209 protein-coding genes, 1 tRNA gene, 12 pseudogenes and 1 riboswitch (1 of these 223 cut by a window edge) are annotated in these 223591 nt (G+C 71.3%); of the genes and pseudogenes, 107 read left to right on the top strand and 115 right to left on the bottom strand.

Annotated elements, in window-relative coordinates; translation table 11 throughout:
* Nucleotides 1-467: the 5' portion of a phosphotransferase gene (locus tag H293_RS0118925; protein ID WP_020119432.1), read on the bottom strand. 730 nt of this gene lie to the left of the window's left edge; the window shows 467 of its 1197 coding nt (coding positions 1-467); the start codon lies at nucleotides 465-467; its stop codon lies beyond the left edge, outside the window.
* 532 nt (nucleotides 468-999) lie between these two features.
* On the opposite strand from H293_RS0118925, the gene pdhA reads away from it, so the two are divergent.
* Genes pdhA through H293_RS0118910 form a run of 3 tightly spaced genes read left to right on the top strand, consistent with a single transcriptional unit; the run spans nucleotide 1000 to nucleotide 4617 of the window.
* Nucleotides 1000-2148 carry a pyruvate dehydrogenase (acetyl-transferring) E1 component subunit alpha gene (gene pdhA / locus H293_RS0118920; RefSeq protein ID WP_020119431.1) on the top strand — a complete coding sequence of 383 codons (1149 nt, stop codon included), beginning with the start codon at nucleotides 1000-1002 and terminating at the stop codon, nucleotides 2146-2148.
* Nucleotides 2149-2150: 2 nt separating this feature from the next.
* Nucleotides 2151-3146: an alpha-ketoacid dehydrogenase subunit beta gene (locus tag H293_RS0118915; RefSeq protein WP_020119430.1), complete on the top strand. Its 996-nt coding sequence runs from the start codon at nucleotides 2151-2153 to the stop codon at nucleotides 3144-3146.
* A gap of 10 nt (nucleotides 3147-3156) precedes the next feature.
* Nucleotides 3157-4617 carry a dihydrolipoamide acetyltransferase family protein gene (locus H293_RS0118910; RefSeq protein WP_020119429.1) on the top strand — a complete coding sequence of 487 codons (1461 nt, stop codon included), beginning with the start codon at nucleotides 3157-3159 and terminating at the stop codon, nucleotides 4615-4617.
* Between the two features lie 124 nt (nucleotides 4618-4741).
* Here H293_RS0118910 and H293_RS0118905 read toward each other — a convergent pair whose 3' ends face one another.
* Nucleotides 4742-5578, bottom strand: coding sequence for a D-alanyl-D-alanine carboxypeptidase family protein (locus tag H293_RS0118905; protein ID WP_259294494.1), 837 nt, complete (start codon nucleotides 5576-5578; stop codon nucleotides 4742-4744).
* A 278-nt stretch (nucleotides 5579-5856) separates the two neighbouring features.
* On the opposite strand from H293_RS0118905, the gene H293_RS0118900 reads away from it, so the two are divergent.
* Together H293_RS0118900 and H293_RS0118895 are read left to right on the top strand one after the other, a co-directional pair.
* A complete protein-coding gene (locus H293_RS0118900; RefSeq protein ID WP_028807990.1) occupies nucleotides 5857-6507 on the top strand; it encodes a GntR family transcriptional regulator in 651 nt (216 codons plus the stop codon).
* Entirely contained in the window at nucleotides 6504-7799 is a 1296-nt protein-coding gene (locus H293_RS0118895) for an MFS transporter (RefSeq protein ID WP_020119426.1), read from the top strand. Before H293_RS0118900 ends, H293_RS0118895 begins: the two co-directional genes overlap by 4 nt.
* Nucleotides 7800-7878: 79 nt before the next feature.
* On the opposite strand, the gene H293_RS0118890 is transcribed toward H293_RS0118895, so the two are convergent.
* Complete coding sequence (locus H293_RS0118890; RefSeq protein WP_020119425.1) at nucleotides 7879-8703, bottom strand: maleylpyruvate isomerase family mycothiol-dependent enzyme; 825 nt, start codon at nucleotides 8701-8703, stop codon at nucleotides 7879-7881.
* A 182-nt stretch (nucleotides 8704-8885) separates the two neighbouring features.
* Here H293_RS0118890 and H293_RS0118885 point away from each other — a divergent pair, with 182 nt between their 5' ends.
* The gene (locus H293_RS0118885; protein WP_020119424.1) at nucleotides 8886-9659 is read left to right on the top strand and encodes a carbon-nitrogen family hydrolase; all 774 of its coding nucleotides are present in this window, start codon (nucleotides 8886-8888) and stop codon (nucleotides 9657-9659) included.
* 37 nt (nucleotides 9660-9696) lie between these two features.
* Here the strand turns inward: H293_RS0118885 and H293_RS0118880 are convergent, their stop codons facing one another.
* Together H293_RS0118880 and H293_RS60190 are read right to left on the bottom strand one after the other, a co-directional pair.
* A complete protein-coding gene (locus tag H293_RS0118880) occupies nucleotides 9697-10194 on the bottom strand; it encodes an LURP-one-related/scramblase family protein (protein WP_020119423.1) in 498 nt (165 codons plus the stop codon).
* A pseudogene (locus H293_RS60190) lies at nucleotides 10191-10313 on the bottom strand (AraC family transcriptional regulator); the annotation flags it as partial. The gene H293_RS0118880 and the pseudogene H293_RS60190, both read right to left, overlap by 4 nt.
* A 5-nt stretch (nucleotides 10314-10318) precedes the next feature.
* Between H293_RS60190 and H293_RS52780 the strand changes: the two are divergent.
* Nucleotides 10319-11647, top strand: a pseudogene (locus tag H293_RS52780) (NHL repeat-containing protein); the annotation flags it as partial.
* Nucleotides 11648-11653: 6 nt separating this feature from the next.
* On the opposite strand, the gene H293_RS59210 reads toward H293_RS52780, so the two are convergent.
* The 6 genes and pseudogenes from H293_RS59210 to H293_RS52775 all read right to left on the bottom strand — a co-directional run bounded on the left by H293_RS59210 (nucleotide 11654) and on the right by H293_RS52775 (nucleotide 17701).
* Nucleotides 11654-11812 carry a hypothetical protein gene (locus H293_RS59210; RefSeq protein WP_020119422.1) on the bottom strand — a complete coding sequence of 53 codons (159 nt, stop codon included), beginning with the start codon at nucleotides 11810-11812 and terminating at the stop codon, nucleotides 11654-11656.
* 34 nt (nucleotides 11813-11846) lie between these two features.
* Nucleotides 11847-13043 (bottom strand): glycosyltransferase family 2 protein, encoded by a 1197-nt coding sequence (locus tag H293_RS0118860; RefSeq protein ID WP_020119421.1) that lies wholly within the window; start codon nucleotides 13041-13043, stop codon nucleotides 11847-11849.
* Between the two features lie 184 nt (nucleotides 13044-13227).
* A complete protein-coding gene (locus H293_RS0118855) occupies nucleotides 13228-13467 on the bottom strand; it encodes a DUF6458 family protein (protein ID WP_020119420.1) in 240 nt (79 codons plus the stop codon).
* Nucleotides 13468-13535: 68 nt separating this feature from the next.
* Complete coding sequence (locus H293_RS0118850) at nucleotides 13536-14831, bottom strand: M18 family aminopeptidase (RefSeq protein WP_020119419.1); 1296 nt, start codon at nucleotides 14829-14831, stop codon at nucleotides 13536-13538.
* An 87-nt stretch (nucleotides 14832-14918) separates the two neighbouring features.
* Entirely contained in the window at nucleotides 14919-16745 is a 1827-nt protein-coding gene (locus H293_RS0118845; RefSeq protein ID WP_020119418.1) for an acyl-CoA dehydrogenase, read from the bottom strand.
* Between the two features lie 129 nt (nucleotides 16746-16874).
* Nucleotides 16875-17701: pseudogene (locus tag H293_RS52775) on the bottom strand (dioxygenase family protein).
* A gap of 120 nt (nucleotides 17702-17821) precedes the next feature.
* Here H293_RS52775 and H293_RS0118830 point away from each other — a divergent pair.
* Nucleotides 17822-18298: an SseB family protein gene (locus H293_RS0118830; protein WP_020119415.1), complete on the top strand. Its 477-nt coding sequence runs from the start codon at nucleotides 17822-17824 to the stop codon at nucleotides 18296-18298.
* 45 nt (nucleotides 18299-18343) lie between these two features.
* Here the strand turns inward: H293_RS0118830 and H293_RS0118825 are convergent, their stop codons facing one another.
* Nucleotides 18344-19081, bottom strand: a complete 738-nt coding sequence (locus H293_RS0118825) for a TetR/AcrR family transcriptional regulator C-terminal domain-containing protein (RefSeq protein ID WP_020119414.1) — start codon at nucleotides 19079-19081, stop codon at nucleotides 18344-18346.
* Nucleotides 19082-19225: 144 nt separating this feature from the next.
* Between H293_RS0118825 and H293_RS0118820 the strand changes: the two genes are divergently transcribed.
* Nucleotides 19226-20716, top strand: coding sequence for an MFS transporter (locus H293_RS0118820; protein ID WP_020119413.1), 1491 nt, complete (start codon nucleotides 19226-19228; stop codon nucleotides 20714-20716).
* 118 nt (nucleotides 20717-20834) lie between these two features.
* Entirely contained in the window at nucleotides 20835-21806 is a 972-nt protein-coding gene (locus H293_RS0118815; protein WP_028807985.1) for a pirin family protein, read from the top strand.
* Nucleotides 21807-21885: 79 nt separating this feature from the next.
* Here the strand turns inward: H293_RS0118815 and H293_RS61425 are convergent, their stop codons facing one another.
* Together H293_RS61425 and H293_RS61420 are read right to left on the bottom strand one after the other, a co-directional pair.
* A complete protein-coding gene (locus H293_RS61425; protein WP_020119411.1) occupies nucleotides 21886-22140 on the bottom strand; it encodes a hypothetical protein in 255 nt (84 codons plus the stop codon).
* Nucleotides 22141-22450: 310 nt separating this feature from the next.
* Nucleotides 22451-22657: pseudogene (locus tag H293_RS61420) on the bottom strand (BRO family protein); the annotation flags it as partial.
* Between H293_RS61420 and H293_RS61415 the strand changes: the two are divergent.
* The gene (locus tag H293_RS61415; RefSeq protein ID WP_020119409.1) at nucleotides 22614-22781 is read left to right on the top strand and encodes a hypothetical protein; all 168 of its coding nucleotides are present in this window, start codon (nucleotides 22614-22616) and stop codon (nucleotides 22779-22781) included. The pseudogene H293_RS61420 and the gene H293_RS61415 sit on opposite strands and share 44 nt — an antisense overlap.
* A gap of 101 nt (nucleotides 22782-22882) precedes the next feature.
* On the opposite strand, the gene H293_RS0118795 is transcribed toward H293_RS61415, so the two are convergent.
* Complete coding sequence (locus tag H293_RS0118795; RefSeq protein ID WP_028807984.1) at nucleotides 22883-25030, bottom strand: SpoIIE family protein phosphatase; 2148 nt, start codon at nucleotides 25028-25030, stop codon at nucleotides 22883-22885.
* A 144-nt stretch (nucleotides 25031-25174) separates the two neighbouring features.
* On the opposite strand from H293_RS0118795, the gene aspS reads away from it, so the two are divergent.
* The 3 genes and pseudogenes from aspS to H293_RS0118780 form a co-directional block, all read left to right on the top strand.
* Nucleotides 25175-26938: an aspartate--tRNA ligase gene (gene aspS, locus H293_RS0118790; RefSeq protein ID WP_020119407.1), complete on the top strand. Its 1764-nt coding sequence runs from the start codon at nucleotides 25175-25177 to the stop codon at nucleotides 26936-26938.
* Nucleotides 26939-27066: 128 nt separating this feature from the next.
* On the top strand, nucleotides 27067-27990 hold the full coding sequence (locus H293_RS0118785) for an intradiol ring-cleavage dioxygenase (RefSeq protein WP_020119406.1): 924 nt from the start codon (nucleotides 27067-27069) through the stop codon (nucleotides 27988-27990).
* A gap of 128 nt (nucleotides 27991-28118) precedes the next feature.
* Nucleotides 28119-28283: pseudogene (locus H293_RS0118780) on the top strand (pectate lyase family protein); the annotation flags it as partial.
* A 1-nt stretch (nucleotide 28284) separates the two neighbouring features.
* Here the strand turns inward: H293_RS0118780 and H293_RS0118775 are convergent.
* The 6 genes and pseudogenes from H293_RS0118775 to H293_RS0118740 all read right to left on the bottom strand — a co-directional run bounded on the left by H293_RS0118775 (nucleotide 28285) and on the right by H293_RS0118740 (nucleotide 36317).
* Nucleotides 28285-28761 (bottom strand): hypothetical protein, encoded by a 477-nt coding sequence (locus H293_RS0118775; RefSeq protein ID WP_020119404.1) that lies wholly within the window; start codon nucleotides 28759-28761, stop codon nucleotides 28285-28287.
* Between the two features lie 77 nt (nucleotides 28762-28838).
* Nucleotides 28839-30554: a methionine--tRNA ligase gene (metG, locus tag H293_RS0118770; RefSeq protein ID WP_020119403.1), complete on the bottom strand. Its 1716-nt coding sequence runs from the start codon at nucleotides 30552-30554 to the stop codon at nucleotides 28839-28841.
* Nucleotides 30555-30696: 142 nt separating this feature from the next.
* Nucleotides 30697-32328 carry a VWA domain-containing protein gene (locus H293_RS0118765; RefSeq protein ID WP_020119402.1) on the bottom strand — a complete coding sequence of 544 codons (1632 nt, stop codon included), beginning with the start codon at nucleotides 32326-32328 and terminating at the stop codon, nucleotides 30697-30699.
* A gap of 314 nt (nucleotides 32329-32642) precedes the next feature.
* A pseudogene (locus H293_RS52765) lies at nucleotides 32643-34587 on the bottom strand (FUSC family protein).
* Between the two features lie 22 nt (nucleotides 34588-34609).
* Nucleotides 34610-35557, bottom strand: coding sequence for an endonuclease/exonuclease/phosphatase family protein (locus H293_RS0118745; RefSeq protein WP_020119400.1), 948 nt, complete (start codon nucleotides 35555-35557; stop codon nucleotides 34610-34612).
* Nucleotides 35558-35567: 10 nt separating this feature from the next.
* A complete protein-coding gene (locus tag H293_RS0118740) occupies nucleotides 35568-36317 on the bottom strand; it encodes an alpha/beta fold hydrolase (protein WP_020119399.1) in 750 nt (249 codons plus the stop codon).
* Nucleotides 36318-36409: 92 nt separating this feature from the next.
* Here H293_RS0118740 and H293_RS0118735 point away from each other — a divergent pair, with 92 nt between their 5' ends.
* Nucleotides 36410-37738 (top strand): aminotransferase-like domain-containing protein, encoded by a 1329-nt coding sequence (locus tag H293_RS0118735; protein ID WP_020119398.1) that lies wholly within the window; start codon nucleotides 36410-36412, stop codon nucleotides 37736-37738.
* Here the strand turns inward: H293_RS0118735 and H293_RS0118730 are convergent.
* On the bottom strand, nucleotides 37647-38477 hold the full coding sequence (locus tag H293_RS0118730) for a hypothetical protein (protein WP_020119397.1): 831 nt from the start codon (nucleotides 38475-38477) through the stop codon (nucleotides 37647-37649). The genes H293_RS0118735 and H293_RS0118730 overlap by 92 nt on opposite strands.
* Nucleotides 38478-38592: 115 nt before the next feature.
* On the opposite strand from H293_RS0118730, the gene H293_RS0118725 reads away from it, so the two are divergent.
* Nucleotides 38593-39117, top strand: coding sequence for a hypothetical protein (locus tag H293_RS0118725; RefSeq protein ID WP_020119396.1), 525 nt, complete (start codon nucleotides 38593-38595; stop codon nucleotides 39115-39117).
* Between the two features lie 51 nt (nucleotides 39118-39168).
* Here H293_RS0118725 and H293_RS0118720 read toward each other — a convergent pair whose 3' ends face one another.
* Nucleotides 39169-39597, bottom strand: a complete 429-nt coding sequence (locus tag H293_RS0118720; RefSeq protein ID WP_020119395.1) for a hypothetical protein — start codon at nucleotides 39595-39597, stop codon at nucleotides 39169-39171.
* Nucleotides 39598-39710: 113 nt separating this feature from the next.
* On the opposite strand from H293_RS0118720, the gene H293_RS0118715 reads away from it, so the two are divergent.
* Nucleotides 39711-40856: a PP2C family protein-serine/threonine phosphatase gene (locus H293_RS0118715; protein ID WP_020119394.1), complete on the top strand. Its 1146-nt coding sequence runs from the start codon at nucleotides 39711-39713 to the stop codon at nucleotides 40854-40856.
* A 70-nt stretch (nucleotides 40857-40926) separates the two neighbouring features.
* Nucleotides 40927-42456 (top strand): hypothetical protein, encoded by a 1530-nt coding sequence (locus H293_RS0118710; RefSeq protein WP_020119393.1) that lies wholly within the window; start codon nucleotides 40927-40929, stop codon nucleotides 42454-42456.
* Here H293_RS0118710 and H293_RS0118705 read toward each other — a convergent pair.
* Nucleotides 42453-43688 carry an amidohydrolase gene (locus H293_RS0118705; RefSeq protein ID WP_020119392.1) on the bottom strand — a complete coding sequence of 412 codons (1236 nt, stop codon included), beginning with the start codon at nucleotides 43686-43688 and terminating at the stop codon, nucleotides 42453-42455. The two genes, H293_RS0118710 and H293_RS0118705, sit on opposite strands and share 4 nt — an antisense overlap.
* A 363-nt stretch (nucleotides 43689-44051) precedes the next feature.
* Here H293_RS0118705 and H293_RS0118695 point away from each other — a divergent pair, with 363 nt between their 5' ends.
* A complete protein-coding gene (locus H293_RS0118695) occupies nucleotides 44052-44603 on the top strand; it encodes a tellurite resistance TerB family protein (protein ID WP_020119390.1) in 552 nt (183 codons plus the stop codon).
* Between the two features lie 56 nt (nucleotides 44604-44659).
* Here H293_RS0118695 and H293_RS59205 read toward each other — a convergent pair whose 3' ends face one another.
* Nucleotides 44660-44833 (bottom strand): hypothetical protein, encoded by a 174-nt coding sequence (locus H293_RS59205; protein ID WP_020119389.1) that lies wholly within the window; start codon nucleotides 44831-44833, stop codon nucleotides 44660-44662.
* Between the two features lie 123 nt (nucleotides 44834-44956).
* Here H293_RS59205 and H293_RS0118685 point away from each other — a divergent pair, with 123 nt between their 5' ends.
* On the top strand, nucleotides 44957-46303 hold the full coding sequence (locus tag H293_RS0118685) for a helix-turn-helix domain-containing protein (RefSeq protein WP_020119388.1): 1347 nt from the start codon (nucleotides 44957-44959) through the stop codon (nucleotides 46301-46303).
* Between the two features lie 449 nt (nucleotides 46304-46752).
* Nucleotides 46753-47784: a GAF and ANTAR domain-containing protein gene (locus H293_RS0118680; protein WP_310591887.1), complete on the top strand. Its 1032-nt coding sequence runs from the start codon at nucleotides 46753-46755 to the stop codon at nucleotides 47782-47784.
* Between the two features lie 4 nt (nucleotides 47785-47788).
* On the opposite strand, the gene H293_RS0118675 is transcribed toward H293_RS0118680, so the two are convergent.
* Nucleotides 47789-48574, bottom strand: a complete 786-nt coding sequence (locus tag H293_RS0118675; protein WP_020119386.1) for a hypothetical protein — start codon at nucleotides 48572-48574, stop codon at nucleotides 47789-47791.
* Nucleotides 48575-48673: 99 nt separating this feature from the next.
* Nucleotides 48674-49228 carry a TetR/AcrR family transcriptional regulator gene (locus H293_RS0118670; RefSeq protein WP_020119385.1) on the bottom strand — a complete coding sequence of 185 codons (555 nt, stop codon included), beginning with the start codon at nucleotides 49226-49228 and terminating at the stop codon, nucleotides 48674-48676.
* A 122-nt stretch (nucleotides 49229-49350) separates the two neighbouring features.
* Between H293_RS0118670 and H293_RS0118665 the strand changes: the two genes are divergently transcribed.
* Nucleotides 49351-50250, top strand: a complete 900-nt coding sequence (locus tag H293_RS0118665; protein WP_033415499.1) for a DMT family transporter — start codon at nucleotides 49351-49353, stop codon at nucleotides 50248-50250.
* 182 nt (nucleotides 50251-50432) lie between these two features.
* Nucleotides 50433-50627: a hypothetical protein gene (locus H293_RS49705; protein ID WP_020119383.1), complete on the top strand. Its 195-nt coding sequence runs from the start codon at nucleotides 50433-50435 to the stop codon at nucleotides 50625-50627.
* Between the two features lie 13 nt (nucleotides 50628-50640).
* Here the strand turns inward: H293_RS49705 and H293_RS0118655 are convergent, their stop codons facing one another.
* On the bottom strand, nucleotides 50641-50988 hold the full coding sequence (locus H293_RS0118655) for an ArsR/SmtB family transcription factor (protein ID WP_020119382.1): 348 nt from the start codon (nucleotides 50986-50988) through the stop codon (nucleotides 50641-50643).
* 81 nt (nucleotides 50989-51069) lie between these two features.
* Nucleotides 51070-51275, top strand: a riboswitch (cobalamin riboswitch).
* A 29-nt stretch (nucleotides 51276-51304) separates the two neighbouring features.
* Between H293_RS0118655 and nicT the strand changes: the two genes are divergently transcribed.
* Nucleotides 51305-52405 (top strand): Nickel transporter NicT, encoded by a 1101-nt coding sequence (gene nicT / locus H293_RS0118650; RefSeq protein ID WP_020119381.1) that lies wholly within the window; start codon nucleotides 51305-51307, stop codon nucleotides 52403-52405.
* Between the two features lie 16 nt (nucleotides 52406-52421).
* Here nicT and H293_RS0118645 read toward each other — a convergent pair whose 3' ends face one another.
* Both H293_RS0118645 and thrS read right to left on the bottom strand, forming a co-directional pair.
* On the bottom strand, nucleotides 52422-53384 hold the full coding sequence (locus H293_RS0118645) for a nucleoside hydrolase (protein WP_020119380.1): 963 nt from the start codon (nucleotides 53382-53384) through the stop codon (nucleotides 52422-52424).
* Nucleotides 53385-53422: 38 nt separating this feature from the next.
* A complete protein-coding gene (thrS, locus tag H293_RS0118640) occupies nucleotides 53423-54646 on the bottom strand; it encodes a threonine--tRNA ligase (RefSeq protein WP_020119379.1) in 1224 nt (407 codons plus the stop codon).
* 204 nt (nucleotides 54647-54850) lie between these two features.
* On the opposite strand from thrS, the pseudogene H293_RS54930 reads away from it, so the two are divergent.
* The 3 genes and pseudogenes from H293_RS54930 to H293_RS0118620 all read left to right on the top strand — a co-directional run.
* A pseudogene (locus tag H293_RS54930) lies at nucleotides 54851-55077 on the top strand (fasciclin domain-containing protein); the annotation flags it as partial.
* Nucleotides 55078-55208: 131 nt separating this feature from the next.
* Entirely contained in the window at nucleotides 55209-55400 is a 192-nt protein-coding gene (locus H293_RS0118625) for a hypothetical protein (RefSeq protein WP_020119378.1), read from the top strand.
* Nucleotides 55390-56298, top strand: a complete 909-nt coding sequence (locus tag H293_RS0118620; RefSeq protein ID WP_020119377.1) for a YihY/virulence factor BrkB family protein — start codon at nucleotides 55390-55392, stop codon at nucleotides 56296-56298. Before H293_RS0118625 ends, H293_RS0118620 begins: the two co-directional genes overlap by 11 nt.
* A 353-nt stretch (nucleotides 56299-56651) precedes the next feature.
* On the opposite strand, the gene H293_RS0118615 is transcribed toward H293_RS0118620, so the two are convergent.
* The 5 genes from H293_RS0118615 to H293_RS0118590 are packed head-to-tail and all read right to left on the bottom strand — an operon-like array spanning nucleotide 56652 to nucleotide 60650.
* On the bottom strand, nucleotides 56652-56876 hold the full coding sequence (locus tag H293_RS0118615) for a hypothetical protein (RefSeq protein WP_028807976.1): 225 nt from the start codon (nucleotides 56874-56876) through the stop codon (nucleotides 56652-56654).
* A gap of 44 nt (nucleotides 56877-56920) precedes the next feature.
* Nucleotides 56921-57154 (bottom strand): hypothetical protein, encoded by a 234-nt coding sequence (locus H293_RS0118610; RefSeq protein WP_020119375.1) that lies wholly within the window; start codon nucleotides 57152-57154, stop codon nucleotides 56921-56923.
* 60 nt (nucleotides 57155-57214) lie between these two features.
* Nucleotides 57215-57736 carry a YncE family protein gene (locus H293_RS0118605; protein ID WP_020119374.1) on the bottom strand — a complete coding sequence of 174 codons (522 nt, stop codon included), beginning with the start codon at nucleotides 57734-57736 and terminating at the stop codon, nucleotides 57215-57217.
* Nucleotides 57733-60216, bottom strand: coding sequence for a caspase family protein (locus H293_RS0118600; protein WP_020119373.1), 2484 nt, complete (start codon nucleotides 60214-60216; stop codon nucleotides 57733-57735). Before H293_RS0118600 ends, H293_RS0118605 begins: the two co-directional genes overlap by 4 nt.
* Complete coding sequence (locus H293_RS0118590; RefSeq protein ID WP_199790172.1) at nucleotides 60213-60650, bottom strand: effector-associated constant component EACC1; 438 nt, start codon at nucleotides 60648-60650, stop codon at nucleotides 60213-60215. The genes H293_RS0118600 and H293_RS0118590 overlap by 4 nt, the downstream gene beginning before the upstream one ends.
* 315 nt (nucleotides 60651-60965) lie before the next feature.
* Here H293_RS0118590 and H293_RS0118585 point away from each other — a divergent pair, with 315 nt between their 5' ends.
* Nucleotides 60966-61541 (top strand): dihydrofolate reductase family protein, encoded by a 576-nt coding sequence (locus H293_RS0118585; RefSeq protein WP_020119371.1) that lies wholly within the window; start codon nucleotides 60966-60968, stop codon nucleotides 61539-61541.
* 65 nt (nucleotides 61542-61606) lie between these two features.
* On the opposite strand, the gene H293_RS0118580 is transcribed toward H293_RS0118585, so the two are convergent.
* Complete coding sequence (locus H293_RS0118580) at nucleotides 61607-62551, bottom strand: LAETG motif-containing sortase-dependent surface protein (protein ID WP_028807972.1); 945 nt, start codon at nucleotides 62549-62551, stop codon at nucleotides 61607-61609.
* A 280-nt stretch (nucleotides 62552-62831) separates the two neighbouring features.
* Here H293_RS0118580 and H293_RS0118575 point away from each other — a divergent pair, with 280 nt between their 5' ends.
* Nucleotides 62832-64505 (top strand): glycoside hydrolase family 13 protein, encoded by a 1674-nt coding sequence (locus tag H293_RS0118575; RefSeq protein WP_020119369.1) that lies wholly within the window; start codon nucleotides 62832-62834, stop codon nucleotides 64503-64505.
* Nucleotides 64506-64507: 2 nt separating this feature from the next.
* Here H293_RS0118575 and H293_RS0118570 read toward each other — a convergent pair whose 3' ends face one another.
* Nucleotides 64508-65269 carry a DUF4142 domain-containing protein gene (locus H293_RS0118570; protein ID WP_020119368.1) on the bottom strand — a complete coding sequence of 254 codons (762 nt, stop codon included), beginning with the start codon at nucleotides 65267-65269 and terminating at the stop codon, nucleotides 64508-64510.
* 228 nt (nucleotides 65270-65497) lie between these two features.
* Here H293_RS0118570 and H293_RS0118565 point away from each other — a divergent pair, with 228 nt between their 5' ends.
* Nucleotides 65498-66178, top strand: coding sequence for a DUF6445 family protein (locus H293_RS0118565; RefSeq protein ID WP_020119367.1), 681 nt, complete (start codon nucleotides 65498-65500; stop codon nucleotides 66176-66178).
* 31 nt (nucleotides 66179-66209) lie between these two features.
* On the opposite strand, the gene H293_RS0118560 is transcribed toward H293_RS0118565, so the two are convergent.
* Entirely contained in the window at nucleotides 66210-66668 is a 459-nt protein-coding gene (locus H293_RS0118560; protein ID WP_020119366.1) for a hypothetical protein, read from the bottom strand.
* Between the two features lie 149 nt (nucleotides 66669-66817).
* Between H293_RS0118560 and H293_RS0118555 the strand changes: the two genes are divergently transcribed.
* On the top strand, nucleotides 66818-67291 hold the full coding sequence (locus tag H293_RS0118555) for a DUF7144 family membrane protein (protein ID WP_020119365.1): 474 nt from the start codon (nucleotides 66818-66820) through the stop codon (nucleotides 67289-67291).
* 15 nt (nucleotides 67292-67306) lie between these two features.
* Here H293_RS0118555 and H293_RS0118550 read toward each other — a convergent pair whose 3' ends face one another.
* Nucleotides 67307-67678 (bottom strand): DUF6479 family protein, encoded by a 372-nt coding sequence (locus H293_RS0118550; protein WP_020119364.1) that lies wholly within the window; start codon nucleotides 67676-67678, stop codon nucleotides 67307-67309.
* A 40-nt stretch (nucleotides 67679-67718) separates the two neighbouring features.
* Nucleotides 67719-68114 (bottom strand): luciferase domain-containing protein, encoded by a 396-nt coding sequence (locus tag H293_RS0118545; RefSeq protein WP_020119363.1) that lies wholly within the window; start codon nucleotides 68112-68114, stop codon nucleotides 67719-67721.
* A gap of 189 nt (nucleotides 68115-68303) precedes the next feature.
* Here H293_RS0118545 and H293_RS0118540 point away from each other — a divergent pair, with 189 nt between their 5' ends.
* Nucleotides 68304-69014, top strand: a complete 711-nt coding sequence (locus H293_RS0118540) for a DUF4328 domain-containing protein (protein WP_020119362.1) — start codon at nucleotides 68304-68306, stop codon at nucleotides 69012-69014.
* Nucleotides 69015-69064: 50 nt separating this feature from the next.
* The gene (locus H293_RS0118535; RefSeq protein ID WP_028807970.1) at nucleotides 69065-70159 is read left to right on the top strand and encodes a sugar ABC transporter substrate-binding protein; all 1095 of its coding nucleotides are present in this window, start codon (nucleotides 69065-69067) and stop codon (nucleotides 70157-70159) included.
* A gap of 27 nt (nucleotides 70160-70186) precedes the next feature.
* On the opposite strand, the gene H293_RS59200 is transcribed toward H293_RS0118535, so the two are convergent.
* A complete protein-coding gene (locus H293_RS59200) occupies nucleotides 70187-70345 on the bottom strand; it encodes a hypothetical protein (RefSeq protein WP_020119360.1) in 159 nt (52 codons plus the stop codon).
* 184 nt (nucleotides 70346-70529) lie between these two features.
* On the opposite strand from H293_RS59200, the gene H293_RS0118525 reads away from it, so the two are divergent.
* The 3 genes from H293_RS0118525 to H293_RS0118515 all read left to right on the top strand — a co-directional run bounded on the left by H293_RS0118525 (nucleotide 70530) and on the right by H293_RS0118515 (nucleotide 73491).
* Entirely contained in the window at nucleotides 70530-71735 is a 1206-nt protein-coding gene (locus tag H293_RS0118525) for a sensor histidine kinase (RefSeq protein ID WP_020119359.1), read from the top strand.
* A 90-nt stretch (nucleotides 71736-71825) separates the two neighbouring features.
* Complete coding sequence (locus H293_RS0118520; RefSeq protein WP_020119358.1) at nucleotides 71826-72485, top strand: response regulator transcription factor; 660 nt, start codon at nucleotides 71826-71828, stop codon at nucleotides 72483-72485.
* A gap of 103 nt (nucleotides 72486-72588) precedes the next feature.
* On the top strand, nucleotides 72589-73491 hold the full coding sequence (locus H293_RS0118515; protein ID WP_020119357.1) for a CPBP family intramembrane glutamic endopeptidase: 903 nt from the start codon (nucleotides 72589-72591) through the stop codon (nucleotides 73489-73491).
* A 154-nt stretch (nucleotides 73492-73645) separates the two neighbouring features.
* On the opposite strand, the gene H293_RS0118510 is transcribed toward H293_RS0118515, so the two are convergent.
* The gene (locus H293_RS0118510) at nucleotides 73646-73993 is read right to left on the bottom strand and encodes a hypothetical protein (RefSeq protein ID WP_020119356.1); all 348 of its coding nucleotides are present in this window, start codon (nucleotides 73991-73993) and stop codon (nucleotides 73646-73648) included.
* A 112-nt stretch (nucleotides 73994-74105) separates the two neighbouring features.
* Between H293_RS0118510 and H293_RS0118505 the strand changes: the two genes are divergently transcribed.
* From H293_RS0118505 to H293_RS0118495, 3 genes are read left to right on the top strand one after another with little or no spacing between them, the layout of a single operon-like run.
* Nucleotides 74106-74735 (top strand): RNA polymerase sigma factor, encoded by a 630-nt coding sequence (locus H293_RS0118505; protein WP_020119355.1) that lies wholly within the window; start codon nucleotides 74106-74108, stop codon nucleotides 74733-74735.
* Complete coding sequence (locus tag H293_RS0118500; RefSeq protein ID WP_020119354.1) at nucleotides 74732-75757, top strand: CU044_5270 family protein; 1026 nt, start codon at nucleotides 74732-74734, stop codon at nucleotides 75755-75757. Before H293_RS0118505 ends, H293_RS0118500 begins: the two co-directional genes overlap by 4 nt.
* 36 nt (nucleotides 75758-75793) lie before the next feature.
* Nucleotides 75794-76114 carry an antibiotic biosynthesis monooxygenase family protein gene (locus H293_RS0118495; RefSeq protein WP_028807968.1) on the top strand — a complete coding sequence of 107 codons (321 nt, stop codon included), beginning with the start codon at nucleotides 75794-75796 and terminating at the stop codon, nucleotides 76112-76114.
* A gap of 60 nt (nucleotides 76115-76174) precedes the next feature.
* Here H293_RS0118495 and H293_RS0118490 read toward each other — a convergent pair whose 3' ends face one another.
* Entirely contained in the window at nucleotides 76175-77749 is a 1575-nt protein-coding gene (locus H293_RS0118490) for a carbohydrate-binding protein (protein WP_020119352.1), read from the bottom strand.
* A 127-nt stretch (nucleotides 77750-77876) separates the two neighbouring features.
* On the opposite strand from H293_RS0118490, the gene H293_RS0118485 reads away from it, so the two are divergent.
* Nucleotides 77877-78494, top strand: a complete 618-nt coding sequence (locus H293_RS0118485; protein WP_028807966.1) for a phosphoribosylanthranilate isomerase — start codon at nucleotides 77877-77879, stop codon at nucleotides 78492-78494.
* A 150-nt stretch (nucleotides 78495-78644) separates the two neighbouring features.
* Here the strand turns inward: H293_RS0118485 and H293_RS0118480 are convergent, their stop codons facing one another.
* Nucleotides 78645-81473, bottom strand: a complete 2829-nt coding sequence (locus H293_RS0118480) for a golvesin C-terminal-like domain-containing protein (protein WP_020119350.1) — start codon at nucleotides 81471-81473, stop codon at nucleotides 78645-78647.
* Between the two features lie 530 nt (nucleotides 81474-82003).
* Entirely contained in the window at nucleotides 82004-83620 is a 1617-nt protein-coding gene (locus H293_RS0118475) for an alpha/beta hydrolase (protein ID WP_020119349.1), read from the bottom strand.
* A gap of 257 nt (nucleotides 83621-83877) precedes the next feature.
* On the opposite strand from H293_RS0118475, the gene H293_RS0118470 reads away from it, so the two are divergent.
* From H293_RS0118470 to H293_RS0118455, 4 genes are all read left to right on the top strand, one after another.
* Complete coding sequence (locus tag H293_RS0118470) at nucleotides 83878-86106, top strand: MMPL family transporter (RefSeq protein ID WP_033415480.1); 2229 nt, start codon at nucleotides 83878-83880, stop codon at nucleotides 86104-86106.
* Between the two features lie 96 nt (nucleotides 86107-86202).
* Nucleotides 86203-87426, top strand: a complete 1224-nt coding sequence (locus tag H293_RS0118465; protein ID WP_020119347.1) for a sensor histidine kinase — start codon at nucleotides 86203-86205, stop codon at nucleotides 87424-87426.
* A gap of 80 nt (nucleotides 87427-87506) precedes the next feature.
* Nucleotides 87507-88310, top strand: coding sequence for an inositol monophosphatase family protein (locus H293_RS0118460; RefSeq protein WP_020119346.1), 804 nt, complete (start codon nucleotides 87507-87509; stop codon nucleotides 88308-88310).
* A gap of 119 nt (nucleotides 88311-88429) precedes the next feature.
* Nucleotides 88430-88960, top strand: coding sequence for a TerD family protein (locus H293_RS0118455; RefSeq protein ID WP_020119345.1), 531 nt, complete (start codon nucleotides 88430-88432; stop codon nucleotides 88958-88960).
* Nucleotides 88961-89008: 48 nt separating this feature from the next.
* On the opposite strand, the gene H293_RS0118450 is transcribed toward H293_RS0118455, so the two are convergent.
* Nucleotides 89009-90343: a COG1361 family protein gene (locus tag H293_RS0118450; RefSeq protein ID WP_020119344.1), complete on the bottom strand. Its 1335-nt coding sequence runs from the start codon at nucleotides 90341-90343 to the stop codon at nucleotides 89009-89011.
* 294 nt (nucleotides 90344-90637) lie between these two features.
* Here H293_RS0118450 and H293_RS0118445 point away from each other — a divergent pair, with 294 nt between their 5' ends.
* Together H293_RS0118445 and H293_RS0118440 are read left to right on the top strand one after the other, a co-directional pair.
* Entirely contained in the window at nucleotides 90638-90859 is a 222-nt protein-coding gene (locus H293_RS0118445; RefSeq protein WP_007383474.1) for a hypothetical protein, read from the top strand.
* 635 nt (nucleotides 90860-91494) lie between these two features.
* Nucleotides 91495-92706 (top strand): acyltransferase family protein, encoded by a 1212-nt coding sequence (locus H293_RS0118440; protein WP_020119342.1) that lies wholly within the window; start codon nucleotides 91495-91497, stop codon nucleotides 92704-92706.
* An 88-nt stretch (nucleotides 92707-92794) separates the two neighbouring features.
* Here the strand turns inward: H293_RS0118440 and H293_RS49690 are convergent, their stop codons facing one another.
* The 6 genes from H293_RS49690 to H293_RS0118410 all read right to left on the bottom strand — a co-directional run bounded on the left by H293_RS49690 (nucleotide 92795) and on the right by H293_RS0118410 (nucleotide 99971).
* Entirely contained in the window at nucleotides 92795-93898 is a 1104-nt protein-coding gene (locus H293_RS49690; RefSeq protein WP_033415479.1) for an ABC transporter permease, read from the bottom strand.
* A 63-nt stretch (nucleotides 93899-93961) separates the two neighbouring features.
* Nucleotides 93962-96397 carry a SpoIIE family protein phosphatase gene (locus tag H293_RS0118430; protein ID WP_020119340.1) on the bottom strand — a complete coding sequence of 812 codons (2436 nt, stop codon included), beginning with the start codon at nucleotides 96395-96397 and terminating at the stop codon, nucleotides 93962-93964.
* Nucleotides 96398-96622: 225 nt separating this feature from the next.
* Nucleotides 96623-96925: an SCO5918 family protein gene (locus H293_RS0118425; protein WP_007383478.1), complete on the bottom strand. Its 303-nt coding sequence runs from the start codon at nucleotides 96923-96925 to the stop codon at nucleotides 96623-96625.
* A 91-nt stretch (nucleotides 96926-97016) separates the two neighbouring features.
* Nucleotides 97017-98447 carry a DEAD/DEAH box helicase gene (locus tag H293_RS0118420; protein ID WP_020119339.1) on the bottom strand — a complete coding sequence of 477 codons (1431 nt, stop codon included), beginning with the start codon at nucleotides 98445-98447 and terminating at the stop codon, nucleotides 97017-97019.
* Between the two features lie 205 nt (nucleotides 98448-98652).
* Nucleotides 98653-98856: a cold-shock protein gene (locus H293_RS0118415; protein WP_007383480.1), complete on the bottom strand. Its 204-nt coding sequence runs from the start codon at nucleotides 98854-98856 to the stop codon at nucleotides 98653-98655.
* A gap of 518 nt (nucleotides 98857-99374) precedes the next feature.
* The gene (locus H293_RS0118410) at nucleotides 99375-99971 is read right to left on the bottom strand and encodes an NADPH-dependent FMN reductase (RefSeq protein ID WP_020119338.1); all 597 of its coding nucleotides are present in this window, start codon (nucleotides 99969-99971) and stop codon (nucleotides 99375-99377) included.
* A gap of 113 nt (nucleotides 99972-100084) precedes the next feature.
* Between H293_RS0118410 and H293_RS0118405 the strand changes: the two genes are divergently transcribed.
* Both H293_RS0118405 and H293_RS0118400 read left to right on the top strand, forming a co-directional pair.
* The gene (locus tag H293_RS0118405; RefSeq protein WP_020119337.1) at nucleotides 100085-100921 is read left to right on the top strand and encodes a helix-turn-helix domain-containing protein; all 837 of its coding nucleotides are present in this window, start codon (nucleotides 100085-100087) and stop codon (nucleotides 100919-100921) included.
* A gap of 210 nt (nucleotides 100922-101131) precedes the next feature.
* On the top strand, nucleotides 101132-102451 hold the full coding sequence (locus H293_RS0118400; RefSeq protein WP_020119336.1) for a phosphatase PAP2 family protein: 1320 nt from the start codon (nucleotides 101132-101134) through the stop codon (nucleotides 102449-102451).
* 19 nt (nucleotides 102452-102470) lie between these two features.
* Here H293_RS0118400 and H293_RS0118395 read toward each other — a convergent pair whose 3' ends face one another.
* A complete protein-coding gene (locus H293_RS0118395; protein ID WP_020119335.1) occupies nucleotides 102471-103805 on the bottom strand; it encodes a helix-turn-helix domain-containing protein in 1335 nt (444 codons plus the stop codon).
* A gap of 188 nt (nucleotides 103806-103993) precedes the next feature.
* Between H293_RS0118395 and H293_RS0118390 the strand changes: the two genes are divergently transcribed.
* Nucleotides 103994-104731, top strand: a complete 738-nt coding sequence (locus H293_RS0118390) for a DUF4232 domain-containing protein (protein WP_028807962.1) — start codon at nucleotides 103994-103996, stop codon at nucleotides 104729-104731.
* A gap of 7 nt (nucleotides 104732-104738) precedes the next feature.
* On the opposite strand, the gene H293_RS0118385 is transcribed toward H293_RS0118390, so the two are convergent.
* From H293_RS0118385 to H293_RS0118350, 8 genes are all read right to left on the bottom strand, one after another.
* Nucleotides 104739-105374: a response regulator gene (locus H293_RS0118385; protein ID WP_020119332.1), complete on the bottom strand. Its 636-nt coding sequence runs from the start codon at nucleotides 105372-105374 to the stop codon at nucleotides 104739-104741.
* The gene (locus H293_RS0118380) at nucleotides 105374-106540 is read right to left on the bottom strand and encodes a sensor histidine kinase (protein ID WP_020119331.1); all 1167 of its coding nucleotides are present in this window, start codon (nucleotides 106538-106540) and stop codon (nucleotides 105374-105376) included. Before H293_RS0118380 ends, H293_RS0118385 begins: the two co-directional genes overlap by 1 nt.
* Nucleotides 106541-106608: 68 nt before the next feature.
* Entirely contained in the window at nucleotides 106609-107271 is a 663-nt protein-coding gene (locus H293_RS0118375; RefSeq protein ID WP_020119330.1) for a DedA family protein, read from the bottom strand.
* A gap of 217 nt (nucleotides 107272-107488) precedes the next feature.
* Nucleotides 107489-107833 (bottom strand): MerR family transcriptional regulator, encoded by a 345-nt coding sequence (locus H293_RS0118370; protein WP_020119329.1) that lies wholly within the window; start codon nucleotides 107831-107833, stop codon nucleotides 107489-107491.
* 488 nt (nucleotides 107834-108321) lie between these two features.
* Nucleotides 108322-108570 (bottom strand): CBS domain-containing protein, encoded by a 249-nt coding sequence (locus tag H293_RS0118365; RefSeq protein WP_020119328.1) that lies wholly within the window; start codon nucleotides 108568-108570, stop codon nucleotides 108322-108324.
* 49 nt (nucleotides 108571-108619) lie between these two features.
* Nucleotides 108620-110092, bottom strand: a complete 1473-nt coding sequence (locus tag H293_RS0118360) for a DEAD/DEAH box helicase (RefSeq protein ID WP_020119327.1) — start codon at nucleotides 110090-110092, stop codon at nucleotides 108620-108622.
* 175 nt (nucleotides 110093-110267) lie between these two features.
* Nucleotides 110268-110471: a cold-shock protein gene (locus H293_RS0118355; RefSeq protein WP_020119326.1), complete on the bottom strand. Its 204-nt coding sequence runs from the start codon at nucleotides 110469-110471 to the stop codon at nucleotides 110268-110270.
* 370 nt (nucleotides 110472-110841) lie between these two features.
* Complete coding sequence (locus H293_RS0118350; RefSeq protein ID WP_020119325.1) at nucleotides 110842-111507, bottom strand: TetR/AcrR family transcriptional regulator; 666 nt, start codon at nucleotides 111505-111507, stop codon at nucleotides 110842-110844.
* 101 nt (nucleotides 111508-111608) lie between these two features.
* On the opposite strand from H293_RS0118350, the gene H293_RS0118345 reads away from it, so the two are divergent.
* The 4 genes from H293_RS0118345 to H293_RS0118330 all read left to right on the top strand — a co-directional run bounded on the left by H293_RS0118345 (nucleotide 111609) and on the right by H293_RS0118330 (nucleotide 115545).
* Complete coding sequence (locus H293_RS0118345) at nucleotides 111609-112643, top strand: medium chain dehydrogenase/reductase family protein (RefSeq protein WP_033415493.1); 1035 nt, start codon at nucleotides 111609-111611, stop codon at nucleotides 112641-112643.
* A gap of 46 nt (nucleotides 112644-112689) precedes the next feature.
* Nucleotides 112690-113310 carry an SRPBCC family protein gene (locus H293_RS0118340; RefSeq protein WP_020119323.1) on the top strand — a complete coding sequence of 207 codons (621 nt, stop codon included), beginning with the start codon at nucleotides 112690-112692 and terminating at the stop codon, nucleotides 113308-113310.
* 99 nt (nucleotides 113311-113409) lie between these two features.
* Nucleotides 113410-114474 carry a right-handed parallel beta-helix repeat-containing protein gene (locus H293_RS0118335; protein ID WP_033415478.1) on the top strand — a complete coding sequence of 355 codons (1065 nt, stop codon included), beginning with the start codon at nucleotides 113410-113412 and terminating at the stop codon, nucleotides 114472-114474.
* Between the two features lie 42 nt (nucleotides 114475-114516).
* Nucleotides 114517-115545: a methyltransferase gene (locus H293_RS0118330; protein WP_028807959.1), complete on the top strand. Its 1029-nt coding sequence runs from the start codon at nucleotides 114517-114519 to the stop codon at nucleotides 115543-115545.
* A 77-nt stretch (nucleotides 115546-115622) separates the two neighbouring features.
* On the opposite strand, the gene H293_RS0118325 is transcribed toward H293_RS0118330, so the two are convergent.
* The 11 genes from H293_RS0118325 to H293_RS60185 form a co-directional block, all read right to left on the bottom strand.
* On the bottom strand, nucleotides 115623-115955 hold the full coding sequence (locus H293_RS0118325; RefSeq protein WP_028807958.1) for a TcmI family type II polyketide cyclase: 333 nt from the start codon (nucleotides 115953-115955) through the stop codon (nucleotides 115623-115625).
* A gap of 20 nt (nucleotides 115956-115975) precedes the next feature.
* Nucleotides 115976-116455: an SRPBCC family protein gene (locus H293_RS0118320; protein WP_020119319.1), complete on the bottom strand. Its 480-nt coding sequence runs from the start codon at nucleotides 116453-116455 to the stop codon at nucleotides 115976-115978.
* Between the two features lies 1 nt (nucleotide 116456).
* Nucleotides 116457-116714, bottom strand: a complete 258-nt coding sequence (locus H293_RS0118315; protein ID WP_020119318.1) for an acyl carrier protein — start codon at nucleotides 116712-116714, stop codon at nucleotides 116457-116459.
* A gap of 56 nt (nucleotides 116715-116770) precedes the next feature.
* On the bottom strand, nucleotides 116771-118021 hold the full coding sequence (locus tag H293_RS0118310) for a ketosynthase chain-length factor (RefSeq protein ID WP_020119317.1): 1251 nt from the start codon (nucleotides 118019-118021) through the stop codon (nucleotides 116771-116773).
* The gene (locus H293_RS0118305; protein WP_020119316.1) at nucleotides 118018-119286 is read right to left on the bottom strand and encodes a beta-ketoacyl-[acyl-carrier-protein] synthase family protein; all 1269 of its coding nucleotides are present in this window, start codon (nucleotides 119284-119286) and stop codon (nucleotides 118018-118020) included. Before H293_RS0118305 ends, H293_RS0118310 begins: the two co-directional genes overlap by 4 nt.
* On the bottom strand, nucleotides 119283-119735 hold the full coding sequence (locus H293_RS0118300; protein WP_028807957.1) for a cupin domain-containing protein: 453 nt from the start codon (nucleotides 119733-119735) through the stop codon (nucleotides 119283-119285). Before H293_RS0118300 ends, H293_RS0118305 begins: the two co-directional genes overlap by 4 nt.
* Nucleotides 119736-119802: 67 nt before the next feature.
* Complete coding sequence (locus H293_RS0118295) at nucleotides 119803-120960, bottom strand: SchA/CurD-like domain-containing protein (protein ID WP_020119314.1); 1158 nt, start codon at nucleotides 120958-120960, stop codon at nucleotides 119803-119805.
* 151 nt (nucleotides 120961-121111) lie between these two features.
* Nucleotides 121112-121816 (bottom strand): class F sortase, encoded by a 705-nt coding sequence (locus H293_RS0118290; protein ID WP_028807956.1) that lies wholly within the window; start codon nucleotides 121814-121816, stop codon nucleotides 121112-121114.
* Between the two features lie 119 nt (nucleotides 121817-121935).
* Nucleotides 121936-122325 carry a hypothetical protein gene (locus H293_RS0118285; protein ID WP_020119312.1) on the bottom strand — a complete coding sequence of 130 codons (390 nt, stop codon included), beginning with the start codon at nucleotides 122323-122325 and terminating at the stop codon, nucleotides 121936-121938.
* A 146-nt stretch (nucleotides 122326-122471) separates the two neighbouring features.
* Nucleotides 122472-124127 (bottom strand): FAD-dependent oxidoreductase, encoded by a 1656-nt coding sequence (locus H293_RS0118280; RefSeq protein WP_020119311.1) that lies wholly within the window; start codon nucleotides 124125-124127, stop codon nucleotides 122472-122474.
* A 128-nt stretch (nucleotides 124128-124255) separates the two neighbouring features.
* Nucleotides 124256-124762: a hypothetical protein gene (locus H293_RS60185; RefSeq protein WP_020119310.1), complete on the bottom strand. Its 507-nt coding sequence runs from the start codon at nucleotides 124760-124762 to the stop codon at nucleotides 124256-124258.
* Between the two features lie 274 nt (nucleotides 124763-125036).
* Between H293_RS60185 and H293_RS52750 the strand changes: the two are divergent.
* Nucleotides 125037-125496 (top strand): annotated as a pseudogene (locus tag H293_RS52750) (LuxR C-terminal-related transcriptional regulator); the annotation flags it as partial.
* Nucleotides 125497-125516: 20 nt separating this feature from the next.
* Here H293_RS52750 and H293_RS0118260 read toward each other — a convergent pair.
* The gene (locus H293_RS0118260) at nucleotides 125517-125861 is read right to left on the bottom strand and encodes a helix-turn-helix domain-containing protein (RefSeq protein ID WP_020119308.1); all 345 of its coding nucleotides are present in this window, start codon (nucleotides 125859-125861) and stop codon (nucleotides 125517-125519) included.
* 570 nt (nucleotides 125862-126431) lie between these two features.
* Between H293_RS0118260 and H293_RS0118255 the strand changes: the two genes are divergently transcribed.
* Complete coding sequence (locus H293_RS0118255) at nucleotides 126432-126806, top strand: hypothetical protein (protein ID WP_020119307.1); 375 nt, start codon at nucleotides 126432-126434, stop codon at nucleotides 126804-126806.
* A gap of 53 nt (nucleotides 126807-126859) precedes the next feature.
* Here the strand turns inward: H293_RS0118255 and araD are convergent.
* A pseudogene (gene araD, locus H293_RS60180) lies at nucleotides 126860-127003 on the bottom strand (L-ribulose-5-phosphate 4-epimerase); the annotation flags it as partial.
* Between the two features lie 161 nt (nucleotides 127004-127164).
* On the opposite strand from araD, the gene H293_RS0118245 reads away from it, so the two are divergent.
* Complete coding sequence (locus tag H293_RS0118245; protein ID WP_020119305.1) at nucleotides 127165-128457, top strand: alpha/beta hydrolase; 1293 nt, start codon at nucleotides 127165-127167, stop codon at nucleotides 128455-128457.
* 49 nt (nucleotides 128458-128506) lie between these two features.
* Here the strand turns inward: H293_RS0118245 and H293_RS0118240 are convergent, their stop codons facing one another.
* Together H293_RS0118240 and H293_RS0118235 are read right to left on the bottom strand one after the other, a co-directional pair.
* Entirely contained in the window at nucleotides 128507-129202 is a 696-nt protein-coding gene (locus tag H293_RS0118240) for a phosphatase PAP2 family protein (protein WP_020119304.1), read from the bottom strand.
* Nucleotides 129199-129804 carry a phosphatase PAP2 family protein gene (locus H293_RS0118235; RefSeq protein ID WP_020119303.1) on the bottom strand — a complete coding sequence of 202 codons (606 nt, stop codon included), beginning with the start codon at nucleotides 129802-129804 and terminating at the stop codon, nucleotides 129199-129201. The genes H293_RS0118240 and H293_RS0118235 overlap by 4 nt, the downstream gene beginning before the upstream one ends.
* Before the next feature lie 140 nt (nucleotides 129805-129944).
* On the opposite strand from H293_RS0118235, the gene H293_RS0118230 reads away from it, so the two are divergent.
* The 6 genes from H293_RS0118230 to H293_RS0118205 all read left to right on the top strand — a co-directional run bounded on the left by H293_RS0118230 (nucleotide 129945) and on the right by H293_RS0118205 (nucleotide 134590).
* The gene (locus H293_RS0118230; protein ID WP_020119302.1) at nucleotides 129945-130316 is read left to right on the top strand and encodes a BlaI/MecI/CopY family transcriptional regulator; all 372 of its coding nucleotides are present in this window, start codon (nucleotides 129945-129947) and stop codon (nucleotides 130314-130316) included.
* Nucleotides 130313-131254 (top strand): M48 family metalloprotease, encoded by a 942-nt coding sequence (locus H293_RS0118225; RefSeq protein ID WP_020119301.1) that lies wholly within the window; start codon nucleotides 130313-130315, stop codon nucleotides 131252-131254. Before H293_RS0118230 ends, H293_RS0118225 begins: the two co-directional genes overlap by 4 nt.
* Nucleotides 131255-131658: 404 nt before the next feature.
* Nucleotides 131659-131982, top strand: coding sequence for a hypothetical protein (locus H293_RS0118220; RefSeq protein ID WP_028807955.1), 324 nt, complete (start codon nucleotides 131659-131661; stop codon nucleotides 131980-131982).
* A 3-nt stretch (nucleotides 131983-131985) separates the two neighbouring features.
* On the top strand, nucleotides 131986-133272 hold the full coding sequence (locus H293_RS0118215) for a putative T7SS-secreted protein (protein ID WP_020119299.1): 1287 nt from the start codon (nucleotides 131986-131988) through the stop codon (nucleotides 133270-133272).
* Nucleotides 133269-133964 (top strand): hypothetical protein, encoded by a 696-nt coding sequence (locus H293_RS0118210; RefSeq protein ID WP_020119298.1) that lies wholly within the window; start codon nucleotides 133269-133271, stop codon nucleotides 133962-133964. The genes H293_RS0118215 and H293_RS0118210 overlap by 4 nt, the downstream gene beginning before the upstream one ends.
* Nucleotides 133961-134590 (top strand): hypothetical protein, encoded by a 630-nt coding sequence (locus H293_RS0118205; RefSeq protein ID WP_020119297.1) that lies wholly within the window; start codon nucleotides 133961-133963, stop codon nucleotides 134588-134590. Before H293_RS0118210 ends, H293_RS0118205 begins: the two co-directional genes overlap by 4 nt.
* On the opposite strand, the gene H293_RS0118200 is transcribed toward H293_RS0118205, so the two are convergent.
* A complete protein-coding gene (locus tag H293_RS0118200) occupies nucleotides 134583-135551 on the bottom strand; it encodes a helix-turn-helix domain-containing protein (protein ID WP_020119296.1) in 969 nt (322 codons plus the stop codon). The two genes, H293_RS0118205 and H293_RS0118200, sit on opposite strands and share 8 nt — an antisense overlap.
* A 119-nt stretch (nucleotides 135552-135670) precedes the next feature.
* Here H293_RS0118200 and H293_RS0118195 point away from each other — a divergent pair, with 119 nt between their 5' ends.
* Nucleotides 135671-136723 (top strand): saccharopine dehydrogenase family protein, encoded by a 1053-nt coding sequence (locus H293_RS0118195; RefSeq protein WP_020119295.1) that lies wholly within the window; start codon nucleotides 135671-135673, stop codon nucleotides 136721-136723.
* A gap of 138 nt (nucleotides 136724-136861) precedes the next feature.
* Nucleotides 136862-137071 carry a hypothetical protein gene (locus tag H293_RS0118190; protein WP_020119294.1) on the top strand — a complete coding sequence of 70 codons (210 nt, stop codon included), beginning with the start codon at nucleotides 136862-136864 and terminating at the stop codon, nucleotides 137069-137071.
* Between the two features lie 34 nt (nucleotides 137072-137105).
* On the opposite strand, the gene H293_RS0118185 is transcribed toward H293_RS0118190, so the two are convergent.
* Complete coding sequence (locus H293_RS0118185) at nucleotides 137106-137762, bottom strand: DUF1326 domain-containing protein (RefSeq protein ID WP_020119293.1); 657 nt, start codon at nucleotides 137760-137762, stop codon at nucleotides 137106-137108.
* 144 nt (nucleotides 137763-137906) lie between these two features.
* Complete coding sequence (locus H293_RS0118180) at nucleotides 137907-138779, bottom strand: DUF2182 domain-containing protein (RefSeq protein WP_020119292.1); 873 nt, start codon at nucleotides 138777-138779, stop codon at nucleotides 137907-137909.
* 232 nt (nucleotides 138780-139011) lie between these two features.
* Here H293_RS0118180 and H293_RS0118175 point away from each other — a divergent pair, with 232 nt between their 5' ends.
* Entirely contained in the window at nucleotides 139012-141882 is a 2871-nt protein-coding gene (locus tag H293_RS0118175; protein ID WP_020119291.1) for a PKD domain-containing protein, read from the top strand.
* Nucleotides 141883-142123: 241 nt separating this feature from the next.
* On the opposite strand, the gene H293_RS0118170 is transcribed toward H293_RS0118175, so the two are convergent.
* Complete coding sequence (locus H293_RS0118170; RefSeq protein ID WP_020119290.1) at nucleotides 142124-143119, bottom strand: helix-turn-helix domain-containing protein; 996 nt, start codon at nucleotides 143117-143119, stop codon at nucleotides 142124-142126.
* A gap of 161 nt (nucleotides 143120-143280) precedes the next feature.
* Here H293_RS0118170 and H293_RS0118165 point away from each other — a divergent pair, with 161 nt between their 5' ends.
* The 3 genes from H293_RS0118165 (at nucleotide 143281) to H293_RS0118155 (ending at nucleotide 145271) form a co-directional block, all read left to right on the top strand.
* Nucleotides 143281-143589, top strand: a complete 309-nt coding sequence (locus tag H293_RS0118165; RefSeq protein ID WP_020119289.1) for a hypothetical protein — start codon at nucleotides 143281-143283, stop codon at nucleotides 143587-143589.
* Nucleotides 143590-143759: 170 nt separating this feature from the next.
* Nucleotides 143760-143930 (top strand): hypothetical protein, encoded by a 171-nt coding sequence (locus tag H293_RS59195; RefSeq protein WP_020119288.1) that lies wholly within the window; start codon nucleotides 143760-143762, stop codon nucleotides 143928-143930.
* Nucleotides 143931-144083: 153 nt separating this feature from the next.
* Nucleotides 144084-145271: an aggregation-promoting factor C-terminal-like domain-containing protein gene (locus tag H293_RS0118155; protein WP_020119287.1), complete on the top strand. Its 1188-nt coding sequence runs from the start codon at nucleotides 144084-144086 to the stop codon at nucleotides 145269-145271.
* Nucleotides 145272-145707: 436 nt separating this feature from the next.
* Here H293_RS0118155 and H293_RS49675 read toward each other — a convergent pair whose 3' ends face one another.
* Nucleotides 145708-146997 carry an NlpC/P60 family protein gene (locus tag H293_RS49675; RefSeq protein ID WP_020119286.1) on the bottom strand — a complete coding sequence of 430 codons (1290 nt, stop codon included), beginning with the start codon at nucleotides 146995-146997 and terminating at the stop codon, nucleotides 145708-145710.
* A 612-nt stretch (nucleotides 146998-147609) separates the two neighbouring features.
* Between H293_RS49675 and H293_RS0118145 the strand changes: the two genes are divergently transcribed.
* A complete protein-coding gene (locus tag H293_RS0118145; protein ID WP_028807952.1) occupies nucleotides 147610-148344 on the top strand; it encodes a DUF899 domain-containing protein in 735 nt (244 codons plus the stop codon).
* A gap of 263 nt (nucleotides 148345-148607) precedes the next feature.
* Here H293_RS0118145 and H293_RS0118140 read toward each other — a convergent pair whose 3' ends face one another.
* Nucleotides 148608-151289, bottom strand: coding sequence for an RICIN domain-containing protein (locus tag H293_RS0118140; protein WP_020119284.1), 2682 nt, complete (start codon nucleotides 151287-151289; stop codon nucleotides 148608-148610).
* A 562-nt stretch (nucleotides 151290-151851) separates the two neighbouring features.
* Here H293_RS0118140 and H293_RS0118135 point away from each other — a divergent pair.
* A complete protein-coding gene (locus H293_RS0118135) occupies nucleotides 151852-152676 on the top strand; it encodes a hypothetical protein (protein WP_020119283.1) in 825 nt (274 codons plus the stop codon).
* Between the two features lie 144 nt (nucleotides 152677-152820).
* Here H293_RS0118135 and H293_RS61990 read toward each other — a convergent pair whose 3' ends face one another.
* The 4 genes and pseudogenes from H293_RS61990 to H293_RS0118120 all read right to left on the bottom strand — a co-directional run bounded on the left by H293_RS61990 (nucleotide 152821) and on the right by H293_RS0118120 (nucleotide 154298).
* Entirely contained in the window at nucleotides 152821-153009 is a 189-nt protein-coding gene (locus H293_RS61990) for a VapC50 family PIN domain-containing toxin (RefSeq protein ID WP_472726201.1), read from the bottom strand.
* 57 nt (nucleotides 153010-153066) lie between these two features.
* Nucleotides 153067-153285: pseudogene (locus tag H293_RS61985) on the bottom strand (PIN domain-containing protein); the annotation flags it as partial.
* A gap of 105 nt (nucleotides 153286-153390) precedes the next feature.
* Nucleotides 153391-153849, bottom strand: a complete 459-nt coding sequence (locus H293_RS0118125; RefSeq protein ID WP_020119281.1) for a helix-turn-helix domain-containing protein — start codon at nucleotides 153847-153849, stop codon at nucleotides 153391-153393.
* Between the two features lie 378 nt (nucleotides 153850-154227).
* Nucleotides 154228-154298, bottom strand: a tRNA-Gly gene (locus H293_RS0118120).
* Between the two features lie 500 nt (nucleotides 154299-154798).
* Here H293_RS0118120 and dcd point away from each other — a divergent pair.
* Both dcd and H293_RS0118110 read left to right on the top strand, forming a co-directional pair.
* Nucleotides 154799-155374 (top strand): dCTP deaminase, encoded by a 576-nt coding sequence (gene dcd / locus H293_RS0118115; protein WP_020119280.1) that lies wholly within the window; start codon nucleotides 154799-154801, stop codon nucleotides 155372-155374.
* Nucleotides 155371-155886: a phosphoribosyltransferase gene (locus H293_RS0118110; RefSeq protein ID WP_020119279.1), complete on the top strand. Its 516-nt coding sequence runs from the start codon at nucleotides 155371-155373 to the stop codon at nucleotides 155884-155886. Before dcd ends, H293_RS0118110 begins: the two co-directional genes overlap by 4 nt.
* A gap of 33 nt (nucleotides 155887-155919) precedes the next feature.
* Here H293_RS0118110 and H293_RS0118105 read toward each other — a convergent pair whose 3' ends face one another.
* The 3 genes and pseudogenes from H293_RS0118105 to H293_RS54915 form a co-directional block, all read right to left on the bottom strand.
* Nucleotides 155920-156327 (bottom strand): NUDIX hydrolase, encoded by a 408-nt coding sequence (locus tag H293_RS0118105; RefSeq protein ID WP_020119278.1) that lies wholly within the window; start codon nucleotides 156325-156327, stop codon nucleotides 155920-155922.
* A 38-nt stretch (nucleotides 156328-156365) separates the two neighbouring features.
* Nucleotides 156366-157316 (bottom strand): Yip1 family protein, encoded by a 951-nt coding sequence (locus tag H293_RS0118100; protein ID WP_078612609.1) that lies wholly within the window; start codon nucleotides 157314-157316, stop codon nucleotides 156366-156368.
* Nucleotides 157317-157428: 112 nt separating this feature from the next.
* Nucleotides 157429-157626 (bottom strand): annotated as a pseudogene (locus tag H293_RS54915) (FG-GAP repeat domain-containing protein); the annotation flags it as partial.
* Here H293_RS54915 and H293_RS61665 point away from each other — a divergent pair.
* Nucleotides 157579-157947 (top strand): nucleotidyltransferase domain-containing protein, encoded by a 369-nt coding sequence (locus H293_RS61665; protein ID WP_397895346.1) that lies wholly within the window; start codon nucleotides 157579-157581, stop codon nucleotides 157945-157947. The pseudogene H293_RS54915 and the gene H293_RS61665 sit on opposite strands and share 48 nt — an antisense overlap.
* Here the strand turns inward: H293_RS61665 and H293_RS0118095 are convergent.
* Nucleotides 157877-160159 (bottom strand): (Fe-S)-binding protein, encoded by a 2283-nt coding sequence (locus tag H293_RS0118095; RefSeq protein ID WP_020119276.1) that lies wholly within the window; start codon nucleotides 160157-160159, stop codon nucleotides 157877-157879. The genes H293_RS61665 and H293_RS0118095 overlap by 71 nt on opposite strands.
* A gap of 216 nt (nucleotides 160160-160375) precedes the next feature.
* On the opposite strand from H293_RS0118095, the gene H293_RS0118090 reads away from it, so the two are divergent.
* From H293_RS0118090 to H293_RS0118070, 5 genes are all read left to right on the top strand, one after another.
* On the top strand, nucleotides 160376-161395 hold the full coding sequence (locus H293_RS0118090; RefSeq protein WP_020119275.1) for an MraY family glycosyltransferase: 1020 nt from the start codon (nucleotides 160376-160378) through the stop codon (nucleotides 161393-161395).
* 94 nt (nucleotides 161396-161489) lie between these two features.
* Entirely contained in the window at nucleotides 161490-163334 is a 1845-nt protein-coding gene (gene dnaK / locus H293_RS0118085) for a molecular chaperone DnaK (protein ID WP_020119274.1), read from the top strand.
* Complete coding sequence (grpE, locus tag H293_RS0118080) at nucleotides 163331-163987, top strand: nucleotide exchange factor GrpE (RefSeq protein ID WP_020119273.1); 657 nt, start codon at nucleotides 163331-163333, stop codon at nucleotides 163985-163987. The genes dnaK and grpE overlap by 4 nt, the downstream gene beginning before the upstream one ends.
* 45 nt (nucleotides 163988-164032) lie before the next feature.
* A complete protein-coding gene (gene dnaJ, locus H293_RS0118075) occupies nucleotides 164033-165217 on the top strand; it encodes a molecular chaperone DnaJ (protein WP_020119272.1) in 1185 nt (394 codons plus the stop codon).
* Nucleotides 165218-165222: 5 nt separating this feature from the next.
* Nucleotides 165223-165669, top strand: coding sequence for a heat shock protein transcriptional repressor HspR (locus H293_RS0118070; protein WP_028807951.1), 447 nt, complete (start codon nucleotides 165223-165225; stop codon nucleotides 165667-165669).
* 58 nt (nucleotides 165670-165727) lie between these two features.
* On the opposite strand, the gene H293_RS0118065 is transcribed toward H293_RS0118070, so the two are convergent.
* On the bottom strand, nucleotides 165728-168112 hold the full coding sequence (locus tag H293_RS0118065; protein WP_020119270.1) for a PA14 domain-containing protein: 2385 nt from the start codon (nucleotides 168110-168112) through the stop codon (nucleotides 165728-165730).
* A 240-nt stretch (nucleotides 168113-168352) separates the two neighbouring features.
* Between H293_RS0118065 and H293_RS0118060 the strand changes: the two genes are divergently transcribed.
* Nucleotides 168353-169456 carry a sugar ABC transporter substrate-binding protein gene (locus tag H293_RS0118060; protein ID WP_020119269.1) on the top strand — a complete coding sequence of 368 codons (1104 nt, stop codon included), beginning with the start codon at nucleotides 168353-168355 and terminating at the stop codon, nucleotides 169454-169456.
* A 51-nt stretch (nucleotides 169457-169507) separates the two neighbouring features.
* Here H293_RS0118060 and H293_RS0118055 read toward each other — a convergent pair whose 3' ends face one another.
* From H293_RS0118055 to H293_RS0118045, 3 genes are read right to left on the bottom strand one after another with little or no spacing between them, the layout of a single operon-like run.
* The gene (locus tag H293_RS0118055) at nucleotides 169508-170350 is read right to left on the bottom strand and encodes a transglutaminase family protein (RefSeq protein WP_020119268.1); all 843 of its coding nucleotides are present in this window, start codon (nucleotides 170348-170350) and stop codon (nucleotides 169508-169510) included.
* 2 nt (nucleotides 170351-170352) lie between these two features.
* Complete coding sequence (locus H293_RS0118050; RefSeq protein WP_020119267.1) at nucleotides 170353-171285, bottom strand: alpha-E domain-containing protein; 933 nt, start codon at nucleotides 171283-171285, stop codon at nucleotides 170353-170355.
* Complete coding sequence (locus H293_RS0118045; RefSeq protein WP_020119266.1) at nucleotides 171282-172823, bottom strand: circularly permuted type 2 ATP-grasp protein; 1542 nt, start codon at nucleotides 172821-172823, stop codon at nucleotides 171282-171284. Before H293_RS0118045 ends, H293_RS0118050 begins: the two co-directional genes overlap by 4 nt.
* Nucleotides 172824-173153: 330 nt before the next feature.
* On the opposite strand from H293_RS0118045, the gene H293_RS0118040 reads away from it, so the two are divergent.
* Nucleotides 173154-174182 carry a helix-turn-helix transcriptional regulator gene (locus H293_RS0118040; RefSeq protein WP_020119265.1) on the top strand — a complete coding sequence of 343 codons (1029 nt, stop codon included), beginning with the start codon at nucleotides 173154-173156 and terminating at the stop codon, nucleotides 174180-174182.
* Here H293_RS0118040 and H293_RS0118035 read toward each other — a convergent pair.
* Genes H293_RS0118035 through H293_RS0118025 form a run of 3 tightly spaced genes read right to left on the bottom strand, consistent with a single transcriptional unit; the run spans nucleotide 174145 to nucleotide 177212 of the window.
* On the bottom strand, nucleotides 174145-175140 hold the full coding sequence (locus H293_RS0118035) for a helix-turn-helix transcriptional regulator (RefSeq protein ID WP_020119264.1): 996 nt from the start codon (nucleotides 175138-175140) through the stop codon (nucleotides 174145-174147). The two genes, H293_RS0118040 and H293_RS0118035, sit on opposite strands and share 38 nt — an antisense overlap.
* Complete coding sequence (locus H293_RS0118030; RefSeq protein WP_020119263.1) at nucleotides 175137-176135, bottom strand: helix-turn-helix transcriptional regulator; 999 nt, start codon at nucleotides 176133-176135, stop codon at nucleotides 175137-175139. The genes H293_RS0118035 and H293_RS0118030 overlap by 4 nt, the downstream gene beginning before the upstream one ends.
* A 36-nt stretch (nucleotides 176136-176171) precedes the next feature.
* Nucleotides 176172-177212 (bottom strand): helix-turn-helix transcriptional regulator, encoded by a 1041-nt coding sequence (locus H293_RS0118025; RefSeq protein ID WP_397895345.1) that lies wholly within the window; start codon nucleotides 177210-177212, stop codon nucleotides 176172-176174.
* A 291-nt stretch (nucleotides 177213-177503) separates the two neighbouring features.
* Between H293_RS0118025 and H293_RS0118015 the strand changes: the two genes are divergently transcribed.
* A complete protein-coding gene (locus tag H293_RS0118015) occupies nucleotides 177504-177839 on the top strand; it encodes a Rieske (2Fe-2S) protein (RefSeq protein ID WP_028807949.1) in 336 nt (111 codons plus the stop codon).
* 128 nt (nucleotides 177840-177967) lie between these two features.
* On the opposite strand, the gene H293_RS0118010 is transcribed toward H293_RS0118015, so the two are convergent.
* On the bottom strand, nucleotides 177968-178381 hold the full coding sequence (locus H293_RS0118010; protein WP_020119259.1) for a pyridoxamine 5'-phosphate oxidase family protein: 414 nt from the start codon (nucleotides 178379-178381) through the stop codon (nucleotides 177968-177970).
* Between the two features lie 130 nt (nucleotides 178382-178511).
* Between H293_RS0118010 and clpB the strand changes: the two genes are divergently transcribed.
* Nucleotides 178512-181121, top strand: a complete 2610-nt coding sequence (gene clpB, locus H293_RS0118005; RefSeq protein ID WP_020119258.1) for an ATP-dependent chaperone ClpB — start codon at nucleotides 178512-178514, stop codon at nucleotides 181119-181121.
* Between the two features lie 39 nt (nucleotides 181122-181160).
* On the opposite strand, the gene H293_RS0118000 is transcribed toward clpB, so the two are convergent.
* On the bottom strand, nucleotides 181161-181649 hold the full coding sequence (locus H293_RS0118000; protein WP_020119257.1) for a hypothetical protein: 489 nt from the start codon (nucleotides 181647-181649) through the stop codon (nucleotides 181161-181163).
* 140 nt (nucleotides 181650-181789) lie between these two features.
* Between H293_RS0118000 and H293_RS0117995 the strand changes: the two genes are divergently transcribed.
* Entirely contained in the window at nucleotides 181790-182317 is a 528-nt protein-coding gene (locus H293_RS0117995; RefSeq protein ID WP_020119256.1) for a YbjN domain-containing protein, read from the top strand.
* Between the two features lie 12 nt (nucleotides 182318-182329).
* Here H293_RS0117995 and H293_RS0117990 read toward each other — a convergent pair whose 3' ends face one another.
* On the bottom strand, nucleotides 182330-182704 hold the full coding sequence (locus H293_RS0117990; protein WP_020119255.1) for a hypothetical protein: 375 nt from the start codon (nucleotides 182702-182704) through the stop codon (nucleotides 182330-182332).
* 140 nt (nucleotides 182705-182844) lie between these two features.
* On the bottom strand, nucleotides 182845-184047 hold the full coding sequence (locus tag H293_RS0117985) for a pyridoxal phosphate-dependent aminotransferase (protein WP_020119254.1): 1203 nt from the start codon (nucleotides 184045-184047) through the stop codon (nucleotides 182845-182847).
* 129 nt (nucleotides 184048-184176) lie between these two features.
* On the opposite strand from H293_RS0117985, the gene H293_RS0117980 reads away from it, so the two are divergent.
* The 11 genes from H293_RS0117980 to kynU all read left to right on the top strand — a co-directional run bounded on the left by H293_RS0117980 (nucleotide 184177) and on the right by kynU (nucleotide 194875).
* Entirely contained in the window at nucleotides 184177-184497 is a 321-nt protein-coding gene (locus H293_RS0117980; RefSeq protein WP_020119253.1) for a hypothetical protein, read from the top strand.
* A gap of 407 nt (nucleotides 184498-184904) precedes the next feature.
* Nucleotides 184905-185429 (top strand): DUF2617 family protein, encoded by a 525-nt coding sequence (locus H293_RS0117975; RefSeq protein WP_020119252.1) that lies wholly within the window; start codon nucleotides 184905-184907, stop codon nucleotides 185427-185429.
* Between the two features lie 89 nt (nucleotides 185430-185518).
* The gene (locus H293_RS0117970) at nucleotides 185519-187159 is read left to right on the top strand and encodes a polyamine aminopropyltransferase (protein ID WP_020119251.1); all 1641 of its coding nucleotides are present in this window, start codon (nucleotides 185519-185521) and stop codon (nucleotides 187157-187159) included.
* A gap of 81 nt (nucleotides 187160-187240) precedes the next feature.
* Nucleotides 187241-188038: an SRPBCC domain-containing protein gene (locus H293_RS0117965; RefSeq protein WP_020119250.1), complete on the top strand. Its 798-nt coding sequence runs from the start codon at nucleotides 187241-187243 to the stop codon at nucleotides 188036-188038.
* Between the two features lie 24 nt (nucleotides 188039-188062).
* Nucleotides 188063-188854 (top strand): aldose epimerase family protein, encoded by a 792-nt coding sequence (locus H293_RS0117960; RefSeq protein WP_020119249.1) that lies wholly within the window; start codon nucleotides 188063-188065, stop codon nucleotides 188852-188854.
* A gap of 10 nt (nucleotides 188855-188864) precedes the next feature.
* Nucleotides 188865-189413 (top strand): orotate phosphoribosyltransferase, encoded by a 549-nt coding sequence (gene pyrE / locus H293_RS0117955; protein WP_020119248.1) that lies wholly within the window; start codon nucleotides 188865-188867, stop codon nucleotides 189411-189413.
* A gap of 128 nt (nucleotides 189414-189541) precedes the next feature.
* Nucleotides 189542-190573, top strand: coding sequence for a class II fructose-bisphosphate aldolase (gene fbaA, locus H293_RS0117950; RefSeq protein ID WP_020119247.1), 1032 nt, complete (start codon nucleotides 189542-189544; stop codon nucleotides 190571-190573).
* Nucleotides 190574-190639: 66 nt separating this feature from the next.
* Nucleotides 190640-192109, top strand: a complete 1470-nt coding sequence (locus H293_RS0117945; RefSeq protein WP_020119246.1) for an MFS transporter — start codon at nucleotides 190640-190642, stop codon at nucleotides 192107-192109.
* A gap of 171 nt (nucleotides 192110-192280) precedes the next feature.
* A complete protein-coding gene (locus tag H293_RS0117940) occupies nucleotides 192281-192694 on the top strand; it encodes a DUF3151 domain-containing protein (RefSeq protein ID WP_020119245.1) in 414 nt (137 codons plus the stop codon).
* A 149-nt stretch (nucleotides 192695-192843) separates the two neighbouring features.
* On the top strand, nucleotides 192844-193686 hold the full coding sequence (locus H293_RS0117935; RefSeq protein ID WP_020119244.1) for a tryptophan 2,3-dioxygenase family protein: 843 nt from the start codon (nucleotides 192844-192846) through the stop codon (nucleotides 193684-193686).
* Entirely contained in the window at nucleotides 193679-194875 is a 1197-nt protein-coding gene (gene kynU, locus H293_RS0117930; RefSeq protein ID WP_020119243.1) for a kynureninase, read from the top strand. Before H293_RS0117935 ends, kynU begins: the two co-directional genes overlap by 8 nt.
* 16 nt (nucleotides 194876-194891) lie before the next feature.
* On the opposite strand, the gene H293_RS0117925 is transcribed toward kynU, so the two are convergent.
* Nucleotides 194892-195518, bottom strand: a complete 627-nt coding sequence (locus tag H293_RS0117925) for a TetR/AcrR family transcriptional regulator (RefSeq protein ID WP_028807947.1) — start codon at nucleotides 195516-195518, stop codon at nucleotides 194892-194894.
* Nucleotides 195519-195725: 207 nt separating this feature from the next.
* Here H293_RS0117925 and H293_RS0117920 point away from each other — a divergent pair, with 207 nt between their 5' ends.
* The 3 genes from H293_RS0117920 (at nucleotide 195726) to H293_RS0117910 (ending at nucleotide 198822) form a co-directional block, all read left to right on the top strand.
* Nucleotides 195726-196655, top strand: a complete 930-nt coding sequence (locus H293_RS0117920) for an alpha/beta hydrolase (RefSeq protein WP_020119241.1) — start codon at nucleotides 195726-195728, stop codon at nucleotides 196653-196655.
* A gap of 119 nt (nucleotides 196656-196774) precedes the next feature.
* Nucleotides 196775-198160, top strand: a complete 1386-nt coding sequence (locus tag H293_RS0117915; protein ID WP_028807946.1) for a sensor histidine kinase — start codon at nucleotides 196775-196777, stop codon at nucleotides 198158-198160.
* Nucleotides 198157-198822 (top strand): response regulator transcription factor, encoded by a 666-nt coding sequence (locus H293_RS0117910; RefSeq protein ID WP_020119239.1) that lies wholly within the window; start codon nucleotides 198157-198159, stop codon nucleotides 198820-198822. The genes H293_RS0117915 and H293_RS0117910 overlap by 4 nt, the downstream gene beginning before the upstream one ends.
* 30 nt (nucleotides 198823-198852) lie before the next feature.
* Here the strand turns inward: H293_RS0117910 and H293_RS0117905 are convergent, their stop codons facing one another.
* From H293_RS0117905 to H293_RS0117885, 5 genes are all read right to left on the bottom strand, one after another.
* Nucleotides 198853-199944 carry a DNA polymerase III subunit beta family protein gene (locus H293_RS0117905; protein ID WP_020119238.1) on the bottom strand — a complete coding sequence of 364 codons (1092 nt, stop codon included), beginning with the start codon at nucleotides 199942-199944 and terminating at the stop codon, nucleotides 198853-198855.
* Between the two features lie 89 nt (nucleotides 199945-200033).
* Complete coding sequence (locus H293_RS0117900) at nucleotides 200034-201674, bottom strand: carboxylesterase/lipase family protein (protein ID WP_020119237.1); 1641 nt, start codon at nucleotides 201672-201674, stop codon at nucleotides 200034-200036.
* A 26-nt stretch (nucleotides 201675-201700) separates the two neighbouring features.
* A complete protein-coding gene (locus H293_RS0117895; RefSeq protein ID WP_020119236.1) occupies nucleotides 201701-202339 on the bottom strand; it encodes a GOLPH3/VPS74 family protein in 639 nt (212 codons plus the stop codon).
* 106 nt (nucleotides 202340-202445) lie between these two features.
* On the bottom strand, nucleotides 202446-203105 hold the full coding sequence (locus H293_RS0117890; protein WP_020119235.1) for a response regulator: 660 nt from the start codon (nucleotides 203103-203105) through the stop codon (nucleotides 202446-202448).
* A complete protein-coding gene (locus tag H293_RS0117885) occupies nucleotides 203102-204304 on the bottom strand; it encodes a sensor histidine kinase (protein WP_028807945.1) in 1203 nt (400 codons plus the stop codon). The genes H293_RS0117890 and H293_RS0117885 overlap by 4 nt, the downstream gene beginning before the upstream one ends.
* 129 nt (nucleotides 204305-204433) lie before the next feature.
* Here H293_RS0117885 and H293_RS0117880 point away from each other — a divergent pair, with 129 nt between their 5' ends.
* Nucleotides 204434-205639, top strand: coding sequence for a cytochrome P450 (locus H293_RS0117880; RefSeq protein ID WP_020119233.1), 1206 nt, complete (start codon nucleotides 204434-204436; stop codon nucleotides 205637-205639).
* Nucleotides 205640-205981: 342 nt separating this feature from the next.
* Here H293_RS0117880 and H293_RS0117875 read toward each other — a convergent pair whose 3' ends face one another.
* From H293_RS0117875 to H293_RS52745, 3 genes and pseudogenes are all read right to left on the bottom strand, one after another.
* Nucleotides 205982-206221 (bottom strand): hypothetical protein, encoded by a 240-nt coding sequence (locus tag H293_RS0117875; protein WP_028807944.1) that lies wholly within the window; start codon nucleotides 206219-206221, stop codon nucleotides 205982-205984.
* A 33-nt stretch (nucleotides 206222-206254) separates the two neighbouring features.
* Nucleotides 206255-207823, bottom strand: a complete 1569-nt coding sequence (locus H293_RS0117870; protein WP_020119231.1) for an ABC transporter permease — start codon at nucleotides 207821-207823, stop codon at nucleotides 206255-206257.
* A pseudogene (locus tag H293_RS52745) lies at nucleotides 207820-208720 on the bottom strand (ABC transporter ATP-binding protein). Before H293_RS52745 ends, H293_RS0117870 begins: the two are co-directional and overlap by 4 nt.
* Before the next feature lie 73 nt (nucleotides 208721-208793).
* Between H293_RS52745 and H293_RS0117855 the strand changes: the two are divergent.
* Complete coding sequence (locus H293_RS0117855) at nucleotides 208794-209285, top strand: GbsR/MarR family transcriptional regulator (protein ID WP_028807943.1); 492 nt, start codon at nucleotides 208794-208796, stop codon at nucleotides 209283-209285.
* A 34-nt stretch (nucleotides 209286-209319) separates the two neighbouring features.
* On the opposite strand, the gene H293_RS0117850 is transcribed toward H293_RS0117855, so the two are convergent.
* The gene (locus H293_RS0117850; RefSeq protein WP_020119227.1) at nucleotides 209320-210828 is read right to left on the bottom strand and encodes an APC family permease; all 1509 of its coding nucleotides are present in this window, start codon (nucleotides 210826-210828) and stop codon (nucleotides 209320-209322) included.
* Nucleotides 210829-210977: 149 nt separating this feature from the next.
* Between H293_RS0117850 and H293_RS0117845 the strand changes: the two genes are divergently transcribed.
* From H293_RS0117845 to H293_RS0117825, 5 genes are all read left to right on the top strand, one after another.
* Nucleotides 210978-212366, top strand: coding sequence for an ethanolamine ammonia-lyase subunit EutB (locus H293_RS0117845; RefSeq protein ID WP_020119226.1), 1389 nt, complete (start codon nucleotides 210978-210980; stop codon nucleotides 212364-212366).
* Entirely contained in the window at nucleotides 212363-213112 is a 750-nt protein-coding gene (eutC, locus tag H293_RS0117840; protein ID WP_020119225.1) for an ethanolamine ammonia-lyase subunit EutC, read from the top strand. The genes H293_RS0117845 and eutC overlap by 4 nt, the downstream gene beginning before the upstream one ends.
* 167 nt (nucleotides 213113-213279) lie before the next feature.
* Nucleotides 213280-213513, top strand: coding sequence for a hypothetical protein (locus tag H293_RS0117835; protein ID WP_020119224.1), 234 nt, complete (start codon nucleotides 213280-213282; stop codon nucleotides 213511-213513).
* The gene (locus H293_RS0117830; RefSeq protein WP_020119223.1) at nucleotides 213510-214262 is read left to right on the top strand and encodes an ABC transporter ATP-binding protein; all 753 of its coding nucleotides are present in this window, start codon (nucleotides 213510-213512) and stop codon (nucleotides 214260-214262) included. Before H293_RS0117835 ends, H293_RS0117830 begins: the two co-directional genes overlap by 4 nt.
* Before the next feature lie 7 nt (nucleotides 214263-214269).
* The gene (locus H293_RS0117825) at nucleotides 214270-216810 is read left to right on the top strand and encodes an FtsX-like permease family protein (RefSeq protein WP_020119222.1); all 2541 of its coding nucleotides are present in this window, start codon (nucleotides 214270-214272) and stop codon (nucleotides 216808-216810) included.
* 63 nt (nucleotides 216811-216873) lie between these two features.
* Here the strand turns inward: H293_RS0117825 and H293_RS0117820 are convergent, their stop codons facing one another.
* Entirely contained in the window at nucleotides 216874-217722 is an 849-nt protein-coding gene (locus tag H293_RS0117820; RefSeq protein WP_020119221.1) for a hypothetical protein, read from the bottom strand.
* 189 nt (nucleotides 217723-217911) lie between these two features.
* Here H293_RS0117820 and H293_RS0117815 point away from each other — a divergent pair, with 189 nt between their 5' ends.
* Together H293_RS0117815 and H293_RS0117810 are read left to right on the top strand one after the other, a co-directional pair.
* Nucleotides 217912-219195 (top strand): adenylosuccinate synthase, encoded by a 1284-nt coding sequence (locus H293_RS0117815; RefSeq protein ID WP_028807942.1) that lies wholly within the window; start codon nucleotides 217912-217914, stop codon nucleotides 219193-219195.
* Between the two features lie 146 nt (nucleotides 219196-219341).
* Nucleotides 219342-221150 carry a bifunctional metallophosphatase/5'-nucleotidase gene (locus H293_RS0117810; protein WP_020119219.1) on the top strand — a complete coding sequence of 603 codons (1809 nt, stop codon included), beginning with the start codon at nucleotides 219342-219344 and terminating at the stop codon, nucleotides 221148-221150.
* 33 nt (nucleotides 221151-221183) lie between these two features.
* Here the strand turns inward: H293_RS0117810 and H293_RS0117805 are convergent, their stop codons facing one another.
* The 3 genes from H293_RS0117805 to H293_RS0117795 are packed head-to-tail and all read right to left on the bottom strand — an operon-like array spanning nucleotide 221184 to nucleotide 222437.
* The gene (locus H293_RS0117805) at nucleotides 221184-221555 is read right to left on the bottom strand and encodes a peptidase inhibitor family I36 protein (RefSeq protein ID WP_020119218.1); all 372 of its coding nucleotides are present in this window, start codon (nucleotides 221553-221555) and stop codon (nucleotides 221184-221186) included.
* Nucleotides 221552-222064: a hypothetical protein gene (locus H293_RS0117800; RefSeq protein ID WP_020119217.1), complete on the bottom strand. Its 513-nt coding sequence runs from the start codon at nucleotides 222062-222064 to the stop codon at nucleotides 221552-221554. Before H293_RS0117800 ends, H293_RS0117805 begins: the two co-directional genes overlap by 4 nt.
* Before the next feature lie 7 nt (nucleotides 222065-222071).
* Nucleotides 222072-222437 (bottom strand): hypothetical protein, encoded by a 366-nt coding sequence (locus H293_RS0117795; RefSeq protein WP_020119216.1) that lies wholly within the window; start codon nucleotides 222435-222437, stop codon nucleotides 222072-222074.
* Nucleotides 222438-222558: 121 nt separating this feature from the next.
* Between H293_RS0117795 and H293_RS0117790 the strand changes: the two genes are divergently transcribed.
* On the top strand, nucleotides 222559-223461 hold the full coding sequence (locus H293_RS0117790; RefSeq protein WP_020119215.1) for a sigma-70 family RNA polymerase sigma factor: 903 nt from the start codon (nucleotides 222559-222561) through the stop codon (nucleotides 223459-223461).
* The last annotated feature ends 130 nt before the right edge of the window (nucleotides 223462-223591 follow it).

Below are 223591 nucleotides of genomic sequence, written 5' to 3'. Positions count from 1 at the left end.
TCGCCTCGTACGCCCCCGTCTGCCCGCGCACTCTGCTCCGTCCCCGCACGCCCCTGGAGCGGCATCACCCGCTCCAGACTCGCGTGCACCACGCCCAGCAGTGCCCCGAGGCGGCCGCACTGGGCGGCGGTGAGCTGGGAGCCGTGGCGGTGGCGGCCCTCGATCCAGGGGTGGAGGGCGTAGGCGTGGCCCCCGACGACCGCGACCGTGCGGCCGTCCCGGGCGGGGAAGGGCGGGGCCACCGGGACACCGAGGGCGGCCAGGCGCTGGGTGGCGCGGTGCTGGCGGGCGATCGCCTCGGGGGCGGCCGTCTCGGGGTCGAAGTGGTGCTTGAGGAAGTAGCGCCCACGGGTCGTGCGGAGTCGGTAGCCGCGGTTGAGGAGACCTTGGTCGACGGGATCGCAGGCGAGGGCGGAGCCCGCGGCGTACTGGCGGAGGAGGGCGCCCAGCGGGGGCGCGTGAGGCATGAGGGGTGGTACAGGAGAGCGCGGCACGCGCCAGATGCTAGGGCACGACACAGGGCTGTGAGCTGGGCGTTGTCACAGGACGTCACAGATCGACACAGGGGGTCGCGCTCGGTCTGCTTCGGTCACGGGACGCCCTCCAGGAGGCTCTCCCCGCCGGACGATGTCATGTGGTCGAGGAGAAAAACCCTGATTTCTCCATCTGGGCGCGGCCGGGAAGTCGGACACGGAAAGTCTTCCGGTGACCTGGGTAGACGGGATAACGTGCCGTTGCTCCGGCCTCCTGCAAGGCTGTGACCAGCACCCCTTCGGCCCTTTTCCGATTTACTTGGAAATCCAAGCAAAATCGCAGGTCAAAGGGGGTTTCACAGAAATGTGGAGCACTGGGTAACGTGATTCTTGCAGGGCGCTCGCCGGGGCACCTGTCACGCCTGTTCCGGCCGAGTGGCACCCACCCCGTGCCCGGGGGTCGGGAACAGGTGAGCCGCACTGGTCACCCGGCAACCCCGGGGGCCGGACCGACGGAGGAGCACACGTGACCGTGGAGAGCACTGCCGCGCGCAAGCCGCGACGCAGCGCCGGGACGAGGAAGTCCCCGAGCACCAAGCCCGAACTGGTTCAGCTGCTGACGCCCGAGGGCAAGCGCGTCAAGAACGTCGAGTACGACAAGTACGTCGCCGACATCACCCCCGAAGAGCTTCGCGGCCTCTACCGCGACATGGTGCTCACCCGCCGCTTCGACGCCGAGGCCACCTCCCTGCAGCGCCAGGGCGAACTGGGCCTGTGGGCCTCGCTGCTCGGCCAGGAGGCCGCCCAGATCGGATCGGGACGGGCGCTGCGCGACGACGACTACGTCTTCCCGACCTACCGCGAGCACGGCGTGGCCTGGTGCCGCGGGGTCGACCCGACGAACCTGCTCGGCATGTTCCGCGGGGTGAACAACGGCGGCTGGGACCCGAACAGCAACAACTTCCACCTCTACACCATCGTCATCGGCTCCCAGACGCTGCACGCCACGGGCTACGCGATGGGCATCGCCAAGGACGGCGCCGACTCCGCGGTCATCGCCTACTTCGGCGACGGCGCCTCCAGCCAGGGCGACGTGGCTGAATCGTTCACCTTCTCCGCGGTCTACAACGCCCCGGTCGTGTTCTTCTGCCAGAACAACCAGTGGGCCATCTCGGAGCCGACCGAAAAGCAGACCCGCGTCCCGCTCTACCAGCGCGCGCAGGGCTTCGGCTTCCCCGGCGTACGGGTCGACGGCAACGACGTGCTCGCGTCGCTGGCCGTCACCAAGTGGGCGCTGGAGCGGGCCCGCGCGGGCGAGGGGCCGACGCTCGTCGAGGCGTACACCTACCGGATGGGCGCCCACACCACCTCCGACGACCCGAGCAAGTACCGGGCCGACGAGGAGCGCGAGGCGTGGGAGGCGAAGGACCCGATCCTGCGCCTTCGCCGGTACCTGGAGGCCGCAAACCACGCGGACGAGGGATTCTTCGCGGAACTGGAGACCGAGTCCGAGGCGTTGGGCAGGCGAGTGCGTGAGGCGGTCCGTGCGATGCCGGACCCGGACCGTTTCGCCATCTTCGAGCACGCGTATGCGGACGGGCATGCGCTGGTCGACGAGGAGCGGGCCGGTTTCGCCGCCTACCAGGCGTCGTTCGCGGATGGGGAAGGGGCCTGATCATGGCGGCGGAGACTGTGACATTCAAGAACATGGCCCTGGCCAAGGCGATCAACGAGTCGCTGCGGCGGGCCCTGGACACCGACCCCAAGGTCCTGGTCATGGGTGAGGACGTCGGCAAGCTCGGCGGTGTCTTCCGGGTCACCGACGGCCTGCAGAAGGACTTCGGCGAGAGCCGGGTCGTGGACACCCCGCTCGCGGAGTCCGGCATCGTGGGCACCGCCATCGGGCTGGCGCTGCGCGGCTACCGGCCGGTGGTGGAGATCCAGTTCGACGGGTTCGTGTTCCCGGCCTACGACCAGATCGTCACGCAGCTGGCGAAGATGCACGCGCGGTCGCTGGGCAAGGTCAAGATGCCGGTGGTCGTGCGGATCCCCTACGGCGGCGGCATCGGCGCGGTGGAGCACCACTCGGAGTCCCCGGAGTCGCTGTTCGCGCACGTGGCGGGGTTGAAGGTGGTCTCGCCGTCGAACGCGTCGGACGCGTACTGGATGATGCAGCAGGCCATCCAGAGCGACGACCCGGTGATCTTCTTCGAGCCCAAGCGGCGCTACTGGGACAAGGGCGAGGTCAACACCGAGGCGATCCCCGGCCCGCTGCACAAGGCGCGGGTCGTGCGCGAGGGCACCGATCTGACGCTGGTCGCCTACGGCCCGATGGTCAAGCTGTGCCAGGAGGTCGCGAACGCGGCCGCCGAGGAGGGCAAGAACCTGGAGGTGCTGGACCTGCGCTCGGTCTCGCCGCTGGACTTCGACGCCATCCAGGCCTCGGTGGAGAAGACGCGGCGGCTGGTGGTGGTGCACGAGGCGCCGGTGTTCTTCGGCTCCGGCGCGGAGATCGCGGCCCGGATCACCGAGCGGTGTTTCTACCACCTGGAGGCGCCCGTGCTGCGGGTCGGCGGCTACCACGCCCCCTACCCGCCGGCGCGCCTGGAGGAGGAGTACCTGCCGAGTCTGGACCGGGTACTGGATGCCGTCGACCGCTCGCTGGCGTACTGAGGAGAGGGCCGTGACGACGATGACGGATGCGTCCGTACGCGAGTTCAAGATGCCCGACGTGGGCGAGGGTCTGACCGAGGCCGAGATCCTCAAGTGGTACGTCCAGGTCGGCGACACGGTCACCGACGGGCAGGTGGTGTGCGAGGTGGAGACGGCCAAGGCGGCCGTCGAACTGCCCATCCCCTACGACGGGGTGGTGCGCGACCTGCGCTTCCCCGAGGGCACCACGGTCGACGTGGGCACGTCGATCATCGCGATCGACGTGAGCGGCAAGGCGCCCGCGGAGGCGCCGGCCGAGGCTGCTGAAGTCCCCGCGGCCGCCGCCGCCCCCGCCGCCGCCCCTGAGAAGAAGCCGGAGGGCCGCCAGCCGGTCCTGGTCGGCTACGGCGTGGCCGCCTCCTCCACCAAGCGGCGTCCCCGCAAGGGGCCCGAGGTGCCGATCCAGCAGGCGTCGGTGGCGATCCAGACGGAGCTGAACGGCCACGGCCCAGCACCCGCGGACCCGGCGCCCACCGCGCCGGCCGTCCCCGCGGCCGCCGCCGGGCAGTCCCGCCCACTGGCCAAGCCCCCCGTCCGCAAGCTGGCCAAGGACCTGGGCGTCGACCTCACCACGGTGATCCCGTCCGGCCCGGACGGCATCATCACCCGCGAGGACGTCCACGCGGCGGTCACCGCGACCGAGACACCGGTGCCCGCGCCTGTGGTGCCCCAGGCCCAGGCCCAGGCCCCAGTCACCGTCCCGGCGGCGCCCGCCGCCTCCTACGACGCGGCCCGCGAGACCCGTGTCCCCGTCAAGGGCGTCCGCAAGGCCACCGCCCAGGCGATGGTCGGCTCGGCCTTCACCGCCCCGCACGTCACCGAGTTCGTGACGGTGGACGTCACCCGCACCCTCAAGCTCGTCGAGGACCTCAAGCAGGACAAGGACTTCACGGGCCTGCGGGTCAACCCGCTCCTGCTGATCGCCAAGGCCCTCCTGGTCGCCATCAAGCGCAACCCGGACATCAACGCCTCCTGGGACGAGACGAATCAGGAGATCGTCCTCAAGCATTACGTCAACCTCGGCATCGCCGCGGCCACCCCGCGCGGCCTGATCGTCCCGAACATCAAGGACGCCCACGCCAAGGCGCTGCCCCAACTCGCCCAGGAGCTGGGCGAACTGGTGACCACCGCCAAGGAGGGCCGCACCAGCCCCACCGCCATGCAGGGCGGCACGGTCACCATCACCAACGTCGGCGTCTTCGGCGTCGACACCGGCACCCCCATCCTGCCGCCCGGCGAATCCGCGATCCTCGCCGTCGGCGCGATCAAGCTCCAGCCCTGGGTCCACAAGGGCAAGGTCAAGCCCCGCCAGGTCACCACCCTGGCGCTGAGCTTCGACCACCGGCTGATCGACGGGGAGTTGGGCTCCAAGGTCCTCGCCGATGTGGCGGCGATCCTGGAGCAGCCGAAGAAACTGATCACCTGGGCGTGACCCCGCGCGGTGGACCAGTCGCCCCGCACTGAAGGGACGGCCGCACGCTCTGTGTGCGGCCGTCCCTTCATGACGAAGGGGCCCGCCGGTGATGCCGTGGCAGGCCCCTGGTGAGGTGCGGAGATCAGCCGATCGTCGCGAAGCCGTAGTTGAGGAGCTTCTTCGCGTCCGCCTCGCGCTGGGCGATCGAGGTGGAGGCGAGGACCGTGCCGATGACGGTCTTGCCGTTGCGGGTGGCGGCGAAGACGAGGCAGTACTTGGCCTCGGGGCCGGAGCCGGTCTTCACGCCGATGGTGCCGCTGTAGCTGCTGAGCAGGCCGTTGGTGTTGGTCCACGCCGCCATCGTGCGGGTGGAGCCCGTCTTGGTGATGGTCTTCGCCGTGTACTTCTTCGTCTTCACGACCGTGCGGAACGTGGAGTTCTTCATCGCGCTGCTGGCGATCTTCGTCAGGTCGCGCGGAGTCGAGTAGTTGTTGCCGTTGCCGATGCCGTCGAACGAGTCGAACTTCGTGTTCCGCAGGCCGAGGTCCGTGGCGGCCTTGTTCATCTTGCTGATGAACGACTTCACGCGTGCGGCACGCGTCGAGCCGGTGCCGTAGGTGTCGGCGAGCGCGTACGCGGCGTCGCAGCCCGACGGCAGCATCAGGCCGTACAGCAGCTGACGGACGGTCACCTTGTCGCCGACGATGAGGTGGGCCTGCGAGGCGTTGTTCGCGACGATGTAGTCGCTGTACGCCTTCTGGATCGTGACCTTCTTGTCCAGGTTCAGGTTCGACTGCGCCAGCACGACCTTCGCGGTCATGATCTTGGTGGTGGAGCCCGTGGAACGCTTGGTGTCCGCCGCCTTGGTGTACAGCGTCTTCGCGGTCGCGTTGTTCATGACGTAGCCGCCCTTGGCCACGATCGAGGGCGCGGTGGCGGCCTGCGCCGGCGCGGCGGCCAGGGCGCCGGTCGCGAGCATGGCGCCCGCGGTGATGCTGACCGCGGTGGCTCTGCGGATACGGCTGCCCTTGGTGCCGGTGATGGCGGTAATCAACTGAAATACCCCGATTATGTTGAATGCCCCTGAGGTGCGGCCGAGTTGAGGGGGAGAAAGGGGGCCGCACGCATGAGACACGTATGTAGCACGAATGGTTGTGGGGTGAAGCGGCCGGGGGTGCCTTCTGTGACACCGTTGGTACACAGGTCCGCATGGTGGACGCATGCTCCATGCGTACGTGTTGTATCTATGCTGTCGGCATGAGCCTGGCCGTGAAACAGCCTCCCGCCGCCGACCGCGTCTACGCCCACGTCAAGCAGGCTGTCCTGGAACGCCGTTACGAGGGCGGGACCTTGCTCACCGAGGGCGAGCTCGCCGAGGCCGTCGGGGTTTCCCGCACGCCCGTTCGAGAAGCGCTGCTCCGCCTTGAGGTCGAGGGGCTGATCAAGCTTTACCCGAAAAAGGGGGCGCTGGTCCTGCCCGTCTCCGCCCAGGAGATCGCCGACGTCGTCGAGACCCGCCAGCTCGTCGAGGGACACGCCGCCCGCAAGGCCGTACCAGCGTCCCCCCGGCTCATCGCGCGCCTGGAGGAGCTGCTCGCGCGGCAGAAGGAGCAGGCCGCCGCCGGGGACCTGGCCGGCGCCGCCGTCACCGACCGCTGTTTCCACGCCGAGATCGTGCGCAGCGGCGGCAACGAGATTCTGAACCGGCTCTACGACCAGCTCCGCGACCGCCAGCTCAGGATGGGCGTCGCCGTCATGCACGCCCACCCGGACCGCCTCTCCAAGACCCTCATCGAGCACGAGCAGATCCTGCGGGCACTGCGCTCCGGCGACGCGGAGGCGGTCGTAGGTCTGATTCACGGGCATGTCGAGTGGTTCTCCCACCTCGCCCGGGGTGAGGTCCGATGAACAGGTCCGCTCTTCCGGGTGACCCTCCGGGCGGCCGGCGCGCGATGGCCGTGTGGGGCACCGGCGTCTCCGTCTACTTCGTCGCGGTCATCTTCCGTACGTCCCTCGGGGTCGCCGGCCTGGACGCGGCCGACCGCTTCCAGGTGAACGCCTCGGCCCTGTCGACCTTCTCGATCCTCCAGCTCCTCGTCTACGCCGGCATGCAGATACCCGTCGGGCTGCTCGTCGACCGGCTCGGCACCAAGAAGGTGCTGACGCTCGGCGTGGTGCTCTTCACGGCGGGGCAGCTCGGCTTCGCGTTCTCACCGTCGTACGGCACCGCCCTCGCCTCGCGCGCCCTGCTCGGCTGCGGCGACGCGATGACCTTCATCAGCGTGCTGCGCCTGGGCAGCCGCTGGTTCCCGGCCCGGCGCGGACCGCTGGTCGCTCAGCTCGCCGGACTCGCCGGCATGGCGGGCAACCTGGTCTCCACTCTGGTGCTGGCCCGGCTGCTGCACGGCATCGGCTGGACGCCCGCGTTCGCGGGCAGCTCACTCGCGGGCGTCGTGGTGCTGGTGCTGCTGCTCCTCTTCCTCAAGGACCACCCCGAGGGGCACGAACCGGAGCCGTTCCCGCACCAGGGCGCGGCCTATGTGCGGCGGCAGATCGCCGCGTCCTGGCGCGAGCCCGGCACCCGGCTCGGGCTGTGGGTGCACTTCACGACCCAGTTCCCGGCGATGGTGTTCCTGCTGCTGTGGGGCCTGCCGTTCCTCGTCGAGGCGCAGGGACTGTCCCGGGCGGTGGCGGGCGAACTGCTCACGCTCGTCGTGCTGTCCAACATGGTCGTCGGCCTGGTCTACGGCCAGGTCGTCGCCCGGCACCACGGGGCGCGGCTGCCGCTCGCGCTCGGGACCGTGGGGGCGACGGCGCTGCTGTGGGCGGCCACGCTGGTCTACCCCGGCGAGCGGGCGCCGATGTGGCTGCTGGTCGTGCTGTGCGTGGTGCTCGGCTCGTGCGGTCCCGCGTCGATGCTCGGCTTCGACTTCGCGCGGCCGGCGAACCCGCCTGAGCGGCAGGGCACCGCGTCCGGCATCACCAACATGGGCGGGTTCGTCGCGTCGATGACCACCCTGTTCGCCGTCGGTGTGCTCCTGGACGCGACCGACGACAACTACAGCGTCGCCTTCTCCTCCGTCTTCGTGCTCCAGGCGCTCGGCGTCAGCCAGATCCTGCGGCTGCGCGGGCGGGCGGCCCGGCGGGAGCGCGAGCGGCTGGTGGCGAGCCGGGTGGAGACGGTCCACGTGCCCGCCTGAACATGCGTCAGCGGACCTGGACGAGCGCGCGTCAGGCGGGTCGGCCGAGAGCGGGAACGGTCCCGGCCGCACCCGTCCGCTAGCGCGTCACCGTGAAGTTCCGCAGGATCGCCGACGTCAGTTCCGGGTCGCCCTCCGCCTTCACCCGGTCCGCCGCCGCCTCCACGCTCACGCGGCCGCAGGCCAGGCGGACGTAGGTCTCCCAGTCGAGGCTGAGGGCGGCGGCCGGGCCGAGCGCGGGCGCGGTCTCCAGAGTGCCGCGCCCCTGGATGTCGACGCGGATGGTGCGCAGGAACTCGATGGGCCCGTGGACGTCGAACACGATCGCCGAACTGCGGGGCGCGTCCGCCTTGACGGCCACGATGTCGGGGAGCGCGGCGAGCAGGACGTCACGGGCGATGTGCGCGCCGGGGGAGTCGAGGTTGCCGGGCCGGCCGAGAGCGGTACGCAGGTCCTGCTCGTGCACCCAGACGTTGAAGGCGTGCTGACGCATGGCATCAGCGAGGGTCAGCTCGGTGCCGAGCGGGCCGCGTACCTTCGTGCCGGGGTCGCGGGACTCGTTGCGCAGCTGGCGGTTGCGGCGGATGATGACGTACTCCAGCTCGGAGGTCATCTCCGGTGCCGTGTGGTGACGGCGGACGTCGACCTGCATCTCCATGTACCGCTGGGACTCGTTGGTGACGTGGTAGAGGTCGCGCGGCAGTGAGTGGATGGGGCGCGGGTCGCCCAGCATCTCGCAGTCCAGGCCGATGACATGGGACACCACGTCCCGCACCGACCAGCCCGGGCACGGGGTCCGGCGGTTCCACTCTCCCTCCACGAGGGGGGTCACCAGCTCGGATATCGCTTCGATGGAGTGGGTCCAGGCGTCGGCGTAGGGCTGGAGGGTGGAATGCAGACTCACGGAACGGGACCCCTCGGCGGTCGGAGCACGGGCTGGTGATGGCGGCGTTGCCAGTGGAGGTGGTGGCTGTCGGCGGGTGTCTTGGAACGCTAAGTTACGCTGCTGTGAGGCACCCCGGCAGTGCTTTCGTGTGACGATCGTAGGCCCGTAACGGACGGCCCGAATGCCAGGACGGTGGTAGTGTGCGCGCCTCTCTGATCCAGATCGCCGTGGATGAGGACGAATCGGTCGAAACGCGTCGCCTTCGCGGGGCGTCACTCGTACGCGAACAAGCCGGAGCCGACCTCGTCGTGCTGCCCGAGCTGTGGACCACCGGGGCGTTCGCCTTCGAGGAGTTCGCCGGCCAGGCCGAACCCCTGGAAGGGCCGACCCACGAGGTCATGGCGAAGGCCGCGAGCGACGCGGGCGTCTGGCTGCACGCGGGCTCGATCCCCGAGCGGACCCCGGACGGCACCCTCTACAACACCTCCCTCCTCTTCTCCCCCTCCGGCGAACGCGCCGCCTCCTACCGCAAGATCCACCGCTTCGGCTTCGACAAGGGCGAGGCCGTCCTGATGGGCCGGGGCGAGGACCTGGTGACGGTCCGTCTGCCCGAGACGACCCTCGGCGTCGCCACCTGCTACGACCTCCGCTTCCCCGAACTCTTCCGCGGTCTCGTCGACGCGGGCGCCGAGACCCTGGTGATCCCGGCGGGCTGGCCGGAGCGCCGCCGGGAGCACTGGACGCTGCTGGCCCGGGCGCGGGCGGTCGAGAACCAGGCGTTCGTGCTCGCTTGTGGAACGGCCGGGACGCACGCGCGAGTTCCGCAGGCCGGTCACTCGATCGTGGTGGATCCATGGGGCCAGGTCCTCGCGGAGGCGGGCGCCGCCGAGGAGGTCCTCACCGTGGAGTTCGACCCCGGGAAGGTGGCCGTGACCAGGGAACAGTTCCCGGCCCTGAAGGACCGGGTGCTCTGAATCCCCGTCGCCGCGTCAGCCGCCCCCGCCCGCCGCGTCAGTCGTCCTCCCGCTCCTTCTCCGCGAGGTGGATCACGCACACCGCCACCGCGATGAGCAGCGCCGGATCCGCGTCTTCGCGGACGATGTCGACGCCGTAGGTCTCCCGGACGTGCAGCCAGCGCCGCGAGACCACCGCGAGCAGCTCCCCGTCGTACTCGACGGCGAACTCCCGGTCGAGGATCTTGCCGCTGACGTCGAGTTCGGTGCTGCCGTCGGCGAGGGCCACCCGGTAGTGGTTGCGCAGCAGCGACAGGCGTTTCTTCTTGATCGTCGCCAGCGGCTCGCCGTCCCGCTCGATCACCATCGTGTCGCGCAGCGCGAACATCTTCTGGTGGATGTCGATCAGGACCCGCCCGCGGGTGTCCTTCAGTTCGAAGGTGTCCCGGACCCGCATGGCCTTGCCGTCGACGAGGAAGACCTTGTTGCCCCGGTCGTCCTCGATCCAGTAGTCGTCACCGATGCCGAGCAGCCGGTCGCGTACGAGGAATCTCATGCCGTTACCGCTTCCCCGGCGCCGGTCCCGAAACGCCGCCGATAGGCCGACGGGCTGAGTCCCGTCTCGCGCCGCACACGCGCGCGGCGGTTCGCGGCCGTCCCCAGACCGCTCCTCGCGGGGCGTGGTCGCGCAGCATGCCGGTGAGGGCCATGTGCACGCGATCGAGCGGCTGGTGACGGAGCTGGAGGCGGAGCACGGGGCGAAGGGCACCCTCCGGCGCGGCGACGGGCCGTACGTGGCGCCCGAGCCCGAGCCGACCACCCTGCGCTTCCGGGGCAAGGCGCTCCTGCTGCCGTCCGGGAACCTCCTGGTCAGCGACACCACCCGGCACCAGCTGGTGGAGCTCGCGGCGGACGGCGAGAGCGTCGTACGGCGGATCGGCTCCGGCGCGCGGCTTCGCCGACGGTACGGCGGAGACGGCCGGCTTCAACGAACCGCAGGGGCTCGCCCTCCTGGACGAGGGCTCCGTGGTGGTCGCCGACACCGTCAACCACGCCCTGCGCCGCCTCGACCTCGGCACCGGCGAGGTCACCACCCTGGCCGGCACCGGACGCCAGTGGTGGCGGGGCTCCCCCACCGCCGGCCTCGCGCGCGAGACGGATCTGTCCTCCCCGTGGGACGTGGCGGTGTGGCGCGGCCTGGTGTGGATCGCGATGGCGGGCGTCCACCAGCTGTGGGCCTACGACCCGGGCGACGAGACCGTCGCGGCCGTCGCCGGCACCACCAACGAGGGCCTGGTCGACGGGCCCGGCGCCGAGGCCTGGTTCGCCCAGCCCTCCGGCCTGGCCGTGGCGGCGGACGGCGAACGCCTGTGGCTCGCCGACTCCGAGACCTCCGCCCTGCGCTGGGTGGACCCGGACGGGGTCGTCCACACCGCCGTCGGCACCGGTCTCTTCGACTTCGGGCACCGCGACGGCGCCGCGGTGAGGTCACCACCCTCGCCACGGATCTGCGGGAACCGAGCGACGCGGTCCTGGTCGGGGAGGAGATCGTGGTCGTCGAGTCGGCCCGGCACCGGCTGACCCGGCTCAGGCTGCCCGAGGAGGCCGTACGCGTCGAGTCGACGTCCCATCGCACCCGGCGCGCGGCCACCGAAGTGGCTCCGGGCAGGCTTCGGTTGGACGTGGTCTTCCAGGCCCCGGCGGGCCAGAAGCCGGACACCAGATACGGCCCCTCGACCCGCCTCCTGGTCTCCGCCACCCCGCCCGAGCTGCTGAAAGACGGCGAGGGTGCGGGAACAGAGCTGTTCCGCACCCTCGACCTGAACCCCGCGATCGAGCAGGGCGTCCTGCACATCTCGGCCATGGCCGCGTCCTGCGACGACGACCTGGCGAACGAGTACCCGGCCTGTCATGTCCACCAGCAGGACTGGGGAGTCCCGGTCCGTCTGACACCTTCGGGGACGGACCGGCTGGCGCTGATCCTCGCCGGGATGGACCAGAGCCCGTAGCGGCCCCTACCGCCTGCGCGGGACCAACTTGAACAGCGCCACCCCCGCCGCCACCAGGGTCGTGGCGGTCACCAGCATCGCCATGCTGTTCAGCCACAGCCCGGTCGCGGCCAACGTGGCGCCTCCGGCACCGGTCGTGCCGGCACCGATCACTCTTCCGTACATGCGCTTTTCTCCTATGAGGGGTACATACCGAGGGTTACGTCGCCACCCACTTCTCCTCGCTGCGGCGCAACAGGCCCCACAGCGAGGTGAAGTAGACGGCGTGCTGGAAAAGGTCGTAGAGCATCTCCGGCACCATGAGCGCCGCCACCAGCACGGCACGTGGTCCCGCCCGGCGTACGGAAACCGTCTTCTCGACCACGAAGACGAGCCCGATCGCGGTCCAGAAGGGGGAGAAGCCGGGCCAGCCGTACAGGGTGGTGTAGGTGACCATGTAGGTCAGGTAGACCAGGAAGGACAGCGCGCCGAAGCCCATGAGGAGCTGCTGCATGAAGTAGCGGGCGGTGACACGTGTCCAGCCGTAGTCGCGCAGGTTCTCCAGGGCGCCGCGCTGCCAGCGCAGCCGTTGGTGCCACAGCTTGCCCAGGGTGGGCATGATCTCGGTGGTGACCGCGCAGCCGGCCGGGGACATGGCCCGGTAGCCGAGGGTCTTGATCGCCTTGGTCATCTCGTCGTCCTCGGTGAGCGAGGCGAGGCTGTAGTAGGCCTGGCCGCCGCCGAGCTGCCCGGCGCGGCGGGCAGCTCGCACCTCGCGCAGGACGCGGGCGCGGAACATGGTGCCGGTGCCGGTGAGGACCTGGGCCTTGCCGCCGGTGCGCTCCAGTTCCCAGGCGTAGCGGTGGAACTCCATGCGCTGGAGCAGTCCGAGCAGTCCGCCGCCGTCCTCGCCGTAGAAGACCCCTCCGACGGCGCCGACCTTGCGGTTGAAGGTGCCGATCGCCGTCTCGCTGAACGAGGGGTTGAGCACGGTGTCGGCGTCCTGCACCAACAGCAGGTCGCGGTCCTCGAGATGGGGCAGCACCCAGGCGATGGCCTGGTTGAGGGCGCCGGCCTTCTTGTGCGTGTTGCCCTCGGTGGCGAAGACCCGGGCGCCGTGCGCGACGGCGATCTCGGCGGTGGCGTCGGTGCAGTTGTCGGCGACCACCACGATCAGGTCGGGGCGCCGGGTCTGCCGCCACAGGCCCTGGATCGCGTCGGCGATGCGGTCCTGTTCGTTGTGGGCCGGTATCAGCGCCACCAGGCGCAGCGGGAGGTCGAGTTCGTCGGGGGCGGCGTGGGCGCGGCGAGCGGCGTGCCGGTGGGGGCGCGCTGATCTCGGATCGGGCGCCACGACGGTTGTCGTGGGGTGGAGCACGGGGAGCCCCCGGGTGCGCTGGTGGTTCACGCCCGGCACTGCAGACCCCCCGGGCTCTCAAGGATCCCGAGTTTTCACTATTTCCACACAAGCGGACAAGACAACTGTGATCACGGAATGCTCACAGTTGTCTCCGGACGCCCTGTGCGTCCGTCGTCCCGCTCGATGCCCCTTACGCGCTGTATTCGTCCGCGCGCCAAATCTGTCTATACGCCGTATCTGTCTACACGCCGTATCCGTCGGAGTATCCGTCGCGGCGCTCCTCCACGACCGTCGACGTGGTGGGCGGTACCACCACACGCCGACGCCGGGCGATGCTGCTGAACGTCGTCACGCCGATCAGTCCCACGATCATCAGGATCACACCGACCAGGTCGAGGTTGACCCCCTGCATGTGCCAGTCGGTGGCGAACGTGAGGATTGCTCCCACGGCGATGAGGATGATGCACCCGCCGAGGCCCATGAGTGTCGCCTCCCTGTCCGGTCCGGTAGTTCCGGCCCGGACCTCCGGGTACCCCCACTTCGCGCGAACTACCCCTCCAGGAACGCGACCAGAGCGTTCGCCAGCAGATGCGGGTCGTCCGCGCCGCACAACTCCCGCACGCTGTGCATCGACAGGATCGCCACGCCGATGTCGACGGTCTTGATGCCGTGCCGGGCCGCGGTGATCGGGCCGATGGTCGTGCCGCAGGGCATGGAGTTGTTGGACACGAAGGACTGGAAGGGCACGTCCGCCCGCTCACAGGCGGCGGCCCACACGGCACGGCCCGAACCGTCCGTGGCGTAGCGGTTGTTGACGTTGACCTTCAGGATCGGGCCGCCGTTGACCCGCGGGTGGTGCGTCGGATCGTGCCGCTCCGCGTAGTTGGGGTGCACGGCGTGCCCGGTGTCGGAGGACAGACAGACCGTCCCCGCGAAGGCCCGCGCCCGGTCCTCGTACGACCCGCCGCGCGCGAACACCGACCGCTCCATGACCCCGCCGAGCAGCGGCCCGTCCGCGCCGGTGTCCGACTGCGAGCCGTTCTCCTCGTGGTCGAAGGCGGCGAGGACGGGGATGGACGACGGCTCCGAGCCGCTCGACACCGCGGCCAGGGCGGCCACCCCCGCGTGCACGGACAGCAGGTTGTCCATCCGCGGGCCGGCCACCAGCTCCTTGTCCCGGCCCAGGTAGGCAGGTGCCTCCACGGAGTGCGTCATCAGGTCCCAGCCGGTCACCTCGCCCGCGCCGAGCCCCAGTTCCTCGGCCAGGAAGGCGATCAGGTCGCCGTCGCGCACGTCGTTGCCGAGGCCCCAGACGGGCTGCAGATGGCGCTGCTTGTCGAGCTTGAGCCCGTCCGACGACACCGCGCGGTCCAGGTGGATCGCGAGTTGGGGCACTCTCAGCAGCGGCCGGTCCACGTTCACCAGCCGCGTCGAACCGTCCCGCAGGGTCAGCCGGCCGGCCAGCCCCAGGTCACGGTCGAGCCAGGAGTTCATCAGGGGACCGCCGTAGATCTCCACGGCGACCTGGCGCCAGCCGTGCGCTCCGCTGTCCGGCTGCGGCTTGACCCGCAGGTTCGGGGAGTCGGTGTGCGCGCCGACGATGCGGTACGGCGTGTGGGGCGCCGCGCCCTCGGGGACGTACCAGGCGATGATCGCGCCGCCCCGCAGCACGTACTTTCCGCCGCTCGACCCTTCCCAGGCGTCCGTCTCCGAGACCTGGCGGAAGCCTGCCTTCTCCAGCCGCTCGGCGGCGTTCGCCACCGCGTGGTACGGCGTGGGGCTCGCCGCCAGGAAGGTCATGAGGTCGTCGGTGTGGCCGCGGTCGAAGCGGTGGGGTGCGCTCATGGGGTTCACCTTAACGACGTACGAGAGCCCGCTCCGGCGATGGGAGCGGGCTCTCGTACGGTGGGTGTGCAGCTGTACAGGTGTGTCCTAGAACGCGGCCTCGTCCAGCTCCATCAGGTCCAGCTCGACGCCCTCGGCGACCTTGCGGGCCAGGGTCACGCCGGGCAGGACGTTGGCCGCGAAGAACTTCGCGGCAGCGATCTTGCCGGTGTAGAACGCCTTGTCCTTGGCGGAGGCGGTCTCCAGCTTCTCGGCGGCGATCGCGGCGCCCTTGAGGAGCAGGTAGCCGACGACCACGTCACCCGAGGCCATCAGCAGGCGGGTGGTGTTCAGGCCCACCTTGTAGATGTTCTTGACGTCCTGCTCGGTGGCCGCGAGGTCGGTCAGCATCAGGCCGACGATGGCCTCCAGCTCGACGGCCGCCTTGGCGAGGTGCTCGCGGGCGTCCGCGAGCACCTCGCCGCCGGTGCCGAGCGCCAGGAACTTCTTGATGTCCTCGGCGAGCGAGTTCAGCGCGGCGCCCTGGTTGCGGACGATCTTCCGGAAGAAGAAGTCCTGGCCCTGGATCGCGGTGGTGCCCTCGTACAGGGTGTCGATCTTGGCGTCGCGGATGTACTGCTCGATCGGGTACTCCTGCAGGAAGCCGGAGCCGCCGAAGGTCTGCAGCGACTGGGCGAGCTGCTCGTAGCCCTTCTCCGAGCCGTAGCCCTTGACGATGGGCAGGAGCAGGTCGTTCAGCGCCTCCAGCGCCTTGATGTCCTCGCCCGCCGCCTCCTTGACCTGGATCTCGTCCTGGATGGAGGCCGTGTACAGCACCAGGGCGCGCATGCCCTCCGCGTACGCCTTCTGCGTGATCAGCGAGCGGCGCACGTCGGGGTGGTGCGTGATGGTGACCTTGGGCGCGGTCTTGTCCATGAAGTTCGCCAGGTCGGGACCCTGGACGCGCTCCTTGGCGTACTCCAGCGCGTTCAGGTAGCCCGTCGACAGCGTCGAGATCGCCTTCGTGCCGACCATCATCCGCGCGAACTCGATGATGCGGAACATCTGGCGGATGCCGTCGTGCTTGTCGCCGATGAGCCAGCCCTTGGCGGGGTGGCGGTCGCCGAAGGTCATCTCGCAGGTGTTGGAGGCCTTCAGGCCCATCTTGTGCTCGACGTTGGTCGCGTACACGCCGTTGCGCTCGCCCAGCTCGCCGGTCTCGAAGTCGAAGAGGTACTTGGGCACGAGGAAGAGGGACAGCCCCTTGGTGCCGGCACCGGCGCCTTCGGGCCGCGCGAGCACGTAGTGGAGGATGTTCTCCTCCATGTCGTGCTCACCGGACGTGATGAAGCGCTTGACGCCCTCGATGTGCCAGGAGCCGTCCTCCTGCTGGACCGCCTTGGTGCGGCCGGCGCCGACGTCGGAGCCCGCGTCGGGCTCGGTGAGGACCATCGTGGAGCCCCACTGCTTCTCCACGGCGACCTTGGCGATGTGCTTCTGGACCTCGTTGCCCTCCTCGAAGAGGATGCCGGCGAACGCGGGGCCCGAGGAGTACATCCAGACGGCCGGGTTGGCGCCCAGGATCAGCTCGGCGAAGGCCCAGATCAGGGAGCGGGGCGAGGTGGTGCCGCCGATCTCCTCGGGCAGGCCCAGCCGCCAGTACTCGGAGTCCATGAAGGCCTTGTAGCTCTTCTTGAAGGACGCCGGGACCGGCGCGGTGTTCGTCTCGGGGTCGAAGACCGGCGGGTTGCGGTCGGCGTCCGCGAAGGACTCCGCCAGCTCGTTCTCCGAGAGGCGGGTCAGCTCCTCCAGGATGCTCTTCGCGGTGTCGACGTCCATCTCCGCGAAGGGCCCGGTGCCGTACAGCTTGTCGCGCCCGAGTACTTCGAAGAGGTTGAACTCGATGTCGCGCAGATTCGACTTGTAGTGCCCCATGGCGACGGCTCCGTTAAGAGTTCGGCGAGGCACTTGGTTCCTCGCGCTAGTTCACGTACCAACAAGTAGCTACGATGATGCTACCCGTCGGTAATAAGTCGCAACCCCGAACCGGCCATCTGTGACGGTTCACACCGCGATGGTCAGCGTGGCGTTGTACCCCTCCTCCACGCTTCCCCTCACCGTCGCGAGCTGCTGGTCGTGGCCGTCGCGGAAGACGCTGTCCGACTCCAGCGAGAGCCGGCCGAGGTGGTCCACGCTCCGCTCGTAGCCCGCGGTCGCGTACACCGTCTCGCAGACGTCCTTCGGCAGCGCGAGCTGCGAGGTGTTCGTGATCGCGGTGGCCCTCGTCGCGTCCCGGAGACTGCCGTAGACCTCGAAGTGGATGTGCGGCCAGCGGCCGGTGTAGCAGCCGGGAAAGACACTGGTGAAGGTGTTTCCCCCCGCTCGTCGGTCTCCTGGACCCCGCGCAGGTAGTTCTCGTCGGCGACCCCCTCGGTGTACAGGGAGTAGCCGCCCTCCCGGTCGCAGTGCCAGACGTAGACGGCCGCGCCCTTCCTCGGGGTCCCGCAGCCGGAGGCCGCGTCCACCACGGTGAGCGTGAAGGCCAGGGGGACGCCCTCGGCGGTGCCGCCCGCCGAGTCGCCGAAGCTCCCGGTGATGTCGCTGCGGACGACCCCGCTCTCCTTCAGCACGTTCACGCCGTTCGCGCCGTCGCCCGGGTAAGGGCCCGCGGTCTCCGCGGGAACGCCGGCGCAGTCGGCCGCGGGGTCCGCCGCGGAAGAAGGGGTGCCCTCGGCGGTGCAGCCCGCCAGGGCCGCCAGGCCCGCCCCCACCGCGGCCCCCGCCCCCGCTCCCGCCAGGAGCCGGATCATCCGTCGGCGGGCGAGCATGGGAAGGTCGTAGGAGAGCCCTCGGTCGTGCTCGTGGACCTCGTCGTCGCCGTGTCTGCGCATGAACCGACGCTACGAGCGGCAGACGCCGCAACCCAGGGCCGGCGGCTGTCGGGTCGCTGTCGGTTTCCCGGGTGCCGGTAGCCGCCCGCGGCGCCCGCCCCCCTCGGTACGCTTACGCCCATGTACGGCTACGACCAGAACGCTGGTGCCCAGCAGCAGTACGGCGTCCCGCCACAGCAGCCCATGGCCGGCGGTGTGGGCGGGTACGGCCAGCAGCCGCCGCTGTACCCCGAGCCGTCCCCGCCCTCCCTCGCGGACGCGGTGCGTGCCTTCACCACCGGACAGATGTCGGCGGAGGACTTCCAGCAGGTCTTCGCCACGTCCAAGGTCTACTGCCCGCGCGGCGACAACCCCGGGTTCCTCGCCCTGCACAACACCCAGCAGCCGGTGATCCCCATGTTCACCACGCTCAAGGAACTGCGGCGGTACGCGGGCAAGGAGTCCAAGTACTTCGTCATCACCGGCGCGGAGGTCCTCGACCTGCTGCCGACGGGCTACGGCTTCGTTCTCGACATGGAGGGGGAGCACCGGATCGTCTTCGACGCGAAGGCCGTGGAGCAGATGGTCGAGTTCGCGATGCGCAGGATGTACGGCTAGCGCGTGCCCGGGCGGCCGAGGCGCTCCGCGATCACCGCGTCGCCGTCAGGATCCCGGCGCTTCCAGGCGCAGTGACAGGCCGTCCAGGACGATCTCCAGGGCGGCCTCGAATTTGGCCTCCCTCAGGGCCGCCGGGTCCGTCGTGACCGCCTCCTCGGTCTCGGCGTAGCCCTGGGCCAGATGGCTGTGGGGCGCCGTGGCCTGCTGCACCGCGGGGAGAAGGCGGGCGATGAGGCCCGACTCGGAGTCGCCGGAGCGGCTGACCGTGGTGAGCCAGGCGGCCTCCGTGGTGCTCATGCCGATCACGTACGACAGCACCGCGTCGATCGCCGTGCCGGGATCCGGGAACCCGGCGGCCGTGAACAGGGCCGCCAGCCGCTCCGAGTAGGACATGAGGTTGGGGCCCAGGTAGGCCAGGCCCGCCTGGCCGAGGACCGGCGGCAGCCACGGGTGCCGCAGGGCCGTCGTACGGAAGGAGCGGGCCGCCTCCGAGACGGCCGCCCGCCAGTCGGCGCCGTCGGCCGACGGGACGTGGATCTCCGCGGCGACCTCGTCCACCGCCAGCTCCATCAGCTCGTCCTTCGTGGCGACGTGCCGGTAGAGGGAGGCCGCACCGGCGTTCAGTCGGGTGGCCAGCTTGCGCATGCTCAGCGCTTCGACCCCCTCCGCGTCCAGCATCACGATCGCCTCGCGCACGATCGCGGCACGGCTGAGCGCCGGCTGGTCGGGCTCCCGTTGCGGGCGGGCCCAGACGGAGGGGATGGGGGTCGGCCTCGTCGCCATCGGTACTCCTGATCTTGTGGCCCGACCTGCTGCGTACGACGTTCGCGCCCAGCGTACAACAAGCAGCGCTTGCGTACGTCGTTCCGTTCTGCGTACAGTGTTCGCATCGAGGGAACGGTGTCACGAAGCCGGAGGGGAACCGCCATGAACACCCTGGAAGTCCGCAACCCACGCCGCTGGTGGATCCTGGTCGTGCTCTGCCTGAGCAGCCTGGTACTCGTCGTCGACAGCATGGCGCTCACCGTCGCGGTACCGGTCATGAGCGAGGAGATCGGAGCCGGCGCCCAGGACACCCAGTGGATCCTGGACTCCTACATCCTGGTCTTCGCCGGCCTGCTGCTCACCTCGGGCAGCCTCGGCGACCGGTTCGGCCGCCGCAAGGTGATGCTGATCGGACTCCTGCTCTTCGGGGCCGCCTCACTGGCCGCGATCTGGTGCACCACCCCCGGCGAGTTGATAGGCGTCCGCGTCGCGATGGGCGTCGGCGGCGCGCTGATCATGCCGTCCACACTCTCCATCCTCATCACCGTCTTCGACGAGGACGAGCGCGGCAGGGCGATGGCGGCCTGGAGCTCGGTCGCGATGCTCGGCCTGGTCGGCAGCCCGGTGCTCGGCGGCCTCCTGATCGACCACTTCTCCTGGCAGTCGATCTTCCTCCTCAACGTGCCGGTCGTCGCCCTCGCGATCATCGCCGGCCTGACCCTGATGCCGGAGTCGAAAGCGCCCTGGCAGAAGGCCGACCCGCTGGGCGCGGTGCTGTCGGCCGCCGGGATGACCGCCCTGGTCTGGTGGATCATCGAGCTCCCGCAGCACGGCATGTGGACCGCAGCCCTCCCCGTGGCCCTCGTCTCCCTGACCGGCTTCGTCATCTGGGAGAACCGCACCACGTCCCCCATGGTCCCGCTGGACCTCTTCAAGCACCGCAACTTCAGCGGCGGTTCGCTCTCCCTGGCCCTGGTCCAGACGGGCAACGGCGGACTGCTGCTCGTCCTCACCCAGTACCTCCAGTTCGTGCTCGGCTACTCACCGGTCAAGGCGGGCCTGGCCTTCCTGCCGCTTGCGGTCACGGCCCTGGTGGGCAACGGCGTGGGGGCCAAGCTCGCCGCCAAGTACGGCAACCGGTGGGTGATCCTCGCGGGCATGCTGGTGATGGTCGCCTGCTTCGCCCTGCTGACCACGGTCTCGGCGGACTCCGGCTTCACCGTCCCGGCGGTCGCGCTCGGCCTGCTCGGTCTCGGCGCGGGCCTGGCGATGCCCGCCGCGGTGGCGGCCCTGATGGGCACCATCCCCGAGGACAAGGCGGGCGTCGGCTCGGCGCTGAACGACACCGTCCAGCAGGCCGGCACCGCACTGGGCATCGCGATCCTCGGTTCGCTCCTGTCGAGCGGCTTCGCGGACCGGATGCCCGAGGGGACGCCAGAGCAGGCGAGGCACTCGATAGCCGGAGCGGTAGCCCTGAAGGACCCGGCGCTGGCGGCGGCGGCCCGCGAGGCCTTCACCGCCTCCATGTCGACGACCTTCACGGTCAGCGCGATCGGCGTCCTGGCGGCGGCGCTGCTGGCGACGCTGGTGATGCGTGCGGACCGGCCCGCACCGGAGAAGATCGCCGATCGGGAACCGGAGCTCGCCGCCTGACCTCTTCAGGGGGAGCGAGGTCTTGGAAGCCTGGAGGGAATGCCCTCCGGGCTTCTGCCGTTAGAGGTGGCAGAAAGTTCAATGCTCAACTAAACTCGTTCCACAAGGAGGTACCGACATGCCTGCAGTGACTGTCGACAACCCGCTGACCCTGCCGCGCGTGACCGCGACGGCGGAAGCGGTGGCCCGTCCCGTCCTCGGCGTGACGACCGCGCCGAGTGGCTTCGAGGGCGAGGGATTCCCGGTGCGCAGGGCGTTCGCCGGGATCCATTACCGCCACCTTGATCCGTTCATCATGATGGATCAGATGGGCGAGGTGGACTATGCGCCGGGCGAACCGAAGGGGACGCCCTGGCACCCGCACCGCGGCTTCGAGACCGTCACGTACATCATCGACGGGATCTTCGACCACCAGGATTCGCAGGGCGGTGGCGGCACCATCACCAACGGCGACACCCAGTGGATGACGGCCGGCTCGGGTCTTCTCCACATCGAGGCGCCGCCGGAGGCCCTCGTCATGTCCGGCGGCCTTTTCCACGGCCTCCAGCTGTGGGTGAACCTGCCTGCCAAGGACAAGATGATGGCACCGCGGTACCAGGACATCCGGGGCGGCAACGTGCAGCTGCTGTCGACGCCGGACGGTGGCGCGCTGCTCCGTGTCATCGCCGGTGAGCTGGACGGTCACCAGGGCCCCGGTGTCACCCACACCCCGATCACGATGATCCACGCGACGGTGGCGCCCGGTGCCGAAATCACTCTTCCGTGGCGCGAGGACTTCAACGGTCTGGCGTACGTGCTGGCGGGTCGCGGTTCGGTGGGGGCGGAGCGCCGGCCGATCCACCTGGGTCAGACCGCGGTGTTCGGCGCCGGTGGCTCCCTGACGGTCCGCGCGGACGAGAAGCAGGACTCTCACACCCCGGACATGGAGGTCGTCCTGCTGGGCGGCCGCCCGATCCGTGAACCGATGGCCCACTACGGCCCGTTCGTCATGAACACCCGTGAGGAACTCCAGCAGGCGTTCGACGACTTCCAGAAGGGACGGCTGGGGACGATCCCGGCCGTGCACGGAATGACTGAGGGCGGGCTGTAAGTCCGGTACGGTACGACGCAGGCCCGAAGCCGCAATCTAGTTTTGCGGCTTCGGGCCTGTCTACGTAGGTGCTACCGCGCTACGGCAGCACGTAGAACGGTGCGCCGTCCGGAGCCCGGCCCACCTGCCGGACGCACCCGTGCTCGGACAGCAACTCCAAGGAGTCGCGGACACGGTCGGGCGTCAGCCCGGTGCACACGGCGATCTCCTCCACGCTGTAGTCGGCCCCGCCATGCAGCAGTACCGGCGCCAGATGGGCGGCCACCCTGTGGATGTCCTCGGTGACGACCAGGTTCCTGGTCTTCCAGTTGATCAGGAGTTGCTCGGGCGTCAACTCCGGTGCCTGGACGGGCCGGGACCGGTCGCCGGAGGGTCTGGGCGATGTCCCGCAGCACCTCGACGATGGCGGTCTGGCTGTTGTTGATCTGCCGGAGCAAGTCGTCTGTCCGGATGCTCCGTTGTTCCAGCCCGACGAGGGCGTCGGCGACCTGCTGGGGCATGACGTAGGCCGTGCAGCCGGCGGGGGCGGGTTGTACGACGGCCGGTTCCAGGGAGTAGGAGCCGTCGCGCTGGATGGTGGCGATGACTTCGGAGACCCATACCTTGAACGGCTGGGACTCGGGCTTCGTGCAGCCGTTGACCAATCGGATCAGGCCTTCGAGATTGACCAGGTTCATGTCTCGTCGCCACTCTCGACCTGCGGGGATGTCGAGAGTGTGCCTCTGAAGCACACTCTCAGCACTGGCGAAGTTGACAGTGTCGGCGACGTTCCGCAGTGCGGATCCGACGTGCATGTAGCCCAGGTTCTTGCACACGTCCACCGCCGGGAACCAGTGCGTCCCGTCCGGCATGGTCAGTCTCCGCACCCGCGCCCCCGTCGCCGCGAAGACGAAGTCGTTGATGTCGATCGCGTCCTGGTGCTGTTCCGTGCTGTTCTGCTCGTCCATCGAGCATCACCTCCGCTCCGGAAGCTAGGCACCGTCGGTTCCAACTGATGTCCGAAGGATGGCCGTTCACCCGATATAGCGAAAGAAGTATCGATTCAGTCGCTGTTCTTGATCGCGCGGTGGGAGGCGCTACCCGCCGCCGTCCCCACCCGAGGACTCGTACAGCTCGAACCAGATGCTCTTGCCCTCGCCCTGGGGGTCGACCCCCCACGTGTCCGCCAGTAGTTCGATCAGCATCAGGCCGCGGCCCGAGGAGGCCAGTTCGCCGGGGCGGCGTTTGTGGGGGAGGTCGTCGCTGGTGTCGGTGACCTCGATCCGCATCCGACGCTCGCCCGTCTCGCCGCGGACATCCGCGAGCAGCAGCGCGTCCGCGTCGGTGTGGACGAGGACGTTCGTCAGTGTCTCGGAGAGCAGCAGGACCGCGGAGTCGACCTGGTCGGCGGAGGGCCAGTCGTGCAGCAGTTCGCGGAGTTGCTGGCGGGCGACCGCGACCCGTTCGGGTTCCGCCTGGGCCACCGAGAGCATCGTGCGGCGGACCGTGGGCCGTGCGGCGGCCGGGTCGCCGCCCTCTCCCTCCCGGTGCAGGAGCAGGATCGCTATGTCGTCCTCGCGGCGGTCGGCGAGGGGCCCGGTGGTGTGGTGGGAGGAGGGGCCGTGGACGGCCTGGATCAGGGCGTCGGCGAGTTCCTCCAGGTCGCCGTCGTGGGTCTCCAGGATGGTGCGGATGCGCTTCCAGCCGGTCTCGAAGTCGTGGCCGCCGGTCTCGATCAGCCCGTCCGTGCACAGCATCAGCGTCTCGCCGGGCTCCAGGGTGATCCGGGTGGTGGGGTAGTCGGCGTCCGGGTCGATGCCGAGCGGGAGACCGCCCTGCGTGCGGCGGGCCAGGACCGTGCCGTCGGCCATGCGGATCGCCGGGTCGGGATGCCCGGCCCGCGCCACCTCCAGGACGCCGGTCACCGGGTCGGCCTCGACGTACAGGCAGGTCGCGAAGCGCATGTCGGAGGGGTCGTCGACGCCGTACGCCATGCCGTTGAGGAAGCGTGAGGCGCGGGAGAGGACCGCGTCGGGGCGGTGGCCCTCGGCGGCGTAGGCGCGCAGGGCGATGCGGAGCTGGCCCATCAGGCCCGCCGCCCGCACGTCATGGCCCTGGACGTCCCCGATGACCAGGGCGAACCGCCCTTGCCCCGAGTTCGTCCGGGAGGTGCCGCCGGGCAGCGGGATCATGTCGTACCAGTCGCCGCCGACCTGGAGGCCGCCGCCGGTGGGGACGTAGCGGGCGGCGACGGTCATGCCCGGTATCTCCGGGCCCAGGGTGGGGAGCATCGAGCGCTGGAGGCCGTCGGTCAGCTCGCGTTCCGACTCGGCGAGGCCCGCGCGGGACAGGGCCTGGGCCAGCATGCGGGCCACCGTCGTGAGCACCGAACGCTCGTCCGGGGTGAACGCGACCGGGTAGGCGAAGCCCGCCATCCACGCGCCCATCGTGCGGCCGGCCACGGTCAGGGGCAGGAACGCCCAGGACTGGCGGTCGAAGCGCTGGGCGAGCGGCCAGGTGACCGGGTAGCGGGAGCGGTAGGCCTCGGGGCTGGAGAGATAGACGGCGCGGCCGGTGCGCACGACCTCGGCGGCCGGGTAGTCCGTCTCCAGGGACATGTGGGAGAAGGGGCTCTCGTCGCCGGGCTGCTGGCCGTGGTGGCCGATGATCGTCAGCCGGTCGCCCTCGACGCCGAAGACGGCCAGGCCGTCGGGGCTGAAGCCGGGCATGGACAGGCCGGCGGCCACGCGCAGCACCTCGGCGGTGGAGCGGGCCTCGGCCAGGGCGCGGCCCGCGTCCAGCAGGAAGGCCTCGCGGGAGCGACGCCAGTCACCGGTGACCGCGGTGCGTCCGGCAGGGGTGCCGGGGGTCGGCTCGGTGACCTCCTGGAGGGTGCCGATGAGCTGGAACGACTTCTTCCGGGCGTCGTACGACGGCTTGGAGCGGCTGCGGACGGTACGGGTCACGTGGCCCCGCTCGTCCATGATCCTGATCCGGACCTCGGCGAGCGTGTCCTCGGCGACGGCGAGTCCGACGACGCTGATGATCTCGTTCCAGTCGACCGGGTGCAGTCGGGCCCGTGCCTGGGCCTCTGTGAGGGTGGTCCGCTCGGCGGGCAGCCCGAGGAGCCGAGCCGCCTCCGCGTCGACGGTGACCAGTTCGGTGGCGGTGTCCCAGTGCCACAGGCCGGTCGCGAGGGCGGTGAGAACCTCCCCCACGGCGGGCAAGGGCTCACCAGTGCGCATTGCCCCACTTTAAGAACAGGAGATCCTGGAGTGCCACTGTTGGCCGAGTCGTAATGGTGGGGAGGCGATCTCGGGGTCCCCGGTAGGCTGGGAGCTGTTTCACGTGAAACACCTCCCCGATCCGCGAAGACTGGATGAACGACGATGCATCGGTACAGGTCCCACACCTGCGGCGAGCTCCGCTCCTCTGACGTCGGCACCGACGTCCGGCTGAGTGGCTGGCTGCACAATCGGCGCGACCTGGGCGGCATCCTGTTCATCGATCTGCGTGACCACTACGGCATCACGCAGCTGGTCGCCCGTCCCGGCACGCCGTCCTACGAGGCCCTCGACAAGCTGACCAAGGAGTCCACGGTCCGCGTCGACGGCAAGGTCGTCTCCCGCGGCACCGAGAACGTCAACCCGGACCTGCCCACCGGTGAGGTCGAGGTCGAGGTCGGCGAGGTCGAGCTGCTCGGTGCGGCCGCCCCGCTGCCGTTCACGATCAACACCGAGGACGGGGTCAACGAGGAGCGGCGGCTTGAGTACCGCTTCCTCGACCTGCGCCGCGAGCGCATGCACAAGAACATCATGCTGCGGTCGTCGGTGATCGCCTCGATCCGCTCGAAGATGGTCGCCCTCGGTTTCAACGAGATGGCCACGCCGATCCTGTCCGCGACCTCCCCCGAGGGCGCCCGTGACTTCGTGGTCCCCTCCCGTCTGCACCCGGGCAAGTTCTACGCCCTCCCGCAGGCGCCGCAGCAGTTCAAGCAGCTGCTGATGATCTCCGGCTTCGACCGCTACTTCCAGATCGCGCCCTGCTTCCGTGACGAGGACGCGCGTGCGGACCGTTCGCCGGGCGAGTTCTACCAGCTCGACGTCGAGATGAGCTTCGTCGAGCAGGAGGACGTCTTCCAGCCGATCGAGAAGCTCATGACCGAGCTGTTCGAGGAGTTCGGCAACGGCCGCCATGTCACCTCGCCGTTCCCGCGGATCCCGTTCCGTGAGGCGATGCTGAAGTACGGCTCCGACAAGCCGGACCTGCGGGCCCAGCTGGAGCTCGTCGACATCACCGATGTCTTCGAGGGCTCGGAGTTCAAGGCGTTCGCAGGCAAGCACGTGCGGGCGCTGGCGGTGCCGGACGTCTCCGCGCAGCCGCGGAAGTTCTTCGACCAGCTCGGTGACTTCGCGGTCTCGCAGGGTGCCAGGGGTCTGGCCTGGGTGCGGGTGGCGGAGGACGGTTCGCTGTCCGGCCCGATCGCGAAGTTCCTCACCGAGGAGAACGTCGCCGAGCTGACCAAGCGGCTGTCGCTGGCCGCCGGTCACGCCGTGTTCTTCGGCGCCGGCGAGTTCGACGAGGTCTCGAAGATCATGGGCGCGGTCCGCGTCGAGGCCGCCAAGCGTGCCGGGCACTTCGAGGAGAACGTCTTCCGGTTCTGCTGGATCGTCGACTTCCCGATGTACGAGAAGGACGAGGAGACCGGCGCGATCGACTTCTCGCACAACCCGTTCTCCATGCCCCAGGGCGGTCTGGAGGCCCTGGAGACCCAGGACCCGCTGGACATCCTGGGCTGGCAGTACGACATCGTCTGCAACGGCGTCGAGCTGTCCTCCGGCGCGATCCGGAACCACGAGCCCGAGATCATGCTGAAGGCCTTCGAGATCGCGGGCTACGACCGGGAGACCGTCGAGGAGAAGTTCGCGGGCATGCTGCGCGCGTTCCGCTTCGGCGCCCCGCCGCACGGCGGTATCGCCCCCGGCGTCGACCGCATCGTCATGCTCCTCGCGGACGAGCCCAACATCCGCGAGACCATCTCCTTCCCGCTCAACGGCAACGCCCAGGACCTGATGATGGGCGCGCCGACGGAGCTGGAGGAGGCCCGGCTGAGGGAGCTGCACCTGTCGGTGCGCAAGCCGCAGCCGAAGTAGGCGCCGTCAACCGAAGGGGCCCGAGACCGACGCCGGTCTCGGGCCCCTTCGCATGCGCGGTGCCGCGCACAGCAAGCCACAGTCCGCTCCCATGCTGAGAACAGCCTTCTTACCTACCTTCGCCTTCCATGACGGGAAACCAGCCGAAACACAAGAAGGACCTGACCCGGCGCAAGGTCGTCGTCGCGGGAGCGGGCGCGGCCGTGGCGGTGGGGGCGGCGGGCACCCTCGCCGCGTCGGGGGCCTTCGCGGGCGAGACGAGCACGACCGCCTCCGCGAGCAGCGGCTCCACGGCGTCGGAAGCCTGCTACAGGCTCACCTCGGAGACCACCGAGGGGCCGTACTACATCGACGCGGACAAGATCCGCCAGGACATCACCGAGGACAAGGAGGGCATCCCCCTCACCCTCCGGCTCAAGGTGGTCGACTCCGAGACCTGCAAACCGATCGCGGATGCCGCCGTGGACATCTGGCACTGCGACGCGCTCGGCATCTACTCGGGCTACGAGGCCTCGTCGACCGGCGGGGGCGGCACCGCCCCGACCGACGCGCCCTCGGGCATGCCGAGCGGTACCCCGACGGGTGAACCGCCGTCGGGTGCGCCGAGCGGTGGCACCGGTGGCGGTGTCCACCAGGACCCCACCGACGACGAGCGCTATCTGCGGGGCACCTGGAGGACCGACAAGCACGGCCAGGTCACCTTCAAGACGATCTTCCCCGGCTGGTACCAGGGCCGTTGTGTGCACATCCACACCAAGGTGCACGTCAACGGCGAGTGGACGAAGGCCGGTTACGAGGGCGGCAACACCTGCCACACCGGCCAGTTCTTCTTCGACGAGGAGTCCGTGCTTGCCTCCGCCGAGGCCGAGCCGTACTCCACCAGCACCACCACCCGCACCACGCTCACCGAGGACACGATCTACGACCAGAGCGGCACCACCGGCGGCCTGCTCAAGCTGAAGTACAGCAAGAAGAACATCGCCAGGGGCGTCATCGGTTCGATCACGATGGGCGTCGACCCGGACGCGACGAACGACAACACGACGATGTAGCTCCGCGAACACGGACGAGGGCGCCCGGGACCGTGTGGTCCCGGGCGCCCGCACGCGCGCATCCTCTGTCTCCACAACCTGGTGAGTGCGGGCGCGGGAAAATGCTGCGCACGGCGGCAATCTCCATGAAGGCCTCCAAGCTGCTGTCCGGCGACGGCACGGGCGCGATCGCGAGCTCCGGCAACCTCGTCAACGGCACGACGACCGACCTGGTGGCCGCCTACAACGCCGCCTCCGCGAAGAACCTGCCGGCATCGCTGGCGACGACCACCGGCGCCGGAGTGCTCTCCTAGCTCACGTGTCGTAGGTCCCGTCCCAGGGTTCCGCGAAGGCGAGGCGGTCCGGGTAGAGCTCCGCCCACTGCTCGCCCTCGTCCTCGCGGATCACCAGGCCGAAGCGGACGCCCTCGTGGGTGACGCTGAAGGGACGGATCGCGATGTCCGTGTACGAGCGGCGGGGCAGGCTGCGGAGCAGGGTCGCGCGGTGGACCTGGGCGCGGGTGAGGGGCGAGGCGTCGCCGTCGGGGTCGCGCTGCTGCTCCGCCCACGTCCCGGCACACCAGATGTCCGAGTCGCGGTAATTGCCCTCGGTGTCGAAGGTGTGCAGGACCGAGTAGAGGCGTTTCTGATCTTCCCAGCCCTCCTCGAGGTGGAATCCCTCAGGGAAGGCATAGGTGATCGACGCCAGGAACTGACCCTCCGCATACCGCCCGATCGTCTCGGTGCGGTGCTTCGGCTCGTACGCGACAGGAATGACCCCGGGCACTGCCATGGCGCAAACCATACGGCTTGGCGCGGACACGGCGATGCCCGGGTCGGTATCCGGACGGCCCGGCGACGGCTCCCGGACTACTCCGGGGAGCCGCCGAAGCGCTCCTTGTAGTTCTCCAGGTCCTCGTCCGTCAGCTTGGCGAAGAGGACCGGGGGGACGGTGAAGGCGATGCCGGGGGTGAGGGCGGTGAGGGCGCGGGCCTCGTCGGCGGTGACCCAGGTGGCCGTGTCGGAGGGCAGGGCGAAGGCCTGGCGCATGGCGGCCGAGGTCGCCGGGATGAAGGGTTCCGAGACCACCGCGTACAGGTGGATCAGGTTCATCGCGGTGCGCAGGGTCAGCGCCGCGCCGTCCTTGTCGGTCTTGATCTCCAGCCAGGGGGCCTTCTCCTCCAGGTAGGAGTTGCCCGCCGACCACAGGGCGCGCAGCGCGGCCGCCGCCTTGCGGAACTGGAGCGCCTCCATCTGGGACTCGTACTCGGCGAGGAGGCGGGCGATCTCCTCGCCCAGCTTCGCCTCCGCCTCGCCCGGCTCACCGCCCGCCGGGACCTCCTCGCCGAAGCGCTTCTTCGAGAAGGACAGGACGCGGTTGACGAAGTTGCCGAGGGTGTCGGCCAGGTCCTTGTTCACCGTCGCCGTGAAGTGTTCCCAGGTGAAGGACGAGTCGTCCGACTCCGGGGCGTTGGCGATCAGGAAGTAGCGCCAGTAGTCGGCCGGGAGGATGTCCAGGGCCTGGTCGGTGAAGACGCCCCGCTTCTGGGACGTGGAGAACTTCCCGCCGTAGTACGTCAGCCAGTTGAAGGCCTTGACGTAGTCGACCTTCTTCCACGGCTCGCGCACACCGAGCTCGGTGGCCGGGAACATCACCGTGTGGAAGGGGACGTTGTCCTTCGCCATGAACTCGGTGTAGCGGACATCGGTGTCGACGTCGTACCACCACGACTTCCAGTCCCGGTTCTCCGGGTCCAGGTCCGCCCACTCCTTCGTCGCGCCGATGTACTCGATCGGGGCGTCGAACCAGACGTAGAAGACCTTGCCCTCCGCCGCCAGCTCGGGCCAGGTGTCGGACGGGACCGGCACGCCCCAGTCCAGGTCACGGGTGATGGCGCGGTCGTGCAGGCCCTCGGTCAGCCACTTGCGGGCGATGGAGGAGGCCAGCTGCGGCCAGTCGTCCTCGTGCCGGGAGACCCACTCCTCGACCTCGTGCTGGAGTTTGGACTGGAGGAGGAAGAGGTGCTTGGTCTCGCGGACCTCCAGGTCGGTGGAGCCGGAGATCGCCGAGCGCGGGTTGATCAGGTCGGTGGGGTCCAGGACGCGCGTGCAGTTCTCGCACTGGTCGCCGCGGGCCTTGTCGTAGCCGCAGTGGGGGCAGGTGCCCTCGACATAGCGGTCCGGGAGGAAGCGGCCGTCGGCGGGCGAGTAGACCTGACGGATCGCGCGCTCTTCGATGAAGCCGTTCTCGTTCAGACGGCGGGCGAAGTGCTGGGTGATCTCGACGTTCTGCTCGCTGGAGCTGCGGCCGAAGTAGTCGAAGGCCAGCGCGAAGCCGTCGTAGACCGCCTTCTGCGCGTCGTGTGCCTGCGCGCAGAACTCGGCGACCGGGAGGCCCTGCTCCTTCGCGGCCAGCTCCGCCGGGGTGCCGTGCTCGTCCGTCGCGCAGATGTAGAGGACCTCGTGGCCGCGCTGGCGCAGGTAACGGGAGTAGACGTCCGCCGGGAGCATGGACCCCACCATGTTGCCCAGGTGCTTGATCCCGTTGATGTACGGAAGGGCGCTGGTGATGAGGTGTCGAGCCATCGGGGGCTGCTCCCAGGTTGGTCGTGCGGGTGAGTCGCTTCGCGAGTCTTGAAATCGTATCCGACATGGGTGGGCCGCCCGCTTCCCGTTTTACGGTCTGGGAAGGGGCGGCCCGGTGGTGCGTGGTGGTGATCTTCGGGGGTTACGGGCGCCAGTTCGCCAGGATGCCCTCGTAGATCTCCGTGTCCGTGAGTTCCTTCGGGGTCTCGCCCGCGAGGAAGTGGGACGTGTTGGCGAGCTTGAGCTTGCGGAGGTAGTCGAAGGCCTTGTTCTCCGGGTCACCGAAGGCGACGAAGGAGAAGAAGACGCCGGGGTGGGTCTTCGCCGCCTCCGTGAGGGCCTGGGTGGCGGGGGTCTTCGCGTCCGGGGCGCCGTCGGTCTGGAAGACGACCAGGGCCGGGGTGTCGGGGGAGTTCTTGGTGTGGTGCGCGAGGACTTCCTCGACGGCCGCGTGGTAGCTGGTACGGCCCATGCGGCCGAGGCCGGCGTGGAGTTCGTCGATCTTGTTCTCGTGGTCGGTGAGGGTGAGCTCGCCGGTGCCGTCCAGTTCGGTGGAGAAGAAGACGACGTGCACCTTGGACTCGGGGTCCAGGTGGGCGGCGAGGGCGAGGGTCTGCTCGCCGAGCGCCTGCGCGGAGCCGTCCTTGTAGTACGGGCGCATGCTCGCGGAGCGGTCCAGGACGAGGTAGGTCCTGGCGGTGGTGCCGGTGAGGCTGTGGGTGTCGAGGGTGGTGGCGGCGGCGTCGTAGGCGGTGCGGAGGGTGGGGGGTACGGTCACCGACCGGCCTTCGGCCGGGTCGTCGTTCCCACCCGCACCAGCCGTACCGCTTTCGTCGTCGACCGCGGGCGACCCCTGTGGGGCCTCCTCGCCGTCGGCGGCCGCGGCGACCGGCTCGGGCTCGGGAGTGGCCTTGTCCTCCTCGACCGCCACTGGCTCGGGCTCGGGCTCGGGCTCGATGGCCGGTTCCGGTTCCGGTTCGGGTTCCGGCTCCGGGGTGACCTCGGCCTCGGGTTCGGGCTTCGGTTCCGGGGCGGCCGCCGTCGGCTCCGTCTCCGGCTCGGGTTCCACAGCCTCGACAACCGGGTCCGGGTCCGGGGCCGGCTCGGACTCCGGCTCCGCTACGGCCGCCTCCTCCGCCACCGGCTCCTCAGCGGCTGACTTCTCGGCCACAGGCTCCTGCACAGCTGCCCCGGCCTCTGCCGCGGGCTCTTCCGCCGCCGGGGTCTCGGCCACCGGCTCTTCGGCGTCCGGCGTCTCCGTGACCGCCGCAGGCTCCTCGGCCACCGGTGTTACAGCCACCGGCTCCTCAGCGACCGGCGTCTCCGCGGCCGCCGCAGGCTCTTCCGCCACCGGCGTTTCGGCCACCGGCTCCTCGGCTACCGGCGTCTCCGTGACCGCCACCGGCTCCTCGGCCACCGGCGTCTCCGCAGGCGCCGTCGGCTCTGCCGCGGGCTCCTCTGTCACCGGTGTCTCGGGTGTCGTCTTCTGCCGCGGTGTCGTGGGCTCCGGTGTTTCCGCCGGAGGTGTCTGCTTCGGGACCGCCGCCACCTTGTCGAAGGCGGCCGCGACCAGTTCGTGTTCGGAATCGGTGAGGTGGGTGGACGTGCGGGGCTCGGGGACCGTCGCCGTCGGAGGGACCGGCTCGGACGCCGGGGAGGGAAGCTTCGGTTCCGTCTCCTGCGAAGGAGTCGTCTCCGCACCCTCTGCCTCGGTGGCAGCGCCCTTGCGTGATCGGCCGCCGAACGCGTTCCGCAGGAGAGTGAGAATGCCCATGTGCGCAACCCTTCGCATGAGTTGTAGCCCGTCAATCCCTGGCCAGGACGGACACGTAAGGTTAGCGGCCCCTGATCGCGATCTTGGGCAGGGGCGGGTGACCGGGGCAAGGGGAGTCAAGACCTACTTCCGGACTTCACCCGCGCGGGACGTCAACTCGGCTACGTCCACGGTAGGTGCGCGACGGTGGAGAAGCCGGCGAGCACGTGGCCGGACGGGCCGGGGAAGGTCGTGCGGCCTGCCGTCGTGGCCGTCCGGCGCAGGGACGGCGGCCACATCGGGGTCTAGCGGTACCGGTGCTGCGGTGGGGGCGGCTAGGACGGTTGGGCGACCGCCCTCGCAGCCGCCACCTCCTGCCGCAGTGACTCCAAGACGCTGCCGGCCGGGCCTGTCAGGTCGGTCCTGACCGCGTACAGCACGTCCACGTTCCGCAGGCCGTCCGCCAATTCGCGGAGCTGGAGTACCACCTGCTCCACCTCCGTGGCCGACGGCCGGGCCGCCCCATGCCGTACCCGCGCCCTCGCCGCCGTCGTCGCGTCCACGATGCGCTCCACGGCGACCACCAGGGGCCACCAGGCCGCCGCCCTGCGTCCCATGGGCGGCGGTTCGGTCAGCGCGCGCTGGAACTCCGTGCGGATGACGGACAGGTCGCGGTAGAGGCGGCGGCGCGTGCGCGCTCCCGCCACGGAGTCCCCGAACGCGTCCTCCACATAGGTCGCCGTGTCCGCCACCGCGTCCGCCAGGCGGTCGCCGACCCGGGTGTGCCAGCTGTCCGGCCACAGCAGATAGCCCACGGCCAGGGCGATCCCGCAGCCGATCAGGGAGTCCAGCAGGCGGGGCAGCAGCAGGGCGGTGCCCTGGTGGTTGAGGATGTCCGACAGGAGCAGGATCACGGGGGTGATGGCGGCCGTCTGGTAGCCGTACCCGCGCGGGGTCAGGGCGGGGATCAGCGGGGCCAGCAGCGGCATCGCCGGACGTCCCACCAGCCGCGCGGCACCTGGGAGAGCACCGCCGCCGCGACCACGAGGCCGGCCACCGTGCCCAGGGCCCGCAGCAGGGCCCGCGAGAACACCGAACCGAAGTCCGGCTTCAGCACGAAGGTGATGGTCAGGGCGACCCAGTAGGAGCGGGGCACGGGGATGATCGAGACCAGCGCCTGGGCCAGCCCGATGCACGGGGCCAGTCTCAGGCCGTACCGCCACGACGCCGCCGACAGGGCCACGTTCCGTGCCGCACGGGCCGCCCGGACGCCGAGTGCGGCCGGGCGGCCCAGGCGGTCGTCGATGCCGCGCGGGTCCACGTCCGGTACGGCGACGACCTCGGCCGCGTGCCGCAGGGCGTCGACGGCGCGGGCGGTCTCCGTCACCGGGACCGGCAGGCTCAGCCCGGTCGGTCCCGTGTACCCCGTCTCCACCGCCTGGGCGAGATGGCGGACCGCTGCCGGGATCTCCGGGGCCAGCGGCCTGCCGGACAGGTGGGCCGCGGGGGCCGCCTCCACGACCGGGGTGATCGCGTTCAACTGGGCCAGCAGCCGGGTCAGTTCGGGGCTGCGGCCGTGTGGGGGTCCCCCCGCTCGAGCGAAGCCGAGAGTGGGGGAGGGCGCGGCGGCGAGGACGAGGTCGTACGACTGGTTCAGGGACTGGGTGACGGCGTGCCGTGCTCGTCGTACTCGGCACGACCGCAGGCGGCCATCAGGTCGGCCACCGCCCGGTACGTGCCGGCGACCGCCGCCCGCTCCGGCACCCCGGACCTGAGCGGCCAGGCGAGCAGGGCCAGCAGCAGGACGAGCAGGCCGCCGCCGGTCATCAGCAGCGGGGCGAGCCACCAGGGGCCCGGCATCGGCAGGCCCGCGCCGACCACGGAGTTCAGCAGCAGGAGCAGTCCCGAGACGGAGGCGACCGCGCCGATCGTCGAGATCATCCCGGAGAGGAGGGCGATGCCGGTGACCACCCAGACGGCGAGCCAGCCCTGGCCGTACACCAGCGCGCCGAGGGTGACGCCGACCGCGCCGAACAGCTGGGGTATCGCGATGTTGAGGATGCGCATCCGGTAGGCGTCCGCGGTGTCGCCGATGACTCCGGACAGGGCGCCCATGGAGGCGAGGGCGCCGTACGCCGGCCGGTCGACCGCGAGGCCGATCGCCAGGGGCAGGGTCATCGCGATGGCGGCGCGGGCCACGGCGGGCCGGTTGACGGGTGACGGTTGCGGTTGGAGGTTCCGGACCAGCCAGTCGGGCGGGGTGAGGCCGATGCGGGACATGGGGACATTATGAACAGCCGGGTCAGGTGGGCCCGTGCAGTGTGATGTCCACCAGCAGGGCACGGTGGTCGGTGTCCGCCAGGTCCAGGAAGCGGGCGTCGCCCGCCGAGAAGTCCGCGGACACCAGCACGTGGTCGATCTGCGCGCCGATCGCCGGGGCGGTCCGGGCCGGCCAGGTCGGGGTGCGGCCGGATCCGGCGAGGCGGGCCGCGTCGCGCAGTCCGGTGTCGAGGATCGCGCGGAAGGCCGCGTGGTCCTGGGAGGCGTTGAAGTCACCGGCCAGGACGGTCGGGGGGCGGCTGGCGGCGGCGAAGTCCCTCAGCTTTCCCAACTCCCGGCGCCACACGTCCAGTTGGCCGGGCAGTGGGGGCATCGGGTGCGCGAGTTGCAGCCGTACGGCGTGACCGCGCACGTCGGCGACGGCCCCGGGCATGCCCATGGTGCTGCCCCGGATCCCGGCGGCGGGCTTCAGCGGGAAGCGGCTGAGGACGACGGACCCCGTCGAACCGGAACCCTCCACGGACCGCCGGTACGGATAGCTCTCGGACAGGGACCGTCGCAGGGTGGCCGAGCAGCCGTACTCGCACTCCTCCACGAACACGAGGTCCGGCTTCTGTTCGCGGACGGCGGCGACGAGGGCGTCGGTGGCCCGCCCGAACTCGACGTTCGAGGTCATGACGCGGAAGGAGACGAGCGCCCGCCCGTCCGGCTCGCCGCCCTGACCGTAGGGGGCGATGAACCACGCCAGCAGACCGAGGAGCACGGCCGCCCAGACCGTCCCGGGCCACCAGCGGGCCAGCAGGGCGAGGGTCAGGCCCGCTCCCGCGGGCGCGAGCAGCCAGGGGAGGAAGGCGAGGAGCTGGGGGACGGGGGTGGCACCGTCCGTGTCGGCGAGCCGGCATCCCAGGACCACGCTCACGGCGGCGAAGAGCAGGCCGGCGGTCCAGGTACCGAGTCTTCGGCGGGTCACCGTCCCGAGCCTACGAGCGGGCGTCGACCTTCGCCAGGAACTCCCCCAGCACGGCGTTGAACTCCCCCGCCCGTTCCAGGTTCGGCAGGTGCGCCGCCCCCTCGAAGACATGCAGCCGCGACTGCGGGAGCGCCGCGTGCATGGCCTCGGCGTCGGCGACCGGTGTGTAGGTGTCGTCGGCGCCCACCAGCACCAGCGACGGGACCGTGACCCGGGTGAGCAGGTCGCGGTAGTCGGGGCGGGCGGCGCGGGCGCGCAGGGCGGCCGCCGCGGACGCGGGGCGGGTGGCCGTCATCATGCCGTGGACGTGCGCCTTGACCTCGGGGGAGGCGTACGGCGCGACCATCTTCTCCAGCACCTCGTCGGCGTACCCGCGCATCCCCTCGCGCTCCAGCCGGTCCGCCATGGCGTGCCGGACCCGGACGCCCTCGGGGGTCTCCGCCGCCGGGAAGGTGTCGGCGAGGACCAGGCCCCGGATCCGCCCGGGGAAGCGCCGGTAGCAGTCCATGGCGATCTGGCCGCCCATGGACAGGCCCGCCACCACACAGGCCCGCACGTCGAGTTCGTCCAGCAGTGCCTCGATGTCCTGCGCGAACCGCTCGAAGCGGTCGACCCCGGCGGCGGCCGGTCCCGAGGTGCCGTAGCCGCGCAGGTCCGGGGCGATCACACGGTGGGAGGCGGAGAACGCCTCGATCTGCGGGCGCCACATCGTGTGGTCGAAGGGATGGCCGTGGACCAGGACCAGGGGGATCGCCGTCATGCCGTCGACCCTAGGTCGGCCCAACTTCTCGGTGCAATAAAATCCTTGCCCTCGGTGCAATCGCAGGGCAGCCGCCATCACAGGGGGTCTTCGTGCACGACTACCGGCGCATCGCCGACCGCATAGCCGCCGACATCACCACCGGCCGGCTCCGCCCGGGCGAACGCCTGCCCCCGCAGCGGAAGTTCGCGCGCCGGCACGGAATCGCCGCGTCGACGGCGGAGCGGGCCTACGGCGAACTCGTACGGCGGGGACTGGTCGTCGGCGAGGTCGGACGCGGCACCTTCGTGAAGGCCACCGGGCCCGGGCGGCCCGCTCGGGGACTCGTCGAGGATGTGGGGACGCCCGTCAACCTGGAGCTCAACTACCCGTCCGCGCAGGGCCAGTCCGAGCTGCTCGCCGACGCCCTCGCCCCCCTGCTGCGCCCCGACGTGCTGACCGAGGCGCTCCGCCCGGCCGCCGCCACCGGCACCCCGGCCGCCCGCGAGGCGGCCGCCGCCCTCCTCACCACCCCCGGCTGGCGCCCCGACCCGGCCCGGGTCCTCTTCACGGGCAACGCCCGCCAGTCCGTCGCCGCCGCCCTCGCCTCCCTGGTACGGCCGGGCGGCCGGGTCGGCGTCGAGGAGCTGACCTATCCCTTGGTCAAGGAGATCGCCGCCCGGCTCGGCATCACCCTGGTGCCGCTGGCCACGGACGAGGACGGCCTGCGTCCCGAGTCGGTGGCCGCCGCCCACCGCACGGCTCCCCTGGCGGCCCTCTACGTGCAGCCGACCCTGCACAATCCGACGTCCGTCACCATGAGCGCCGGGCGCAGGCGCCAACTCGCCGCCGTCGTGAGCGACTTGGAGATCCCCGTCGTGGAGGACCGGATCTGGTCGTTCCTCGCGGAGGCCGACGACCCCTTCGCGGTGCACGCCCCCGACCTCACCCATGTCGTCGACGGTCTGTCCAAGCGGGTCGCGCCCGGGCTCACCGTCGGCTTTCTCGTCGTACCGCACCAGCGGGTGGACGAGGTGGCGGACGCGGTCCGTTCCGGTGGGTGGAGTGCGGGGCGGTTCGCGCTGGAGGCGGGGGTGCGGTGGACGGCGGACGGGACCGTGGCGCGGCTGGTCGAGGCGAAGCGGGCGGACGCGGCGCGCAGGCAGCGGGTGCTGGCCGAGTGCCTGGACGGGTTCGCCGTGCGGTCCGATCCGCGCGCGTACTACGCCTGGTGGGAGCTCCCGGTCCCCTGGCGGGCGGACACCTTCACGGCCGCCGCGGCGGCGCTCGGCATCGCGCTCTCGCCCGGCCCTTCCTTCGCCGTCGACCCGCACCGCACCCCGGACGCGGTCAGGCTCGGGCTCGCGTCGGCTGCGGTGCCGGATCTGGAACGGGCCCTGCGGACCCTCGCCGGGCTCGCAGCAAGCCGTACCGACCGGTGAGCCAGCAGGTCAGGGCCACCGCCAGGCCGACGGCCACCAGTAGCCAGGAGACCGTGCGCAAGGTGCCCGTCAGGGCGTCGTAGACGGCGCCCGCGGCCGGACGGCGCACCCGGTCGGGCAGGTCGGTCAGGGTGAGACTGCGGCCGACGGCGACGGCGAGGCCCAGCAGGGCGCCGCCGAGCGCGGTGCCGAGGGCGGTCGCGGTGACGGCGCGGCGGCGGCAGGCGGCGACCGCGATGCCGGCGGCGGCGAGGACGGCGGCCGTGACGGGCAGCCAGAAACCGGCGACTTCGAGCACGTCGTACCCCTTCCGGAGACGGTCGAGTGCGGAGGCCGGGAGCACGGCGACCTCGGTGCGGGGCAGGGGGACCCGGTGCTCCACCCGGGCGGCGATCGGGGCGATGTCGACGGTCACCTCGTGGTGGCCGTCCTCCCGGAGCGCCCGCAACACGGCTTGGTGGACCGCCCTGTTGCCCGCATCCCACACGGTGCCGAAGTCCCGGGTCCGGGTGAGGGAGCGGACGAAGGGCCGTACCGGTTCGCCGACTTCGTCCGCCACCGCGTCCGCGACGCCGTCCCGCACGGCGGGGTCGGCGGCGAGCGGTGCCATCGCTCTGACGTACCGGCCCGTGTCGGCGAGGCCGTACGCCGCCCAGGCCGCCAACGCGCCGAAGGGCACGAGCAGACAGGCCAGGGCGATCAGGACGGCCGACAGGGCGTCACGGACACGGGAGGTCACCCTTCCAGGCAAAACGGTCGCGGGCGGCCGCGCGAGCGGTGGAGCCGGGGATTCCGCCCTCCGGTGGAGGGTTCACCCGAACGGGTGTCTCATGGTGATGGGGAGAAGGAGGCCGATGATGCGCACCACTCCGGCCCTGCGGACCCTGGCCGTGGCCCTGTTCACCGGCGCGACCCTAGCCGTCACGGCGGGCGGCACCTTCGCCGCGGCAGCCCCGCCCACGTACGCCGAAGGCCGTGGCGGCGGTCCGGTCCGGGGCACCATCGTCTCGCGCACCGCGGTCGACGTGCGGGCGGCGCCCACCACGCACTCCGCCGTCGTCGACCGGCTCGCGCCGGGCAGTCAGGACCGGATCGCGTGCATGGTCCGCGGACAGAGCGTCAACGGCAACCCGTACTGGTACTGGTTCACCGGTGCCCGGGGCTGGGTGAGTGCCGAGTTCGTCGACACCGGCCGGCGGTCCGTGCCGACCTGTGCGGACCCGTGCCCGCAGTGGAGGAACGGCGGTTGGGACAACGCCGACCGGAACGACCCGAGCTGGAACTCCGGTTCCGGCTCGTGGGAAGCCTCCGGCTCGTGGGAAGCCTCCGGCTCCGTCTCCTGGAGTTTCTCGGGAACCTGGAGCTGGAGCGTGGGATGAGGGAAGCCGTGGACCCCGGTCATGTCACCGGCCGGGGTCCACGCGCGTCCGCTAGCGGATCCGGTTCCCCTCGCCGTCCTCGTGCGTGTAGTAGCGGTAGAAGAACACCAGGAAGACGCCCGCCGCGACCGCGAGGCCCAGGGCCGTCGAGCGCAGCACGCTCTCGCCCGTCTGGCTGTACAGGAACCCGACGGCCGCCCCGGCGAAGCCGGACTTCACGGCCGAGTGGAGTTCCCGCTTCAGCAGCGGGGCGAACGTCGCGACGGCGATGCACAGCACGATGAACGCGATCGCCGTGACACAGCCGAACAGCACGTTCCAGCCGGTGACCGGCCCGCCGTCACGGCGGTTCGCGGCCGCCCAGTAGCCGTAGACAAGGCCGAGCACGACCGGGATGCCGTACCTGGCGGCCGTATGCACCTTGGCGCTGAAGACATCGGGTGTCCGGGCGAACCCGCCCGCGGGTGCCGCATGAGCCATGAGGGCACTCCTCTCTCTCCACCCCGATACGCCCCCGACTACCAGAGCACACCTGCGAAGGGGCGCTGGCAAGTCGGATGGCGGCGGCAAGCGCCCCGTGTTTCGCTGACTCCATGAGCGGTGTCGGCCGGGCGCAGGTGCTCCGCGTCCGCGGCCGCGGTGTCGCCTGGGTGCCGCCCCTCCTGCTGCTGGTCGCGATCACCGCGATCGACTACAACACGGCCGCCGAGTTCCGGATGATCTCCTGGGTCGTCCTGGTTCCCGGCATCGCGGCCGCGATCTGCGGCGTCCCCGGCACCGCCGCCTTCGCCGCGCTCGCCCTCGTCACCTACGTCGTCGCCGACAGATCCTGGCCGCACCAGTACCGGTCCGGGCTTCCGGACTTCATCCTGGTCGCGGTCGGCGGCATCCTCGCCGTACTGGCCTGCGCGGTACGCCTGCGCGGCGAACGCAGCATGCTGCACATGCGGGACATCGCCGACACCACCCGCCGTACCGTGCTGCGCCCGCTCCCGCCGGTGTGGGGCGGCCTGGAGCACGCGGAGGTGTATCTCGCCGCCGACAGCCAGGCCCGCGTCGGCGGTGACTTCTACGACATCCAGCCCGGCCCGCACGGCACCCGCGTGCTCGTGGGGGACGTCCAGGGCAAGGGGCTCGGCGCGGTCGAGGAGGCGGCCGCGCTGCTCGGCACGTTCCGTGAGGCGGCGTACCACGAACCGGGGCTCGCGACGGTCGCCGAGCGGCTGGAGATCCGGGTGCGCCGGCACGGCGGCCATGTCACCGCGCTCGGCCGCGACGACGGCGACCGCTTCGCCACCGCCGTCCTGCTCGGCTTCCCCGAGGCCGACACCGGCGTGGTGGAGGCCATGGTCTTCGGCCACGAACCGCCGCTGGTGGTCGGCGCGTCGGGGGTACGGCCGCTGCTCGCCGCCGGCGGCCTCCCGCTGGGCCTTGCCGCCCTGTCCGCCGACGGGCCGCCGCCCGTCCACCGCGTGCCGCTCGGCCCGGGCGAGACCGTCCTGCTGACCAGCGACGGCGTCACCGAGGCCCGCGACCCCGCCGGGGAGTTCTACGGCCTCGCCGACGAGGTGGCCCGCGCCCTCGCCGCCGACCCGCGCTCCGTCGAACCCCGCCGCCTGGTGGCCCTCGTCCGCGACGGCACCCTCGGGCACTGCGGCGGACGACTGCTCGACGACACCACCGTCTTCGCGGTGCGCAGAGCCGACGAGCGGGCAGGAAAGGGACGTCTGCCGTCCTGAGAACCTCCCCTTCGCAGCCGCAGCGGATACCGTGCTGCCGTAAGTGATCGAGGGGGATGGGGAGGGACCGATGCCCGGAACCGTGCTGCTGCTCGCCGCCTCACCGGTGGGCAAGAGCCGTCTGGTGGACGCGGCGTCCGTGCTTCCCGTCCTCGCGGCCGTGCCGCCGGCCGTGCTCTCCGGCACCGACACCGCCAACGTCGTCGAGCTCGCCGACCCCCTGGAACCGCAGGCCGTCCTGACCCGGCTGCGCGCCGTGGCGGCCACGCCGGGCCCGCTCACCGTGTTCGTCACCGGCCAGCTCGCCCTGGACCGCCGCCAGCACCTGCCCCACCTCGCGCTGGCCCGCACCACACCGGCCACCGTGCGCTACACCGCGCTGCCCTGGCAGTGGATCCGTGAGGAGTTCCGGCTGCGCTCCCCGGGCTCGACGACCCTCTTGGTCGACCTGCACGCCGACGCCGACACCTGGGGCTGGCTGCGGACGCACACCCTCGACTCCGGCCGCAACAACGCGGTGTTCGGACGGATCGCGCCCCCGCCGTCCCGGCGTACGGTGGCCGTTCCGGCGTACATGAAGACGATCGCGACGATCCTGCGCAGCGGGTGGCGTCCGCCCGTCGAGCAGTTGCACCAGCAGGCGTTCACCAGACTGGGCCCCGAGGCGTACGGGGACCTGGTGTTGACGGTGCCGCCGGTGCCGGTGCCGGTGCCGGTGGCCGTGCCCGGGGGGCCTTCGTACCGGCCCGAGGGGCCGCGTGCCCAGGCGCCGGGCGGGTCGGTGGGCGCGGCCGCCGCTCCGGCTCAGCCGCAGGGACCCCTCCGTCCTGAGGCGTACGGGGACGTGGTGCTGACCGTGCCGACGATGCCGGTGGCCGTGCCCGGAGGGTCTTCGTACCGGCCCGAGGGGCCGGGTGCTCAGGTGCCGGGTGGGTCGGTGGGCGCGGATCGGGCCCCGCAGGCGGCCGCCGCTCCTGCTCAGTCGCAGGGACCCCTCCGTCCTGAGGCGTACGGGGACGTGGTGCTGACCGTGCCGACGGTGCCGGTGGCCGTGCCCGGGGGCCTTGCCCCCAGGCCCCCGTACCGGCCTGAAGGGCCCCGTCCGCAGGTGCCGGCCGGGCCGGTGGCCACGGGCCGGGTCCCGCACCCGGCGACCGTCGGTACTCCCCCGCCCCAGGACCCCCACGTCCAGGTCACCGCCGCCGTCCAGGCCGGCCGCCACCAGGAGGCCGACGCGCTCGCCCTGGCGCACGAGCAGGCCGCCACCCGGGCCCACGGTCCCGCCTCCGAGCAGGCCCTGCACTGGTCCGAGGTCCGGGCGGACCTCGCGATGTTCGCCAGGGACTCGGCGCGCAGCTGCCGGATCTGGCTGACGGTGGCCGAGACCCGGCTGGCCGCCGGACAGGCCCCGGACTCGCCGGGCGTGGAGAAGGCCGTGGACCGCGCCCACCACCAGTGGGGGCAGGTCCGCGACAAGACCCAGGCCCAGGAACTCGGCGCCCTGCTCGCGCAGTTGCGCGCCCGCGTTCCCGGCCGTCGCCCGGGCGCCCTGGAGAACGTGGAAAAGCAGCTGCGGGAGCTGCAGGCGACACCGTTCTAGACGAGACAGGCCAGCGCCCCCGACACCAGCGTCCGCACGCCCGGCGCCACCGTCGACAGGTCCGGGGCGAAGTGCGGGCTGTGGTTGCTGGGGACGGCGTCGAACTTCTCCATCAGGTCGGCGCCCGGCGCCGCGTCCCAGGTGGCGGCCGGAGTGCAGGTCACGAACCAGTAGGAGTACGGGAGTTCACCGAGCGCGAGCTTCGAGAAGTCCTCGCTGCCCATCGCCGGGCCGGAGTCGAAGACGGTGTCGGTGCCGAACACCTCGCGGTGCACGGCGGCGATCCGGTCGTCGGTCTCCGGGTCGTTGACCGTGACCGGGAACAAGCCGGCAACGGTCACCTCGGGCTCGCGCGGGCAGCCCGCAGCATGGCACTCGCCCTCCGCGATACGGCGGATCGCGGCGAGCATCTGCTCCCGGACCGCCTCGGACTGGGTGCGCAGGTTGAGGGAGATGCGGGCGGTGTCGGGGATGATGTTCGCGGCCGTGCCCGCCTCGATCCGGCCGACGGTCAGCACGGCCGACTCGCGCGGCCTGATCTCCCGGCTGACGATCGTCTGGAGCCGCGTGACGATGTAGGCGGCCGTGACGACCGGGTCGACCGTCGTCTCGGGGCGCGAGCCGTGGCCGCCCCGGCCGTGCACCACGATCTCCACGTCCGTCGTCGCCGACATGATCAGGCCCGGCACGTGCGCGTACAGGCCCGCCAGGCCCGGCACCGCGTGCTGGCCGAGCAGGACGTCCGGGCGCGGGACACGGTCGTAGAGCCCGTCGGCGACCATCGCGGCCGCCCCGCCGCCGGCCTCCTCGGCGGGCTGGCCCACCAGGAGCAGCGTCCCGGACCAGGCGTCCCGCCCGTCCGCGAGCGCCTTCGCCGCCCCCGCCAGCCAGGTCACGTGCAGGTCGTGCCCGCAGGCGTGCATCACCCCGGGCGTCGTCGAGGCGTACGGCAGCCCGGTCCGCTCCCCGACGGGCAGCGCGTCCATGTCGGCGCGCAGCAGGACGGTCGGCCCGTCGCCGTTGCGCAGGAGGCCCACGACACCGGTGCGTCCGATGCCCTCGGCGGTCTCGAACCCGGCCGCCTCCAGCCGCTCGACGAGCCGGCCCGCCGTGCGGTGCTCCTGGAAGGACAGCTCGGGGTGGCGGTGCAGGTCCCGGTAGAAGTCCTCCAGGTCGGGGACCGGGAGTGAGGCGGTGAGGTCCAGCGCGGTACGGGCGGCGGAAGACGTCATGCGGGCAGCGTAGGCGCCGGGGGCGTCGCCCGCAGGGGGTCGTGTCCAGGGGGCGCGGGCCGTGAGAGGAAGGGGCCGCGGACGCCAGGGGGAGTGGGCGTCGGCGGGGGCGGCACGCGGGCCGGGGACACCGGCGGCCTCCGGCTCTGGGTCGTCCCGGCCCTGCCGCCGCTCGGCGGCCCGCCGACCACCCCGGGCGAGCGCGCGCCCGCGTGAGGCGGCGGACTGCCCCGGGCGCGGTGGCGGACGTACATCCCCGGCCCGCGGTTCCGGGGGATCTGCCGACGGCACTTGGTGGAACCTTTACCCGGACCCGTCCGTTGACCGGGTGAGATCACTCAGACGAGTACCGAGGTGACGTCAATGGCACTGTTCGACCGGCTCAAGGACCAGGCCAAGAACCTGCAGCAGCAGGCGCAGGGCGGGCGCGGCACGACGACCGGTGGGCACGGACAGGGCGGTTCGCGCGGCGGTTCGCGGTCCCAGCTCGTCGGCGTGCTGAAGACCCAGCTCGGCTCCCTCAAGACCGAGTTGAAGAGCGGCGCCTACCGGGACGCCAGCATGGCGATGTGCGCCCTGGTCGCGGCCGCGGACGGCCAGGTGGACGCGGCCGAGACGCAGCAGATGGAGTCGTTGATCCTCGGCAACGAGGTGTTGCAGAACTTCCCGCCGGAGCAGCTGCGCCAGCGCTTCCACAAGCATGTGGAGCAGCTGACCCGCAACTTCCCGCAGGGCAAGGCCGAGGCGCTCCAGGAGATCGCCAAGGCCGCCAAGAAGCCCACCGAGGCGCGCGCCGTGATCCAGACCGGCATCGTCATCGCCGGTGCCGACGGCCACTTCTCCCAGGCGGAGCAGGCGGTGCTGAGAGAGGCCTGCGGGGCCCTCGGTCTCGCGCCCGCGGAGTTCCAGCTCTGAGGGCCGCTCCCCGGACGAAGCTCCTCGGCCGCCGGTCCGGTGCCTGAGCCGGGCGCTCAGTCCGCGGTGGGCCCGGCCGGGTGCCGGGCCTGCGCGGCCTGTTCGGCGGGGCGCGGCTCGGACGCCTTCGCGGGGCCCGCGTTCGCCGCCAGGACCAGCGTGGCCACGGCCACGACCGCGGCGGCGAATCCCCTGGCGTAGCGTGCGGTGGTGCTGGTGCGTTCGAGCACGGCGACCTCGCAGCGGTGGCGGTGAGTACCCAGGACGGTGGCGGAGTATTAAGCCGGGTTAATGCACGGTTTAACCTAGGGGCTGCGCGAGCCGAACGGCAAGAGGGGCTTGGGGAGTTGGCCATGTCGGAGCGGGACGACCCGGGCATCATCGGGCGACGGGTGCAGCAGCTGCGGGTCGAACGCGGGCTGACCCAGAAACAGCTGGCCGAACCGGCCTACACACCGGCCTACATCTCCACCCTGGAGTCCGGGCGGGTGCGGCCCTCCGACGACGCGCTCCGGCACCTCGCCGACCGCCTCGGCGTCGGCTTCGAGGAACTGGCCACCGGCCGCCCCGCCCGGCTCGTCACCGATCTGCGGCTGCGCCTCACCGAGGCCCAGCGCACCCTCGCCACCGGGGAGGCCGAGGAGTCCGCCGCGCAGTACGCGCGGCTGCTCACCGAGGCCGACGGGCTGCACCTCGCCGAGGTGCGGGCCGCCGCCCTGCTCGGGCTCGGGGAGTGCGCGGTGGAGACGGGCGAACTCGGCGCCGCACGCGAGTACTTCGAGCGCGCGGAGAAGGCGCTCGGCGAGGACGTACCGCTGCCCGCCCGCGTTCCCGCCCTGCGCGGACGCGCCCTCGCCCACTACCTCACCGGTGAACTGCGCTACTCCGTCTACCTGTTGGAATCCACCATCGACGAGCTCAACCGCGGTGGCCTCCACGACCCGGACGCCCTGCTCCTCCTCTACGCGAGCGTCATCGGCCCCTACATGGACATGGGCGCCCACGCGCGCGCCGCCCAGGCCGCCGAACTCGCCCTCGCGCTCGCCCCGCAGTCCGGCGACCCCGCCCTCGTCGCCCGCATGCACCGCTCCGTCGCCCGCACCCTGCTCGCCGAGGGCCGCCTCGCCGAGGCCGACGCCTCCCTCGCCAAGGCCGCCGAACTGTACCGGCAGCTCCAGCTCCGCACCGAACTCGCCAACTGCCACTGGATGCGCGGATACGTCTACGCCCAGAACGGCGAACTGGAGCGCGCCGAGGCCGAGTTGCGGCAGGCCCTCGCCATGCTCTCCGCCAAGCGGGCCGCCCTCTACTCCAGCCAGGCCGCCGTCGAACTCGCCGACGTGCTGCACCGGCGCGGCAAGTCCGACGAGGCCGCGGCCCTTCTCCACGACGTGCTCAGCGACCTCAGCTCCGAGCGCGGCGCCCTGCACTCCGCCGCCGCCCACCGCCTCCTCGGGATCATCGCCGAGGACGCCCGGGACACCGAGGCCGCCGAGGAGCACTACGTCCGCGCCCTGAGCCTCCTGGAGCGGGCCGGCGCCGCCGGTGACCTGGCCGACCTGTGCCGGCTGCTGGGTGATCTGCTCCGCCGTACGGGACGGGTCGAGGCGGCTCTGGACGCGTACCGGACGGGCCTCGGACACCGTACGGCCCCCGGCACCACCACGCTCGGCCCCGCACCCGCACAACCCCCGCTGTGACGGTTCCGGGCCGCCCCGGTGGGGCCGCGCGCCTCGTCGCGCGGTCCTCCTGGAAGGTCCCCGGTCCGCTCGGGACGGCGGGAGGCGCCCCGGTCGGCGTCGCGGAACAGGGACGAAGAGCACGGCAGGGCTGAGGCCGGCGGGGAGAGAGGGACGGGCTGGGGCGCACGGGCGGCTCCGGCGCGGTGCGCCGCTGTGCGGCCGCTCCCCGACCGTCACGGAAGACCGCGATGAATGAGTGTGTGGTCTGTGAAGGGCACATGAGGGGGTCGGGCCGGCGGCCGAGGGGTGGGCGCGAGCCCCGGTCCTGGGCGTTTCGCCCAGGGGACGAGGGGTAGCCGGGCGGTGCCCCTGGGCGGGAACGCCACGAGCGGCGCCCCCCGCTTCCGGTGAGTCTGCTCGGGGGCCGGTGATGGACAGCTCCGCGTCGACCGAAGGAGGCGGTGACCGTGCGGCCCAGGGACGCGTACGGCGAGGAGCCCGGTCCGTTCTCCGGGGCGTCCGACGAACCCGACGCCGATGCCGACTCGTCCGCCCTCCCACGAAGCGAACACGAACGACACCAAGGACGGGAACGGGGCCGCCGGGGCGGGCGTGAGGGCGGCATCGAGCGTGAACGTGAGACAGGACGTGATCGCGGAGGCGGCCGGGAGTACGGGGTTGGGCGGGAGCGCGAGGTCGGACGCGATCGCACGGCCGGGCGGGAGCTCGGGACCTGCCGGGACCACGAACCCGCCCCCACCCACAACCACCGCACCGACCCCCCGCCGACCCGCGATCATGCGCGGGTCTCCGATGTCATCGCCGCAGGCGTGCGCGGCTCCGGCCCCGCCGAGATTCCGGGCAAGCTGTGTGTGGCCGCCGTCGAGTTGTTGCCGGTGGCCGGGGCGAGTGTGTCGTTGCGGAGCGACGGGATGCCCGTGCAGCTCAGTGCCAGCAGTGACCGGGCCGCTCAACTGTCGGACATCCAGGCCACGTTGGGGGACGGCCCCTGTACGGTCGCCGCGGCGACCGGTGCCGCCGTGTTCGCCACCGACCTGACGTCCGGCCGGGACGCGGGCCGCTGGCCGGTGTTCGCCGAGGAGGCCGGCGCCGCCGGGATACGGGCGGTGTACTCGATGCCGCTCGGCAACGACACCGTGTGCGTGGGCACCCTCGACCTCTATCGCGAGGCCCCCGGCGCATTCACCCGGCATGAGCTGCGCGTCGCGGAGCTCGTGGCCAGTGTCATGACGGTGGCCCTGATGGCCCTGCCCCGGGGCGAGGAGAACGGCCCCGACGGCGACGACCCCTGGCTCAGCGGGCTGGCCTCCGCGCACGACGAGGTGTACCAGGCCGTCGGCATGATCATGGTGCAGCTCGGCGTCGACTCGGACGAGGCGCTGGCCCGGCTGCGCGCACAGGCCTTCGCACACGGCCGTACCGCGCCGGAGGTCGCGCACGACGTGGTCTGGCACCGCAAGCGGTTCGACGGGGACTGACCGCTCACACCTGCACCCGCCCCTGCCTGCGCACCTCCGTCAGCCGCTCGGCGCCCAGCTGTACGGCCGTCTGCGTGGCGTCCGTCTGCACGTCGCCGAAGCCGCCGTTCGTCACACTGATCGCGTCCTGCCCCACGCGCAGCGCCGCGACCTCCAGCGTGAGCGTCGTCGGCGCGCCGTCCGGCGACTGCCCGGTCAGCAGCACCCGCAGCCCCTGCCGGGCGTCCCCCGCCTCCGGCAACGGCATCTCGGCGACCCGCACCCCCAGGACGGCCCCGGTTGCCGTGGTGGCCGCGAACTGCCCGCACGTGCGCGGAAGGCTCTTGAGCCAGGCCAGGGCCCTGTCGATCTCCGCGGGCGGACGCGCGAGCACCTGGTACCGCATCTGCGCCTCGTTCCACACGTCGTCCATCCCGACGACCGCACGGGCCTGGGCGTCGGTCCCGAACACCTCGTCCGCGTACAGCGCGTCGAGCAGCCGCTGACACTCCCGCCGGTCGGCCTTCGCCTTCAGTACCCCGTCGTGCCAGGTGGCCACCCCCTGGGTCGGCGTCCAGGGCTCACCCAGGTCCGTCGCGGTGACGAGCGCGGCCCGTGCCATGGCCTCGGTGAGGACCGAGGACGCGGCGGGAGACGCCTTCGGAGACCGGGGCGGCGCGCTGCTGGGCGGCGTGATCGGCGCCTTGGGAGCGGTGGGCGGCGTGGAGAGCGCGGAACAGGCCGTGGCGGCGAGGAGCCCGGAGAGGGCGAGGGCGCAGGCGGCGGCGCGGGCGACGCGGGGCGGGGTCATGCTTCAAGTGATCACCGGGTTCACCGAGGTCACCAGCGGTCCGGGCCGTACGGGTTACGGGTGTGCCGGGCCGCGGGTCGCAGGTGTGCCGTGCCGCGACTACGACCCGTGCCCGCCCACCGCCTCCACGCCCTCCACGAGCACCACGGCCTCCTCGCAGGCGACCCCGATCGGGTCGGCGAAGACGCGCAGTCCGTGGGCGACCAGCGCGCCCTCGTGCAGGAGCATGAGCGTGCGGGCCTGTGCGGGGGCCAGGTCGGTGAAGAGCCGGAGCATCCACCGCTTCTGGCCGGTGATGACGGCGTACGCCGGGTGGGAGGGATCGCTGATCTCGGCGTGCGCGTTGACCATGCCGCACCCCTTGGGGCTGTGCTCGTCCATCCACTCCCGGGAGGCCGCGAAGACCGCGCGGACCCGGTCGACGGCCCCGGGCCCCGCCGTCTCCAGCCGTTCCCCGACATACGCGCGCCAGCGCTCGTCCCGGTCGGCGAGGTACTCCACGACGATCTGCTCCTTGGAGCCGAACCGGTCATAGAGCGTTTTCTTCGTCACCCCGGCCTCGGCGGCGATCAGGTCCACGCCGACCGCGTGGATGCCGCGCTCGTAGAACAGCCGGGACGCCGCCGCGAGGGCGCGCCGCGCGGCCGGGGTCATGTCGATCCGCCGTACCTGAGGTGTGCCGTCTCCGTCTCCCACTCTCCCGACTATACCGATCTGTATAGTGGGCGGCCAGGGACGGAATATACAGATCGGTATAGTCACGGGTGGTGACCCTCATGAACGTCCTGCTCTCCGCGGCCTTCGTCGTGTGCTGGAGCTCCGGATTCGTCGGCGCCAAGCTGGGCACGCAGGACGCCGGCGCGACGACGCTCCTGATGTGGCGGTTCCTGCCGCTGGCGGCCGTCCTCGCCGCGTTCGCCGCCTGCCGGGGCCGGACCCCATGGCGCGCCCTGGCGCCCCGCGACCTCGCCCGCCAGGCCCTGATCGGACTGCTCTCCCAGAGCGGCTACCTGCTCACCGTCTACCACGCCATCCAACTCGGCGTCTCCAGCGGTACCACGGCCCTGATCGACGGCACCCAGCCCCTGGTCGCGGGAGCGCTCGCAGGCCCGCTGCTGCGCCAGTACGTCCCGGCCCGGCAGTGGCTCGGCCTGTGCCTGGGCCTCGGCGGGGTCGCCCTGGTCACCACGGCCGACGCGGCGTCGACCGCGGGGGTGTCCTGGTGGACCTACCTCGTCCCGTTCGCTGGGATGCTCTCCCTGGTCGCGGCCACCTTCCTCGACCGGCGTTCGCGCACCCCGGTGGCCCCGGCCGTGTCGATGACCGTCCACTGCGCCACCAGCGCCGTCGTCTTCACGACCGCCGCCCTCGCGACCGGCACCGCGACCCCGCCCGCCACCGGATCCTTCTGGCTGGCGACGATCTGGCTCGTGGCCCTGTCCACCTTCGGCGGCTACGGCCTGTACTGGCTCGTCCTCCAACGCTCCGGAGTCACCGAGGTCAACACCCTCATGTTCCTCATGGCCCCGGTCACCGCCGTCTGGGGCGCGTTGATGTTCGGCGAACCCTTCACCACCCAGACCGCGTTGGGTTTGGCGGTCGCTCTGACGGCGGTGGCGGTGGTGCGGGGGGCGAGCTCCCGCACAGGGAAGGCCGAGGCCACCCAGCCGCGCTGACGGCCCCGGGGACGCCACCGGTCGGCGGGACCGCTGCGTCCCGTGCCGCCCTGGGTGATCGTCCGTGCTGGGATCTGCACCGGACGGCGCTATCGTCGCCCGGCGATCAACCGCCGTAGAGGCTGCGCAACTCCTCCTTCATACGGTCCCTGGACAGCCGCCGAAGCAGATCCACCAGCGGCATGTCCCTGCCGGACTCGTGGGCGGCGGCACTCGACCGCTACCCCTACGAACCCGCCCACGAGCCCTGCCGAGCTCTCGTATTCCACGACGAGGCGTGGCACTGGGCGATGAGTCGGATCCACGGGGAGCGCTACCCCGTCGAGCATCCCGAACTGACCGATCCGTCACCCGAGTACCGAACCGCCCTGCCCTGACCGGCTCAGCCCCTCAGGACACCTGCTCCAACAACCCCCGCACCGCCTCGTCCACCACCCGGTAGCGCACCACCCGCCCCTCCTTCTCCCCCGCGACCACCGCCGCCGCCCGCAGCAGCCGTAGTGCCTGCGACACGGCGGGGTCGTTCATGCCGGTGGCGATCGCGAGGTCGGAGACCGCCAGGGGGCCGGCGCGATGCAGGGCCAGGAGCAGGGAGAGGCGGTTCGGGTCGGCGAGGAGGGCGAAGCGGTCGGACCAGGTGCGGACGTGTCCCGGGTCGCCGATCGCGGCGATGGCGTCGCACACCCGGTGCCCGTCGATGGTGCGGCGGTCGGCTCGGTCGGCCGGGACGAGGTGCATGGAGCACATCCTCGCAGGCGGCCTTGTGTGATCTTCCATACCTGCGCAGGTGTGCAGCTATGCAGGAGCCCCCGCCCCCGCCTACGGTGGGCGGGCCGTGGTGCTCGGGAAACCGGTGACGACCCCTCAAAGGTCCATGCCGGTGCGGCCCTCGCCACTGTGATCGGGGAGTTTCCCTCCCACGTCCCTCGCGGGACAGCCACTGGCCGTCGTCATCAGGCCGGGAAGGCGGGCAGGGAAACGCACGACCCGTAAGCCAGGAGACCGGCCACGGCAGCTCACGCGTTCATCCACGAGGTGCTGGAGTGACCACCGTATGACCGACCCTGCCCTGCCCGACGCCGCCCAGCACTCCGCCTCGTTCCGCTGGCGGCGCGAGGACACCGTCAAGACGGCCGGCCTGATGGCCGCGATAGCCGCCCTGCACGTCCTCGCCTTCGGCATCCTGTTCCTGCTCGTCGTCCCGGGGCACTACGAGGTCGGCGACAAGGCCTTCGGCATCGGCCTCGGCGTCACCGCCTACACCCTCGGCATGCGGCACGCCTTCGACGCGGACCACATCGCCGCGATCGACAACACCACCCGCAAGCTGATGGCCGACGGCAAGCGGCCGGTGTCGGTGGGGTTCTGGTTCGCGCTCGGGCACTCCAGCGTGGTGGTCGTGCTCGCCGCGCTCATCGCGGGCGGTACCCAGCTCGCCGGCAAGGTCATGAACGAGGGGTCCGGCACCCACCAGGTCCTGGGCTTTCTCGGTACGACGATCTCCGGGACCTTCCTCTATCTCATCGCCGCCCTCAACCTGGTCGCCCTGGTCGGCATCCTGAAGGTCTTCCGGTCGATGCGGGCGGGGTCGTACGACGAGAAGGAGCTGGAACAGCACCTGGATTCCCGCGGCTTCATGAACCGGATCCTCGGGCGGCTCACCAAGTCCATCACCCGGCCGGGGCAGATGTTTCCGCTGGGCTTCCTCTTCGGGCTCGGCTTCGACACGGCGACCGAGGTGACGTTGATGGTGATGGCCGGGTCCGGCGCGGCCGCCGGTCTCCCCTGGTACGCGATCCTCTGCCTCCCCCTCCTCTTCGCCGCCGGCATGAGCCTGTTCGACACCCTCGACGGCACGTTCATGAACTTCGCCTACCAGTGGGCCTTCTCCAACCCCGTCCGCAAGGTCTTCTACAACCTCGCCATCACCGGGCTGTCCATCGCGGTCGCCTTCTTCATCGGCACGATCGAGCTCGTCGGTGTCCTGCACGACAAGCTCGACCTCACCGACACCCTCACCACCTGGATCGCCGACATCGACCTCGACAACGTCGGCTACGTCATCGTCGGCCTGTTCGTGGTGGTGTGGGCGGCGGCGATCGCCTACTGGCGGCTCGCGAAGGTGGAGCAGCGGTGGGGCGTCAGCAGTTCCTGAGGGGACCGGACCGGCGCTAGACCCCCTCCACCGCCGTCAGCCACAGCTTCACGTACCGCTCCACGTCGACGCCCAACCCCACGTCCACGAGGGTCACTTCACGCTCGCCCTCGTGGATCTCGGACTCGCCGGGCCGGCGGCGGCGGTCGACGACGGTCTGGCCGCGGGTCGGGCCCGGGGCCAGGCTCACCTCCACCGGCAGCAGCTCGGTGGTCAGTCCGTCCGGGTCGACGACCGCGCAGACCGCGCCCGCGTCGCCGAGGCCGCCCGTGGGGGTGGGGTCGCCGGAGGTGGCGGGGTCGCGGTGGGCGAGGAGTTCGCCGGCCATGCGCAGGCTGGGCTCCGAACTGTCCCGCAGCCGTTGGACGTCGGCGGCAGGGACGACGACCCGCTCGAACACGTCCAGGCCGTACATCGTGATCGGCACCCCTGCCGTGAGCAGGACGGCGGCCGCCTCCGGGTCGTGCCAGACGTTGAACTCCGCGACCGGCGTGGCGTTCCCGGTCGCCACCGCGCCGCCCATGAAGACGATCCGCTCGATGTTCCGCACCACTTCGGGATGCGTACGAAGGAGCAGCGCGATGTTGGTGAGCGGCGCGGTCGGGATCAGCGTGACCGGTCGGGGCGAGGCCAGGATCTCCCGTCTGAGCAGGGTCACCGCGTCCACGTCCACCGCCACCCGGGTCGGCGCGGGCAGCCCCAGGTCGCCCATGCCGTCGAGGCCGTGCACGTGCTGCGCGGTGCGCACGGGCTCGATCAGCGGCCGCGCGGCACCCCGGGCGACCGGGATGTCCCCGGCCCCGGCCTGCTCCAGGACGGTCAGCGTGTTGCGGACGACGCCGTCGACGTCGGTGTTCCCGGCGACACAGGTGACCGCGCGCAGGTCGATGCCCGGATGCCGTACGGCGAACAACAGGGCCAGGGCGTCGTCGACACCGGTGTCGCAGTCGATGATCACCGGGATGGGCTGACCGGTCACGGCGGGGATCCTTTCGTCACTGGCGTACGGGACCGACCTTACGCAGCCGCCCAGAGTTCGGCCCCGCGATCACCGTCCCGGGCGCCGATCCGGTCCAGCAGCTCGTCGACCGGCACGGCTCCTGGCCTGCGGCCGTCCCGCAGTCGTACGGCCGCACTGTCGGCGTCGGCCTCCCGCTCGCCGATCACCGCCTGGTAGGGCACGAGGCGTGCGGCGCGGACGCGGGCGCCGAGGGTGCCGTGGCCGGGGCCGGAGAATTCGGCCCGGATGCCGCGCGCCTCGGCCCGCCGTACGACGTCGAGGGCCCGCTCCTCCTGCGCGTTGCCCACCGGCAGGACCACGAGCTGCACGGGAGCGAGCCACACCGGGAAGGCGCCGCCGTGGGTCTCGACGAGATGCGCGACCGCCCGTTCCACGCTGCCGATGATGCTGCGATGGACCATCACCGGGCGGTGTTTGTCGCCGTCGGGGCCGATGTAGTGGAGGTCGAAGCGTTCGGGCTGGTGGAAGTCGATCTGGACGGTGGAGAGGGTGGACTCCCGGCCGGCGGGGTCGGTGATCTGCACGTCGATCTTGGGACCGTAGAAGGCGGCCTCGCCCTCGACTGACTCGTACTCGACGCCGTCCAGGACCTCTTCGAGGAGGGCGTTGGCGCGGCGCCAGAGCGCGGGGTCCGCGATGTACTTGCCGGAGTCTCCCGGGAGGGACAGACGGTACCTGGACGCCCGGATGCCGAGGTCGTCGTAGGCGCGCCGGATGAGGGCGAGGGCGTCGCGGGCTTCCGCCACGGCCTGTTCCGGGGTGCAGAAGATGTGGGCGTCGTTGAGCTGGATGGCGCGGACGCGGGTGAGGCCGCCGAGGACGCCGGAGAGTTCGGAGCGGTACATGCCGCCCAACTCGGCGATACGGAGCGGGAGTTCGCGGTAGCTGTGGGAACGGGACCGGTAGATGAGGGCGTGATGCGGGCACAGGCTGGGCCGCAGCACGACCTCCTCGCCGCCGAGCCGCATCGGCGGGAACATGTCGTCGCCGTAGTGCGACCAGTGCCCGGAGATCTCGTACAGCTCCCGCTTCCCGAGCACGGGCGAGTACACGTGCCGGTACCCGGCGGCCCGCTCGGCCGCCCTGACGTACTCCTCCAGGACATGCCGTACGACGGCCCCGTCGGGCAGCCAGTACGGCAGCCCCGCGCCCATCAGCGGATCGGTGTCGAACAGATCGAGTTCACGGCCGAGTCGGCGGTGGTCGTGCACGGGGTTCATGCGGTTCTCCCTCGCGGTGGGGGGCGAGGAACCGGCGGGAACGACGAAGCCCCGGGGCACTCGCCCCGGGGCTTCGGACTGCGTCAGCGGTCAGCGCGCCGGGACCTGCTCCGGCGTCGTCGTGATCGACGGGATGGCTCGGGCGCTCTGCATGGGATGAGCGTAGGGGAGGGGTGGAGGTCGGGGCGAAGGATTTTGGTGCTCTTCGACGGCATGGCCCTGGACCCGGTGGACAGGGCCGCGTCCAACAACCCGGCCCTGTCCCCGCTGGTGGCGGCGGTGAAGAAGGCCGGGCTGGTCGACAGCCTCGACAACGCCCAGGACATCACCGTGTTCGCGCCGACACCCTGGAGAAGTCGAAGGTGACCACCTCCGGCTCCGGCGAGTCGTACGCCGTCAACGACTCCGCCAAGGTGGTCTGCGGCAACGTACCCGAGGACACCACTCCCCGTGGCGTCCTCGGGCCCGTCGCGGAACCGGCCCCGGACATCGAGCCCGCCTGCGGCGCCGTGGAGCGGGCATCCGTACGGGAACACCGTCGTACCGCAGGAGGTGGAGCGTGATGTCGCGCCCCCGTGGCACCGTCAACCGGGCCGCCCTCGGCGTCGTGGGGCTCCTGCGCCTCCTCACGGGCTCGTGGCTCGCCGCGTACTGGTTCCTCACCGCGGAGGCCGAACAGACGGTGGCGCCCCACGAGGTATGCGCCCGGGTCCGCCTGAGCGCCGCGTCGGACCGCATGCCGTATGTCCGCTGAGCCCTGCGTCGACGACGCCCGCCGGCCCCGCCGTCTGCCGCGGCCGCCCGCCGCCTGGTGGCCCGCGCTGCGGCGCACGCCGGTGTCGTTGTGGAACGACGACCTCTCGGACGACGCGGCGGCGCTGACGTACTACGCGATCCTCGCGGTGCTGCCCGCGATGCTGGCCACCGTCCTGGCGTTCGGCATGATCAGCCCGGACACGGCGGAGGAGTTCGTCCGGCACGTCACCGCGTACGCCCCCGCCCAGTCCGGTACCGACCTGCACGCCGTCCTGGCCCGCGCGCTGGGCGGCGGCCGCACCGCCTGGCCCCTGCTGGCGGCCGGTGCGGCCAGCGCCCTGTGGTCGGCGTCCAGTTACCTCGCCGTCTTCCGCCGCTCCCTGCACCGTATGCACCGGGTGGAGGACCGGCGGTCGCCCTGGCGCAAGGCGCCCCGTTTGGTGCTCACCGCGCTGGCGCTGCTCGGGCTGTTGCTGGTCGGCTCGCTCACCCTGCTGCTGACCGGCCCGCTCGCACAGGCCGCCGGCCGGGCCGTGGGAGTGGACTCCACCGCCGCCTGGGCGTGGAGCCTGCTGCGCTGGCCCGTGCTGCTGTGCCTGGTGGCGCTCCTGGTCGTGGTCGTCTTCCGTACCGGCCCTGCGCCGGCGCGGCGGCGCGGACACAGCCTGCCCGGCGGGGCGCTGGCCGCGGGCCTGTGGCTGGCGGTCTCCGCGGCCTTCTCCGCGTACGCCTCGACACTCGGTGCCTATAGCCGGCTCTACGGCTCGCTCGCCGGCGTCGTCGTCTTCCTCGTCTGGCTGTGGCTGTCGAACCTGGCACTGCTGACGGGAGCGCAGTTCGCGGCGGAGCTCGCGGGGGCCCGCGGTCGGAGCACGGGGAAGTCCCCGGCGCCGTAGCACTCCCGAGGCGACGACGGCCGCGGCCGTGCGGTGCCGGAGCAGCATCGGATGGTCGCCCGGGAGGCCACCGCGTGCACCAGTCCGCCGTACGACGAGGTCGGCTCGTGGGTGTCTCCGCGTGATCCGGAGCAGGTCGGGCGGTGGATCGGCCGGGTCTCGGGACGCCGCCCGGCGACCCACGCGGGACCGGGGAGATGCCTTTCCCGCCCGTGCCCGTCGCCGTCCCGGAGGAGGAGCCGGGTCACGCAGCCCGCCTACCGGGCGAGGGGCGCGCGCATGCACGGGCGCCTTTCGGCCTTCTCCGCGGCAGAGCCGGCCCCTGGGCGTGACGCCGTGTCGCTCTACGTACGTCAGCCGTTCGTCTCCGGCCCCCACCGCTCCGGCCCACCCCCCTTCCACTCGATCCACGGCGACTGCGCCACCTCCGCCGCGTCGATCTCCAGCCCCGCCCGGCGGAGGAACTCCGCGACGTCGGTCAGGTTGTGGGCCAGGCCGAGGATCTCGCCGTCCACGCGGACGCGGCGGCCGCCGGTGGGGGACGGGGGGTGCACGATCACGCGGATCGGTCCGGACATGTCCTCAGGATCGTCCGGGACGTACGGTCCCGCACTTCGGTCCGTCATGAGTGCGACCGTTCGCGCACGTCGTCGCCGCGGCGCCCCAGATCACGGAGCTCCCACCACTCCGCCGGGCGGGGGCGCCGTTGCTGCCAGTAGGGGTGGAAGAACAGCTGGGCCGACAGCCGGTGCAGGCGTCGGCGCAGCTCCGTGCGGCCGGGGCGCTCGGCGAGCTGCCGGTAGATGGCGCTCCATTCCTGCTGCGTCCGGGCGAGGTCGGCGGGGAACGATCGCATGACTGGATTCAATCATGTGTTCGATTTTATGGGCCATCCCGCCATGCCCCTGCGGGTCTCTCAGGGGGTTTTCACGGCGAAGTGCGAGAGGGAGTGCGGGGCGGCGGTCCGGAAGTCGGCGATGCCCCGGAACAACGTGAGCCACACCCGGTCGCCGGCGGGAGAGATCGCGATCGACAGAGGTGGCTGCCCCAGGTCGATCGGCTTCGCCAGCGCGCCCATCGTTCTGGTGTCCACGACGGAGACACTGCCGCCGTCGAAGTGGTTGTGGATGACGTAGAGACGCCGGCCGTCATGGCTCACGATCATCCGGTGCTGGAAGGCGGACGGCACGTCGGCCATGCCCCGCACCAGGCCACTCTTCGTGTCCAGGGCCACGACGACCGCGCCTTCGTTGTTCTGTGCGGGATCACCGGTCTCCACGAGCGCGTAGAGGCGTACGTCATCCGCCGGGTCCGCGGTGAGAGCGGCAGGTGTGCCACCGAGTTCGACCGGGGCGCCGATCGCCTTGCCGGTGTGCGGGTCGATCACCGAGACCGACGTGCCCCGCCCCACGTAGAGGCGGCGGCCGTCGCGGCTCACCGTGGCATCGGTCCAGTCCTTGCCCAGGGGGATGCGGCGCCCGGCGACTTCGTCGGTACGGGTGTCGATCGACGCGGACTCGTCCGGATCCTTGCGAACACCCAGGCGCGGTGGTCCGAGGAGACCTCGATCCTGACCGGTGTGCCGCCCAGGTGCAGGGGTGTGCCGACCGGTTCCATCTCCGGCGTGGCGAACACCGTGACGGTGCGGTTCCTGGGTTGTACGAGGTACAGGGAAGGGCTGTCATTGCTCCACGCCACGTCCGACGCCGGCGAGTCGAGTGCGACAGGGCCCTGGATCGTCCGGCCGCTGACCGCGTCGACGACGCTGATCCACCCCGGCCAGTGGTCGCGGTCCTTGACGGCCGCCCAGTACGTCTCCGAGGTGACGTACAGGCTCTTGCCGCCCTTGGCGTACGCGACATCCAACGGGGTCACCGCGGTGCGGTCCGCGGTGCGGGCCTCGAGGAACCCACCGCCGACGGACAGGGTGGGCAGGAGCACGAGGCCCGCCACCAGCGCCCGCCACCGGGGCCGCGGCGGCGGGCCCTCGACGGTTCTGGTCCAGCGCGCCAGGGCGGTGGTGAGGATGACCAGAGCCGTCGGTGCGGCACCGGCCGCCACGACGTTGCGCAGGGGTTCACCGATGCCGAGGAACCACACGTACGTGGACGTCGTCAGCGCGAGCGTGACCGCCGCCCAGCCGAGCAGGAGGGCGTGGGTGAGTCGGCGGGGTGCGACGGCTGCCGCACAGAGCGGGACGACCGCCGCCGTCACGCCGGTGACGAAGAAGGCGTGGTACCAGTCAGCGAGCTGCGGGCTCGGATCGATCTGGCGTAGTCCGGCGATCTGGTGCAGCAGCAGTGCGGGCGTCAGAGCGCCGAGCAGGGCGACTCCGCACACCGCGCCCAGCAGCACCCGGCTCCGGAGGTCCCGTGGCGGACGAAGACCGAAGGTGGTCTCCCGGGCGCGAACGAGTCCGGACGCGGCGACGACCGCGCTCACCAAGAGCGCCGCGTAACCGGTGAGTTCGAGCCGGGCGAAGTCTTCCCGGGACCCTTTGTAGAGGGTGGTCTCCCCGGCGAAGTACACGAGGCCCCATACGGACGCGGCCGTCGCTCCCAGCAGCAGGCCCGGCCCGGCCGGCCCCCGCAGCTTCGGCACGGCCAGGAGGACGGCAGCGACCAGGGCGACCGCGGCCGTGCCGGCGACGTACCACCCGATGCCGTTCCGCACATCCGCGCCGAACGGCGAAGGGGCCGTGGCATCGGCCAGCAGCCCGCGGGTCATCAGCGCCGAGGCGAGTGCCGCCAGCACACCGGCGACGCCCCGCAGACCGAAGGCGTACGCGGCTGTCCTGATCCGTCGCGCTCCGGTGCGGGCACCTGCCAGCAGCGTCTCTCTCAACAGGCTTGGCGCAGAAGGTTGTTCGGGGCCGGGACGCGCGCCTGGGACATGCCTCCGGGGCGCCTGTGGCGTGCTCACCGAAGGCTGCTCGGGGGCCTGCTCGTCGACCTCCCTGGTCTCCGGGGCAGCCGCCGCCTCCCGCCCCAGCAGTTCACCCGCCGCCGACGACACCTTCCGGCTGTCGTCGCCCACCAGCCGTTCGATCTGTTCCTCCACCTTCGCCCGCACGGTCTCGTTGCCGACGCGGCGCAGATGGGCGAGGCCGTCCAGGGCGGACAACCGGTCGTCGGGGACAGGGCTGTCCAGGGCGTTGCGGAGGTGGACGGGGAGGGTCCAGTGGGCGTTGCGGGCGATGACGATACGGCCCTCGACGTCGTCCTGCCGCTTGGGCCGCTGCTGCGGCATCTCGTCGACCACGCGGTCGTGCACGTAGCGGTACAGCTCGTCGAGGGTGATGTCGCCGTCGCCGTCCAGGTCGGCTGCTCCCTCGCGCAGACCGGTGACCAGGTGGCGGGTGAACACCGACTGGACGGCGGAGCCGCTGAGCCGGTCGCCCTCGTAGGAGTACTGCATGGCGTCGGACGCGGTCAGGACCGTGCGGCCCCGGCCCTGGAAGCGTTCGAGTGCGTGCACCCCTGGGTCGGACTTGGCGAGGCGCCCGGCCGGGAACGCTCCGCTGTAGCAGCAGTCCAGGATCAGGACCTGGCGCCGCGAGTCGCTGCCGGCCATGGCCTGGTCGACCTGTTCGGCGGGCAGCGAGGTGAACAGCAGGCTGCCGCGTCGGGTGTTGCGCATCGCCAGATACAGCCGGCCGTCCTCGTCCTTGAGGCCGTGGCCGGTGAAGTACAGCAGGACGAGATCGTCGCTGCGCTTGCCGTCGAAGAGATCACCGACCGCCTCGCCGACCCGGTAGTGCGGTTCGTTGACGAGGAGGGTGACGTCGAAACCGGCGACGGCCGGGTCCCGCAGGACCTCGGCGAGCGCCTCGGCGTCGTGGGCGGGAGCGGTCAGGCGGCTGAGCCCCGGATCGTCGTGTTCGTACGTGGCGACCAGCAGTGCGAGACGGCGGCTCATGACGGGTCGGACCCGCTGTGGCGGCGGATGAACTCCTGGACGAGGGCGGCCCGTTCGGCGTCGGTGGCGTGTTCGAGTTCCAGGTTGTCGTCACCGATGCTGACCACGACGCGGTCGCGTACGCCGCGCCTGCCCAGCCAGTCGCGCAGGGTTTCGATCAGCGCCGTGAGGACCCCGCCGGACGCACTGAGGGCCACGACCATCGCTCCGACGGTAACGGCGTCGCCCTTCGCGCCGGGCGGGGGCGGGCCGGTCGGCGCGGGGCGCACGTGGGTGCCGCGGAGTTCTCCCAGCTCCCGGCGCAGGGCACGGGTCAGCCGTTCCGTCGTCTCCGGGTCGTCACCGTCCTGCGGGAGCAGGCGGAGTCCGACGGCCAACTCGGCAGTCGGCGCCAGGTATTCGCCCGATCCGTTCGTCGGCTCCATCGCGCTCATGAGCACCCCCCGTGGCGTGTTCACAGTGTGACGCTCCCACAGGCGCCGCGACGGCTGTTTACCGAAGACGTCAACCCTGCTTGATACCTGGCCGCCGGTCCGCCGACGACCGCCGACGCACCGAGGTCGTGCCCGGATGACACCCCGCGGGCTCAGACCGTCCATGAGGGACGCACCACGCCCTCGCCGAGCGGGCCCCGCGGTCGTCCCGGTGACGGGCGGACGGCCACTGGACCCCTCTCCCCGGACTCCGCGTGGCGATGAGTTTCGCATCCCTGCGGGGTCTATGGGGCAACGGAACTCAAGGAGGACGACATGACCGCCACCTACACCTTCGACGTCTTCTCCAGCCTCGACGGCTACGGCGCCGCCGGCGGCGACTGGGGCGGCTACTGGGGCAAGCAGGGCCCCGAGCTGCTCGACCACCGCCTCGCCCTGTACGGCGCGGAGCAGCGGATGGTCTTCGGGGCCACCACCTTCCGGGCCTTCGCGCGGATGCTGGCCGAGAGCAGTGAGGGGGACGACGTGCGGGACCCCTGGGTCACCCGGATGAAAAACCTGCCGGCGACGGTGGTGTCGAAGACGCTGGAGGGCCCCCTCGACTGGCCCGACGCGACCCTCGTGAGCGGGGACGCCGTCGAGGTCGTGGCCCGGCTCAAGAAGGAGTCCGAGGTGCCGTTGCGCTCGCACGGCAGTCTGGCGATGAACCGGGCCCTGATGGCCGCCGGCCTGGTCGACCGTGTGCAGGTGACGGTTTTTCCTGTCATCACCGGCCGGACCGGGCTTGACCCGGTCTTCCGGGGCGCGGAGGACTTCGATCTGGAGCTGCTGGAGAGCCGGACGCTCGACGGGAACATCCAGGAGCTCGTCTACCGGCCCACCCCGCACTGAACCGAGAAGGGCCGCCCGCACCGCGAACGGTGGGACGGCCCCTCGGAAAGGGTCAGGCGAGAGGATCAGGCGCGCGAAGCCTTGCGGCGACGCGTGGCGAGCACGATGCCCGCGCCACCCGCGAGCAGCACCGCCGCACCGCCCGCGATCAGCGGGGTGTTGCTGCTGGCGCCGGTCTCGGCGAGGTTGTCACCGCCGCCACCGTTCGGGGTGGGGGCGCCCGGAGTCGCGGTGGACTCCGAGGCGGACGGGGTCGGGCTGTCGGTGCCCGGGGTCTCGGAGGCCGGGGGCGTGCTCTCGGACGCCGGCGGCGTGGACTCGGAGGCCGGCGGGGTCGACTCCGAGGCCGGCGGAGTGGTCTCCGAGGCCGGCGGGGTCGCCGGAGGCGTGGTCTGCGTGGTCGTGCAGTCCTTCGTGCCGCCGTTCCAGGCCGCGATCAGCTTGTCCTTGATGACCGGGTGGTCCGGGCCCTTGGGGAGGTCGCCGTGCGGAAGGCCGTCCTTGGCGTCGAGCCGGCCGTCGAACTTCGTGTTGCCCCGGTAGAGGTCGATCTGCGCGTAGCAGCCGACGTCCGGGATCGAGATGTCGAGGGAGTCGACGGAGCCGGCCTTGACGGTCACGGTGTCGAAGTCGTGGAAGACCTGCTCGCCGGAGGTGGCGAACGTCGGGCCGTGCGCGCGGTAGGACGCGAGAGAGGCGGTGCAGGTGGACGCGTCGCCCGCCGCGCGGACCTTGACGTGCACCTTGCCGTCGTCGGTCGGCTTCAGGTTCAGGTCGTCGACCTTGACCGAGGCGAAGAAGTTCTTGCCGTCGAGGGAGAACTCGCAGCGGTCGGTCTCGGTCTTCGAGCCGGCGCCCGTACCCGGCTTGTAGCTTCCGCCGTTGTCCCAGCCCTTGCCACCGGGGCAGTCGGAGGCGGCGGCGACGGAGGCGAGGGCAGCGGAGAAGGCGAGCGTCGCGGCGCCCGTCCCCAACAGGCGCCGCATGGTGACACGTCTCGCTATGGACATACGTATCCCGTCAGGATGAGAGTGAGTGGTTACAGCAAGCATCAGAAACACTGGGCCCATTGGTCACACGGGCCACGGTGTTCACACATCGTGGATCTCCTTGCGGAATGCTGTCAACCTGCGGTGATACGGGGGCGGTTCGACGCCCATCACAATTTCGACACACCGGGAATGATTCACTCCGCAAAACCCAGGTTCACTTTTCCATCGACGTGGACAGATATCCCCTTTGTCGCCTTGATGGGCCGCATTACCGCACCCGCCTTGCAGAGGAGCCCGCGTGACCGCCCGCACCACCACGCCCGACCCCTCGCCCGACCTTTCCAGCAACGATCCGGACTGGTGGCGGCAGGCCGTCGTCTACCAGGTCTACCCCCGCAGCTTCGCCGACGCCGACGGTGACGGTCTCGGGGACATCAGGGGCGTCACCGAGCGCCTCACGCACCTGGCCGCCCTCGGTGCCGACGCCCTGTGGCTGAGCCCGTTCTACCCCTCCGAACTCGCCGACGGCGGCTACGACGTGGCCGACTACCGGAATGTCGACCCGCGCCTGGGCACCCTCGACGACTTCGACGCCATGGTCGCCGAGGCCCACCGGCTCGGCCTGAAAGTGATCGTCGATCTCGTCCCGAACCACACCTCCCACCAGCATGTCTGGTTCCAGGAGGCCCTCGCGGCCGGGCCCGGGTCCGCGGCACGCGCACGGTACGTCTTCCGTGACGGCCGGGGAGCGCACGGAGAACTCCCACCCACCGACTGGCAGTCCGTCTTCGGCGGCAGCGCCTGGCGGCGGGTCCCCGACGGGCAGTGGTACCTGCATCTGTTCGCCCCCGAGCAGCCCGACCTCAACTGGTCCCACGACGAGGTCCGTGAGGACTTCCGCACCACCCTGCGCTTCTGGTCCGACCGCGGGGTCGACGGCTTCCGGGTGGACGTGGCGCACGCGCTGGCCAAGGACCTGACCGAGCCGCTGCGCGACCTCGGCGACCTGCCCGGCGTCGCGGAGGAGGCCCTGGGCCACCTGGAGCCGGGCGGCCACCCCTACTGGGACCGCGACGAGGTCCACGAGATCTACCGCGACTGGCGCACCATCCTGGACTCCTACACGCCACCGCGTACGGCCGTCGCCGAGGCCTGGGTCCCGGGTCCGCGCCGCGCGCTGTACGCCCGCGCGGACGAACTCGGCCAGGCCTTCAACTTCGAGTACCTCCAGACGCCCTGGGATGCCGACGAACTGCGCCAGGTCATCGCCGACTCCCTCGCCACCGCACGCGCGGCCCACGCCTCGGCCACCTGGGTGCTCTCCAACCACGACGTCGTACGGCACGCCTCGCGCCTCGTGCTCCCGCCGGGCACCGACGAGAACGCCTGGCTGCTGTCCGGCGGCCACGCGCCCGGGATCGACCTCTCCCAGGGCCTGCGGCGCGCCCGCGCGGCCACGCTCCTCATGCTCGCGCTGCCGGGATCGTCGTACGTCTACCAGGGCGAGGAACTCGGGCTGCCCGAGGTCGCCGACCTGCCCGTCGAGGTGCTCCAGGACCCGATCTGGGAGCAGACGGGCCGGGTCCGCAAGGGGCGCGACGGGTGCCGGGTGCCGCTGCCGTGGACGCGGAGCGGTCCGTCGTACGGCTTCGGCGCGGGCGGTGCCTGGCTGCCGCAGCCGCAGTGGTTCGCCGAGTACGCCGTCGAGGCCCAGGACGGTGTCGAGGGCTCCACGCTGGAGCTGTACCGCACCGCCCTGCGCCTGCGCCGCAAGCTCCTCCAGGGCGAGGAGCTCACCTGGACGGACACCGGGCCGGCCGGGGTGCTGGACTTCGTCCGCCACGAGGGCTGGCGGTGTGTCGCCAACCTGTCGGGGACCGCGGTGTCACTGCCCGCCGGGGAGGTGCTGCTGAGCAGCAGCCCGTTGGAGGACGGGCTGCTGGGACCGGACACGACGGCCTGGCTGGGCTAGGGCTATCCGATCGTCGGCGTCGGGCTCGCGCCCGTGGCCGGGGTGGCGCCGTTCGCGTTCTCGCCCGGGACCGCGAGCGGTGTCGATGTCGGGTTCGGCGGCGGGGTGAGCACGACCATCTGTGCGCCGGGCTGCGGCGCCGGCGGGGTCAGGTCGCTGCTGGGCAGCTTCGGCGGAGTGGTCTGCATGAACAGGGCCTGGTCGAAGTTGACGAAGCCGGTCTTCTCCATGACCGTCATGTGGTCCAGCACCGTGTCGTTGGCCATGTCGGCCAGCGAGCGCACCAGGGAGTTCTTGGTGGTGGAGCGGATCTTCGAGATCGCGTTGAAGATCGAGCCGTGCGTCACGCGCAGAATGTTGGCGAAGTTCGTGTCGAACTGCTGACCGCTGCTGGACTCGATCGTGTTCACGAAGCCGACCTGCTGCGGGCTCGCCACGTTCGGGATGGTGATGTTCAGCATCGGGGCGATCTTGCGGCAGGCGGCGTCCAGGGCCGCGTGTCCGTCGATGAGGTGGCGCCCGGCCTCCTTCACCTCCGGGGTCGTCCCCTTCTGCTGGGCGACCTGGCCCAGCGGGTACTCCCACAGGCCCGCCGCGCGCACCTTGACGACGAAGTCACGGTCCTGCTCGGTCAGCGGGCCCCACTGCGTCTGCGCGATGATTCTGTCCTGTGCGGTGGACGCCTGGCTCACACCCAGCATGGACGGGTACGCGAGTGCGCCCAGGGTCAATGTGAGGGCTCCGCCGACGAACAGCGTTCCCATCGCGTTGCGCGAGAGTGGCACCGTGCCTCCTGCCCGGTAGGGTGCCCGCCACGAGGCGGGTCGGACGCACAGGAGTACGGACGCGGGGGCGTGAGTGTTCATCAGCTCTGCCTGGGATGACAGGAGTCACAGACGGGCGGCGCGTTGACCGTCCGTTGACCGGTTCCCGGGGAAGTCCGGGGGAAATCGCGGGAGAGACCTGACGGGTCCCGGACCTAGATTCGCTGCATGTCCATGCCACAGCGGTCGCAGCGGCCCCTGCCCGTCCTTCCGTACCGAAAGCCCACCAAGGGCCGTGACTACTGGGTGCTCGACGACGTGCTCCCGGACGTCGACGCCGTACGGGAACGCTGCCTCGGCAAGGACGACTGGGTACGGGGGCATCCGTACACCTCGGAGACCTGGCCGGGGCTGCGGGCCATGCCCGGACTCGAACCCGCCGAACTCGCGAGCGTGGAGCGGCTGGCGCGCAAGGCGACCGGGGCCGGGAAGCTGTGGGTGCAGCAGGCGCCCGGCGGGGGCACCCTCAACCACAACTGCGTCCAGGTCGTGGGCGAGGGCGAGAGCGAACCCCGGCCGCACACCGACTCCCGGGCACTGTGCCGGTACGCCGCCGTGCTGTATCTGAATCCCGGCGTCCCCAAGGACTGCGGCACCAGCTTCTACCGGCAGTCCCTGCCCGGCGGCCGGCTCGGCGGCAACGTCGTGCAGGCCCCGCACACCAACCTCGTCGAGGCCCTCGGCACCCGGTTCGTCGCGCCCGACGCCTTCGAGGAGGACGTCCGGGTGCCGCACAAGTACAACCGGCTGCTCCTCTACAACGCCAACCTGGTGCACAGTGCGACCGGTTACACCGGCCGCACGCTGGAGGAGAAGCGGATGACGGCCGTCTTCTTCTGGATGGCCTGACCCCCGCCGGTCGCGCGGGCCGGTGGACGCGTCAGTAGCGCACCGCCCGGGACACCTTCGTCCGTACGTCCCCCGACAGGTGGTGCGTACTGCGGGCGGTGCCCTTCCCGGTGCCGCCCGCCGGGACGTCCGGCACCGTCACCACCACCGTGTCCAGCAGTTTGCCCGTCCCGTCGGTGAAGTCGACCTGGACGGCGAAGGACTTCGCCGAGGCCGCCCTGTTGGTGGCGGTGACCGCGACGGTCGTACGGCCGTCGGAGGCGGTCGCGGGCGTACCGATCCGTACGTCGTCCCTGGCGTCGACGCCGTTCTTGATGTCGTCGAACCGTCGGCCCGCCTCCGCCGTCGCCGACGCCACCGCGTCCCCGGCGCGGGAGGCGGCCGACGCGACCTTGCTCGCCACCGACGAGGGGCTGTCGTCGTCGGAGCAGGCGGTCAGGCCGGTGAGGGCCAGGGCCGTCAGCAGCGCGGCCGTCGTCCAGCGGGTCATCTCGCCTCCCGGGTGCAGGTCCCTCCAGTGAAGGTCCGGCGCGCTGCGGCCGCACCCCTGGTGTCACCCGTACGGCCCACTCCCGTGGTGGCCGGGCCCGCCGCGCCGGATGGTCGAAGCACATCGACCAGGAAAGGCGGGTCACAGCCATGACGCAGCAACCGCACGCCCCGCAGTCGTCCGCCGGCACGACTGCCGCTCCGACGCCGGCCCCGGGGCCCGGACCCACGCCGACCGAGGCCGCGTGGGCCGCCGGCGGGGTCGTCTTCGCCGGTGTGCTGATGCTGATGAACGGCGTCCTCGCGATCCTCCAGGGCATCTCCCTGCTCGCGGACGACGACGTCTGGGCCCGTGTCGGCGACTACGTCTACAAGATCAACCACACCGGCTGGGGGGTGATCCTGCTCTGCCTGGGCGCCCTCGCGGCCGTCACCGGCGCGTTCATCCTCAGAGGTGCCGCCTGGGCCCGGATGACGGGCATCTTCCTGGCCTCGCTGAGCATGCTCGCGCAGTTCCTCTTCCTGCCCTACGCGCCGGTGTGGTCGGTCATCATGATCGGCATCGACTTCTTCGTGATCTGGGCCCTCGCGGTGTACCGGCCGCAGGGTCAGGCGCGGGCCTGACCCTGCGGGGCCCGGTCACACGTGCCCGATGCCGCCGCTGCCGAAGCCGCCGCTGGAACCGGGCAGCCAGCGTTTGCGGTGCTGGTCCTTTCCTCGTCTGCTTCCCGCGTGACGGAGCTGGTACGGCATGAGCCGTTCCTGCCCCTCCGCGGGGGCCGGCAGTTCGTCCGGCTCCCGCATCTCACGGATCTCGCGGATCGGTCCGGTCTCCGGGAGGTGCGGCTGCTCGTCGCTGAGCGGCCGTGGAAGCTCCCGGTCCTGGACCCGCATGCCGAACTGCACGGCCCATACCAGCGCGCCGGCGATGAACAGCCCGCCGGCGAAGGCGGCAATCACGTTGAGTACTTCGCTCGACGAGGCCGCCAGGACAAACGTCGCCGTACTCATGGTCCGATTATCGCCGATTGTCACCGGATCGGCGCGAATATCACCGGACCGGAGCGAAAGTGATGTTCCGGGGGACCACCGTGACCCGGTGGAAGTTGCAGGCGGCCGGACCGGCGGCGCGGGGGCCCGTCTGATGGGCCTTGAGCGCCATGCTGACCAGGCTCATCAGCAGGTCCACGTCGGTCTCGCAGTCGAGGTGGACGGTGACCCAGCGGGAGCCCGGCAGCAGCCGCACCGCGGTCGACTCCTGGAGGTCGTCGTGGAACCGGCGGATGGCCGCTTCGGTGAGGTGCAGATCCACGTCCCGCCCCGGGTGGAAGTGCACGATCTCGCTGTGGACGGAGCGCAGCGCCAGGCCCGCTCCGCAACTGGGCAGGCCCGTGCTGAGGTCGGACCACGCTTCCAGACGCTCCAGGGCACGCTCGGCCAGAGTCATGTGCCCATCGTCGCCCGCTCATCGCCCCGCAACCAGGGGTTGAGCAAAACGTAACCGGGGCGGGAGGTGCCGCGTCGGCCACAAGTGACCGGTCGGCGGGCGAACTTGCGGGTACCACCGGGTCCGCGTGAACCGATCGCGGGGTTCGCGACGATGACGGGGTGAACCGATCCTTCGAAGGGGGACCCCGTGAGTGAGAACGCAGGCCGGGACGCGCTGTACGGCGTGCGCGGCTCCGCCCGGCTCGCCGTCACCGGACTCGGGCTCGCCGGGGCCGCCTGGGCGGTGCGGGCCGTGTGGCACATCCGGCTGGCCCTGGCGGGGGAGCCCGCCTCGGGGCCGCCCGACCAGGGCGAAGGCCGGCATCGGCCGCTGAACTCCCTGGAGGACTCGTACCACCTGGTCAGCACCGCGGGAAGCATCCTCACCCTGCTGTGCGCGGCCCTGTTCATCGGCTGGCTGGGGCGGATGCGGGACAACGCGCGGGCCCTGTCCGGCCGGCCCCCGCGCCATGTCGGCATCTGGGTCTACGTCTCCTGGTTCGTGCCGGTCGCCAACCTCTGGATCCCGCGCGGCATCGTCGCCGACATCCACGAAAGGAGCGCCCCGGGCCGGAAACTGCCCGTCGTGGTGAACGTGTGGTGGGCGCTGTGGCTGGCCGGCATGGTCACCGGGGTGGGGCTGATGTACGACGGTGACACCGACGACGTCATCGCCCGCGCCTACCACGGGGTGACCACGCTGCTGGTCGCCGACCTCGCCGTGGTCGGTGCCGCCGTGGCCGCGATCCTCATGGTCCGTGCCCTGACCGACATACAACGTGTGCACATCGAGGCCCAGTTGCGGACGCCGGGTGGTGATCCCTTGAAGGAAACGGTCAGGGCGTTTGATCGGGATTGAGGGCACTTACTGTTGCGCCTACGTGACAGCCCCCCACCCCCAGGATCGCCATGCGTCCCATCCCCCCAGTCATGGCCGTCTGCGTGTCGGCCCTTCTGCTCACCTCCTGCGGGGTGGGCAGCACCAACACCGCGGTGAGCCCCAAGAAGGGCAACGACATCACGCTGGGTCTGCTGCTGCCCGACCGGAGCACCAGCCGCTTCGACCGGTTCGACTACCCCCTCATCAAGAAGGAGGTGGCGACCCTCACCCACGGCAAGGGCAAGGTCAGTTACGCCAACGCCGAGGCCAGCGCGAAGAAGCAGAGCCGGCAGTTCCTGCAGATGGTCGCCGACAAGGTGGACGTGATCCTGGTGGACGCGGTCGACGCCAAGGCGATCGGGCCGGCCGTCCGGAAGGCGAAGGACGCGGGCATCCCCGTCATCGCCTACGACCGGCTCGCCCAGGGCCCGATCGACGCCTACGTCTCGCACGACAACGAGCTCGTCGGCGAGGTGCAGGGCCGGGCCATCGTCGAGGCGCTCGGCGACAAGGCCGAGACCAGCAAGATCGTGATGATGAACGGCTCGCCCGCCGACCCCAACACCGCGCTCTTCAAGAAGGGCGCGGTGAACGAGCTCAACGGCAAGGTCGTCATCGCCAAGCAGTACGACACCCGGGAGTGGCTGCCGTCGGTCGCCAAGGCCAACATGAAGGCGGCGATCGCCTCCGTCGGGCTGAACAGCATCGCCGCCGTGTACTCGGCCAACGACGACATGGCGGGCGCGGTCATCGACGAGCTCAAGGCGGCGGGGGCCACCAAGATCCCGCCGGTGACCGGGCAGGACGCGAGCCTCGCCGCGGTGCAGCGGGTCGTGTCGGGCGAGCAGTACATGACCGTGTACAAGTCGTTCCTGCTGGAGGCGACCAACGCGGCGCAGATCGCGGTCTACAAGATCCAGGGCCGCGGCCTCCAGTTCGACGCGCTGATCCGCGACAAGCTCGACAGCCCCACCCAGAAGGACATCCCGTCGCTGCTGGTGCCGGTGGTCGCCCTGACCCGGGACAACATCAAGCAGACGGTGATCAAGGACGACGTCTACACCGTGAAGCAGATCTGCACCGCCGAGTACGCGGCGGACTGCGCGGCGATCGGCCTCAAGTAGGCGTTCCCCCAGGCGTCCAGGGCTTCCTCAGGGGCCGGTCCGCAGACGTCGTACGGCAAGAGCGGTGGCCGTCAGCGCGGTGACCGTGCCGAAGGCCAGGTGGACGGCGGTGTCGGCCGGGGTGAAGGACGCCACCGCGTTGCCGAGCACACTGAGGACGAGCAGGGGCCAGAGCAGCAGGTTCACGGGGTACTCCAAGGGGCTGTGGGGTCTCTTCGGTGACCACGACGCTACGAGCCGCGGCCCGCGTCCGGCGATCCAGCACTCCGCCCGCTCCGGGGTACAGCAGGCTGTACTTTCCGCCTCCCGGCCTGTCCGTGGACCCGCCCGCCGCCTAGGGTCGGTGTCCTCCGGCCCGAGGAGGGTTCGCATGGCCACCGCCGACGTCAAGGGCCTTGCCGTGGGGACCGCGACGACCGCGGCCGCCGCGCTCGGCCAGCTGGTCTCCGGACTCGGTACGGCGATCCTGACGCCGTTCGTGCTGCTGTGGCTGGTGCTGGCGCCCGGCGGGGTGCGCGTGCTGCACGCCCTGGCCGGCATGGAACGGGTCCGGCTCGCCCGCTGGGGCCCCGAGGTCGTCGCGCCCGCGCCGCCGCCGGTGCGGCTGCGGGCCGCCCTCGGCGACCCCACGACCCGGCGCGAACTGCTGTGGCTGGTCCGGCATCTGGCCGTGGGCCTGCCGCTGGGCCTGCTCGGCTTCGTCCTGCCGGTGCTCGCCCTGCGGGATGCCGCGTTCCCGCTGTACTGGCGGCTCGCCCCGAAGGACGCGACCGCCACGTCCATCGGGATCGGCGTCGCGCACTCCTGGCCGGACGCCCTCGCGGTGTGCCTGCTCGGCGTGGGCTGGATCGCCATCATCCTGGGGCTCACTCCCGGCCTGGCCCGACTCCAGGCGAACCCGGGGCGCCGCCTCCTGTCGGCCGGCCCCGACGCCGACCTCTCCCTGCGCGTCGCCGAGCTGACCGCGACCCGGGCCGCCGCGCTGGACGCCCACGCCACCGAACTGCGGCGCATCGAGCGCTCGTTGCACGACGGCACCCAGAACAGGATCGTCACGGTGACCGTGCTGCTCGGGGCCGCCCGCCGCATGGTCGCCCGCGACCCGGCCGGCGCCGACGAACTCCTGGAGCGGGCCCAGTCCGCGGCCGAACAGGCGCTGGCGGAGCTGCGCACGGTCTCCCGCAGCATCCTCCCGCCGGTGCTCGCGGACCGGGGTCTCGCGGGGGCCCTGACCGGGCTCGCGGCCGAGAGCGCGGTGCCGTGCGCGGTCGACGTGGAGATGCCCCGGCGATGCGCCGCGTCCGTCGAGGCGACCGCGTACTTCGTCGTCGCCGAGGCGCTCACCAACATCGCCAAGCACAGCGGGGCGTCCCGGGCCACGATCACCGTCCGCGCCCCCGGACCCCGGCTCCTGCTGCGCGTCACGGACGACGGCCGGGGCGGCGCCGACGAGCACACCGGCTCCGGCCTCACCGGCATCCGCCGCCGCGTCGCCGCCCACGACGGCACCCTCCGCCTGACGAGCCCGCCGGGCGGCCCGACGGTGGTGGAGGTGGACCTGCCGTGCGGTGTGTGACAGACGTCGGACCTGCCGGCCGCGAGGCGAGGACGTTCGCCGCCCGGCGAGACCGTCGGGCGGCCCCGTGACCCTGGAGAGTGACCTGCCATGCGGATCGTGATCGCCGAGGACGACCCCCTGCTGCGGGAGGGGCTCGCGCTGCTGCTGCGCGCCGAGGGACTGGACGTGGTCGGCACGGCCGACACCGCCGAGGGGGCGCTCGACGCCATCGACGCGCACAAGCCCGACGTGGCCATCCTCGACGTACGGATGCCCCCCACCCACACCGACGAGGGGGTCCGCGCGGCCGTCGAGGCCCGGCGGCGCAACCCGGACCTCGCCGTCCTCGTGCTGTCCGCCTACGTCGAGCAGAGCTTCGCGACCGAGCTGCTGACCGGCGGGGTCGGCGGCCTTGGCTATCTGCTCAAGGAACGGGTCGGCCGGGTCGAGGAGTTCCTCGACGCACTGCGCCGGGTGGCCACCGGCGGCACCGCCATCGACCCCGAGGTCGTCGCCCAGCTGTTCACGCGGTCCCACCAGGACGTGCGCCTTGAGCGGCTCAGCCCGCGGGAGAAGGACGTACTCGCCCTGATGGCCGAGGGGCTCGGCAACAGCGCCATCGCGGAGAGGCTGTTCGTGACCGACGGGGCCGTGCACAAGCACATCCGGAGCATCTTCGCGAAGCTCGACCTGGCGCCGACGGACCAGGTCGACCGGCGTGTGGCGGCCGTACTCCACTACCTGGAGGACGCCCGGCGACGGTCCTAGTACAGCCTGCTGCACCGGACTTGGGCCCTGTACGGCAATGATCCGCGGACCTGGCGCTGGTGTGCTGGACGCATCACATCAGCCCCCTCGGAAGGGACCCGCGGTGAGCGTCCAAGCCCCCGTCAGCATCGAGACCCGACCGGTTGCGCGAGAGGATCGCGGCCTGCGCGGCAGCATCCGCCGCAACCCCCTGACCTGGTTCTTCACCCTGGCCTTCGCGTTGAGCTGGGCCGCCTGGACGCCGTACGTCCTGTCCGGGAACGGCCTCGGCGTCTGGCACTTCACCTTCCCCGGCGGCCGCGCGGGCAGCCAGCTCTCCGGCGTCCTGCCCGGCGCCTACCTCGGCCCGATCGCCTCGGCCCTGCTGGTCACCGCGATCACGGAGGGCCGCGCGGGCCTGCGGACCTGGCGGACCCGGATGACCAAGTTCAGGGTGAGCGGGCGCTGGTACCTGGCCGTGCTGCTCGCGGTGCCGGCCGTGCTGACCCTCGCCTCGGTCGCGCTGGCCGGCCGCGGACCCGCACTGCCCTCCGCGGCGATCCTCGCCGCGTACCTCCCCGGACTGCTCATCCAGATGATCACCACCGGTCTCGCGGAGGAGCCCGGCTGGCGGGAGTTCGCGATGCCGCGGATGCAGCGCCGCTACGGCCCCCTGACCGCGACCCTCCTCGTCGGCGCGCTGTGGGGCTGCTGGCACCTGCCGCTGTTCCTGACGGAGTGGGGCGGCGGACCGCACGTGACGTGGACCGTGCCGGTGGAGTTCCTCGCGATGACGATCACGTTCAGCTGCGTGATGACGTGGGTGTTCAACCGGTCCGGCGAGAGCATGCCGCTGGTCATGCTGCTGCACACCGGCGTCAACAACTTCTTCTCCCTCGCCTGGTCGGACATGTTCCCCTCGCTGTCCGACGGCGACCTCACGCACGCCCTGGTCCTCAGCACGACGGCGGCGGCCCTGATCCTGCTGGCCGCGACCCGGGGCCGGCTGGGCCTGCCCCGGCGGTGACCGGCACCCACCCGGCCTCCATCGCACAGGAAACGGGCTCCCGGCGCCTCCCTCGTCGCCCCGGGAGCCCGTTTCGGTGCGTCCCCTGGTGCTGTTCGTCGTCCGGGGCCGACCGGATGTCGTTTCGCCGCGGGAATCTCGACGGGACGCGCGATTACTTCTGCGCGCCGCCCGCGAACTGGAGCGAGATGCGCCGCAGCACCTCCGCGGAGCTGTCGGTGCGGCCCGTGTCGTGGGCCTCGGCCAGCTGCACGAAGGCGAACGCGAAGCAGTGGGCGATGCTCGCGATGGCGGGCCCCAGCTCCTCGACCACGGCGTCCGCCGCGGCCTGGCCACTGGCGTCCGCGGGGAGGTGGATCTGTGGGAGGGTCTCCACGAGCAGCGCGGAGACGGCCCCCGTCAGGGAGACCTGCTGGTCGGGGTGCTCGCGGACCTGCCGCCGCATCTCCAGAGCCTCGGTGAGGATACCGACGACGTTCTGCATGACCTCGCGCTGTTCCATGGCGCGCAGCGTAGGCGGTCCGCCGGGCGGGACGCGCTGCGTCGCCCTCGTCCGCCGTGGCGTGTGGTGCAGGACACAGGAACCCGGGACCGGGGTGCGGAGCGTTACGGGTGTGAGGGAAACAGAAGCGGCGGAACCGGAGCGGGCGCGGATACGGGCCGGGGACCGGGCGGCCTTCGGCGAGCTGTACGACCGGTACGCGCGGGCGGTCTACAACCACGCCCTGCGGCTGACCGGCAACTGGGCGGAGGCCGAGGAGGCCATGTCCGAGACCTTTCTCGCCGCCTGGCGGACCAGACGGACCGTGGAGCCGGAGGGCGGCTCACTCAAACCCTGGCTGCTCGGCATCGCCACGCACAAGGCGTACAACGCCAACCGGGGCCTGCGGCGCCGGCTCGCGTTCCTGGCGCGCAGCCCGGAGCCGCGCCCGGTCGAGGACTTCGCCGAGGAGACCGCCGGCCGGATCGACGACGCACGGCGGCTCGCGCTGGTGCACCGCGCCCTGGGCCGGCTCAAGAGGCAGGACCGTGAGGTGTTCGCGCTGTGCGTGTCGGCGGGCCTCGACTACCAGCAGGCCGCCGAGGCCCTGGGCGTGCCCGTCGGGACCGTGCGGTCCCGGCTGTCGCGGGCCCGCGACAGGCTCGCCCGGCTGAGCGCGGAGGCGGAACCGCCCCCGGACCGCGGAGAGATGGAGAGTGAGGCCGCGCTCGCGGCCCTGTTCCTGCGGGAGGAGACCCGATGAGCGAGGCCGAGGAACTGCTGACGACCCCCGCGGAATGGGACCTCCCGCCGGAGCGCCACCGTCACTTCAAGGACGTACTGATGCAGCAGATCGATCAGGACCGGAGTCAGGACCTTTCCGTACGGACCCCGGGACGGCCTCCCGCGCGGCGCCGGTTCGCCCGCCCCGCCGTCCTGGTGCCCCTGGCCTCCGCGGCCCTGGCGGGCGCCCTGCTCGTGACCCTTTCCGTGGACGGCCGGGCCCCGGCGACCGGGACGACCCCGTCGGCGACCGCCGCCGGCGCCTCCGTCACCCTGAACCGGATCGCCACGGCCGCCATGGCGAGCGACGCGATCCGGGTGCGGGACGACCAGTTCGTGTACGTCAGGACGCTGGAGCGTTCCAACACGGGCGACTTCAGCGGTCCCGTGCGGCTCGGCGCCCTGCACACCGAGGAGCGGTGGACCGCGCAGGACCCCGGCCCGCTCCATGTCACCGGGTGGATCCGGGCCAGCGGCAAGGACGCGATCATGCCGGACCAGATGCTCCCCATCGAGTCCCCCGACGCCATCCGGGCGGGCCTCCACCACCCCACCTACCGGTGGCTGGCCTCGCTGCCCACCGACCCCGACGCCCTGCTGCGCCGGCTCCGCGAGGAGGCCAGGCCGGTCGAGGGCGAGTCGCGGGACCAGGCGGTCTTCTCCCTGATCGGGGACCTGATCAGCGGCACGGTCATGCCGCCCGCCAACGCCGCCGCCTTCTACCGGGCGGCCGCGAGACTGCCCGGAGTGCGGGAGATCCCGGACGCCGTCGACGCGGCCGGCCGGCACGGCATCGCCATCACCCTCGACGACACCGGCTTCGCGACCCGCGACGAGTGGATCTTCGACAAGGAGACCCTGGCCCTGCTCGGCTCCCGTTACTACGTCACCGATCCCGACCGGGGCATCACGAAGGAGACCCTGTACGGCACCAGCGCGGTGATGGAGACCGCCGTCGTCGACGCGAAGGGCGAGGTGCCCGCCCGGGCCGCGTCCCGCTGACGTCCCGTTGATGCCCCTTGGCGCACAATGGCCGCCATGAGCATCGTCAAGATCAATGTACTCACGGTCCCCGAGGAGCAGCGCGAGACGCTGGAGAAGCGGTTCGCCTCCCGGGCGGGAAGCGTGGAGGGCTCGGACGGCTTCGAGTGGTTCGAGCTGCTGCGTCCCGTCGAGGGCACCGACACCTACCTCGTCTACACGCGCTGGCGGGACGAGGAGTCGTTCCAGGCCTGGATGGAGGGGTCGATGAAGGCGTCCCACCAGGGCGGCGAGGGCGGCGGCGAGCGTCCCAGGCCCGCCGCGAGCGGGTCGACGCTGTGGAGCTTCGAGGTCGTGCAGCAGGCCGCGCCCAAGTAGGGGGACGGCGAGGGGGCCCCGGACCGTGCGTCCGGGGCCCCCTTCCGTGCGCTGCGACCTTTACAGCGTGACCTGGCGGCCGCCGAAGGTCACCACGAGGCTGCCGTTCGAGGCGAACGACCAGCCCAGGGCGCCGGAGTACGCGGAGCAGCGGGACCCGTTGGTGCCGGACCAGAACTGGTTCGAGCTGTCGGAGTCGCCGATGACCCGGTCGTTCGTCCCGCTGCTGAAGCGGCACGAGGTGTTGGTGCGGAACACCGAGGTCCCGCCGTCGAAGTTGAAGTTGCGCTCGGTGTTGTCGATGGACGCGTTGTTCGACACGGTCATCGTGCCCGGGTTGCTGTTCCAGGTGAACCCGTGCTTGCCGTTGGCGTAGGCGATGCTGTGCCGGACGACGTGGTTGACCGCGATGTCGTCGCCGCCGAGCTTGTAGCCGTTGCGGTCGCCGTTGCCGGCCTGGGAGCCGTCGCTGAGCGTGCCGTTGTCGTAGGACAGGGAGTACTCGACGGTCACCGGGCCGATCGCGCCGGTGTCGGTCTTGGTGTAGAGGTCCCAGCCGTCGTCGATGTTGTTGTGCGAGACGGCGTACCGGAAGACGTTCCCGGTGCCGGTGGTGAGCTTGGCGGCGAAGCCGTCGGCGTCCTCGCCGTCGGAGTCGGCGTTGTCGTGCGACTCGGCGCTGAGGATCAGGTTGTCGGCCGGCCAGGCGTTGCTCGGGGTGGTGGAGGCGATCCGGCCGAGCTGGAGGCCGGTGTCCCGGTTGAAGCGGGTCACCGTGCGCTCGACGATGTTGTTGCTGCCGCCCACGTAGATGCCGTTGTCACCGGCATGCTCGACGACCAGGCCGTAGAGCTTCCAGTAGTCGGCGTTGAGCTGGATTCCGCGGTTGGACGAACTCTCGCTCTGCGCTGAGAAGTTGAGCACCGGGGTCTCGCCCGGGTAGGCGGAGAGCGTGGTGCGGGCGGCCGGGGTGCCGTCGTTCCCGGCCGGGATGGTCACCGTCGAGGAGTAGGCGTACGTCCCTCCGCGCAGGTAGATCGTGCCGCCGGCCGAGATACGGCTGATCGCCGAGGTGAGCGTGGTCGGGGCGGTCTCCGTGCCGGGCGCTTCGTCGGTGCCGCTCGGCGACACGTACAGGGCGCTGCTCGACGGCGGGGTCGTGGTGCCGGACGTCTCGGCGTCCACGTAGTCGACGTTGGGCAGTCCGTTCGCGCTCGTCGGGTTCAGCCGGACGGTGTTGCTGCCCGCGGTCACCGGGACGGTGAGGGTCTTCGTGGTCCAGCCGGTCCAGGTGCCGGTGGACGCGAAGGAGGCCGAGGAGACCGTCGTGCCGTTCACGATGATGTCCGCGGGGCGGGCGGTGGTGGTGCCGTTGGCGAAGCGGACGCTCAGGGTCGCCGTGCCCGATGCGGGTGCGGTCACGGTGAACTGGGCGTACGCGCCGCTGGCGTTGGTGCCGTTGCAGAATCCGCTGCCGGAGTAGCCGGCGTACTCGGTCTCGACGGCTCCGGTGCAGAGGGCGGGGGATGTCTCGGCCTCGTACCTGGTGGTGGCGGCTTGCGCGGTGGGGCCGGACAGTGCGACGAGCGTGCCGGCGATCAGGCCGACGGAGGGGATGAGGGGTCTCAGGCGCATCGTTCGTCTCCATGGTGTGTGGTGACGGGGGCACGTATTCTTCGGACGGTAAGCGCTTGCCATGCTCGGGTCAACGGTTATGTATGTGATCATTGTTCATGTATCAGGATTGGATACGGTGAGCGGCATGACGCTCTTCGTGAAGATCTGCGGCCTGAGGACCGAGCAGGACGTCGACACGGCCGTGGAGGCCGGCGCCGACGCGATCGGCTTCGTCTTCTCCGACAGCCCGCGCCGTATCGAGCCCGCCCTGGCCGCACGGCTGGCCGCCAGGGTGCCCGAGAGCGTCCTGACGGTGGGCGTCTTCCGCCGTGAACCCCTGGAGTACGTCCGGTCCGTGGCCGCCGAGTCGGGCATCGGGGCGGTCCAGCTGCACGGTCCCGAGGACCGCGACTACTACGCCGAACTCGCGACGGGCGGCTGGACCCTGATCCGCGCAGCCGCCTTCGGCGACTCCGTACCGCGCTGCGGCGAGCTGGGCGAGGACATGCTGCTCCTGGACGCACCGGTGCCGGGCTCCGGCATCGCGTGGGACTGGTCGAGGAAGCAGGTCGCCGGGGCGGGGGAGAAGTGGCTCCTGGCCGGGGGGCTCACGCCGGAGAACGTACGGGAGGCCGTGGACGTCACCCGGCCCTGGGGCGTCGACGTGTCCAGTGGCGTGGAGGCGAGCCGGGGCGTGAAGAACCCGGCCCTGATCACCGCGTTCGTCGAGGCCGCGCGGGCGGGGGCCGCCACCTCGGGGTGAGTCCCGGGCGCCCCTGCTCGGCCGGGGCAGCGCCATGGGGCCGATCGCCACCGCCGGGTGCGAGTTCGTCGTGGCTGGTCGCGCAGTTCCCCGCGCCCCTGGGGGGTGAGCCGCGTCCGCCGAACCGGGCGGCGGACGCGGGCTGTTGGGTTACCTCGACGGGGGCGGTGTGGGGACGAACGCCAGCGCGTCCCAGGCGATCGAGGCGTCGCCGGTGCCGTCCGCCGTGGCCGAGCTCAGGGAGACGCTCGGGGTGCCCTTGAACTCGTACGACCCCAACGACACCCAGGCGTTCTTGCCGCCGGTGTTCTGGGAGATCGTCTTCTCCATGACCGTGCCGTCGCCGAGGTCGATGCGGTACGTGGCCGACGGGGTGTTGGCCTCGTGGTCGGGCAGGTGCACCATGAGCTCCGCCCAGCCGCCGAGCTTCCGGTCCGGCGTCCAGGTGCCGGTGACGACCGAGTCGGTGTAACTCGGCACCCGGGTGTGGGTGAGCCAGAAGTGCCCGCCGAAGCCGGCGCCCAGCTGATGGAAGTCGATCTTCGAGGGGTAGACGGTCGCGCCGTTCTGCTGGGCCGACCCGAAGGTGAACCTCAGACTGCCCCGGCTCGTCCAGTTCCGTTCGCCCGCGCACGGGTTGGAGCCGCCGACCCGGAACTTCACCGTGTTCGGCACATCGTCCACGATCAGGGCGTTCGCCGGCAGGGTGGACGTGCAGGCGGCCGGGTGCGGGGCCGCGACCTTCGGCTCGGGGTCGGTCACCTGGTACTTGAGCACCTCGGTGCCGCAGGTGGCCGTGCAGTCGGTCCAGCTCACCGGCTGGTTCCACCAGCACTTGAAGTCGTCCCGCTGGCACGGGCCCTCGGGCTGGGCCGACCCCTCGACCTTGTGCGGCTTGGTGATGTCGCAGTCGTTGACCGTGGGCGTGCAGAACGTGTCGTGCGCGGGCTCGGCGGCCGGCGCGCCCGCGGGCCAGTCGCCGACGGTGAACGCCCTGACCGTCGCCCCGGTCGCCGGGTCGGTCTTCTGCTGGGAGTAGGCCGCCCAGCCGAGCACCCGCTCCGGGTACGTCCACAGGTTGGGGTTGCGGGCGTCGTCGTAGCCGGAGGACAGGAACATCTTGCGGTCGGCCGGGTAGAGGCCGTTGGCCGGGTTGTTGAACCAGCCCAGGCCCCAGGGAGCGGTGGCGTCGGTCGAACTGGGCAGGTTGAGGCCGCTGTTGTAGGCCCACAGCGCGAGCCACCAGTTCTCCAGGTACTTCGGGTCGCCGCCGTTGACGAGCAGACCCTTGTCGTACAGCTGGTTCCACTTGTCCTGGAGGATCTGGAGCCCCGCGGCGATGTTGGCCGCGTAGTCCACGGTGAGCGCCTGCTGCTGCTCGGCGGTGTAGGTGGTGTCGGCCTTGGCCATGCCGCTGGTCACCTGGGCGATGCCGTAACCGCAGTCGGCGGCCGTCCAGTTGACGGTGTGGACGCTGCCGGCGTTGCCGTAGTAGCCGCCCTGGATGAAGTTGCCGCTCTCGCCGGCCGCCGCCCGGGAGCTCGCCTGGAGCAGGTTGGACTCCTGGGAGAGCACCCCGAGCATGATCTGCGCGGGCACCCGGCCGCCGCCCTTGAGCGCGGTGGACGGGAACAGGCCCTGCGGGGTGTACGAGGGGAGTTCGCTGCCGTTCCAGCCGCTGCGCCGGCGCACGTCGAGCCGGCCCTGCACGGCGAGGTCCGTCGCCCACTCGGCCTGCGCGCTCGAGGGCTGGAGCGACTGGAGGCTCGGGTCGTTGCGGGTGACGGCGCAGGCGCGGTCGGGGTCGGTGGTGGAGGCCGACGGGTCGTCGTCGCCCGGGGTGACGCTGTCCGTGCGCACGCCGTCGGACAGCGCCGGGGACTGCTCGGCACCCTGCGACCTCGCGGAGATCCTCGGCTTGACCGTGAAGTCGACGGTGCTGTCGCTGCCGGGCAGCACCGCGCCGATCCCGACGGACGGGGCGATGTCCGCCGCCGCCTTCCTGCCGCCGACCGCCTCGGTGCCGTTGCCGACGGAGGTCAGGGCGAGGCCGCCGGTGGTGGAGACCTCGGCGGAGGCCGGTACGTCCAGCGTCCGCCAGTTCTCCGGCAGCGTCCGCACGGCGTCCTCGGCGTCCTGGCCGGTCACGAAGACCCGGCCGCCGGTGCCGTGCACCGCGAGGGCGCCGAGCGCGCCGGAGCCGAGGAGCCGGTCGGCGCCCGCCGAGGTGACCCGGCGGACCTGCACCTTCTTCCCGTCCGGGACCTGGTAGGCGAGCCCGCTGTGCGCGTCCGGCACCAGCCGGAAGGGCGTGCCGGCGGTCCTGGCCAGGGTGCTGGTCGCGCCCTTGGCGTCCACCGAGACCACGGAGTCGCCCAGAGCGGCCGCGATCCCGTTCCCGAAGGGCACGGCGGAGGTGAGCTGACCGGCGACGGTCTGCTGCCGGACCAGCTCTCCCTTCTCGGCGTCGACGGTGAGCAGTTGCGTGCCGGCGCCCTGCGGCCGGGTCAGGACGGCCTGTTCGCCGTCGCCGCAGCCAGGGTTGAAGTAGGCCAGGGAGACCAGCTCCGGCAGCTTGGTCACCTTGCCGTCCGCCAGGTCGACCACGGCCGCGAACGCTCCCTGCTGGAAGCCCTGTTGGTCGTTGACGGCCTGCCGGGGCGCGTAGACCACGACGGCACGGTCGCCGGACCCGGTCACACAGGTCTGGCCGATCCACTGGTCGGTGTCGACTCCCGGCTCGGACAGGGTGGCGGCGGTGTGCCACTTGTAGGCGTCGGCCGCGTCGGCGACCAGGACGTGCAGCCCGGTGCCGTCGCCGTCGTAGGTGACGATCCGGTCGCCGGACTTCTGCCAGCCGGAGGGGAGTCGGGAGGTGTCGGTGATGTGGTCCGCGGTCGGGGCGGGCGTCGGGTCGGCGGGGTCGGTCAGGGCCGCCGAGGCCAGCGGGGCGATGAGGGCCAGCGAGAGCAGGGACATCACGCCGGCCGCCGCTATACGGCCGCGCCGGCTTTTCGGTACGCGCCAGCGGTGTCTTCCGCCGGGGCTTTCACGGAAAGTACGCAAGGAATTCCGTCCGGTCATTCAGAGAAAGGGGTGGGGGGTACCGGCTTTGACGCTCCCCCAGGCCGGTGACGCGGAAGTTATCAGTCCGCTATGACCGCAATGGATTTCGTGGGTGATCTACCGGACGGTATCCACGAAATATCCACGAGAATGCACCAACGAATTTCCTTTGGCGGCCGCGGTCTCCTTTTGTGGCTTTCGTGGCCACGGTCATGACTCGCGGGGTTGGCGGCGGCAGGTCCGGCGGCGGCCGGAACCGTTCCCGCGACCGTGGCCCTGCAGGCCCGGCAGCTCGCCGTAGGAGACGGCGAGCCAGATCGGCACGCTCTTCACCGACCTGATGGGCGCTCAGCGCACGCTGCACGCGGGCGAGATCCTCACCCAGGCGTCAGAGGGCCCAGGCCTCCCTGGGAGACCTGGGCCCTCACGCTGTCAGCGCAGCGTTACCGCAGCGAGCCGATCCGGTCGACCCGCTCGTTGACGCCGTTGCGGAGTTCCGAGAGCGTCGTGCCGGGCGGGGCCACCGTCGGGGTGGACGACGGCGGCTGGGTCTCGTCCGCGCAACTCGCGCCGCGGGCCGGGACCTTCCGGTCCACCAGGTAGTTCGTGATCGCGTCCGACGCGCACGCGCTGCGGCCGAAGGCGGTGTGCCCCTCGGCCTTGAAGGTGAGCAGCCGGCCGTTGTCGAGCTCACGGGAGAGCGCCACCGCGTCCTGGTACGGGGTGTCCGGGTCACCGGTGTTGCCGATGACGAGGATCGGCGCGGAGCCCTTCGCGTGGAAGTTGCCCGCGTAGCGGCTGGTGTGCTCGCCCTTCCACTGCACACACGCGGTGGCGTGCTGGTGGTCGTAGGTGGGCGGGCCGTACGCCATGGCCGGGCCCAGCAGCGGTGCCAGCCTGGCGTTGGTCGTGACCTCGCGCTTCAGCAGGGCCGGGTCGGTCGGGTACTTCTTGTCGACGCACTCGACCACGACGTTCGGGTTGAGGAAGTCGAAGCTGGCCGGGGACGGCGGCCGCAGCAGGAACGACGTGTTGTCGCGCAGCTGCGCCTTGCGCAGGGCCTCGCCGAAGGACGGCCAGATGACCTTGCCCTCGTTGATGTTGAACATCAGCCGGTAGACCAGCGTGTAGCCGTTCGCCTGGCCCCCGTTGGCCGTGGGCACCGGGTTGGCGTCCAGGTCGGCCTTCAGCTTCTCGAACGCCCCCCGCGGGTCGCCGTCACCGAAGCCGCAGGTCGCCTGGTCGGCCTTGCACCAGTCCAGGAAGCGGCCCATGGCGCCGTCCAGGGCGAGGTACTGCGGCCGGTCGTAGGCGTAGGGCCGGTTCGTGTAGTGCTCCGGGTCGTACGCCCCGTCGAGCGCGAGCGCGCGGACCCGCTTCGGGAACATCGCGGCGTAGACCGTACCGATGTAGGAGCCGAACGACCGCCCGTAGTAGGTCAGTTGCTGCTCGCCGAGGGCCTGGCGCAGCAGGTCGATGTCCCGGGCCACGTACTGGGTGCCGATGTACGGCAGCAGGTCGCCCGCGTTGTTCTGGCAGGCCTGGTCGAAGTCGGCGGCCTGCTGGAGGGCGGGCTCGTAGGCGTCGGGGCCGGGGACTCCCTTGGCGGCGGTCACGGCCCCGGTGTAGGTCGGGTCGTCCCAGCACACGACCTGTGAGCTCCGGCCGACGCCCCGCACGTCGTAGCCGAAGACGTCGAAGTCGTCGCGCAGGGCGGCCGGCAGGTCGGCGTAGTTGTTGCGCACGAAGTCCACGCCGGAGTTGCCGGGGCCGCCGGGCTGCAGGAACAGGGTTCCCTTGCGCTTGGAGGGGTCGGCCGCCGGCTTGCGTATGACGGCCAGGGTGAGGGTCCTGCCCTGCGGATCCCGGTAGTCCAGGGGCACTTGGGCGTTCGCGCACTGGAAGCCGTCCTGACAGTCCGACCAGGCGAGGGTCGGCACGGTCGGGGCGGCCGGTGGGGTCGGCGTGGTCTGCGCGGCCGCCGACACCGGGGACGCGGTCCAGGCCACGGCGAGTGCGCTCACCGCGGCTCCGGCGAGTCTGAGTCGTCTGAACTTCACTGCTCTTGTTCCCCCTTGGGCTGGTCAAGCCTCAAAGAACTGGTGGTTTCACAGAGAACACACAGAGGAACAGGCGTTCCGGTTCCCGCAGGACCGTGAGGGAACGGAAAAGGCGGTAGTCCCGGGGGTGGACGCGGGGGCATTCGCGTACTGCGTTCTCAGTAGCGGGGAATGTCGGCAGGCGCACGACGACATAGGGGCCCTCGTCCCGACAGCCTGGGTGGACCGTTCGGCACCAGATGTGGAGATCCCCCGCCGTGGCTACTTTCCTTTACCGCGTGGGCCGCCTGGCCTTCCGGCGACGCTGGTACGTCGCCCTGGTCTGGGCGGCCGTCCTGGCCGCCGTCGGGCTGGGAGCCCTGAAGGCGCCCGGTGCGGCCGACGAGGGGTTCTCGATGCCGGGCATCGAGTCCCAGAAGGCGTTCGACCTCATGGAACAGCGCTTCCCCGGGGCCACCGCCGACGGCGCGACCGCACGGGTCGTCTTCGTCGCGCCGCACGGGGCGAAGGTCACCGCGGCCGGCGACAGGAAGGCCGTCGAGGACGCCGTCGCCGACCTGGCAGACGGCTCGCAGGTCGCGTCCGCCGTGAACCCCTTCCAGGCGAAGGCGGTGAGCAAGGACGGCACGACGGCGTACGCCACCGTCACCTACAAGGTCGCCGCCGACGACCTCACCGACGTGAGCAGGACACAGCTGCAGAAGGCCCTCGACGAGGCCCGGGACGCCGGGCTGACCGTCGACGCGGGCGGCACCGCCATGGACGACCGCGGCGGCGCGGGCGGTGCGGCCGAGGGGATCGGTGTCGCGATCGCCGCGGTCGTTCTCCTCGTCACCTTCGGCTCGCTGGCCGCGGCCGGACTCCCGCTGCTGACCGCGCTCATCGGCGTCGGCGTCAGCATGGCCACGATCCTCGCCCTGGCCGACGCCCTCGGCCTGTCCACCACGACCGGCACCCTGGCGATGATGCTGGGCCTCGCCGTCGGCATCGACTACGCCCTGTTCGTCGTCTCCCGCTACCGCGAGGAACGCGCCAAGGGGCGGGCAGCCCAGGAGGCGACGTCCCTCGCGGTCGGTACGGCCGGCTCCGCGGTCGTCTTCGCGGGCCTGACCGTCGTGATCGCCCTCGCCGGGCTCTCGGTGGTCGGCATCCCGATGCTCACCAAGATGGGCCTGGCCGCGGCGGGCGCGGTCGTCGTCGCCGTGGTGATCGCGCTGACCCTGGTCCCGGCGCTCCTCGGCTTCTGGCCGAACGCCGTCCTCAGGCGCAAGGCCCGCAGGAGCGGCCGTGGCGAAGCGGAGACCAAGGACAACGGCGTGGCGGAGACCAAGGACAACGGTGGCACCCGCTGGGCCCGGTTCGTGCTGCGCCGACCGCTGCCCGTGCTGCTGCTGGGCGTGGTCGGCCTCGGGGCCCTCGCGCTGCCGATGACCTCCCTCCAGCTGGGCATGCCCGGCGACGAGGCCAAGTCGACGTCCACGACCGAGCGCCGGGCCTACGACGCGCTGGCCGAGGGCTTCGGGCCCGGCTTCAACGGCCCGCTGACCGTCGTGGTGGACGCCAAGGGCGACGACGACGCCAAGGGGGCGGCCTCGACGATCGCGCAGGAGATAGGGGCGACGAAGGGTGTCGTGTCCGTCTCCCCGGCTCGCTTCAACGAGGCCGGTGACACGGCCGTCTTCTCGGTCGTGCCGTCCACCGCGCCGACCGACGAGAAGACCAAGGACCTGGTCACCACGATCCGCGGCGAGCGCCCCGGCGTCGAGTCCGCGACCGGCGCCACCTTCGAGGTCACCGGCACCACCGCGCTGAACATCGACATCTCCGAGAAGGTGCAGTCCGCGCTGGTGCCGTACCTGATCGTCGTGGTGGGCCTCGCGATCGTGCTGCTGATGGTGGTCTTCCGCTCCCTGCTCGTCCCGCTGAAGGCGGCCCTCGGCTTCCTGCTCTCCGTCCTGGCCTCCCTCGGCGCGGTCGTCGTGGTCTTCCAGGAGGGACACGGCGCCGGACTGCTGGGCGTGGAGACCACCGGCCCGATCATGAGCCTGATGCCGATCTTCCTGGTGGGCATCGTCTTCGGCCTCGCCATGGACTACGAGGTCTTCCTGGTCTCCCGGATGCGCGAGGCGTACGTCCACGGCGAGAGCGCCCACCAGGCCGTCACCTCCGGGTTCCGGCACAGCGCCCGGGTGGTCGTGGCAGCCGCCATGATCATGATCGCGGTCTTCGCCGGGTTCATCGGCGAGAGCGACTCCATGATCAAGATGATCGGGTTCGGCCTGGCCGCGGCCGTCCTCCTCGACGCCTTCGTGGTCCGGATGGCCATCGTGCCGGCCGTACTCGCCCTGCTCGGCGACAAGGCCTGGTGGCTGCCGAAGTGGCTGGACCGGGCCCTGCCCCGCGTGGACGTCGAGGGCGAGGCGCTCACCAGGGCGGCGGACAGCCCCGAGCCCGCGCCCGCCGGCCAGGAGACCGCACGCGTCTGACCTCCACCCCCCACCAGGAGCCGCCCGTGTCGTCGTACGACGCGGGCGGCCCCGTTCGTTCACCATGGGCCCTGAGCCCACCCACCGGAGAACACGATGACCACGAGCATGGAGCGGCGCTACGCGGACCGCCTGGAGGACCTGTCGGGCCGCCACCCGTTCCTCGTCGACCTGGCACTGGTCCTGGCGCTGATGGGCTCAGCGACGCTCGGCGCCTCGCTCACGCTGCCCGGGGCCGCACCACCGGACGACGACAAGGTGGCCGTGGCCCTCATGGGCGTGTCCTGCCTCGCCCTGCTCAAGCACCGCACCCACCCGCGCGCGACCGTCGTGATCAACGCCGTCTGCGCCACGATCGTGATCGCGGAGGGGTACCTCCTCACGCCCCTGCTGCTGGGCCCCGTCATGGCGTCGCTGTACTGGCTGGCCACCCTCACCGAGCGCCCCACCATCCGCGTCTACGGCTTCACGACCATGGGGGTGCTCACGGTCGCCGCGGCCTTCTCCGACTCCATGGACCATGTGTCGCTGATCCTGAGGACCGTCGGCCCCGTCTTCTGGCTGCTGCTCCCGCTCGCCGCCGGCACCATGACCCGGCTGCGGCGGGCCTACCTCGAGGCCACCCAGGCCCGCGCCGAGCACGCCGAACGCACCCGGGAGGAGGAGGCGCGGCTCCGGGTCACCGAGGAACGCATGCGGATCGCCCGGGAGCTGCACGACGTCGTCGCCCACCACCTGGCACTCGCCAACGCCCAGGCCGGCACCGCCGAGCACCTCGCGCTCGCCAACCCGCGGCAGACCCGGCAGATCCTGCACGACCTCACCGGCACGACGTCGTCCGCACTGCGCGAACTGAAGGCCACGCTCGGTCTGCTGCGCCAGACCGACGACGAGGGCGCCCCGCTGGAGCCCGCCCCCGGCCTCGCCCGGCTGCCGGAACTGGTCTCCTCGTGCGCCTCCGCCGGGATCACCGTCACCGTCGCCACGGAGGGCGAGCCGCAGCCTCTGTCCCCGGGCGTGGACCTGACCGCGTTCCGGATCGTGCAGGAGGCGCTCATCAACGTCACCAAGCACGCGGCCACCCAGGCCGCGCACGTCCGCTTCGTCTACGACGGCCCCCGCCTCCTCATCACGGTCACCGACGAGGGCCCGCCCACCGCGGCCGCCGAGCCGTCGAAGGGCTTCGGCGTCATGGGCATGCGCGAACGCGCCCACTCCGTCGGGGGCGAACTGCGGGCGGGACCGCGCCCGGGGGGCGGCTTCGAGGTGCGTACGGCCCTGCCCCTGCAGCCGTCGGTGAGCGGCGACGAGGTGGGGTGAGGGACGGGACAGCGCGGTGGGGCAGGGGCCATCCGGGGTTCACCGGAAGGTCGCCGGCCGCCGGGCCCCGTCCCCGTAGGGTGGCCGGCATGGCTGACGTGGATCTCGACAGGGCCCTGGAGGTCGCGACGGAACTCGCGGCCTGGGCGTCGGAAGCGATCCGGCGCCCGCGCGACCCGGGTGCCGAGGTGCGGGAGAAGGACGGGCCCGCGGACATCGTGACCGCCACCGACGAGGCGGTGGAGACGCACACCCGCGACGTGCTCGGGCGGGCCTTCCCCGGCCACGGGATCGTCGGTGAGGAGTACGGCACGACGGAGGGCGTCGCCGGCGCCCCGCACTGGGTGATCGACCCGGTCGACGGCACCACCAACTACGCGCACGGACTGGGCTGGTGCTCCTTCTCGCTCGGTCTGGCCGCCGCCGACGGCACCCCGCTGCTCGGCGTGGTGGCGGACCCGTGGCGCGGCGAGACGTTCACCGCGGTCCGGGGCCGCGGGGCGTATCTGAACGGCACCCGGGTGCACGCGGCCGCCCACACCACCCTCACCGGCCATGTCTTCCTCACCGAGTGGGCCGCGCACGCCCATTGGCCCGGCATGGACGCCCTCCTCGCCGAACTCGCCGACCGGCTCTGCACGGTGCGCGTGATGGGTTCGACGGCCCTCTCCCTCGCACAGGTCGCGGCGGGCCGGGCGACGGCGGCGGCGATCGGCTCCTTCCACGCGGTCGACGGGCTCCCGGCACTGCTGATCGCGCGGGAGGCGGGAGCGGTGGCCCTGCCCGAACTCCCCTCCCACAACCAGCCGTTGCTGCTGGTCGCGCCCGGCGCCGCGGAGGAGACGGCCAGCCTCTGGCGCAGCTCGGGTGCGGAGGCCGGCTGACGGCTCCCGGGCGAGACCTGACCAGGAGACAACCGTCAGGGAGGCATCAAGAAGCCGACCGGAGCACATACTTCAACAAGCGGGCTAGTCCCGGGGGAACTCCGACGGGGAGCGGCTTGATGCATGCCGATGGTGCGGGTCTTGGCAAGGTCCAGGTGCGGCTCAAGTGGGATCCGAGCCCCTACGGGGAACCGGCCCGGCATCTCGACATCGTCGCCGCGACCTACGCGGCGGGCGACCCGTACGGGCGGCCGGAGTACGTCGTGCACACCGAGAGCCGCTCGCCGGACGGCACCATCACCATGACCCGGCACAGCGAGACCGGCCTCGGCCTCGGCTTCGTCGAGGTGATGGAGCTGGAGTTCGAGCGCCTGTCGTCCGCGTACGGGCGGGTGGTGGTCGGCGTCGCCATCCACCAGAACGGCGGCCCCCGCACCTTCGGCGATCTCACCCACGCGGGGGTGCTCGTCGTCGAGGGCTACCGGCAGCTGCTGGCCGACGACTTCGCGGGCGTCGCGGACGCCACGGCCGCGACGATCGCTGAGTTCACCCGGGACGCGTCCGGGGCGTGGCACCTCGGAGAGCTGATCCGGGGCTTCGACAGCAACCCCGCGGGATTCATGGCGGAGATGGGCGGCGTACGGGGGTGAGGGGGCCGGCGGCCGGCCCGCCCCCTCACCCCACCCCCGTCCCCGTCGTCAGGCGGACGGGTTGACGACCACCTTGGCGGAGTTGTTCCGGGTGTTCGGGTCGAAGGCGAAGACCGCGCTGCCGTCGTAGGGACGGACGATGACCCGGCCCGTGGCATCGGGGATCACCTGGTCGACCCGCAGCCGGAACGGGAACCTGACCTTCAGGTCGGGCCTGGTCCAGGTCGGCAGGGTGCAGACGTAGTGCGGGACCGCCGGGGAGTCGGCGGACGGCGCGCCGGTGCGGCAGGTGCTGGGCACGGAGGTGGCGGTGGTGCCCGGCGGGAGGTAGTAGTCGATCGCGGGGACCGGGTCCCCCGAGGCGACGTCGGCGACCCAGGCCGGCCCGCGGTTGACGAAGCGGAAACCGGCCGTCACGGTGTCGCCCTGCGCGCCGCTCACCTCGGTGCCGTGCACGGCGAAGTCGGCGGTGTTGGCGGCGTCGATGTGCCAGGCGCGGCCGTTGTCCGAGCTGTCGAGGTCGGTGACGTCACCGGCGGGCTCGACCTCGTAGTCGAACCGCTCGTGCAGCGCGTGGCCGGTGACCGCGAGCCGCAGCGGCTCGGGCAGCTCCACAGTGCCGCCGGGCGCGACATCGGTGTCGAAGGAGCAGGTCACGTGTGTCATGGCCGGGTACTGGGTGCCGGCGTCGTCCGGGCCGGTGTAGGTGCACTGCGGGTAGCGGGTGATGACGTCGAGGCCGTACGTCGCCCACATCTGCACGGTGAAGCCGTGGGCGGTCTCGTTGCCGGTGTTGGAGACGGAGAACGGCACGGTGAGGTCGGTGCCGGGCGCCACGCCGGAGACGTCCTGCGGGGCGCTGACACCGAGGTCCGGGCCGGAGCCGACGGTCACGAAGGTCTCCGCGGAGTACTCCGGGGCGGTGAGCGTGCCGTCCGGGCCACCGGTGGCCGTGGCGGAGTACTCGATCGCCCCCTGCGCGCCCACGGCGGCGCCGGCGACGGCCCGCAGCCTCAGCCGCACCTGCGGGGTGTAACGGACCGGGACGTCGCCGGTGTCGCAGACGGCGACGGTGCCGGCGTCGTCCGGCACGCAGTTGTCGGGCCAGGCGATCTCGGCGACCCCCGCGAGCCCGGAGGCGTCGACGGTCAGCCGCCCGTCAATCACGGTGACGTCGCTGTTGTAGTGCTGGAGCCCGAGCGCCATCGACCGGTACTGCGCCGCACCGCCGTCACCGGGCGCGACGACGACCGCCTGCTCGTACGGCGCCTGGATCTCCAGCCCGTCACTGGGCGCCGCGTCATCGGCGAACGCGACCCCGCTCCCGAGCCCGGCGAGGACCAGCGCCCCCGCAACCGCACGCCCGACGACGACAGAACTCATGACATCCCCCACATGGGACAGAAGGACCCCGGCACTGATTCCACACCGGGCGCAGGTTGGACCCGCAACCACCGAGAAAGTTGCCCCTGGCCAGGGGGTTCTTACCTACTTCTTGGCCGGCCGGGAGGGAAGACCCCCGAGAGAAACGGCAAGCGCGGATCCCGGCCACGTCGGTGCGCAGGCCCTTCTCGGCGATCTTCGCGACGTGTTCCGCGGGCCCTGGCCCGTTGCGTGTTCGTATCGGTCCTGGACAGACGGCGCGGCCCGGGCGGCCGTAGGCGCATACTGAGGAGGATGACAAAGCCTGCTGCACAGAAGCGTCACTTGCCCACCAGCCCCTTCAAGGCACCGGTCGCACCCGCTCCCAAGCACTTCGCCGTGGGCGACCAGGTCACACACGACATGTACGGTCTCGGCCGCGTGATCGGCGTCGAGGACGGAATCGCGGTACTCGTCGATTTCGGCTCGTCGCAGATGCGGATCCTGAGTCCGTACTCGAAGATGACCAAGCTGTAGGAGAAAGGACCCTCTCTCATCGATCTGACCTCGCTGTTCTCGGCGCCCGAAGGGCAGCCACAGCGCACCCCCGCGGCCCTGCCGCCCCCCACGACCAACCCCTTCCAGGCCCCGGACTTCGGGGACGACGAGGACGAGACCTTCCCGCGGCCGGAAGCGGAAGCGGCCTAGTTCCCCTCTGTACCTGACGCGAGACCCCGCCTCCGTAGTCGTTGCCGTTCGGAGCGCGGATCACCCAGTGGACGTGCTTCTGAGCCGGGCCGTCTCCCTGGCTCGCGACGTACGCCCCGGCCAGCCAGGGGGCCCGGACCCTGGCAGTCGACCTCGCCCCCTGTCCGCGAGGTCAGCGGACCTCCGCCGGCCGCACCTTTGCCGCGTCCGCTTCCGCGCGCCCGTCAACACATCGGCGCGCAGTCCCTCGTACGCCTGGACAGCCCCCGACCGCTCGGTCGAACCCCTGCCGCCCTCCCCGCGCCCCGGACCGTGTCGCGCGGGTCTGAGGGCACCCTGTGTGCGTGCTGTGGCCAGTCGGTGATTCCGCACAGCCGACGCCCAGAGACGCATGCGAGCGTGATTTCCGGTTAGGCGCACCGGGATTACTCGATTCAGCGGGCAGGTGAGAAGAGATCTCTTTCATGGCGAAGGCACCGGACTCGACAGCCGTGGCGGACACCGAGCAGGAAGGAGTCCGCAGACCTCCGGCCCCGGTCGCACCCCGTGCGAGCCGGGGTTTTCCGTCCGCGGTGTCCCGCACCGGCCGGGTGAGCGGCCTGGACGGACTGCGCACCCTCGCGGTCGCGCTGGTCATCGTCCACCACGTGGAGCCCGAGGTGCTGCCGGGCGGCGCGGTCGCCGTGGACGTCTTCTTCACCATCAGCGGCTTCGTCATCACCCGTCTGCTGATCGCCGAGTACGTCCGCCGCGGCGGCATCTCCCTCATGTCGTTCTACCGCCGCCGCTGGCTGCGGCTCGTCCCCGCCCTGGTCGCGCTGTGCGCGATCTGCGTGCTGCTCGCGTCGACGACGTCCCTGTGGGGCTTCGACGGTTCGCTCCAGGCCGCGGGTCTGTCGGCCGCCTTCCTCACCAACGTCGTACGGGCCATGGAGCCCGGCCCCTACTCCGACCTCACCAGCCCGCTCGCGCACACCTGGTCCCTGGGCGTGGAGGAGCAGTTCTACCTGCTGTGGCCGCTCGCCCTGCTCTTTCTCCTGCGCCGGTTCCGGGCCCGTACGGTCCTCCTGTGCACGGCCGCCCTGTGCGTGCTCCCCCTGCTCTGGCGCTGCGTCCTGTGGAACCCGGAAGCGGCCCACCGCATCTACAACGGCACCGACACCCGCGCCGACCAGCTGCTGGCCGGCGCCCTGGTGGCCGTGGCCCTGGCCCGCCTGCGCTCCGACGACCCGCGACTCGCCCTCCTGCGCACCTGGTCCGCCCGCCTGGCCTGGCCGTCCCTCGCCCTGCTGGCCCTCATCGCCTGGCAGGTACCGGTCACCGAGGACCTCGGCCCGTGGACGGCCGCGTGGTACACCCTCGGCTTCCTCGCCGTGGCCGCCCTCTCCGCCACCCTGGTCACCGCCCTGGAACTGCGCCCCGAGAACCACCTGTCCCGCCTGCTCGCCCTGACCCCCCTGGCCTGGGTGGGCCGCAACCTCAGCTACGGCATCTACCTCTGGCACTACCCGGTCGTACGGCTCCTCGCCTCCCTCGGCGTCCAGGAGGGCCGACTGGCCGCGACGGTGGTCCTGACCCTGCTGATGGCCCTGCTGTCGTACTACGCCATCGAAAAGCCGTTCCTGCGCAGGGCACACACGGCGAGGACACCGGTGCCGGCCCTGGCGGCGGCGTAGGGCCGCGGTGCCGGTTCAGCCGAAGGGGGCGGCGAGAACCGCACGGGGCCGGACCACCCACGCCCCGTGCGGAGCGCCGTGCTCCCTGTCAGACGGCCACCGAAGCCTCCGCCCCGGAGCCCACCTCCGCGGCAGCCCTCCGCTCCTCCCGCCACCAGGAGGCCCCCCAGGCCAGCACCGCTCCGCCCACCGCGTACGCCCCCAGCACCCACAGCGCCGAACTCGTCGCGTGTCCCGAGAAGTACACCGTGTTGCGGACCAGGGTCGTTCCGGCGCCCGGCGGCAGGGCCTGGCCGATCGCGCTCCAGAAGGGCGGGAGGAGGGGGGCCGGGTAGACGCCGCCCGAGCTCGGGTTGCCGAGGACCACGAAAAGGAGGATGACCAGGCCGGTGCCGAGCAGACCCAGCAGGGTCTGCAGGGCCAGTGCCGTGGTCGCCGAGGCCAGGACGGTCAGGGTTCCGATCGCGCTCAGGGCCCAGAAGTGGCCGCCCAGGGCGTCGAACACCGGACCCACGATCACCGCTCCGGCCACGCCCGACACCACCGCGTACGGGATCAGGGCCGCCAGCCGGATCAGGGTGCGGGGGCGGTTCGCCGGGCGGGAGCCGGACGCCATGCCCATGATCGTGGCGGTGAGGTAGCCGCCGATCACCCAGCCCAGGACCAGGTAGAAGGACGTCATCCCGCGGCCGTCGCCGGAGTTGGGGGAGCGGATGTCCGTCACCGTGATCCGGCGCTTCTCGGACGCCTCGATCTTCTGGGCGATCTGGGTGGCCGTCTGGGAGACCGACGGGCCGCCCGCCGAGGCGACGAGCAGGGTGTCCTCGGTGCCCTTCGGGTTGAAGAGGAAGGCCGCGTCCGTGCGGCGCGTCATGACCCACTCGCGGGCAACGGCCGTACTGGGGGCTGCCGTTGCCTTCACCGGTTCGCCGTCCAGCGAGTTCAGCTGCGCGACGATCTTCGCGGACGCCTGTTGGGGGGCCACCACGGCCACGGGGATGCGCTGGGGCGTGGGGGAGTGGAAGGCGCCGACGTACGAGAGGATGAAGGCCAGTTGGACCAGGAGGCCGCCGAGGACCAGGCCGAAGGCCCGGAACGTCACGGCGTCCTTGAACTCCGCCGCGAAACCAGGGGACTTGGGGGCCGGCTCCGTGGGGGACGGGCCAGTGGAAGGGCTGGAGGGTGCGTTCACGGGCGCATCGTCGCACAGAGCGGTGAATTCACCGTTCCGTTTGCCGTCCCGCGCACACCGTGCCTAGTCGTCCGGTAACCCCAGCTCCGCCCAGATCGTCTTCCCCGTCGCCGTCTGCCGGCTCCCCCACCGCTCCGCCATCTGCGCGACCAGCAGCAGCCCCCGCCCGCCCTCGTCGAACACCCGCGCCCGCCTCAGGTGCGGAGCCGTACTGCTGCCGTCGGAGACCTCGCAGATCAGCGCGTGGTCACGGATCAGCCGGAGGACGACCGGGTCGTCGCCGTAGCGGACGGCGTTCGTGACGAGCTCACTGACGATCAGTTCCGTCGCGAAGGACGTCTCGCCCAGGCCCCACGCCGTCACCTGTTCGCTCGCCGACTTGCGGGCCCGTGCGACCGCCGCCGGGTCCCGCTGGAGGTGCCAGGTGCGGACCTTCGCCGCGTCCAGGGCCGAGGTGCGGGCCAGCATCAGGACGATGTCGTCGGCCGGGCGGGCCGGCAGCACCGCCCGCAGGACCTCGTCGCAGGTCTCCTCCAGCGGGCCCGCCCTGTCGGCGAGGGCCCCGTGCAGCAGGTTCAGGCCGACCTCGATGTCGCGGTCGGCCGCCTCGACCAGGCCGTCGGTGTAGAGGGCGAGCAGGCTGCCCTCCTCCAACTCCACCTCCATGGACTCGAACGGCAGGCCGCCGAGGCCGAGGGGCGGGCCGGTCGGGAGCTTCAGGAAACGGACCTCGCCGGCCGGGGTGACCACGGCCGGCGGCGGGTGGCCGGCGCGGGCCATCGTGCAGCGGCGGGAGACCGGGTCGTAGACGGCGTAGAGGCAGGTGGCCCCGACCTCGCCCGGTGTCGGGGCGTCCGCGCCCCCGTCGCGGGTGTCCGGTCCCTCCTCCCGGTCGAGCCTGACGACCAGGTCGTCGAGCTGGGTGAGGAGTTCGTCGGGGGCGAGGTCGACGTCCGCGAGGGTGCGTACGGCCGTGCGCAGGCGGCCCATCGTCGCCGAGGCGTGGATGCCGTGGCCCACCACGTCGCCCACGACCAGGGCGACCCGGGCGCCGGACAGCGGGATGACGTCGAACCAGTCCCCGCCTACGTCCGCGCCGGAGCCCGCCGGGAGATAGCGGTACGCCACCTCCATGGCCGCGAGGTCCGGCGGGCGCTCGGGCAGCAGGCTGCGCTGGAGGGCGAGGGCGGTCCGGCGCTCGTGGGTGTAGCGGCGGGCGTTGTCCACGCTCACCGCGGCCCGCGCGACGATCTCCTCCGCGAGCAGCAGGTCGTCCTCGCTGAACGGCTCCGCCGTACGGTGCCGCAGGAAGTGGACCAGGCCGAGGGTGACCCCGCGGGCGCGCAGCGGCACCATCAGCACCGAGTGGATCATGTACCTGGCCACGGTCTCGGCACGGGCCGGGGAGGACTCGATCCACTCCCGCATCCCGGGGTCCAAGGGCCCAGGCCGGTTGCCGCGACCGGCGATCAGGGCCCGCATCGGGGGCGTGTCCACCGGGTAGAACGTCCGCTCGCCGGTGGGGACCACCGACTCCGGGCAGCCGTCGAGGACCGAGCGCTGTGCCGTACGGCGCACCGTGAGCGGGCGGTCAGGGAGCACCGTTTCCGGTTCCTCGCCGAACGCCACCGACTCCAGCAGGTCCACGGTGACGAAGTCCGCGAAGCCGGTGACGGCCACCTCGGCCAGTTCCTCGGCGGTCCGGGTCACGTCCAGGGTGCTGCCGATGCGGAGGCTGGCGTCGTTGAGGACGGAGAGGTGGCGGCGGGCCCAGTACTGCTCGGTGGTGTCGAAGACGGCCGCGGACAGGCCCCGCACCGCGCCGCTCCCGTCCTTCAGCGGGGAGAGGAACATCGACCAGGCGTGGCCCCGCACCTCGCCGGGGGCCTGTCCGAAGTTCTCGTGGAAGAGCGGCTCACCCGTGCGCAGCACCTGCCGCTGGAGGCGGTCGTACTCGTCGAAGGGCGGGTTCGGTTCGATCTCCCACAGGGTCAGCCCGCGCATCTCGGCCACGCTGCGGCCCATCACCCGGGTCATGACCTCGTTGGCCGCCACCAGCCGGGCCTCGGTGTCGTAGACCGCCACCGGCAGGGGCAACTGCGCGAGCGTGAGGTCCCACAGGGCCTCCGCGCCCGGTTCGACGGGCCCGGCCATGTGCTCCGGGGCGGCGGTCACCAGCCACGGCCGCGCGCCCTCGCCGTCCGCGAGCGGTATCGCCTTCAGCCGTACGACGATCCGGCCGCCGCTTCGGTGCCGCAGCGCGACCTCGGTGGCCCAGCGCCTGCCCTCGGCGACATGGCGGCGCGCGGTCTCGGGCAGTTCGGCGGCGAGCAGTCCGGCGGCCGGGTGTCCTACGACCTCTTCGGCCTCGTATCCGAGCAGCTGACGCGCCCCGGCGCTCCACACCGTGATGGTCCCGGTGGCGTCGACGACGACCGCCAGGTCCTCGGGTACGCGTCCCTCCACGGTGCCTCCGGGTGTGCCGCCCCTGCTGTTCATGCTCCCAGCGTCCCGCCGCGCAGCTCCCCGCTCAAGCGATGTCGGACGATGACATGCGGTGACAGGGGGAACACGGCGGCTCTGCCGTGAGGAGCCGCAGTCTTGCACGGGGTGGTGGGGAGGGGGAACGGAACGGGGTGATCTCCGTTCCGGCGGCTACGGAGACGGGCGCCGCACGGCGGGAGGGAGCGGTTGCGTGACCGCCGTGCCGTGCGCCCGGACGCGTCAGCCCAGCGGGGTGTCGGCCCAGGGCAGGGAGGCCGCCGGGTCGTTGAAGGCTTCCTGGCGGGGCGGCTGGACCTCGTGGCAGGTGAAGCCGAGCCGGGTCAGGGCCCGGCCCACCTCGTGGGCGGTGAAGTCGCGGCGGTCCTGCCGGGTGATGACCTGACCGACCTGCTTGACCGGGTAGACGTGGGGGCCGACGGTCACACACAGGCCGGTGGCGGGTTCGGGCTGGATGCCGGTCATCGACCTCTCGACCTCGCTCATGGTCAGGTCGAAGGGAAAACGTGCGATGACGATGCGCATGGTGCCTCCACGGGGAGCGGTCGGGACGTGACGGTGAGAACGGCCAGGGTGCGGCCCTGTTCGTCTCCCTCTCGACGGGGACGTCGTACGGCTATCGGCTGCTGGGGGTGGAGCGGCGGCGGCCCCGCGCGGAGCGGCTGCTGCGGTTGCGTCCCGCGGGCCCGGAGCGCCTCGGGGTCTCGGCGGGCGCCGGGGCGGGGAGGACGACGGGCACGCCGGAGGGGGTGCGGGCGCCGGTGATGCGGTTGAGCTCCGCCTCGCCGGGGCGCACCCGGGTGATCCGGGCGGTGACGCCGGCGTCGGACATCAGACGGTCCACCGAGCGGCGCTGGTGCGGCAGGACCAGGGTGACGACGGTGCCGGACTCGCCGGCGCGGGCGGTACGGCCGCCGCGGTGCAGGTAGTCCTTGTGGTCGGCCGGCGGGTCGAAGTTGACGACGAGGTCGACGTCGTCCACGTGGATGCCGCGGGCCGCGACGTTGGTGGCCACCAGGACGGTCACCTGGCCGTCCTTGAACTGGCCGAGGGTCCGGGTGCGCTGCGGCTGGGACTTGCCGCCGTGCAGCGCCGAGGCCCGCACGCCCACCGACAGCAGGTGCTTGGCCAGGCGCTCCGCCGCGTGCTTGGTGTCCAGGAACATGATCACGCGGCCGTCGCGGGCGGCGATCTCGGTGGCGGTGGCGTGCTTGTCGTCGTCCCGCACGTGCAGCAGGTGGTGGTCCATGGTGGTGACGGTGCCCGCGGACGGGTCGACCGAGTGCACCACCGGGTCGTGCAGGTAGTTGCGCACCAGCCGGTCGATGTTGCGGTCGAGCGTGGCGGAGAACAGCATCCGCTGGCCGTCGGGGCGCACCTGGTCGAGCAGGGCCGTGACCTGGGGCATGAAGCCCATGTCGGTCATCTGGTCGGCCTCGTCCAGGACGGTCATCGTCACCTGGCTCAGGCTGCAGTCGCCGCGCTCGATGAGGTCCTTGAGCCGGCCGGGCGTCGCCACGAGGACCTCGGCGCCGGCCCGCAGCGCGGACGCCTGGCGGCCGATCGACATGCCGCCGACGACGGTGGCCGCGCGCAGGCGCAGCGCCCGCGCGTAGGGGGTGAGCGCGTCGGTGACCTGCTGGGCCAGTTCGCGGGTCGGGACCAGGACCAGGGCGAGCGGGTGCCGGGGCTCGGCGCGCTGTCCGTCGAGGCGGGCCAGCAGCGGCAGACCGAAGGCGAGCGTCTTGCCCGAGCCGGTGCGGCCACGGCCGAGGACGTCACGGCCGGCCAGGGAGTTCGGCAGGGTGGCCGCCTGGATGGGGAAGGGCGTGGTCACACCCTCGGCCAGGAGCGCGGCCTGCAGACGCTCGGGCAGGTCGAGGTCGGCGAACGCCTCCACCGCGGGCAGGGCCTCGGTGACGGTGGTGGGGAGGGTGAACTCGCCGCGGGGAGCGGCGGCCGGGCGGGAGCGCTGGTGGCTCGCGCCCCGGGAGCGCAGGTGGGACGCGCTGTTCCCGTTGTTCCCGGTACGGCGGGTGCGGTTCATGGGAGGGGAACCCTTCCTCGATGCGTGCGGCACGTGTCGAGGAATTCCTCCGAAGGCGCGATTGAACCGCGCGAGAATTCGCAAGAAAGAGCCGGGGAAAAAAGAAGAAAATCAGATTCCTGAGGACCATCTGATTCTTCGGGGCAATGGGACAGGGCCCGCACCCCAAGAGTGCGGGCCCCAGCCGTGAAGATACGCGTCAGCGTCAGGCGGGAACGATGTTCTCGGCCTGCGGGCCCTTCTGGCCCTGCGTGACGTCGAAGGTAACCTTCTGGCCTTCCTGAAGCTCGCGGAAGCCGGAGGTGGCGATGTTCGAGTAGTGCGCGAACACGTCGGCGCCGCCGCCGTCCTGCTCGATGAAGCCGAAGCCCTTTTCCGCGTTGAACCACTTCACGGTGCCAGATGCCATATTGAATCTCCCTAGGGGGCAGTGCCGGGACCCGCACTGTACGGACCCCGAGTCGCCGCGATGGACTCCCCTCCGGAAGACCCGGAAAGACGCCGGTGAATCTCATAGAAATTCGCCGGAAACCAAAACTGCAACTTTTATCACGGTAACACATGGTAGGCGGACGGATCTACGGCGCCCCGAGTCCTGGTGGCGACCACTCCGAAAACTTCGTCGCGTCCCGCACGTGATTCTGTCGCGGCGGCGACAGTTATTCGTCGGGCTGTCGACGTGGGGTGGTCTTCACCGCCGAGAGGCTTCGGCGGGCCCGGCGCCTCCGATTGGGGGGCGAGCAGGGTTGTGACGTCGAGGCGGTCCCAATCCTGGCGTCGGTGTCCCCGTATATATAACGCCGTCACACCAGATTTTCGCACCCGACCGAACCGCCCGAAAACCCACCCCGGACGCCACCGTGATCCATCACACGCGTCCTCCCTCCCGGTGGACCCCGCTGCCGTTCCGCGAACCTCCGCCCGCGCTCACACCGGGTACGGCGTCGTCCCCCGTGCCGAGTGCAGGGCGCCCGCCCACCAGAACAGCTGCTCCAGCAGGGTCTTGGCGTATACGGGGGCCTCGGGGTCGAGGGGGCGGCCGTCCTGCCACGCGGTGAAGTAGTTGGGGAAGGCGAGTCCGTCGCGGACGGTGACCGCGTGCAGTTCGGTCAGCACGTTCTCCAGGTGCAGCACCGCGTGCCGCCCGCCCGCAGCGCCGCCGTAGCTGACGAAGGCGACCGGCTTGGCCGTCCACTGGGTGAAGTGCCAGTCGATCGCGGCCTTCAGGGACGCCGGGTAGCTGTGGTTGTACTCCGGCGTGATCACGATGAACGCGTCGGCGCTCTCCAGAGCCGACGTCAGCGGCGCCATCCCGGCCGGCCGCGGGTAGTCGTCCCCGGCGTACTTCGGCGACACCGCGGGCAGCGACAACGGGACGTCGATCCCGGCCAGATCGACGACCTCCACCTCGAAACCCCCGTGCGCCGCGGCCTGTTCGGCGACCCACGAGGCCACGACCGGCCCGAACCGCCCTTCCCGGACGCTGCCGACGATGACCACCAGTTTGTATGTGTCGTTTGCCATGCCCACCACGATCGAACCCCGCCGCGGCCGCAGCCAGACCGGGCTGAGGCTGGCCCCCGCAGGGCCAGGCTGAGCTCTCCGCGGACGGCGGGACAGCAACCTATGCTCGGGCCATGGGGACACCACTGGGGGATTTCGTCCGGGCCAAGCGGGACAGTGTCCAGCCGGCGTCGCTGGGCCTGCCGGACCACGGCCGCCGCAGGTCACCGGGGCTTCGGCGATCGGATCTCGCCGGCCGGGCGGGCATCAGCGTCGAGTATCTGACCCGCATCGAGCAGGGCCGCGACCGCCATCCCTCGATCGCGGTGATCAACGCCCTGGCCGACGGGCTCAGCCTCGACCCCGCGGAGCGCGACCACCTGCGCTACCTGGCGAAGATCAGCGGCGGTGAGTGCGTCACCCACACCCGGCCCGCCCCGCTGTCGCGCGAGGTGCGGCCGTCCGTGCTGCGGACGCTGCGCCTGCTGGAGCCGGGCATTGCCCTGGTGACCAACCGGATGGGCGACGTCCTCGCCCGCACCGGCGCGTTCGACGCGGTGACGAGCGGGACCGGACTGCTCGACTCCGACACCCCGAACCTCACCCGGTACGTCTTCACCGACCCTCGCGCCAGATCCTTCTTCGCCGACTGGGACGCCGTCGCGGACGAGCGGGCCTTCGATCTGTGGCTGGGCCCGTCCCTCGACTCCTACGAGTGGTTCACCGCGGAACTCGCCCCCGTCGCCGGCCCCGACCTCACCCGCCGCCTGCACCGGCACGTCGTCCCGCAGCGCGGGGACCTCCGGCTCCGGCACCCCTCCGGACGCGAACTCCGGCTGGTCCGCGAGACCCTCGAACTCACCGCGGACGCACAACAGCTGGTCGTTCTCCTCCCCGCCGACGAGGCGACGGACCGGAACGTCGAGGAACTCCGCCGCCCGGCCCACGGCGGGCTGCGCGCCATCTCCTGACGTGGGCACCGCGCGGTGTTCGATTACCGCCGTATGTCATACCCTGCATTTTCGGTGAGCCGGGCTTCTCAGGGGGGACACAGGAACCCGGACCGCGATCCTTCCCTCTTCCTCAGTCGGGCGGGCGGTTCTCTGACGAGCATCTAGTGAAATTGGCCGAAATTGATACAAATGCCACCGCAGATTCGTTCGCGGGCGAGACTCTGGGCCGTGGCGGCCGTCGTGGCCCTCGGCTTCTTCGTCGCGATGGAGCTCACCGCACATCGCTACGGCCTGCCGGGACCGCTCGGCACCCAGATGCGCGAGTTCGTGTACCCGCCCAAGTCGGGCCCCCTGCTGTACGCCGGCCTGGCCCTGATGATGGTGGTGCTCACCTGGCGGCAACGCTTCCTCGCGATCGGTGCCGCGGTCGGCATCGACCTTGTCATCGCCGGGGTCCGGTGGGCGTGCGACATCAAGGTGACCCAAGGCCACCCCTTCGGCAACGGCGCGCTGTGGGTGATCGTGGGCTGCGCGGTCATCGCCCTCACCCGCCGCACCGGCCCCGAACGCGTCCTGCTGCTGAAGGGCGTCGGGCTGGGCCTGCTGCTCGTGGCCGGCCGCAAGACCGGTGACACCTGGCTGCTCATCACCGCGAAGAGCCGGCCGCTGGTGCTCGACCCGTACCTGGCGAACGCCGACCACGCCCTGGGCAACCCGTCGTGGCTGATGGGCCGGCTCGTCACGGCCACCGGAGCGGTCGGCTTCAACTTCCTCGACACCATCTACGGCCAGCTCGCGGTGGCCGCGGTGGTCGTCGCGCTGTACCAACTGCGCCACGTGGCTGCGGAGCGCCGCTTCCCGCGCCACCACCTGGTGCGCACCTTCCTGCTGATAGGCCTGCTCGGACCGGCCATTTACATGATCTTCCCGGTGGTCGGTCCGGTCTTCGCGTACGGCACCGGCACCGACCACTGGGCGTCGATCGCCCTGTGGTCGCCGCAGATACCGAGCGACGGCCACTGGGCGGTGGCGAACCTGTGGCCGCGGACACCGCCGCCGATATCCGCCCCGCACTCCATACCGTTCGACGGGGTCACCCCCCGCAACTGCATGCCCAGCCTGCACACGGCGTGGGCCACCGCGATCTTCATCCATTCCCGCAAGGGCTCCCGATTCCTGCGGTACGCGGGCACCTTCTGGCTGATCGCCACCCTCTGCGCCACGCTCGGCTTCGGCTACCACTACGGCGTGGACCTGGTCGCCGGTGTGGTGTTCACCCTCACCATCGAGGCGGGAGTGCGCTCCTTCGACCGCGGCTGGGACCGGGCCGGGCTCCGGCTGACCGCCTACGGTACGGCGGTCTTCGTCGCGCTCCTGGTGTCGTACCGCTTCCTGCCGGTGCGGATGGCCGAGTACCCCTGGCTGGCCGGGCCGCTCGTCCTCCTGGCGATGGCCTCGGTGATCTACGGCTACACACGGACCGTCGCCCGGTGGGAGCCGGTGACCGTGCCGGAGCGAGCGCCGCTGCCGCAGCCCGAACTGCTGTGAACCACGGCGTACGCCCTGCTCAGCCGCCCGTCCGCGCGATCCACTCGCTGCTGCCCAGCGGATAGTCGTAGCCGGGGCGGCCCACGTCGGCGCTGGTCCGGAACGGCCTGCCGTCGTCGTCGATGTGGACGGTGCCGCTCCGGTCGCCGCTGGACCAGTCCAGGCCGAGGTCCCAGCGGACGTCGTGCGCCCTGGCGCGGGCGGTGACGTAGAAGACCTCCGGGTCGGACTCGCTGACCTTGTACGGGAAGTCGCGCTGGCCGTTCTTCACGGTGACCCTGGGGTTGCCGTCGTCCAGGTCGATGTCGAACGACTTGGTGCCGACACCTCCTCCGCAGCCGACGCCCATCGAGTAGTCGTTCCAGGCGGGCGGCGCGCCCTTGCTGAGGAAGCGGACGTGCAGGGCGTTCAGGACGACGGTCTCCTCGCCGGTGCCCTGGACGGTGAGCGCGATCCGCTGCTCGCCCGAGGAGACCGCCCCGTACGCGGCGGCCCAGCGCGGCGCGTCCTGCTCGGACGCCGGCGGCCCGACCTGCTCGGGATCGCTGTCGACGAGGAAGTGCTGGCTGCACGGACTGTCGTAGACGTAGGGGCGGACACCGACCGTGAGCGGTACGGCGTCGGTGGCGCCGCCGTCGGCGGACCGGTCCGCGCCCTGCTTGCCGTCACCCTTCGAGGCGCCGGACCGCCCGCCCCCGGACCCGTCGGTCCGGGTCGGGGAGGCGGTGGCCGACACGGACGGCTCGTGTCCGCTCCGGTCGGCGGACGGGCCGGCGGAGGGCTGCCGGGGGGCGCCCACGCCCAGGGTTTCGGTGGACGCCGGCAGCGAGGTGTCCCCGGCGCGGATGCTCGTCGGACGCAGGGCGTAGGTGCCGACGCCCAGCGCGGCGACCACCGCGACGGAGGCGATCAGCGCGGTACGGCGACGGCGGAGCCAGGAGACGTGACGAGACGGCGTGGCCTCGGCCGCCATGTCGGTGACCACCGGCTCGCGGTCCTCGGCCTCCGACTCGGCCCCCTCCGGACCGGCTGGGCCGTCCGAACCCCCCTCCTGGTCCGGTTCCTTCGCCGCGGCGGCCTGGTCCGGCCTGCGCCCCCGTTCCGCATCCGCCAGGATCCAGCGCCGGTGCAGCTCCACCAGCTCCTGCGGTGTGGCCCGGCAGACCCGCGCGAGACGCTCCACCGGGGCGTAGTCGACCGGTACCGCCGTGCCGTTGCAGTAGCGGTGCAGCGTCGACGTACTCATGTGCAGACGCTTGGCGAGCGTCCCGTAACTCAGCCCCGACCGGTCCTTGAGCTCCCGCAGCAGCTGCGCGAACGCCTCCGTCCGCTCGGTCCCCGTTGCCCCTGACACCCGTTCCCCTCAACCCCCCGCATCCCAGTCCCGCATTCCAGGGTCAGTGCGTTCCCCCTGGTCAGAGCCCGTTTCGGCGTTCCAGTGTCCCCAACTGCCCGCTGAGCGTGGCGGTCGGGACGGATCACCTCACAAGCTTCGGTCATCCAATCACCACCGCCACCCGAACTCCGAAGGGGCACATCGACATGTCCAGGACCTCCCGCACCCGTCTCGTCGCCGCCGCGACCACCGTCCTCGCCGCGCTCTCGCTGACCGCGTGCAGCGACGGGACAGGCACCCAGGACGAGGGCCGCGCGACCGGCACGAGCCCTTCCACCGCGGCCTCCCACTCGCCGGCGCCCTCGGCCGCCACGGACCAGTCGTCCCTCACGGATTCCACGGGCTCCTCGGCCGGCACGGGCTCGTCCGGCACCGGCACCGGCACCGGTTCCACGGGCGGCGCGGCCACCTCCGCCAAGCGCACCCCCGTGTCGAAGGCGCCCTCCTCCTCCGGCAGGCCGGTCACCTGCGAGGGCTCCACCGTCAGGACGGTCGCCGCCCCGCTGACCCGCCCGGTGAACCACATGCTGCTCACGGTGACCAACACCGGCGGCAAGAGCTGCTACCTGTACGGCTACCCGGTCGTCCGCTTCGGCGAGGCGCAGGCCGTGCCCCCGGTCATCGAGGCCTCGCAGCCGCAGGCGGTCGTCACGCTCGCACCGGGCGAGTCGGGCTACGCCTCCGTGAACCTCGCCGCCACCGACGGCAGCAGCGCCAACGGCTACACCGCGAAGACCCTGACCGTCTACTTCCAGGGCCGCTCCGGCAACGGGACCGTCGGCAGGAGCGCCCACCCCTCGCTGCCCGCGCAGGGCACGTACGTCGACGACGCCCTCAAGGTCACGTACTGGCAGCAGTCGATGGACGACGCCGTCACCTGGTGACCTCCGGTCACGACTCCAGATACCGCAGCACGGCCAGGATCCGGCGGTTGTAGCCGGTGGCGTGGGCGAGGTCGAGCTTGTCGAAGATCGCGTTGAGGTTCTTCTCGACCGTGCTCATGGAGATGTGCAGCTGCTGCGAGATGGCCGCGTTGGTGTACCCCTGGGCCAGCGTCTCCAGGACGCTGCGCTCGCGGGGCGTCAGGCGGGCCAACGGGTCGCTGTGCGTGGTACGGATCACCAACTGCCGTACCACTTCCGGGTCGATGGCGGCGCCGCCCGCGTGGATCCGTTCCAGTGCGTCGAGGAACTCCTCCACCTGGGCGACCCGGTCCTTGAGCAGATAGCCGACCCGCTCCGCGCTCGAAGTCAGCAGCTGTGCCGCGTAGTTGCGCTCCATGTGCTGGGACAGCACCAGCACCCCGACACCGGGCCACCGCTCGCGGATCTCCAGCGCGGCCCGCAGCCCCTCGTCCGTGTGGGTGGGGGGCATCCGGATGTCGACCACGACCAGGTCCGGCGGCCGGGCCGTCACCTCCCGCAGCAGGGCGACGCCGTCACCCACGGCGGCCGGGACCTCGTGCCCCTCCTCGGTGAGCAACCGCACCAGCCCCTCCCGCAGCAGGGTCGAGTCCTCGGCCAGCATTACGCGCACGGCAGCTCCGCGGTGATCGTGGTGGGTCCCCCGGCGGGGCTGTGGATGTGCAGCCGGCCGTCCAGCGCGCCGACCCGGCTGTGCAGGCCGGTCAGTCCACTGCCCGCCGGATCCGCGCCGCCGACGCCGTCGTCCTCGACCCGGACGACGAGGACGGGGCCGTGGGCGCGGACGCTCACGAGGATCCGCGTGGCGGCCGAGTGCTTGGCCGCGTTGGTCACGGCCTCCGACACCACGAAGTACGCGGCGGTCTCGACGGAGGCGGGCAGCGGACCGGTGAGGGCGAACTCCGTCCGGACGGGGACGGCGCACCGCTCGGACACCCCGGCGAGCGCCTCCTGGAGCCCCAGGTTGTCCAGCGCCGTCGGGTAGACCCGCCAGGCCACCTCCCGCAGTTCGGTGACCGCCTCCTGGGACTCCCGGTGGGCCTGCTCCAGCAGGCTGTCCGCCTGTTCGGGCGTACGGCCCCGGCGGGCGCGCCCCAGAAGCATGGCCAGCGCCACCAGACGCTGCTGCACCCCGTCGTGCAGGTCCCGCTCGATACGCCGGCGTTCGGTGTCCACGGCCCGCAGCACCGCCGCGCGGCTGTGGGCGAGCTCCTCGATGCGCCGCTGCATCAGCTCGCGTTCCGAGGGGCCGAAGTGTTCGCGGGCCAGCCGGGCCTCGAACGCCTCCAGCGAGAGCAGGCCCTGCACGTCCAGGAAGAGCAGCACCCCGCCGAGCAGGCCCTGGGTGAGCATCTCCCGCCAGCCGAGGGTGCCCCGCGCGAGGCTCGCGACGAGCAGCCCCGCCAGGACGGTGCCGAAGGCCAAGAGGCCGACCACGATGCCGGTGACCAGACCGGCGCAGGTGCGGGAGGCGAGATGGCGCAGGATCCGGTGGTCGGGGACGGGGCGGTCGGGGAAGCGGTCCCCGAAGAAGACCGAGCGGCGCCGGCGTTCCAGCCCCGTCAGCCGGCGGGGGCCCGCGATCAGGGCGACGAAGGCGTGTCGTCGCGTGCGCGGCCACAGCAGGAGGGGACCGAGGAGGGTGCCGACGACCGTGAAGTACAGCAGTCCCAGCAGCGCGGTCAGGCAGCCGAGCAGGATGCCCGCGACCCGCCTCGGTAACGCCGCGGACGGCGTCGAGCCGGTGTGGTCCGCCGAGTCCCCCTGCACGGTCGCCGAGGCTAGCCGGGCCGTACAGCCAGGGCAAGATCGCTCGATCGGGGGGAGGACGGAGCCGGTCACGAGGTGCGGCGGTGCTGGGCGGTACCGCGGGAGCGCAGACGGACCACGACGTAGAGGAGCAGGGCCGCCACGACCAGGACGAGGACGCCCTTGCTGATGATCCCGACGTAGGTCTCGACGAGGTCCCAGCGGTCGCCGAGCCAGTAGCCGGCCATCACGAGTGCCGAGTTCCAGACCAGGCTGCCCAGGGCGGTGAGCAGCAGGAAGGTCGGCAGCGGCAGGCGTTCCAGGCCGGCCGGTACGGAGATGAGACTGCGGAAGATCGGGACCATGCGGCCGAAGAAGACGGCCTTGGTGCCGTGCGCGGCGAACCACCTCTCGGTCCGCTCCAGGTCGGAGTTCCTGACCAGCGGGAGTCTGGCCCAGATCGCGTGCATGCGCTCCCGGCCGAACAGCATGCCGATCCAGTAGAGGACGACGGCGCCGGCCACCGAGCCGAGGGTCGTCCAGAACAGGGCCGAGAACAGGCTGATGACACCCTGCCCGGCCGCGAAGCCGGTCAGGGGGAGGATGACCTCGCTGGGCAGGGGCGGAAAGAGGTTCTCCAGGGCGATGGCGAGGCCCGCTCCGGGGCCGCCCAGGGCGTCCACGAGGTCGGCCGCCCAGCCCGCGACACCGTCGGCGGGCTCCTGGGGCAGGGCCAGGGTCATGAGGTCCATGCGAGGTCTCCGGCTGCGGTGACGGTCGCCGCGGGCAGGCCCCGCGATCCGTCGACCACGCTAGAAACCGCTGATCAGCTCCGGTATGAGGAAGACCGTCGCACGCGCGCGGTTCTCCGCACCCTCGACCCCGCGGTTTTCCGCAGGGAACCCCGCGGGCGGTCGGGTCCCATCGCCCGAGGGGGGACCGGCCCCACGCCCGCTCACGCCCGGTTGGTCAGTGGGGGCCGGGGCCGGGTGTGCCGGCGTTGGCGGCGCGGCGGTATTCGGCGTTGATGCGTTGTGCTTCTTCGAGTTGGTCTTCGAGGATGACGATGCGGCAGGCGGCTTCGATGGGGGTGCCGCGGTCGACGAGTTCGCGGGCGCGGGCGGCGATGCGTAGTTGGTAGCGGGAGTAGCGGCGGTGTCCGCCTTCCGAGCGCAGGGGTGTGATGAGTCGGGCTTCGCCGATGGCTCGCAGGAAGCCGGGGGTTGTGCCGAGCATCTCTGCTGCCCGGCCCATCGTGTACGCGGGGTAGTCGTCGTCGTCCAGGCGATCGCCGAGTGGAATATCTGCTGCCATGTCACCTCGTAGTGCAACGCGTCGAGGGGCCCCGATGCCGTACGGCACCAGGGCCCCGAAGGGAATTCAACACCATCTGTCGGCCCTCATGCTGCGCCGACCTTCTGTGTCCGCTACCCGGCCCGGTGACGGGAGGGGTGCGGGGATCGCGGCTGCGTGACCGGGGACCACCATCCAATCCGGGGTCTTGCGGTACCCGGACCGAACGCGTCGGGCCGGGCGATCCTGATGGCGTCTGCTCCTCCGTCCTTCCTCTGAACCACTTACTCGTGAACGGGTACTGCGGTACTGCCACCCGCCAGTTCGTGTCTGCCGGGTCTCGCTTGACCATGTCTACGAGAAAAACAGTAACCGCGCCAGGAGCCAATGTCTACTCTGGCAAGAGGAGATTTTGGCGTTCGAGAGTCGCAGATACGACGATGGGGCCCTGCCGACGCGCGTCGGCAGGGCCCCATCGGGCCTGTGCGGTGGATCCGGGGTGGGACCGATCAGCCGGCGAGGCTGAGGACGTCCCGCAGTCGGAGCCGGTCCGTGTAGGAGGTGCTGTCCCGGAGGACGGCGAGTCCGGCCAGGGTGACCAGGCCCGTGCGCTGCTCGTCGCCGTCGCAGAGGACGAGGTGATCGACGCCGGCACCGGCCATGAGGGACAGCGCCACCTCGACCGTCATGTCGTCACTGACCTGGGGTCCGGTCCCCTGCCTGTCGAGGACCACGTGGGGCGTCCGGCTCGGCGTCATGGGTGCCTCCTACGGGAAAGGGGTGGGTTGGTCGGTGGGCGCGGCCGCCCTAGGCGGCGGAACCGAAGCCGGTCCGCCGCGGCGCACCGCGACGGGGCGCGGCGCCCGCGGTGCGCCCCTGTCCCGCCTGGCCCCGGCGCCCACGACGGCCCCGGGACGAGGACGAGGAGGAGGCGCCGCGGGGGCGTTCCGCCGGCGGCGAGGTGATGACGACCGGGATACCGGAAGGGGCCTGGGCCCCGGTGATGCGGCTCAGCTCCGCCTCGCCCGAACGCACCTGGGCGACGTGAGGGGTGATGCCCGCCGAGATCATCAGCCGGTTCATGCCACGACGCTGGCCGGGGGTCACCAGGGTGACGACGCTGCCGGACTCACCGGCGCGGGCCGTACGACCGCCGCGGTGCAGGTAGTCCTTGTGGTCGGTGGGCGGGTCCACGTTGACGACCAGGTCGAGGTTGTCGACGTGGATGCCGCGGGCCGCGACGTTGGTCGCCACCAGCACGGTCACGTGCCCGGTTTTGAACTGGGCGAGGGTGCGCGTGCGCTGCGGCTGGGACTTGCCGCCGTGCAGGGCCGCGGCACGGACACCGCTGCTCAGCAGGTGCTTGGTCAGCCGGTCCACCGCGTGCTTGGTGTCCAGGAACATGATCACCCGGCCGTCGCGGGCGGCGATCTCGGTGGTGGTCCGGTTCTTGTCCGTGTCGTGCACGTGGAGGACGTGGTGCTCCATCGTGGTGACCGCTCCCGCGGAGGGGTCGACCGAGTGGACGACGGGGTCGTGCAGGTAGCTCCGCACCAGCCGGTCGACGTTGCGGTCCAGGGTGGCGGAGAACAGCATCCGCTGCCCGCCCGGACGCACCTGGTCGAGCAGTGCGGTGACCTGCGGCATGAAGCCCATGTCGGCCATCTGGTCGGCCTCGTCGAGGACCGTGATGGCGACCTCGTTCAGCCGGCAGTCGCCCCGGTCGATGAGGTCCTTGAGCCGCCCGGGCGTCGCGACGACCATCTCGGCCCCGGCGCGCAGCGCACCGGCCTGCCTGCCGATGGACATACCGCCGACGACGGTGGCCAGCCGCAGGTTCACGGAGCGGGCGTAGGGGGTGAGCGCGTCGGTGACCTGCTGCGCGAGCTCACGGGTGGGGACCAGGACGAGAGCGAGCGGCTGCCGCGGCTCGGCCCGGCGTCCCGCCGTACGCGCCAGTGCGGCGAGGCCGAAGGCCAGGGTCTTGCCCGAGCCGGTGCGGCCGCGGCCGAGGACGTCACGGCCGGCCAGCGAGTTCGGCAGCGTGGCCGCCTGGATCGGGAACGGCGCGGTCACGCCTTCGTGGCCCAGCGTGGCCAACAGCTGGGCGGGCATGGCGAGATCGGCGAACGACTCGACCGCGGGCAGCGCGGGCGTGATCGTCCTGGGCGGTGCGAACTCGCCCTGTACGGTCTGCCGGTTTCCGTGCGTCCTGGAACCGGAACCACGGTTCGGACCGCCGGAGCGGCCACGGGTGGAGTTCGAGCGTGTGCGATTCATGCGAAACCTTCCTTGATGCGGCGCGTATCAAGGAATTCACGCAGCCGATGAGCGGCGCAGAGAATCGCGAGAACGAACCGAAGGCGATGGGAGATGCGCCCTGAAATGCGCGAGCTGGGGCCCGCACCCCTAGGTGCGGGCCCCAGCTGCGAAATATGCGCGGCAGTGCCGGTGATCAGGCGGGAACGATGTTCTCGGCCGTCGGGCCCTTCTGGCCCTGCGCGATGTCGAAGGACACCTTCTGGCCTTCGAGCAGCTCACGGAAGCCCTGCGCGGCGATGTTCGAGTAGTGGGCGAAGACGTCGGCGCCGCCGCCGTCCTGCTCGATGAAGCCGAAGCCCTTTTCCGAGTTGAACCACTTCACGGTGCCAGTAGCCATGTCATATCTCCTTCGGAGGCGGTTTCGGAATTCACCCTGCGTGAATTCCGTGTCGCCGTGCTGATTAACCCGTCGGAAATAAACCTTCTGGCAACCACACCTGCAACTGAGATCGACAGTAGCACGGTGCGATCGGCCCTGTGCGGACGATGATTTTCGACCCGGTCGGTGTTCGGGGAATACGGGCCGTGCCCCGGAGCTATTTCTCATTTCGTGGGCACAGATATTGCGATCCCCTGGACGTGGCCTACCTCCCGCGCAGACCCGCCGCACCCCTGTGACCTCCGGTGACGGGCGTTGTGCCGCCGACATCGGCGCCGGTGCACGGAAGCGCGGTGGAGGGACCGGAACTCCGTGATCACGACGAACATCACATCCCGTCGCCCTTCGGGCCGGTCAGCTCGTCCAGTTCGGCGGCGTAGAACCGCGCGGGGTCGAATCCCATCCCGGTGAAGTGGCCGGCGAGTTCCAGGGACAGGGCGCCGTGCAGCCGGGTCCAGAAGGCCAGGGCCCGGTGCAGGGTCGCGGCCGGGGCGGGGTGGCCGTCCGCCCAGTCCCGGTGCTCTTCGAGGTGGGCGTCGAACGCTGTCGCGGTGCCGTTCGGCGGCAGCTCGGCGAAGGCGTCCAGGATCGTCGCCATGACCTCGGACGCGATCGCGGTGATGTCGTCGGGCGCGTGATAGCCGGGGACGGGCGTGCCGAAGATGAGGAAGTAGCGCTGGGGGTCCTCCAGAGCCCAGGTCCGCAGGGCGCTCGCCAGCGTGCTCACGTCGGCGCCGGGCCGGGAGGAGGCGGCGCGGAGGGTGTCGGCGAGGCTGCGGTACGCGTCCCTGACCAGCTCGGTGATCAGCTCGTCGCGCCCGGCGTAGTACCGGTACAGCGCGGGTCCGCTCATCCCCAGCTGCTTGGCGATCGCGTTGAGGGAGAGCGCGGACGCGCCCGCCGTGGCGATCTGCTCCCACGCGCGTTCCTTGATCTCCGTCCGCACCTGGGCGCGGTAGCGCTCGCGCGGGGTCTTCGCTTCCTGATTCACCATTGTTAGAGGGTATCACTGAAGTTATTGACACTCTCGATCCCGTCGAGTTATAACTTCTAACGAACGCGAAGCCGAGTAACAAACCGTCTGTGGAGGTCGTCATGAACAGCGAAGGACTCGTCGAGGTCGTCCTGCCGGGCAAGGTCGAGCCCGAGGGGCTGGAGATCCGGCACGGAGCCGTCCCCGCCGCGGGCCCCGGCCAGGTCGTGATCCGCATGGAGGCGACCGGCGTCTCCTTCGCCGAGCAGCAGATGCGGCGCGGTCGCTACTACGACCAGCCGCCCTTCCCCTTCGTCCCCGGCTACGACCTTGTCGGCACCGTGCAGGCGACCGGCGAGGGCGTCGATCCGGACCTGGCCGGCACCCGGGTCGCCGCCCTGGTCAAGGTCGGCGGCTGGGCCAGCCACGTGCGCGTCGACGCCGCCGACGTGGTGCCGGTGCCCGACGGCATCGGCGCGGCGCAGGCCGAGACCCTCGTCGTCAACGGCATCACCGCCTGGCAGATGCTGCACCGCAAGGCCCGCGTCCGCGCCGGCCAGACCGTCGTCGTGCACGGCGCCAACGGCGGCGTCGGCTCGGTCCTGGTCCAGCTCGCCCGGGCCGCGGGCGCCCAGGTGATCGGTACGGCGTCCCCGCGCCACCACGACGCCCTGCGGGAGCGGGGAGTCGTCCCCGTCGACTACCGCGCCGACGACCTGGCCGCACGGATCCGCGCCCTCGCCCCGCGCGAGGGTGTCGACGCCGTGTTCGACCACGTCGGCGGCCACGGCATCGTCGACTCCTGGCGCCTCCTCGCCCCCGGCGGCACCCTCGTGTCGTACGGCAGCGCCGCCACCCGTGACGCCGAGGGCTCCAAGCAGTGGCCCGTGCTGAAGCTCCTCGGCCGGGTGTGGCTGTGGAACACGCTGCCCAACCGCCGCCGCGCCTGCTTCTTCAACGTGTGGGCCGGCCGCGCCCTGGCCAGGAACCGGTTCCGGTCCCGGCTGCGCGCCGACCTCACCCAGGTCTTCGCCGCCCTCCAGCGCGGCGAGGTCACCGCCCGGATCGCCGCCCAGCTGCCGCTCGCCCGCGCCGCCGACGCCCTGCGGCTGGCCGAGTCCGGCACCGTCGCCGGAAAGGTCGTCCTCAACCCGTAGCGAGCAGACGCAAGGCCGAACCGACCGTCACCACGAAAGGAACCCCATGTCCCGCATCTCCCGGTCCCGCGTGCTCGCGGTCTCGCTCGCCGTCGCCGGTGTCCTCGTGAGCACCGCCCCGGTGGCGCAAGCGGCCCACCACGGCGAACCGTCCCGGTGCGGCGGACGCGGCGTCGACGCGGGCGCCCGCATCCGCTACGAGTCCGACGCCGTGATCAAGGCGCCGCTGAGCACCGTATGGAAGCTCCAGACCGACGTCGAACACTGGCCGACCTGGCAGCCCCCGGTGCTCACGGCCGAACGGCTCGATGCCGGCCGGCTCGCCGAGGGGTCGCGGTTCCGGTGGACGACCCCCGCGCCCGCCACCCCCACGACCCCCGCCACCACCCTCGGCATCACCTCCACGGTCCAGGAACTGCGGCGCCACGACTGCGTCCTGTGGAGCGGACCCGCGGTCGGTGAGGGGCTGCGCATCGACGAGGGCGTGCACCTGTGGACCTTCAGGAAGGTCAGAGGCGGTGTGCACGTCCACACCGAGGAGACCTGGACCGGCGCCCAGGTCGAGGCGGACGTCCCCACCGCCACGGCGGCCCTCGGCGCGGGCCTTGAAGCATGGCTGCACGACCTCGGGTCCACCGCCGAAGGCCGGCACACGACACGGCTGTAGCGCACACCGGGCCCGCACCCGTGACATGTCGCACCCGAGACACGCCCCCGGACGGTCTATCCCGCCGTTTGTGACCTTTCAGGACATAACGTGCTGAATATGATGAGATTTCATATCTCCCGCCTGGCATGCACCGTGGCGATCATCGGGGCGGTGTTCGGGGCCGCCCCGCCCGTCGCCGCCGCCGACCAGATGACCCATGTGGTCTTTCCCGGTCAGTCGATCCAGCGGGCGGTGAACGCCGCCGAGCCGGGCGACACCGTCCTGGTGACCCCCGGCACCTACCGCGAGAGCGTCACGGTGAGCACGCCCGGGCTCACCCTGAGCGGCACGGGCCGCGAGACCGTCATCGAGCCGGGCACGGACAAGGCCGCCAACCGCTGCGCCGAGGCCGGCAACGGCATCTGCGTGATGGGGACGAAGGAGCACGACATCGAGGGCGTCACCATCGCCTCCCTCACCGTGACCGGCTTCACCAGTACGGGCGTGTTCGCCATGGCGACCGACGGGCTGACCGTGCGGAACGTGACCGCCGTGAAGAACGGGGTGTGGGGAATCGCCCAGGAGCGTTCGGTGCGCGGGGTATTCCGGAAGAACACCGCCCGGGACAACGGCGACGCCGGCCTGTTCCTCGCCAACACGATCAAAGAGGAGGCGGGCGCCGCGGACACCGGAGGAACCCTGGTCGAACGCAACCGCCTGGAGGGCAACCGGATCGGCATCACCGTCCGGCGCCTGAGGAACCTCACCGTCGCGAACAACCACCTCACCGGCAACTGCGCGGGTGTCTTCGTCGTGGGCGACGAGAACAAGCCGAAGGCCGGTGCGCTGACCGTGCGCGACAACACCCTCGTCAAGAACAACAAGTCCTGCCCGAAGACCGCGCGGCTGGACGCGCTGCAGGGCTCCGGCATCGTGCTGACCGGCGCCGAGGACACCCTGGTGACACACAACCGGGTCATCGGCAACGTCGGCGCCTCGCCGCTGTCGGGCGGCATCGTCCTGTTCAAGAGCTTCGTGGGCACCACCAGCGAACGGAACCGGATCACCGACAACACGCTGGAGGGCAACGCCCCGGCGGACCTCGTCAACACGGACACCGGCAAGGACAACACCTTCACCCACAACACGTGCCGGGCCTCCCAGCCCGCCGGAATGTGCTGACCGGCCATGGTCACCCAGGAACTCGAAGAAGAAAGGCGGCCCATGACGACCGCTCAGACCGCCCCGCCGCCGTCCATGCGGCTCAGGGAGCTGGTGTTCGGCGCGGCCTGCGCGGCCGCCCTGCGCGCGGCCGCCCGGCTGGGTGTCCCCGACGCCCTCGACGACAGCCCCCAGACCGTGGAGGACCTCGCGGCCGCGGTGAAGACCGAGCCCAGGACACTGCGCCGGCTGATGCGTGCCCTGTCCTGCTACGGCGTCTTCGCCGAGCAGCCGGACGGGACGTTCGCGCACACCGACATGTCCCGGCTGCTGCGCGAGGACGACCCGAACAGCCTGCGCTCCATCGCGCTGTGGTGCACCGAGCCGTGGACCTGGGCCGCGTGGCCGATGCTGGACGAGGCGGTGCGCTCCGGCCGTAACGTCGTGGAGGACCTCTACGGCAAGGAGTTCTTCCAGTACCTCAACGAGGACGCCCCGGAATCGGCCGACGTCTTCAACCGCGCCATGACGACCTCCAGCGTGCAGTCCGCGCGGGACGTCGCGGACTTCCTCGACCTGTCGGGATGCGCGTCGGTGGCCGACATCGGCGGCGGGCAGGGCCATGTGGTGGCGAGCCTGCTGGAGAAGTACCCGACGCTCCACGGCACCCTGCTGGACCTGCCACGCGTGGTGGAGAACGCCGACCCCCGGCTGCGTCCGGGAGGCGCGCTCGCGGACCGGATGCGCCTGGTGCCCGGCGACTGCCGCGCGGCCGTCCCGGTCAAGGCCGATGTGTACGTCATCAAGAACATCCTGGAGTGGGACGACGACAGCACGACCCGCACCCTGCGCAACGTCATCGAGGCCGGCGGACCCGGAGCGCGGGTCGTGGCCATCGAGAACCTCGTCGACGACTCGCCGTCGATGCGGTTCAGCACCGCCATGGACCTGCTGCTGCTCCTCAACGTCGGAGGGGCCAAGCACACCACCGAGAGCCTGACCGGCAGGCTGACGGAGGCGGGCCTGGTCATCGACGACGTCCGCCCGGTCAACCCGTATCTGCACGCGTTCGACTGCACCGTCCCCGCCTGACGGCGGCGGATCCCGCGGACGCGCCTCGCCGGGCACGTGACCCTCACGTGCCCGGCGAGCGGCGGTCGTACGGCGGTTCAGGAGCCGGCGTCGCGCTCCCAGCGGTAGAAGCACCGCGCCATCGCGTCCTTCGGTGACCGCCAGGTCGCCGGGTCGTACGCGCTGACGTACGCCGCGAGGCGCTCGCTGATGTCCCGGAACTCCGGGTGTCCGGCCACCTTCGCGATGGCGGGCCCGGGGTCCTGCTCGGACTCGATGAGGTGCAGGTACACGTCGTCGAACTGGAAGAGGCTGCGCCGGGCGACCCCCACGAGGTGCGGCAGTTCGCCGCGGTCCGACTCCTCGAACACCTTGGCGATGTCGAGGGCCGACTCCGGGGCCATGCGGGCGACGATCAGGGACTGGTGCATCGTCATGTCCTCCGTCCCGCTCAGTCGGACAGCATCTGCACGGGCCGGCGCTCTTCGGCGGCCTGCTCGATGCGATCCCGGATCAGCGCCATCTGGACCTTGGAGTTCCGGTTGATGTTGTCCGTCATCCAGGCGTCGTCGACCGGCGCGTCCGGACGCATCGCGAAGTCCTGCGTCCACACCATCCGGGTGCCCTCGGACACCTTCTCGTACTGCCACACGATGTTCATGTAGGCGAAGGGCCCGGTCTCGACCCGGCGAGCGCGCACGGTGAGCGTGTCGGGGTCCGGCTCCCGCTCCGAGACCCAGCTCCACACCTTGCCGTCCTGGTCCGGGTGCATGGTCAGCCGGAACGTGGTCCTGTTCCCCTCCCGGGACAGGATCTCGGCGGAGGCGTACTCGCTGAACAGCTGCGGCCAGCTCTCCACGTCGTTGGTCATGTCCCAGACCAGGTCCAGCGGGGCCGCGATGGTGATCTCGTTCTGCGTGTGTCCGGTCATCTCAGGCTCCCGCGAGAAGCGCGCTGTTGACGAGTTCGAGGAACTGCCGGGGGCTCTTGCTCTTCTCGGCGTCGGGGGGCATCGGAGTGCCGTAACGGTTCTCCAGCTCGCCCACGATGCCGAGCAGACCGAGCGAGTCGAGGCCGAAGGCGTCGAAGCCGGAGTCGCTGCGCTGCTGGAGCTCGTCGGGGGCGACGGTGACTCCGGCGGCCTTCTTCATGAGCTCGGCCAGCTCTTCCACGGTGATGCGATCACTCATGGGGTTCTCTCCTTGGGTCGTGATGTTCTGTGGTGACGGGTGGTCGAGAGGCCTCGCTACGAGGCGCCGGCGGCACCGCGCCGTAGCACCAGCGCCGCGTTCGACCCCATGAGTCCTCGGCTGAGGACCAGCGCCGTGCGCACCTCGGCGGCCCGCGCGCGGACGGTGACGAGGTCGAGGTCGTGGCAGACGTCGAAGACGTTCGGGGTGGGCGGGATCACCCCGTGCTCCATCGCGAGCACCGCGGTCGCGACGTCCAGCACGGGAGCCGCGCCGTAGGCCCGGCCGACGGCGGTCTTCGGCGCCGTGACGGGCACGCGGGTGCCGTGCTGGCCGAGGGCGTCCGCGATCGCCAGCGCCTCGGCGCGGTCGGCCTCCGGGACCCCGAGGGCGTCGGCGAAGACCACGTCGATCTCCTCCGGCGCGCACCCGGCCTCGTCCAGGGCGCCCCGGATCGCCTGGGCCAGTCCCTCCCGGGACTCCTGCCAGCGGGAGGCGCCGGTGAACGTCGCCGCGTGTCCCGCCAGCGTGGCCCGCACGGGCACGCCCCGTTCCCGGGCCGAGCCCTCGGCCTCCACGACGAGCATCGCACCGCCCTCGGCGGGCACGAATCCGCAGGCCGCGGTGGTGAACGGGCGGTAGGCGCGGTCCGGTTCGTCGACGCTGCTCAGCTCCTCGTAACCGAGCTGGCAGACCATCGAGTAGGGGGCCAGCGGCGCCTCGGTCGCGCCGGCCACCATCACGTCGGTGCCGCGCCGCACGGCCCGCGCCGCGTGCGCCAGGGCGTCCAGACCGCCCGCCTCGTCGGAGGCGACCACCCCGCAGGGGCCCTTGAGGCCGCGCCGGATGGAGATCTGGCCGGTGCTCGCCGCGTAGAACCAGGCGATGGACTGGTACGGCCCGACGAACCGGCTTCCCTTGCCCCACAGTTGCTGCAGCTCGCGCTGCCCGAACTCACCGCCGCCGGACCCGGCGGCGGTGACCACGCCCACGGAGAACGGCGCGGCCTCGGTGTCGGACCGGCCGAGCCCGGCGTCGTCCAGCGCCAGGTCGGCCGCGGCCATCGCGAAGTGCGTGAACCGGTCGGTCTGGACGAGGTAGCGCTCCTCGATCGCCGACTGCGGATCGAAGTCCCGGATCTGGCCGGCCACCCGCAGCGGCAGGTGCTCGCACCCGTCACGGGTGATCCGGTCCAGGACGGCGACACCCTCCATGGTGGCCTTCCAGAAGGCCTCGGTGTTGATTCCGTTGGGCGCGACCACGCCGATTCCGGTGACGGCCGCGCGCCGGGGGTGCGGTGCGCTCATTCGGTCTTCTCCCTCGGCAGGGTCATGATCACCGCGGACTGGAAGCCGCCGAACCCGCTGCCCACCGAGAGCACGCTGCGCAGTTTGCGCTCACGGGCGACGCGCGGCACGTAGTCCAGGTCGCAGTCGGGGTCCGGGGTCTCGTAGTTCGCGGTGGGCGGGACCACCTGGTGGGCCAGGGCCAGCGCGCAGGCCACCACCTCGATCGCCCCGATCGCGCCCAGGGAGTGGCCCACCATGGATTTGATGGAGCTCATGGGCGTGTCGTAGGCGTGCGCGCCCAGAGCGCGCTTGACCGCGGCCGTCTCGTGCCGGTCGTTCTGCAGGGTGCCCGACCCGTGCGCGTTGACGTAGTCGATCGCCGTGGCGTCGAGCCGGGCCTGGCCGAGGGCGTCCTCGATGGCCCGGGCCATCTCCAGGCCCTCACCGGTCAGACCGGTCATGTGGTAGGCGTTGCCGAACGTGGCGTAGCCGCCGATCTCGCAGTACACGTGCGCGCCGCGGGCCCGTGCGTGTTCCAGTTCCTCCAGGACGAGCACCGCTCCGCCCTCGCCCATGACGAACCCGTTGCGCCGGGCGTCGAAGGGGCGTGAGGCGTGGGCGGGGTCGTCGTTGCTCGGGGAGGTGGCCTTGATCGCGTCGAAGCAGGCCATGGTGATCGGTGAGATCGGCGAGTCCGAGGCGCCGGCGATGCACACGTCGGCCCTGCCCTCCTCGATCGTGTGGAAGGCGTAGCCGACGGCGTCGAGACCCGAGGTGCAGCCGGTGGAGACCGTCTGCACCGGCCCGCGGGCCTCGAACCGCTCCGCCACCGCCGAGGCGAGGGTGCTCGGCGAGAACGCCCGGTGCAGGTGCGGACCGGCCTCCCGGTGGTCCACGTCCCAGCGCTGCCCGCCGTGGCTGACCAGGACGTAGTCGTTCTCCAGCCGGGTGGTTCCGCCGACCGCGGTGCCCAGGGAGACCCCTACCCGCCACGGGTTCTCCGCGGCCAGGTCGAGACCGGAGTCCCGCACCGCCTCCGCCCCGGCGACCAGGGCGAACTGCAGGTAGCGGTCGCACCGGGCGATCTGCTCCGCGTCCAGCCCGTGGGCCGCCGGGTCGAAGTCGCACTCGGCGGCGATCTGCGAACGCAGCCCGGACGGGTCGAAGAACGTGATGCCGCGGGTCGCCGTACGACCGCTGGTCAGCAGATCCCAGAACGCCGGGACACCGATGCCGCCCGGGGCGACGATCCCTATGCCGGTGACCGCGACGCGCCTCCTCATGAGCGCAACCCGGATCGCTCGGCCGCCCCGCCGGCGTGGACCGCCTCCGGGATCGGCATACCGTCGGCGTCCTCGGTGTCGACGTGTCCGAGCGGCGGGCTCGGGGCCAGCGGGCCGAGGTGGAAGACCATGCGGGCCTCCACGTTGCCCACGTTGCGGAAGCGGTGCCGCATGTGGGACGGGATCAGGAGCCCCTGCTCGGGCCGCAGTTCATGGGGCTCGCCGTCCAGGTCCACCTCGAGCTGCCCGCACACCACATAGATGAACTCCTCGGAGTACGGGTGGTAGTGCTCGGCGATGCGGTCGCCGGGCTGCACGATGGCCACGCCCATGAAACCGCTGGTGGAGCCGACCGTGGCAGGGGTGAGCATGGCGCGCAGGTCGCCCCCGCGCCGGGTGTTGGGCTCGACCTCGCTGAGATCCACAACTCCGGGATGACGTTTGATCACGACGTTCCTCCGAACAGGTGCTGCATCGACATGAGGGCGTGGCCGGTCACGGCCCGGGGCCGGTGGATCAGGCGTCGGGCGCGCGGCGGTCGGTGACGAGGTCCATGCGGGAGACCGCGAGGAGGTGAGCGGGGGAGCTGTCCCGCAGCGCCGGACCGTCCACCCCGAGGGCTTCGGCGTCGAGGAGGGCCGTCAGCTCGGCCGCCCGGCCGTGATCCGTGAGACCGAGGACGGGGCCGGGGTCGCTGTCGAGGGGGCCGCGCACATCGACCAGCCGCATCACGACGTCGTCGCGCTGGAAGATCGTGCTGCGCAGCACCGGTCCCCGCGGATCGTCCGCCGCCGCCTCGTCCTGCCGGGCGAGCAGCTCGGCAAGCTGCATGCCGCACCCCTCGCGGGCGGGGTAGTACAGCGCGTGCCGCACCGCCTCCGGGCTCTCCTGTCCGGCCGTCACATGGTGGACGGCGGGCAGCGCCGCGCGGGTGAAGAAGACCCGGGCGGACTCGGGGTCGTCCAGGTCCCGGTCCTGCTCCAGATAGGGGTTGATGGCTTCCTCGACGGCCCGCACCTCGGGCTGGCGGGCGACGTGGCGCAGCGCGGCGAGCAGGTCGCCCCGCACCTCGATGGCCCGGACCACCCGGTTGCCGTGCATGAACAGGGAGGTGCGGCACAGCCGGGTGGTGTCGTCGACCCGTGGTTCCGGCGAGGTGTAGCCGGCGAGGATCTCGGCGACGGTGGCCTCGCTGCCCGGCTTGACGGTGAAGGTGAGCGCGTGGCGGATGACTCCGTCACCGATCCTGGGCGCCGCCTGGAGCCGGCGCTTCTCGGGTCCGGTCGGCACCGCGGGGCCGCCGGTCTCGCGGACGATGTGGAAGCGCAGCGACCTGGTGTCCCGGACGCAGCTGTGCAGCGGCTGCACCATCCGCACGTGTTCCTCGCTGTTGACCCAGGTGAGGAACGGCGGGGCGCTCTCCCACTCGCTGGTGATGAGCCATTGGGAGGGGTTCTCGATGGACTGGCACAGCTGGTCGCTGACATGTCCGGGTACGGAGGCGACCTGGCTGCACAGGCTCTCGTACGCCTCCAGGAACTGCTGCTGGGCCCCGTCGTAGACGTCCACCAGCAGGACGACACGGAGCCTGGAGCCGTCGAACACGGACTGGGAGACCCGCTGCGACGCCTGTTGTGCGGGCGCTTTCGAAACACGGTCGGACGTGGTGGTCATCCTGCGCACATCTCCTTCGGGGGCAGGGGCGGACGAACGTCGGCCACGGGGCGTGACGTCGGCGTTCCTCGATCGTCAGCCCGCCCCGGGAAGCGCGCGACTCGGATGCACCGTGGGGGTGACCGGCGGTCCGGCGGCGGGGCGAGCGGGTTCAGAGCAGGTGGGCGAAGACCACGAGGTTGTCCTTGTAGTCCTTGGCCGTGTGGTCGTAGTCACCCGCACAGGTGATGAGCCGGACCTCGGGCCGGGCCGTGTCGTCGTACACCCGCCGGCTGGGGAAGTCGTCCTTCTCGAAGGTCTCCACGCTGTCGACCACGAAGGACGCTCTGCGCCCGTCGGCCCGGTCGACGTGGAAGACGTCCCCCTCCTCCAGTTCGCCGAGGTTCACGAACACGGCCGCCGAGGTGGCGGTGTCCACGTGCCCGGCGATGATCGCGGTGCCCGGTTCCCCGGGGGACACGCCCTTGGCGTGCCAGCCGACGAGGTTGGTGTCGTGGGCGGGAGGAGGTTCGAGACGGCCCGTGGGGCCGATGGCGAGATCCGTGAAGGGCGCGTCGACCGAGATCTTCGGAATGAGCAGACGTACCGGTCGCGAGCGCGGGAGTTGCCTGCCCGCCGGCTGTCCGGCCGCCTGTCCGGGCGGTCGGGCCGACGCGACCGGCACGGAGGCGGGTACGGCCAGCGGCGGCCGGGAGGCCTCGGGCGAGGATCCCCCGTTTCCGCCGAACAGGCTCACCGCCAGCACCAGGACCGCCGCGGCGCCCAGCATCACCTTGGTGTGGGATCCCCCCTCGCCGCCCGGGGCGGGATCGTCGGGGCCGGGACTGTCTGCGGGGGACGGAGGACCAACTGCCATCGGGCACCACCTCACCAGGGCACGGCAGCAAAGCGGACGGACGGGGCTCGGGCCGGGCCGGCCGGGCCGCCACGCGCCACGCGCGGGGCGGCCACGGCGGCTATCGCATCCGGCATGCGTCAGGCCAGGCTTCCGGCGACCCTCTTACGGCGTGCCGCGTACAGTCCGGTGCCGGCGACCATCAGCATGGCGAGCCCGCCCGTCGTCACCGCCGGGGAGGAGGCCAACCCGCCGCCCCCGGTGTGCATTCCACCGCTGGGCTTCTCGTGGCTGCCGCTCCAGCCGCCGTCGTGCTTGCCGCCGCCGGACTCCCGTCCCTGCTCGCTGTCCTTGTCCTTGTCCTTGTAGGTCTCCGGGTCGTACTTGGGGTTGGTGTGCTCCTTGCTGTAGGACGAGTCCGACGAGTCCGACGAGTCCCAGTCGTTCCCGGCCGCGTGCGCGCCGGGAGCGCCGAGAACGAGGACGGCCGAGGCCGCCGCCGTGGTCAGGAGGATGCGAGCAGAGCGCATGTGACGTTCCTTCCGCCGGTGGCAGGGCAGCTGGTGCTTCGTCAGCTGAGGTGACCCGCCCCCGACGTGATCCACCGTCAGTCAGCTTGGCGTTCGCCACCACTCAAGGCGGTCAGCCGGGTGAACCCGCCCGCATCCGGGGGACGTCAGACCGATCCAAGGAGGGTGTCCAGGACCTGACGCAGCACCGATTCGGCGTCCGGGACCGGCCCCTCCGACCGCCAGGCCACGAACCCGTCGGGCCGCACGAGTACGGCCCCTTCGGGCGTCGTACCGTGCACGGCCGACCAGTCCGTCTCGCCCTCGGGCGTCAGCTCGGCGTCCGGTCCCTCGCCCAGCCGGTACGACGTCAGCGGGGCGGACGTCCGCGCGGCGAGGCGGACGGCGGCCTCGTGCCAGCCGCTCGGCGCGTCGGCGCCGCTGAGCAGGACGAGCGAGCGTTCGTAGAGGTCCAGCGTGGAGATCCGCTCGCCCTGGTGCCGTACCGCCATGTGGGGTGCCCTGCTGCCGGGTTCACCGGACAGGTCGAGGCGGTCCGGGACGACGGGGGTCGCGGGGTCGGCGCCCACCACGGCGCCCTGCGGATAGCGGTAGCCGAGGGCCACGTTGAGGATGCCGCGCTGCGGGCCGCCGCCGGTGCCGGGGGCCGGGGCGTAGCCGGGGTGGCTGTGCTCGGCCGAGCGGGCCGCGGCGCGGGCGCTGGTCGCCTCCGCCACCGGGCGGCGCTCGGCGTCGTACGAGTCGAGGAGCCCGTCCCCGGCCCAGCCGCCGAGGACCGCGGCGAGCTTCCAGGCGAGGTTGTGCGCGTCCTGGATACCGGTGTTGGAGCCGAACGCCCCGGTGGGGGACATCTCGTGGGCCGAGTCGCCGGCCAGGAAGACGCGCCCTGACCGGTAGCTGCGGGCGACGCGCTGGGCGGCGTGCCAGGGGGCCCGGCCGGTGATCTCCACGTCGAGATCGGGGACGCCGACCGCGCGGCGGATGTGGGCGACGCACCGCTCGTCGGTGAACTCCTCCAGCGTTTCGCCGCGTTCGGGGTGCCAGGGGGCGTGGAAGACCCAGTTCTCACGGTTGTCCACGGGCAGCAGGGCGCCGTCGGCCGCCGGGTCGGTCAGATAGCAGACGATGAAGCGGCGCTCGCCCACGACCGCGGCGAGGCGGCGGGAGCGGAAGGTGATGCTGACGTTGCTGAACAGGTCACCCGGACCGCTCTGGCCGATACCGAGCTGCTCGCGGACGGGGCTGCGGGGGCCGTCGGCGGCGACCAGGTAGTCGGCGAGGACGGTGGTGTGCTCGCCGGTCTCCCGGCTCTTGAGGATCGCGGTGACGCCGGAGGGCCCGCTGTCGAAGGACAGCAGTTCGGTGGCGTACCGCAGATCGCCGCCGAGCCGTGTGGCGTGGTCGAGCAGCACCGGCTCCAGGTCGTTCTGGCTGCACAGGCACCATGAGCTGGGACTGAAGCGGGCCAGTCCGCCGCCCGCGTCGATCTCCCGGAACAGCCACTCGCCCGCGTCGCCGACCAGGGTGGGGGTCTGCAGGATGCCGTGGTTGTCGGCCAGGGTTGCGGCGGCCTGACGGATCATCGGCTCGACACCGGCCGTACGGAACAGCTCCATCGTGCGGACGTTGTTGCCGCGGCCGCGGGGGTGGATGGAGGTCCCGGCGTGCCGCTCGACCAGCGTGTGCGGTACGCCCAGCCGGCCCAGGAACACCGAGGTCGACAGGCCGACGAGGGAACCGCCGACGATGAGGACAGGGACCCGGTGGGTCGTGGGGTCGGGGTGGGCAGCTTTCTGGTTCATCACTCGCCTCCAGCGCGTCGTGTCCGCCGACTCGTCCGGATACGGCGGGGAGCTTCATGCATGCCCCGCGACACGATCACGGGCACAGGCTTCACCCGCTCAACACGCCTGGTTCCCCGAGTCGGCGGTCAGCCCGCCGCGCGGGCGTGCCCCCTCGCCGCCAGGACGACGCACATCACCGCCGGCGGCAGCTCCGCGCCGAGTGCCATCGCCACCGCCGAGACCCGGTCCGCACCCGGTGCCGCCATCAGCGTGTCGAACCAGGCGTCGACCACCAGCAGTGTGGCCGTGGCGACGGCGGTGAGGGGGTGCAGGTGGTGGCGGCGCCGGGCCAGCAGTCCCGTCGCGATCAGGCCCACGGCCTCCGAGGAGTCCAGGCCGATCCAGACGGTGCGCCAGTTCGCGGCGACGGCCGTCGCGGGCAGAGCGGCCGTCGGCACGAAGAGCCAGGGCAGCAGGACCAGCCCGCAGCCGACCAGGACGTGTTCCGTCCGGTGCCGTCGGCGCCCCGGCGGCACCGCCGACACGCGCTCGGCACCCCGCGGCTGACGGTCGATCAGCGTGCTCATCGCATCGGACTCCTCGCGTTCCCGGCTCTCCTTCATGGCCTCCAGCCTCACCGGCACGACGGTCACCGTCAGTAACGCAGGTGTCCGTTCCGGGGTGGCACCACTTGCACCCCCAGGACGGGGGCCAGTGCCATGGACCGCCCCTGACCTCGGCACCTACCCCGGCGCGTGATCCTGTGGCCGTTCCGGGGAGCCGGACGAACGGTCGCGTTCCTCGCCACGGGAGTCCTGATCCAGCTCGGCGTCCTGTTCGTCCTGGCTCTGCCGTGGCTCCTGTTCGTCCCGGAAGCGACGGCGGCCATCCTCCCGGCGGTCCGCCGGCAGCTCACGTACCACCTAGGGGGTGCGGGCCGCGCTGGTCATCAGGCAGCAGTGGCCCGGGACGGCGGTACTGCTGCTCTCCCAGTACGTGGAGGAGCGGTACGCGGCCGATCTGCTGTCCGCCCACACCTCCGGGATCGGCTACCTGCTCAAGCAACGGGGCGCGGACGTAGAGGAGTTCGCCGACGCGTTGCGCCGGGTGGCCGAGGGTGGCACCGCACTGGATCCACAGGTGGTCTCCCAGCTGCTGGTGCGCCGACACAGCGACCCGCTGGACCGGCTCACCCCGCGCTGAACGCGAGGTCCTGGAGCTGATGGCGGGCGGTCGGTCCAACGCCGGGACAGCCGCGCAGCTCGTCGTCAGCGAGAGCGCGGTGGCCAAGCACATCAACAGCATCCTCGCCAAACTCGACCTGCCGAAGGCCGATGCCGACCACCGCCGGGTGCTCGCCGTTCTGCGGTTTCTCGGGGTGGCCTGAGGACGGCGGAGTCCGGTTGGTCAGTGGGGGCCGGGGCCGGGTGTGCCGGCGTTGGCGGCGCGGCGGTATTCGGCGTTGATGCGTTGTGCTTCTTCGAGTTGGTCTTCGAGGATGACGATGCGGCAGGCGGCTTCGATGGGGGTGCCGCGGTCGACGAGTTCGCGGGCGCGGGCGGCGATGCGTAGTTGGTAGCGGGAGTAGCGGCGGTGTCCGCCTTCCGAGCGCAGGGGTGTGATGAGTCGGGCTTCGCCGATGGCTCGCAGGAAGCCGGGGGTTGTGCCGAGCATCTCTGCTGCCCGGCCCATCGTGTACGCGGGGTAGTCGTCGTCGTCCAGGCGATCGCGCAGAGGCTTGTCCGGTGTCATGTGACCTCGTAGTGCAACGCGTCGAGGGGCCCCGACGCCGTACGGCATCGGGGCCCCGAGGGAAAGCGAACACCATCTGTCGGCCCTGACTGCGGTGCCGACCTTCTGTTTCCGCTACCCGGCCCGGCAGAGCGGGGTGCGGGGGGATCGCAACTGCCTGACCGGGGACCACCATCCATTCCGGGGTCGTGCGGTACCCGGCCAAGGGCGTCCGGCCGGGCGGTACTGCTGTGTGGCAGCTCCTCGACGTGCGAGCCGCCCAGTGCGGCTCTCAGTCTCGTCACCGTCTGGGAACACCTTGGCTTCGAGGCTCTAGAGCCGCACTGACCTGCGAACTTCGTGTACTGCTCCCCGACAGTTCGTGTCTGCCGGGTCTCGTTCGACCGTTTCTACGTGATGAAGCGTAACCATGCCGGAAGAGGATGTCTACTCTGGCAAGAGTAGATTTCACTCCTATGGCAGAGGAGAAACCCTTGCCCCTGTGCGGCGGGTCGGTAGGAGCCCTCCTTCTGCCCCGAATCCGCCGCCCGGACCGCGGGACGGTTCCGGGACTGAATAGGATCTGCTCTCATGTCGAACCCTGACGAGCTGCTCGTCGCGCTCTCCGCCGCGGTGGAGTCCGAACGAAGCAATCAGATGTCGTTGACCGTGGTCGTCGGCGGGGCCGTCATCACCGGCCGGCTGGCTCCCGAGGCCGTGTGGCGGGAGCGTGTGGCGGAGGTCCTGAAGGACTCGGACCGCCTCGGCCCGTTCTCCGACGTCTTCGCCCGCGACCCGCGAGGGGACCGGCCCGACCGCGACGAGGCGCCCACACATCTGCACTTCCATCTCGCCCGGATCCTGCAGGGGAGCCTCGGCATCCCGGAGACGGGGGGCATGTACCGGGTCGCGATCAAGGACGTCAGCGCATGGACCGTGGGTGACCTCAGCTACTTCGACCGGTAGGCCGGGGCCGCGGGGCCGGGCCGGTCACTGTGGGGAGCGCGCCGCCTCCGCGGGGACGTGCGGGCGGTGCTGCCCCAGGTGAAGGGGCCGTGCCCGGCGACGAGGGCGGCGGGGACCTCGACGGCCCGCTGGTCCTGTCCGTCCAGGAGGTCCACGACGACGCGGCCGGTGTCGTACTCGTAGTCCTTCGCGCACCCCCCTGCGGGCCGCTGCCCGTGGTGCCGGTCGCGACGCCCCGTACCCCTTTTGCACTAAGAAGCGCACCCCTTTTGCACTAATTGGGGAACGCGGAGGATCCCTCAGCCCTCCTTCTGTATGAAGGAAACCGCACAGGTAGGGAAATCGGGGATCAACCGGTATGGGTCTGACCAGCGAGACGACCGTGTATGTGATGGCGGCACTCGCCGCCGTGTCCGTGGCACTGCTGGTCTGGTGGTGGCCACGGTTCGCCCGGCAGGGCCTGCTGCCGGTGCTCGGACGCCTGGTGGCCCTCGGGACGACCCAGGTGGTGATCATCGCGGCGTTCGCTTGCTGGCTGAACTCGTCGTACCAGTTCTTCGGCTCGTGGGGCGAACTCTTCGGCCACGTGGAGACGGCCCCCGTCGGCGTCACGCAGGCGGGGGGCTACGGCGGCACCGGCTCGGTGAACGGCGTCGCCGTGAAGGGGTCGCTGGTCCGGCCCGCCACCGACGAGCAGCTGAGCCGGGTCAGCGGACTGCCCACCGGCCCCGCCGCGGTGAACGGGCGCGTGGAGTCGGTGAAGGTCATCGGCCGCCGCACGGGTGTGATCGACCCGGCCTTCGTCTACCTGCCGCCGCAGTACTTCCAGAAGGCGTACCAGCGGCAGCGCTTCCCGGTGATCGTCGCGCTGAGTGGTTACCCGGGCAGCATCTTCAACCTCGCCCAGTACCTGCGGGTGTCACAGACGGCCGGGGCACTGCAGAAGAGCGGCCAGATGCAGCCGACCATCATGGTGATGATCCGGCCCACGATCGCCCCGCCGCGCGACACCGAGTGCGTGGACGTCCCGGGCGGCCCGCAGACCGAGACCTTCCTCGCCAAGGACCTTCCCGAAGCCCTGAAGTCCGCCTACCGGGTCGGCCATGACGCCAGTGCCTGGGGAACCATGGGCTACTCCTCCGGCGGCAGCTGCGCCCTCCAGCTGACGATGCGCAATCCGCACGTGTTCACGACGGCCGCCGCCCTGTCGCCCGACTACAAGGTCAAGGACGACCCGACGACCGGCAACCTCTTCGGCAACGGCCCGAGCCGCATCGAGCGGATCAACGGCCACGACCTGATGTGGCGGCTCAAGCACCTGCCGGTCCCCGACGTCTCCGTCCTGGTGGCCGAGAGCAAGCACGGTGAGCGCGGCTACCCGCAGACGCAGGCCTTCATCAAGGCCGTCAGGGCACCCATGCGGGTCGTGTCGATCCTGCCCGAGCACGGCAGCCACAACTTCCCGACCTGGGTGCAGGAGATGCCCCCCGCCCTGAAGTGGATGAACCAGCAGCTGACGTTCCCCCAGGACGTCGTGCCCCGCCACCACAAGAAGAAGGGCGCCGTGGTCGCCGACCCCCAGAAGCCCGGTCGTGCCCCCCTGCGCGCCGACGGCCCCGAGCCTGTGCCTACGACCAGGACGCGCAGGTAAGCCCGGCGACGGCTACGTCGCCCGCCCGCACGAGTGAGGGCCGCGAGCCTCATGGTGGGTCTGCCGTGCCTGACGGGTCTGCCGTGTCCGCCGTGCCGCCGATGGCCTCCCCTGGCAGCCATCTCGCCGTCGCCGCGAGCCACAGCCCCAGCCAGCCGATGCCGAACAGCCAGCCGCCGATGACGTCGGTGAACCAGTGCACCCCGAGGTAGACGCGGGTGAGCCCGACCGATGTCCCCCAGCAGCAGGCGGCGAGGACCAGCAGGGTTCTGCCGCGGGGTGCGCGCACGCACAGGGCGATCACGAGCAGCCCGGCGGCGAGGGTCGCGGTGGTGGCGTGCCCGGAGGGGAACGCCCACGCCGACGCATGCGCCGCCCAGTCCGGGCGGGGTGGCCGGGGCCGGGCGACCAGGTCCATCACGCCGTACCGGACGGCTTGTCCGGTCCCCAGGCAGCCGGCGCACAGGGCGGCGGCGACCACGCGGCCGCGTACGGTCCGCGCGGCGATGACGCCCGCCAGCACGGCCAGCACGTACGGGACCGCGCCGGTACCGGTGGCGGTGAGCCCGCGGGCCAGTGCCAGCGCGACGGCCGGGCGGTGGCCCGACGACCAGGTGTGCAGGTCCTCGTCGGTGAACAGCGTGCCGCCGTCGCCACCGGCCACGGCGGCGGCCAGCACGGCGAACGCCGTCAGGGCACCCGCCCCGACGGACCCGGCCAGGTCGGCGACGTCCCGGCGGTTCACGGGTCCACCAGCAGTGGCCGTAGCCACGTCGCGCTGAGCCGTCGTACGAGCGTGTCCGGTCGGGATCGTACGGCCGCGGTGAGCAGCAGAGCGACGAGCGCCCCGACCGCGAGACCGGCCACGACGTCGTGCGGGTAGTGGGAACCGACCCAGACCCGGGAGGCGGCCATCGCGACGGCGGCCGATGAGGCGACCGCGCCGAGCCGGCGGGAGACGAAGAGCAGGGCGACGGCGGCCGCGGCGGCTGTCGCCGCGTGGTTGCTGGGGAAGGACCAGTCGCCCGGCGCCGGACACGCCTCCAGCGTCGCCACCCGCAGGCTCTGACAGGGGCGGTCCTCCCGCACCACCAGCTTCAGCGCGTCGTCGACCGCGTACGCCACGACGACGGTCACCGGCGCGGTCAGCGCGATCACCGCCGCACGGGAGCCGACGTGCCGCGCCCGCCACCAGCCCACGACCATGAGGACGGCGAACAGCGCGAGCCCGTACGTCGACCAGGCCGACACGAGCTCGTCCAGCCAGGCGGGGGAGCGGTGGGCCAGGTCCACCACGTCGGTGTAGGCGGAACCGTCGATCGCGGCCCCGTCGAAGGCGAGCAGCATCCCTAGAACCCCTTCTGTTTGACTGGACGGACGGGAGCACGTGCGTGCGGGACACGCGTGCAGGACACGGCGCCCGAGTGACTACAATTCTGTAGACGGTCTACTGCACTGTAGACGACGGCGGGGTGAGGATCGTTCCCATGACCGACGCGAAGGACGAACGACGGCCGGCCGGTGAGCTCGAAGCCACCGTGATGGCCGCCCTGTGGGCCGCGGGCGTGCCCCGCACGCCGGGGCAGGTGCAGGTCGGCCTCGCCATGGACCTGGCCCGCACCACCGTGACGACGATCCTGACCCGCCTGCACGACAAGGGCGTCGTCGGCCGCGAGCGGCAGGGACGCGGCTATGCGTACTTCCCCGTCGAGGACGCCCCCGGCCTCACCGCCCGCCGCATGCACAGCGAACTCGACCGGGACACCGACCGCGAGACGGTCCTGGCCCGTTTCGTCGCCCGGCTCAGCACCGACGACGAGCGGATCCTGCGCGAACTCCTGGAATCGGGTGAGCAATGACCGCTCCGCAGCTGGCCCTGCTGCTCGTCCCGCTGTTCCTGCCCTTCGCCGTGCGTCCGCCGGCCGGTCGGGCGGTCGACCGCCTCGGCCCGGTCGCCGCGCTGTGGACGCTGACCCTCAACGCGCTCGTGCTGGCCTGCGCCTCCGTGTCCGCGCTCGGTGCGCTGGTGCTGACGGGCCTGCTCAAACTGCCGCTCTTCGCCGCGTTCGGCGAGCTCGTCCGCCCCCTGCCCACACCGCCGGACACCCTCGTCCTGCCCGTGGCCGCGGCGGCCACCGGCTTTCTCACCGTGACCGCTTGGGCCCTGCTGCGCTCGGCCGTGCGCCAGTACCACGCCTTCCGCACCGCCCGCGGACAGGCGGACCGCAGCCCCACCGCGGGCGACCTGTGCGTCGTCGACTCGCCTCACCCGGACGCGTACGCCCTGCCCGGCCGGCCGCACCGCATCGTCGTCACCACCGCGATGCTCCGCAGCCTCGGCCCCGCCGAGCGCGAAGCCCTCTTCGCCCACGAGCGCGCCCACAACGCGGGCAGTCACCACCGCTTCCTGCTCGCCGCGGAACTGGCGGCGCACTGCCACCCCGGCCTGCGCCACCTCCGTGACATCGTGCGACTCGCGGCGGAACGCGCGGCCGACGAGGCCGCCGCGACCGCCGTCGGCGACCGCCGCCTGACCGCGAGGGCGATCGCCCGCGCCGCCCTCGCCACCCACGCCTCGCGCTCCACCCGCCCGGACTTCGCCGCCGCCGCGGCCACCGGCCCCGTGCCGCATCGCGTCGCGGCCCTCCTCGCGCCTCGCGCGCAGCGGCCCCGCGCGGCCTCGGGGGTCGCCCTGCTGCTCGCCGTCTGCACGGCGTTCTCGGCCTGTGCCGCGACGACCGGCGTGATCACCTTCCATCACGAGGTGGAGGTGGCGCAGGGCGAGGAGCCACGCTGACCGGACCCTGGTATTCCGGGGCGCCGGGGGCCGTAGGGGGCTGTAGGGGCCGTAGGGAAACTTACCCACCAGAAGCCCGAAAAGCGGCGTGACCGCGGCCGACCTGTCAGAGCTCCATTGCCGGAGCACACAGAGAACGCCTCAAGGGTGGCCGCACAACACGAGTGCCGGAGTTGGCGAACCTGTGGAGATCAAGGAGACGGTGGGCGGAAAGCGAGCCGGTTTCCGCTCGACTCGGCTTCATCGTGCGGGAGTTGCCGATTCGCAGCGGGAACGGCGACAACGCGTCTTTGCCCATACTTTAGTCTGGTGCCGCGCCGGCAGCCCGGTGGGAACAGCTGTCCCGTTCCATTCCCCGTGCGTCCGTGTCGCCTCGCTCGCAGTCGAAGACAGGGGGCCGCCTCATGGCGGATGAATTCAAGGTCGATCTGGGTCAATTGAACTCTTTTGGCCGGGTGCTGAAACAGTCCGTCACCGACCTGGAGGAAGCGCGCTCGGCGCTCTCCGCTGTCAGTGCCGAACAGATCGGAACTCCGCGGCTGGACGAGGCGTGCGAGACCTTCCAGAACAGATGGAAGTACGGAACCGGCCAGCTGAAGGACATGATCAAAGCCGTGGACGAAGGCGTGGAGAAGACCGCGCTGAGCTACCGGCAGTTCGAGGAGAACCTCTCGAAGGCCCTCAAGAAGATGGAAGAGACCAACGCCGCGAACACCGGGGGTAAGTGACCGGTGGCTGACAACCCGTTCCCGAGCCTCGGCTGGAATCCGGTACCCGGAGTACCCGAGCAGGTCACTTCCCTCTACCGCAAGGTGAAGTCCGCGGCCGACACGCTCAACAACTGCCACCGTCAGATCGAGTATCTGCTCGGAGCGAGCTCCAGCTGGCACGGAGACGCCGCGAGCGCGTTCCGGGACACGCTGGACGGCGACCTCAAGACCGCCATGATGAACGCCGGGCATTCACTCGACAAAGCCGCCGCGGCGCTCGGTACATGGGAAGGCGACCTGACCTCCCACCGCGAACTGGCCAAGAAGTACGACGATGCCGCGCGCGAGAACAAGGCCGACGCCGACAAGGCCCGGGCCCGCTACGACCAGGCCGCGGGGAACCCGGACCTCAAGCTCGCCGGCAAGGAATACCCCAGCCAGGCGGAGGCGGACGCCGCGACGGAGCGCCTGCGTACCGCCGAGCGCGAACTGAACGAGGCCACCACTCACCTCAACAACGCCAACACCGCCTACAACGACGTCATCGCGAAGGCCAAGGAACTCGAGGGCACCCACACCGACGCGGCCGAGACCGTCGCCCGCAGCCTCGACGAGGCCGACGACAAGCTCGCCCCCAAGGAGCCTGGGTGGTTCGACAAGGCCCTCAGCGCCATCGGTGAGGGCCTGAAGGCGGTCGGCGAGTTCCTCGTGGAGCACGCCGGAACCATCGGCGCCATCGCGGGTCTGCTGGCCCTGCTCCCCACCCCGTTGGCGCCGGTCTTCCTCGGTATCGCGGTCGCGGCGAGCGCGGTCTCCATGGCCAAGAACCTGTCCAGTGAGGACTTCAGGGACTCGTTGATGGGCGAGTACGGCCTGAAGGAAGGCGTGTTCGCCTGGGCCTCCGTGGCGGGAGACACCCTCGGCATGGTGCCCGGCGTCGGTGCCCTCGCCAGGGCCGGCAGTGAGGCGGGTCTCGCGGTGGCGGTCGCCCGTGAGGGCGGCGAGGCCCTGTCGCTGGGTTCGAGGCTGGGTGCGTTCGGCAAGGAGATCGTGCCCGCCTTCAGCTACAAGGCTCTCGACGTGGCGACGTCACCCCAGACGGGAGCGCTCCAGTACGCCATCAACGGCGTCAATGTGGCGGCGAACATGGCGTCGTCCATGGAGAGCCTGGGTGTGTTCCCGAAGAACGGCCCCGGACACGACGCCTCCGAGTTCACGAAGGGCGCGGCCGCCTCCACCGGCTTGAAGGGCGGAACGGCCGAGCTCATCAAGGACTTCGGCGAACTGATGAGTGGGGTCCGCCTGTGAACGCGTTGCTCGACCAGAGAGAGAAGCCGAAACCGGAGTTCTGGTACGGGCTTCCCTACGGGTATGCCCAGGTGGACCTCCAGCCGTCGCCCGAGGGCATCCAGGAGGTGGCCCGGCAGCTCAGCGCACTTCCCGACGACCTTCGCGACCGGGCGGACCAGGTGTTCCGGCTGTACGCCATCGTCCTGACGATGCTGCGGAGCCAGGACGTCATGGGGTGCGCGCTCGGCATGCACCCGGACGAACAGGGCGGGGCCTCGCTGTCCGTCCTGACGGTCTCGACCGTCGCGGCCTCGGGGGCGAATCCAGCCGCCGTGCTGCTCCAGATGCTGGGCACCGGCCCGGACAACGGCATCGTGCCCGTGGAGCTGCCCGCGGGCACCGGGTACCTGCTGGAGACGGAACGGACCACACTCGCGCCGACCGCTCCGCCCGAGGGACAGGACGAGCCCGCTGAGGGGACCGTCTGGCAGGGCACGGTCGCCATTCCGGTCGCCCGGACCTCCTCGATCGTCACCGTGCAGCTGGTCACCCCGGCGCTGGAGCTGGCCGACGACTACCGCGGTGTGCTGCTCGGCGTCGCCCGTACGGTGACGTTCGACGACCCGGCCGCGCCGGGCGAGGTGGACAACGGGTCCGGTCCGTCCTCGGACGTGGGCCCAGGGACAGTCGAAAGGAGCCCGTTCGGATGACGGTGCCAGAACGGTGGAAGGACGGTCTGGAGTCGGACACCCCGCCGGCGCCGTACGCGACGGACGGGTCGGACTTCCAGGGCGCGGTGCGCTATCACTACCGCAACGCGCTGAAGAAGTTCCTCAAGTACTTCCCTGTGTTCCTGCTGCTGTGGGTCCAGATCTTCTTCACCAAGATCGGATATCTGCTTCCGGTGGCCATTGTCGGAATGCTCGGCACGGTCTTCACGCTGGTCCTTCTCTACGGCCGCCTGAGTTCGACCCACAAGTGCTCGAAGATCTTCCGGACCTACCCCCTCGAATTCCGCACCCCGGTCGAGAAGATCGGCATGGAGTCGACCCACACGCTCTACTTCCGCCTGGGAGACCAGAAGGGCACCCCCTTCACCCTGCGTGCGAAGGACGTCCTGGGGCGACGTCGGTGGCCTGTCGGCATCGTCGACGGCGTCTGGTTCGCGGGGGACGAGCCCTTCGGCGGCGCGATGATCGTGCCGGGCGGCGGCGAACTCCTCCTGCTCCAGCCAAGGGACTGGAGGGAGAGGGAGGAGGACCGCAACACGGCCGGCCCGGAGCGCGTCGAGAAGGCGAAGCGCGCGGGCATCCATCGCCCCACCCGTCTCAGCTAGCCCCCGGCCGCCCGCCCGAAGGCCGTGACCGGAAGGTTCGCCGGTAGGTGTCCGGCGGCACGCCGACCGTGCGGTTGAAGTGCCGGCGCAGTGTCGTGGCGGTGCCCATGCCGGTGGCCGCCGCGATGGCGTCGACGACGTCGTCGGTGGTCTCCAGCAACTCCTGTGCGCGGCGGATCCGTTGGGTCAGCAGCCATTGCAGCGGAGTGGTGCCGGTCACCGCCCTGAACCGGCGGCCCAGATGGCGCGAGCTCATCCCGGCCTGGCGGGCCAGGTCCTCCACGGTGAGAGGGCGGTCGAGGCGTTCGATCGCCCAGGGGAACAGCGCGGCGAGCGGATGGTCGTCCCGGGCGGGCACCGGAGCGGCCACGAACTGCGCCTGGCCGCCCGCCCGATGCGGCGGCACCACCAGGCGGCGGGCGACGGCGTTGGCGACGGACGAACCGTGGTCGAGACGGACGAGGTGCAGGCACAGGTCCAGCGCGGCGGCCTTGCCGGCGGAGGTGAGCACGCTGCCGTTGTCCACGTAGAGCACGTCCGGATCGACCTCCACCCGCGGGTAGCGCGCGGCCAGGGCGTCCGTGTGCACCCAGTGCGTGGTCGCCCGCCTGCCGTCCAGCAGACCGGCGGCGGCCAGCACGAAGGCGCCCGTGCACAGGGAGGCCACGCGCGCACCCGCCTCGTGGGCCGCACGCACCGCGCCGACGAGCTCGGCGGGCGGCTCCTCGTCGGTGTCCGCCCAGCCGGGGACGATCACGGTGTCGGCATGCCGGAGCCGGTCGAGCCCCTGGTCGGGCTCCAGCCGGAACCGGCCGAGCGCCACGGCGTCCGACCCGCAGAGCTCCACGTCGTACCAGGGCACCGTCACACCGACCGGAGCGGCGCCGAACACCTCGTACGCCATGGACAGTTCGAAGGGCAGCATCCCCTTGGTGACGGCCAGCGCGACGACGGTACCCATGTCCGAAAGTGTACGGGGCACGTCGTTCCGGACACTCACGCGGAAGTGACCGTCCCCGACACGATGGTCGTGGCAGATCAAGCAGATCAGCAGATCATTTCGAGCACGGGGGAGAACCCATGGGACTGGCACTGGGACCGGGAACGGGCCGGACGGTGACGGTGTTCGGCGCGTACGGACACACCGGACGCTTCGTGGTGGCACAGCTGCGGAAGCGCGGGTTCGTCCCGCTCCTCTCCGGCCGCGACGCCGGCAAGCTGCGGGCGCTGGCGGCATCCGAACCGGGACTCGAGGTCCGGCCGGCGTCGGTCGACGACCCTGCCTCACTCGACCGCGCCCTGGACGGCGCCGACGCCGTGATCAACTGCGCCGGGCCCTTCGCGGTGACCGCCGCCCCGGTGATCGAGGCGGCACTGCGCGCCGGGATCCCGTACGTCGACGTTGCGGCCGAGATCGAGGCGAACCTCGACACGTTCACGCACTTCGCGGACCGCGCCCGCGCGGCGGGAGTGGCGGTCGTCCCCGCGATGGCCTTCTACGGCGGCCTCGGCGACCTGCTGGCCACCGCCGCGATGGGGGACTGGACGGCGGCAGACGAGGCGACCATCGCGTACGGACTGAGCAGTTGGCACCCCACGCCCGGGACGCGCACCGCGGGTGCGGTCTCCGGCGAGCGTCGAGGCGGCCGGCGGGTCCGCTACACGCAGGGGCGGCTGGAGTACCACGACGACGCGCCGACGCTCCTGAAGTGGCCCTTCCCCGACCCGATGGGCACCAGGGAGGTCGTCGCGGAGTTCACGATGGCCGACGTGGTCACCCTTCCCAGCCACCTCTCCATCCCCGAGGTACGCACCCACATGGCGAGCGAAGCGGCCAGGGACCTCTCGGCCCCGGACACCCCGGCGCCGACCGCGGCCGACGACAACGGGCGGTCCGACCAGACGTTCCTCGTCGAAGCCGTCATACGTTCCGGGCACACCGAACGGCGCGCCGTGGCACGCGGCCGGGACATCTACGTGGTCACCGCACCCCTCGCGGTGGAGGCGGTCCACCGCATCTTCACCGGCCGGACCCGCACACTCGGTGTCGCCTCGGCCGGCGAAGTCTTCGACGCGCCCGACTTCCTCCGCGCACTGTCCCCGCACATCACCGTCGAACTGCACTACTCCTGATGCGCCTGGGGCTGCTGATACTTTCGTGCCGCTGTGCGTGGGGGCAGCTCGGGGGGCTGGACGTTTTCACAGCACCGTCGACGTGCGCCTGATCGGCCGCCGCCGTTCCGTCACGCCTTTCCGCCGGCGGTCCTCGCCGTGACCTCGCCGGGCGACATGTCCGGCGACGGCCGCCCGGGCCTGATCGCCCGCAACTCGTCGACGGGGGCCGTGTGTCTCTACAAGGGCACGAGCACCGGCAAGCTCTCCGCTCGCGTGAAGTTCCGCAACGGAAACGGGTCGTTCGGCTCCCGCACGAAGATCGCCACGGGATGGCAGGCGTACAAAGGGCGTCTTCTGAGGTCCTGACGCGGCAGCGCTGCGCTCCGTGCAGCCGGGTGGGTCAGTCGGGGCCGCTCCAGTCGAAGGGGAAGTGCTTGCTCGACTTGCCCGAGCGGTCCCAGGAGAAGCCGAACGCGTCCGCGCGGTCGACGGTGGCCCGGCCCCAGGTGGCGACCTGGCCGGGTCCGACTTCGGCACCCGGGGCGTTGTGGACCTGGACCCGCGCGCCGTCCGCGCTGGTCGGGCCGGTGAGCGCCTCGGCGGCCGCCGTGACACGGCCGGGGATCTCGGCCCGCCAGGTGGCGAGGTCATCGTCTATCTCGACGCGGATGGGTGCCACGTCCATGCCCCGTATCTCGGGGTGGAGCATCTGCCCGAACCGCGCGGGCCAGCCGCCCGCCTCGCCGCCGAAGACGGCCCCGAGAGCACCGCGCTGCTGATCATCGGCGCGTTCGTCGAGGAAGACCGCGGCGTAGGGGTCGCTGTGCTCGGCGGCCCAGACGTTGCCCGTGAAGCTGCCGAGCATCAGGACGTTGAGGCCGTCGAGACGGATGTCGCCGTAGCCGCCCTCCCGGACGTGCCAGACCAGGACGCCTTCGCACTCTCCGTAGGTCGGAGGCTGCGCGAACGTGCACGGACAGGGGATGGCGCAGTTGCACACATCGAACCAGTCGCCGGTCAGATGCCAGCGCGTCGCGGTGGTGGCCTGTTCTGTCATCTCGCTTTCCTCCTGCCGAGCCCCGGGAGGCTCACTCGGAGTGGCGAGACCGCGGGTGCCGAGCCCGGTCCGGGAACGGGAGACGGCCTCCCTTCCAGCTTGCACCCGTCTTCCCCGGTGGGGAACCCGTTCACCGGCAAGGGATCACATGTCGTCCATCGACGGCATCGAGTCCCGCAGCCCGGGAAGCAGCCAGTCCTGGAAGGGGGCGAGCACGGCCAGGACGAGGAATACGACGCCCACGGCGCGGGCGAGCAGAGGGCCCCGGGACCACAGCTTCTCCACGAAGACCACCACGGCCAGCCCCGCCATCGCCGCCACGTTCATCACGCCCAGCGGAACGAGGACGACCATCAGCCCGACGCAGCAGCCGACGCAGTAGGCGCCGTGGTGGAGGCCCACCCGCAGGTCGCGGGTCGGCCCCCGGAAGCCGGAGTAGCGCACCAGATGGCCCAAGGGGTCGCGGCAGTGCCGCAGGCAGACGGTCTTCAGGGGGCCCAGCTGGTACAGGCCCGCGAGCAGGAAGGCGATCGAACCGATCCAGCGGCCGGCCGCGGGGTGGTCGTCCACCAGGCTGCCGGTGAAGGCCAGCGCCACGTAGGCGAGCAGCCCGAACGCCGTCCACACCAGCAGGTATCCGGCGACGAACTCGACGGTACGGGCGGTCCGGGCCCAGCCGGAGGACTGCCGGCCGATGCCCCGGACCCAGGTGATGGCCACCGGTGCCATGGACGGCAGCATCATGGCCGCCATCATCGTCACCCAGAGCAGCAGGAACAGCGGCAGCGCCATCCCCATCGTGCCGGGCTCGACCCCCATGTCCCGGGCCTGGCCGATCGTGAGCACCCAGGCGGGCACCGCGATCAGCACCACGAGCGACCAGGCGGCCGCGAGATCCCGCGTGGGCAGCAACCCCCCACCCGTTCCGGTCGGGGCGACCGACCGGCCGGCTGTGAGAGCGGAACTCCGGCTGTGACGCATCGGCGTGTTCTCCTGCGGCTCCTTCCAGGAGAGCATTTCGCCACCCTCGGCGCGACCGGGCCCGGGGTGTTCCGCGTGAGCGGCCGGCGGCGAGGTAATGGAAGGCTCAAGCTTCTGCCGTGCTGTGCTCTTCCAATGATCAAGCTTGTTCCCTCAATGCCTCATCGTCGGCAGGACATCCTGATTTCCATGGTCTGGCCGTCCGAACCTGCCGTACGGTTCCGCCAACTCCGGCTGACAGGTGGCTGGATCTGAACGGAGCACGTTCATGAGCCGCAGGCGACTGCTGGTGAGATACGCCGCCGTCCTCGCCGTACTGATCGGCGGACTCGGTACCGGCGTCGCCCACGCCGCCGGCGGCACCGCCCTGTACGTCGACGACGACGCCGCCGGTTGCAGCGACACCGGACCCGGCACACCGGCGGAGCCCTTCTGCCAGATCCAGCCGGCCGCGGACGCGGCGGACCCCGGGGACACCGTCCACGTGGCACGGAACAAGACCCAGTACGCCCCCGCGAACATCGGATCGGCCGGCACCGCGGACGCACCGGTCACCTTCGTCGGCGCTCCGGGCGACAATGCGGCCGCCACCGCCGCCGTCGTCCTTCTGACCAAGACCCCGACACCGGCGATGACCTTCTCCGGCGCCCGGTACGTCGACGTGTCGGGGTTCCACCTCTCGTCGAGCGGGACGAGCACGCTGGTGTTCTCCCAGTCCCAGCACATCTCCTACGACACGGGCTGGGTCAGCACGGCCCAGGCGGCCGCCGGCGCCGACGGGACGATCGTCGTCGACGGTTCCTCCTCCGACATCGCACTCACCCGGCTGCACATCGCCCCCGAGTCCGGCGGTCCGGCCTTCGCGAGCGCGGCCGGAGCACAGGACATAACCCTGGCCGACGACGTGATTTCGCTCGGCGGAGGCATATCGGCCACCGGCACCAAGGGCCTCCGGCTGGCCGGCGACACCCTCGTGACGGTCTGCGGCAGCGGCATCAGCCTGACCGACGGCAGCTCCGGATCCGTGGAGAACACCGTCGTACGCCCGGACACGTCAGCATCCTGCCCGGAGACCGGCACCCCCGCCGAGATCACGGTGGACGCCTCCTCCGCACCGCAGGTCACCGCCGACTACAACGCGGTCAACCCCTCGTCGGCCGGAACCGACTACGAGTGGGCCGGCACCGCCTACGGGACCAGCCAGGCGTTTTGGACCGCCACCGGTCAAGGAGCCCACGACCTGGACCAGACGAACACGACGCTCGCCACGGACGGCACGCCGCTGATCGACTCCGCGGACGCCGACGCGCCGGGTGAACTCGCCACCGACCTGCACGGGGCGCCACGGGTCGACGACCCGCTGGTCGCCGACACCGGCACGGGCACCGGCGACTACGACCGGGGCGCGACCGAGGTACAGGACCCGCTGAGCCTGGGGAGCGCGGGCGGCTCGTACGAGAACGCCTACGTCGGCGTCCCCGTCACCTTCACCGCCGGCTTCGACAACCCGTGGTCGGACTCCCTCGACGGCTACCGCTACACCTTCGGCTTCGGCGACGGCACCACGGCCACGTCCACCACGGGTTCGGTGGCGCACACGTACACGCAGCCCACCACCGGCGACAACATCTACGCCACGGTCACGGTGTACCGGCCGGACGGCACCACGATGGGCACCGAGGCCAGCTACTACTTCCCCGTACGTCCGCTGCCGGCGCTGACCGGGAGCCTCGACTGCCGGAGCGCCTCCATCCAGATCGCGCCCTCCCTGCCGGACACCGCGGGCTGCGCCTTCACCGCCGCCGGCTTCAGCGGCTACCCGATCACCAGCGACCTGATCTCCTTCGGCGACGGCTCGACAGCGGTCTCCGCGACAGGCTCCAAGGGCGTGGTCCGGCACACGTACGCCGCCGCCGGCACGTACACCGTCACCCAGCGGCTCACGGACTCCGGCGGACGCACCTTCACCGACACCACCCCGACCACCGTCGGCCCGTCCTACGTCGCCACCGACCCGCGCCGCATCCTGGACACGCGCAAGGGCACTGGTGCCGCCGATCGGCAGGTCGGTCCCGCGGGAGTGGTCCGTCTCAAGGTCCTCGGCGTGGGCGGCGTCCCGGCCTCCGGGGTGACCGCGGTCACCCTGAACGTCACCGACACCGACGCGACCGCGAGCAGCTACGTCACGGTGTATCCGGACGGCACCAGCCGCCCGACCGCGTCCGACCTCGACTTCACCGCCGGGCGGACCAACCCGAACCTGGTCACGGTACGCGTGGGCGCGGGCGGCTATGTCGACCTGTACAACGCGCACGGCCACGTCGACCTCATCGCCGACATCCAGGGCTACTTCACGACCAGGTCCGACACCAGCGACGACCACGTGAGCCTCATGAGCGACCTGGCACCCGTCACCCCGACGCGGGTCCTGGACACCCGCTACGGCACCGGCGCCCCCAAGGGCGAGGTCGCGCCCGGCAGCACGACCACCCTCACCCTGCCGAAGAACGGACAGGGCACGGGCACCGTCGGCGCCGTCCTCGACGTCACCGTGACGGGAGGCACCGGCAGCGGCGTGGTCACCGTCTACTGCGGCAGCCGCCCCGGCACGTCGAACCTCAACTACCGCGCCGGGCAGACCGTTTCCAACCTGGTCGTGACGAAGGTGTGCACGGGCGGCAGGATCAAGCTCTACAACAGCGGCGGACACGTCCATCTGATCGCCGACCTCCAGGGCCTCTACACCAACTCCGTCGTCGACGGCGTCTCCCCCTGGGGCAGCCCCTTCGTGCCGGCCGACCCCACCCGCTTCCTGGACACCCGCGACGGCACGGGTGCCCGCGCCGGGCGGCTCGGCGCGAACAGCACCCTCACCGTGAAGGTCGCCGGAGTCCACGGCGTACCGGCCGACGCGACCGCAGTCCTGGTCAACCTCACCGGCGTCGCCCCGACCACCGCCACCCACCTGACCGCCTACGGCGCCGGCAGCGTGCCGAACGTGTCCGACGTCAACCTGAGCACCGGCGAGACCAGGCCGGTTCTGGCAGTGATCCCCCTCGACGCCGAGGGCTCCATCCACATCCGCAACGCGAACGGCTCCCTCGACGTCGTCGCCGACCTCGAGGGCTACATCGGCTGACCGGGCCTCACAGCGCTCGGGACGACGTACGGCCCGGAAGCCACGTTGATCCAGGACCTCCGCAGCCAAGTGCCCACTCCCACAAGGGACTCGCGCCCACGGCCGAGCGTGGGAAGCGATGGCGCCCGCCCGGCTCCTGCGGGCACGCGATGGCACCGTGTCGCGGAGACGGGGAAGGCGGCGGGCGGGTGACCTGCGGGGTCCGCGGTGTTGCCGAAGGAGTCCGTCCGGGAGCCCGGTGTCAAGGTCGGGTCGGGAGCCAGCCCTGCTGCACGGCGCGTACGCCGGCCTCGAAGCGGCTGCGTGCGCCGAGGCGGTCCATCAGTTCGGAGGCGATCCGCCGGGCCGTGCGATGCGACACCCCGAGCCGTTTGGCGATCGCCTCGTCGGTGTGCCCCTCGGCCAGTAGGCGCAGGGCGGTCGACTGCTGGCCGGTGAGCCCGTTCGGATCGGTGGGGACGACCTGCCCGAGCGGCTGGGCGGCCTCCCAGGTGGCCTCGAAGAGCGCGCACAGCGCGGTGAGTGTGCCCTGCCCGGTCAGGAGGACCGCGCCGGCGGCGGTGTCGTCGCTGTTGACCGAGATCATGGCGATCCGCCGGTCCATGAGGATCATCCGTGTCGGCAGCGACGGCACCGTGCGGACCTGGCCACCCAGCCGGGCCAGCCAGTCGGCGTGTTCCACGGTGGGCCGGTTGGTGCGGACGCTGTCGAGGTAGATCGTGCGCATGCGCACCCCGCGGGCGAGCAGATCCTGGTTGAGCGGCCGTGACGCGGCCATGTTCTCGGCGGTCTGCGGCCCGCCCGGGGCGAAGGCCAGGAATTCCTCGCTCACCTCACGGGTGAGCACGGCCAGCCGGTCGCGTATGTGGTCGAGGCCGACCAGTTGCTCCACGTCGGGATGGCTGGTGGCCGGACGGAGCTCTGCGTACTCGGAGATGAGCTGGGCCGCGGCGGCCCGCGAGGCCTCCAGGCGCTGTTGGTGGGCCGCCAGTTGTGCCTGCTGCCGGGCCATCAGGATCTCCATCCCGATGTCCGGGGAGACGGCCCGGAGCCGGCCCGCGTCTCCGGCGGCGGGGCGCACCAGAGCCAGCTCACTGAGTGTGTCGAGCGCCTCTCGCACCTGTTCCTCGGGCACTCCTACGGAATCGGCGAGGGCCGCGACACCGGCGGCCGGCTGTCTGAGCATGGCGCGGTACACCGTCTCGCCGACGGAGTCGAGTCCGAGTGTGGTCAGCATGTGGTCCCCCAGTATTCCTGCACGGAACATCCCCTTGCTCGGACGAGATCTTCGCAGAGGGGTGCGGGATCGTCACCAGGGAAGGACGGAACGGGCCCCGGCCGCAACCGGCCTGCCGCGGCACTGTCAGGCCGACGGCAACCGCTGAGACTCTGGAGCCCATGTACCTCGTCCACGCGCACCTGGCTCTGCCTTCGGGTGAACAACTGCCCCCGAACATCGCGGCTGTGGTGCGCTCCGCGATCAGCGCCGGCGACCACGTCGAGCACGTCGCCGTACACACCCGTCCCGGGCCCGGACTCACGCTCGGCTTCTACGTGCTGGCCGGTGGGCTCGAAGAGGCGGAGGAGCGGGCGGTTCGGGTCTGCGACCAACTCCTGCGAGAGGTACCGCAGTTGTCGACGGCCCGGCTGACCGGGGCCGGGGTGCCGCTGATGCCGCTGGCCTTCGCGCCGCAGCCGGTGGACTGAAGCGGCCCGTGTGGACGCATGAGTCCAAGGCCCTTTCCGTCCATCCCTGAACTCTGTTCACAGGCCTGAGCTGCGACGAAGCTATCGATCACCGGCCGGCCGAAGCGTCACCGCGGGACGCGAGGCAGACCGGACACCGCAGTTCACCTCCGGAAGGAACGGAAACAGCCATGCTTCGCACCCGCATCGCCAAGGCCGCCGCGGTCGCCTCCTTCGTCATCGTGGCGGCACTCACCGGCCCGGCCATCGCGTTCCCGTCCGAGGCCGACGAGGCCGTGACCTCCTCCGTTCTCGCTGACGCCGGCTGGCAGGTCACCCCGGCGGATGCCGGCTGGCAGTAGTCCGCTCGCGACCGCCCCTCACCCCAAACGGTCCTTCGTGCACCAACGCCCGCCCGTAGGTGCTCGGCCGTGCCCTTTCCGCCGATCTCGGGCCACGCCCCTTCCCACCGTCCGATGCCTGCCTGACCGCAACCGCCCCAGGGGGAACGAAAAGTGAAGAACATCCGCAAACCCAGCCGCAGAGTCGCGGGCCTGCTGGCGGTCGGCGCCCTCACCACCGGGCTCCTCACGGTGACCGCGCCCCTGGCCGAGGCGGCCACCACCTGCTCGGGCGGCGTCAACATCTATGGCGTACTCGACGACGGCAGGCTGACGTTCAGCCAGCTCAACCCGGCCACCGGAGACCTCGCCAAGGTGCTCGTGGGGCCTGACCTCGGTTTCGAGCCGAAGGCCATGGCGACCCTCAACTTCAACACCGTCCTGGTGACGTCGACCTCCGGCGCCCTCTACCGCGTCGACATCAAGACCAACAACACCAGCCTCGCCCTGATGAACGCACCGGTGAAGATCGCCGACAGTGGCTGGACCCACGACAAGCTCACCTACGACGGACACGGCCATCTCTACGGCACCACCGCGGCCGGCCTGCTGCTGCGCTACAACGTGACCGAGGACAAGCCGGCCGGCTCCCAGCACATCGGCGTGCGCACCGAGATCGACACGGGGTTCGTCCTGAAGACCCTCACCGCCACCGGCGACGACCGGCTCAGCGCCACCACCGAGGACGGACGGCTGCTCGACTACACGATCGCCGGCGCCGGCTCCTGGAAGGGCAACACCCTCAAGTCCTCCGGCTGGTCCGGCTTCAACCAGCTCGTCTCGCCCGGATCCGGCCTCTACTACGGCCGCCTGTCCACCGGTGCCATGTACTGGTACAAGGACGCCAACCCGACCGACGGCTCCGGTTCCGACATCTCGTACCACCTCGACGACCCGGTCAACACCCGGGGCTGGACGCAGAAGCTGCTGTCCGCCCAGCCGGGCACCTACACCTGCACCACCCCCACGGACACGGTCGACCGCGACAACATCACCGAGGTCAAGGCCGCCGGCCGGCAGCTGATGAACAACAAGGACGCCTCCTGGGCCACCTCCGCGCAATGGGCCTGCCTGGAGACGCTCTGGGACCACGAGAGCAACTGGCGCTGGAACGCGACGAACCCGTCGTCCGGTGCCTACGGCGTTCCGCAGGCGCTGCCCGCCACCAAGATGGACGTCGCGGGCGACGACTGGAAGCAGAACCCCCTCACCCAGATCAAGTGGGGTCTGAGCTACATCGACGGCCGCTACGGCTCCCCGTGCAACGCCTGGAACTTCTGGCAGGCCAACAACTGGTACTGATACCGGCGGACGCGAAAAGGGCGGTGCCCCCTCGAACCGAGGGGGCACCGCCCTTTTCGCGTGGGTGCGGCCTAGGCGGACGGGAATTGAGTCCGCCGAGACCTGGACGCGGTCGGTCCTCGGCGAGTCCTTGGACTCGACCGCACTGCTCACGGTGATCCGGACGGTGCCGTCGCACGTCCGGGCACCGTCGTCGGGTATGCCGACCGACGCCCCGTACTCGCGGTCCGGGACGTGCGCGGAGGTGCCGAAGCCGCCCTGGCGCTCTCCGTGTACGTCACACCGGCACGACCCGGGCGTCCTCGCAGGCGTTGCGCACGCGCCCGTCTGGAAGCCGACGCGGGTCCTGGACGGGCGGATCGCGAGCACGGTAGGGGAGACGCGAGAAGGCCCCGCCGGGATCGGCGGGGCCTTCGAGGTAGGCAGTGGGGGCGCGTCAGGCGATCTTGTCGTAGCGCAGGGCGATGTAGGACGAGGCCGGGTGGCTGTCGATGGTGCCGCTGTAGACGTTCGCGGTCGAGTAGTTCATGTCCGAGGACGGGCTGCCCTCGGAGTAGTAGTAGAAGGAGCCGGCGTCCTGGTCCTTCCAGCCCGCGAAGAGGACCACGTGCCCCTCGCTGCTGGAGTTCAGCGCGTCACCGGGCCGGAGGTCGGCCTTGGAGATCTGCGTGCCCGCGCCGGGGAGTGACTGTGTCGTCAGCGAGGTGGTGAGGTGCCAGGCCATGGAGACGAAGCCGGAGCAGTCGGTGCGGTAGGAGTGGTCGCCGTCGACATCGCTCGCGTAGGCGCTCTGGCTGTACTGGACGTTGCGGCTGTACCAGTTTTTGGCTCGGGCGATGACCTCGTTGCGGTAGATCGTGCCGCCCTGGACGGACTTCGGCGGGGCCGGCGCCACGTAGGCGCAGTTGTCCGCGTAGGCCGACAGCAGGCTCTGGGTCCAGCCGGACGCGTCCACCGGGTCGCTGGGGTGGTACGCGATGTCGCTGCCGTCGCCGTCGGTCGGGTCCGAGTCGTGGTACCAGTACATGCCGCCGTTGGTACGGCCGTAGTAGAGGCCGCCGCCCGGTGAGGAGAGCGAGTCCACCCCCGACCAGCCGCTCGACTTCAGGACCGCGCGGTCCCAGTCGTTCACACCGTTGATCTTGTAGCTGAGCAGGCGGCCGTCCGAGGTCGAGGCGATGATGCGATCGTCGCCCGCGGCGGCCAGCGTCTTGAGGACGAAGCCCGTGTCGATCACCACGTGCTGGCCTATGTGGGCCGACCCTGTGGGCTTGTCCTGCGACACCAGGTACTGGTGGAGCTGCCCGTCGACCGTGCCGTAGAGGTGGCCGGCGCCGTCGTAGACCATCTTGTCGAAGGTCCAGCCGCCGTCCCAGATCTTGGCGACGCCGGCCACCGTGAGGGAGGTGTTGTTGGTCTGGACGTCGACGCGGTAGAGGTCACCGGCGGTCGAAGTGACCAGCACCGTGTTGAAGTTGAGGGTCGCCATCGCCTTGGGCGTGAAGCCGAGGTTCGGGCCGATGAGCGTCTTGACGCGGTCCCCGGTGTTCGGCTCGACCTGCGTGTACGTCAGCTTGCCGTCCGAAAGCGTGCCGTAGATCGACACGTTGCCGGTGCACGAGGCGACGGCCTGCGCGGCTCCGCCGGCGACAGTGACCAGCCCGAGGGACATCGCGCCGACGGCGAGCGCGGCGGATGTACGGCGGATGGTGTTGCTCAGCTTCATGAGTCTCTCCTGCGGCATGGAAGTCGAGCGGGCGAAGGCACAGCCCTGGCCCAGACAGCTGCCCTGCAGGTGCAGCTGTGAAGGATGTCGGGGGTGTGACGCCCGGTGGCAGTGACTACTTTCGCCGCAGGTCACGGGGGGTTGGAAGAGAGATCGCCTGGACGCAAGCGTCCCTGGCCCGTAGCGTCCTGACGGGGGGTTGGCGCGCCGGAACCGGGCCGGTGAGGCGGTCGGGCGACGCCTTTCCTGGCGAGCACCAAGGGATGGTCGCCAGTTCCTCCTGGCCCGGGCGGCGGCCCTCCCGCGCGTACGTGCGTGGTCCACCGAGATGCTGTGCCTCTTGCGAGGCGTGGCAGACAGCGGTCCGGGCCGGTGGTGACGGCGGGGGCGGTGTCTGACGGCGCGCTCAGCGTCAGCGAGTGCGAGCACCCGTCCCACCTCGTGGCGACCGACGGCATCCCTGACGAGCACCGCCGCCGCCGGGCGCGTAGCGTGGAACGTGGGGCCGGATGGGCACGTCGGTGCGGGCGACTACTGACAGCCACCGCAGCCGTTGCGGGCGACCGCCCGTCGCGGGGCGGTGTTCCCCTTCCACGCCAGGAGGGCATGGCCATGCCGGAGCACAGAGTCGGCACCCTGGAGGAATTCGAGACAGCTCGACAGGAACTCCTCGCGGAGGAGAAGGCGCTCACCCGACGCGGCGACGAACTCGCGCGGAAGCGGCGGGAACTTCCCTGGGTGCCGGTCGACAAGGACTACGGCTTCGAGACCGAGAACGGCACCAGGGCGCTTGCGGACCTCTTCCAGGGGCGTGCCCAACTGCTCGTCTACCACTTCATGTTCGGCCCGTCGTACGAGGCCGGATGCCCGGTCTGCTCCTCGATCGCGGACACCCTCGACGCCAACGCCATCCATCTCAGGGCCCGGGACGTGACGCTGATCTGCTCCTCACGGGCACCACTCGACAAGCTCCTCGCCTACCGGGAGCGGATGGGCTGGAGCTTCGACTGGGTTTCCACGGTCGGCAGCGACTTCCACCGGGACCTCGGCTTCCTGTACACCGAGGACGAGTTGAGACCGTTTCTCGAGGGTGACATCCCACCGACGGTGAGCCAGATGGCACAGGCGACGGGCACGGACGTGTTCGGGTATGTCACCGAGGGCCCCGGGCTCAGCGCCTACGCGTTGTCCGACGACATGGTCTACCGGACGTACGTCACCACGGCGCGCGGCCTTGAGCCCGCCATGGCCTACTACGGCCTCCTCGACCGGACCCCGTCGGGCCGCCATGAGCAGGACGAGGAGACTCACTGGCTGCGCCGCCACGACGAGTACGGGGGGACCTGAACTGCCTCGTACACCAACCCGGGCCCGATCGCCGCTGCCTGCCTTCACGAGTGACGGCGGCGGTGGGGGCGGGCAGTCGCCTGCGGAACTGTGGTGACTCGATCGTCTTGGGTCTGCTGCTCGTCCTCGCCCTGACGATGCCGGGCCGCCTTGCGTATCGCCCGGACAGCCCGGCGCCAGGAGCTCGTGCGGATGAAGCGAGGACCCTCGGCCAGAGCGGGGCCGCAGGCCGTTGTGGCTGCGGTCCCGCTCTGGCGTCGGGGTCAGGACGGGTCGCCGTACTGGAGGCCGCGTCCGTTGGTGCCGATGTAGACCCGGCCGAAGGTGTCGGGGTCGCCGGTGATCATGCCGAGGCTGCCGATGGCGCCCCACTGGTGGGCGTCGTCGTTGACGCGGAGCCAGGTGGTGCCCTTGTCGGTGGAGCGGAAGACTCCGGTGACGTTGTCGACGGTGCCGATCAGGTAGAGGGCCTGGTAGTTGGCGCCGGATGCGGCCTTGCCGAAGCCGAGGGCGGAGGCGGACTTCACCGACCCGAGCGTGGTGAAGGTGCGCCCGCCGTCGGTGGAGTGCAGCAGCCCCTTGTCACCACCGGCGATCCACAGATCCGCCGCGATGCCGGGGACGGCCGCGAGCCGCCCCGAGGGCAGGTTGCCGGCGCGGGCGGTGAAGGTCGCGCCGCCGTCGGTGCTGGCGTACAGCGTGCCGCCGGACAGGGAGTAGAAGGTATTGGCCGAGGACCGGTCGGCGACGACCACGGCGTCGGTGCCCAGGCCGCTGACCTTCGACCAGCTCGCTCCCTTGTCGGTCGAGCGGTACGGGGCCTGGCCTGATTCGGCCCAGACGATGGTGGAGCCGTCCGCGGAGAGGGCGACATGGCCGCTGTTCGCGCTGGGGACCGGTTCCGCGGTGAAGCCGTTCCAGGTGCTGCCGCCGTCGGTGGAGTAGGCGCCGTCCTGCGCGCCGCCAGTGCCGACGCGGACCATCACCGCGGGGGACGACTGGGCGAAGTCGATGTCGGTGCTGCTGCTCATCAGCGGGTTCTTCAGCCGTCCGGCGGGTACCTCGGTCAGGGAGTCGTGGCGGAAGCCGCCCTGGTCGCCCATGGAGGTGATGACGGTGGCGCCGCCGGGAGGCGCGATCGCGTCCGCCAGCGAGGTCTCCTCCAGCCCGCGGGCCCCGGAGGCCCAGTGGCTGGTGCCACCACTGTCGGAGGCGTTCGCGTCCTTGCTGCGCCAGATGCCGTTGCCGGTGCCGTACAGCACGTGCCCGGAGTCGAAGGGGTCGATGGCCAGCGCGGTCATCCAGTGCCCGGTGTTGGTGCCGACGTACGGAGCGCCGGAGGCATCGCGCTGTGACTTGTCGGCCAGGGCCTTCCAGGTCGTGCCGCCGTCGGTGGTCCGGTAGATCTCGTCCTCGGGCCACCAGCGGTCCAGGGTGGTGACCATCACCGTGGACGGCTTCTGCGGATCGACGGCCAGACCGGAGAACCCGTAACCACCCTGCGACGGCGAGATGTTCTTCCACGCGCCGCCGGCCGGCGTGTACTTCCACACCGAGCCCGCCGTCGCGTCCATGGGACCGATGCTGTTGCTGTAGGACAGGTACAGCGTCCCGTCACCGGTGACCACACCGTGCTGCGGCGTCTGGCCGGTGGGCTGCCCGGAAACCGCCTGCCAGCTGCTGCCGCCATCGGTGGAGCGGTACAAAGACGTGGACGTGTCGTTGACGCCGACGTACACCGTGTTGCTGCCGGACGGGCCGTACGTCACGAAGGAGATGCCCGCGCCGCTGCTCGCCCCGCCCTTGACGGGGAACGCGGAGACCTGGCTCCATGTCACGCCGTAGTCGGTGCTGCGCCACAGGCCGTTCTTGCGGGTGCCCAGCAGCAGGGTGCCGTGGTTCGCGGGGTCGACCACGAGCCGCTCGCCCGCCCCGCGGCCGGGTTCGTTGCCGCCCAGCTTGAACGGCAGATCGGTCCGCTGGAAGGTACGGCCCCGGTCGGTGGAACGCAGGATCGCCCCGTTCCCGGCCCACTCGTTGGTGTACGTACCCGTCCCGAGATAGAGCCGTCCCGGGTCGACGGGGTCGGTGGCCAGCGAGTCGATGCCCAGCAGGTTCCAGTCCTTCTCGCCGAGCCAGTCGGTCAGCGGGATCCACTGCTCGGCCGCGGTGTCCCAGCGGTAGGCGCCGCCCATGTCGGTGCGCGCGTACAGCAGGCCCTTCTCCTTCTGGTTGAACACCAGCCCGGTGACGTAACCGCCGCCCACCACCTGGGCGTTCTTCCACACATACGGTCCGGCCGCGGCCGTGGTCTGCGCACCGCCGGTCCCGGCCGTCTGGGTCCCGGTCGCCTGGGTCCCGGCCGTCTGGGTCCCGGCCGTCTTCACCAGCTTCCACTGCTGGTTGGTGCTGCCTCTGCTGGGATATTGGATGATCGGCGCGCCCTGGGCCGTGGAGCCTCCGGAGACGTCCAGGACCTGGCCGCTCCTGCGGGAGGTGAAGGTGACGGCGTCGGAACCGCTCACATCGTCGATCCGCCACTCCTGGGAGGTGGAGGAGCTGTCGGTCTGCTGCTCGGCGGCGGCCGCCTGGGCGGTCGAATCGCCCGCTATGCCGAGCATCTTGCCGCTGTTGCGGTTCACCAGTTCGTAGTAGCCGTCCCCGGTGGGCTTCAGCTTCCACTGCTGGTTGGCGGTGTTCTGGTCGGCCCACTGCTGGATACGGGTGCCGTCGGCAGTGGAGAAGCCGTTGACGTCCATCACCTTGCCGCTGCGCACGGAGACCAGTCTGTAGTAGGCATCACCGTCGACCGTCGCGGCCTGCGAATCCTCCTGCGCGAACAGGAGATACGGCACGACTGCGAGGGGCACGCCGAGCAGCAGAGCAGTGGCGGTCCAGCGACGGCGGTGACGCCCGCGGCGCCCGCCGTTCGTGGGGTTGTTCATGGGGAGGTGCTCTCCTTGCATGCCGTTCACCGGAGGTCAGGATCCAGACACCGAACTGGCCGGATCCGATCCCTAGTGGTCACAGGCTCCGCAAAGGGTTGCCTCGCGCCGGGAACTTTTTCACCTCGACGACGCCGGGATTGTCGTCGTCACCGTCGGCCGGCCGCCGCGGGCAACCGCAACTCCTGCGAGGCATGGAAGCTGTACGGCGCGAAAGAGGTTGCCGGCAGGGCCACGGTGATCGGGGACGGCGGCTACCGGGGCACCGGCCCGCTCATCCCGCATCACCGCAGGCGTGGAAAGCCACCGGTGGGTGGTGAGAGCGACGGCGCTGAGTTGGGCTGCGGGTGTGCTCGGCATCCCGGCTGCTTCTGGGCCTTGGTGGCTGGCTCTGCCTGCGCTGGTGGCGTGGGCGCTGCTGAGTTGGTGGTGCGCGACCATCATGCTTCCGTTCGTCCGTCGACGTCGAGTCGTCCGCCGGCGCCGCACCAGCTCGCTCACGTCGGATGGCCGTCGCACGGCAGCCGGGGCCAGGGGCGATGCCCCGCGGGACGGGGACGCGGTGGTGGTCTACCGGCGCCAGCGCAATCCCGCATGGCTGGCGGCGCTGGCGACCAGCGGAGCGCTCTTCGCGGTCACGGCTTGGGTGACCTGGATCGCTGATCCCACTGCCGCTGTACGCCTGCACCTCCTCCTGGCAGGCGCGGTGTTCGTCACGGGCGGCATCCGACGCCTGGCCCGCGAGGGTGGCCGGAGACCGTTTCTGGTGGCGGTGTTCGTCGCTCTGCTACCGGTAGTCGTTCCGGCACTTGGCGGGCTCAGCCCTGTGCTCTTCACCTTCTACGGTGCCGCGTTCCACGTCCGCGCGGAGGAGATGGACGTTGCGGAGGTGTGGCAGTTCCTGGCCTCGGTGTACGTGTTGGGGATCTCGGTAGCGCTGACGCTCTTTTTCCTGGCCTGCTGGGGCTACTTGCGGCTGCCCCTGTTCCGCCACCGTACGCTGCGCCTGTTCCTCCCGATCGCCGCCCTGACCGGTGCCATGGCACTTACGTTGGCATGGGCGGCGACCGTACTGGACGGCGCCGACGCGGCCGGTGATGATGCGGTACGGCAGTGGCGATCGGACCGAGTACCGGATCACTACTACGGTGCCAATCCCCGACCCGTCTGCGTCACTCCGACCGGCTCCCTGGACGAACTTCCGTCGTACGGGCACCGATTGGACCCCATGCGGGTGTACTGCACGTTCGGCGTGGTCGGTGGTGAGGTGACATTGTGGGACCCCGAATCGGGCGACGCCTTCCCACTGCCCTCCGATGCTGTACAGGTGCTCCCTGCAGGGGAGGGTGAACCCGGCGCTGCGATTCCCCGGAGTTGTCGTTCCTGAGTGGATGACGATCTTGGTGAAGCCGAACTCCATGTGCTTGCCAGTAGCGTGGTGCCGCGTACGCATCGCCGATTTGCGCGTCCGACGGCTGACGGACGCAGCGGGGCGTGCACGGCCACCACCTTGCGTGCTTGGGAACGGCAGTCAGGGCGTGATTGCAAGCGTTCGTAGGGCTGCCGCCGAAGCGACCAGGCCCTGCCGCTCCAGCTTGGCGATCACGTCGTCCACTGTGCCCGGCGGCTTTCGCCAGCTGTCTGCGATCCTCTGCACCGCGCCGCAGACGACCTGCGGAGCTAGATCGATCTGTGCCTCCAGGAAGGCGTCTGGATGCACAGCTTCGATGTCCCAGGGGGCCAGGGCATCGGTAGGGAAGTCCTTCAGGTTGAAGGTGACGACGACCTGTGCCTTGGCCCGGATCGCCGCGGCCAGGACATGCCGGTCGTCCGGGTCTGGCAGCTCCACTGCATCGATCAGTGGTTCGTGTCCCTTGACGAGGCAGTCCCGGATTGCAGCGTTCATCAAGGTGCGGACACGGCCGAGCTTCTCGGGCGGGATGTCCGGGTGGTTCTTGAGGATGTTACGGAATGTCTCGTCGAGGATCTGATCGGTCCACTTGGCTTGGACGAGGCCGCCCTATGCGATTCGGATGAGGACGTCGCGCAGGGTGCTGGGGTAGAGGACGTTGGCGTCGTAGACGGCGACGAAGGCCATGCGCTAGATCATTCCCATTTCCTGGCCGAGCTGGGTGAGCTCGTCGGCGGCTTCGCGGCGACGCTGGTCGTCCTTGCGCTTGTACCGCAGGAGCGATGAACCGGTGATCCGCCGATGTGTGCCGACGGTTCGGTATTCGATTTCTCCGGCATCGAGCAGCCCGATCAGGAATGGCCGCGACACGTTGAGCATGTCCGCTGCCTGCTGTGTGGTGAGCTCGGCGTCGGATGGGACGACCGAGACAGCGCGGCCGGCCCCCAGGTGGGCCAGCATGCCGGCGAGCAGTTCCACGGCCTCGCGGGGTAGGGCGAGGGGCTCGCGCTCTCCGTCCTCGACCGTCACGGTGATCTCTGCGAGGTCCTGGTGCGCCGCCAGGTAGCTGCGGACCTGTGCGAGCGCGTGAGCTGCGGCCGCAGCCTTCTCGGGTGGCAGCTTCACGGGTCGGATGTCTGTCTTGGTCATGGTGTGCCCCTGTCGGTGCGGGAGGCAGGCGTCGAGTCTGCGTGTACCCATTATTCGAAACAATCGAAGTAAACGCAACAAGTGAAACGAGAACGGTTCGGGAGGCTGTCGAGCCCGCGCCACTCCGAACATCCGGCCCTCTTCGCCAAGGGATCGGCAAGCTGATGGCTTCGGCCGCGCGTCTTGCCAGGGCTCCGTGCGCTAAGGGGCGTACCAGGCCGCGCAGTTGAGGAGGGGGAGTAGGTCGTGACCAAATGCACCGAGGGGGACCCCGTGCCCTCCGCGTGCCCTATCTCGGGGCGTGTCAGGGGCGCGAGGGTCGACAGATGGTCTGGACCGCAAGTAAGCCCCAGGTCGCTGACCTGGGGCTTTAAGAAGAGCGGGTGACGAGAATCGAACTCGCGCTCTCAGCTTGGGAAGCTGATGTTCTACCATTAAACTACACCCGCGTAAGACGCCGGACGGAACCCGTCCGAACGCAACGTCACCTTACCTCATCCCAGGCCCCCGGCGCTGAAGCCGTGGGGCCTGACTGCGTTCGCGGGGTGGGACGGGGGCTGCGGGGCGCGGGAGTTGGGGCGTACGGTGGAGGGGTGGGAGAGGGTCCGCGCGGGACCGGAGTGCCGCCTGGAGGGCCGTCCCGCCCATCCCGTAATGTGGCTTTTGTCGTCAGGCGAGTAGCAGCCGGACGCGGCTCTTGGGGAAGGGACTCTAGGACTTGATGGAGCGCACCGTCGTCCGTTGTGCCGATGGGCACGTGTTCAGTACCGCTTCGTTCCCGATGCAGCAGGCCGAGCGCCTCGGCCCCGGACGGCTCGTCCGGTGTCCTCGCTGTGCCCGGCTTCGCAGCGTCGTTCCGGTGACCTTGGAGAAGCACTGAGAGATCGGTACCAGGCGCGCGGGTCCGTCCGATGATGGTCGGTCCGCGCGCCTTGCGTATCCTCGGTGCGTGCTTCTCTCAGACAAGGACATCCGGGCCGAGATCGACGCCGGGCGGGTACGGATCGATCCCTACGACGAATCCATGGTGCAGCCGTCCAGCATCGACGTGCGCCTCGATCGCTTCTTCCGGGTGTTCGAGAACCACCGCTACCCCCACATCGACCCCGCGGTCGAGCAGGCCGACCTCACACGGCTCGTGGAGCCGGAGGGCGACGAGCCGTTCATCCTGCACCCCGGGGAGTTCGTCCTCGCCTCCACGTACGAGGTCATCACGCTCCCCGACGACCTCGCCTCCCGCCTGGAGGGCAAGTCCTCCCTCGGCCGGCTCGGACTCGTCACCCACTCCACGGCCGGCTTCATCGACCCCGGCTTCAGCGGCCACGTGACCCTCGAACTCTCCAACCTGGCCACCCTCCCCATCAAGCTCTGGCCGGGCATGAAGATCGGCCAGCTGTGCATGTTCCGGCTGTCCTCGCCGGCCGAGTTCCCCTACGGCAGTGAGCGCTACGGCTCCCGCTACCAGGGCCAGCGCGGACCCACCGCCTCCCGGTCCTTCCTCAACTTCCACCGGACCCAGGTATGAGCGGCGCGGACGTGCGGGAGAACCTCACGTACGAGGCGTTCGGCACCGCCGTGCGCGAGCTCGCGCAGACCATCGCCGACGACGGCTACGAGCCCGACGTGGTGCTCTCCATCGCCCGCGGCGGAGTCTTCGTCGCCGGGGGTCTCGCGTACGCCCTCGACTGCAAGAACATCCACCTGGTGAACGTCGAGTTCTACACCGGCGTGGGGACCACCCTGGAGATGCCGGTCATGCTGGCCCCCGTCCCCAACGCCATCGACTTCTCCGACAAGAAGGTCCTCATCACCGACGACGTCGCCGACACCGGCAAGACGCTCAAACTGGTCCGCGACTTCTGCCTCGACGCCGTCGCCGAGGTCCGCTCCGCGGTCGTCTACGAGAAGTCGCAGTCCCTGGTGAAGTGCGAGTACGTCTGGAAGCGCACGGACGACTGGATCAACTTCCCGTGGAGCGTTCTGCCTCCCGTACACAGGTCGGGCGACGCGCCCAAGGAGAACCGAGAAGCGGTCTGAGCCGGGAGTTCTCCCAACGGTCCGGCCGTGGGATCAGGTGAGCCGGCCCGCCTCGTGCAGCGCGTCGAAGGCCATCGCGTCGACCGCCGAGACACGGTCCCGGTCGGTGTGGCGGAACCACGCCTTCTCGGCGATCTCCCGTGACGGGGTCAGCTCGCCGCGGTGATCGGCGGTGTAGCAGATCATCCGGAAGGGGCCGTGCTCCGGATGGCCCTCGCCGATCTCGAACGTGCCGAAGTGCACCATGGAAGCGGGGTCGATCGCCGCCCGCAGTTCCTCGTCGATCTCCCGTACCAGGGTCTCGCTGTCGGACTCGCCCGGTTCGCGATGACCGCCCGGGAAGTAGAAGCGGTCCCTGCCGTGACTGCGCGTCACCAACACCCGGCCGTCCCGCACCAGGACCCACGCCACCTTCTCCGGTACGCCGTTGCCACTCGTCATGGCCGGGACCGTACCGGAGGGCATCGTGCGCCGAGCGGCTAGAACGTCCCCAGCTTCACGATCGACAGCAGGGCGATCAGCTGGATCGCGGAGGCGCCTAGTGCCTTCGGCCACGGCAGGTCGTGGGACCTGGACACCATCAGGGTGAGCAGAGCGCCGGCCGCCACCCAGGTCGCCCAGCCGAGGAGCTGGACGAAGGAGGCGTCGCCGCCGAAGAAGATGGCCACGATCAGACGGGGGGCGTCGGTCAGGGACATGATCAGCATGGAGAGGCCGACCGTGGGCTGCCACGCGCCGTCGCCGCCGAGCTGGCGGGCCAGGGCGTGGGTGACGACGCCGAGGACGAACGCGGACAGGACCATGGCGACCGCTGTCGTCAGGACGATCGGGATCGCGTTCGACAGCGTGGCGTTGATCGCGTCCTGTCGGGCGCCCTCGAAGCCGAAGACCGCGAGGAGGCCGTACAGGAAGGTCACGATGAGGGCCGGGCCCCACATCGTGTAGTCGCGCATCTGCAGGAAGGTCTGCTTGGGGGAGAGCAGGATGCCCTTCAGGAGTTCCTTCCAGTGCAGGCGGGGGCCCACGGGGGCCGCCGGGGCCGAGCCCGCGCGGTAGGTGCCGCCCTGGTTGTAGGGGTCCTCGCCGACGGAGAACGCCTGGGTGTGGCCCGGGTTGTTCGCCGCGTACGGGTCGTGGCCGCCCTGTGGGGCGCCACTGCCGTCGCCGAAGTACTCCGGCTCGTCGTAACCCCCGCCGCCGCCCTGGGTCCACTGGCCCGGGTGGGGCTGCGGCGCGGGGGGATAGCCGTACGGCTGTCCCTGGGGCGCCTGCTGCCCGTACGGAGGTTGTTGCGGTCGCGCGTGAGGAGCGCCGTTGTCCCGGCCGCGTCCGATCCTGAATCCAGCCACGCCTTCGAACGTACCTGGTCCCGGGGAGTGACGTGTGCGGCCCGGCGTTTCGGGGACGGCTTTGCTGCCGAGCTGTGACATCCCTTAAGGGAGGTGTCGTCCGTCCCCTACGGGGTTTCCGTACGGAACCGGGGAAGACCGCGACGGTGTCCTTCGTCTCGCTCGGGTACGTCCGCACCGCCAGGTCCGCCCGGCCGTCGCCGTCGAAGTCGCCGACCGCGACCACCTGGGTGGTGCCGGTGGCGGGGGGATCGACGGTGACCGTCGCCTTGGTGGAGGGGCCCGTCGTACGGCCCTGGAAGACGCACAGGCGCGAGCCGCTGGAGATCTCGACCTGCGGCCGGTGCGGTTCGCGGTCACCGCTCCAGGCGGACGGGAGATCGATCTGCATCCGCTGGTCTTCGCCGGGGACGGTTCCGCCGTTCGGGCGTCCGGGGAGTTGGAGCGGCCCTTCACCTACCCGGCATCCGCCTCCGTGACCGGGACCGTCGGCGGGAGGGCCGTCCCCTGTCTCTCGGCCGGGCAACAGGCCTACTTCCACCAGGGGTACGAGTCGAGTCCACGGAGCGCGACCGGCCGGAAAACGCGGCGCCCTCGGGCCCGTCAGGACCCGAGGGCGCCGAACAGCACCGTGGTGACCGCTACTTCACCGGCTCCGGCTCCGGAGCGCTCTCCGGCTCCGCCGAGTCCTGCGGGTCGCCCGGGGTCTTGACGGACTCCAGCAGCAGCTGGGCGACGTCGACGACCTGGATCGACTCCTTGGCCTTGCCGTCGTTCTTCTTGCCGTTGACCGAGTCGGTCAGCATGACCAGGCAGAACGGGCAGGCCGTCGAGACGATGTCGGGGTTCACCGAAAGAGCCTCGTCGACGCGCTCGTTGTTGATGCGCTTGCCGATCCGCTCCTCCATCCACATCCGCGCGCCACCGGCACCGCAGCAGAAGCCGCGCTCCTTGTGGCGGTGCATCTCCTCGTTCCGGAGACCGGGCACGTTCGCGATGATCTCGCGCGGGGGCGTGTAGATCTTGTTGTGGCGGCCCAGGTAGCACGGGTCGTGGTAGGTGATGATGCCCTCGACCGGGGTCACCGGGACCAGCTTGCCCTCGTCGACGAGGTGCTGGAGCAGCTGGGTGTGGTGGATGACCTCGTAGTCGCCGCCGAGCTGCGGGTACTCGTTGCCGATCGTGTTGAGGCAGTGCGGGCAGGTCGCGACGATCTTCTTGGCCGACTTCGGCTTCGCGGACTCGGCCACGACCTTGCCGTCGTCGTCCAGTTCCTCGCCGAACGCCATGTTCAGTGCCATGACGTTCTCCATGCCGAGCTCCTGGAACAGGGGCTCGTTGCCGAGGCGGCGGGCGGAGTCACCGGTGCACTTCTCGTCGCCGCCCATGATCGCGAACTTGACGCCCGCGATGTGCAGCAGCTCGGCGAAGGCCTTCGTGGTCTTCTTGGCCCGGTCCTCCAGGGCGCCCGCACAGCCGACCCAGTACAGGTACTCGACCTCGGTGAGGTCCTCGAGGTCCTGGCCGACGACCGGGACCTCGAACTCGACCTCCTTGAGCCACTCCAGGCGCTGCTTCTTGGCCAGGCCCCAGGGGTTGCCCTTCTTCTCCAGGTTCTTGAGCATCGTGCCCGCCTCGGACGGGAACGCGCTCTCGATCATCACCTGGTAGCGGCGCATGTCGACGATGTGGTCGACGTGCTCGATGTCCACCGGGCACTGCTCGACACAGGCACCGCAGGTGGTGCAGGACCACAGGACGTCCGGGTCGATGACGCCGTTCTCTTCGAGCGTCCCGATCAGCGGGCGCTCGGCCTCCGCGAGGGCCGCGGCGGGCACCTGGGCCAGCTGCTCCTCGGACGCCTTCTCCTCGCCCTCCATCGTCTTGCCGCCGCCGGCCAGCAGGTACGGGGCCTTGGCGTGCGCGTGGTCGCGCAGGGACATGATCAGGAGCTTGGGGGAGAGCGGCTTGCCGGTGTTCCAGGCGGGGCACTGCGACTGGCAGCGGCCGCACTCGGTGCAGGTGGAGAAGTCCAGCAGGCCCTTCCAGGAGAACTGCTCGACCTGGGAGACACCGAAGACGTCGTCGTCACCGGGGTCGGTGAAGTCGATCGGCTTGCCGCCGGAGGTCATCGGGAGCAGGGCGCCGAGCGAGGTCTCACCCGTCGCGTTCCGCTTGAACCAGATGTTCGGGAACGCGAGGAAGCGGTGCCAGGCCACACCCATGTCGGTCTTCAGGGCGACCACGATCATCCAGATGAACGAGGTGGCGATCTTCAGGCCGGCGAAGAAGTACGTGAGGTTCTGGAGCGTGGAGACGTCCATGCCCTCGAGCCAGTGGACCACCGGGTACGAGATGAAGAACGAGGCCTCGTAGCCGTCCACGTGGTGCTGGGCACCCTCCAGGGCGTGCAGCATGAAGATGCAGACGCCGACGACGAGGATGACGGTCTCGACGAAGTACGCCTGGCCGAAGTTGGAGCCGGCGAAGCGGGACTTGCGGCCCGGGTCGCGCGGGTGGCTCAGCTGGCGGATCACGATCAGGGTCAGGATGCCGAGCACGGTCATCGTGCCGATGAACTCGACGAAGACGTTGTACGGCGCCCAGTCGCCGATGACCGGCAGGATCCAGTCGGCCTGGAACAGCTGGCCGATGGCGTTGACGATCGTCAGCAGCAGGGTGAAGAAGCCCACCGCCACGAACCAGTGCGCGACACCGACGATGCCCCAGCGGTTCATCCGGGTGTGGCCGAGGAACTCCTTGGCCACGGTGACGGTGCGCCGGCCGGGTTCGTCGGTGCGGGTGCCCGCGGGCACGTCCTGACCGAGCCGCATGAAGGTGTAGATCTGGAGGAGGGCGCGGGCGAACAGGGCCACGCCGACCACGATCAGAACCAGCGACACGATGATCGCGGCGAGTTGCATTTCGGGGCTCCTCGGGCCTGCGAGGGGTCTACGAGTGATCCGTGAGGAGGGATCCTCGTCATTACTAAGCGGTAACTTATGCAGTCCGTCTGAGACTACCCCCATCTTCCGCCGCACTGTAGCCGGGCACGCCGTGATCTGAATCGCTGAGGGTTACCTTAAAACCCGATCGTGTTATTCGTGATGAATTGGTACATACGGCGCTAATTTAGGCTCGTGCTCTACGGGATCCTTGCCGCCACCTCCGCCCTGCTCCTCGCCGCCGTGCTCACCGCCGTGCTGCGGGTGGCCGCTCTGCGCCTCGGCATCGTCGACCGGCGATGGCGACGGCCGATGCCGCTGTCCGGCGGCGTCGCGATGGTGGCCGCCACCTGCGGGGTGGCGTTCGTCGGGGACTGGCGGGGCGTCACCCCGCTCGGGCCCGAGGTGGGACGCCTGCTCGTCGCCGGGGCCTGCGTGGCCCTTCTCGGGCTCGTCGCCGACGTGCGCCGGGTCAAGGCGCGGTTCCTCGTGGGCGGTACGGCCGTGGCGGCGGCCGGTGTCGTGCCGTACGAGGAGACGGGGGTGGCCGCCGGGCTCCTCGCGGTCGGCTGGATCGTCTTCGTCGCCCTCGGGTTCAAGGCGCTGGACCACGCCGACGGGCTCGCCGGGACCGTCGGGGTCGTCACCGCCTTCGGGGCGGGGGCCTGTGCGGCGGCCGAGGTGATGGACGGGCTCGCCGTGCTGCTGAGCGTGCTGGCCGCCGCGCTGACCGGGTTCCTGATGCACAACTGGCATCCCGCGCGCGCGGGGCTCGGTGCGTGCGGGTCGCTGTTCACCGGGTTCGTGCTCGCGGCCGCGGCCGTGACGACCCGCGCGGGGCAGGAACTCGGCTCCGGTGCGGGGGTGTTGTTCGCGCTGACGGCGGTGGTGAGCGCCGACGTCGTGCTCGTCGTCCTGGCCCGGGGGCTGTCCGGGCGGCCGCTGCTGCGGGCCGCCCCCGACCATCTCGCCCACCGGCTGCGGCGGCTCGGGCTCACTCCGCAGGGGGTGTGCGTCGTCCTCGGTGTCGCGGCCTTCGGCGGGGTACTCGTCGGGGTCCTGGTGCACCTCGGGTGGATCGCCGCGACCGGCGCCCTCTGGGTCGCCGGGGGCGCCCTGGTCGTCGTACTCGCACTCCTTCGTGTCAAAGGCCACAGTGCCCCGCGTCCGGTATCGACGCAGGTCAGAGGCCAGTTGCGTGTAAGGAACGGATAAGAGTTGAGCCCGTACGACTCAGGTCTGTTGACCGAGCGGGAGGCGTCGTGCACACTTGAGCCTGTTCCACTCAAGTCAGCTGGAGGAATCAACCATGGCACGTGCGGTCGGCATCGACCTGGGCACGACTAACTCCGTCGTCAGCGTTCTCGAAGGCGGCGAGCCCACCGTCATCACCAACGCCGAGGGTGCCAGGACCACGCCGTCCGTCGTCGCCTTCGCGAAGAACGGCGAAGTGCTGGTCGGCGAGGTGGCCAAGCGCCAGGCGGTCACCAACGTGGACCGGACCATCCGTTCGGTGAAGCGTCACATGGGCACCGACTGGAAGATGGAGCTGGACGGGAAGCCCTTCAACCCGCAGCAGATCTCCGCCTTCATCCTCCAGAAGCTGAAGCGGGACGCCGAGTCCTACCTGGGCGAGAAGGTGACCGACGCGGTCATCACCGTCCCGGCGTACTTCAACGACTCCGAGCGTCAGGCGACCAAGGAGGCCGGCGAGATCGCGGGCCTGAACGTCCTGCGCATCGTCAACGAGCCCACCGCGGCCGCGCTCGCGTACGGCCTCGACAAGGACGACCAGACGATCCTCGTCTTCGACCTCGGTGGCGGCACCTTCGACGTGTCCCTCCTGGAGATCGGCGACGGCGTCGTCGAGGTGAAGGCCACCAACGGTGACAACCACCTCGGTGGTGACGACTGGGACCAGCGTGTCGTCGACTACCTGGTGCAGCAGTTCAAGTCCGGCCACGGCGTGGACCTGGCCAAGGACAAGATGGCCCTCCAGCGCCTCCGCGAGGCCGCCGAGAAGGCGAAGATCGAGCTGTCCTCCTCGACGGAGACCTCGATCAACCTGCCCTACATCACGGCCTCCGCCGAGGGCCCGCTGCACCTGGACGAGAAGCTCACCCGGGCTCAGTTCCAGCAGCTGACCGCGGACCTCCTGGAGCGCTGCAAGACCCCGTTCTTCAACGTGATGAAGGACGCCGGCGTCTCCATCAACGAGATCGACCACGTCGTCCTCGTCGGTGGCTCCACCCGTATGCCCGCCGTCGCCGAGCTCGTCAAGGAGCTCACCGGTGGCAAGGACGCCAACAAGGGCGTCAACCCGGACGAGGTCGTCGCCATCGGCGCCGCCCTGCAGGCCGGTGTCCTCAAGGGTGAGGTCAAGGACGTCCTGCTCCTCGACGTGACCCCGCTGTCCCTCGGCATCGAGACCAAGGGCGGCATCATGACCAAGCTCATCGAGCGGAACACGACGATCCCGACCAAGCGGTCCGAGATCTTCACCACCGCCGAGGACAACCAGCCCTCCGTGCAGATCCAGGTCTACCAGGGCGAGCGCGAGATCGCGGCGTACAACAAGAAGCTCGGGATGTTCGAGCTGACCGGTCTGCCGCCGGCCCCGCGCGGTGTCCCGCAGATCGAGGTCGCCTTCGACATCGACGCCAACGGCATCATGCACGTGACCGCGAAGGACCTGGGCACGGGCAAGGAGCAGAAGATGACCGTCACCGGCGGCTCCTCGCTGCCGAAGGACGAGGTCGACCGGATGCGCCAGGAGGCCGAGCAGTACGCGGAGGAGGACCACCGCCGCCGCGAGGCCGCCGAGACCCGCAACCAGGGCGAGCAGCTCGTCTACCAGACGGAGAAGTTCCTCAAGGACAACGAGGACAAGGTCCCCGGTGAGGTCAAGACCGAGGTCGAGGCCGCCGTCGAGGAGCTGAAGGCCGCGCTCAAGGGCGAGGACACCGCGGAGATCCGCACCGCCACGGAGAAGGTCGCCGCGGTCTCCCAGAAGGTCGGGCAGGCCATGTACGCCGACGCCCAGGCCGGACAGGCCGCCGACGGCGAGGACGCCGGTGCCTCCCAGGCCAAGGCGGACGACGACGTCGTGGACGCCGAGATCGTGGACGACGAGCGCAAGGACGGTGCCGCGTGACGGAGGAGACCCCGGGCTTCGACGAGAAGCCCGACGTCCCCTCCGGCGCCACCCCCGACGACGCCGAGCCGAAGGCCGCCGACCCCTCTTCGGAGGCGGGGGCGGCCCCGGCCGGGGACGCAACAGCGCAGATCGCCGGCCTGACGGCCCAGCTGGACCAGTCGCGCAAGGCGCTCGACGAGCGCACCGCGGACCTCCAGCGGCTCCAGGCCGAGTTCCAGAACTACCGCCGCCGCGTGGAGCGGGACCGGATCACGGTCAAGGAGATCGCCATCGCGAACCTCCTGACCGAACTCCTGCCCACGCTCGACGACATCGGCCGCGCGCGGGAACACGGTGAGCTTCTCGGCGGGTTCAAGTCCGTCGCGGAGTCCCTGGAGACCGTCGCGGCCAAGATGGGCCTGCAGCAGTTCGGCAAGGAGGGCGAGCCCTTCGACCCGACGATCCACGAGGCCCTGATGCACAGCTACGCGCCGGATGTCACCGAGACGACGTGCGTGGCGATTCTGCAGCCCGGGTATCGCATCGGCGAGCGCACCATCCGCCCCGCGCGGGTGGCCGTCGCCGAACCGCAGCCGGGTGCGCAGACGGTCAAGGCCGAGGACGGGTCCGAGGCCGGCGACGACAAGGACAACGGCCCTGAGGAGGGCTGAGGTCGAAGAGAACCATCGGGACACCGGAAAGGGGGCGCGTCGAGGATGAGCACGAAGGACTTCATCGAGAAGGACTACTACAAGGTCCTCGGCGTCCCCAAGGACGCCACCGAGGCCGAGATCAAGAAGGCGTACCGCAAGCTCGCCCGCGAGTTCCACCCGGACGCCAACAAGGGCAACACCAAGGCCGAGGAGCGCTTCAAGGAGATCTCCGAGGCGAACGACGTCCTCGGTGACCCCAAGAAGCGCAAGGAGTACGACGAGGCCCGCGCCCTGTTCGGCAACGGCGGCTTCCGCCCGGGGCCGGGCGGCGCGGGCGGCTCCTTCAACTTCGACCTGGGCGACCTCTTCGGAGGCGGCGCCCAGGGCGGGGGCCAGCAGGGAGCCGGCGGCTTCGGCGGCGGACTCGGAGACGTCTTCGGGGGCCTGTTCAACCGGGGCAGCTCCGGAACTACGCGCGTCCAGCCCAGGCGCGGCCAGGACATCGACACCGAGGTCACCCTCAGCTTCACCGAGGCGATCGAAGGTGCGACCGTCCCGCTCAGGATGTCCTCGCAGGCCCCCTGCAAGGCCTGTTCGGGCACCGGCGACGCCAACGGCAACCCGCGCGTGTGCCCGACCTGCGTGGGCACCGGCCAGGTGGCCCGGGGCTCCGGGGGAGGCTTCTCCCTCACCGACCCGTGCCCGGACTGCAAGGGCCGCGGCCTGATCGCGGAGAACCCCTGCGAGATCTGCAAGGGCTCCGGGCGGGCCAAGTCCTCCCGCACCATGCAGGTCCGCATCCCGGCGGGCGTCTCCGACGGGCAGCGGATCCGGCTGCGCGGAAAGGGGGCGCCCGGTGAACGCGGCGGCCCCGCGGGCGACCTGTACGTCTCGGTGCACGTCGACACGCACCCCGTCTTCGGCCGCAAGGGCGACAACCTCACGGTGACGGTCCCGGTGACCTTCTCCGAGGCGGCGCTCGGCGGCGAGGTCAGGGTGCCGACGCTCGGCGGCCCCGCCGTGACGCTGAAACTGCCCCCGGGCACGCCCAACGGCCGCACCATGCGGGCGCGGGGCAAGGGGGCGGTCCGCAAGGACGGCACCCGGGGAGACCTGCTGGTCACCGTCGAGGTGAGTGTCCCGACCGAGCTGTCGGGGAAGGCTCGTGACGCGCTGGAGGCGTATCGCGAGGCGACCGTGGGTGAGGACCCACGGGCGGAGCTGTTCCAGGCCGCGAAAGGAGCATGACGGAGATGGACGGTCGTCGACGGAACCCGTATGAACTGACCGAGGAAACCCCGGTCTACGTGATTTCGGTGGCGGCCCAGCTCTCCGGCCTGCACCCGCAGACGCTGCGTCAGTACGACCGCCTGGGCCTGGTGTCCCCGGACCGCACCGCGGGCCGGGGCCGGCGCTACTCGGCCCGGGACATCGAACTGCTGCGCACCGTCCAGCAGTTGTCGCAGGACGAGGGCATCAACCTCGCCGGCATCAAGCGCATCATCGAGCTGGAGAACCAGGTCGCGGCGCTGCAGTCCCGGGTGGCCGAGCTCCAGGCGGCCGTCGAGGGCGCCGCGGCCGCCATCCAGCAGCGCGAGGCGGCGGTGCACGCGTCGTACCGCCGTGACCTGGTGCCGTACCAGGAGGTCCAGCAGACCAGCGCGCTGGTGGTGTGGCGGCCGAAGAAGGCCAAGGACTAGGCGGCAGCCGAAGGAAGGGGCCCGGAGATCTCTCCGGGCCCCTTCCCGTTGCCGCGGGTCAGAACTCGTACTCCCAGATGCCGTACGCCGCGGCCCGGGCCACCGTCTCGGCGCCCTCGGAGTCCAGGAGGACGACGCGGTAGTAGTACAGGGCCAGCCGGTCCTCGTGGACGGTCTGGTCCATGAAGGAGTGGGCGTCGCCCGTCGCCCCCTCGGTCAGCGTGACATAGGCACTCGTCGCCGGGTCCCAGCGCTCCACGCGGTAGCGCGTGAACCTGGCGCAGTCCCCGAGGCCGGAGCTCTCGGAGCAGCCGACGGACAGGTCCGGGTAGCTGTCCTCGACGATCTCGGTGCCGGTCCAGCCGGGCGGCCGGGTGTCGGGCAGGGTCACGGAGACGTCGGCCGTGTGGAAGAAGTCCGGCCCCTCGTCCCACAGGGCGTCGACGGCGGCCACCCGGTAGACGTGGGTCGCGCCGTCCGCGACGGTCGGGCAGAGGATCTCGGTCTCGGCAAGGGACTCCCCCCTCCAGCAGTTCCGCTTCCAGACCGTCTCGCCGGACTCCGGGTCGGTGACGCCCTGCCACACGTAGTACGTGAAGACGTCGTCGTCGGCGGGCGGGGTCCAGGTCAGGTGTACACCGAGCGGGACCTGCTCGGCGGTCAGGTTCTGCACCGGGTCCGGACGCTTGGTGTCCGGGGTGGTCGCGGTGGCCGCCGGCCCGGGCCGAGAGGCGTGTCCGTACGGGTCGACGGTGACGACCCGGTACTCGTACGTCGTCTCGGAGGCTCCGGAGACGTCCTGGCAGGTGCCGCGCAGGACCTTGCGCCCGGCGTAGGAGGGCGCGTCGTCACCCGCCCACCACCAGTCCACCGACGGATCCGCGCTGTCCGGCCCGCACTTGTCCACGACGACGGTCTCGCCGGTCGCCGGGTCGGTCCGCTCGATCCGGTAGGTGAGCAGCGGGGCGCTGTCGTGGGCCCACGGGTCGGCGCTGGCCCAGGAGACGTACACGCCCCCGGCGGAGCGGGTCGCGGTGGTCTCGTACGGGGCGATCGCCTCCGGTCGGTCCGCCATGTCCAGGGTGGTCTCCACCGGAGCGGAGGCGTTGCCCTTCGTGTCCTGGGCGCGCACCGCGTACCGGTAGGAGGCGGCGACGGCGGCCAGTTGGCGCGGCACGACGTCGGTCCGCGTGGTGGTGCCGGCCGCGCCGGGCAGCGCGTCGAGCCAGCCGCCGGTCGCCGGGTCGTACTGGAGGACCTGGTACGAGGCCGCCCCGTGCACGGCCGTCCAGACCAGGTGCGGCACGCCCGCGCGGTACTCGACCCGGGCGTCGGCGGCGGTCGCCGGCGGGGTCATGTCGAAGGTGGTGAAGGTGGTGGCGGCCGAGTACGCGGACCAGTTGCCGACGGCGTCCCGGGCCCGGCCCCGATAGGTGACCTTGCTGCCGTCGGCGGGCTGCCCCGTGTCGCAGATCGCGCCCTTCGCTCCGGCGTACACGGTGGCCCAGGCGTTCGTGGCCGGGTCGAGCCGCTGGAGCTCGTACCAGGCGATGTCGGCCCGGTTCTCCGCGGTGGTGACGAGCTCCGGAGCCGCGAAGGGCTGGTCGTCCGGGCACACGTCCATCTCCAGGAACGGCGCCGAGGGCGGAGTCGTGTCCACGGTGGTGACGGGCTGGTCGGCGGTGCCGCCCGAGGTGTTGCCGGCCTTGTCGCGGGCGCGGACCTCGTAGTAGTACGTGGCGCCGGTGGGCGGCGGGGTGTCCGTGTACGAGGTCGAGGTGGTCGTCGTGAGCGGCTTGGTGCCGTACGACGTGCCCTTGAGCCGCCGGTAGACCTGGTACCCGGCGAGGTCCATCTCCTTGTTCTTCGCCCAGGTGACCTTGGCCTTGCGGGTGCTCTTGTCGTACGTGACGGAAGTGCCGGTCGGGGTGAGGGGCTTGACCTTGTCGACGTCGGCGGAGGTGCGCGGGGTGTAGGTGAACTTGACCTTGGCGGCGCCGGTCCAGCTGGCGTAGTCGATGCGCAGGGTGTGTGTCCCGGACGGGACGGTGACGTTGGCGGTCTTCGCGACCGTGGTGGAGACGTTCTTCCAGAGGTCGATCTTGCGGACGCCGTCGAGGTAGACGCGGATGCCGTCCAGGCCGGTGGCGTTGAGTGCGAAGGGGCCGCCGGAGCCGAAGTCGCGGGTCACGGTCCAGCGGGCGCCGAAGTTGTCCTTCGGGAGGCCGGTGACGGGGGCGCCGCTCCAGGACTGGTCGATCGCGTCGTCGCAGTCGGTCTTCTTCGGGGTGCCGGACAGGCTCGTGTTCGCGTAGAACTGCCGCTTGAACACGGGAGACGCGCAGTTCACGGCCGCGGAGGCGGGGGTCGCGGCGACAGTGAAGAGGGTGCCCGCGGTGGCGAGAACGACGGCGGTGGCTGTCGTCCGTCTGGCTGACTTCATTCGGTCCTCTGGTCGAGTAAGGAACAGCAGTTGTGCCGCTGCTGTGATCACGACTCGCGAGGTGTGAAGTTGGTTGTACTAGTGTTCGCGCCAAGTCTTCACACCGTCGGCGGAGAGTGGCGTTGCGCACTCGTTAAGTGATTCCGCTTGACGTCGGCGGGCGGCCCCGCGTTGGCTTTTCAGTCACATGGGCCGCAATGCCGCGCCCGCGTCCGGAAAGCACCAGAAGTGAGCAGCCCCATGCGTCGTATCGCCATAGCCGTGGCCGCGTCCACGATGACCTTCTCGCTGGCCGCCTGCGGCGCGCTCGGCGCCGCGAGCGGGAGCGAGGCGAGTCCGACCAAGGGCAACGACATCACCGTGGGTGTGCTGATGCCGGAGAAGACGAACACCCGCTACGAGGAGTTCGACTACCCGATCATCCAGAAGAAGGTCGCCCAGCTCACCGGCAAGCAGGGCAAGACCGTCTACGCCAACGGCGAGGCCAACGCCAAGAAGCAGGCCACGCAGATGCAGCAGATGATCGACCGGAAGGTCGACGTCCTCCTGCTGGACGCCGTGGACTCGCACGCCATCGCCGGCATGGTGGAGAAGGCCAAGGACGCGGGCATCCCGGTCATCGCCTACGACCGGCTCGCCGAAGGCCCGATCGACGGGTACGTCTCCTTCGACAACGAGCTCGTCGGCGAGGTGCAGGGCCGCTCCCTCCTGGAGGCGCTCGGCTCGGGCATCGACACCTCGGACAAGATCGTGATGATCAACGGCTCGCCGTCCGACCCGAACGCCGGGCAGTTCAAGGCGGGCGCGATGTCCGAGCTCAGCGGCAAGGTGACGATCGCCAAGACCTACGACGTCGACGGCTGGAAGCCGGAGATCGCGCAGAAGAACATGGCCGAGGCGATCAGCGCGATCGGCAAGGGCAACATCAAGGCCGTGTACTCCGCCAACGACGCCATGGCCGGTGCCGCCATCCAGGCGATGGAGGACGCCGGCATGAGCAAGCTCCCGCCGATCACGGGCCAGGACGCGGAGCTGGCCGCGGTGCAGCGGATCGTCGCGGGCGAGCAGTACATGAGTGTCTACAAGCCGTACCCGGACGAGGCCGAGGCCGCCGCGGAGATGGCCGTGACGAAGATCCAGGGCAAGGGCATCCAGTTCGACGCCCTCGCCACGGACAGCGTCGACAGCCCCACGAACAAGGACATCCCGGCCCAGCTCGTCCAGGTCGTCGCGCTGACGAGGGACAACATCAAGAGCACGGTCGTCAAGGACGGCATCTACTCCGTCAAGGACATCTGCACCTCGCAGTACCAGGGCGCCTGCCAGGCGGCGGGCCTGAAGTAGCCGTGCGGAGGGGGCCGTGGGGGATTCCCCCCGCGGCCCCCTCTTCGCCGTTCACGCCACTCGCGTGAACTCCACGGTCACCTCCGGCGGCCCTCCCGCCACACCCCGGTAGATCCCCTTGTGCGGGGTCACGTCGTCGTAGTCCCGGCCCCGGCCCACCACCACATGGGACTCGTCGGCCCGGACCCTGTTGGTGGGGTCGTAGCCGCACCACTCGCCCGCCCAGTACTCGACCCAGGCGTGGCTCTGTCCCGCCACCGGCCGGTGCAGCTCCGCGTCCCGCTCGGGATGCAGATAGCCGGAGACGTATCGAGTCGGCAGGCCCACGCCCCGCAGCAGCGCGAGGGTGACATGGGCGATGTCCTGGCAGACACCGGCGCCCTGCTCCCAGGCCTCGGCGGCGGAGGTGTTCACGCCCGTGGTGCCGGGCAGGTAGGAGACCCGGTCGGCGACGAGGGCGGACACGGCGACCGCCGTCGCGTGGATGTCGAGTCCGGCCGAGGTCTCCCGTGCCTTCTCCACCAGTCCGGCGGGAACGGTCGTACGCACGGTGGAGTCGAGGAACTCCAGCAGGCGGGAGTCCGCGGTCTGCCGGCCGAGCTCGGCCCAGGTGGGTGGTGCGGGGAGCGGTCCCGCCGGGTGGGTCTCGACCAGGCTGGAGGCCGTGATGCTGAGATGGCCGTGCGGGTCCATGAGGTCGAAGCCGGTGACCTGGGTGCCCCAGTAGTCCCAGTACGACCAGGTGGGCGTGGTCGGGTTGACGGTGACCCGGGAGTCCAGGGTGGTCTGGGCGGGCAGGGTCAACGGGGTCATGCGGACCTCGTTGTGGGACGAAACCACGGGCTGGGCGTACGAGACCTTCGTGACGTGCTTGATCCGGAGGCGGCTGGTCATGCTCACGCTCCTTCCTGGGCCCACTCGACGGGCCCCTGGTACGGGAAGAACCGCTCCGCCACCGCCTCCGCGGAGGCCATGCACGCGGTCTGCAAGTCCCTCAGAAGCAGCGGCAGTTGCTCCTCCAGGGCCTGCAGGTCGAGATATTCGAGACGGGTGCGCATCCGGCCGATGGGGCGGCGCGCGGGATCCTGGCGCGGCCGGCCGAGCGCGGTCAGGCACTCCTCGGCCGTCGTCAGGGCGTGCAGCGCGGAGCGCGGGAAGTCGCGGTCGAGGAGCAGGAACTCGGCCACGCGCGGGGTGTCGCCGAAACCGCCGTACACCCGCGCGTACGCCTCGTCGGCGCCCGAAGCGCTCAGCAGGGTGGGCCAGTCGGGCGCGTGTGCCGCGTCCAGGACCCGGACCGACAGCAGCCGCACCGTCATGTCCACCCGCTCCAGACTCCGGCCCAGCACCACGAAACGCCAGCTGTCGTCGCGGCTCATGGTGGAGTCGGCGAGCCCGAAGAAGAGGGCCGCGCGCCGCCGTACGAGTTCCAGATAGGCGTAGGGGCCCGTACGGCGGGCCGCGAGCCGCTGGTCGGCCAGGGCGTGCCAGGTGGAGTTCAGGCACTCCCACATCTCCGAGGAGACGGCCTCACGCGCGCTGCGGGCGTTCAGCCGGGCGGCACCGAGCGCTCCCTCGATGGAGCAGGTCGAGCGGGCGTCGAAGGCGAGCTGGTCGAGGACCTGCTGCATGTCGACCCGGGTGCCGCCCGCGTCGACGCCGAGGATCGCGTACAGCGACCGGCAGGCCATGTCCTCGTCGCGCCACGGGTCCTCCAGCATCCGGTGGAGGTAGGCGTCGAGGATCCGGCCGGTGTTGTCCGCCCGTTCGACGTACCGGCCGGTCCAGGTCAGTGCCTCGGCTATCCGGGAGAGGATCACGTCGTTCACTGCTGGGCCCCTTCCTGTACGACGGTGGGGTTGCCGTCGGGACCGTGCTGACGTGGGGCGATGTCCAGGAGGGCGGTCCCGTTCGCCGGCGTGGGCGGCTCCGCGGGGCCCTCGGCGAGCACCCAGGTGTCCTTGGAGCCGCCGCCCTGGCTGGAGTTGACGATCAGGTTGCCCTCCTGGAGGGCCACCCGGGTCAGGCCGCCGGGCAGGACCCAGATGTCGTTGCCGTCGTTGACGGCGAAGGGGCGCAGGTCGATGTGGCGGGGTGCCATGCGTTCGCCCGTGAGGGTGGGAGAGGTGGACAGGGCGACCGGGCGCTGGGCGATGAAGCCTCGGGGGTCCCTGCGGACGGCCTCGCGGGTCCGCTCCAGCGTCTCGCGGTCGGCCTTGGGTCCGATGACGATGCCCTGGCCGCCGGCCCCGTCGACGGGTTTCACGACGAGCTGGTCGATCTGGTCGAGGACGGCTTCCAGTTGCCCGGGTTCGTCGGGCCGGAACGACTCCACGTTGGGGAGAATCGGTTCTTCGGAGAGGTAGTAGCGGATCAGGTCCGGGACGTAGGTGTACAGCAGCTTGTCGTCCGCGATGCCGTTGCCGACCGCGTTGGCGAGGGTGACGTGACCCGCCATGGCCGCGCCGAGGATGCCCGGGCAGCCGATCACCGAGTCGGGGCGGAAGTGGAGCGGGTCGAGGAAGTCGTCGTCCAGGCGCCGGTATACGACATGGACGGGCACCTCTCCGCGGGTCGTGCGCATCCACACCCGGTTGCCCCGGCACACCAGATCGTGCCCCTCGACCAGTTGCACGCCCATCAGCCGCGCGAGCAGGGCGTGTTCGAAGTAGGCGGCGTTGCTGGGGCCGGGGGTGAGGACCACGACCCGGGGGTCCTGGACGCCGTCGGGCGCGGCGGCGCGCAGGGCGGCGAGCAGCTTCTGCGCGTAACCGTCGACAGGAAGCACGTGCTGCTCGGCGAAGAGGGAGGGGAAGACCCGGGTCATGGCGCGCCGGTTCTCGATCACGTACGACACGCCGCTGGGCACCCGGACGTTGTCCTCCAGGACCCGGAAGTCGCCTTGTTCGTCCCGTACGAGGTCGATGCCGGCGACATGGATGCGCACACCGCCCACGGGTTCGAGCCCGTGCGCGGCGCGGTGGAAGTGCGGGGAGTTCAGCAGCAGTCGCCAGGGCACGACCCCGTCCTCGAAGGCACGGGCCGGTCCGTAGGCGTCGGCGAGGTAGGCCTCCAGGGCCCTGACTCTCTGGCCCACCCCGCGTTGTATGAGATCCCATTCGAGGGCGTCCAGGATCCTGGGCACCAGGTCCAGCGGCCAGGGCCGTTCCTCGCCCGCGAAGGCGTAGGTCACGCCCCGGTCGGTGAAGGCGCGGGCCATCTGGTCGGCCCGGAACCGCAGTTCACCCGGCTCGATCGGCTGAAGCGCCGCCAGCACCGGCTCGTAGGCGGTCCTGACCTCACCCGGCCGCTCGAACATCTCGTCCCACGCGTCGGCCAGCGCGTACGCGTCAAATATGTCCGCCATGGCCTGACGTTAAGTGCGGCGGGTAACGGAGTGATCACCGTGGGGTTTCCGGGAGTTGACGCGCGGAGCGGATGGTTCCGTCCGTGGGGAAAGGAGCTTCACGATGCACTCGTGAGGGTGGCCGCACCACCATCAGCTTCTTGCAGACGGGCGGGTGGAGGGCCGTAGGTAACGGTCAATACCGGTCGTTTTCTCCGCCCTGGGCCCGGGGAGCCGTGTTGCGGAGCCGGTCCGGGCCGCGCATAGTTGCGGAGCCGAGGGGGCTTCGACGCTCCGATGGGGAACAGGACAAGAGGGCGGTAGACGCTGGAACCGGGGGTGGGATGGGCAATGGCCGGGCTCGGGGCGGACGACCATCCACACGGTGCTGACCGGCTGTGCGAGGCCGGGGACCGGGTGTACTCCCGGGCCGTACGGCGCGGCCGTGTGCCGCGCGCCGACGCCGAGCCGGTGCCCTGTCTGCTGGAACTGGCCCTGCTGCACCCGGACCCCGACGACATGGACTGGCTGGTGCCGACGGCACCGCAGGAGGTCATGACCCGGCTGCTGCGCGGTGTCCACGACGAGGTCAGCGCGAGCCAGCGGCGGGTGGGGGCGGCGGTCGCGGCGGTGGAGCGTTACGCGGGACTCGGGCCCAGCGTCGTGCCGGGCGCCGGTGAGGGGACCGCGATCCGGGTCCTCGACGGCCTCTCCCGGATCCAGGCCGCGATGGACGAGGCGACCGAGGCGTGCACGACGGAGGTCCTCACGGTCCAGCCCGGCGGCATCCGTCCCGAGCACGAGCTGACGGAGGGTCTGCACCGGGCGCTGGCGCTGCGCGGCCGGGGCGTGCGGATGCGGGACCTGTACACGCATGTCGCCCGGCACGGCCAAGGGCTCCTGAACTACCTGGAGTTGATGGGCGGCACGGTCCAGGCGCGGACACTGGACGAGGTCATCGACCGGCTGATCCTCTTCGACCGCACGGTGGCCTTCATCCCCGCCAACGCCGACCGCACCCTCGCCCTGGAACTACGGCACCCGGCGCTGGTGGAGTACCTGGTGACGGTCTTCGAGCGGCTGTGGCGCCTGGCGATCCCCCTCACCGCCCCCCTGCCCGACACCGGCATCGAGGGCATCTCCCACCGCGAGCAGTCCATCGCCGCCCTGCTGGCCGAGGGCCACCAGGACGCGGTGATCGCGGAACGGCTGGGGATCAGCGTGCGCACCTGCCGGGCCCACATCGCGCGGCTTTCGGAGACGCTCGGGGCGGCCAGTCGTACGCAACTGGGCGTCCGGATAGCGCAGGTGGGCCTGGACGGTCCGACGGCCGTCCCCTCGATCACGCTCCCCGGTCAAGAATCCCGGACCGTCCGATGAGGTAGCCGAGCTGGGCGCGGCTCTCGCTGCCGAGGGTGGCGGCGAGTTTGGCGATGTGGACGCGGGCGGTGCGGATGTTCATGCCGAGCCGGTCGGCGATGACGGCGTCGGTGTGGCCCTCGACGAGGAGGGCGGCGATGGCCCGCCCGCGGGGGGTGATGCCGTTCAGGCTCGGCCGGTGGACGGTCTGCGGATACATGGGCGTGGCCTGCCACCACAGGCGGTAGAACGTGGTCGCCAGGAACTCGACCAGGGCCGGGTGCCGCACCTCAAGCGCGATGGTGCCGTCCTCGCCGGCGGGGATGAACGCCACGTCCCGGTCGGCGACGATGAGCCGGTCGGTGACCTCGTCCAGGGAGCGGGCCTCGGCGTCACCGCGCAGCTGTTCGTAACGGGCGAGGACCAGCGGCATGTGGCGCTGGGTGTGCTGGTACAGGGTGCGGATGCGGGCGCCGCGGTCGAGCAGCGCCTGGTCCCGGTCCATCGCCACCGCCTGGGCGGCCGCGCCCCGGCTGTCGCTGTAGTGGACGTTGGGCTGCACGCACAGCAGTTCGCGTGCGACGCCGGTCATCGCCTCGGTGATGGCCTCGTTGATGGGGCCCGTCCCGCTCACGACCCTGATCGCCGGGTTCTCCGCGGCCGCCGTGCCGCGCCCGTCGATCCGCAGGAGCGGCGCGAACGCCTCGGCGAGCCGCTCCTCGCGCCACCGCTCGTGCGCCACGCGGTCCGTGGTGGCGCGGAGCATGCGGTGCAGCGCGAGGGCGGGCGGTACGGCTTCCAGCCGGCCGGCGTCCCGGGCGTCGGGCCGCAGCAGCCCGGTGTCGAGGAGACAGGGCACGGGCGAGGCGTCCTGGCTGTCGATGCCGCCCTCGCGCAGGGCGCGCGCGTAGAGCTCGACGCCTTCCGGGCACGGGTCCTGCGGGCCGTGCTCCCGATGGACCGCCGCCGCCGTGCTCACTCGCCCGTGTCCTCCTGGCCGAGAATGCCGGACTGCCCGATGAGGTAGCCGAGCTGGGCGCGGCTCTCGCTGCCGAGGGTGGCGGCGAGTTTGGCGATGTGGACGCGGGCGGTGCGGATGTTCATGCCGAGCCGGTCGGCGATGACGGCGTCGGTGTGGCCCTCGACGAGGAGGGCGGCGATGGCCCGTTGGCGGGGGGTGATGCCGCCCCGCGCGGGCTGCTGCACCGCCTCCGGGTACATCGGGGTGGCCAGCCGCCACAGCCGGTCGAAGGCGGTGACGAAGAAGGCGACCAGGGCGGGGTGGCGGATCTCCAGGGCGAGGGTGCGGTCCTTGTTGGCGGGGATGAAGGCCACGGCCCGGTCGACGATGATCAGACGCTCCGTCACCTCGTCCAGGCTGCGGGCCTCCACATCGCCGTTCAGCCGTTCGTAGCGGGCCACGATGCTCGGCGCGTGCCGGAGGGTGTGCTGGTAGAGGGTGCGGATTCGGCCGCCGCGGTCGAGCAGGGCCTGGTCGCGGTCGAAGGCCTCGACATGTACGGGCGGGGGCTGCTGGGCGTGTCTGTCGCTGGTGTTCGGCTGGACGGCCAGCAGTTCGGAACCCGCGGCGACGGCCTGACCGATGACCCGGCTGATCAGGTCGAGACCGCTGAGGACACTGATCGACGAGGAGTCGGCGGCGCCCGTACGGCCGCCGTCGATCCGCATCAGCGGCTCGAACGTCTCGGCCAGCAGGGCCTCGCGACGCCGTTCGTCCGCGACGCGCTCCTCCGCGATCCGCAGCATGCGGTGCAGGGCGACGGCGGGGGCGACCGGTTCCAGCCGCTCCGGGTCCGTGACGGCCGGGTGCAGGAGCCCGAAGTCGAGCAGACAGGGCGCTTCCCCGGCGTCCGCGCCGGGCACGTACCCCTCGCGCAGGGCACGCGCGTACAGCTCCGTCCCTGCCGCGCACAGGTTCTCCACGCCGTGCTCGGGATGGGGCACCGTGCTCACTCGGTCACTCCCCTCCTGCTCGCGTGTGGGCCCCGGTCACGGACGGGCGTCCCCCTCCGATGCCGGCTTGCTCTGGTCGAGGAGCCCCGACTGCGCGATGAGGAAGCCGAGTTGAGCGCGGCTCCCACTGCCCAGGACGGTCGCCAGCTTGGCGATGTGGGCGCGGCAGGTGCGTACGTTCATGCCCAGGCGGCGGGCGATCGCCTCGTCGACGTGCCCCTCGACGAGGAGTTTGGCGATGGAGTGCTGGATGTCCGTGATGCCGTCCGGCGCGGTCTCGTAGGGGGCGCCGGCACTGAGCGGGACCGCCCGGCTCCACATGAACTCGAAGACCTTGACCAGATAGCCGACCAGACCCGGGTGCCGCAGTTCCAGGGCGACCTGCCGGTCGTCCCGGACCGGGATGAAGGCCACCGTCTCGTCGCAGATGATGAGCCGCTCCACCAGCTCGTCGATGGTGCGGTACTCCACCTTGCCGTCGGCGAACTGCTCCATGTAGGCCAGCCGCTCGGGGCTGTACCGGGCGACGTGCTGGTAGAGGGTCCGGATCCGGACGCCCCGCTCGATGAGGGTCCTGTCCCGTTCCAGCCCCTCGATGAGCCGGTTCTCGGGACGCTGGCCTCGGCTCGGCTGGACCGTGAGCACCTCGGACTGACACTGGGACGTCGCCAGGTCGAGCGCCGTGTTGATCCGGTCCAGCCCCTCCAGGACCGTGATCGAGTGCGCCGGCGCCACCTGCTGGGCGCTGAGCGCCATGAACGGTTCGAAGGCGTCGGCCAGCTCGATCGACATGCGTCTGCGCTCGGTGATCTCGTGTTCCAGCGGGTTGAGACGCTGGGCGAGCGCGACCGAAGGCGGAACCGGAAGCATCCAGTTCGCGTCGTCCGGGTCGGGGTGCAGAAGGGCGAAGTCCAGCAGACAGGGAACCGACTCCGTGTCCGCTCGGGAGACGCGTCCTGTCCGCAGAGCGTTGGCGTAAAGACGGCCACCTTCTTCACACAACTCGGTCACCGCATGGGGATGTGTCACCTTTGTCCCATTCGATACCAAATTTCCACCCCCCAGGGTCCTGAACATGCAGGAACATGATGCACCGTTCGTGTGGCCATGACGTGCCCGAATGAGCCATCGTCTTACTCGACGGGGGAAAAGGGGACCTTCAAGTGAGGACGAAGCCGACTATGCGTAACAGAATGCTTCGCTCGGTGCTTGTCGCCGCCTTCTCCACCGTTGTGGCTCTCGGCGCACTCGCCGGCCTCTCCGGCGCGAAGAGCGACGTTCATGGAGTGGGTGGGGCCGGGACCGCGCAAACCGTGGTCGCCGGCGACGAAGCACAGGCTTTCCCGGCGGACACGGTCTGGGACTGACATGACTACTCCACCCGACGACCGCTCCTTCCGCAGAGAAATGGCCACCGCCTACCGCTCCGGCTGGCACTTCATCGACCTCGTCACCGCGATCCCCCACTCCGGTGACTCGTTGATGGTGACTGTCTTCGGCGAACCGGTGGTCGTCACGCGGGACGAGGACGAGGACGTACGGGCGTATCGGTGTCTGCGGCGGCCTCGGGGGGCGCCGCAGCCCGTTCGATGTGCCATCCGGTACGGAATGATCTTTGTGAATCTGGACCAACGAGACCATCGGCTGGTGGAACCGGAAACCCCCACCCCGCGGACCATCTCAGCCACCCCCCGCAGTGCCTGACGCGATTCCCCCGTCGTAACAGATCGCTCAGGTGCTTCCCCCCGCAGCGGCGTCACCGTGACCTGAACACGGTGACGCCGCTGCAGTTTTGGGCGACATTTCGGGGTATCGGCCGATCGCGCTGTGGCTCAGAAATGCCCCATCGCTCTCGTGAGCGAGATCTCGATGACCACCCGCAGCGGGTTCGGCGCCGGCGTCCGCTCGTAGCGCTCGGCGTACCGGCGCACCGCCTCCGCCACCCGGTCCGGCTCGGTGCGCACGCGCGCCCGCCCCTCCAGCGTCGCCCACCGCCGCCCCGCCACCTGGCACACCGCCACCGCGACCCCGTCCTCTCCGGCCGCCAGCACGTGCCGTGCCTTCGCGCTGGTCCGGCTCGTGATCACCCGAGCAAGACGGGCCTCGGGGTCGTATGTCACCCCGACGGGCACCACGTGCGGGCTCCCGTCCGGGCGTGGTGTCGTCAGTGTGCACAGATGCCGTTCGCGCCAGAAGCTGAGGAACGACGGGTCCGGGGCACCCGGATCCTGGGCGTAGGAGGTCATGCCGGGAAAGCTAGTCCCCTCATCCCTCCCGTGGACTGCCTTGAGTGGAATAGACTCAACTTTATGTACGCTGGCTGAGTCAGTAACAGGAGTCGGTACAGGAGCTGACACCGAGGAGGAGTACGGACACGTGGATGCCGAGCTGACCAACCGGAGCCGGGACGCGATCAACGCGGCCGGCAACCGGGCCGTGACCGAGGGACACCCGGACCTCACCCCCGCCCACCTGCTCCTCGCGCTGCTCCAGGGGCAAGGCCAGCGGCAGGACAACGAGAACATCACCGACCTGCTGGCCGCCGTGGACGCCGACCAGGCCGCCGTGCGGGCCGGGGCCGAGAAGGTGCTCGGCGCGCTGCCCAGCGTGGCCGGGTCCACCGTCGCGCCCCCGCAGCCCAACCGGGACCTGCTCGCCGTCATCGCCGACGCGCAGGCCCGTGCCAAGGACCTCGGCGACGAGTACCTCTCCACCGAGCACCTGCTCGTCGGCATCGCCGCCAAGGGCGGCCCGGCCGCCGAGGTGCTGACCGAGCAGGGCGCCACCCCGAAGAAGCTGATCGACGCCTTCCAGAAGGCCAGAGGAGGGCGCAGGGTGACCACCGCCGACCCCGAGGGGCAGTACAAGGCCCTGGAGAAGTTCGGGACCGACTTCACCGCCGCCGCACGCGACGGCAAGCTCGACCCCGTCATCGGCCGCGACCAGGAGATCCGCCGGGTCGTGCAGGTGCTGAGCCGCCGTACGAAGAACAACCCCGTCCTCATCGGCGAGCCCGGCGTCGGCAAGACCGCCGTCGTCGAGGGCCTCGCCCAGCGGATCGTCAAGGGGGACGTGCCCGAGTCGCTCAAGGACAAGCGGCTCGTGTCGCTCGACCTGAGTGCCATGGTGGCCGGCGCCAAGTACCGCGGTGAGTTCGAGGAGCGGCTGAAGACCGTCCTCGCCGAGATCAAGGACTCCGACGGGCAGATCATCACCTTCATCGACGAGCTGCACACGGTCGTGGGCGCGGGCGCCGGCGGGGACTCCTCCATGGACGCCGGCAACATGCTCAAGCCCATGCTGGCCCGCGGTGAGCTGCGGATGGTGGGTGCGACGACCCTCGACGAGTACCGCGAGCGGATCGAGAAGGACCCCGCCCTGGAGCGCCGCTTCCAGCAGGTGCTGGTCGCCGAGCCCAGCGTCGAGGACACCATCGCCATCCTGCGCGGGCTCAAGGGGCGCTACGAGGCCCACCACAAGGTCCAGATCGCCGACAGCGCGCTGGTGGCCGCCGCGGCCCTCTCCGACCGGTACATCACCTCCCGCTTCCTGCCCGACAAGGCCATCGACCTGGTCGACGAGGCGGCCTCCCGGCTCCGCATGGAGATCGACTCCTCGCCCGTCGAGATCGACGAACTCCAGCGCGGGGTCGACCGGTTGAAGATGGAGGAGCTCGCCCTGGTCAAGGAGACCGATCCGGCCTCCCGCGAGCGCCTGGAGCGGCTGCGCCGCGACCTCGCCGACAAGGAGGAGGAGCTGCGGGGCCTGACCGCCCGCTGGGAGAAGGAGAAGCAGTCCCTCAACCGGGTCGGTGAACTGAAGGAGAAGCTGGACGAGTTGCGCGGTCAGGCCGAACGCGCCCAGCGCGACGGCGACTTCGACACCGCCAGCAAGCTGCTCTACGGCGAGATCCCCACCCTGGAACGGGACCTGGAGGCCGCCTCCGAGGCCGAGGAGGAGGCCGCCAAGGACACCATGGTCAAGGAGGAGGTCGGCGCCGACGACATCGCCGACACCGTCGCCGCCTGGACCGGCATCCCGGCCGGCCGCCTCATGGAGGGCGAGACGCAGAAACTCCTGCGCATGGAGGAGGAGTTGGGCAAGCGCCTCATCGGCCAGGGCGAGGCCGTGCGGGCCGTCTCCGACGCCGTACGGCGCACCCGGGCCGGGATCGCCGACCCCGACCGGCCCACCGGCTCCTTCCTCTTCCTCGGTCCCACCGGCGTCGGCAAGACCGAACTCGCCAAGGCGCTCGCCGACTTCCTCTTCGACGACGAGCGGGCCATGGTCCGCATCGACATGAGCGAGTACGGCGAGAAGCACACCGTCGCCCGGCTCGTCGGCGCGCCTCCCGGCTACGTCGGCTACGAGGAGGGCGGCCAGCTGACCGAGGCGGTGCGCAGGCGGCCGTACAGCGTGGTGCTGCTCGACGAGGTGGAGAAGGCCCACCCGGAGGTCTTCGACATCCTGCTCCAGGTGCTGGACGACGGCCGCCTGACGGACGGTCAGGGCCGTACGGTCGACTTCCGCAACACCATCCTGGTGCTGACGTCCAACCTGGGCAGCCAGTTCCTGGTCGACCCGATCACCAGCGAGACGGAGAAGAAGGAACAGGTCCTGGAGGTGGTCCGGGCCTCCTTCAAGCCGGAGTTCCTCAACCGGCTCGACGACCTGGTCGTCTTCTCCGCCCTGACCAAGGACGAGCTCGGCCGGATCGCGCGGCTCCAGATCGACCGGCTCGCGAAGCGGCTCGCCGAGCGCCGGCTCACCCTGGAGATCACCGACGAGGCCCTCGCCTGGCTCGCCGACGAGGGCAACGACCCGGCCTACGGCGCCCGCCCGCTGCGCCGCCTCGTCCAGACCGCGATCGGCGACCGGCTCGCCAAGGAGATTCTGTCCGGCGAGGTCAAGGACGGCGACACGGTCCGGGTGGACGCCTTCGGCGACGGGCTGATCGTGGGTCCGGCGACCGGCAAGACGCTCTGAGGGGCAGGGTGAGGAGGGGGCGGCGGCGCCCCCTCGTCATCACGGTGCGGACGCCTCGAACTGCACCTCGGACCACTTGCGGCTGTCGTGGGTGATCTCGATCTGCACGGAGGCCGGCCGCCCGGCGACCGGGCCCGCGCTCAGACACGCGTCGACCTGGGCGTCGCCGCACTGCGTGGTCCGCAGTTTCGGCCCCTGCGGGAAGGTGGCCGCCACCCAGGCGTCGATCTCGCCGCGCGGCATCAGGAAACGCGCCTCGTAGCGGGGTTCAGGGCCGGCCTGGATCCCGCACCAGGCGTCACGCGTCCCCGCCGGCACCTTCGCCCCGCCGAAGGCCAGCGCCTCGGAGCACGAGGTCTTCTTCACATCCGCGGCGACCGAGTCGTCCGTGAAGAGCCAGGCGACCAGCAGCGCGATCAGGGCCGCCACCACCAGCGTCGGCACGGCCAGGATCGCCAGGAGGACCCCCCATCTGGTCCTGCCCGTCCCGGCCTGTTCCGTCATCGTTTCGGTCGGCGTCTGTGTCATGCCATCCCCGTTTCCTCGACACGTGGTCTACGTGGCTGACCGGATCATGTCAGCCCTGGGAGGACAGGGTCCGTCTGGGCTTGCCACCCCCCTCCCCGCATGGGGGAGGATGGCGGAATCCGTACGAAGGGAAATTCACGGTGACCATCGATCCGTCCTCGATTCCGAACTTCGGGGGCCAGCCCGAGCCGCAGCCCCAAGGACCGGCGGGCCCCGTCGTCCCGGATCAGGATCTCGTGAAGCAGCTCCTCGACCAGATGGAGCTGAAGTATGTCGTCGACGACGAGGGTGACCTCGCGGCGCCGTGGGAGCAGTTCCGTACGTATTTCATGTTCCGCGGCGAGGGTGACCAGCAGGTCTTCTCGGTGCGGACGTTCTACGACCGGCCCCACCAGATCGACGAGAAGCCCACGCTGCTGGAGTCCATCGACGACTGGAACCGGCGCACCCTGTGGCCCAAGGTCTACAGCCACACCCATGACGACGGCACCGTCCGTCTGATCGGTGAGGCGCAGATGCTCATCGGCACCGGCGTCAGCCTGGAGCACTTCGTCTCCTCGACCGTGAGCTGGGTGCGCGCCGCCATCGAGTTCGACAAGTGGCTCGTCGAGCAGCTCGGCCTCGAGGAGGAGGTCAACGACGCCGAGAAGCCCGAGGACGACGAGTAGGCGTTCCTCCCGCTACCAGGGCGTATCGGCGAGTACGACCAGATACGCGCCGTAGGCGAACGAGAGCCCGGCCAGGGCACCGGCCACCACGGCCGCGTGCCGGGGCCGGGCTCTCCCGCTTTCGGCACCAGCGCCGGTGCGAGCGGGGCGAGCGCCGCTCCCGTCCACAGCCTGTGGGTAACTTTTCGGTTGGTCCAAAGTCGCCGGGACGGCCCCGCGAAGTACGGCCCGGACGTGCGACGTCAGAGCCTTGCTGGTCGAGGACGCCCACGTCAGGCTCTTGGCCGCGGTGACGGTCGACTGGGGCTTCCAGGTGGTGGTTCCCGCCCGCTTGTACTGGAAAGCGACCTTGGCGGCGGCCGCGGGCCCGGCGCCGGTCCGGGCCACGGTGGCGGCCAGGACCCGGACCGGCAGTAGCGTCCGCTACCCGGTCAGCCCGGTCAGCTCGACTGTGATCCTTGTGTACGCCTCCCCGTGGCACCCGAAGGACACCGAACAGCCTCCGACGAGTGGCCCCGGGGCGGTGGTCAGCGTACGAATGCCTTGCGGAGTCGGTCTGCAGCGTCCGTCAGGACGCCCGTCTGCTTGCAGAATGCGAACCGCACGAACGGTGCCCCCTCCTCCCGGTGGTCGTAGAAGACCGCGTTCGGGATGGCGACGACCCCCGCGCGTTCGGGCAGGGCGCGGCAGAAGGCGAAGCCGTCGCTCTCGCCGAGGGGGCGGATGTCGGTGGTGATGAAGTACGTTCCGGCGGGCTTGAAGACCGTGAAGCCCGCCTCCTCCAGACCGCTCGCCAGCAGGTCCCGCTTGGCCCGCATGTCCTCGCGGAAGGCGGTGAAGTAGCTGTCGGGCAGGGCGAGCGCCTCGGCGACCGCGTACTGGAAGGGGCCGGAGGAGACGTAGGTCAGGAACTGCTTGGCCGAGCGGATCGCCGAGACCAGGGCGGGTGGGGCCGTGATCCAGCCGACCTTCCAGCCGGTGAAGGAGAAGGTCTTGCCTGCGGAGCCGATCGTGACCGTGCGCTCCCGCATCCCCGGGAAGGTCGCGAGGGGCAGGTGCTCGGCCTCGTCGAAGACCAGGTGCTCGTACACCTCGTCCGTGACCACCAGCAGGTCCCGCTCCACGGCCAGTTCGGCGATCGCCGTCAGCTCCGCGCGGGTGAGGACCGTGCCGGTGGGGTTGTGCGGGGTGTTGATGAGGAGGAGACGGGTCCGGTCGGTGACCGCGGCGCGCAGCTCGTCGAGGTCCAGGCGGAAGCGGGCACCCCCGTCGAAGTGAGGCCGCAGGGTGACCGGGACCCTGGTCCCGCCCGCCATCGCGATACAGGCCGCGTAGGAGTCGTAGTACGGCTCCAGTGCGACGACCTCGTCACCCGGCTCCACGAGCGCCAGCAGGGCGGCGGCGATCGCCTCCGTGGCCCCGGCCGTGACCAGGACCTCGGTGTCAGGGTCGAAGGACAGGCCGTAGCGGCGCTCCTGGTGCGCGGCGACCGCGGTGCGCAGCTCGGGGACGCCCGGACCCGGCGGGTACTGGTTGCCGCGTCCGTCGCGCAGCGCCCGCACCGCCGCCTCCCTGACCTCCTCGGGGCCGTCCGTGTCGGGAAAGCCCTGACCCAGGTTGATCGAGCCGGTCCGCAGGGCCAGGGCGGACATCTCGGCGAAGATCGTCGTCCCGAACTCGGCGAGACGGCGGTTGAGCAGGGGGCGCGCGCTGGAGGTCATGCCGGTCATCCTGCGCCCAAGCTCTGGAGTTCCTCAACTCTGCTTTGGCCCGTGACCCGGAAGGGCATCTCCAGCTCACGCAACCGGCGAGGCGCCCACGGGGGGTCGCTTCGGGGGGTAACGGAAGGAGGGTGAGCCATGGTCATCGGCATCATCCTGGCGGTGTTCGCGGTCCTGTTCGTCGGGACTCTCGTGTCCGCCGCGAACAAGAAGCAGCGCGTCAAGCTGGTCAAGGGGCCCCGCGGGGGCCGGTCCCGGGCGCACCGGGACAGCTGGTGGGCCGGAGGCGCGACGGGTGCCGGCTCGACGTGCGGTTCGTCGGGCGGGAGCTCCGGGGGCCACAGCGGAGGGCACCACGGTGGGCACTCCTGCGGTGGCGGGCACTCCTGCGGCGGTGGGTCGTCCTGTGGTGGCGGGTCGTCCTGCGGCGGCGGGGGCGGATGCGGGGGAGGCAGCTGACACGGGGCAGCTGAGCTCCAGCAGGGGGAACCGCATCCGAGCACGGGGGAGCGCGGGGGCGTGTGTCCGGACCTGGGTCGGGTCGCACGCCCCCGCTTGTCGCATCTTCACTCCGGCGCTCCGGTGCCCCGGCGCGCACTCCGGCCGCCGTGGCGTGCGCCGTGGTTGAACAGATGAGCTGGGGAGCCCACGCAGGGATGGAAACCCCACGAAGTTGGGTAAAAACCCTGTGGCGGCATCGCCGTTCATGATTCCCTCTAACTCACCAACGCAGCCCCTCGGACGTCCTACGGACAAGGACGCGTCCTGACCTCCCGACTGGGCTGACCGGGCCGATCCCCCCACAGTCGCCCGGGTGCGCCGGAACCCCACACCACCCTTTCTTTGCGTGCTAGCGGAGCCGATCCATGCTCACGACCCTGAACACCTCGTACACCGACACGCGCGCGGCCGACCTCGCCTGGGCCCTGGGGCGTGAGCCGCTGCCCGCCCTCGCCACGCTCGACCTCGAAATCGACGGAGCGAAGCTTCAGTTGAGACTCCTCGGCGCGTCCCACCAAGTGCTCCTGGAGGAGGACCGGGGCATGTGTTCGGAGACGGTGGCGTGCATCGCCGGCAGCAGTACGCCGCTGCCGCTGGGCGTGGCCAAGCGGGTGGGGAACTGGGAGTACGAGTTCGCCGCGCGCGTCGAAGCGCTGTCACCAGGTCAGTTCGCGGGCCGGGCACAGGAGTTGCTCGCGCTGGTGTCCGACCATCCGCACGGCCTCGCCGGGGTCTTTCCCGGCAGCCCCCACGCGTTCACCGCGCTGCTGGCACAGCGGTACGAGGGACAGGTGCACTGGCGGACCTGGCACGCGTATCCGCAGGACGGGCAGTTGGTGGCCACGCGGACGCGCGTCGGGGTCCGGGTCCCGGTGGGGACGTCGGGCTGAGCCACACAAACCCCTGTTCTCCCGGTTCACTCCCAGTTCCACACGTGTGGGTGACGAAGCGTGCCGTACCCGTGACGTAACGTCGCACCGTGATCGAGCCGCACGCCCCCGCCCCGCCCGGCGCTCCGCCGCCCTGGGTCGGGCCCGCGCGGCTGCCGGTCCGCCCCGACACAGGCCGGTTCCTCGTCCTCGCCTGTGTCTTCGTCTGCGCGGCCTGCGGACTGGTGTACGAGCTCGAACTGGTCGCCCTCGCCTCGTACTTGACCGGTGACTCGGTCACCCAGGCGTCCGTGGTGCTGTCCGTCATGGTCTTCGCGATGGGCATCGGCTCGCTGGCGGCCAAGCGGCTGCGCCGGCACGCGGCCGTGGCCTTCGGCGCCCTGGAGGCGCTGCTCGCACTGGTCGGCGGGTGCAGCGCGATGGCGCTGTACGCCGTGTTCGCGTGGACGGGTGACTGGGGCGGGCTGTGGGCGAGCGGTCCGCGCTGGCTCCTGGTCGCCTTCTCCCTCGCCATCGGTCTGCTCATCGGTGCCGAGGTCCCCCTGCTGATGGAGCTGATCCAGCGCATCCGCCGCCAGGACGCGGGCGGCGCGGTGGCCGACCTGTTCGCCGCGGACTACGTCGGCGCACTGGTCGGCGGCCTGGCCTTCCCGTTCCTGCTGCTGCCCCTGCTGGGCCAGTTGACCGGCGCGATGCTCACCGGCGCGGTCAACGCGATCGCGGGCGGGGCCCTGGTCCTCGGTCTGTTCCGCCGCGACCTGACCCATCGGGCCCGCTGGCTGCTGCTGGTCGCCAACCTCGCCGTGCTCGGTGTCCTCGCCACCGCCACCGTCCTCGTCGACGACTTCGAGCGGGCCGCGCGGGAGGCGGTCTACGGCAAGGACGTGCGCGTCGCCCTGCAGACCGGCGTCAGGGAGATCGCCCTCAGCGGAGGCACCGACGGCCGCCCCCTCGACGTGTACGTCGACGGCCGCCTCAGGGTCAGCGGCGGCGACGAGGACCGGTACCACGAGGCCCTCGTCCACCCCGCGATGGACGGCCCCCGCGCGCGGGTGCTCGTCCTCGGCGGCGGCGACGGACTCGCCGCCCGCGAGGTGCTCAGGTACCGAGGTGTGCGGCGGGTCGACATCGTGGCGCTCGACCCCGCGGTGGTCGACCTGGCCCGCCGCGACCCGGCGCTCTCCCGGCTCAACGGTCACGTGTACGGCGACGCGCGTGTCCACGTGAGCACGCAGGACGCGTTCCGCCGGCTGCGGAGCCCGGCGCCCGTGCCGTCGTACGACGTGGTGATCGCCGACCTGCCCGCCCCCGGCGTCACCGCGAGCACCAAGCTGTACTCGGAGGAGTTCTACGGCCTCGTCCGCCGCGTCCTGGCCCCGGGCGGCCGTCTCGTCGTGCACGCGGGGCCGGTCTCCTCCCGTCCCCGTGTCTTCTGGACGGTGGACGCGACCCTGCGCGCGGCGGGCCTGCGCACCACGCCCTACCGCGTCGAGGGCCGCCACTCCGGTTCCGCCGCGGGTCCCGGGCGCACGGCCGGAGCGTCCCGCGCCCCCCGTGACTGGGGGTTCGTGCTGGCCTCGCGGGAAGGCCGCCCGGTGCTCGGCCTGGACCCCCGGGGGCCGCGGCCGGCGACCCTGACGCAAGGGTCCCTGCGGGCGGAGCAACGGGCGGCGGAGGCGACCCGGGTCGGGGGGCTGGCGGCCTCGACGTTGGTGCATCCGCGCTACTGATCCGCGCCCCCGGGCGGAACAGCGGGTCACTTTCCACCAACGGGGGTGCATGACCGGCGGCCCTGGGTAGGCTCGGCAACCATGGAGCATGAGGTGTTCGTTCCGGTTCCGGTCGAGCGGCTGAGGGAGACCCTGGGGGACCCCGGCAGGGTGGCCCGGGCGGTTCCCGGGCTCCAGCAGGACGCCGGTGCGGACCCCGTCGCCGGGCGCCTGAAGATGCGGGTCGGCAGCCACTCCATCACCTACCGGGGAGCGGTCCACGTCTCCGCCCGGGACGACGGTTCCTACGTCGTCGAGGGCGACGCCACCGAGACCCGCGGCACCGGTTCGGTCAAACTCGCCCTCACGCTGCGCCTGCGCGACACGGACGGCGGCACCACCGTGACCTTCGGCGGCACGGCCACGGCGGACGGCCGCGTCACCGAGCTCCCGCCGGACGCCGTGGGCTCCGCGGTCGTACGCCTGCTGAACCGTTTCGCAGAGGCGCTGGGCGAGGCGCAGAGGGAACCGGAGCAGCGGGAGCAACTGGAACGGCGGGAGCGACCGGAGCAGCAGGAGCAGCCGGAACAGCCGGAACAGCGGGAGCCGCAGCCGCGGACACCGGAGGCCGTGGAGGCCGCCGAGGAGCCCCCGGCACCCCTCGTCGACGATTTCACGGAACCCGTCGGCCCCCCGGCCGAGGCGGCCCACGCCCGCCGCACCATGATCGGCCGCAGCGCGGAGGAGGTCGACCACGCGCCCCCGCGGGGCCGCTACGCCCCCGTCCCCGCGCCCCAGACGGTGGCATCGAGCGCGGCCCTGCGCTGGGCGGCGCCGACGGCGGCAGCGGTCCTGGTATCGGCGATCGTGGTCGGAAGGGCACTGAGGAAACGCCGTTGAGGTGCCGTTGAGTAGGGTCGTCCCGTGAGCCAAGAAGACATCACACTGACCGCGGGCGACGCGGAAGTGACCTTGCAGCCGGGAAACGGCGGACGGGTCGGGGGACTTCGGGTCGGAGGCGTCCAACTCCTGCGCCAGGGCGACCGGTTCGGCTGCTTCCCGATGGTCCCCTGGTGCGGGCGCATCCGGGACGGACGGTTCCGTGACGGCGCCGACGTCCACCAGATGCCGCTCAGCTCCCCGCCGCACGCCATCCACGGCACGGCCCGCGACGGCGTCTGGAGCATCGCCCGCACGTCCACCGACGAAGCGGTCCTCACGTACGACCTCGTCGAGCCCTGGCCCTACCCGGGCCGCATCACCCAGGTCGCGGCGCTCACCCCGGACGCCCTGACGCTCACCATGTCCGTGGAGACGTACGACTCCTCCTTCCCGGCCCAGATCGGCTGGCACCCCTGGTTCCACCGCACCCTCGACGGCGGCGAGCCCGTCCGGCTCGACTTCACCGCCGCCTGGCAGGAGGAGCGCGGCGAGGACCACCTGCCCACCGGCAACCGCGTCGAGCCGAAGCCCGGCCCCTGGGACGACTGCTTCGGCATGCCCGACGGCGTCGACGTCACGCTCACCTGGCCCGGCCAGCTGGAGCTGAAGGTCGCCAGCCGCGAGGAGTGGGTCGTGGTGTACGACGAGCAGGAGGCCGCCGTCTGCGTGGAGCCGCAGACCGGGCCGCCCAACGGCCTGAACACCCTGCCGCGCCTGGTCACACCCCTGGAGCCGTTGGAGGCCTCGACGACCTGGAGCTGGCGCCGCCTCTAAGCTGGCAGGCATGACGGACCTACGCGGCGAGCTGCTGCAGCAGATCAAGGACAAGGCCGTGGTGCACGGCAAGGTGACCCTTTCCTCGGGGCTGGAGGCCGACTACTACGTCGACCTGCGCCGCGTCACCCTCGACGGCGAGGCGGCCCCGCTGGTCGGGCAGGTGCTGCTCGACCTGACCGCGGACCTGGAGTTCGACGCGGTCGGCGGCCTGACCATGGGCGCCGACCCGGTCGCCGGCGCCATGCTGCACGCGGCCGCCGCGCGCGGGAAGCGCCTGGACGCCTTCGTCGTCCGCAAGGCGGCCAAGGCACACGGCATGCAGCGGCGCGTGGAAGGCCCCGACATCGCGGGCCGCCGGGTCGTGGTCGTCGAGGACACCTCCACCACCGGCGGCTCCCCGCTCGAAGCGGTGGCGGCGGTGCGCGAGGCGGGCGCCGAGGTCGTCGCGGTCGCCACGATCGTGGACCGGGCGACGGGCGCCGCCGAGAAGATCGAACAGGGCGCGGGCGTGCCGTACCGCTTCGCCTACTCGAAGGACGAGCTGGGACTGGACTGACCACGGGATGGACCATCCGGCGGAGTCTGGAAAGATGGGGCCGACGATGACGTCGAACCCCCACACAAGGTCTAGGTCAGGGCCGTAAGCACGCAGTACGCCAACCCGCAGATACAAGGAGCGGACACATGCCGATCGCAACCCCCGAGGTCTACAACGAGATGCTCGACCGGGCGAAGGCAGGCAAGTTCGCCTACCCGGCCATCAACGTGACCTCGACCCAGACCCTGCACGCTGCGCTGCGCGGCTTCGCGGAGGCCGAGAGCGACGGCATCATCCAGATCTCGACCGGTGGTGCCGAGTTCCTGGGCGGCCAGTACAAGAAGGAGATGGTCACGGGTTCCGTGGCCCTCGCCGAGTTCGCGCACATCGTCGCCGAGAAGTACCCGGTCACCGTCGCGCTGCACACCGACCACTGCCCCAAGGACAAGCTCGACGGGTACGTACGCCCGCTGCTCGCCGTGTCCGAGGAGCGTGTGAAGGCCGGTGGCAACCCGCTGTTCCAGTCGCACATGTGGGACGGCTCGGCGGAGACCCTCGCCGACAACCTCGCCATCGCCCAGGAGCTCCTGGAGCGCGCCCGCGCCGCCAAGATCATCCTTGAGGTCGAGATCACCCCGACCGGCGGCGAGGAGGACGGTGTCTCGCACGAGATCAACGACTCCCTCTACACGACGGTCGACGACGCCATCCGTACGGCCGAGGCGCTGGGCCTGGGCGAGAAGGGCCGCTACCTGCTGGCCGCCTCCTTCGGCAACGTCCACGGTGTGTACAAGCCGGGCAACGTCGTGCTCCGCCCCGACCTGCTGAAGGAGCTGAACGACGGCGTGGCCGCCAAGTTCGGCAAGCCGGCCGGGTCCCAGCCGTTCGACTTCGTCTTCCACGGCGGCTCCGGCTCCACGGAGGAGGAGATCCGCACCGCGCTGGAGAACGGCGTCGTCAAGATGAACATCGACACCGACACCCAGTACGCCTTCACGCGTCCGGTCGCCGACCACATGTTCCGCAACTACGACGGCGTCCTGAAGGTCGACGGCGAGGTCGGCTCCAAGAAGACCTACGACCCGCGCACCTGGGGCAAGCTCGCGGAGGCCTCGATGGCCGCCCGTGTCGTCGAGGCCACGCAGAACCTGCGCTCGGCGGGCACGAAGATCAAGTAAGGCCCGCTGCGGCTGTTTACGGTGAGCCCGGTGCTACGGCACCGGGCTCGCTGTATACCTGGGGTCATGCCCGACGTCCGGCTGGCCTCGCCGCAAGGCAAGTGGATCCTGCTCACCACCGTCCTCGGCTCCAGCATGGCGATGCTGGACTCCACCGTCGTCAACGTCGCCCTGCCGCGCATCGGCCGCGACCTGGACGCCGACCTCGCCGCCCTGCAGTGGACGGTCAACGCGTACATGCTCACGCTGGCCGGGCTGATCCTGCTCGGCGGCTCCCTCGGGGACCGGTACGGCCGCCGCAAGGTCTTCGTGGTCGGGGTGGTCTGGTTCGCGGCCGCCTCCCTGCTGTGCGGCCTCGCCCCGAACGCCGGTGTCCTCGTCGCCGCCCGAGCCCTCCAGGGAGTGGGCGGCGCCCTGCTCACACCCGGTTCCCTGGCCCTGATCCAGGCCTCCTTCCACCCCGACGACCGGGGCCGGGCCGTCGGCCTGTGGTCCGGTTTCGGCGGCATCGGGGCGGCCGTCGGGCCCTTCGTGGGCGGCTGGCTGGTGGACGGTCCCGGCTGGCGCTGGGTGTTCCTGCTCAACGTCCCGCTGGCGCTGGTATGCGCGCCGATCGCCGTACGGCACGTACCGGAGTCGGCCGACGGGCGCGCTGATCACGGGCGCTTCGACGTGCTCGGCGCGGTCCTGGGAGCCCTGTCGCTCGCGCTGGTGACGTACGCGCTGATCGAGGCCCGTTCCGGGTCCCTGGTGGTCGTCGTCACGGCGCTCGCGGGGGTGGCCGCCGGGGTGGCCTTCGTCGCCGTGGAGAAGCGGCGGCCCGACCCGATGATGCCGCTCGGGATCTTCGCGTCCCGGCAGTTCACCGCGGTCAACCTGGTGACCCTGTGCGTGTACGCGGCCTTCGGCGGGTTCTTCTTCCTGGCCGCGCTCCAGCTCCAGGTGGTGGTCGGCTGGTCGGCCCTCCAGGCCGGTACGGCCCTGCTGCCGACGACCGCCCTGATGCTGCTGTTCTCCGCCCGCTCGGGCGCCCTCGCCGACCGCATCGGACCGCGCATCCCGCTCACCGTCGGCCCGCTGCTGTGCGCGGCGGGGATGCTGCTGATGCTGCGGGTCGGCCCGGGCGCCTCCTACCCGGCCGACGTGCTGCCCGCGCTGCTCGTGCTCGGCACCGGCATGGTCACCCTGGTCGCCCCGCTGACGGCGACCGTGCTGGGCTCGGTGGACGCCTCGCGGGCGGGGCTGGCCAGCGGCATCAACAACGCGGCGGCCCGGGCGGCGGGCCTGATCGCGGTGGCTGCGCTGCCGCTGGTCACGGGGATGGGGGAGGAGGCCTACCGGTCGCCCACGGCGTTCGACAGTGCGTTCGGGCGGGCGATGACGGTGTGCGCGGGGGTGCTGGTGGTGGGGTCCGCGGTGGCTTTCGCGACGGTGCGGTCGCTGCCGGCGGGGTGCCGGAGGCCGGAGTGCCGGACGCATGGAAGTGTCCTGGCACCGCCGCTGGAGGGGGAGAAGGCTCGGGGGCGACTGTCGTAGGCCCGCTGCGCGTCGGTGGGGGCTGGTCGCGCGGTTCCCCGCGCCCCTGACTAGGTGCAGTCCAGGGCTGCTCGGCTGTGCCCACCGTTTTTAGGGGCGCGGGGAACTGCGCGACCAGCCACGACGGACCCGCGGACAACGACACACCCTGAGGCGAGGGAAACTGGACCCATGTCGATTCACGAGAACCTCCTGGGGGGCCCGCCCCCGACCCACCTCCCCGACGACCCGGAGCCCCGTGAGCTCCTGGCGAACGGCACCGCCCCCGCGGATGTCGCCGCGAAGTACCCCACCTCCTCCCTGGCCTGGGCCCAGCTGGCCGACGAGGCGTTCGAGCGGGGCAGCGTCGTGGAGTCGTACGCCTATGCCCGTACGGGCTACCACCGCGGCCTGGACTCGCTGCGCCGCAACGGCTGGAAGGGCCACGGGCCGGTCCCGTGGGAGCACGAGCCGAACCGCGGCTTCCTGCGCGCCCTGCACGGCCTCGCCCGCGCCGCCGGAGCCATCGGCGAGCAGGCGGAGTACGAGCGCTGCACGCAGTTTTTGAAGGACTCCTCGCTCACTGCGGCCGAGACGCTGGGCTGAGCGGTCACCGCCTTCCGGGCCCGCCTGTGTGATCAGGCGGGCCTTGCCTTTTGCGGGGAGCATGGAAGAGGATGCCCGGCGGGGACCGGGGCCCCGTGTCGGTAACGGCAGGGCGGACCGCTACCCGGAGTACACATCAGGAGACAGCGATGCCGTCCCATGAGGCTCAGGAATCCCAGGAGCCGGAGACCCCGCATCTCGACTTCCAGGGCACGACGCCGTACGAGGACTACGTCAAGGCGGACGTGCTCACCCACCTCCAGCACACCCTCTCCGACGATCCCGGAGAGATGGTCTTCCTGGTCACGACCCAGGTCATGGAGCTGTGGTTCACCGTCATCGTGCACGAGTGGGAGACCGCGGCCGCCGCGCTGCGCTCCGACGACGTGCCCACGGCCGTTGCCGCGCTGAAGCGGTCCGTCCGGGAGCTGGAGGCGCTGACCGCCTCCTGGAAGCCGCTCGGCCAGCTGACCCCCGCGCAGTTCAACTCCTACCGCTCGGCGCTCGGCGAGGGCTCCGGTTTCCAGTCGGCGATGTACCGGCGCATGGAGTTCCTGCTCGGCGACAAGTCCGCGTCGATGCTCGTCCCGCACCGGGGCGCGCCCCGTGTCCACGCCGAGCTGGAGAAGGCGCTGCACGAGCCGAGCCTGTACGACGAGGTGCTGCGGCTGCTCGCGCGGCGCGGGCACGCGATCCCGGCGGCGGTGCTCGACCGTGACGTCTCGCTCCGCTACGAGCCGTCGGAGGAGGTCGAGGCCGCCTGGACGGCCCTCTACTCCGGCCCCGAGAACGACGAACTCGCCCGCCTGGGCGAGGCGTTGACGGATGTCGCCGAGCTGGTGTGGCGCTGGCGCAACGACCATCTCGTCGCCACCCGCCGTGCGATGGGCTCCAAGGCCGGCACGGGCGGCTCCGCCGGGGTGGCCTGGCTGGAGAAGCGCGCGCGGAAGAACGTGTTCCCGGAGCTGTGGACGGCGCGGTCTCATGTCTGAACTCGCTTTCAAGGCACAGGAGTTGGACGCCGGTGACGAACTGGCGGGCCTGCGCTCGCAGTTCGTCCTCGACGAGGTGGTCTACCTCGACGGCAACTCGCTGGGTGCCCTCCCGGCCGCCGTCCCGGGGCGCGTCGAGGACGTCGTACGCCGTCAGTGGGGGTCCTTGCGGATCAGGTCCTGGGACGAGAGCGGCTGGTGGAGCGCCCCCGAGCGGATCGGCGACCGGATCGCCCCGCTGGTCGGGGCCGCGGCCGGGCAGATCGTGGTCGGCGACTCGACAAGTGTCAATGTCTTCAAGGCACTTGTGGGAGCGGTGCGGCTCGTGGGCGGTCCGGACTCCGGCCGTGACGAGGTGGTCGTCGACGCGACCACCTTCCCCACGGACGGGTACATCGCCGAGTCCGCGGCCCGGATGACCGGCTGCACCCTGCGGGCGGTGACCCCGGCCGAGGTGCCGGGCGTGCTGAGCGACCGGACGGCGGCCGTCCTGCTCAACCACGTCGACTACCGCACCGGGCGCCTGCACGACCTGCCCGGGCTCACGGCCGCCGTGCACGCGGCGGGCGCGGTCTCGGTCTGGGACCTGTGCCACAGCGCGGGCGCCCTGCCGGTCGGTCTCGACGCGCACGGCGTCGACCTCGCGGTCGGCTGCACCTACAAGTACCTGAACGGCGGCCCCGGTTCACCGGCGTACCTCTATGTGCGCCGCGAGCACCAGGACCGCTTCGACTCCCCGCTGCCGGGCTGGACCTCGCACGCCGACCCGTTCGGCATGAGTCCGTCCTACGCCCCGGCCGAGGGCGCGCTGCGAGGCCGCGTCGGCACACCGGACATCCTCTCCATGCTCGCCCTGGAGGCGGCGCTTGAGGTCTGGGACGGGGTGTCGGTCGAGGCGGTGCGCGCCAAGTCGATCGCCCTGACGGACTTCTTCCTGGAGTGCGTCTCGTCGTACGTCGAGGAGGGGCGCGTCGAGTGTGTGACCCCCCCGGCGCACCGGGAGCGGGGCAGCCAGGTCGCGCTGCGCTGCGAGGACGCGGGCGAGGTGATGAAGCGGCTCATCGAGCGGGGTGTGGTGGGCGACTTCCGGCACCCGGACGTGCTGCGGTTCGGTTTCACGCCGCTGTACGTCGGGTTCGCGGACGTGGAGCGGGCGGCGCGGGTGCTGGGGGAGACGCTCTCCGGCTGACCGGCTCGGCGTGGTGTCAGGCTGGAGTGGCCGGGGTGGCCGGAGTGACGTACACCCCGGCCTTCGCCGCGGCGACCGCCGCGTCCGCCGCGCGTTCGGCGGCGGCCGGGTCGGGGGCCGTTCCGGTGGTGAGCAGGCCGTAGTAAAGGGGGGCCGAGACCGCCCGTACGACGGTCGCCGGGTCCGTGCCCGCGGGGAGCTCCCCGCGCGCGACGCCCTCGCTCACGCACGGGGCCCACTCGGCGATCCGTACGTCGTAGAAGTGCCGCAGCGCCTCGGCCGTACGCGGGTCGCAGGCCGCCGCGGCGATGACCGCGCGGAACAGCGCGCCCTGGCGGGGATCGGCGAGCGTCCGCTGGACCAGCAGGGCGTTGGCCCGCAGGTCGTCGCGGACCGCGCCGGTGCGGGTGCGGGGCAGCGACTGCTCGGCCATGTCGGCGAGCAGGTCGGCGACCAGCGCGGTGACCGTCCCCCACCGCCGGTACACGGTCGTCTTGCCGACCTCCGCGCGCCGGGCGACCTCGGCGAGGTCGAGGCGGTCGAAGCCCTGCTCGGCGAGCACGTCCCCGGCAGCCCGCAGCACGGCCGTACGGACACGCGCGGTACGCCCTCCGGGACGGACGGTGCCGGGTTCGGCGGACATGTCGGACTCCTCGGTGCGCTCGGTGTCCGCAGGGGCGGACACCTCGCCAGCGTAACGAAACAGCAGAACCGTTTACCCCTCACCGAGCGTGACATGCCCGTGTCCGCGCACGTCATGGGCCTGATACCGTCCCGGCCAACGGCCGAATTCTCTTCCAGGATGCTTTCACGGTCCGTCAGATCCGTTACGTCACTGAGAGGTTGGAGTATGCCGGACGACGCCGTAGCCCGTGCCGCCGCGGAAGCCCGTGCCGCGGCCGAGGAGGAGTCCGCCTTCTCGCACCCGGCGGTCGACCCCGACGCCGTCGCGGCGTACGGCGACGACCCCGACCAGGTGATCGACTTCTACGCCCCGCGCGTGGCGGTGTCTCCCGGAGGCGGTCTCGCGCCGCTGGTCGTCGTCCTGCACGGCGGGGCGTGGCGGGCACCGTACGACCGGCGGCATGTGACACCGTTCGCGGACTTCCTGGCCCGTCGGGGATTTGCGGTGGCCAACGTGGAGTACCGCCGGGGCGGGGTCTCCCTCCCCGCGCAGGGCGCCGCGGCCGGAGGCACCGCGGGGGGCGCCGGGCCGGTGGCCGGGCGCTGGCCCGAGACCTTCGACGACGTGGCCGCCGCGATGGACGCGCTGCCCGCGCTCGTGCGGGAGTTCCTTCCGCAGGCCGACCCGCGCCGCATGGTGGTCACCGGTCACTCCGCGGGCGGCCACCTCGCTCTGTGGGCCGCGGCCCGGCACCTCCTCCCGGCCGACGCCGCGTGGCGCATCGACCGGCCGGCACCCCTGCGCGGGGTCGTCGCCCTCGCCCCGATCGCCGACTTCGCGGCCGCCGACAAGCTGGACGTGTGCGGCGGGGCGTGCCGTCAACTCCTGGGCGGAGCCGAGGGGTTCACCGCGCGCGTGCCGTACGCCGACCCGGCACTGCTGCTGCCCACCGGCATCGCGACCACCCTCGTCCAGGGCCGCACCGACACGGTCGTCCCGGAGGCGGTCGCCGAGGCGTACGCGGACGCGGCGGCCAAGGCGGGCGAGGTGGTGGGCCTGACCCTGCTGGAGGACGTCGGCCACTTCCCCCTGATCGACCCGGCGGCGGACGCGTGCGCGGTGGTGGCGGAGGAGATCGCGCAGCTGGCGTGGTGAGGTCGGTCGCGGGGCTCCGCCCTGCTGCCCGGTCATACCCGTAGTACCTGAGAGGGACGCCGAAGGACCCGTCTCACTGGTGACGACGGGGACCTGGGCCCCCACCTACCGTTTTGCCTGTGACCGATACGACCGAGACGCACATGACCATCCCGCACGGCGTGGGCAGCGGCGGGCAGTCCGACGCGCACAGGCCCCGCAGCCCGGAGTTCAAGGCCGCCGTGGGCGCCCTGCGCGGCCTGCGGCAGGACCTGATCAGTGATCTCCTCGCCTACCGTCCCCTGCCTCCGACGTCCGTCGACAGAGGGCTCTCCCGCGTACTGTCCGGCCGGCTGCGGGAGTACGCGGTCTGGACGCCCCACGTGCTGATCACGGCGGCCGGCCTGCTCGCGATGATCATCGGCGCGAACCGCAACGACCGCGGTGGCGGCACCAATGTCCTCATCGGCCTGCTCGCCCTGACCCCGGTCCTGCTGACCATGGTGCGGCCGGTCATGGCCTTCTGGGCGTCGTTGGTCGCCACCGCGATGGCCTACCCGGCGGTGGACGCCTGGGACGGCAGCTGGCCGTGGCTGGCGGGCGGCTTCGTCTGTCACCTCGTGGTGCTCACCGTGGTCGCGGCGCGCACCAGACCGCGTGCGGCGGCGTGGATGTGGCTGCTGACCGGTGCTTACGGCCTTGCGTGGCAGGCCGCCGCCGGCACGCACTACCACCGCTCCAACACGGTGGAGCTGCTGTTCGTCTCCGCCCTGTCCCTGCTCGCCGTGACGGTCTGGCACATACGCCGGGACGCCCAGCGGACGGTGACCGCCCAGCAGACGGTGACCGCCCACGAGCGCTCCCGCCGCACCCTGCTGGAGGAGCGCACGACCATCGCCCGCGAGCTGCACGACGTGGTCGCCCACCACATGTCGGTCGTCGCCATCCAGGCGGAGGCGGCCCCCTACCGGGTGGAGAACCCGCCGCCCGAGCTGGAGAAGGCGTTCGCCACCATCCGGGAGAACGCGGTGGCGGCCCTCACCGAACTGCGCCGGGTCCTGGGCGTGGTCCGCGCCGAGGACTACGAGGCGCCGGACGCCCCGCAGCCCACCCTCGCCGACCTCGACGGCCTCCTCGACAATGTGCGGGGAACGGGTCTGAGCGTCGACAAGGCGGTCACCGGGGCGGTCCGCGAACTCCCGCAGGGCGTCGAGCTGTCGGCGTACCGGATCGTCCAGGAGGCACTGAGCAACACCCTGCGCCACGCGCCTGGGGCGAGCGCGCGGGTCGAGATCGGATACGTCCTGGGCGGGTTGGGCCTGCGTGTGGTCAACGGCCCGCGGCCCGAGCTGTCGCTGCTGAAGCCCTCGCCCGGAGCGGGGCACGGCATCACCGGTATGCGGGAGCGGGTCTCCATGCTGAACGGCGAGATGACGGCGGGCCCGACGGACGAGGGAGGGTACGAGGTGGCGGTGTTCCTGCCGGTGCCGCTGCCGGAGCCGCTCAGGGACGAGGGTGGGGCATGACGATCCGGGTCCTGGTCGCGGACGACCAGATGATGGTCCGCGAGGGCTTCTCGGTGCTGCTGAACGCGATGCCGGACATCGAGGTGGTCGGTGAGGCCGTCAACGGCCGCGAGGCGGTGGACCGGGTCCGTGAACTCGCCCCCGACGTGGTCCTGATGGACATCCGGATGCCGGAGCTGAACGGCATCGAGGCGACCAGGGAGATCGTCGCGTCCGACGGCACCGCGAAGGTCCTGGTCCTGACGACCTTCGACCTCGACGAGTACGTGTACCAGGCCCTGCGCGCGGGAGCCTCGGGCTTCCTCCTCAAGGACGCCTCGGCCCGTCAACTCGCCGAGGGGGTACGGGTGGTGGCCTCCGGTGAGGCGCTGCTGGCCCCCTCGGTCACCAGGCGGCTGATCACGGAGTTCTCCAAACTCTCCGAGTCCCCGAGACTCATGGCCTCGGCCCACACGGCCTACGGCGACCTCACCGACCGCGAGACGGAGGTACTGATCCTCATCGCCCAGGGCCTGTCGAACCAGGAGATGGCCGAGCGCCTGCTGGTGGCCGAGTCGACGATCAAGACCCATGTCAGCCGCATCCTGGTGAAACTGGGCCTGCGGGACCGCACCCAGGCCGCGGTGTTCGCGTACGAGGCGCGGCTGGTGACGCCGGGGTAGGGCGTGTGCGGCCCTTCTGCCGGCCGGGTGTCAGTCCTGCAGGCGGACCGGCATCAGGACCGAGAAGCCCCCCTCGTCGTCGGGCCGGCGGATCGCGATCGGCGCCGTCGGGGCGGTGAGCTCCAGCACCAGCCGGTCCCGGCCCGCGGCGGCCAGCGCGTCCAGCAGGAACCCGCGGTTGACCGCGACGCGGCCCTGATCACCGGCGTCGCCGTCGGCGCAGACGGTCACCGTGCCGTCGTCCTCCACCCTGAGCACGCTCAGGTCATGCGTTCCGGTCTCGTCGCTGCGGACGGGACCCGTCTCCAGGGCCCTGCGGAAGTCCGCGACCTCGACGAGGGCCCGGCGGTCACCGGCCTGGGGCAGGAGACGGCGGTAGTCGGGGAAGTCGTGGTCGAGGCACCGACCGGCGGCCTGCCCGTCCCCGGCCTCCAGGGTCACGCGGTCACCGTCGAGGGAGAACCGCACGGGCCCCTCGCCGTGCAGCAGCGCCCGCATCGCGTCGGCGAGCGGGGTGGGGACGATGACCTGTACCCGCCTCCCGTCGTACCCGTCGTGTCCGTCGACGGCGGTCCGCGCCACGGCCAGGCGGTACCGGTCGGTGGCCACGAGATGGAGGTCCTCACCCTCGATGTCGAACAGGACCCCGCCCAGCATGGGCAGTTCAGGGTCGGTGCTCACCGCGAAACGGACGGTGTCCAGCGCGGCCGCCAGCTCGGGCGCGCCGACGGTCAGCCGGACGGTGGCGGTGCGGAGCGAAGTCATGAGGTTCTCCCGTTGATCGAGTAGGGCTCGGAGTGCGGAGAACTCACTGCGGGCATCGGACAGCCCCGATTCGAGGCGGCGAAGATGGGCCGTGAGCAGTTTCCGGACCAGATCGGTGTCCGTGCCGGACCAACTGGCCAGCACCAGCCGGATGTCCGCCAGCGGCATCCCGGCCCGGCGCAGCCGGGCCAGCAGCCGGGCCTCCTCCAGCTGCGCGGGTTCGTACCAGCGGTAGCCGCTCACCGGATCCACCCAGGCCGGCACGAGCACACCGGCACGGTCGTAGAACCGCAGGGCGCTCACGCCCAGTCCGCTGTCGCGGGCCGTCTCGCCGATGCTGCGCATGTCGTTCTCCACGCCCTGAACTCTGGGCCCTGCACAAGGTCGAGGGTCAACCCCGGCTCCCCGTGCCCCGCCCAGGTTCACCGGCCGCCCCCGTCCGCCGTTCAGGGCAGGGCGTTCCAGAAGGCGCAGTGGTGGCGGGTGGCGGTGGTGCGGGTCGGGCCGGTGTGGTCCGGGGTGAGGGACTGCACCGTCCCGCGCGGCCAGGGTGGGGCGGCGGGGGTGTCGGGGGTGCCGGTGCGGGCGAAGCGGGTCCAGTAGTCGATCATGGTGGTGGCCAGGCGCCACTGGGCCGGGGTCATCGTGCGGGGGCGGCCGCCGAGGTCGTACAGGTAGGGGAGTTCGGCGGCGTGGGGCGCTCCCAGGGGGAACGGCGGGGTGCCGGGGGTGAGCGGCGGGGCGTGTTCGTCCGCGAACTCGTAGCGCCAGACGGGGACGCGGGTGCTGAGCAGGTCGCCGGTGCTCAGAGTGGGGCAGGCGAAGTCGGCGTCGCCGATGACGGCGCCGAACACCGGGCCGCCGTCCTTCCCCGTCACGGGGTACTCGTGGACGATCGCCCTCGCGCGGGCCTGGCCGGGGAAGAAGGCGGCCACGACATCGGGCCAGGTCTCGGGGGTGACCGGGTTGCCGGCCTGCATGATGCCGGCGGCCCAGCCGTTGCCCTCGTCGTGGTTGCTGCCGAGGAGCACGGGCACGTGGTGGACGCGGCCGGCGGTGAGGGCGTCCGCGGGGTCGCGGGGCAGCAACGGGGTGGCGTAGGCGGGCTGTTGGTCGGGGTCCTGGGCGGCCAGCAGGCGGGAGACCTTCACCCCGCGCAGGCAGGTCATGGTGTTCCGGGCGGAGGAGCAGCCGACCCCGGCCGCGAGCCGCGCGCCGGTCTCACGCGCCGCGGGCAGCGCGGCGGCGAAGGGGGCGAAGGGCCGGTCGGGCCGTCCGGTGCACGGACCGCTCTGGATGATCGCCCGTTCGAAGAGGCCCGCGGCGGCGGGCGAGGCGAGCTGGGCGCAGACGCTGTAGCCGCCGGCCGACTCGCCGGCCAGTGTGACGTTGTGCGGGTCGCCGCCGAAGGCGCCGATGCCGGCCCTGACCCAGCGAAGCGCCGCCTGCTGGTCGGCCAGGCCGAAGGTGCCGGAACCCGGGAGGCCGGCCCGGGCGAGGAAACCGAGCGCGCCGAGGCGGTAGTTGACCGTGACGACCACGACATCGCCACGGGTGGCCATGCGGTGGGCGTCGTAGGAGCTGCCCGCGCCGGTGGTGAAGCCGCCGCCGTGCAGCCAGACGATCACCGGCCGCGGGCGCCGCGGGGCGGGTCCGGCCGGGGTGGTGACGTTCAGGTACAGGCAGTCCTCGTCGGTGCTGCCGCCGGGTACCTCGCCCGCCGGCTGCGGGCAGGCGCTCGCGGGCCGGCCGGCGTCCCGTGTCCCCGCCCAGGGTCGCGCTGGGCGGGGTGGCGCCCAGCGCAGCTTGCCGACCGGGGGTGCCGCGTAGGGGATGCCCTCGAAGGTGTCGTAGCCGTCGTGGGCGGTGCCCCGCAGCACACCGTCGTGCGTGCGTACCGTCGTGCCGGCAGCGGGCGTCGCGCGGTCCGCCCGCTGTGTGGACGCCGACGTGGATGTCGGCGGGGACGCCAGGGTGGACATCGGTGCGGACATCGGTGTCGGCAGCGTGGGCCGGGCCGTGGCGAGCACGGCGGTCAGGGTGGCCAGTGTGCAGGCCAGGGTGGTCAGGACACGGTGCATGCTCATGGGACTCCCCGTTCGCGCGGACGCGGTCAGCCGCCGCCCATCCCGCCCTGGGCGGCGATCATGGTCGTGCTCAGACCCCGAACGGCCCTCTCCAGGCCGGGTGCGAGGGCACCCAGGCGGCTCGTGCAGGCGTCGACGCGCTGCCGCAGCACTCGGGCCTCCCGCCGCGAGAGGACCGACCGGACCTTGCCGGCCGCGGCCAGCGCCGACAGGGCGGTGTCGGCGGCGGGGATCTCGTGGACGGGTGCGTCGCCGTGCAGCACGGCCGACACACGGTCGTGCACCGCCCGGAGCGCGGCCGGGTCCGGCACGGTCACACGCCGTCCGCCCCGGCCGGTCCGGGACGACTGGACCGTGACGAGGCCCAGCGCGGCCAGCCGGTCCTCCACGGCCGTCAGGGTCCGCCGGCGACGACGCCGGACCAGTTGTTTCCAGCCCTGCCCGCGGGCCTCGCGCAGCACGTCGTCCAGCACGGGATCCCCCGTCGATCCCGTCCCGGCCGCCGTGACCCCGCCGTCACCGCTCTCCACCAGACGCCCGCGCAGCGCGAGTTCGGTCAGGACGGCCGCCCGGACGAGCAGCCCGGTCCGGGAGCGGTCGTACGGACCTTTCGCCGCCTCGTCGTAGGCGAGCAGGTACATGCGGTGGTGGAGCGCCTCGGTCATACCCACGACGCTACGGGCGGGCGTCCCGCCGCTGATCGGCCTCAGGAACGGATCCGCTCTGGGAGCGCAGGAGGAGCGGCGCGGTTTCTCCTCCCCAGGGAGGACATCAGGCGCCCCGCGGCCGGACGAGGCCGTGATCGTACGCGGCGACCACCGCCTGCACCCGGTCCCGCAGGCCCAGCTTCCGCAGCACCGCGGTGAGGTGGTTCTTGACGGTGGCCTCCGACAGGCCCAGCCGTGCGGCGATCTCGGCGTTCGACAGCGCCTGCCCGATCAGGGTGAGCACCTCCCGCTCCCGGCCGGACAGCTTCTCCAGGCCAGGCGGCGGCTCCAGGTCGGGCGCGGTGCGCAGGAACCGGTCGAGGACCCGGCGGGTCACCGAGGGGGCCAGCAGCGCGTCCCCGCGTGCCGTCAGGCGGATCGCGTCCACGAGTTCGGCGGGCCGGATGTCCTTCAGCAGAAACCCGCTGGCCCCGGCCCGCAGCGCCGCCACCACGTGCGCGTCCAGGTCCCAGGTGGTCAGCACGAGCACACGGGCCGTGCTGCCGTCGGCGACGATCCGCCGGGTCGCCTCGATGCCGTCCAGGACGGGCATCCGTACGTCCATCAGCACCACGTCCGGCCGGGTCTCCAGGGTCAGCCGCACGGCCTCCCGGCCGTCGGACGCCTCGCCGACCACCTCCAGGTCGTCCCGGGCGTCGATGATCATCCGGAAGCCGGTACGCACCAGGGCCTGGTCGTCGGCCACCACCACGCGAAGGGTCATGACGCGTACTCCGTCGGCAGCTCGGCCTCCACCACGAACCCGCCCCCGGGCGCGGGACCGGCGCGCAGGCTCCCGCCGAGCATCCGGACCCGTTCCCGCATGCCCACCAGACCGCGCCCCGCGCCCGCACCTGCGGACCGACCCGGGGGCGTACGGCCGTTGTCGGCCACGGTGATCCGGATCCGCTCCCCGTCGGCCGTCACCGTCAGGCGCACCTCGTCGGCGCCGCCGGCGTGCCGCAACGTGTTGGTCAGGGACTCCTGGACGATCCGGTACGCCGCCAGATCGACCGCCGCCGGCAGGCCGTCCGGGACGCCCGAGCGGTCGAGGCACACCGTCACGCCCGCCGCGCGCACCGCCTCGGCCAGTTCGTCCAGCCGGGCCAGACCCGGCCGCAGGGTCCGTTCCTCCCCGCCCGGATCTCCGTCCGGATCTCCCTCCGGATCTCCGTCCCGGTCCCCGTCCTCGGGCCGGAACGCCCGCAGCAGCAGCCGCAGTTCGTCCAGGGCCGACCGCCCCGCGCTCTCGATCGCCCGCAAGGACTGACGGGCCTGCTCGGGACGAGCGGTGAAGACGTCGTCGGCGGCGCCCGCCTGAATCACCATCACCGACAGCGTGTGGGCCACCACGTCGTGCACCTCCCGCGCGATACGCGCGCGCTCCTCCGCCACCGCCCGCCGCGTCTCCGCCGCGGCCCGGGCCCGCTGCGCCCCGCGCCACTGTCCCGCGGTCCACGCCAGGAGCACGGCGAGCAGGAACGCCGACACGACGCCCGGTCCGCCGACGACGAACGCGAGCGGCGCCAGAGCGCACATCCCCGCCAGTGCCGTCACCGACACCCGCCTCGGCCGTGCGGCCGACAGCACGCACAGGGCGACCTGCGCCGCCAGCAGCGCCCCGGTCAACGTCACCGCGGGAAACAGCGCCCACACCGCCACACCCGTGACCACGCCCGTGCCCAGCACGGCGAGCGGGTGGCGCAGCACCCACCGCAGGGCGCAGACCTGCACGACGACCAGGACCAGGGCCACGGCCAGGCGCCCGCCCGTGCCGGCGCCGACGGCGATCACCGACGTGCCGAGCACTCCGAGCACCAGGACGGCCGACCCGCCCCACAGCGCCCGGACCGTCCGCGCCGACGGGACGCCCCTCGCCTCGCCCTCGGACACCTCGCCCGGCCATGCCGTATCCCGACTCACAACCGGACCCTACCCAGCGGCCGGCCCCGCCTCCCGCGCCGCCGGTCCCCGCGAGAGTGTCGGGCCCGCCACCGGAGCGGACGGCGTCACCCCTGGTCAGAGGCGGGGTTTCCGGGCTAGCGTCCGTCCATGGCAGCCTTCGACCCCTGGGACCCGGCGTTTCTCGCCGACCCGTACCCCGCCTACGCCGGGCTCCGCGCCCACGGCCGTGTGCAGTACTACGAGCCCACGAACCAGTGGCTCGTCCCGCACCACGCGGACGTCTCCGCGCTGCTCAGGGACCGCAGGCTCGGGCGGACCTACCAGCACCGGTTCACCCACGAGGACTTCGGGCGTACGGCACCCCCGGCGAAGCACGAGCCGTTCCACACCCTCAACGACCACGGGATGCTCGACCTGGAGCCCCCGGACCACACCAGGATCCGGCGTCTGGTGTCGAAGGCGTTCACTCCGCGCACGGTCGAGCAGCTGAAGCCGTACGTGACCCGGCTGGCCGGTGAGCTGGTGGACCGGCTCGTCGCGCGGGGCGGCGGTGATCTGCTCACCGATGTCGCCGAGCCGCTGCCCGTCGCCGTGATCGCCGAGATGCTGGGCATCCCGGAGACGGACCGGGCGCCGCTCAGGCCCTGGTCGGCGGACATCTGCGGGATGTACGAGCTGAACCCGCCCGAGGACGTGGCGGCGCGGGCGGTGCGGGCGTCGGTCGAGTTCTCCGACTACCTCCGCGACCTGATCGCCGAGCGCCGCAAGGAGCCCGGGGACGACCTGATCTCGGGGCTCATCGCCGCGCACGACGAGGGCGACCGGCTCACCGAGCAGGAGATGATCTCCACCTGCGTCCTGCTGCTCAACGCGGGCCACGAGGCCACCGTGAACGCCACGGTCAACGGCTGGAACGCCCTGTTCCGCAACCCCGGCCAGCTGGCCGCCCTCCGCGCCGACCACTCCCTCGTCCCGGGAGCCGTCGAGGAGCTGATGCGCTACGACACCCCGCTCCAGCTCTTCGAACGCTGGGTGCTGGACGACATCGAGATCGACGGGACGACCGTCCCGCGGGGCGCCGAGATCGCCCTGCTGTTCGGCTCCGCCAACCACGACCCCGAGGTGTTCCGGGACCCCGAGCGCCTCGACCTCACCCGCACGGACAACCCGCACATCTCCTTCAGCGCCGGCATCCACTACTGCATCGGCGCGCCCCTGGCCCGTATCGAACTGGCCGCCTCCATGACGGCCGTACTGGAGAGGGCCCCGACGCTGGCCCTGGCGGCGGAGCCGGAACGCAAGCCGAACTTCGTGATCCGGGGGCTGGAGGGACTGGCCGTCGAGGTGAGGTGATCACTCGTTCTGCTGATCACAGGGCGAACAGGCGCGCGGTTCGCCCGGAGCTCGCCACCCTGGCCACAGCCCGAGAGGGGGGTGCACCATGACCGCTATGGCAGAGCGCGCAGTGCAGTCGTCCCAGATGTCGGTGGAGGAGCGCGAGGCCTGATCTGGACCTGTACCAGGGGCAGGGTCTGAGGGGCGAGAAGTGAATGGGCTGATCCGAGCGGTGTGCTCCTGGTGCTTGAGGTCACATCGCACGACTCCGACACCGAGGCTCCTGCTCCCCGAGCCCCTTGGCATCGAACTCGACACCGAGAAGCTCAAGCAGTACGTCGACTGACGCCCGCGTCCCGTCTAGTTCCGGAAGGCGCGGATCAGCAGGGTGAGGGTCAGTACGGGCAGGAACGCTCCCGCGAGGATCACCAAGGGGAGTTCTGTGAGCAGGACCGAGTAGTCCATGCCCTCGTCCTCGAAGCCGCCGCCCAGGTGGCGCTGGGTGCGGGACATGGACAGCCACAGCAGCGGGGCAGCGGTCGCCCCCGCCGCCGACAGTGCGCAGCCCCCGCAGGTCACTCCGTCAACACGCCGTTTCATGCCTGAAGGGACGTGCGTTCCCCGGTCAGCGGTTCAGGTCGTGACATCCCGTCGCCGCAGTCCCGCCAGGCCCGCCGTCACCAGCGCCACCGCGAGCGCGAGCAGGACCAGCACCGGCGTCCACTCCATGTTCCCGCCCGGCAGCTTCGGCAGGTGGCCGAAGGGGGAGAGGTCGAGGACGCCCTGCGGGACGTCGAGTGCCGGGCCCACCCAGCCGATCAGGAGCACCGCCCCGGCGACTCCCCAGGCCGACGGCGCCAGGCGCGGTGCCAGCCCGTACAGCAGGACCGTCAGCCCGCCGATCACCCACACCGCGGTCACCTGCACCAGGCACGCGCCCAGGATCGGGCCGGCGTCCTTGCCGTGGCCCACGACGAGGCCGAGACCCGCGAGCAGCATGAGGAGTGCCGAGCCGCCGAAGGCGATCACCAGATGGCCCGAGGCCCACCGCAGCTGGCCCACCGCGTTCGCCAGCAGCGGTTCCGCCCGCGTCGACGTCTCCTCGCCGTGCAGCCGCAGCACCGACGCGACGACGTACAGCACGGCCACCAGTCCCAGCATCCCGGTGATCGAGGCGAGGAACGCGTCCGTGATCCCGGACTGTCCGCCCATCCGCTCGAAGATCTCGCGGGTCTTGTCGTTGTCGCCTACCAGGTCGGCCACGCTGTCCGTCAGACCCCCGTAGATCACCCCGGCCAGGAAGAAGCCGATCGACCAGCCGAGCACACTGCCCCGCTGGAGCCGCCAGGCCAGCGCGCCCGCAGTGCCCAGGCGGCCGTCGGAGGGTCCCGGGCGGGTCGGCACGAAGCTCATGCCCAGGTCCCTGTGGCCCGCCAGGACGTAGGCCAGCGCACCCTGGCCGGCGATCGCCGCCGCGAACAGCAGCAGCACCCACCAGCGTTCCCCGGCGAAGGGGCGCACCTGCGACAGCCAGCCCAGCGGCGACAGCCAGGACAGCACCGAGGAACCGTCGGTGGAGCCCGAGTCCCCGGCCGCCCGCAGCGCGAAGGCGGCACCCAGTACCGCCGCGGTCAGGCCCCGCGCCAGCCGGGCGCTCTCGGTCAGCTGCGCGGCGATCGCGGCCATCGTCGCGAAGAGCATGCCGACGGCGGCAAGGCCCAGGCCGAAGGCCAGCGCGCCCGCGACGCCCTGGCCCGCCAGCCCCACCGTCACCAGCAGGGCCGGCACACCGCTCGCCACGGCCGCCGCCAGCAGTGCCGCCGTCAGCGAGGCCCGCCGGCCCACCACCCCCGAGGCGATCAGCTCCTGCCGCCCGCTCTCCTCCTCGTCGCGGGTGTGGCGTACGACGACCAGGAGGCCCGTGACGGCGGCGAGCGCCCCCGCGTAGACGCCGACGCGCCAGGCGGTGAGGGCGCCGAGGGAGTCGTCGAAGACGGGGCCGATCAGCGCGCGCAAGGAGGAGTTGCCTGCCACCTGGCGCAGCAGGTCGGCGCGCTCGGCCTCGGTGCCGTACAGGCCCTTGAGGGTGTTCGGCATGGAGAGGACCATCAGGGTGTTCACCGCCCCCCACACCGGGATCATCAGCCGGTCGCGGCGCAGGTGGAAGCGGAGCAGTACGCCGGTGCCGACGAGGGAGGTCATGACGCCGCCGCCTCCTCGTCCTGGTAGTGGCGCAGGAACAGTTCCTCCAGCGTGGGCGGTGTCGAGGTCAGCGAGCGCACGCCCGACTCGCTCAACTGCCGTAGCAACGCGTCGAGTTGTTCGGTGTCCACCTGTAGTCGCACCCGGTGGCCCTGGATGTCGAGATCGTGGACGCCGGGCAGGTGCGCCAACCCGTTGGGCGGGCCCGCGAGTTCGGCCGTGACGCTGGTCCGGGTGAGGTGGCGCAGCTCGGCCAGCGAACCCGACTCCACCGTGCGGCCGCGCCGGATGATGCTGACCCGGTCGCAGAGTTCCTCGACCTCGCTCAGGATGTGCGAGGACAGCAGGACGGTGCGGCCGCGCTGCCGCTCCTCCCTCCACGCAGCGCTGGAAGACCGCCTCCATCAGCGGGTCCAGGCCCGAGGTCGGCTCGTCCAGGATCAGCAGGTCCACGTCCGAGGCGAACGCGGCGACCAGGGCGACCTTCTGGCGGTTTCCCTTCGAGTAGGTGCGGCCCTTCTTGGTGGGGTCCAGCTCGAAGCGCTCGATCAGCTCGGCACGCCTGCCGGGGTCGAGACCGCCGCGCAGCCGGCCGTAGAGGTCGATGACCTCGCCGCCGGAGAGGTTGCGCCACAGGGTCACGTCCCCGGGGACGTAGGCGATGCGGCGGTGCACCTCGACCGCGTCCGCCCACGGGTCGCGGCCCAGCACCTGCGTGGCGCCGGAGTCGGCGCGCAGCAGGCCGAGCAGGACACGGATGGCGGTGGACTTGCCGGCGCCGTTGGGTCCTAGGAAACCGTGCACCTCGCCGGTCTCGACGTCCAGGTCGAGTCCGTCGAGCGCGTGGGTCCTGCCGAACGACTTGTGCAGTCCGGAGACGGTGATGGCCTTCGTCATGCTTCAGAACGTACGCTTCTTTCAGAAATTTGTGAAGTTAAGGAAGCGTATGAAGCCCCGTAGGGTGGTGACCATGACGGATGTTTGGGGACGAGACCCGGACGCGGTCTCGAAGTTCGTGGAGGGCTTCGCGGCCCAGCTCGTCGAGGCCGGGATGCAGCGCATGCCGGCCAGGGTCTTCGCGGCTCTCCTGTCCTCGGACGAGGGTTCCATGACCTCGGCCGAACTGGGGGAGCAGCTGCGGATCAGCCCGGCCGCGGTCTCCGGGGCGGTGCGCTATCTCGCCCAGACGCACATGGTCTCCCGGGAGCGCGAGCCCGGTTCCCGCCGGGAGCGCTACCGGGTGCACGGCGACCAGTGGTACGAGGCCCTGACCAACCGTGAGGCCGTCATCAAGCGGTGGGAGGGCGCGCTGCGCGAGGGGGTGAGCAGTCTCGGCGCCGAGACCCCGGCGGGTCGCCGCATGGCCGAGACGCTCGCCTTCTTCGAGTTCGTCGAGAGCGAGGTCGCGGCCATGATGGAGCGCTGGCGGGAGCACCGCCGACAGCTGTTCGGCGACCAGTAGTGCCGACAGCTGTTCGGCGACCAATGGCCAGGAGTCAGCGCTCCTTGGTCTCCTCCAGGACCGTCCGCCCCAGCAGCAGATACCGCTCCGGAGCGCGGCGCTTCAGGTACTGGGCGTACGCGATGCCCAGGGCGGCCACGGCCGCCACCAGCCACGGTGTGGCCTTCAGTACCAGGGAGCCGGACTCCGAGCCGGCCGCCGCGCTCATGTTGGAGACCAGCAGAGCGACCACCGCGAGCATCGCGACACCGCCGACCAGCGGGGCCGTGAGGGTGCGGAACCAGTGGCGGGTCTCGGGGTGGTGGGTGCGGAAGTAGGCCAGCACCGCGAAGGAGCACACGGCCTGCACGATCAGGATCGCCATGGTGCCGAGGATGGCGAGCAGGACGTACGTGCCGCTGTACGGGTCCTTGCCGGCCGCCCAGAACGCCACCAGGAGTACGACCGTCACGACCGTCTGCGCCAGGCCCGCGACGTGCGGTGAGCCGTGCCGGGGGTGGGTGCGGCCGACCGTGTTCTTCAGGGCGGGAAGGGCGCCCTCGCGGCCCAGCGCGTACATGTAGCGGGCGGCGCAGTTGTGGAAGGCCATGCCGCAGGCCAGCGAGCCGGTGATCATCAGCCACTGCATGACGTCGACCGCCCAGTGGCCGACGTACCGCTCGGTGGGGCCGAAGAAGAGCCCGAAGGGGTTGTCCGTGGCGACCTTGACGGCGTCCGCCTCGCCGGTGCCGGAGATGGCCATCCAGGAGACGAGGACGTAGAAGACGCCGACGCCGAGGACGGAGATCATCGTCGCCTTGGGGATGATCTTCTTCGGGTTGCGGGACTCCTCGCCGTACATCGCCGTCGACTCGAAGCCGACCCACGACCAGAAGGCGAAGAAGAGGCCGAGGCCGGCGGACGTGCCCTTGAAGGCGTTGACCGGATTGACCGGGTCGAGGCTGAAGCCGTCCGGGCCGCCGCCGTGGAAGGCGACGGAGACCGCCATCGCGGCGAGAACCGTCACCTCGGTGGCGAGCAGGACCACGAGCAGCTTCTCGGCGACCGAGACACCGAACCAGGTGCCCATCGCGTTGACGGCGAGCATCAGGGCCGCGAACGCCCACCAGGGGATGTGCACCCCGGTCTGGTCCTTCAGCGTCCCCGTCGCGAACGACGAGAAGATGCCGATGAGCGCCGGCTCGAAGACGACGTACGCGAAGGTGGCGAGCAGTCCCGACGCGAGGCCGGCGGTGCGCCCGAGGCCGTAGGAGATGAAGCCGTAGAAGGCGCCCGTCGAGGTGATGTGCTTCGCCATCGAGGTGAAACCGACGGAAAAGATTGCCAGGACGACCATTGCGACGAGATAGCTCGCGGGGGCGCCGATGCCGTTGCCCGCGGAGACCATGAAGGGCACGTTGCCCGTCATCGCGGTGATCGGGGCGGCGGTCGCCACGGCCATGAAGACCACGCCGAGCAGGCCGATGGCGTTGGGTTTCAGCCGGTGGACCGTGCCGTCGCCGTCCGTCTTCGCCGCGGGGGCGACTCCCTCGTCCACTGCCATCGGGTGGCCCCTCTCCTTGTCCGTCCACTACGTGTCGAACCGGAACTCTGTAGACCGAATAAGTCGAGCAAGGGTCTCGGGGCGTTAAATGTTTGTCAACCATACCTTTAGAAATCTGACCGCAACACGCGGCTCGTAGCGTCGTCGCCATGAGCTATACGTCCGTTCTCGGCGGTCGACACCACCGCTTCGACACTCTCGCCCGTCTGCTCGCCGCCGCGAGTCCCGAACGCTCGGGCGACCGGCTGGCGGGACTCGCGGCCGCGTCCGAAAGGGAGCGGGTGGCCGCCCGCTGGGCGCTGGCGGACGTGCCGCTCGCTCAGTTCCTGGCCGAGCCGCTGATCCCGTACGAGAGCGACGACGTGACCCGGGTGATCCTCGACACGCACGACACGGCCGCCTTCGCGCCGGTGGCGGGGCTGACGGTGGGCGAGTTCCGGGAGTGGCTGCTGTCTCCCGGAGCCGACGCGGCGGCACTGGCCGCCCTCGCGCCCGGACTCACGCCCGAGATGGTCGCCGCGGTCTCCAAGCTGATGGGCAACGCGGACCTGGTCGCGGTGGCCCGCAAGGTGCGCGTGGTCACCGCGTTCCGCTCGACGATCGGGCTGCCGGGACGGCTGGCGACCCGGCTCCAGCCCAACCATCCGACCGACGATCCGGCGGGCGTGGCGGCGGCCCTCCTCGACGGACTGCTGCTCGGCTCCGGCGACGCGGTGATCGGCATCAACCCGGCGACCGACAGCCCCAAGGCCGTACGGGACCTGCTGGAACTGCTCGACGGGGTGATCCAGCGGTACGCGATCCCCACCCAGTCCTGTGTGCTGTGCCATGTCACGACCAGCGTGGACCTGATGTCCCGGGGAGCACCGGTGGACCTGGTCTTCCAGTCGATCGCCGGGACACAGGCGGCCAACGCGTCCTTCGGGGTGACGCTGGGTCTGCTCGACGAGGCGTACGAGGCCGCCCTCGCCCTGCAGCGGGGCACGGTCGGCCGCAACGTCATGTACTTCGAGACCGGGCAGGGCAGCGCCCTGTCGGCGGGCGCGCACCACGGGGTGGACCAGCAGACGGTGGAGGCCCGGGCGTACGCGGTGGCGCGGCGCTACGACCCGCTGCTCGTGAACACCGTCGTCGGCTTCATCGGCCCGGAGTACCTCTACGACGGCCGGCAGATCCTGCGCGCCGCCCTGGAGGACCACTTCTGCGGCAAGCTCCTCGGCCTGCCGATGGGGCTGGACATCTGCTACACCAACCACGCCGACGCGGACGACGACGACATCGCCACGATGCTCACGATGCTCGGCGTGGCCGGCGCGTCCTTCGTGATCTGCACACCGGGCGGCGACGACATCATGCTCAACTACCAGTCAGCCTCGTACCACGACGCGTTGTACCTCCGGGAGGTCCTGGGGCTGCGCCCGGCACCGGAGTTCGAGGCGTGGCTGGAGTCGATCGGGCTGCTGGACGACCGGGGGGCGATCAGGGACGCGGTGGGCGGACATCCGCTGACCGCCATCGGAAGGGAGCTCGCGGCATGAGCCAGATCACTCCGGGCGACAGCGAGTTGTGGTCGTCCCTGCGTCGCCACACGCAGGCCCGTATCGGGCTGGGCCGCTCCGGCTCCGCACTGCCCACCCGGCACCGGCTCGAACTCCAGGCCGCGCACGCGGCGGCCCGGGACGCGGTGCACTCGCCGTTCGACCCGGACGCGGTGGTGGCGGGGCTGGCGGGGATGCCGACGGTACGGGTCCGTAGTGCGGCTCCCGATCGGCTGACGTATCTCCAGCGGCCGGATCTGGGGCGCCGACTGCATGCCATCGACCGGGCGCATCTGCCGGTGGGGGAGTGGGACGTGGTCTTCGTCGTCGCCGACGGGCTGTCCAGCCGGGCGGTGCACGAGCATGCGGCGGCCGTCGTACGGCGGACGACGGAGCGGCTGCCGTCGTGGGCCGTCGCTCCTGTCGTCCTCGCCGAGCAGGCTCGCGTGGCGCTGGGTGACGACATCGCCTCCGCGATGGGGGCGGTCATGGTGGTGATGCTGGTCGGGGAACGTCCCGGGATGTCGGCGGCGGACTCGCTGGGGGCGTACCTGACGCACCGGCCGGTGCCGGGGGTGACGACCGACGCCGACCGCAACTGCCTGTCCAACATCCGGCCGCCGATGGGGCTCTCCTACGAGGGGGCGGCGGCAAAACTGGCGGGGCTGATGGGGCGGGCGCGGGAACTGGAGGCCACGGGGGTGGCCCTGAAGGACGAGTCGGACGCGGTGGTTCCGCCGACGTAGGGCATAGCGGGTTCTTCGCGCGCAGGGCGCCCGACGACAGCCGGGAGGTACAGCCTGCTGTACCTCGAACCGGGCGGACTGCGGGATCGGTCGAGGGGGGTCCTGATTCATAGCGTCGGTGAGGTGACGGCAGGAGCCGCACACCAGGCGCGAGTTGAGGAAGAGCCATGACGCACACGAACCCCTGCCGGCTGACCGAACCGCCCGCCGACGGCCCGAGCGGTGTCTCCCGCGGGGACGTCCTGCGTTCCGTGCTGTGGGCGGTGGTGGTGGTCAGCACCGTCGCCAACATGGCCGCCTCCTTCGGCGGAGCCCGCACCTGGGTGCACCTGCTGTGCGGCGCCGTCACTGTGCTCTGTGCCGGCACCCTGGTCGTGCGCAACCTGCGGGGACACAAGTGAGCGCCCCCGTCGCGCCGCTCACCGCGCGGCAGACGCCCGCCATCGCGCTGGCGCGGGTCAGCAAGACGTACGCGGGTGGAGTGCGGGCCCTGGACGACGTGTCGCTCAGCGTGCGGCGCGGCACCTTCCTCGCCGTCATGGGGCCCTCCGGCTCCGGCAAGAGCACCCTGATGCACTGCGCCGCCGGGCTCGACTCCCCGACCACGGGCAGCATCCGTATCGACGGCCACGAGATCGCCGGACTCAACGAGACCCGACGCACCGAACTGCGCCGCGAGCGCGTCGGTTTCGTCTTCCAGGCCTACAACCTGATCCCGTCCCTCAGCATCGAGGACAACATCACGCTGCCGCTGCGCCTCGCGGGCCGCCGTCCCGACGCCGACTGGCTGGGCACCCTCGTCGAGCGGGTCGGTCTGGCCGACCGGCTCAGCCACCGCCCGGCCGAGCTTTCCGGCGGCCAGCAGCAACGGGCAGCCGTCGTAAGGGCGTTGGCGGCCCGTCCGGCTGTCGTGTTCGCGGACGAGCCGACCGGCGCGCTCGACCTGCGCAGCGCCCACCAGGTCCTCGATCTGCTGCGCGCCCTCGTCGACGACCTGGGTCAGACGGTCGTGATGGTCACCCACGACCCCGCCGCCGCGGCCCAGGCCCACCGCACCCTCGTCATGGCCGACGGCTGCGTGGTCGACGCCCTGGACGCGCCCACCGCGCCCGAACTCGCCGACCGGCTCGTCGCGTTGGCGGAGAGGTAGAGAGACCATGTTCCCTCTCGCGGTACGCATGGCCGCCCACCGGATCACCGCACTGCTGGCCGTGGCCTGCGCGGTCCTCGGCGGCGCCACGCTCATCACGGCCACCGGTGTCCTCGCCGAGTCCGGCCTGCGCTCCCACCTGCCGCCCGGCCGCCTCGCCGGCGCGGACGTCGTGGTGGCGGCCGACCAGGAGTTCCACCCGAGCGGCGACCTGCCCATCGCCCTGCCCGAGCGCGCCCCGGTCCCGGCCCGGCTCACGGACCGGCTGGCCGGGCTGCCCGGCGTCACCGCCGCGGTCGGCGCCGTCGACTTCCCGGCTGCTCTCGTCGCCGCCCACGGCCGCGTCGTACCGGCCGGTGACGACCCCGGGACGGCGGGCCACGGCTGGTCCTCGACGAAGCTGCTGGCCGCGCCGCACATCGAGGGCCGTGCCCCGGCCGGTTCCGGCGAGATCGCCGTCGACACCGCCACCGCGGCGGCGGCCGGGATCGAGGCGGGCGACCGGGTCGAGGTCGTCGCGGACGGCCGCCCCGCCAAGCCGTACCGTGTCTCCGCCGTGGTGGGCACACCGGGCGCGGGCGTCTTCTTCGCCGACGCCACCGCCGTACGGCTCGCCGGCCGGGGCGGCGACGGTCCGCGCGCCGGCACCGTCGACCTGATCGGCCTGAAAACCGCGCCCGGTGCCGCCGGCCGGGTCACCGAGGCGGTTCGCGAGCGGGTGGCCGGTACCGGCCTGAAGGTCGTCACGGGAGGGGAGCGGGGCAACGCCGTCTCGCCCGGCGTGGGCGCGGCCCGCTCGCTGCTCGTGCTCCTGTCCGGTTCGCTCGCCGGGATCGTGCTGCTCATCACCGGGTTCGTCACGGCGGGCGCGCTGGGCGTGGCGGTCGCCGGGCAGCGCCGCGACCTGGCGCTGATGCGGGCGGTGGGCGCGACGCCGAGGCAGATACGGCGACTGGCCGCCGCGCAGTCGTCCGTCGTGGCGGGCGTGGCCCTGGTCCCCGGCGTGGCGCTCGGCTACCTGCTCGCGGGCCGGTTCCACGACGTACTGGCGCACCGAGGCGTCCTGCCCACCGAGCTCCCCCTGACCATCGGCCCGTTGCCCGCCCTCGCCACCTTGGTGCTGACCGCCGCCTCCGTGCAGCTGTCCGCCCGGGCCGCGTCCTGGCGTACCTCGCGGATGCCGGCCACCGAGGCGGTCGCCGAGTCACGCAGCGAACCGCGCACGCCGTCCCGCGCGCGCACCCGCACCGGCCTGCTGCTCTTCGTCGCCGCGAGCACCATGTCGGTCGTCCCGCTGTTCTCGCGCACCGTCGTCGGAGCCTCGGCAACCTCCCTCGCGGGCATTGTCGGCGCGATCGGCCTGGCCCTCGCCGGGCCCGCCCTCATCAAGGCGCTGGGCAGCGCGGCGGCCCGGCGCACGCGTACCGGTGTCTCCGCGCCGACCTGGCTCGCGATGGCCAACCTCCGCGCCTACGCCCAGCGCAACGCCGGGATCGTCAGCCCTCTCGCCATGGCGGTCGTCTTCGTCCTGACCTACACCTTCGCCCAGACCACCGTCATGGCCGCCACCTCCCACGACACGGACACCGGCACGCTCGCCCCGTACCGGCTCACCGCGCCGGCGTTGGGCGGTCTGCCCGAGGGCACGCTCACCGCCGTACGGAACACGCCGGGCGTACGGGCGGCCGCGCCGGTCACCACGACCACGGCCGTGTGGCAGTACGAGCAGTTCGGCGAGCCCGACACCGAGTCCGCGTCCGCGATGATCCTCACGCCGGACGCGACGGACGTCCTCGATCTCGGCGTACGGGACGGCGGCCTCGACGGGCTCACCGGCGCGACCGTGGCCGTGAGCAGTGACGCAGCCCGCACCCGCGGAGCCGGGACCGGGAGCCGGGTGCACCTGGTCCTCGGCGACGGGACGCCGGTCGTCGCCCGGGTCGTCGCCGTCTACTCCCGGGGCCTGGGCTTCGGCCCGATCGTCCTCTCCCGCGACCTGGCGGCCGGTCATACGACGACGGACCTGGCCCAGAGCGTGCTGGCGCGCACCGACGGCACGGCCGATGCCGGACACCGGCTCGCGGCGCTGGCCACGGCACATCCCGGCCTGACCCTGACCACCACGCGGGCCGCGCCCGGCGGAAGCGACACCCCGCCCGAGGTGTGGATCAACCTGGTCGTGATCGTGGTGCTGCTCGCGTACCTGCTGCTGAGCATCGCGAACAAGCTGGTCGCGGCGACCGCCCAGCGCCGCACGGAACTCGCGGCCCTGCGTCTGGGCGGCACCACGCCCCGCCAGATCCGCTCGATGATGCGCCGCGAGGCCGCGGTCATCGCCGCCGCCGCGCTCGCCGGAGGCCTGCTGCTGTCCGCGCTGCCGCTGGCGCTGCTGGGCCAGGGCTTCCTCGGCCGGCCCTGGCCCGCGGGGCCGGTGTGGCTCCTGCCGGCCGCCGCGCTCACGGTCATGGTCACGGCGTTCCTCACCGTCGAACTCCCCACCCGCCGCGCGCTGCGCATGCCGCCGGCGGAGGTGATCCGCGTGCACTGAGTTCAGCGTCCGCGATGCACCGACCGGCGCTGGAAAGCGGTGCGGTGCCTCTGGACCCAACACTCACCGCCCCGGCAACACCAACCCCAACGCCCCCTCCTGCACCATCCACGTCCGTCTCCGTACCGGTCCCGCCACGCCCGTGTCGGCCCGGTACCGGAAATCCGCCCCGGTGACGGTCACTGTCCTGCCGGTGGCCAGCAGGGGGGAGGCCTCCGCCCCCACCGACAGCGGGCGTACCTCCACCGAGGCCAGGCCGCCGCCGGAGCCCGGGGTCACCGAGACCGCCTCCAGGGGCTGGTCCAGATCCACCAGGGTCACCCCGTCGACCTCCACCCGCAGCCGCGAGGGCCCGGCGACGGCGAGCGCGGTCTCCCGGGCGGGACGGGCCGGCACCAGGGTCCGTACGAGGGACTGGCAGGTCCGCAGCCAGGGCCGCGCGGCCTCCACCGGCTCCTCCCGGGCGGCCGGCGCGGGAATCCGCAGCGCTCCGAGGACCACCCCGTCGCTGTCGTCCACCAGCATGTCCAGCCGCCGCTCGGCCCCGTCCAGGACCGCCCGCGCGGCCGCCACCGCCCCCAGGGGCACCCCCAGCGCGTGGGCGACGCCCAGGACCGGGCCCACCGGCACCACCGACAGCACGCATTCGGCCAGCTCCCGCTGCCGGTGCAGCAGTACCACCGCCCGCATCAGCGCCCGGTCGTCACCGACCACCACCGGCCGCCGCGAGCCGCGCCGGGCCAGTGCCCGGGCGAACTCCTCGGGCCCGTCCGGCAGACACACCTTCGTCGCCGCACCCGCGCTGAGCACGTCTTTCACGATCCGTACGGACTCGCCGTCCGTCTGCCGGGCGACCGGGTCGATCACCACCAGCAGCTGATCGGACGTCGCGGAAGTCGCCACCTCGGCCATGCCTCGCTTCCTCGGGTAGCATCTTTGTGCAAGAGCCCCTTGCGCTATTGCGCCAGGGGCTTCGTCTATTCCGGGGCATCCGGGTCCTACGGGCAGCGGCCGACGACGGCCGTGGTGCACGCGACGGAGTGAACCGTACGCGTACGCCCCCGACCTTGGACATGCCCCGCCCGGAAGGGGTGTACGCGCGTGCCCGCACTTGTGCTGCTCGGTGCTCAGTGGGGTGACGAAGGCAAGGGAAAGGCAACCGACCTGCTCGGTGGCTCGGTGGACTATGTGGTGCGCTACCAGGGCGGCAACAACGCCGGCCATACGGTAGTCGTGGGCGATCAGAAGTACGCCCTCCACCTCCTCCCTTCCGGAATCCTGTCTCCGGGGTGCACCCCGGTCATCGGCAACGGTGTCGTCGTCGATCCTTCGGTCCTGTTCTCCGAGCTGAACGGACTGAACGACCGCGGCGTCGACACCTCCAAGCTCCTGATCAGTGGTAACGCCCACGTCATCACGCCGTACAACGTCACCGTGGACAAGGTGACGGAACGCTTCCTCGGAAAGCGCAAGATCGGCACCACGGGCCGCGGCATCGGACCGACCTACGCGGACAAGATCAACCGCGTGGGCATCCGGATCCAGGACCTGTACGACGAGTCGATCCTGACCCAGAAGGTCGAGGCGGCCCTCGACGGCAAGAACCAGCTCCTGACCAAGGTCTTCAACCGCCGGGCCATCGAGGTGGGCCAGGTCGTCGAGGAACTGCTGAGCTACGCGGACCGGCTCAAGCCCTACGTCGCCGACACGGTCCTGGTGCTCAACCAGGCCCTGGAGCAGGACAAGGTCGTCCTGTTCGAGGGCGGCCAGGGCACCCTCCTGGACATCGACCACGGCACGTACCCCTTCGTCACCTCGTCGAACCCGACCGCGGGCGGCGCCTGCACCGGCGCCGGCGTGGGCCCGACGAAGATCAGCCGGGTCATCGGCATCCTCAAGGCGTACACGACCCGCGTCGGCTCGGGCCCGTTCCCGACCGAGCTGTTCGACGAGGACGGCGAGGCGCTGCGCCGCATCGGCGGTGAGCGCGGAGTCACCACCGGCCGTGACCGTCGCTGCGGCTGGTTCGACGCGGTGATCGCCCGGTACGCCACCCGCGTCAACGGTCTCACCGACTTCTTCCTCACCAAGCTCGACGTGCTCACCGGCTGGGAGCAGATCCCGGTCTGTGTCGCGTACGAGATCGACGGAGAGCGCGTCGAGGAACTCCCGTACTCCCAGACCGACTTCCACCACGCGAAGCCCGTCTACGAGTACCTGCCTGGCTGGAGCGAGGACATCACCAAGGCGAAGTCCTTCTCCGACCTCCCGAAGAACGCCCAGGACTACGTGAAGGCGCTGGAGGAGATGTCCGGCGCCCCGATCTCCGCGATCGGCGTGGGCCCGGGCCGGGACGAGACGATCGAGATCAACTCGTTCCTGTAAAACCCTTTTGTTCGTCAGCCGTCGGGCCGGTCGAGGACTTCCTTGACCGGCCCATGGCCTTTTCCTGGTTCCCGGACGCACGGGTGTGAGACCAGCATCTACGCGTGTAGTGCCGTCTCTCCCGCCCCTTGCCCCCAGGAGCCTCCATGCCCGTCAGTCCCCTCAACCGCCGGGACTTCGTGAAGAAGTCGGCCGTCACCGGGGCGGCCGTGGCCGTCGCGGGGTCGGCGGGAGCCCCCGCCGCCGAGGCCGCCGAGCACAAGCCCGCGAAGAAGAACCGCACCTGGTCGTTCTCCGTGCTCGGCACCACCGACCTGCACAGCCACGTCTTCGACTGGGACTACTACCTCGACAAGGCGTACTCCGACAGCAAGGGCAACTCCGTCGGCGTGGCCCGGGTCGCCACCCTCATCAAGCAGCAGCGTGCGGCGAAGGGCGAGGAGCACGTCCTGCTCGTCGACGCCGGCGACATCATCCAGGGCACCTCCCTCGCCTACTACTTCGCGCGCGTGCAGCCCATCACCGACAAGGGCGCGCCCAAGCACCCGATGGCCGTCGCCATGAACCACATGCGCTACGACGCCGCCGCCCTCGGCAACCACGAGTTCAACTACGGCATCGAGGTGCTCAGGAAGTTCGAGAGCCAGTGCCGCTTCCCGCTGCTGGGCGCCAACGCGCTCGACGCGAAGACGCTGCGGCCCGCCTTCCAGCCGTACACCGTGAAGCGCATCTGCGTACCGGGCGCGCCCGACATCAAGGTCGGCATCCTCGGCCTCACCAACCCGGGCATCGCCCTGTGGGACAAGGACAACGTCAGCGGGAAGATGGTCTTCCCCGGCCTGGTCGAGCAGGCGAAGAAGTACGTGCCCCGGCTGCGCGCCCTCGGCTGTGACGTCGTCTTCCTGACCGACCACTCCGGGCTCGACGGCTCCTCGTCCTACGGCGACGAGCTGCCCTACGTCGAGAACGCCTCCAACCTCGTCGCCCAGCAGGTCCCCGGCATCGACGCGATCCTCGTCGGCCACACCCACGTCGAAGTGCCGTCGTACACGGTGAAGAACGAGGAGACCGGCGAGGACGTGCTGCTCTCCGAGCCGTACTGCTGGGGCTACCGGCTCAGCGTCTTCGACTTCGAGCTGGAGCTCGTGCGCGGCCAGTGGAAGGTCACCAAGAAGACCGCGCAGACCCTCAACCCCAACACGGTCGACGAGGACCCGGAGATCAGGAAGCTCCTGGAGGCCGACCACGAGCTGGTCGTGAAGTACGTCAACACGGCCGTCGGCACCTGCACCGAGGACCTCTCCGCGGCGGACTCCTGCTGGAAGGACGTCCCCATCATGGACTTCATCCACCAGGTCCAGATGGACACCGTCAAGGCGGGCCTGTCGGCCTCCGACGCGGCCCTCCCGCTGATCTCGGTCGCCGCGCCCTTCTCCCGCACCGCCGACATCCCCGCGGGCAGCGTCACCATCAAGGACATCGCCGGGCTCTACATCTACGACAACACCCTCTACGGCAAGAAACTCACCGGCGCCCAGCTCAAGGACTACCTGGAGTACGCGGCGAAGTACTACCACCAGGTGCCGGCGGGCACGGCCGTGGACACCGCGACCCTGACCAACGCCAACAACTTCTGGGACTACATGTACGACACCGCCGCGGGCGTCTCGTACGACATCGACATCGCCGCGGCCGAAGGCGCCCGCATCAAGAACCTGAGCTACAACGGGACGTCGGTCGCCGACGACCAGGTCTTCGTCGTCGCCGTCAACAACTACCGGGCCAACGGCGGCTCCGGCTACCCGCACATCGCGGCCGCCGACATCGCCTACAGCTCCACCAACGAGATCCGCCAGCTGATGATCGACTACGTGACCTCGAAGGGATCGCTGGACCCGAAGGACTTCGCGGTCACCAACTGGCGGTTGACGCAGGGCGGGACGCCGGTCTTCTGACCGGGGTCCCACCCCGCTCGGGCGGCCGGCGTCTCAGCAGCCGGTCGCCCAGATGTGGGAGTCGCCGCGGTCGTTGGCCACGCCGTTGTAGCCGGCCTCCTGACCGGGTGCGAGACAGATGGTCATGGGGCCGAGCTGGTTGGCGGAGGCGTACACCTTGACGTAGTCCTTGATGCCGGGGCCCGAGATGCCGTGGTTGGCCCAGGAGGAGTCCTGGTCGGCGATGTTGCCCTCCCACCAACCGTCGTCGCCGGTCCATTCGATCTTCTGGCCCTGGTAGTTGGCGTCCGTCCACGCGCAGAAGTTCCCGCTGCCGCAGGCCGCCGCCTGGGCCGAGGCCGAGGTGGCGAGGACGACTCCGGTGGCGAGCAGTCCGGCGGACAGGACGGCGATGAAGCGCTTCACTGGTTTCCCTTCGGGTGGGTGGTGCCGCCGCCCTCCAGCAGGGCGGTCGCTGTGGTGAGGGCATGGGCGCGCAGCCGCCGCCACTCCGCGATCTCCGCGCGGTGCGCGGCCCGGACCTCGGAGAGCGGGCGGCCGGTCCTGTCGGCCTCGGGCCTGAGGTTGTTGACGACGACCGAGCTGCGGAACCAGCGGTCCTGGTCGCCGTAGAGCCGCCGTTGCGCCGCCGCGAGGCAGCCGTCGGTGTGGGTGCGGACCACGTAGCCGGTGGGCAGCCGGAGCGACAGCTCCGCCCGGCCGGTGCCGAACAGGGCGTTGGACACGCGCTGTCGGCCCGACTTCGGGGTGAGGCCCTGCCGGGTCAGACAGTCGTCGGTGAGTGCGCGGGTGGCCGCCTTGATCACGTCGTCGGCCGGGGGCGCCGGGTGGGTGGCCCCCGCCGTGCAGGCGGATCCGGTGAGGAGGGTCAGGAGAGTGAGGACGGCCAGGGCCGTCGCCGTACGGGCACGCATGAGCGGGTCAGCCGGCCTGGCAGCCCATGGTGGTGTCGCTGACGCCGTCGAACTTCGTGGCCCAGCCCCAGTTGTCGGAGTAGTCGTCCGGCCGGATCGCCCGGTACACACAGGCGCCGCCGCCCTGGAAGCTGATCGCGTACACGGTCACCGGCGCGTGGGAGTCGAAGGAGTACGCGTGCCGCTTCACCCGCGGCTCCGCCTCCTTGTACCCCGGTGGCGCGTAGTCCCAGGCGCCGCCGGGCCCCATCTGCCCCGGCTCGGCCCAGAAGTAGACATGCCCCGGCGGTACGGCAGCGGCGGCGTGGGCGGGCGGCGCGGCGAGGGGAATCAGGGCGGCGAGCAGCACGGAGGTGATCAAGGCAGGGCGCATGCGCGCTGCATGCCCAGCCCTTTATGGGCGTATGCGGGCATTCACCCGTTCAGTGGATCATCATCGGCCGGTGCTCTAGGGTGCGTCGAAGGTGTTCAGGGGGAACCGGGGGAGGGGCGCCGTGTCCGAACGCGACTGGATGGCCGCGCAGTTCGAGGAGCACCGGCCGCGGCTCAGGGCCGTCGCCCACCGCATGCTGGGCTCGCTCGGCGAGGCCGACGACGCCCTCCAGGACGCCTGGCTGCGCGTCGACCGCGCGGACACGTCCGGTGTGGAGAATCCGGGCGGGTGGCTGACCACGGTCGTCGCCCGGGTCTGCCTCAACCTGCTGCGGGCACGGGAGGCCCGCCGCGAGGAGGAGCTGTCGGCCGACCGGATCCCGGCGTCCGCGGCACGTGTCACGGACCCCGAGGAGGAGGCCCTCCTCGCCGACTCCGTGGGCCTCGCCCTGCTGATCGTCCTCGACACGCTCGCGCCCGCCGAGCGGCTCGCGTTCGTGCTGCACGACATGTTCCAGGTGCCGTTCGACGAGATCGCCCCGCTGATCGACAAGACCCCGGCGGCCACCCGGCAGTTGGCCAGCCGGGCCCGCCGCCGGGTCAAGGGAGCCCCCGCACCGGCCGCGCCCACCGCGGACGCCTCGCGGCGCCACCGGGTCGTGCACGCCTACCTCGCCGCCACCCGCGGCGGTGACTTCGACGCCCTGCTCGCCCTGCTCCACCCGGACGTGGTCCTGCACGCCGACCGTGCCGTCGTACCGACCCCCGAGCCCGTCCTCGTCCGCGGCGCCCGCCCGGTGGCGGAGGGCGCGATGGCCTCCCTGGGCCGCGCCCGCTCCGCCGCTCTCGTCCTCGTCGACGGCGAGGTCGGCATGGCGATGCTGGAGGAGGGCCGGCTGCGCGTGCTGCTCCGGTTCACCTTCGACGGCGACCTCATCCGGGAGATCGACGTGGTGGCGGAGCCGGATCGGTTGCGGAAGATGGAAGTGGCGGTGGTGGAGGGGTTGGCAGCTGCTGGGGTTTGACTGAGTGCGAGTGTGTTCTGGCGTGTGTGGGTGGACGCGGAGGGTCCTGCGGATGTTTGGGAGGCGTTGCCCCGGAAGGGGAATTGGAGTTCGTGCATCGAATGGGTGACCTTTCCGGGTGGGGCTCGTT

Source organism: Streptomyces canus 299MFChir4.1 (assembly GCF_000383615.1).
GTDB classification, from domain to species: Bacteria; Actinomycetota; Actinomycetes; order Streptomycetales; family Streptomycetaceae; genus Streptomyces; species Streptomyces canus_C.
Note: the sequence above shows the minus strand (reverse complement) of the source record. Positions and strands in the feature narration are given on the sequence as shown.

Excerpts from the sequence above, each read along its gene's own strand:
- H293_RS0118915 (WP_020119430.1), top strand. The coding sequence starts at position 2,151 with ATGGCGGCGGAGACTGTGACATTCAAGAACATGGCCCTGGCCAAGGCG.
- H293_RS0118905 (WP_259294494.1), bottom strand. The coding sequence starts at position 5,578 with ATGCTCGCGACCGGCGCCCTGGCCGCCGCGCCGGCGCAGGCCGCCACC.
- H293_RS0118900 (WP_028807990.1), top strand. The coding sequence starts at position 5,857 with ATGAGCCTGGCCGTGAAACAGCCTCCCGCCGCCGACCGCGTCTACGCC.
- H293_RS0118895 (WP_020119426.1), top strand. The coding sequence starts at position 6,504 with ATGAACAGGTCCGCTCTTCCGGGTGACCCTCCGGGCGGCCGGCGCGCG.
- H293_RS0118880 (WP_020119423.1), bottom strand. The coding sequence starts at position 10,194 with ATGAGATTCCTCGTACGCGACCGGCTGCTCGGCATCGGTGACGACTAC.
- H293_RS59210 (WP_020119422.1), bottom strand. The coding sequence starts at position 11,812 with ATGTACGGAAGAGTGATCGGTGCCGGCACGACCGGTGCCGGAGGCGCC.
- H293_RS0118855 (WP_020119420.1), bottom strand. The coding sequence starts at position 13,467 with ATGGGCCTCGGCGGGTGCATCATCCTCATCGCCGTGGGAGCAATCCTC.
- H293_RS0118850 (WP_020119419.1), bottom strand. The coding sequence starts at position 14,831 with ATGAGCGCACCCCACCGCTTCGACCGCGGCCACACCGACGACCTCATG.
- H293_RS0118845 (WP_020119418.1), bottom strand. The coding sequence starts at position 16,745 with ATGGGGCACTACAAGTCGAATCTGCGCGACATCGAGTTCAACCTCTTC.
- H293_RS0118830 (WP_020119415.1), top strand. The coding sequence starts at position 17,822 with ATGTACGGCTACGACCAGAACGCTGGTGCCCAGCAGCAGTACGGCGTC.
- H293_RS0118825 (WP_020119414.1), bottom strand. The coding sequence starts at position 19,081 with ATGGCGACGAGGCCGACCCCCATCCCCTCCGTCTGGGCCCGCCCGCAA.
- H293_RS0118820 (WP_020119413.1), top strand. The coding sequence starts at position 19,226 with ATGAACACCCTGGAAGTCCGCAACCCACGCCGCTGGTGGATCCTGGTC.
- H293_RS0118815 (WP_028807985.1), top strand. The coding sequence starts at position 20,835 with ATGCCTGCAGTGACTGTCGACAACCCGCTGACCCTGCCGCGCGTGACC.
- H293_RS0118795 (WP_028807984.1), bottom strand. The coding sequence starts at position 25,030 with ATGCGCACTGGTGAGCCCTTGCCCGCCGTGGGGGAGGTTCTCACCGCC.
- aspS (WP_020119407.1), top strand. The coding sequence starts at position 25,175 with ATGCATCGGTACAGGTCCCACACCTGCGGCGAGCTCCGCTCCTCTGAC.
- H293_RS0118785 (WP_020119406.1), top strand. The coding sequence starts at position 27,067 with ATGACGGGAAACCAGCCGAAACACAAGAAGGACCTGACCCGGCGCAAG.
- H293_RS0118775 (WP_020119404.1), bottom strand. The coding sequence starts at position 28,761 with ATGGCAGTGCCCGGGGTCATTCCTGTCGCGTACGAGCCGAAGCACCGC.
- metG (WP_020119403.1), bottom strand. The coding sequence starts at position 30,554 with ATGGCTCGACACCTCATCACCAGCGCCCTTCCGTACATCAACGGGATC.
- H293_RS0118765 (WP_020119402.1), bottom strand. The coding sequence starts at position 32,328 with ATGGGCATTCTCACTCTCCTGCGGAACGCGTTCGGCGGCCGATCACGC.
- H293_RS0118740 (WP_020119399.1), bottom strand. The coding sequence starts at position 36,317 with ATGACGGCGATCCCCCTGGTCCTGGTCCACGGCCATCCCTTCGACCAC.
- H293_RS0118725 (WP_020119396.1), top strand. The coding sequence starts at position 38,593 with ATGATGCGCACCACTCCGGCCCTGCGGACCCTGGCCGTGGCCCTGTTC.
- H293_RS0118720 (WP_020119395.1), bottom strand. The coding sequence starts at position 39,597 with ATGGCTCATGCGGCACCCGCGGGCGGGTTCGCCCGGACACCCGATGTC.
- H293_RS0118715 (WP_020119394.1), top strand. The coding sequence starts at position 39,711 with ATGAGCGGTGTCGGCCGGGCGCAGGTGCTCCGCGTCCGCGGCCGCGGT.
- H293_RS0118710 (WP_020119393.1), top strand. The coding sequence starts at position 40,927 with ATGCCCGGAACCGTGCTGCTGCTCGCCGCCTCACCGGTGGGCAAGAGC.
- H293_RS0118705 (WP_020119392.1), bottom strand. The coding sequence starts at position 43,688 with ATGACGTCTTCCGCCGCCCGTACCGCGCTGGACCTCACCGCCTCACTC.
- H293_RS0118695 (WP_020119390.1), top strand. The coding sequence starts at position 44,052 with ATGGCACTGTTCGACCGGCTCAAGGACCAGGCCAAGAACCTGCAGCAG.
- H293_RS0118685 (WP_020119388.1), top strand. The coding sequence starts at position 44,957 with ATGTCGGAGCGGGACGACCCGGGCATCATCGGGCGACGGGTGCAGCAG.
- H293_RS0118675 (WP_020119386.1), bottom strand. The coding sequence starts at position 48,574 with ATGACCCCGCCCCGCGTCGCCCGCGCCGCCGCCTGCGCCCTCGCCCTC.
- H293_RS0118670 (WP_020119385.1), bottom strand. The coding sequence starts at position 49,228 with ATGACCCCGGCCGCGCGGCGCGCCCTCGCGGCGGCGTCCCGGCTGTTC.
- H293_RS0118665 (WP_033415499.1), top strand. The coding sequence starts at position 49,351 with ATGAACGTCCTGCTCTCCGCGGCCTTCGTCGTGTGCTGGAGCTCCGGA.
- H293_RS49705 (WP_020119383.1), top strand. The coding sequence starts at position 50,433 with ATGTCCCTGCCGGACTCGTGGGCGGCGGCACTCGACCGCTACCCCTAC.
- H293_RS0118655 (WP_020119382.1), bottom strand. The coding sequence starts at position 50,988 with ATGCACCTCGTCCCGGCCGACCGAGCCGACCGCCGCACCATCGACGGG.
- nicT (WP_020119381.1), top strand. The coding sequence starts at position 51,305 with ATGACCGACCCTGCCCTGCCCGACGCCGCCCAGCACTCCGCCTCGTTC.
- thrS (WP_020119379.1), bottom strand. The coding sequence starts at position 54,646 with ATGAACCCCGTGCACGACCACCGCCGACTCGGCCGTGAACTCGATCTG.
- H293_RS0118625 (WP_020119378.1), top strand. The coding sequence starts at position 55,209 with ATGTCGCGCCCCCGTGGCACCGTCAACCGGGCCGCCCTCGGCGTCGTG.
- H293_RS0118620 (WP_020119377.1), top strand. The coding sequence starts at position 55,390 with ATGTCCGCTGAGCCCTGCGTCGACGACGCCCGCCGGCCCCGCCGTCTG.
- H293_RS0118615 (WP_028807976.1), bottom strand. The coding sequence starts at position 56,876 with ATGTCCGGACCGATCCGCGTGATCGTGCACCCCCCGTCCCCCACCGGC.
- H293_RS0118610 (WP_020119375.1), bottom strand. The coding sequence starts at position 57,154 with ATGCGATCGTTCCCCGCCGACCTCGCCCGGACGCAGCAGGAATGGAGC.
- H293_RS0118600 (WP_020119373.1), bottom strand. The coding sequence starts at position 60,216 with ATGAGCCGCCGTCTCGCACTGCTGGTCGCCACGTACGAACACGACGAT.
- H293_RS0118590 (WP_199790172.1), bottom strand. The coding sequence starts at position 60,650 with ATGAGCGCGATGGAGCCGACGAACGGATCGGGCGAATACCTGGCGCCG.
- H293_RS0118585 (WP_020119371.1), top strand. The coding sequence starts at position 60,966 with ATGACCGCCACCTACACCTTCGACGTCTTCTCCAGCCTCGACGGCTAC.
- H293_RS0118580 (WP_028807972.1), bottom strand. The coding sequence starts at position 62,551 with ATGTCCATAGCGAGACGTGTCACCATGCGGCGCCTGTTGGGGACGGGC.
- H293_RS0118570 (WP_020119368.1), bottom strand. The coding sequence starts at position 65,269 with ATGGGAACGCTGTTCGTCGGCGGAGCCCTCACATTGACCCTGGGCGCA.
- H293_RS0118565 (WP_020119367.1), top strand. The coding sequence starts at position 65,498 with ATGTCCATGCCACAGCGGTCGCAGCGGCCCCTGCCCGTCCTTCCGTAC.
- H293_RS0118560 (WP_020119366.1), bottom strand. The coding sequence starts at position 66,668 with ATGACCCGCTGGACGACGGCCGCGCTGCTGACGGCCCTGGCCCTCACC.
- H293_RS0118555 (WP_020119365.1), top strand. The coding sequence starts at position 66,818 with ATGACGCAGCAACCGCACGCCCCGCAGTCGTCCGCCGGCACGACTGCC.
- H293_RS0118550 (WP_020119364.1), bottom strand. The coding sequence starts at position 67,678 with ATGAGTACGGCGACGTTTGTCCTGGCGGCCTCGTCGAGCGAAGTACTC.
- H293_RS0118545 (WP_020119363.1), bottom strand. The coding sequence starts at position 68,114 with ATGACTCTGGCCGAGCGTGCCCTGGAGCGTCTGGAAGCGTGGTCCGAC.
- H293_RS0118535 (WP_028807970.1), top strand. The coding sequence starts at position 69,065 with ATGCGTCCCATCCCCCCAGTCATGGCCGTCTGCGTGTCGGCCCTTCTG.
- H293_RS0118525 (WP_020119359.1), top strand. The coding sequence starts at position 70,530 with ATGGCCACCGCCGACGTCAAGGGCCTTGCCGTGGGGACCGCGACGACC.
- H293_RS0118520 (WP_020119358.1), top strand. The coding sequence starts at position 71,826 with ATGCGGATCGTGATCGCCGAGGACGACCCCCTGCTGCGGGAGGGGCTC.
- H293_RS0118510 (WP_020119356.1), bottom strand. The coding sequence starts at position 73,993 with ATGGAACAGCGCGAGGTCATGCAGAACGTCGTCGGTATCCTCACCGAG.
- H293_RS0118500 (WP_020119354.1), top strand. The coding sequence starts at position 74,732 with ATGAGCGAGGCCGAGGAACTGCTGACGACCCCCGCGGAATGGGACCTC.
- H293_RS0118495 (WP_028807968.1), top strand. The coding sequence starts at position 75,794 with ATGAGCATCGTCAAGATCAATGTACTCACGGTCCCCGAGGAGCAGCGC.
- H293_RS0118490 (WP_020119352.1), bottom strand. The coding sequence starts at position 77,749 with ATGCGCCTGAGACCCCTCATCCCCTCCGTCGGCCTGATCGCCGGCACG.
- H293_RS0118485 (WP_028807966.1), top strand. The coding sequence starts at position 77,877 with ATGACGCTCTTCGTGAAGATCTGCGGCCTGAGGACCGAGCAGGACGTC.
- H293_RS0118480 (WP_020119350.1), bottom strand. The coding sequence starts at position 81,473 with ATGTCCCTGCTCTCGCTGGCCCTCATCGCCCCGCTGGCCTCGGCGGCC.
- H293_RS0118465 (WP_020119347.1), top strand. The coding sequence starts at position 86,203 with ATGACCACGAGCATGGAGCGGCGCTACGCGGACCGCCTGGAGGACCTG.
- H293_RS0118455 (WP_020119345.1), top strand. The coding sequence starts at position 88,430 with ATGCATGCCGATGGTGCGGGTCTTGGCAAGGTCCAGGTGCGGCTCAAG.
- H293_RS0118450 (WP_020119344.1), bottom strand. The coding sequence starts at position 90,343 with ATGAGTTCTGTCGTCGTCGGGCGTGCGGTTGCGGGGGCGCTGGTCCTC.
- H293_RS0118445 (WP_007383474.1), top strand. The coding sequence starts at position 90,638 with ATGACAAAGCCTGCTGCACAGAAGCGTCACTTGCCCACCAGCCCCTTC.
- H293_RS0118440 (WP_020119342.1), top strand. The coding sequence starts at position 91,495 with ATGGCGAAGGCACCGGACTCGACAGCCGTGGCGGACACCGAGCAGGAA.
- H293_RS0118430 (WP_020119340.1), bottom strand. The coding sequence starts at position 96,397 with ATGAACAGCAGGGGCGGCACACCCGGAGGCACCGTGGAGGGACGCGTA.
- H293_RS0118425 (WP_007383478.1), bottom strand. The coding sequence starts at position 96,925 with ATGCGCATCGTCATCGCACGTTTTCCCTTCGACCTGACCATGAGCGAG.
- H293_RS0118420 (WP_020119339.1), bottom strand. The coding sequence starts at position 98,447 with ATGAACCGCACCCGCCGTACCGGGAACAACGGGAACAGCGCGTCCCAC.
- H293_RS0118415 (WP_007383480.1), bottom strand. The coding sequence starts at position 98,856 with ATGGCATCTGGCACCGTGAAGTGGTTCAACGCGGAAAAGGGCTTCGGC.
- H293_RS0118410 (WP_020119338.1), bottom strand. The coding sequence starts at position 99,971 with ATGGCAAACGACACATACAAACTGGTGGTCATCGTCGGCAGCGTCCGG.
- H293_RS0118405 (WP_020119337.1), top strand. The coding sequence starts at position 100,085 with ATGGGGACACCACTGGGGGATTTCGTCCGGGCCAAGCGGGACAGTGTC.
- H293_RS0118390 (WP_028807962.1), top strand. The coding sequence starts at position 103,994 with ATGTCCAGGACCTCCCGCACCCGTCTCGTCGCCGCCGCGACCACCGTC.
- H293_RS0118385 (WP_020119332.1), bottom strand. The coding sequence starts at position 105,374 with ATGCTGGCCGAGGACTCGACCCTGCTGCGGGAGGGGCTGGTGCGGTTG.
- H293_RS0118375 (WP_020119330.1), bottom strand. The coding sequence starts at position 107,271 with ATGGACCTCATGACCCTGGCCCTGCCCCAGGAGCCCGCCGACGGTGTC.
- H293_RS0118370 (WP_020119329.1), bottom strand. The coding sequence starts at position 107,833 with ATGGCAGCAGATATTCCACTCGGCGATCGCCTGGACGACGACGACTAC.
- H293_RS0118365 (WP_020119328.1), bottom strand. The coding sequence starts at position 108,570 with ATGACGCCGAGCCGGACGCCCCACGTGGTCCTCGACAGGCAGGGGACC.
- H293_RS0118360 (WP_020119327.1), bottom strand. The coding sequence starts at position 110,092 with ATGAATCGCACACGCTCGAACTCCACCCGTGGCCGCTCCGGCGGTCCG.
- H293_RS0118355 (WP_020119326.1), bottom strand. The coding sequence starts at position 110,471 with ATGGCTACTGGCACCGTGAAGTGGTTCAACTCGGAAAAGGGCTTCGGC.
- H293_RS0118350 (WP_020119325.1), bottom strand. The coding sequence starts at position 111,507 with ATGGTGAATCAGGAAGCGAAGACCCCGCGCGAGCGCTACCGCGCCCAG.
- H293_RS0118345 (WP_033415493.1), top strand. The coding sequence starts at position 111,609 with ATGAACAGCGAAGGACTCGTCGAGGTCGTCCTGCCGGGCAAGGTCGAG.
- H293_RS0118340 (WP_020119323.1), top strand. The coding sequence starts at position 112,690 with ATGTCCCGCATCTCCCGGTCCCGCGTGCTCGCGGTCTCGCTCGCCGTC.
- H293_RS0118335 (WP_033415478.1), top strand. The coding sequence starts at position 113,410 with ATGATGAGATTTCATATCTCCCGCCTGGCATGCACCGTGGCGATCATC.
- H293_RS0118330 (WP_028807959.1), top strand. The coding sequence starts at position 114,517 with ATGACGACCGCTCAGACCGCCCCGCCGCCGTCCATGCGGCTCAGGGAG.
- H293_RS0118325 (WP_028807958.1), bottom strand. The coding sequence starts at position 115,955 with ATGCACCAGTCCCTGATCGTCGCCCGCATGGCCCCGGAGTCGGCCCTC.
- H293_RS0118320 (WP_020119319.1), bottom strand. The coding sequence starts at position 116,455 with ATGACCGGACACACGCAGAACGAGATCACCATCGCGGCCCCGCTGGAC.
- H293_RS0118315 (WP_020119318.1), bottom strand. The coding sequence starts at position 116,714 with ATGAGTGATCGCATCACCGTGGAAGAGCTGGCCGAGCTCATGAAGAAG.
- H293_RS0118310 (WP_020119317.1), bottom strand. The coding sequence starts at position 118,021 with ATGAGCGCACCGCACCCCCGGCGCGCGGCCGTCACCGGAATCGGCGTG.
- H293_RS0118305 (WP_020119316.1), bottom strand. The coding sequence starts at position 119,286 with ATGAGGAGGCGCGTCGCGGTCACCGGCATAGGGATCGTCGCCCCGGGC.
- H293_RS0118295 (WP_020119314.1), bottom strand. The coding sequence starts at position 120,960 with ATGACCACCACGTCCGACCGTGTTTCGAAAGCGCCCGCACAACAGGCG.
- H293_RS0118290 (WP_028807956.1), bottom strand. The coding sequence starts at position 121,816 with ATGGCAGTTGGTCCTCCGTCCCCCGCAGACAGTCCCGGCCCCGACGAT.
- H293_RS0118285 (WP_020119312.1), bottom strand. The coding sequence starts at position 122,325 with ATGCGCTCTGCTCGCATCCTCCTGACCACGGCGGCGGCCTCGGCCGTC.
- H293_RS0118280 (WP_020119311.1), bottom strand. The coding sequence starts at position 124,127 with ATGAACCAGAAAGCTGCCCACCCCGACCCCACGACCCACCGGGTCCCT.
- H293_RS0118260 (WP_020119308.1), bottom strand. The coding sequence starts at position 125,861 with ATGACACCGGACAAGCCTCTGCGCGATCGCCTGGACGACGACGACTAC.
- H293_RS0118255 (WP_020119307.1), top strand. The coding sequence starts at position 126,432 with ATGTCGAACCCTGACGAGCTGCTCGTCGCGCTCTCCGCCGCGGTGGAG.
- H293_RS0118245 (WP_020119305.1), top strand. The coding sequence starts at position 127,165 with ATGGGTCTGACCAGCGAGACGACCGTGTATGTGATGGCGGCACTCGCC.
- H293_RS0118235 (WP_020119303.1), bottom strand. The coding sequence starts at position 129,804 with ATGCTGCTCGCCTTCGACGGGGCCGCGATCGACGGTTCCGCCTACACC.
- H293_RS0118230 (WP_020119302.1), top strand. The coding sequence starts at position 129,945 with ATGACCGACGCGAAGGACGAACGACGGCCGGCCGGTGAGCTCGAAGCC.
- H293_RS0118225 (WP_020119301.1), top strand. The coding sequence starts at position 130,313 with ATGACCGCTCCGCAGCTGGCCCTGCTGCTCGTCCCGCTGTTCCTGCCC.
- H293_RS0118220 (WP_028807955.1), top strand. The coding sequence starts at position 131,659 with ATGGCGGATGAATTCAAGGTCGATCTGGGTCAATTGAACTCTTTTGGC.
- H293_RS0118205 (WP_020119297.1), top strand. The coding sequence starts at position 133,961 with ATGACGGTGCCAGAACGGTGGAAGGACGGTCTGGAGTCGGACACCCCG.
- H293_RS0118200 (WP_020119296.1), bottom strand. The coding sequence starts at position 135,551 with ATGGGTACCGTCGTCGCGCTGGCCGTCACCAAGGGGATGCTGCCCTTC.
- H293_RS0118195 (WP_020119295.1), top strand. The coding sequence starts at position 135,671 with ATGGGACTGGCACTGGGACCGGGAACGGGCCGGACGGTGACGGTGTTC.
- H293_RS0118185 (WP_020119293.1), bottom strand. The coding sequence starts at position 137,762 with ATGACAGAACAGGCCACCACCGCGACGCGCTGGCATCTGACCGGCGAC.
- H293_RS0118180 (WP_020119292.1), bottom strand. The coding sequence starts at position 138,779 with ATGCTCTCCTGGAAGGAGCCGCAGGAGAACACGCCGATGCGTCACAGC.
- H293_RS0118175 (WP_020119291.1), top strand. The coding sequence starts at position 139,012 with ATGAGCCGCAGGCGACTGCTGGTGAGATACGCCGCCGTCCTCGCCGTA.
- H293_RS0118170 (WP_020119290.1), bottom strand. The coding sequence starts at position 143,119 with ATGCTGACCACACTCGGACTCGACTCCGTCGGCGAGACGGTGTACCGC.
- H293_RS0118165 (WP_020119289.1), top strand. The coding sequence starts at position 143,281 with ATGTACCTCGTCCACGCGCACCTGGCTCTGCCTTCGGGTGAACAACTG.
- H293_RS59195 (WP_020119288.1), top strand. The coding sequence starts at position 143,760 with ATGCTTCGCACCCGCATCGCCAAGGCCGCCGCGGTCGCCTCCTTCGTC.
- H293_RS49675 (WP_020119286.1), bottom strand. The coding sequence starts at position 146,997 with ATGAAGCTGAGCAACACCATCCGCCGTACATCCGCCGCGCTCGCCGTC.
- H293_RS0118145 (WP_028807952.1), top strand. The coding sequence starts at position 147,610 with ATGCCGGAGCACAGAGTCGGCACCCTGGAGGAATTCGAGACAGCTCGA.
- H293_RS0118140 (WP_020119284.1), bottom strand. The coding sequence starts at position 151,289 with ATGAACAACCCCACGAACGGCGGGCGCCGCGGGCGTCACCGCCGTCGC.
- H293_RS0118125 (WP_020119281.1), bottom strand. The coding sequence starts at position 153,849 with ATGACCAAGACAGACATCCGACCCGTGAAGCTGCCACCCGAGAAGGCT.
- H293_RS0118110 (WP_020119279.1), top strand. The coding sequence starts at position 155,371 with ATGAGCGGCGCGGACGTGCGGGAGAACCTCACGTACGAGGCGTTCGGC.
- H293_RS0118105 (WP_020119278.1), bottom strand. The coding sequence starts at position 156,327 with ATGACGAGTGGCAACGGCGTACCGGAGAAGGTGGCGTGGGTCCTGGTG.
- H293_RS0118100 (WP_078612609.1), bottom strand. The coding sequence starts at position 157,316 with ATGTCACAGCTCGGCAGCAAAGCCGTCCCCGAAACGCCGGGCCGCACA.
- H293_RS0118095 (WP_020119276.1), bottom strand. The coding sequence starts at position 160,159 with ATGCAACTCGCCGCGATCATCGTGTCGCTGGTTCTGATCGTGGTCGGC.
- dnaK (WP_020119274.1), top strand. The coding sequence starts at position 161,490 with ATGGCACGTGCGGTCGGCATCGACCTGGGCACGACTAACTCCGTCGTC.
- dnaJ (WP_020119272.1), top strand. The coding sequence starts at position 164,033 with ATGAGCACGAAGGACTTCATCGAGAAGGACTACTACAAGGTCCTCGGC.
- H293_RS0118070 (WP_028807951.1), top strand. The coding sequence starts at position 165,223 with ATGGACGGTCGTCGACGGAACCCGTATGAACTGACCGAGGAAACCCCG.
- H293_RS0118065 (WP_020119270.1), bottom strand. The coding sequence starts at position 168,112 with ATGAAGTCAGCCAGACGGACGACAGCCACCGCCGTCGTTCTCGCCACC.
- H293_RS0118060 (WP_020119269.1), top strand. The coding sequence starts at position 168,353 with ATGCGTCGTATCGCCATAGCCGTGGCCGCGTCCACGATGACCTTCTCG.
- H293_RS0118055 (WP_020119268.1), bottom strand. The coding sequence starts at position 170,350 with ATGACCAGCCGCCTCCGGATCAAGCACGTCACGAAGGTCTCGTACGCC.
- H293_RS0118045 (WP_020119266.1), bottom strand. The coding sequence starts at position 172,823 with ATGGCGGACATATTTGACGCGTACGCGCTGGCCGACGCGTGGGACGAG.
- H293_RS0118040 (WP_020119265.1), top strand. The coding sequence starts at position 173,154 with ATGGCCGGGCTCGGGGCGGACGACCATCCACACGGTGCTGACCGGCTG.
- H293_RS0118025 (WP_397895345.1), bottom strand. The coding sequence starts at position 177,212 with ATGTTCAGGACCCTGGGGGGTGGAAATTTGGTATCGAATGGGACAAAG.
- H293_RS0118015 (WP_028807949.1), top strand. The coding sequence starts at position 177,504 with ATGACTACTCCACCCGACGACCGCTCCTTCCGCAGAGAAATGGCCACC.
- H293_RS0118010 (WP_020119259.1), bottom strand. The coding sequence starts at position 178,381 with ATGACCTCCTACGCCCAGGATCCGGGTGCCCCGGACCCGTCGTTCCTC.
- H293_RS0118000 (WP_020119257.1), bottom strand. The coding sequence starts at position 181,649 with ATGACACAGACGCCGACCGAAACGATGACGGAACAGGCCGGGACGGGC.
- H293_RS0117985 (WP_020119254.1), bottom strand. The coding sequence starts at position 184,047 with ATGACCGGCATGACCTCCAGCGCGCGCCCCCTGCTCAACCGCCGTCTC.
- H293_RS0117980 (WP_020119253.1), top strand. The coding sequence starts at position 184,177 with ATGGTCATCGGCATCATCCTGGCGGTGTTCGCGGTCCTGTTCGTCGGG.
- H293_RS0117975 (WP_020119252.1), top strand. The coding sequence starts at position 184,905 with ATGCTCACGACCCTGAACACCTCGTACACCGACACGCGCGCGGCCGAC.
- H293_RS0117965 (WP_020119250.1), top strand. The coding sequence starts at position 187,241 with ATGGAGCATGAGGTGTTCGTTCCGGTTCCGGTCGAGCGGCTGAGGGAG.
- pyrE (WP_020119248.1), top strand. The coding sequence starts at position 188,865 with ATGACGGACCTACGCGGCGAGCTGCTGCAGCAGATCAAGGACAAGGCC.
- fbaA (WP_020119247.1), top strand. The coding sequence starts at position 189,542 with ATGCCGATCGCAACCCCCGAGGTCTACAACGAGATGCTCGACCGGGCG.
- H293_RS0117945 (WP_020119246.1), top strand. The coding sequence starts at position 190,640 with ATGCCCGACGTCCGGCTGGCCTCGCCGCAAGGCAAGTGGATCCTGCTC.
- H293_RS0117940 (WP_020119245.1), top strand. The coding sequence starts at position 192,281 with ATGTCGATTCACGAGAACCTCCTGGGGGGCCCGCCCCCGACCCACCTC.
- H293_RS0117935 (WP_020119244.1), top strand. The coding sequence starts at position 192,844 with ATGCCGTCCCATGAGGCTCAGGAATCCCAGGAGCCGGAGACCCCGCAT.
- kynU (WP_020119243.1), top strand. The coding sequence starts at position 193,679 with ATGTCTGAACTCGCTTTCAAGGCACAGGAGTTGGACGCCGGTGACGAA.
- H293_RS0117925 (WP_028807947.1), bottom strand. The coding sequence starts at position 195,518 with ATGTCCGCCGAACCCGGCACCGTCCGTCCCGGAGGGCGTACCGCGCGT.
- H293_RS0117920 (WP_020119241.1), top strand. The coding sequence starts at position 195,726 with ATGCCGGACGACGCCGTAGCCCGTGCCGCCGCGGAAGCCCGTGCCGCG.
- H293_RS0117910 (WP_020119239.1), top strand. The coding sequence starts at position 198,157 with ATGACGATCCGGGTCCTGGTCGCGGACGACCAGATGATGGTCCGCGAG.
- H293_RS0117900 (WP_020119237.1), bottom strand. The coding sequence starts at position 201,674 with ATGAGCATGCACCGTGTCCTGACCACCCTGGCCTGCACACTGGCCACC.
- H293_RS0117895 (WP_020119236.1), bottom strand. The coding sequence starts at position 202,339 with ATGACCGAGGCGCTCCACCACCGCATGTACCTGCTCGCCTACGACGAG.
- H293_RS0117890 (WP_020119235.1), bottom strand. The coding sequence starts at position 203,105 with ATGACCCTTCGCGTGGTGGTGGCCGACGACCAGGCCCTGGTGCGTACC.
- H293_RS0117880 (WP_020119233.1), top strand. The coding sequence starts at position 204,434 with ATGGCAGCCTTCGACCCCTGGGACCCGGCGTTTCTCGCCGACCCGTAC.
- H293_RS0117875 (WP_028807944.1), bottom strand. The coding sequence starts at position 206,221 with ATGAAACGGCGTGTTGACGGAGTGACCTGCGGGGGCTGCGCACTGTCG.
- H293_RS0117870 (WP_020119231.1), bottom strand. The coding sequence starts at position 207,823 with ATGACCTCCCTCGTCGGCACCGGCGTACTGCTCCGCTTCCACCTGCGC.
- H293_RS0117855 (WP_028807943.1), top strand. The coding sequence starts at position 208,794 with ATGACGGATGTTTGGGGACGAGACCCGGACGCGGTCTCGAAGTTCGTG.
- H293_RS0117850 (WP_020119227.1), bottom strand. The coding sequence starts at position 210,828 with ATGGCAGTGGACGAGGGAGTCGCCCCCGCGGCGAAGACGGACGGCGAC.
- H293_RS0117845 (WP_020119226.1), top strand. The coding sequence starts at position 210,978 with ATGAGCTATACGTCCGTTCTCGGCGGTCGACACCACCGCTTCGACACT.
- eutC (WP_020119225.1), top strand. The coding sequence starts at position 212,363 with ATGAGCCAGATCACTCCGGGCGACAGCGAGTTGTGGTCGTCCCTGCGT.
- H293_RS0117835 (WP_020119224.1), top strand. The coding sequence starts at position 213,280 with ATGACGCACACGAACCCCTGCCGGCTGACCGAACCGCCCGCCGACGGC.
- H293_RS0117825 (WP_020119222.1), top strand. The coding sequence starts at position 214,270 with ATGTTCCCTCTCGCGGTACGCATGGCCGCCCACCGGATCACCGCACTG.
- H293_RS0117820 (WP_020119221.1), bottom strand. The coding sequence starts at position 217,722 with ATGGCCGAGGTGGCGACTTCCGCGACGTCCGATCAGCTGCTGGTGGTG.
- H293_RS0117810 (WP_020119219.1), top strand. The coding sequence starts at position 219,342 with ATGCCCGTCAGTCCCCTCAACCGCCGGGACTTCGTGAAGAAGTCGGCC.
- H293_RS0117800 (WP_020119217.1), bottom strand. The coding sequence starts at position 222,064 with ATGCGTGCCCGTACGGCGACGGCCCTGGCCGTCCTCACTCTCCTGACC.
- H293_RS0117795 (WP_020119216.1), bottom strand. The coding sequence starts at position 222,437 with ATGCGCCCTGCCTTGATCACCTCCGTGCTGCTCGCCGCCCTGATTCCC.